This is a genomic window from Saccharopolyspora dendranthemae, assembly GCF_007829955.1.
Lineage (GTDB): Bacteria > Actinomycetota > Actinomycetes > Mycobacteriales > Pseudonocardiaceae > Saccharopolyspora > Saccharopolyspora dendranthemae.
Genome location: NZ_VIWX01000001.1, coordinates 570,697 through 797,474 on the forward strand (window position 1 = coordinate 570,697; position 226,778 = coordinate 797,474).

Annotated in this window: 214 protein-coding genes and 3 pseudogenes (2 of these 217 only partly in view); 88 read left to right on the forward strand and 129 right to left on the reverse strand. The window is 70.1% G+C overall.

Annotated elements, in window-relative coordinates; genetic code table 11:
* A protein-coding gene (locus FHU35_RS02500) for a hypothetical protein (RefSeq protein ID WP_246110027.1) crosses the window boundary here: on the reverse strand, positions 1-538 show its 5' end (the start). It extends 557 nt beyond the left edge of the window; 538 of the gene's 1,095 nt are visible here — the first part of the coding sequence; its start codon is at positions 536-538; its stop codon lies beyond the left edge, outside the window.
* Between the two features lie 266 nt (positions 539-804).
* On the opposite strand from FHU35_RS02500, the gene FHU35_RS02505 reads away from it, so the two are divergent.
* Both FHU35_RS02505 and FHU35_RS02510 read left to right on the forward strand, forming a co-directional pair.
* Positions 805-3,459, forward strand: a complete 2,655-nt coding sequence (locus FHU35_RS02505; RefSeq protein ID WP_145736292.1) for a glycosyl hydrolase family 65 domain-containing protein — start codon at positions 805-807, stop codon at positions 3,457-3,459.
* Positions 3,460-3,650: 191 nt separating this feature from the next.
* Positions 3,651-4,871 carry an IS30 family transposase gene (locus tag FHU35_RS02510; RefSeq protein ID WP_186459227.1) on the forward strand — a complete coding sequence of 407 codons (1,221 nt, stop codon included), beginning with the start codon at positions 3,651-3,653 and terminating at the stop codon, positions 4,869-4,871.
* Between the two features lie 305 nt (positions 4,872-5,176).
* Here the strand turns inward: FHU35_RS02510 and FHU35_RS02515 are convergent, their stop codons facing one another.
* From FHU35_RS02515 to FHU35_RS02535, 5 genes are all read right to left on the reverse strand, one after another.
* Positions 5,177-7,081, reverse strand: a complete 1,905-nt coding sequence (locus FHU35_RS02515) for an FAD-binding monooxygenase (protein WP_145736293.1) — start codon at positions 7,079-7,081, stop codon at positions 5,177-5,179.
* A gap of 37 nt (positions 7,082-7,118) precedes the next feature.
* Positions 7,119-8,177, reverse strand: coding sequence for a 3,4-dihydroxyphenylacetate 2,3-dioxygenase (gene hpaD, locus FHU35_RS02520; RefSeq protein WP_145736295.1), 1,059 nt, complete (start codon positions 8,175-8,177; stop codon positions 7,119-7,121).
* Between the two features lie 26 nt (positions 8,178-8,203).
* Positions 8,204-9,697 (reverse strand): 5-carboxymethyl-2-hydroxymuconate semialdehyde dehydrogenase, encoded by a 1,494-nt coding sequence (hpaE, locus tag FHU35_RS02525; protein WP_145736297.1) that lies wholly within the window; start codon positions 9,695-9,697, stop codon positions 8,204-8,206.
* Between the two features lies 1 nt (position 9,698).
* Complete coding sequence (gene dapA / locus FHU35_RS02530) at positions 9,699-10,652, reverse strand: 4-hydroxy-tetrahydrodipicolinate synthase (protein WP_145736299.1); 954 nt, start codon at positions 10,650-10,652, stop codon at positions 9,699-9,701.
* A 109-nt stretch (positions 10,653-10,761) separates the two neighbouring features.
* The gene (locus FHU35_RS02535; RefSeq protein ID WP_145736301.1) at positions 10,762-12,255 is read right to left on the reverse strand and encodes a fumarylacetoacetate hydrolase family protein; all 1,494 of its coding nucleotides are present in this window, start codon (positions 12,253-12,255) and stop codon (positions 10,762-10,764) included.
* 114 nt (positions 12,256-12,369) lie between these two features.
* On the opposite strand from FHU35_RS02535, the gene FHU35_RS02540 reads away from it, so the two are divergent.
* Positions 12,370-13,053: a GntR family transcriptional regulator gene (locus FHU35_RS02540; protein ID WP_145736303.1), complete on the forward strand. Its 684-nt coding sequence runs from the start codon at positions 12,370-12,372 to the stop codon at positions 13,051-13,053.
* Between the two features lie 6 nt (positions 13,054-13,059).
* On the opposite strand, the gene iolD is transcribed toward FHU35_RS02540, so the two are convergent.
* The 4 genes from iolD to iolC are packed head-to-tail and all read right to left on the reverse strand — an operon-like array spanning position 13,060 to position 17,695.
* Positions 13,060-14,925, reverse strand: coding sequence for a 3D-(3,5/4)-trihydroxycyclohexane-1,2-dione acylhydrolase (decyclizing) (gene iolD, locus FHU35_RS02545; protein ID WP_145736305.1), 1,866 nt, complete (start codon positions 14,923-14,925; stop codon positions 13,060-13,062).
* The gene (iolB, locus tag FHU35_RS02550) at positions 14,919-15,815 is read right to left on the reverse strand and encodes a 5-deoxy-glucuronate isomerase (RefSeq protein ID WP_246110029.1); all 897 of its coding nucleotides are present in this window, start codon (positions 15,813-15,815) and stop codon (positions 14,919-14,921) included. Before iolB ends, iolD begins: the two co-directional genes overlap by 7 nt.
* A gap of 13 nt (positions 15,816-15,828) precedes the next feature.
* Positions 15,829-16,710 (reverse strand): Cgl0159 family (beta/alpha)8-fold protein, encoded by an 882-nt coding sequence (locus FHU35_RS02555; protein ID WP_145736309.1) that lies wholly within the window; start codon positions 16,708-16,710, stop codon positions 15,829-15,831.
* A 22-nt stretch (positions 16,711-16,732) separates the two neighbouring features.
* The gene (gene iolC, locus FHU35_RS02560; protein WP_145736311.1) at positions 16,733-17,695 is read right to left on the reverse strand and encodes a 5-dehydro-2-deoxygluconokinase; all 963 of its coding nucleotides are present in this window, start codon (positions 17,693-17,695) and stop codon (positions 16,733-16,735) included.
* A 145-nt stretch (positions 17,696-17,840) separates the two neighbouring features.
* Here iolC and FHU35_RS02565 point away from each other — a divergent pair, with 145 nt between their 5' ends.
* From FHU35_RS02565 to allB, 3 genes are all read left to right on the forward strand, one after another.
* The gene (locus FHU35_RS02565; protein WP_425474092.1) at positions 17,841-18,620 is read left to right on the forward strand and encodes a GntR family transcriptional regulator; all 780 of its coding nucleotides are present in this window, start codon (positions 17,841-17,843) and stop codon (positions 18,618-18,620) included.
* 112 nt (positions 18,621-18,732) lie between these two features.
* Positions 18,733-19,386: a GntR family transcriptional regulator gene (locus FHU35_RS02570; protein ID WP_246110030.1), complete on the forward strand. Its 654-nt coding sequence runs from the start codon at positions 18,733-18,735 to the stop codon at positions 19,384-19,386.
* 124 nt (positions 19,387-19,510) lie between these two features.
* Entirely contained in the window at positions 19,511-20,872 is a 1,362-nt protein-coding gene (gene allB, locus FHU35_RS02575; RefSeq protein WP_145736315.1) for an allantoinase AllB, read from the forward strand.
* Between the two features lie 369 nt (positions 20,873-21,241).
* Here allB and FHU35_RS02580 read toward each other — a convergent pair whose 3' ends face one another.
* Both FHU35_RS02580 and FHU35_RS02585 read right to left on the reverse strand, forming a co-directional pair.
* Positions 21,242-21,961 (reverse strand): aspartate/glutamate racemase family protein, encoded by a 720-nt coding sequence (locus tag FHU35_RS02580; protein ID WP_145736317.1) that lies wholly within the window; start codon positions 21,959-21,961, stop codon positions 21,242-21,244.
* Positions 21,962-22,080: 119 nt separating this feature from the next.
* Positions 22,081-23,562, reverse strand: coding sequence for an NCS1 family nucleobase:cation symporter-1 (locus FHU35_RS02585; protein ID WP_145736319.1), 1,482 nt, complete (start codon positions 23,560-23,562; stop codon positions 22,081-22,083).
* 279 nt (positions 23,563-23,841) lie between these two features.
* Here FHU35_RS02585 and FHU35_RS02590 point away from each other — a divergent pair, with 279 nt between their 5' ends.
* A complete protein-coding gene (locus FHU35_RS02590; protein ID WP_145736321.1) occupies positions 23,842-24,663 on the forward strand; it encodes a bifunctional allantoicase/(S)-ureidoglycine aminohydrolase in 822 nt (273 codons plus the stop codon).
* Positions 24,664-24,775: 112 nt separating this feature from the next.
* Here FHU35_RS02590 and FHU35_RS02595 read toward each other — a convergent pair.
* Positions 24,776-25,182 (reverse strand): annotated as a pseudogene (locus tag FHU35_RS02595) (RidA family protein).
* A 92-nt stretch (positions 25,183-25,274) separates the two neighbouring features.
* On the opposite strand from FHU35_RS02595, the gene FHU35_RS02600 reads away from it, so the two are divergent.
* The 6 genes from FHU35_RS02600 (at position 25,275) to FHU35_RS02625 (ending at position 32,783) form a co-directional block, all read left to right on the forward strand.
* A complete protein-coding gene (locus FHU35_RS02600; RefSeq protein ID WP_145736323.1) occupies positions 25,275-25,655 on the forward strand; it encodes a winged helix-turn-helix transcriptional regulator in 381 nt (126 codons plus the stop codon).
* 172 nt (positions 25,656-25,827) lie between these two features.
* A complete protein-coding gene (locus FHU35_RS02605) occupies positions 25,828-27,225 on the forward strand; it encodes a DNA-binding protein (protein WP_145736325.1) in 1,398 nt (465 codons plus the stop codon).
* A 22-nt stretch (positions 27,226-27,247) separates the two neighbouring features.
* Positions 27,248-29,455 carry a catalase/peroxidase HPI gene (katG, locus tag FHU35_RS02610; protein WP_246110031.1) on the forward strand — a complete coding sequence of 736 codons (2,208 nt, stop codon included), beginning with the start codon at positions 27,248-27,250 and terminating at the stop codon, positions 29,453-29,455.
* A 269-nt stretch (positions 29,456-29,724) separates the two neighbouring features.
* Positions 29,725-30,186: an MSMEG_3727 family PQQ-associated protein gene (locus FHU35_RS02615; protein ID WP_145736329.1), complete on the forward strand. Its 462-nt coding sequence runs from the start codon at positions 29,725-29,727 to the stop codon at positions 30,184-30,186.
* Between the two features lie 13 nt (positions 30,187-30,199).
* Positions 30,200-31,900 (forward strand): PQQ-dependent dehydrogenase, methanol/ethanol family, encoded by a 1,701-nt coding sequence (locus FHU35_RS02620; protein WP_145736331.1) that lies wholly within the window; start codon positions 30,200-30,202, stop codon positions 31,898-31,900.
* A 118-nt stretch (positions 31,901-32,018) separates the two neighbouring features.
* Entirely contained in the window at positions 32,019-32,783 is a 765-nt protein-coding gene (locus tag FHU35_RS02625) for an alpha/beta fold hydrolase (protein WP_186459228.1), read from the forward strand.
* 4 nt (positions 32,784-32,787) lie between these two features.
* Here FHU35_RS02625 and FHU35_RS02630 read toward each other — a convergent pair whose 3' ends face one another.
* Positions 32,788-33,459 carry a polysaccharide deacetylase family protein gene (locus tag FHU35_RS02630; protein ID WP_145736335.1) on the reverse strand — a complete coding sequence of 224 codons (672 nt, stop codon included), beginning with the start codon at positions 33,457-33,459 and terminating at the stop codon, positions 32,788-32,790.
* Positions 33,460-33,974: 515 nt separating this feature from the next.
* Between FHU35_RS02630 and FHU35_RS02635 the strand changes: the two genes are divergently transcribed.
* On the forward strand, positions 33,975-35,285 hold the full coding sequence (locus tag FHU35_RS02635) for an MFS transporter (RefSeq protein WP_145736337.1): 1,311 nt from the start codon (positions 33,975-33,977) through the stop codon (positions 35,283-35,285).
* A gap of 92 nt (positions 35,286-35,377) precedes the next feature.
* On the opposite strand, the gene FHU35_RS02640 is transcribed toward FHU35_RS02635, so the two are convergent.
* Complete coding sequence (locus tag FHU35_RS02640; protein WP_222429265.1) at positions 35,378-36,172, reverse strand: sulfite exporter TauE/SafE family protein; 795 nt, start codon at positions 36,170-36,172, stop codon at positions 35,378-35,380.
* 129 nt (positions 36,173-36,301) lie between these two features.
* On the opposite strand from FHU35_RS02640, the gene FHU35_RS02645 reads away from it, so the two are divergent.
* The gene (locus FHU35_RS02645) at positions 36,302-36,811 is read left to right on the forward strand and encodes a hemerythrin domain-containing protein (protein ID WP_145736339.1); all 510 of its coding nucleotides are present in this window, start codon (positions 36,302-36,304) and stop codon (positions 36,809-36,811) included.
* A gap of 36 nt (positions 36,812-36,847) precedes the next feature.
* On the opposite strand, the gene FHU35_RS02650 is transcribed toward FHU35_RS02645, so the two are convergent.
* On the reverse strand, positions 36,848-37,609 hold the full coding sequence (locus FHU35_RS02650) for an IclR family transcriptional regulator (protein ID WP_186459229.1): 762 nt from the start codon (positions 37,607-37,609) through the stop codon (positions 36,848-36,850).
* Positions 37,610-37,747: 138 nt separating this feature from the next.
* Here FHU35_RS02650 and FHU35_RS02655 point away from each other — a divergent pair, with 138 nt between their 5' ends.
* The 4 genes from FHU35_RS02655 (at position 37,748) to FHU35_RS02670 (ending at position 41,676) form a co-directional block, all read left to right on the forward strand.
* Positions 37,748-39,103, forward strand: a complete 1,356-nt coding sequence (locus FHU35_RS02655; RefSeq protein ID WP_145736344.1) for an RraA family protein — start codon at positions 37,748-37,750, stop codon at positions 39,101-39,103.
* Between the two features lie 46 nt (positions 39,104-39,149).
* Positions 39,150-40,493, forward strand: coding sequence for a TRAP transporter large permease subunit (locus FHU35_RS02660; protein ID WP_145736346.1), 1,344 nt, complete (start codon positions 39,150-39,152; stop codon positions 40,491-40,493).
* A 25-nt stretch (positions 40,494-40,518) separates the two neighbouring features.
* Positions 40,519-40,773 carry a hypothetical protein gene (locus FHU35_RS02665; RefSeq protein WP_145736348.1) on the forward strand — a complete coding sequence of 85 codons (255 nt, stop codon included), beginning with the start codon at positions 40,519-40,521 and terminating at the stop codon, positions 40,771-40,773.
* Positions 40,774-40,884: 111 nt separating this feature from the next.
* Positions 40,885-41,676, forward strand: coding sequence for an acetoin reductase (locus FHU35_RS02670; RefSeq protein WP_145736350.1), 792 nt, complete (start codon positions 40,885-40,887; stop codon positions 41,674-41,676).
* A 72-nt stretch (positions 41,677-41,748) separates the two neighbouring features.
* On the opposite strand, the gene FHU35_RS02675 is transcribed toward FHU35_RS02670, so the two are convergent.
* From FHU35_RS02675 to FHU35_RS02755, 17 genes are all read right to left on the reverse strand, one after another.
* Entirely contained in the window at positions 41,749-43,245 is a 1,497-nt protein-coding gene (locus tag FHU35_RS02675; protein WP_145736352.1) for a sulfatase family protein, read from the reverse strand.
* Positions 43,242-44,225 carry an aliphatic sulfonate ABC transporter substrate-binding protein gene (locus FHU35_RS02680; protein ID WP_145736354.1) on the reverse strand — a complete coding sequence of 328 codons (984 nt, stop codon included), beginning with the start codon at positions 44,223-44,225 and terminating at the stop codon, positions 43,242-43,244. The genes FHU35_RS02675 and FHU35_RS02680 overlap by 4 nt, the downstream gene beginning before the upstream one ends.
* Positions 44,222-45,031, reverse strand: coding sequence for an ABC transporter ATP-binding protein (locus tag FHU35_RS02685; RefSeq protein ID WP_145736356.1), 810 nt, complete (start codon positions 45,029-45,031; stop codon positions 44,222-44,224). The genes FHU35_RS02680 and FHU35_RS02685 overlap by 4 nt, the downstream gene beginning before the upstream one ends.
* A complete protein-coding gene (locus tag FHU35_RS02690) occupies positions 45,013-45,816 on the reverse strand; it encodes an ABC transporter permease (protein ID WP_145736357.1) in 804 nt (267 codons plus the stop codon). The genes FHU35_RS02685 and FHU35_RS02690 overlap by 19 nt, the downstream gene beginning before the upstream one ends.
* 69 nt (positions 45,817-45,885) lie before the next feature.
* Positions 45,886-47,097, reverse strand: coding sequence for an ROK family transcriptional regulator (locus FHU35_RS02695; RefSeq protein ID WP_246110032.1), 1,212 nt, complete (start codon positions 47,095-47,097; stop codon positions 45,886-45,888).
* A 253-nt stretch (positions 47,098-47,350) separates the two neighbouring features.
* On the reverse strand, positions 47,351-48,928 hold the full coding sequence (locus FHU35_RS02700; RefSeq protein ID WP_145736360.1) for a GMC oxidoreductase: 1,578 nt from the start codon (positions 48,926-48,928) through the stop codon (positions 47,351-47,353).
* Positions 48,929-49,019: 91 nt separating this feature from the next.
* Positions 49,020-49,577 (reverse strand): TetR/AcrR family transcriptional regulator, encoded by a 558-nt coding sequence (locus FHU35_RS02705; RefSeq protein WP_186459230.1) that lies wholly within the window; start codon positions 49,575-49,577, stop codon positions 49,020-49,022.
* A 32-nt stretch (positions 49,578-49,609) separates the two neighbouring features.
* Positions 49,610-51,535 (reverse strand): PIG-L family deacetylase, encoded by a 1,926-nt coding sequence (locus tag FHU35_RS02710; RefSeq protein WP_145736363.1) that lies wholly within the window; start codon positions 51,533-51,535, stop codon positions 49,610-49,612.
* Positions 51,532-53,757: a hypothetical protein gene (locus FHU35_RS02715; protein ID WP_145736365.1), complete on the reverse strand. Its 2,226-nt coding sequence runs from the start codon at positions 53,755-53,757 to the stop codon at positions 51,532-51,534. Before FHU35_RS02715 ends, FHU35_RS02710 begins: the two co-directional genes overlap by 4 nt.
* Complete coding sequence (locus tag FHU35_RS02720) at positions 53,754-54,194, reverse strand: GtrA family protein (RefSeq protein WP_145736367.1); 441 nt, start codon at positions 54,192-54,194, stop codon at positions 53,754-53,756. The genes FHU35_RS02715 and FHU35_RS02720 overlap by 4 nt, the downstream gene beginning before the upstream one ends.
* Positions 54,173-55,186 carry a glycosyltransferase family 2 protein gene (locus tag FHU35_RS02725; RefSeq protein WP_246110033.1) on the reverse strand — a complete coding sequence of 338 codons (1,014 nt, stop codon included), beginning with the start codon at positions 55,184-55,186 and terminating at the stop codon, positions 54,173-54,175. The genes FHU35_RS02720 and FHU35_RS02725 overlap by 22 nt, the downstream gene beginning before the upstream one ends.
* A gap of 517 nt (positions 55,187-55,703) precedes the next feature.
* Entirely contained in the window at positions 55,704-56,081 is a 378-nt protein-coding gene (locus FHU35_RS02730; protein WP_145736371.1) for a PH domain-containing protein, read from the reverse strand.
* A 133-nt stretch (positions 56,082-56,214) separates the two neighbouring features.
* Positions 56,215-56,613 (reverse strand): hypothetical protein, encoded by a 399-nt coding sequence (locus FHU35_RS02735; protein ID WP_145736373.1) that lies wholly within the window; start codon positions 56,611-56,613, stop codon positions 56,215-56,217.
* A 517-nt stretch (positions 56,614-57,130) separates the two neighbouring features.
* Positions 57,131-57,955, reverse strand: a complete 825-nt coding sequence (locus FHU35_RS02740; protein WP_342788485.1) for a fumarylacetoacetate hydrolase family protein — start codon at positions 57,953-57,955, stop codon at positions 57,131-57,133.
* A gap of 11 nt (positions 57,956-57,966) precedes the next feature.
* The gene (gene gcl, locus FHU35_RS02745; protein ID WP_145736377.1) at positions 57,967-59,742 is read right to left on the reverse strand and encodes a glyoxylate carboligase; all 1,776 of its coding nucleotides are present in this window, start codon (positions 59,740-59,742) and stop codon (positions 57,967-57,969) included.
* A gap of 24 nt (positions 59,743-59,766) precedes the next feature.
* Positions 59,767-60,651, reverse strand: a complete 885-nt coding sequence (locus tag FHU35_RS02750) for a 2-hydroxy-3-oxopropionate reductase (protein ID WP_145736380.1) — start codon at positions 60,649-60,651, stop codon at positions 59,767-59,769.
* Between the two features lie 29 nt (positions 60,652-60,680).
* Positions 60,681-61,493 carry a hydroxypyruvate isomerase family protein gene (locus FHU35_RS02755; protein ID WP_145736382.1) on the reverse strand — a complete coding sequence of 271 codons (813 nt, stop codon included), beginning with the start codon at positions 61,491-61,493 and terminating at the stop codon, positions 60,681-60,683.
* Positions 61,494-61,761: 268 nt separating this feature from the next.
* On the opposite strand from FHU35_RS02755, the pseudogene FHU35_RS29805 reads away from it, so the two are divergent.
* Positions 61,762-62,283 (forward strand): annotated as a pseudogene (locus FHU35_RS29805) (RibD family protein); the annotation flags it as partial.
* Here FHU35_RS29805 and FHU35_RS02765 read toward each other — a convergent pair.
* A complete protein-coding gene (locus FHU35_RS02765) occupies positions 62,240-63,049 on the reverse strand; it encodes a CDP-alcohol phosphatidyltransferase family protein (protein WP_222429266.1) in 810 nt (269 codons plus the stop codon). The pseudogene FHU35_RS29805 and the gene FHU35_RS02765 sit on opposite strands and share 44 nt — an antisense overlap.
* Positions 63,050-63,075: 26 nt before the next feature.
* On the opposite strand from FHU35_RS02765, the gene FHU35_RS02770 reads away from it, so the two are divergent.
* Both FHU35_RS02770 and FHU35_RS02775 read left to right on the forward strand, forming a co-directional pair.
* On the forward strand, positions 63,076-64,047 hold the full coding sequence (locus tag FHU35_RS02770; RefSeq protein WP_145736386.1) for a zinc-dependent alcohol dehydrogenase: 972 nt from the start codon (positions 63,076-63,078) through the stop codon (positions 64,045-64,047).
* The gene (locus tag FHU35_RS02775; protein ID WP_145736388.1) at positions 64,034-64,723 is read left to right on the forward strand and encodes a creatininase family protein; all 690 of its coding nucleotides are present in this window, start codon (positions 64,034-64,036) and stop codon (positions 64,721-64,723) included. The genes FHU35_RS02770 and FHU35_RS02775 overlap by 14 nt, the downstream gene beginning before the upstream one ends.
* On the opposite strand, the gene FHU35_RS02780 is transcribed toward FHU35_RS02775, so the two are convergent.
* From FHU35_RS02780 to FHU35_RS02795, 4 genes are read right to left on the reverse strand one after another with little or no spacing between them, the layout of a single operon-like run.
* On the reverse strand, positions 64,649-65,587 hold the full coding sequence (locus FHU35_RS02780; RefSeq protein WP_246110034.1) for a lysylphosphatidylglycerol synthase transmembrane domain-containing protein: 939 nt from the start codon (positions 65,585-65,587) through the stop codon (positions 64,649-64,651). The genes FHU35_RS02775 and FHU35_RS02780 overlap by 75 nt on opposite strands.
* Positions 65,584-66,357 (reverse strand): class I SAM-dependent methyltransferase, encoded by a 774-nt coding sequence (locus tag FHU35_RS02785; protein WP_145736390.1) that lies wholly within the window; start codon positions 66,355-66,357, stop codon positions 65,584-65,586. The genes FHU35_RS02780 and FHU35_RS02785 overlap by 4 nt, the downstream gene beginning before the upstream one ends.
* Entirely contained in the window at positions 66,354-67,373 is a 1,020-nt protein-coding gene (locus tag FHU35_RS02790; protein ID WP_246110035.1) for a glycosyltransferase family 4 protein, read from the reverse strand. The genes FHU35_RS02785 and FHU35_RS02790 overlap by 4 nt, the downstream gene beginning before the upstream one ends.
* The gene (locus FHU35_RS02795; protein ID WP_145736394.1) at positions 67,370-67,768 is read right to left on the reverse strand and encodes a 6-pyruvoyl trahydropterin synthase family protein; all 399 of its coding nucleotides are present in this window, start codon (positions 67,766-67,768) and stop codon (positions 67,370-67,372) included. Before FHU35_RS02795 ends, FHU35_RS02790 begins: the two co-directional genes overlap by 4 nt.
* Positions 67,769-67,852: 84 nt before the next feature.
* Here FHU35_RS02795 and FHU35_RS02800 point away from each other — a divergent pair, with 84 nt between their 5' ends.
* On the forward strand, positions 67,853-68,494 hold the full coding sequence (locus FHU35_RS02800; protein WP_145736396.1) for a GTP cyclohydrolase II: 642 nt from the start codon (positions 67,853-67,855) through the stop codon (positions 68,492-68,494).
* Here FHU35_RS02800 and FHU35_RS02805 read toward each other — a convergent pair whose 3' ends face one another.
* From FHU35_RS02805 to FHU35_RS02840, 8 genes are all read right to left on the reverse strand, one after another.
* A complete protein-coding gene (locus FHU35_RS02805; protein ID WP_145736398.1) occupies positions 68,495-69,970 on the reverse strand; it encodes an MFS transporter in 1,476 nt (491 codons plus the stop codon).
* Positions 69,971-70,125: 155 nt separating this feature from the next.
* Complete coding sequence (locus FHU35_RS02810; protein ID WP_145736400.1) at positions 70,126-71,616, reverse strand: arylsulfotransferase family protein; 1,491 nt, start codon at positions 71,614-71,616, stop codon at positions 70,126-70,128.
* Between the two features lie 86 nt (positions 71,617-71,702).
* Entirely contained in the window at positions 71,703-72,359 is a 657-nt protein-coding gene (locus FHU35_RS02815) for a sulfotransferase family protein (RefSeq protein ID WP_145736402.1), read from the reverse strand.
* A gap of 33 nt (positions 72,360-72,392) precedes the next feature.
* Complete coding sequence (locus FHU35_RS02820) at positions 72,393-73,661, reverse strand: sulfate adenylyltransferase subunit 1 (protein ID WP_145736403.1); 1,269 nt, start codon at positions 73,659-73,661, stop codon at positions 72,393-72,395.
* Entirely contained in the window at positions 73,661-74,566 is a 906-nt protein-coding gene (gene cysD, locus FHU35_RS02825; RefSeq protein ID WP_145736405.1) for a sulfate adenylyltransferase subunit CysD, read from the reverse strand. Before cysD ends, FHU35_RS02820 begins: the two co-directional genes overlap by 1 nt.
* A complete protein-coding gene (locus FHU35_RS30290; RefSeq protein WP_342788486.1) occupies positions 74,563-76,194 on the reverse strand; it encodes a TSUP family transporter in 1,632 nt (543 codons plus the stop codon). The genes cysD and FHU35_RS30290 overlap by 4 nt, the downstream gene beginning before the upstream one ends.
* Complete coding sequence (cysC, locus tag FHU35_RS02835; protein WP_246110037.1) at positions 76,179-77,678, reverse strand: adenylyl-sulfate kinase; 1,500 nt, start codon at positions 77,676-77,678, stop codon at positions 76,179-76,181. The genes FHU35_RS30290 and cysC overlap by 16 nt, the downstream gene beginning before the upstream one ends.
* A gap of 455 nt (positions 77,679-78,133) precedes the next feature.
* The gene (locus FHU35_RS02840; RefSeq protein ID WP_186459231.1) at positions 78,134-79,069 is read right to left on the reverse strand and encodes a nitroreductase family protein; all 936 of its coding nucleotides are present in this window, start codon (positions 79,067-79,069) and stop codon (positions 78,134-78,136) included.
* A gap of 193 nt (positions 79,070-79,262) precedes the next feature.
* Here FHU35_RS02840 and FHU35_RS02845 point away from each other — a divergent pair, with 193 nt between their 5' ends.
* On the forward strand, positions 79,263-79,661 hold the full coding sequence (locus FHU35_RS02845; protein ID WP_145736408.1) for a DoxX family protein: 399 nt from the start codon (positions 79,263-79,265) through the stop codon (positions 79,659-79,661).
* A gap of 7 nt (positions 79,662-79,668) precedes the next feature.
* Here the strand turns inward: FHU35_RS02845 and FHU35_RS02850 are convergent, their stop codons facing one another.
* Positions 79,669-80,889: a cytochrome P450 gene (locus FHU35_RS02850; protein WP_145736410.1), complete on the reverse strand. Its 1,221-nt coding sequence runs from the start codon at positions 80,887-80,889 to the stop codon at positions 79,669-79,671.
* A gap of 126 nt (positions 80,890-81,015) precedes the next feature.
* Here FHU35_RS02850 and FHU35_RS02855 point away from each other — a divergent pair, with 126 nt between their 5' ends.
* Positions 81,016-81,894, forward strand: coding sequence for an alpha/beta fold hydrolase (locus tag FHU35_RS02855; protein ID WP_145736412.1), 879 nt, complete (start codon positions 81,016-81,018; stop codon positions 81,892-81,894).
* Here the strand turns inward: FHU35_RS02855 and FHU35_RS02860 are convergent.
* On the reverse strand, positions 81,845-82,972 hold the full coding sequence (locus FHU35_RS02860) for a methyltransferase (protein ID WP_145736414.1): 1,128 nt from the start codon (positions 82,970-82,972) through the stop codon (positions 81,845-81,847). The genes FHU35_RS02855 and FHU35_RS02860 overlap by 50 nt on opposite strands.
* 257 nt (positions 82,973-83,229) lie before the next feature.
* On the opposite strand from FHU35_RS02860, the gene FHU35_RS02865 reads away from it, so the two are divergent.
* Positions 83,230-84,570 (forward strand): sulfatase-like hydrolase/transferase, encoded by a 1,341-nt coding sequence (locus FHU35_RS02865; protein ID WP_186459232.1) that lies wholly within the window; start codon positions 83,230-83,232, stop codon positions 84,568-84,570.
* Positions 84,571-84,591: 21 nt separating this feature from the next.
* Positions 84,592-84,972: a YchJ family protein gene (locus tag FHU35_RS02870; protein ID WP_145736418.1), complete on the forward strand. Its 381-nt coding sequence runs from the start codon at positions 84,592-84,594 to the stop codon at positions 84,970-84,972.
* Positions 84,973-84,985: 13 nt separating this feature from the next.
* Here the strand turns inward: FHU35_RS02870 and FHU35_RS02875 are convergent, their stop codons facing one another.
* Positions 84,986-85,765, reverse strand: coding sequence for an amino acid ABC transporter ATP-binding protein (locus FHU35_RS02875; RefSeq protein WP_145736420.1), 780 nt, complete (start codon positions 85,763-85,765; stop codon positions 84,986-84,988).
* The gene (locus FHU35_RS02880; protein WP_145736422.1) at positions 85,762-87,240 is read right to left on the reverse strand and encodes an ABC transporter substrate-binding protein/permease; all 1,479 of its coding nucleotides are present in this window, start codon (positions 87,238-87,240) and stop codon (positions 85,762-85,764) included. Before FHU35_RS02880 ends, FHU35_RS02875 begins: the two co-directional genes overlap by 4 nt.
* Positions 87,241-87,392: 152 nt before the next feature.
* On the opposite strand from FHU35_RS02880, the gene FHU35_RS02885 reads away from it, so the two are divergent.
* The gene (locus FHU35_RS02885; protein WP_145736423.1) at positions 87,393-87,977 is read left to right on the forward strand and encodes a cysteine hydrolase family protein; all 585 of its coding nucleotides are present in this window, start codon (positions 87,393-87,395) and stop codon (positions 87,975-87,977) included.
* 9 nt (positions 87,978-87,986) lie between these two features.
* On the opposite strand, the gene FHU35_RS02890 is transcribed toward FHU35_RS02885, so the two are convergent.
* The 3 genes from FHU35_RS02890 to dctA form a co-directional block, all read right to left on the reverse strand.
* Positions 87,987-88,535, reverse strand: a complete 549-nt coding sequence (locus FHU35_RS02890; protein WP_145736425.1) for a GNAT family N-acetyltransferase — start codon at positions 88,533-88,535, stop codon at positions 87,987-87,989.
* 34 nt (positions 88,536-88,569) lie between these two features.
* On the reverse strand, positions 88,570-89,049 hold the full coding sequence (locus tag FHU35_RS02895; protein WP_145736427.1) for a DUF4396 domain-containing protein: 480 nt from the start codon (positions 89,047-89,049) through the stop codon (positions 88,570-88,572).
* Between the two features lie 395 nt (positions 89,050-89,444).
* Positions 89,445-90,776 carry a C4-dicarboxylate transporter DctA gene (gene dctA / locus FHU35_RS02900; protein WP_145736429.1) on the reverse strand — a complete coding sequence of 444 codons (1,332 nt, stop codon included), beginning with the start codon at positions 90,774-90,776 and terminating at the stop codon, positions 89,445-89,447.
* A 152-nt stretch (positions 90,777-90,928) separates the two neighbouring features.
* Here dctA and FHU35_RS02905 point away from each other — a divergent pair, with 152 nt between their 5' ends.
* The gene (locus FHU35_RS02905) at positions 90,929-91,831 is read left to right on the forward strand and encodes a LysR family transcriptional regulator (RefSeq protein ID WP_145736431.1); all 903 of its coding nucleotides are present in this window, start codon (positions 90,929-90,931) and stop codon (positions 91,829-91,831) included.
* 106 nt (positions 91,832-91,937) lie between these two features.
* Positions 91,938-93,011, forward strand: a complete 1,074-nt coding sequence (locus FHU35_RS02910) for a tartrate dehydrogenase (RefSeq protein WP_145736433.1) — start codon at positions 91,938-91,940, stop codon at positions 93,009-93,011.
* Here FHU35_RS02910 and FHU35_RS02915 read toward each other — a convergent pair.
* The 4 genes from FHU35_RS02915 to FHU35_RS02925 all read right to left on the reverse strand — a co-directional run bounded on the left by FHU35_RS02915 (position 93,008) and on the right by FHU35_RS02925 (position 96,628).
* Positions 93,008-93,775 (reverse strand): HpcH/HpaI aldolase family protein, encoded by a 768-nt coding sequence (locus FHU35_RS02915; RefSeq protein WP_145736435.1) that lies wholly within the window; start codon positions 93,773-93,775, stop codon positions 93,008-93,010. The two genes, FHU35_RS02910 and FHU35_RS02915, sit on opposite strands and share 4 nt — an antisense overlap.
* A 145-nt stretch (positions 93,776-93,920) precedes the next feature.
* Complete coding sequence (locus FHU35_RS29150; protein ID WP_186459233.1) at positions 93,921-94,094, reverse strand: hypothetical protein; 174 nt, start codon at positions 94,092-94,094, stop codon at positions 93,921-93,923.
* 249 nt (positions 94,095-94,343) lie between these two features.
* Positions 94,344-95,462 carry a DegT/DnrJ/EryC1/StrS family aminotransferase gene (locus FHU35_RS02920; RefSeq protein ID WP_145736438.1) on the reverse strand — a complete coding sequence of 373 codons (1,119 nt, stop codon included), beginning with the start codon at positions 95,460-95,462 and terminating at the stop codon, positions 94,344-94,346.
* Positions 95,462-96,628, reverse strand: a complete 1,167-nt coding sequence (locus FHU35_RS02925) for a DegT/DnrJ/EryC1/StrS family aminotransferase (protein WP_246110038.1) — start codon at positions 96,626-96,628, stop codon at positions 95,462-95,464. Before FHU35_RS02925 ends, FHU35_RS02920 begins: the two co-directional genes overlap by 1 nt.
* Before the next feature lie 609 nt (positions 96,629-97,237).
* On the opposite strand from FHU35_RS02925, the gene FHU35_RS02930 reads away from it, so the two are divergent.
* The 7 genes from FHU35_RS02930 to FHU35_RS02960 are packed head-to-tail and all read left to right on the forward strand — an operon-like array spanning position 97,238 to position 106,293.
* Entirely contained in the window at positions 97,238-98,029 is a 792-nt protein-coding gene (locus FHU35_RS02930; protein ID WP_145736440.1) for a TIGR03084 family metal-binding protein, read from the forward strand.
* Positions 98,026-99,732, forward strand: coding sequence for an acyclic terpene utilization AtuA family protein (locus tag FHU35_RS02935; RefSeq protein WP_281290202.1), 1,707 nt, complete (start codon positions 98,026-98,028; stop codon positions 99,730-99,732). The genes FHU35_RS02930 and FHU35_RS02935 overlap by 4 nt, the downstream gene beginning before the upstream one ends.
* Positions 99,729-100,877: an acyl-CoA dehydrogenase family protein gene (locus FHU35_RS02940; protein ID WP_145736442.1), complete on the forward strand. Its 1,149-nt coding sequence runs from the start codon at positions 99,729-99,731 to the stop codon at positions 100,875-100,877. Before FHU35_RS02935 ends, FHU35_RS02940 begins: the two co-directional genes overlap by 4 nt.
* Positions 100,874-102,472: an acyl-CoA carboxylase subunit beta gene (locus tag FHU35_RS02945; RefSeq protein ID WP_145736444.1), complete on the forward strand. Its 1,599-nt coding sequence runs from the start codon at positions 100,874-100,876 to the stop codon at positions 102,470-102,472. The genes FHU35_RS02940 and FHU35_RS02945 overlap by 4 nt, the downstream gene beginning before the upstream one ends.
* Positions 102,473-102,483: 11 nt before the next feature.
* Positions 102,484-104,478: an ATP-binding protein gene (locus FHU35_RS02950; RefSeq protein ID WP_145736446.1), complete on the forward strand. Its 1,995-nt coding sequence runs from the start codon at positions 102,484-102,486 to the stop codon at positions 104,476-104,478.
* Positions 104,475-105,635: an acyl-CoA dehydrogenase family protein gene (locus tag FHU35_RS02955; protein WP_145736448.1), complete on the forward strand. Its 1,161-nt coding sequence runs from the start codon at positions 104,475-104,477 to the stop codon at positions 105,633-105,635. The genes FHU35_RS02950 and FHU35_RS02955 overlap by 4 nt, the downstream gene beginning before the upstream one ends.
* A 55-nt stretch (positions 105,636-105,690) precedes the next feature.
* On the forward strand, positions 105,691-106,293 hold the full coding sequence (locus tag FHU35_RS02960) for a TetR/AcrR family transcriptional regulator (RefSeq protein ID WP_145736450.1): 603 nt from the start codon (positions 105,691-105,693) through the stop codon (positions 106,291-106,293).
* A gap of 12 nt (positions 106,294-106,305) precedes the next feature.
* Here FHU35_RS02960 and FHU35_RS02965 read toward each other — a convergent pair whose 3' ends face one another.
* Positions 106,306-107,412 carry a helix-turn-helix domain-containing protein gene (locus FHU35_RS02965; RefSeq protein ID WP_145736452.1) on the reverse strand — a complete coding sequence of 369 codons (1,107 nt, stop codon included), beginning with the start codon at positions 107,410-107,412 and terminating at the stop codon, positions 106,306-106,308.
* A gap of 157 nt (positions 107,413-107,569) precedes the next feature.
* Between FHU35_RS02965 and FHU35_RS02970 the strand changes: the two genes are divergently transcribed.
* A complete protein-coding gene (locus tag FHU35_RS02970; protein ID WP_145736454.1) occupies positions 107,570-107,803 on the forward strand; it encodes a hypothetical protein in 234 nt (77 codons plus the stop codon).
* A 241-nt stretch (positions 107,804-108,044) separates the two neighbouring features.
* Here FHU35_RS02970 and FHU35_RS02975 read toward each other — a convergent pair whose 3' ends face one another.
* A complete protein-coding gene (locus FHU35_RS02975; RefSeq protein WP_246110039.1) occupies positions 108,045-108,500 on the reverse strand; it encodes a L,D-transpeptidase in 456 nt (151 codons plus the stop codon).
* Positions 108,501-108,662: 162 nt separating this feature from the next.
* Positions 108,663-109,697 carry a C40 family peptidase gene (locus FHU35_RS02980; RefSeq protein WP_145736456.1) on the reverse strand — a complete coding sequence of 345 codons (1,035 nt, stop codon included), beginning with the start codon at positions 109,695-109,697 and terminating at the stop codon, positions 108,663-108,665.
* A gap of 459 nt (positions 109,698-110,156) precedes the next feature.
* Here FHU35_RS02980 and FHU35_RS02985 point away from each other — a divergent pair, with 459 nt between their 5' ends.
* Together FHU35_RS02985 and FHU35_RS02990 are read left to right on the forward strand one after the other, a co-directional pair.
* Complete coding sequence (locus tag FHU35_RS02985; protein ID WP_145736458.1) at positions 110,157-111,152, forward strand: chitinase; 996 nt, start codon at positions 110,157-110,159, stop codon at positions 111,150-111,152.
* 17 nt (positions 111,153-111,169) lie between these two features.
* A complete protein-coding gene (locus tag FHU35_RS02990) occupies positions 111,170-112,129 on the forward strand; it encodes a chitinase (protein WP_145736460.1) in 960 nt (319 codons plus the stop codon).
* A gap of 63 nt (positions 112,130-112,192) precedes the next feature.
* On the opposite strand, the gene FHU35_RS02995 is transcribed toward FHU35_RS02990, so the two are convergent.
* The gene (locus FHU35_RS02995; protein WP_145736463.1) at positions 112,193-113,305 is read right to left on the reverse strand and encodes a serine hydrolase domain-containing protein; all 1,113 of its coding nucleotides are present in this window, start codon (positions 113,303-113,305) and stop codon (positions 112,193-112,195) included.
* Positions 113,302-114,618 carry a flavin-containing monooxygenase gene (locus FHU35_RS03000; protein WP_145736465.1) on the reverse strand — a complete coding sequence of 439 codons (1,317 nt, stop codon included), beginning with the start codon at positions 114,616-114,618 and terminating at the stop codon, positions 113,302-113,304. The genes FHU35_RS02995 and FHU35_RS03000 overlap by 4 nt, the downstream gene beginning before the upstream one ends.
* Before the next feature lie 92 nt (positions 114,619-114,710).
* Here FHU35_RS03000 and FHU35_RS03005 point away from each other — a divergent pair, with 92 nt between their 5' ends.
* Both FHU35_RS03005 and FHU35_RS03010 read left to right on the forward strand, forming a co-directional pair.
* Entirely contained in the window at positions 114,711-115,346 is a 636-nt protein-coding gene (locus FHU35_RS03005; protein WP_246110040.1) for a TetR/AcrR family transcriptional regulator, read from the forward strand.
* A 525-nt stretch (positions 115,347-115,871) separates the two neighbouring features.
* Positions 115,872-117,461, forward strand: a complete 1,590-nt coding sequence (locus tag FHU35_RS03010; RefSeq protein ID WP_145736469.1) for a DUF4241 domain-containing protein — start codon at positions 115,872-115,874, stop codon at positions 117,459-117,461.
* A 113-nt stretch (positions 117,462-117,574) separates the two neighbouring features.
* Here FHU35_RS03010 and FHU35_RS03015 read toward each other — a convergent pair whose 3' ends face one another.
* The 3 genes from FHU35_RS03015 to FHU35_RS03025 form a co-directional block, all read right to left on the reverse strand.
* A complete protein-coding gene (locus FHU35_RS03015; RefSeq protein WP_145736471.1) occupies positions 117,575-118,291 on the reverse strand; it encodes a hypothetical protein in 717 nt (238 codons plus the stop codon).
* 207 nt (positions 118,292-118,498) lie between these two features.
* Positions 118,499-119,581 carry a winged helix DNA-binding domain-containing protein gene (locus FHU35_RS03020; RefSeq protein WP_145736472.1) on the reverse strand — a complete coding sequence of 361 codons (1,083 nt, stop codon included), beginning with the start codon at positions 119,579-119,581 and terminating at the stop codon, positions 118,499-118,501.
* 4 nt (positions 119,582-119,585) lie between these two features.
* On the reverse strand, positions 119,586-120,155 hold the full coding sequence (locus FHU35_RS03025; protein WP_145736474.1) for a DinB family protein: 570 nt from the start codon (positions 120,153-120,155) through the stop codon (positions 119,586-119,588).
* 62 nt (positions 120,156-120,217) lie between these two features.
* Between FHU35_RS03025 and FHU35_RS03030 the strand changes: the two genes are divergently transcribed.
* Positions 120,218-121,171 (forward strand): helix-turn-helix transcriptional regulator, encoded by a 954-nt coding sequence (locus FHU35_RS03030; RefSeq protein ID WP_186459234.1) that lies wholly within the window; start codon positions 120,218-120,220, stop codon positions 121,169-121,171.
* Positions 121,172-121,182: 11 nt separating this feature from the next.
* Here FHU35_RS03030 and FHU35_RS30125 read toward each other — a convergent pair whose 3' ends face one another.
* The 3 genes from FHU35_RS30125 to FHU35_RS03040 form a co-directional block, all read right to left on the reverse strand.
* Positions 121,183-121,308 carry a hypothetical protein gene (locus tag FHU35_RS30125; RefSeq protein WP_281290203.1) on the reverse strand — a complete coding sequence of 42 codons (126 nt, stop codon included), beginning with the start codon at positions 121,306-121,308 and terminating at the stop codon, positions 121,183-121,185.
* Positions 121,309-121,504: 196 nt separating this feature from the next.
* Positions 121,505-122,158 (reverse strand): response regulator, encoded by a 654-nt coding sequence (locus FHU35_RS03035; RefSeq protein WP_145736478.1) that lies wholly within the window; start codon positions 122,156-122,158, stop codon positions 121,505-121,507.
* Entirely contained in the window at positions 122,155-123,129 is a 975-nt protein-coding gene (locus FHU35_RS03040; protein ID WP_246110041.1) for a HAMP domain-containing sensor histidine kinase, read from the reverse strand. Before FHU35_RS03040 ends, FHU35_RS03035 begins: the two co-directional genes overlap by 4 nt.
* 85 nt (positions 123,130-123,214) lie before the next feature.
* Between FHU35_RS03040 and FHU35_RS03045 the strand changes: the two genes are divergently transcribed.
* From FHU35_RS03045 to FHU35_RS03055, 3 genes are all read left to right on the forward strand, one after another.
* Positions 123,215-124,381 carry an acyltransferase family protein gene (locus tag FHU35_RS03045; protein ID WP_145736480.1) on the forward strand — a complete coding sequence of 389 codons (1,167 nt, stop codon included), beginning with the start codon at positions 123,215-123,217 and terminating at the stop codon, positions 124,379-124,381.
* A gap of 7 nt (positions 124,382-124,388) precedes the next feature.
* Positions 124,389-125,411 carry an LLM class flavin-dependent oxidoreductase gene (locus tag FHU35_RS03050; protein WP_145736482.1) on the forward strand — a complete coding sequence of 341 codons (1,023 nt, stop codon included), beginning with the start codon at positions 124,389-124,391 and terminating at the stop codon, positions 125,409-125,411.
* A 211-nt stretch (positions 125,412-125,622) separates the two neighbouring features.
* Positions 125,623-126,909 carry an SLC13 family permease gene (locus FHU35_RS03055; RefSeq protein WP_145736484.1) on the forward strand — a complete coding sequence of 429 codons (1,287 nt, stop codon included), beginning with the start codon at positions 125,623-125,625 and terminating at the stop codon, positions 126,907-126,909.
* Positions 126,910-127,045: 136 nt separating this feature from the next.
* On the opposite strand, the gene FHU35_RS03060 is transcribed toward FHU35_RS03055, so the two are convergent.
* Genes FHU35_RS03060 through FHU35_RS03070 form a run of 3 tightly spaced genes read right to left on the reverse strand, consistent with a single transcriptional unit; the run spans position 127,046 to position 130,479 of the window.
* On the reverse strand, positions 127,046-127,843 hold the full coding sequence (locus FHU35_RS03060) for an aminoglycoside 3'-phosphotransferase (RefSeq protein ID WP_246110043.1): 798 nt from the start codon (positions 127,841-127,843) through the stop codon (positions 127,046-127,048).
* A gap of 19 nt (positions 127,844-127,862) precedes the next feature.
* On the reverse strand, positions 127,863-129,071 hold the full coding sequence (locus FHU35_RS03065; RefSeq protein WP_145736486.1) for a metal-dependent hydrolase family protein: 1,209 nt from the start codon (positions 129,069-129,071) through the stop codon (positions 127,863-127,865).
* A 28-nt stretch (positions 129,072-129,099) separates the two neighbouring features.
* Complete coding sequence (locus tag FHU35_RS03070) at positions 129,100-130,479, reverse strand: MFS transporter (RefSeq protein ID WP_145737920.1); 1,380 nt, start codon at positions 130,477-130,479, stop codon at positions 129,100-129,102.
* A 137-nt stretch (positions 130,480-130,616) separates the two neighbouring features.
* Here FHU35_RS03070 and FHU35_RS03075 point away from each other — a divergent pair, with 137 nt between their 5' ends.
* Positions 130,617-131,495, forward strand: coding sequence for a MurR/RpiR family transcriptional regulator (locus tag FHU35_RS03075; RefSeq protein WP_145736488.1), 879 nt, complete (start codon positions 130,617-130,619; stop codon positions 131,493-131,495).
* Between the two features lie 65 nt (positions 131,496-131,560).
* Positions 131,561-132,172, forward strand: coding sequence for a dihydrofolate reductase family protein (locus FHU35_RS03080; RefSeq protein ID WP_145736490.1), 612 nt, complete (start codon positions 131,561-131,563; stop codon positions 132,170-132,172).
* Here FHU35_RS03080 and FHU35_RS03085 read toward each other — a convergent pair.
* Complete coding sequence (locus FHU35_RS03085) at positions 132,169-132,825, reverse strand: maleylpyruvate isomerase N-terminal domain-containing protein (protein ID WP_145736492.1); 657 nt, start codon at positions 132,823-132,825, stop codon at positions 132,169-132,171. The genes FHU35_RS03080 and FHU35_RS03085 overlap by 4 nt on opposite strands.
* Positions 132,826-132,852: 27 nt before the next feature.
* Positions 132,853-133,422 (reverse strand): TetR/AcrR family transcriptional regulator C-terminal domain-containing protein, encoded by a 570-nt coding sequence (locus tag FHU35_RS03090; protein ID WP_246110045.1) that lies wholly within the window; start codon positions 133,420-133,422, stop codon positions 132,853-132,855.
* A 75-nt stretch (positions 133,423-133,497) separates the two neighbouring features.
* Between FHU35_RS03090 and bioB the strand changes: the two genes are divergently transcribed.
* The 5 genes from bioB (at position 133,498) to FHU35_RS03115 (ending at position 138,447) form a co-directional block, all read left to right on the forward strand.
* The gene (gene bioB, locus FHU35_RS03095) at positions 133,498-134,556 is read left to right on the forward strand and encodes a biotin synthase BioB (RefSeq protein WP_145736494.1); all 1,059 of its coding nucleotides are present in this window, start codon (positions 133,498-133,500) and stop codon (positions 134,554-134,556) included.
* Complete coding sequence (locus FHU35_RS03100; RefSeq protein ID WP_145736496.1) at positions 134,556-135,815, forward strand: adenosylmethionine--8-amino-7-oxononanoate transaminase; 1,260 nt, start codon at positions 134,556-134,558, stop codon at positions 135,813-135,815. The genes bioB and FHU35_RS03100 overlap by 1 nt, the downstream gene beginning before the upstream one ends.
* Positions 135,812-136,942, forward strand: coding sequence for an 8-amino-7-oxononanoate synthase (locus FHU35_RS03105; RefSeq protein ID WP_145736498.1), 1,131 nt, complete (start codon positions 135,812-135,814; stop codon positions 136,940-136,942). Before FHU35_RS03100 ends, FHU35_RS03105 begins: the two co-directional genes overlap by 4 nt.
* Positions 136,939-137,595 (forward strand): dethiobiotin synthase, encoded by a 657-nt coding sequence (bioD, locus tag FHU35_RS03110; protein ID WP_145736500.1) that lies wholly within the window; start codon positions 136,939-136,941, stop codon positions 137,593-137,595. The genes FHU35_RS03105 and bioD overlap by 4 nt, the downstream gene beginning before the upstream one ends.
* Positions 137,596-137,757: 162 nt before the next feature.
* On the forward strand, positions 137,758-138,447 hold the full coding sequence (locus FHU35_RS03115) for an AMP-binding protein (protein ID WP_145736502.1): 690 nt from the start codon (positions 137,758-137,760) through the stop codon (positions 138,445-138,447).
* A 7-nt stretch (positions 138,448-138,454) separates the two neighbouring features.
* On the opposite strand, the gene FHU35_RS03120 is transcribed toward FHU35_RS03115, so the two are convergent.
* Together FHU35_RS03120 and FHU35_RS03125 are read right to left on the reverse strand one after the other, a co-directional pair.
* On the reverse strand, positions 138,455-139,099 hold the full coding sequence (locus FHU35_RS03120; protein ID WP_186459235.1) for a response regulator: 645 nt from the start codon (positions 139,097-139,099) through the stop codon (positions 138,455-138,457).
* Entirely contained in the window at positions 139,096-140,280 is a 1,185-nt protein-coding gene (locus FHU35_RS03125) for a sensor histidine kinase (protein ID WP_145736505.1), read from the reverse strand. Before FHU35_RS03125 ends, FHU35_RS03120 begins: the two co-directional genes overlap by 4 nt.
* 123 nt (positions 140,281-140,403) lie before the next feature.
* On the opposite strand from FHU35_RS03125, the gene FHU35_RS03130 reads away from it, so the two are divergent.
* Positions 140,404-141,828: a cytochrome P450 gene (locus FHU35_RS03130; protein WP_186459236.1), complete on the forward strand. Its 1,425-nt coding sequence runs from the start codon at positions 140,404-140,406 to the stop codon at positions 141,826-141,828.
* Between the two features lie 77 nt (positions 141,829-141,905).
* Positions 141,906-142,106 carry a hypothetical protein gene (locus tag FHU35_RS03135; protein ID WP_145736509.1) on the forward strand — a complete coding sequence of 67 codons (201 nt, stop codon included), beginning with the start codon at positions 141,906-141,908 and terminating at the stop codon, positions 142,104-142,106.
* Between the two features lie 5 nt (positions 142,107-142,111).
* On the opposite strand, the gene FHU35_RS03140 is transcribed toward FHU35_RS03135, so the two are convergent.
* The 6 genes from FHU35_RS03140 to FHU35_RS03165 all read right to left on the reverse strand — a co-directional run bounded on the left by FHU35_RS03140 (position 142,112) and on the right by FHU35_RS03165 (position 146,856).
* Positions 142,112-142,534: an acyl-CoA thioesterase gene (locus FHU35_RS03140; RefSeq protein ID WP_145736511.1), complete on the reverse strand. Its 423-nt coding sequence runs from the start codon at positions 142,532-142,534 to the stop codon at positions 142,112-142,114.
* Positions 142,535-142,619: 85 nt separating this feature from the next.
* Entirely contained in the window at positions 142,620-143,396 is a 777-nt protein-coding gene (locus tag FHU35_RS03145) for a putative hydro-lyase (protein ID WP_281290204.1), read from the reverse strand.
* A gap of 10 nt (positions 143,397-143,406) precedes the next feature.
* The gene (locus tag FHU35_RS03150) at positions 143,407-144,258 is read right to left on the reverse strand and encodes a 5-oxoprolinase subunit C family protein (RefSeq protein WP_145736513.1); all 852 of its coding nucleotides are present in this window, start codon (positions 144,256-144,258) and stop codon (positions 143,407-143,409) included.
* Positions 144,255-144,866: a 5-oxoprolinase subunit PxpB gene (gene pxpB, locus FHU35_RS03155; protein ID WP_145736516.1), complete on the reverse strand. Its 612-nt coding sequence runs from the start codon at positions 144,864-144,866 to the stop codon at positions 144,255-144,257. The genes FHU35_RS03150 and pxpB overlap by 4 nt, the downstream gene beginning before the upstream one ends.
* On the reverse strand, positions 144,866-145,627 hold the full coding sequence (locus tag FHU35_RS03160) for a LamB/YcsF family protein (RefSeq protein WP_145736518.1): 762 nt from the start codon (positions 145,625-145,627) through the stop codon (positions 144,866-144,868). The genes pxpB and FHU35_RS03160 overlap by 1 nt, the downstream gene beginning before the upstream one ends.
* Positions 145,628-145,635: 8 nt before the next feature.
* The gene (locus tag FHU35_RS03165) at positions 145,636-146,856 is read right to left on the reverse strand and encodes an NRAMP family divalent metal transporter (protein ID WP_145736520.1); all 1,221 of its coding nucleotides are present in this window, start codon (positions 146,854-146,856) and stop codon (positions 145,636-145,638) included.
* Positions 146,857-146,985: 129 nt separating this feature from the next.
* Here FHU35_RS03165 and FHU35_RS03170 point away from each other — a divergent pair, with 129 nt between their 5' ends.
* A complete protein-coding gene (locus tag FHU35_RS03170) occupies positions 146,986-147,678 on the forward strand; it encodes a GntR family transcriptional regulator (RefSeq protein ID WP_145736522.1) in 693 nt (230 codons plus the stop codon).
* Between the two features lie 105 nt (positions 147,679-147,783).
* Here FHU35_RS03170 and FHU35_RS03175 read toward each other — a convergent pair whose 3' ends face one another.
* Both FHU35_RS03175 and FHU35_RS03180 read right to left on the reverse strand, forming a co-directional pair.
* The gene (locus FHU35_RS03175) at positions 147,784-148,104 is read right to left on the reverse strand and encodes a branched-chain amino acid transporter permease (RefSeq protein WP_145736523.1); all 321 of its coding nucleotides are present in this window, start codon (positions 148,102-148,104) and stop codon (positions 147,784-147,786) included.
* A complete protein-coding gene (locus tag FHU35_RS03180; protein ID WP_145736527.1) occupies positions 148,097-148,816 on the reverse strand; it encodes an AzlC family ABC transporter permease in 720 nt (239 codons plus the stop codon). The genes FHU35_RS03175 and FHU35_RS03180 overlap by 8 nt, the downstream gene beginning before the upstream one ends.
* Positions 148,817-148,897: 81 nt before the next feature.
* Between FHU35_RS03180 and FHU35_RS03185 the strand changes: the two genes are divergently transcribed.
* Positions 148,898-149,338 carry an Lrp/AsnC family transcriptional regulator gene (locus FHU35_RS03185; RefSeq protein ID WP_145736529.1) on the forward strand — a complete coding sequence of 147 codons (441 nt, stop codon included), beginning with the start codon at positions 148,898-148,900 and terminating at the stop codon, positions 149,336-149,338.
* Positions 149,339-149,360: 22 nt separating this feature from the next.
* Here FHU35_RS03185 and FHU35_RS03190 read toward each other — a convergent pair whose 3' ends face one another.
* The 8 genes from FHU35_RS03190 to FHU35_RS03225 all read right to left on the reverse strand — a co-directional run bounded on the left by FHU35_RS03190 (position 149,361) and on the right by FHU35_RS03225 (position 155,618).
* Entirely contained in the window at positions 149,361-150,359 is a 999-nt protein-coding gene (locus tag FHU35_RS03190) for an ArsR/SmtB family transcription factor (RefSeq protein WP_145736531.1), read from the reverse strand.
* Positions 150,360-150,452: 93 nt separating this feature from the next.
* Complete coding sequence (locus tag FHU35_RS03195) at positions 150,453-150,797, reverse strand: DUF8129 domain-containing protein (RefSeq protein WP_145736533.1); 345 nt, start codon at positions 150,795-150,797, stop codon at positions 150,453-150,455.
* Between the two features lie 91 nt (positions 150,798-150,888).
* Positions 150,889-151,068, reverse strand: a complete 180-nt coding sequence (locus FHU35_RS03200) for a CsbD family protein (protein ID WP_145736536.1) — start codon at positions 151,066-151,068, stop codon at positions 150,889-150,891.
* 119 nt (positions 151,069-151,187) lie between these two features.
* Entirely contained in the window at positions 151,188-152,384 is a 1,197-nt protein-coding gene (locus FHU35_RS03205) for an MFS transporter (protein WP_145736538.1), read from the reverse strand.
* Between the two features lie 88 nt (positions 152,385-152,472).
* Entirely contained in the window at positions 152,473-153,288 is an 816-nt protein-coding gene (locus FHU35_RS03210) for an MBL fold metallo-hydrolase (protein WP_145736541.1), read from the reverse strand.
* 43 nt (positions 153,289-153,331) lie between these two features.
* Entirely contained in the window at positions 153,332-153,631 is a 300-nt protein-coding gene (locus FHU35_RS03215) for a MoaD/ThiS family protein (RefSeq protein ID WP_145736543.1), read from the reverse strand.
* 35 nt (positions 153,632-153,666) lie between these two features.
* On the reverse strand, positions 153,667-154,782 hold the full coding sequence (locus FHU35_RS03220; RefSeq protein ID WP_145736545.1) for a WD40/YVTN/BNR-like repeat-containing protein: 1,116 nt from the start codon (positions 154,780-154,782) through the stop codon (positions 153,667-153,669).
* A 38-nt stretch (positions 154,783-154,820) separates the two neighbouring features.
* Positions 154,821-155,618: a helix-turn-helix domain-containing protein gene (locus FHU35_RS03225; RefSeq protein ID WP_145736547.1), complete on the reverse strand. Its 798-nt coding sequence runs from the start codon at positions 155,616-155,618 to the stop codon at positions 154,821-154,823.
* Positions 155,619-155,752: 134 nt separating this feature from the next.
* Here FHU35_RS03225 and FHU35_RS03230 point away from each other — a divergent pair, with 134 nt between their 5' ends.
* The 4 genes from FHU35_RS03230 (at position 155,753) to FHU35_RS03245 (ending at position 159,593) form a co-directional block, all read left to right on the forward strand.
* Positions 155,753-156,913, forward strand: coding sequence for a hypothetical protein (locus FHU35_RS03230; protein ID WP_342788487.1), 1,161 nt, complete (start codon positions 155,753-155,755; stop codon positions 156,911-156,913).
* A 124-nt stretch (positions 156,914-157,037) separates the two neighbouring features.
* Positions 157,038-158,342, forward strand: coding sequence for an MFS transporter (locus FHU35_RS03235; RefSeq protein WP_145736550.1), 1,305 nt, complete (start codon positions 157,038-157,040; stop codon positions 158,340-158,342).
* Positions 158,339-158,905, forward strand: coding sequence for a nuclear transport factor 2 family protein (locus FHU35_RS03240; protein ID WP_145736553.1), 567 nt, complete (start codon positions 158,339-158,341; stop codon positions 158,903-158,905). The genes FHU35_RS03235 and FHU35_RS03240 overlap by 4 nt, the downstream gene beginning before the upstream one ends.
* Before the next feature lie 67 nt (positions 158,906-158,972).
* Entirely contained in the window at positions 158,973-159,593 is a 621-nt protein-coding gene (locus tag FHU35_RS03245) for a response regulator transcription factor (protein WP_145736555.1), read from the forward strand.
* Here FHU35_RS03245 and FHU35_RS03250 read toward each other — a convergent pair.
* The 4 genes from FHU35_RS03250 to FHU35_RS03265 all read right to left on the reverse strand — a co-directional run bounded on the left by FHU35_RS03250 (position 159,590) and on the right by FHU35_RS03265 (position 163,334).
* Positions 159,590-160,822, reverse strand: coding sequence for an amidase (locus FHU35_RS03250; protein ID WP_145736558.1), 1,233 nt, complete (start codon positions 160,820-160,822; stop codon positions 159,590-159,592). The genes FHU35_RS03245 and FHU35_RS03250 overlap by 4 nt on opposite strands.
* Positions 160,819-161,082: a hypothetical protein gene (locus FHU35_RS03255; protein WP_246110046.1), complete on the reverse strand. Its 264-nt coding sequence runs from the start codon at positions 161,080-161,082 to the stop codon at positions 160,819-160,821. The genes FHU35_RS03250 and FHU35_RS03255 overlap by 4 nt, the downstream gene beginning before the upstream one ends.
* A complete protein-coding gene (locus FHU35_RS03260) occupies positions 161,075-161,578 on the reverse strand; it encodes a flavin reductase (RefSeq protein ID WP_145736560.1) in 504 nt (167 codons plus the stop codon). The genes FHU35_RS03255 and FHU35_RS03260 overlap by 8 nt, the downstream gene beginning before the upstream one ends.
* Before the next feature lie 262 nt (positions 161,579-161,840).
* Positions 161,841-163,334, reverse strand: coding sequence for a PAS domain-containing sensor histidine kinase (locus tag FHU35_RS03265; protein WP_145736562.1), 1,494 nt, complete (start codon positions 163,332-163,334; stop codon positions 161,841-161,843).
* A 154-nt stretch (positions 163,335-163,488) separates the two neighbouring features.
* On the opposite strand from FHU35_RS03265, the gene FHU35_RS03270 reads away from it, so the two are divergent.
* The 6 genes from FHU35_RS03270 (at position 163,489) to FHU35_RS03295 (ending at position 168,167) form a co-directional block, all read left to right on the forward strand.
* Positions 163,489-164,622 (forward strand): acyl-CoA dehydrogenase family protein, encoded by a 1,134-nt coding sequence (locus FHU35_RS03270; protein WP_145736564.1) that lies wholly within the window; start codon positions 163,489-163,491, stop codon positions 164,620-164,622.
* 23 nt (positions 164,623-164,645) lie between these two features.
* On the forward strand, positions 164,646-165,011 hold the full coding sequence (locus FHU35_RS03275) for a hypothetical protein (RefSeq protein WP_145736566.1): 366 nt from the start codon (positions 164,646-164,648) through the stop codon (positions 165,009-165,011).
* 7 nt (positions 165,012-165,018) lie between these two features.
* Positions 165,019-166,317, forward strand: a complete 1,299-nt coding sequence (locus tag FHU35_RS03280; protein ID WP_145736568.1) for an aromatic ring-hydroxylating oxygenase subunit alpha — start codon at positions 165,019-165,021, stop codon at positions 166,315-166,317.
* Positions 166,310-166,819: an aromatic-ring-hydroxylating dioxygenase subunit beta gene (locus FHU35_RS03285; protein WP_145736570.1), complete on the forward strand. Its 510-nt coding sequence runs from the start codon at positions 166,310-166,312 to the stop codon at positions 166,817-166,819. The genes FHU35_RS03280 and FHU35_RS03285 overlap by 8 nt, the downstream gene beginning before the upstream one ends.
* Positions 166,816-167,550: an SDR family NAD(P)-dependent oxidoreductase gene (locus FHU35_RS03290; protein ID WP_425474093.1), complete on the forward strand. Its 735-nt coding sequence runs from the start codon at positions 166,816-166,818 to the stop codon at positions 167,548-167,550. The genes FHU35_RS03285 and FHU35_RS03290 overlap by 4 nt, the downstream gene beginning before the upstream one ends.
* A gap of 149 nt (positions 167,551-167,699) precedes the next feature.
* Positions 167,700-168,167, forward strand: a complete 468-nt coding sequence (locus FHU35_RS03295) for an SRPBCC family protein (RefSeq protein WP_145736573.1) — start codon at positions 167,700-167,702, stop codon at positions 168,165-168,167.
* A 28-nt stretch (positions 168,168-168,195) separates the two neighbouring features.
* Here FHU35_RS03295 and FHU35_RS03300 read toward each other — a convergent pair whose 3' ends face one another.
* The gene (locus FHU35_RS03300; RefSeq protein ID WP_145736575.1) at positions 168,196-168,903 is read right to left on the reverse strand and encodes a polyamine aminopropyltransferase; all 708 of its coding nucleotides are present in this window, start codon (positions 168,901-168,903) and stop codon (positions 168,196-168,198) included.
* A gap of 263 nt (positions 168,904-169,166) precedes the next feature.
* Here FHU35_RS03300 and FHU35_RS03305 point away from each other — a divergent pair, with 263 nt between their 5' ends.
* Both FHU35_RS03305 and FHU35_RS03310 read left to right on the forward strand, forming a co-directional pair.
* Entirely contained in the window at positions 169,167-170,597 is a 1,431-nt protein-coding gene (locus tag FHU35_RS03305) for an amino acid permease (protein WP_246110047.1), read from the forward strand.
* Positions 170,597-171,397: a carbon-nitrogen hydrolase family protein gene (locus tag FHU35_RS03310; protein WP_145736579.1), complete on the forward strand. Its 801-nt coding sequence runs from the start codon at positions 170,597-170,599 to the stop codon at positions 171,395-171,397. Before FHU35_RS03305 ends, FHU35_RS03310 begins: the two co-directional genes overlap by 1 nt.
* Positions 171,398-171,428: 31 nt before the next feature.
* Here FHU35_RS03310 and FHU35_RS03315 read toward each other — a convergent pair whose 3' ends face one another.
* Complete coding sequence (locus FHU35_RS03315) at positions 171,429-171,782, reverse strand: hypothetical protein (protein WP_145736581.1); 354 nt, start codon at positions 171,780-171,782, stop codon at positions 171,429-171,431.
* Positions 171,783-171,854: 72 nt separating this feature from the next.
* Between FHU35_RS03315 and FHU35_RS03320 the strand changes: the two genes are divergently transcribed.
* The 3 genes from FHU35_RS03320 to FHU35_RS03330 all read left to right on the forward strand — a co-directional run bounded on the left by FHU35_RS03320 (position 171,855) and on the right by FHU35_RS03330 (position 174,423).
* A complete protein-coding gene (locus FHU35_RS03320; RefSeq protein ID WP_145736583.1) occupies positions 171,855-172,781 on the forward strand; it encodes a LysR family transcriptional regulator in 927 nt (308 codons plus the stop codon).
* Between the two features lie 27 nt (positions 172,782-172,808).
* Positions 172,809-173,885: a glycoside hydrolase family 183 protein gene (locus FHU35_RS03325; RefSeq protein WP_145736585.1), complete on the forward strand. Its 1,077-nt coding sequence runs from the start codon at positions 172,809-172,811 to the stop codon at positions 173,883-173,885.
* 61 nt (positions 173,886-173,946) lie between these two features.
* Positions 173,947-174,423: a hotdog fold domain-containing protein gene (locus tag FHU35_RS03330; RefSeq protein ID WP_145736587.1), complete on the forward strand. Its 477-nt coding sequence runs from the start codon at positions 173,947-173,949 to the stop codon at positions 174,421-174,423.
* Positions 174,424-174,562: 139 nt separating this feature from the next.
* Here the strand turns inward: FHU35_RS03330 and katG (FHU35_RS03335) are convergent, their stop codons facing one another.
* Entirely contained in the window at positions 174,563-176,773 is a 2,211-nt protein-coding gene (gene katG, locus FHU35_RS03335; RefSeq protein ID WP_145736589.1) for a catalase/peroxidase HPI, read from the reverse strand.
* Positions 176,774-176,790: 17 nt separating this feature from the next.
* Positions 176,791-177,204, reverse strand: a complete 414-nt coding sequence (locus tag FHU35_RS03340) for a Fur family transcriptional regulator (protein ID WP_145737927.1) — start codon at positions 177,202-177,204, stop codon at positions 176,791-176,793.
* Between the two features lie 173 nt (positions 177,205-177,377).
* On the opposite strand from FHU35_RS03340, the gene FHU35_RS03345 reads away from it, so the two are divergent.
* A complete protein-coding gene (locus tag FHU35_RS03345; RefSeq protein ID WP_145736591.1) occupies positions 177,378-178,019 on the forward strand; it encodes a hypothetical protein in 642 nt (213 codons plus the stop codon).
* An 89-nt stretch (positions 178,020-178,108) separates the two neighbouring features.
* On the opposite strand, the gene FHU35_RS03350 is transcribed toward FHU35_RS03345, so the two are convergent.
* The 11 genes from FHU35_RS03350 to FHU35_RS03405 form a co-directional block, all read right to left on the reverse strand.
* Positions 178,109-179,560, reverse strand: coding sequence for a cytochrome P450 (locus tag FHU35_RS03350; RefSeq protein ID WP_145736593.1), 1,452 nt, complete (start codon positions 179,558-179,560; stop codon positions 178,109-178,111).
* Between the two features lie 302 nt (positions 179,561-179,862).
* Positions 179,863-180,393 (reverse strand): hypothetical protein, encoded by a 531-nt coding sequence (locus tag FHU35_RS03355; RefSeq protein WP_145736595.1) that lies wholly within the window; start codon positions 180,391-180,393, stop codon positions 179,863-179,865.
* Positions 180,390-180,890, reverse strand: coding sequence for an Mce protein (locus FHU35_RS03360; RefSeq protein WP_145736597.1), 501 nt, complete (start codon positions 180,888-180,890; stop codon positions 180,390-180,392). The genes FHU35_RS03355 and FHU35_RS03360 overlap by 4 nt, the downstream gene beginning before the upstream one ends.
* On the reverse strand, positions 180,866-182,161 hold the full coding sequence (locus FHU35_RS03365; RefSeq protein WP_145736599.1) for an MCE family protein: 1,296 nt from the start codon (positions 182,159-182,161) through the stop codon (positions 180,866-180,868). The genes FHU35_RS03360 and FHU35_RS03365 overlap by 25 nt, the downstream gene beginning before the upstream one ends.
* Positions 182,161-183,321, reverse strand: coding sequence for an MCE family protein (locus FHU35_RS03370; RefSeq protein WP_145736601.1), 1,161 nt, complete (start codon positions 183,319-183,321; stop codon positions 182,161-182,163). The genes FHU35_RS03365 and FHU35_RS03370 overlap by 1 nt, the downstream gene beginning before the upstream one ends.
* The gene (locus FHU35_RS03380) at positions 183,321-184,436 is read right to left on the reverse strand and encodes an MCE family protein (RefSeq protein WP_186459238.1); all 1,116 of its coding nucleotides are present in this window, start codon (positions 184,434-184,436) and stop codon (positions 183,321-183,323) included. The genes FHU35_RS03370 and FHU35_RS03380 overlap by 1 nt, the downstream gene beginning before the upstream one ends.
* A complete protein-coding gene (locus tag FHU35_RS03385) occupies positions 184,433-185,413 on the reverse strand; it encodes an MCE family protein (RefSeq protein ID WP_145736603.1) in 981 nt (326 codons plus the stop codon). Before FHU35_RS03385 ends, FHU35_RS03380 begins: the two co-directional genes overlap by 4 nt.
* A gap of 2 nt (positions 185,414-185,415) precedes the next feature.
* The gene (locus FHU35_RS03390; protein ID WP_145736605.1) at positions 185,416-186,435 is read right to left on the reverse strand and encodes an MCE family protein; all 1,020 of its coding nucleotides are present in this window, start codon (positions 186,433-186,435) and stop codon (positions 185,416-185,418) included.
* Positions 186,432-187,607, reverse strand: coding sequence for an MCE family protein (locus tag FHU35_RS03395; RefSeq protein WP_186459239.1), 1,176 nt, complete (start codon positions 187,605-187,607; stop codon positions 186,432-186,434). The genes FHU35_RS03390 and FHU35_RS03395 overlap by 4 nt, the downstream gene beginning before the upstream one ends.
* Before the next feature lie 5 nt (positions 187,608-187,612).
* Positions 187,613-188,452 (reverse strand): MlaE family ABC transporter permease, encoded by an 840-nt coding sequence (locus tag FHU35_RS03400; protein ID WP_145736609.1) that lies wholly within the window; start codon positions 188,450-188,452, stop codon positions 187,613-187,615.
* Between the two features lie 3 nt (positions 188,453-188,455).
* Positions 188,456-189,220, reverse strand: coding sequence for an MlaE family ABC transporter permease (locus tag FHU35_RS03405; RefSeq protein ID WP_145736611.1), 765 nt, complete (start codon positions 189,218-189,220; stop codon positions 188,456-188,458).
* 313 nt (positions 189,221-189,533) lie between these two features.
* Between FHU35_RS03405 and FHU35_RS03410 the strand changes: the two genes are divergently transcribed.
* The 4 genes from FHU35_RS03410 (at position 189,534) to FHU35_RS03425 (ending at position 193,291) form a co-directional block, all read left to right on the forward strand.
* Positions 189,534-190,271 (forward strand): Crp/Fnr family transcriptional regulator, encoded by a 738-nt coding sequence (locus tag FHU35_RS03410; protein WP_145736613.1) that lies wholly within the window; start codon positions 189,534-189,536, stop codon positions 190,269-190,271.
* 106 nt (positions 190,272-190,377) lie between these two features.
* Positions 190,378-190,647, forward strand: coding sequence for a hypothetical protein (locus FHU35_RS03415; protein ID WP_145736615.1), 270 nt, complete (start codon positions 190,378-190,380; stop codon positions 190,645-190,647).
* 62 nt (positions 190,648-190,709) lie between these two features.
* Positions 190,710-191,228 carry a hypothetical protein gene (locus FHU35_RS03420; protein ID WP_145736617.1) on the forward strand — a complete coding sequence of 173 codons (519 nt, stop codon included), beginning with the start codon at positions 190,710-190,712 and terminating at the stop codon, positions 191,226-191,228.
* A complete protein-coding gene (locus FHU35_RS03425; protein WP_145736619.1) occupies positions 191,225-193,291 on the forward strand; it encodes a hypothetical protein in 2,067 nt (688 codons plus the stop codon). Before FHU35_RS03420 ends, FHU35_RS03425 begins: the two co-directional genes overlap by 4 nt.
* Here FHU35_RS03425 and FHU35_RS03430 read toward each other — a convergent pair.
* From FHU35_RS03430 to FHU35_RS03450, 5 genes are all read right to left on the reverse strand, one after another.
* Positions 193,236-195,893: a helix-turn-helix transcriptional regulator gene (locus FHU35_RS03430; protein ID WP_186459240.1), complete on the reverse strand. Its 2,658-nt coding sequence runs from the start codon at positions 195,891-195,893 to the stop codon at positions 193,236-193,238. The genes FHU35_RS03425 and FHU35_RS03430 overlap by 56 nt on opposite strands.
* 144 nt (positions 195,894-196,037) lie before the next feature.
* Positions 196,038-196,268, reverse strand: a complete 231-nt coding sequence (locus FHU35_RS03435; protein ID WP_145736623.1) for a formate dehydrogenase subunit delta — start codon at positions 196,266-196,268, stop codon at positions 196,038-196,040.
* Positions 196,265-199,075 carry a formate dehydrogenase subunit alpha gene (gene fdhF, locus FHU35_RS03440; RefSeq protein WP_145736625.1) on the reverse strand — a complete coding sequence of 937 codons (2,811 nt, stop codon included), beginning with the start codon at positions 199,073-199,075 and terminating at the stop codon, positions 196,265-196,267. Before fdhF ends, FHU35_RS03435 begins: the two co-directional genes overlap by 4 nt.
* Before the next feature lie 3 nt (positions 199,076-199,078).
* Complete coding sequence (locus FHU35_RS03445) at positions 199,079-200,608, reverse strand: formate dehydrogenase beta subunit (RefSeq protein WP_145736627.1); 1,530 nt, start codon at positions 200,606-200,608, stop codon at positions 199,079-199,081.
* Positions 200,605-201,063 (reverse strand): NAD(P)H-dependent oxidoreductase subunit E, encoded by a 459-nt coding sequence (locus FHU35_RS03450; RefSeq protein WP_145736629.1) that lies wholly within the window; start codon positions 201,061-201,063, stop codon positions 200,605-200,607. Before FHU35_RS03450 ends, FHU35_RS03445 begins: the two co-directional genes overlap by 4 nt.
* Positions 201,064-201,761: 698 nt before the next feature.
* Between FHU35_RS03450 and FHU35_RS03460 the strand changes: the two genes are divergently transcribed.
* The gene (locus FHU35_RS03460; protein WP_145736631.1) at positions 201,762-202,094 is read left to right on the forward strand and encodes a bifunctional 3-phenylpropionate/cinnamic acid dioxygenase ferredoxin subunit; all 333 of its coding nucleotides are present in this window, start codon (positions 201,762-201,764) and stop codon (positions 202,092-202,094) included.
* Between the two features lie 220 nt (positions 202,095-202,314).
* On the opposite strand, the gene FHU35_RS03465 is transcribed toward FHU35_RS03460, so the two are convergent.
* From FHU35_RS03465 to FHU35_RS03490, 6 genes are all read right to left on the reverse strand, one after another.
* Positions 202,315-203,397, reverse strand: coding sequence for an S-(hydroxymethyl)mycothiol dehydrogenase (locus FHU35_RS03465; RefSeq protein ID WP_145736635.1), 1,083 nt, complete (start codon positions 203,395-203,397; stop codon positions 202,315-202,317).
* A gap of 212 nt (positions 203,398-203,609) precedes the next feature.
* Entirely contained in the window at positions 203,610-204,704 is a 1,095-nt protein-coding gene (gene pqqE, locus FHU35_RS03470; protein ID WP_145736637.1) for a pyrroloquinoline quinone biosynthesis protein PqqE, read from the reverse strand.
* Positions 204,701-204,967, reverse strand: coding sequence for a pyrroloquinoline quinone biosynthesis peptide chaperone PqqD (gene pqqD, locus FHU35_RS03475; RefSeq protein ID WP_145736640.1), 267 nt, complete (start codon positions 204,965-204,967; stop codon positions 204,701-204,703). The genes pqqE and pqqD overlap by 4 nt, the downstream gene beginning before the upstream one ends.
* Complete coding sequence (pqqC, locus tag FHU35_RS03480) at positions 204,967-205,662, reverse strand: pyrroloquinoline-quinone synthase PqqC (RefSeq protein ID WP_145736642.1); 696 nt, start codon at positions 205,660-205,662, stop codon at positions 204,967-204,969. The genes pqqD and pqqC overlap by 1 nt, the downstream gene beginning before the upstream one ends.
* Entirely contained in the window at positions 205,659-206,552 is an 894-nt protein-coding gene (gene pqqB, locus FHU35_RS03485; RefSeq protein WP_145736644.1) for a pyrroloquinoline quinone biosynthesis protein PqqB, read from the reverse strand. The genes pqqC and pqqB overlap by 4 nt, the downstream gene beginning before the upstream one ends.
* A gap of 287 nt (positions 206,553-206,839) precedes the next feature.
* Positions 206,840-208,267, reverse strand: a complete 1,428-nt coding sequence (locus FHU35_RS03490) for a DNA-binding protein (protein WP_145736646.1) — start codon at positions 208,265-208,267, stop codon at positions 206,840-206,842.
* Positions 208,268-208,638: 371 nt separating this feature from the next.
* Here FHU35_RS03490 and FHU35_RS03495 point away from each other — a divergent pair, with 371 nt between their 5' ends.
* Positions 208,639-209,583: a phosphoribulokinase gene (locus tag FHU35_RS03495; RefSeq protein WP_222429267.1), complete on the forward strand. Its 945-nt coding sequence runs from the start codon at positions 208,639-208,641 to the stop codon at positions 209,581-209,583.
* Between the two features lie 40 nt (positions 209,584-209,623).
* Positions 209,624-210,535, forward strand: coding sequence for a LysR family transcriptional regulator (locus FHU35_RS03500; RefSeq protein ID WP_145736648.1), 912 nt, complete (start codon positions 209,624-209,626; stop codon positions 210,533-210,535).
* Between the two features lie 658 nt (positions 210,536-211,193).
* On the opposite strand, the gene FHU35_RS03515 is transcribed toward FHU35_RS03500, so the two are convergent.
* Entirely contained in the window at positions 211,194-211,763 is a 570-nt protein-coding gene (locus FHU35_RS03515; protein ID WP_145736654.1) for a flavoprotein, read from the reverse strand.
* A pseudogene (locus FHU35_RS03520) lies at positions 211,760-212,903 on the reverse strand (helix-turn-helix domain-containing protein). The gene FHU35_RS03515 and the pseudogene FHU35_RS03520 overlap by 4 nt, the downstream one beginning before the upstream one ends.
* A 165-nt stretch (positions 212,904-213,068) precedes the next feature.
* Between FHU35_RS03520 and FHU35_RS03525 the strand changes: the two are divergent.
* Together FHU35_RS03525 and FHU35_RS03530 are read left to right on the forward strand one after the other, a co-directional pair.
* A complete protein-coding gene (locus FHU35_RS03525; protein ID WP_145736656.1) occupies positions 213,069-213,734 on the forward strand; it encodes a response regulator in 666 nt (221 codons plus the stop codon).
* Positions 213,731-214,927 (forward strand): GAF domain-containing sensor histidine kinase, encoded by a 1,197-nt coding sequence (locus FHU35_RS03530; RefSeq protein ID WP_246110048.1) that lies wholly within the window; start codon positions 213,731-213,733, stop codon positions 214,925-214,927. Before FHU35_RS03525 ends, FHU35_RS03530 begins: the two co-directional genes overlap by 4 nt.
* Positions 214,928-215,046: 119 nt before the next feature.
* Here the strand turns inward: FHU35_RS03530 and FHU35_RS03535 are convergent, their stop codons facing one another.
* Genes FHU35_RS03535 through FHU35_RS03545 form a run of 3 tightly spaced genes read right to left on the reverse strand, consistent with a single transcriptional unit; the run spans position 215,047 to position 217,843 of the window.
* Entirely contained in the window at positions 215,047-215,973 is a 927-nt protein-coding gene (locus FHU35_RS03535) for an AAA family ATPase (protein ID WP_246110049.1), read from the reverse strand.
* Complete coding sequence (locus tag FHU35_RS03540; RefSeq protein WP_145736658.1) at positions 215,970-216,392, reverse strand: ribulose bisphosphate carboxylase small subunit; 423 nt, start codon at positions 216,390-216,392, stop codon at positions 215,970-215,972. The genes FHU35_RS03535 and FHU35_RS03540 overlap by 4 nt, the downstream gene beginning before the upstream one ends.
* Before the next feature lie 11 nt (positions 216,393-216,403).
* Positions 216,404-217,843, reverse strand: coding sequence for a form I ribulose bisphosphate carboxylase large subunit (locus FHU35_RS03545; RefSeq protein ID WP_145736660.1), 1,440 nt, complete (start codon positions 217,841-217,843; stop codon positions 216,404-216,406).
* Positions 217,844-217,944: 101 nt separating this feature from the next.
* Here FHU35_RS03545 and FHU35_RS03550 point away from each other — a divergent pair, with 101 nt between their 5' ends.
* A complete protein-coding gene (locus tag FHU35_RS03550; protein ID WP_145736662.1) occupies positions 217,945-218,823 on the forward strand; it encodes a LysR family transcriptional regulator in 879 nt (292 codons plus the stop codon).
* 100 nt (positions 218,824-218,923) lie between these two features.
* Here FHU35_RS03550 and FHU35_RS03555 read toward each other — a convergent pair whose 3' ends face one another.
* Positions 218,924-219,823 (reverse strand): NAD(P)-dependent oxidoreductase, encoded by a 900-nt coding sequence (locus FHU35_RS03555; RefSeq protein WP_281290206.1) that lies wholly within the window; start codon positions 219,821-219,823, stop codon positions 218,924-218,926.
* A gap of 135 nt (positions 219,824-219,958) precedes the next feature.
* On the opposite strand from FHU35_RS03555, the gene FHU35_RS03560 reads away from it, so the two are divergent.
* On the forward strand, positions 219,959-220,270 hold the full coding sequence (locus FHU35_RS03560; RefSeq protein ID WP_186459328.1) for a winged helix-turn-helix transcriptional regulator: 312 nt from the start codon (positions 219,959-219,961) through the stop codon (positions 220,268-220,270).
* A 44-nt stretch (positions 220,271-220,314) separates the two neighbouring features.
* On the opposite strand, the gene FHU35_RS03565 is transcribed toward FHU35_RS03560, so the two are convergent.
* Both FHU35_RS03565 and FHU35_RS03570 read right to left on the reverse strand, forming a co-directional pair.
* Entirely contained in the window at positions 220,315-221,331 is a 1,017-nt protein-coding gene (locus FHU35_RS03565) for an L-idonate 5-dehydrogenase (protein WP_145736668.1), read from the reverse strand.
* Complete coding sequence (locus FHU35_RS03570) at positions 221,328-222,659, reverse strand: MFS transporter (protein ID WP_145736670.1); 1,332 nt, start codon at positions 222,657-222,659, stop codon at positions 221,328-221,330. The genes FHU35_RS03565 and FHU35_RS03570 overlap by 4 nt, the downstream gene beginning before the upstream one ends.
* A 99-nt stretch (positions 222,660-222,758) precedes the next feature.
* On the opposite strand from FHU35_RS03570, the gene FHU35_RS03575 reads away from it, so the two are divergent.
* From FHU35_RS03575 to FHU35_RS03590, 4 genes are all read left to right on the forward strand, one after another.
* Positions 222,759-223,469 (forward strand): GntR family transcriptional regulator, encoded by a 711-nt coding sequence (locus tag FHU35_RS03575; protein WP_145736672.1) that lies wholly within the window; start codon positions 222,759-222,761, stop codon positions 223,467-223,469.
* A 492-nt stretch (positions 223,470-223,961) separates the two neighbouring features.
* A complete protein-coding gene (locus FHU35_RS03580; protein ID WP_145736674.1) occupies positions 223,962-224,945 on the forward strand; it encodes a Gfo/Idh/MocA family protein in 984 nt (327 codons plus the stop codon).
* Entirely contained in the window at positions 224,942-225,820 is an 879-nt protein-coding gene (locus FHU35_RS03585) for a sugar phosphate isomerase/epimerase family protein (protein WP_186459241.1), read from the forward strand. The genes FHU35_RS03580 and FHU35_RS03585 overlap by 4 nt, the downstream gene beginning before the upstream one ends.
* Positions 225,817-226,778: the 5' portion of a sugar ABC transporter substrate-binding protein gene (locus tag FHU35_RS03590; RefSeq protein WP_145736677.1), read on the forward strand. 40 nt of this gene lie beyond the right edge of the window; the window shows 962 of its 1,002 coding nt (coding positions 1-962); the start codon lies at positions 225,817-225,819; its stop codon lies off the right edge, out of view. The genes FHU35_RS03585 and FHU35_RS03590 overlap by 4 nt, the downstream gene beginning before the upstream one ends.

Below are 226,778 nucleotides of genomic sequence, written 5' to 3' on the forward strand. Positions count from 1 at the left end.
GCTCGGTACCGCTGTGGATCCACTTGGGGTCGTCGAGGTAGTTCAGCGCGCCCATGTAGAGGACGGTCTTGCACCCGTCGGGGAATTTCTTCGTCCGGTAGTCGATCACGTGCTGCGCCACGGCCTCGTAGAAGTCGTTGATCGCGCCGTTGGTCCGATCGTCCTCCGGGCATTCGATGAACGGCTCGTTGCCGATGACGAGAAGGTCGACCTCGCCCATCACCTTGGTCAGCACTGCGTCGACCCTGGCCAGGTCCTTCTTCATCTCCTCGGTTCCCGGGCGAGGGATCGGTTCGTTCTTCTTCGGAAAGTAGGGGAACTTCAGCGACAACACGGCACCGTAGTCGCGGTTAACCGCCCCCAGCAGGGTATCGACCGCCAGGTGGCTGTTCGAGTCCTCCTTGTCCCCCTCGTCGAAGTCGGGCATCGCCGCGAAGCCGCGCACCCAGGTCGCCTCGGCCTGCTCAAGACCAGCCCAGGTCATGATCTTCGGGTCACCGTTGAAGTTCGCCCCGAGAACTCCGTTGGGAGGGCTCAACCGAGCGGCGCTCGGAGCCGCGTTCACCATCGGCCGCATGCCGCAGGACGCAGCACCGAGAGCGGCAGCGCCGGCCGCTGCCGACAATTGGATCAGTCGTCGTCGCGAAAAGGAATTCATGAGTCCACATCTACTCGAGGTGCAGTTCTGCCGCCCCGTGTTGCAAAAAGCGGCACCTGATCGGCGCCACCTCGACTTGACGAACGAAATCCGCCGAAGCAGGATTCCCGATCACCATCCGAAAGCGGACACGGGAGATGACTCGGGTGAAACTGCATCGTTCAAGCAGCGTGCTGGGCGCCGCGCTGGTGGTCACCGCGGCCGCGCTCGTGCCCGTCGCAGGCGCCGCCCCGGCGAAGCCACCTTCGCACTGCGCGAGCGACGCCACGTGGGAGCTGTCGACCGACCGGTTCGACCCCGCCTACACCGCGCACGCCTTCGTCGGCAACGGCTACCTGTCGCAGCGCGTCCCACCGACCGGCGCCGGCTACGCGGCCACCGGCGAGAAGACCGGTTTCCCACTCGAAACTCCCCGATACGACGGGGCTTTCGTGACCGGCTTCTACGGCGAGGGGCCGAGTTCGCAGAGCGACGTCCCGCGGCACGCGATCGCAGCAATCCCCACCTGGTCGTCGCTGACCGTCCGCGCCGGTGAGCACACCTTCACCCCGCAGACCCCGCCCGAGCAGATCTCGCACTTCCGACAGGCGCTCAACGTGCAGTGCGGCGTGCTGTCGACGTCGCTGACCTGGACCACCCCCGACGGCAAGGCCACCGACCTCGCCTTCGACGTGGTGGCCGACCGGACCAACCCGCACGTCGGAGCCGTCCGCGCACGGGTGACGCCGCGCTGGTCCGGGCAGGCCGAGGTGGCCGGCGCGATCGAGGGCGCGGGCGCGCGCCGGATGCACCCGACCGCGGGCAAGGCCGAGGGCGAGACCGTGCGAGTCGGCTTCGAGACCGACGGCGTCGGCGCGCGGGGCACCGTGGCCTCGACGCTGAGCGCACCCGACGACGTGCGCGGCGCCCCCGAGCAGCGGGTGGACGGGCTCGACGCCGAGCAGAAGTACCGGTTCGACGCCCGGAGCGGCAAGACCTACGAGTTCGGCAAGTTCGTCGGCGTCGACACGTCGACCACCACTCCGGACCACGAAGCCGGTGCCGTGCGGGCGTCTCAGGAGGCCGCCGACCGCGGCTGGGACGACCTCCTCAACGCGCACGTCCAGGCGTGGAAGCGCTTGTGGGAGAGCGACATCCGCGTCCCCGACCGCCCGGATCTGCAGCGGTCGTTGCGGTCGAGCAAGTACGCGATCCTCTCCAGCATCCGCGAGGGCCAGGACACCAGCGTCGCTCCCGCCGGGCTGAGCAGCGACAACTACGCCGGGCTGAACTTCTGGGACACCGAGCTGTGGATGTACCCGAGCCTGCTGCTGCAGCACCCGGACATCGCCAAGTCGGTCGTCGCCTACCGCGAGAAGACGCTGCCCGCCGCGCGCGAGAACGCCCGCTCGATCGGCCAGCAGGGCGCCTTCTACCCGTGGACCAGCGCCGACAGCGGCGACCTGCAGAAGGACTGCCACAGCTGGGACCCGCCGCACTGCCTGACCCAGAACCACCTGCAGAGCGACATCGCGCTGTCCACCTGGCAGTACTACCTGGCCACCGGGGACGAGGCGTGGCTGCGCGAGCACGGCTGGCCGGTGCTGCGCGGCGTCGCCGAGTACTGGGCGGGCCGGGTGACCCCGAACCCCGACGGCAGCGTGTCGATCAACAACGTCGCGGGCCCCGACGAGTACAGCAACGGGGTCAACGACGGCGTGTTCACCAACGCGGGCGCGGCCACCGCCCTGCGCCACGCCACCGAAGCCGCCCGGGTCCTCGGCGAGCCCGCTCCGCCGGAGTGGAACGCCATCGCCGACAAGGTGCGGATGCCCTTCGACCAGCAGGCCCAGGTGTTCCGGCAGTACGACGGCTACGCGGGCCAGCGCATCAAGCAGGCCGACGCGGTCCTGCTGCAGTACCCGCTGGAATGGCCCATGCCGCCCGAGGTCGCCAGGAACACGCTCGACTACTACGCGGCGCGCACCGACCCGGACGGGCCCGCGATGACCGACTCGGCGCACGCCATCGACGCCGCCGCCGGCGGCGAGCCCGGCTGCGCGACCAACACCTACCTCGACCGGTCCATCCGCCCGTTCGAGAAGGACCCGTTCGCCCAGTTCTCCGAGGCGCGCGGTGAACGCGCCGGGGAAGGCGCAGGCGCGCCGACGTTCAACTTCCTCACCGGAGCGGGTGGCTACACGCAGGTCTTCACCCACGGGCTGACGGGGATGCGGTGGCGCGGCGACCGGGTCGTCCTCGATCCCGTGCTACCGCCGCAGCTGGGCAGCGGTGTCGAGCTGACCGGGCTGAAGTGGCAGGGCCGCACGTTCGACGTTCGCATCGGATCCGACCAGACGACGGTGATCCAGCGCAGCGGTGAGCCGTTCACGGTGCAGGACCCGCAGGGCGAGCACGTGGTCAGCGAGCAGCAGCCGCTGATGCTCAAGACCCGCAGGCCGGACCTGGCGCCGACCGACAACCTGGCCCGGTGCAAGCCGGCGGAGGCCAGCAGCGAGGAACCGGGGCGCTACGCCGAAGCCGCGGTCGACGGCAACGCGTCCACGCCGTGGCACCTCAACGGCCCGCAGGGCTCGGCGACGGTCGACCTCGGTGCCGCGCAACCGATCTCGCGGATCACCCCGCACTTCAGCGAGATCGCGCCCAGCGCGTACCGCCTGTTGACCTCGGTCGACGGCAGGACGTTCACCGAAGTCCCGGCGGAACTGCCGGAGGGCCACATCGCCCGCTACGTGCGCGTCGAGCTCACCGGCCCCGAGGGCCCGGAGCACACCGGCGTCACAGAACTCGAAGTCCGCTAAACCGGCCAGAAGAAGACACGGAGAACTGGACACCCGCTAGCGGAACCACAACCCCGCCCCGAGAGCCCTGAGGCACGGAAACCACCGAGCCAAGAGCCTCCCGGGGCGGGGTTCCACAAAGGCTTCACCCTAACGAGATCCCACCAAATCCCAGTTTTAGTCCAAACCGAGGACGCGGGTTCAAGCGGTCGTTGCAACTCCTGTTGTGTTGTAGGGAGTGTGCGCTGGTGGGTCGTCCGGTGGAGCCGCGTGAGGTGCGGGTGGTGTTTTGGGCTGGGGTGCGTGGTGGGTTGTCGTTGGGGGCGGCCAGTGCTGTGGCGGGTGTGTCGTTGACGTCGGGTAAGCGGTGGTTCACCCAGGCTGGCGGGGTGGTGGGTAATGGTGTGGGTGAGTGTTCGGGTCGGTTTTTGTCGTGTGCCGAGCGGGAGGAGATTGCCGTCCTGCGTGCGCAGGGGCATAGCCGGGCCGAGATCGCTCGCCGGTTGGGGCGGCATCGGTCCACGATCGGTCGTGAGCTGGACCGCAACACCACTGGTGAGCGTGGGTATCGGGCCAGTACCGCCCAGAGCGCGAGTCAGCGGCGTGCGCGGCGTCCGAAGACCGCGAAACTGGCTGCCGACACCGAGTTACGCGACCACGTTCAGCAGCGGCTGCGGCAGTGTTGGTCTCCGGAACAGATCAGTGCCAGGCTCGCCGAGGAGTTTCCCGACCGACCGGAGAAGCGGGTGTCGCACGAGTCGATCTATCAGTCTCTGTATGTGCAGGGCAGGGGCGCATTGCGCCGGGAGTTGGCCACGTGTCTGCGGACCGGCCGGGCGTTGCGCCGGCCACGGCGGATGCCCGATGCCCGGCGGGAACGCGTCGGCCGCATCCCCGACATGATCAGTATTTCCGAGCGGCCCGCGGAGGCCACCGACCGCGCGGTGCCCGGACATTGGGAAGGCGACCTGATCGCCGGTCAGGACAACGGCTCGGTGATCGGCACCCTGGTTGAGCGCTCCACCCGGTTCTGCATGCTGCTACACCTGCCCGAAGGCAAGGACGCTGAGCACGTCAAAAACCAGATGATCACCGCCATCCACACCCTGCCCACCCACTTGCGCAGGTCTCTGACCTGGGACCAGGGCAGCGAAATGGCCAGGCACACCGACATCACCCTGGCCACAGACCTCGATATCTACTTCTGCGACCCCCACAGCCCCTGGCAACGCGGCACCAACGAAAACACCAACGGCCTGCTCCGCCAGTACTTCCCCAAAGGCACCGACCTCTCCCGGCACAGCCCCGAACACCTCGCCGACGTCGCCACCGAACTCAACGGCCGCCCCCGCAAAACACTCGCCTGGCGCACCCCCGCCGAAGCACTCCACCAACTACTGTCCACACCAAACCAAGTTGCAACCACCGGTTGAAACCGCCGGACCCTTCGCGCCCGAAATGTCGGCTCAGTTATGACTAAAACTGGGATCTGGTGAGGCGGTGGTCGTTGCTTCAGGTGTGGGACTCAGCTGGCACCGCCGCGGGTTCTCACACGCTGTCTGGCGAGTACGCCGCGACGCCGATGTCCACCCTGGGGTAAGCGGAAGACATCAGGAGTGGCGCACGGAGTCCAGACGGCGTGTGAGGTTCCGCTACCCGCACCGCCACGCAAAGTGATACTGCAATCACCCCTAAAACTGGGATTTGGGGACGTCGTCCGGACCTGGGCTGCAGTGGTTCAGGGGGTTCGCGCCGGCTTTCGGCCGTGGGTTGTGGTCACGCCGTGGAAGAACGCCGTCAGCTGCTCGTGAGCGTTGAGGGGCAGGACTGCGGCGACGTAGTGGTCCGGGCGGACCACCACCAGGACGCCGTCGCGGTTGAGGCTCCGGGCTTCGAAGATGTCGTCGGACGGGTCTGCCGCGTAGACCTTCTCGTAGTCGACGAGCTCGTACGGGCCGACTCTCGGCAGGTACGCCTCGGGCACGCGGCCGAGGTCGACCTCCGTGTGCGGCTGCTGGTAGACGACCTTGACGTCGAACCAGGCATCCGGGTCCACCGCGGCCGGCGTGTGAGCCACCACCGGTGAAGCGGGATCGGTCGAGACCCACTCGGCGAACTCGGCGGCCTTCGACCTCACACCCGGCGCCGGCCGGTCGGCGAAGACGTAGAGGCGCCAGCGCCCGTCCGCGCGGTGGTGGTGGCCGAGCTGCACGGGATTGCCGTCGCAGACCCGCCGCACCGGGTGCGACTTGAACCGCTTGCCGATCGGGAACCCCCCGGCCAGGTCCTGGTGCGCCGCCTCCGCCGTGATCATCGACGGCTCGTACTGCGTCATCAGACCGGCCGGGAACTCCGCCGTCTTGACGTAGAAGTCCTCGAGCTCGGTCGGGTCGGAGAGCTCCTCCGGCCTGGCGGCCATCAGCTTCGACCAGCGGCGGTCGAAGTCGATGAGGTTCTGGGCGATGACATGGCGTTCGGCGGAGTAGGTGTCCAGCAACGAGGGGTCGGCCCGCCCGTCCAGGACGTGCCCCACCTTCCAGGCGATGTTCCACCCGTCCTGCATGGAGACGTTCATGCCCTGGCCGGCCTTGGCGCTGTGGGTGTGGCAGGCGTCGCCGGTGATGAACACGCGCGGGTGCCGCACTCCGACGAGCTCGGCCGGCACGTCGTCGAACTTGTCGGTCAACCGGTGCCCGACCTCGTAGACGCTGCGCCAGGCGACGTGCTTCACCGTCACCTCGTAGGGGTGCATGATCCGGTTGGCTCGGGCCTCCACCTCGGCCTGGGTGGTGTGCCGGACCTCGCCGTGGTCGTCGTCGGTGGTCTCGCCGAGGTCGACGTACATCCGGAACAGGTGGTTGCCCTCGCGCGGGATGAGCAGGATGCTGCCGCCGTCGTGGGACTGGATGGCGCACTTGGTGCGGATGTCGGGGAAGTCGGTCTCCGCCAGCACGTCCATCACGCCCCACGCGTGGTTGGCCTGGTCGCCGACGAGCTCCCGGCCGATCGACTCCCGCACCCGGCTGCGCGCGCCGTCGCACCCGATCACGTAGCGGGCGCGCACCGTGCGCTCGGACCCCTCTTCGGGCTCGGCGGTTCGCGCCAGGCGCACGCTCACCCCGTCTTCGTCGACGTGCAGGTCCAGCACCTCCCACCCGTAATCCGGTTCCAGCCGTCCGGGAGCGTTGCGCGCGGACTCGGCGAAGTAGTCCAGCACGCGCGCCTGGTTGACGATCAGGTGCGGGAACTCGCTGATCCCGGACGGGTCGTCGGGTGTGCGGGCGGCGCGCACGATGTTCTCCGGGCGCGCGGGATCCGGCTTCCAGAAGGCCATCTCGGTGATCCGATAGGCCTCCTCGATGATGCGCGACGCGAACCCGAAGGCCTGGAACGTCTCGACGCTGCGAGCCTGGATGCCGTCGGCCTGACCCACTTCGAGGCGTCCCGGCCTGCGCTCGACGAGCCGCGTCGTGATGTCCGGGAACTGCGCCAGCTGCGCAGCGGCGATCATGCCGGCCGGGCCGCTGCCCACGATGAGAACGTCGACCTCGTCCGGCAGGTCCTCGGGGCGGTCGAGCCCCACGCCCGCAGCGGGCTGAACACGAGGATCACCGGAGACGTATCCGTGGTGGTGGAACTGCAACGATCTCTCCTCACTCCATCGTGAGCCCGGCCCCCGCTCAGAGCGAGGTGCCGAGTTTGAAGCCCTTCTCCTCGTCGCCCTTGCGCGTGTAGGAGAAGCCGTCGGCGCCTACGGTGACGGCCATCTCGCTGCTGTCGGTGCGCTCGTGCACGGGTTGCGGGTTGCCGTCCAGGTCCAGGACCGGGGACGCCTCGGCGTACCAGGACGGCACGACCGGGTTGCCCCACCAGTCGCGGCGCTGGTTGTCGTGGACGTCCCAGGTCACGACGGGGTTGTCGGGGTCGCCGGTGTAGTAGTCCTGGGTGTAGATCTCCACCCGGTGACCGTCGGGGTCGCGGATGTAGAGGTAGAAGGCGTTGGACACCCCGTGCCTGCCCGGCCCCCGCTCGATGACGTCGGACAGCCGCAGCGCGCCGAGCTTGTCGCAGATCGACAGGATGTTGTGCTTCTCGTGGGTGGCGAAGGCGATGTGGTGCAGGCGCGGGCCGTCGCCGCCGGTCAGGGCGGTGTCGTGGACGGTGTCCTTGCGTCGCAGCCAGGCCGCGTAGGTGGTGCCCTCGGCGTCCTGGATGTCCTCGGTGACGCGGAAACCCAAGTCCTCCAGGTATTCCCGCCCGCGCGGCACGTCGGGGGTGACCTGGTTGAAGTGGTCCAGCCGCACCAGAGATCCCGGCGTGTGGAGCTCGTAGCGCCACGCCAGCCGCTCCACGTGCTCCACCTCGTAGAAGAACTCGTACGGGAAGCCGAGCGGGTCGGTGACCCGGACCGAGTCCCCGATACCCCGGGCGAAGCCGTCCGCCCGGCGCTCGGTGCGGCAGCCGCGCGCGGCGAACCACCGCTCGGCCCGCTCCACGTCCTCCGGTGTGCGCACCCGGTAGGCGAAGGCCGCCGCGGCGGCGACCGGGCCCTGGCGCAGCACCAGGTTGTGGTGGATGAACTCCTCGGTCGTGCGCAGGTAGATCGCCTCGTCGTCCTCCTCGGTGACCACCAGGCCGAGGACGTCGACGTAGAACTCCCGCGACCTGGCCAGATCCGTGACCACCAGGTCGAGGTAGGCGCAGCGGACGATGTCCGGTGGGGTGAGGTCGGCACTCATCGTCGAATGCTCCTTCGGTGCGGGCGTCAGGCGCCGAACTTCGGGGTGTGGACCGGGGCGAGCGAGATGTGCACGGCCTGCTGGTCGGAGTAGAAGTCGAGCGACCGGTATCCGCCCTCGTGGCCCAGGCCGGACGCCTTGACCCCGCCGAACGGGGTGCGCAGGTCGCGCACGTTGTGGGAGTTGAGCCAGACCATCCCGGCGTCGACGCGCTGCGCGAAGGTGTGCGCGCGCTCCAGGTTCGACGTCCAGACGTAGGCCGCCAGCCCGTACTTGGTGTTGTTGGCCAGTTCCAGCGCTTCGGCGTCGGTGTCGAACGGCGTGATGGCCACGACCGGCCCGAAGATCTCCTCCTGGAAGATCCGCGCGGTGGGCGGCACGTCGACGAACACCGTGGGCTGCACGTAGTTCCCGCTCTCCAGACCCTGCGGGCGTCCGCCGCCCGCGGCCAGCGTCGCCTCGGTCTTGCCGATCTCGATGTACCCGGTGACCTTCTCGTGGTGCTCCGGGTGCACGAGCGCGCCGACCTCGGTGGCCGGGTCGTGCGGATCACCGACCTTGACGTTCTCGGCGCGGGCGACGTAGCGGCGGACGAACTCGTCGTAGATGCTGCGCTCCACCAGGATTCGACTCCCGGCGGTGCAGCGCTCGCCGTTGAGCGAGAACACCCCGAACACCGTCGAATCGATGGCGGCGTCCAGGTCGGCGTCGGCGAACACGATCGCCGGGCTCTTGCCGCCCAGCTCCATCGACAGGCCCTTGAGAGTCGGTGCCGCGTTGGCGAAGATGAGCTCTCCGGTCGCCGATTCGCCGGTGAAGGAGATCAGCTGGACGTCGCGGTGCTTGACCAGCGCGTCCCCGGCCTCCTCGCCGAGCCCGTTGACGATGTTGAACACGCCGTCGGGAACTCCGGCCTCGCGGAAGATCTCCGGCCACAACCCGGCCGACAGGGGCGTGAACTCAGCGGGTTTGAGCACGATGGTGCAGCCGGACGCCAGAGCAGGCGCCAGCTTCCAGCTCTCCAGCATGAACGGCGTGTTCCACGGGGTGATCAGGCCCGCCACGCCCTTCGGCTTGCGGTTGACGTAGTTGACCTGCTTGCCCGGCACCTTGTAGGTGTCATCGGTCTGGGCGACGATCAGGTCCGCGAAGAACCGGAAGTTCTCCGCCGCCCGCTTCGCCTGCCCCAGCGCCTGGGTGATCGGCAGCCCGGTGTCGAAGGTCTCCAGCTCCGCCAGCCGCTCGCCGCGGGTCTCGACGATGTCGGCGATCTTGTTCAGGATCCGAGCGCGCTCGCGCGGTAGCATTCCCGGCCACGGTCCGTCGTCAAAAGCCTTGCGGGCCGCAGAAACCGCTCGATCGACGTCGGTGCTCTTGCCCGCGGAGGCTTGCAGGTAGGGCTTGTTGGACACCGGGTCCAGGACCTCGAAGGTGTCGCGGTCGAGGCTGTCGGTGAACTCGCCCGCGATGAAGTGCTGGATGCGTTCGGGCAGATCGGACGGCACGTGCTGGATGCCCATGTCAGTTCCCTCCGGCGAGGATGTCGGTGTCGTCGACCGGCGACAGGTGTTCGGCGCCCTCCGCGAGCAGCGCGCGGATCGTGTCCTTCCCCGCGTCCGTCGGGGTGATCAGCGGCGGCCGGACGTGGGCAGAGCGGATCAGGCCCCGCTCGGCGAGCACCCACTTGACCGGCGCCGGGTTGGTCTCCACGAAGATCAGGTCCACCAGCGGGTGCAGCCCGTAGTGGATGTCCAGCGCCTCGTCCATCCGCCCGGCGTGGAAGGCCTCGTACATCTTCTTCGTCGCCCCGGGCGCGATGTTGGCCGTGGCGCTGACGAAACCCGTGCCGCCCAGGGCCAGCAGCGGCAGGCACAGCAGCTCGATCCCGGACCACACCAGCAGGTCCCGGCCGGCGGCCTTGATCACTCGCGAGAAGTGCTCGAAGTCCTTGGTGGTCTCCTTGATCCCCACGAAGTTCGGCACGTCCCGGTGCAGCCTGGCCACCGTCTCCGGCGCGATCTCCACAGCGGTCCGGCTGGGCACGTTGTAGGCGATGATCGGCAGGTCCGGGTACTCCTCGGCCACCGTGGAGTACCAGACGTACAGGGCTTCCTGCGTGGGCTTCGCGTAGTACGGCGTGATGATCAGCGCCGCGTCCACGCCCGCCTCGTAGGCCGCGCCGGTGAGCGCGATCGTCTCGTCGAGCTTCGCCGAGCCGGTGCCGGGCACCACGGGCGCACGACCGTCGACCGTCTTGAGCACGGTGCGGATCGCCTCCGCCCGCTCGTCGACGGTCTGCGCGCTGGGCTCGCCCGTGGATCCGCCGATGGACACCCCGTCGGATCCCTGCTTGAGCTGCCACTCCACGAGGTTGGCCAGCGAGGCGTGGTCCACCTCGCCGTCGTCGGTGAACGGGGTGATCACCGGGGCGATCGACCCGGTCAGCTGCTCGGGCCGGGTGCGCCAGTTCGTCATCGCCGTACCGCCTCTCCGCGGTTGTCGGTGGTGGTCAGGTCCGGGTGGATCTCCGTTCGCGGCCGAGCCGCGTCGCGGTCCCCCGGGATGCGGTTGGGGGCAGAGGTGCTCATGTCGTTCCTCGCCGGTCGCGCTCCGCGTCGTAGCGGCGGCGCCACTCGCCCGTCAGCGGGTAGAGCCCGTCCACGGCCGCGCCTTCGGCGACGCGGGCGGCGATCCACTCCTCCTCGGCTTCCTGCTCGACGGCCGCGTCGAGCACCTGGTCCAGCAGCCCGGGCGGGATGACCAGCACGCCGTCGTCGTCGCCGACGATGACGTCGCCAGGCTGCACGGTCGCCCCGCCGCAGGCCACGGTGATGTCGTTGTCCCACGGCACGTGCTTGCGCCCGAGCACCGCCGGGTGCGGGCCGCCGGAGAAGGTCGGGATGTCGAGCCCCTTCACCGCAGTGTGGTCGCGCACGCCGCCGTCGGTGACGATCCCGGCCGCACCCAGCACCTGCGCGCGCAGCGCCAGGATGTCGCCGACGGTGCCACTCCCGCGCTCACCGCGCGCCTCGACGACCAGGACGTCGCCGGGGCGCAGCGAGTCGAAGGTGCGCTTCTGCGCGTTGTAACCACCGCCGTGGCTGCGGAACAGGTCCTCGCGCGCGGGCACGAAGCGCAGCGTGCGGGCGCGACCGATGATCTTGCTGCCGGGTGAGTCGGAGCGAATTCCGTCGAGGGACAGCTGGTTGTAGCCGTGCTTGCGCAGCTGCGCCGACAGCGTGGCCACCGCGACCGAGCGCAGCTTGGCGATGCGGTCCTCGGTGAGCTCGAACGGGGCCTCCAACCCGGCGGCCTCCCTGCTCCCCCACGCTTCGGCGCGCTGGCCGTCATCGACCGACGGCTGGGCGCTGAACTCCGGCAGCGGCTCCGCGCCCGCGACCACGCTGGTGCGCAGCCGTCCGGTGCTGCGCTCGGTTCCGGGCACGTCGACCTCGACTTCGACGACGTCGCCGGGCCCCACCACCGAGGACCCGGCGGGCGTGCCGGTGAGCACGACGTCGCCGGGTTCCAGCGTGATCAGCTGGGAGAGATCGGCGATCAGCTCGCCGAACGGGAAGACGACGGTGCTCGACGAGTCGTCCTGGGCGAGCTCGCCGTTGACCCAGGTGCGCACCCGCAGCGAGGCCGGGTCGACCTCGTCCGCCGGGAGGCTCGCCGGGCCGAGCGGGGTGTAGCCGTCGCCGCCCTTGGAACGCAGGTTGGCTCCCTTGTCCGCGGTGCGCAGGTCGTAGACGCCGAGGTCGTTGGCGGCGGTCACGGCGGCGACGTGCGACCACCCGTCCTCGCGGGAGATCCGGCGGGCGGTCTTGCCGATGACCAGCGCGATCTCACCCTCGAAGGCCAGCAGTTCCGTTCCCGGCGGCCGCTCGACGGTCTGGCCGGTGGCGGCGAGCGAGGTGACGGGTTTGAGGAAGTACGACGGCTTGGACGGCGCCCGACCGCGCTGCGCGATCCGCGACGGGTAGTTCAGGTGCAGCGCGATGACCTTGCCCGGTCGCCCGACTAGCGGGTGGTGCGCGAGGCCTTCGGCAGGTGAACGAGCGGCATCGGTCGTCATGCCTCAGGATCGTATATGATGCCGTATCTGATGACAACGCGAAGCGCGGCGGGTACCGGACTCCGATCGCGCCTCCGGCAAGATGGACCGCCACGTCAGGCGAAACGAGGATCGATGACCACCGACGCAGCGGACGACCGCACCGCCACCAGCAAGTCCCAACTGGCGTACGAGTGGCTCCGCGACCGGATCGTCACGCACCGGTTCACGCCCGGCTACCGCTTGGTCCTCAGCCAGCTCGCCACCGAACTGGGCGTGAGCACCGTTCCGGTCCGCGAAGCCGTCCGCAGGCTGGAGGCCGAAGGCCTGGTCACCTACGAGAAGAACGTCGGCGCGCAGGTCGCCCTGGTCGACGAGGGCGAGTACGTGACCACCATGCAGACCCTCGCCGTCGTCGAGGGCGCCGCCACCGGCTTCTCCGCTCCCCTGCTCACCGCGGAAGACCTCGCCAAGGCGCGCGCGATCAACCAGCGCATGCGCGACAGCCTGGAGCACTTCGACCCGCGCCGGTTCACCGAGCTCAACGAGGAGTTCCACTCGGTGCTGTTCCTGCGCTGCCCCAACGAGCACATGACCGACCTGGTCCGCCGCGGCTGGAGCCGGCTGCGCATGCTCCGGGACTCCACCTTCAGCTTCGTCCCCGGTCGCGCCGTGCAGTCCGTGGCCGAGCACGACCACCTGATGCACCTCATCGAGACCGGTGCGGACCCCGTCGACATCGAGCTGGCAGCCCGCAAGCACCGCACGGCGACGCTCGACGCCTTCCTCGACTCCCAGCACCCGCCGCGCGAATCCTGAACGGCCTCACAGGTGACGGCGGCGTGCTTCCCGCTGCTGCTCGTAGCGCTCGCGGGCTTCACGAGCGCTGTCCCGGGTGGCGACCTCGGCGACCGGGACGTCCCACCACGCCTCCGGGGGAAGCGAGGGCTTCGCCGGATCTGTTTCGACGTGAACCGCTGTGGGACAGTCGCTCTCGCGGGATTCCCGCAGAGCCCGGCGCAGGTCGTCGACGGTTTCGGCGCGCAGGACCCGCATCCCCAGGCTCGCGGCGTTGGCGGCGAGGTCCACCGGCAGCGGTTCGCCGGTGAAGTCCCCGCTCTCGGCGCGGTAGCGGTAGTCGGTGCCGAAGCGCTCGCCACCGACGGTCTCCGACAACCCTCCGATGGACGCGTAGCCGTGGTTGTCCACCAGCACCACGTTGATCTTGATGCCCTCCTGCACAGCGGTGACCAGCTCGGTCGGCATCATCAGGTAGGTGCCGTCGCCGACGAGCGCGAAGACCTCGCGCGAAGGATCGGCCAGGCGCGCGCCGATCGCGGCCGGGATCTCGTATCCCATGCAGGAGTACCCGTATTCGACGTGGTACTGCCGGGAGTCCCTGGCGCGCCACACCTTGTGCAGATCACCGGGCATCGAACCCGCCGCGTTGATGACGACGTCCCGGTCGTCGAGCACCTCGTCGAGCACGCCGATCACCTCGGCCTGGCCCGGCCTCGCGTCACCGCCCGCCGCGCGCGTGACCGAGTCGACGACCTCGGTCCAGCGCCGCACCCCGGACCGCACCCGTCCGACGTGGTCGGCGGCGACCCGGAAGTCGGCGAGTGCACCCGACAGCTGCCGCAGCGTGCTCCGGGCGTCGCCGATTACCGGTACGGCCGCCTGCTTGTGCGCGTCGGCCGGAGCGATGTTGACGTTGACGAACCGGACGGCCGGGTTCGCGAAGAGCGTGCCCGAAGCCGTGGTGAAGTCCGAGAACCGGGTACCGACGCCGATGATCAGGTCGGCCTCGCGGGCGAGCTCGTCGGCGACCCGGGTGCCGGTGTGCCCGATGGCGCCCACGGCGCACGGGTGGTCGTGGCGCAGGCACCCGCGCCCGGCCTGCGTCTCGGCGACCGGGATGCCGGTGGCCGACGCGAGTTCGGCGAGGTCGCGCTCGGCTCCGCTGTGGTGCGCTCCCCCACCCGCGATGATCAGCGGACGGTCCGCGCCGCGGATCGCCTCGACCGCGTCCGACACCGACCGCGGGTCGGCGATCGGGCGGTGCACCCGCCACACCCGGTCGGCGAAGAACTCCTCGGGCCAGTCGAAGGCCTCGGCCTGCACGTCCTGCGGCAGCGCCAGGGTCACGGCGCCGGTGGACACCGGGTCGGTGAGCACCCGCATCGCCTCCAGCGCCGAGGGGATCAGCGCCTCCGGTCGCCAGACGCGGTCGAAGTAGCGCGAGACCGGACGCAGGCAGTCGTTGACCGAGACGTCGCGCGCGTGCGGCACTTCCAGCTGCTGCAGCACGGGATCGGCCGGGCGGGTGGCGAACACGTCACCGGGCAGCAGCAGGACCGGGATCTGGTTGATGGTGGCCAGCGCGGCACCGGTGACCAGGTTCGTCGCCCCGGGACCGATGGAGGTCGTCACCGCCCAGGTCGACATCCGGTTGCGCTGCCGGGCGAAGCCCACGGCCGCGTGCACCATCGCCTGCTCGTTGCGACCCTGCAGGTAGGGCATCCGGTCACCGGATTCGAGCAGCGCCTGGCCGATCCCGGCCACGTTGCCGTGACCGAAGATGCCCCAGCATCCCTCGATCAGCCGGGTGTACACCCCGTCGCGCTCGGTGTGCTGGTGGGACAGGAACCGCAGCAGCGCCTGCGCGACCGTCAGCCGCCGGGTCACCATCGCAGCTCGCCCCCGGCCGGAGCCCGGTAGAACGGCAATCGCGGGTCGACCTGCTGGTCCGGCCACGTCCCGCGCACCCACGCGTGCGCGGGATCGTCGCAGATCAGCCAGGCGCGGTCGGGCGAAGGACCGGCCATGACGTTGAGGTAGTACATGTCGTAGCCGGGCACGGCCATCGACGGTCCGTGCCAGCCGTCGGGGATCAGCACCACGTCCCCGCTGCGCACCTCGGCGAGCACGTCGGTGGAGCTGCCCGGTCCGGACGGGTACACGCGCTGGTAGCCGATGCCGGGAGTGCCGTGGGAACCGGCGATCTCGAAGTAGTAGATCTCCTCCAACCGCGATTCGCCCTCGCGGTCCTCGTCGTGCTTGTGCGGCGGGAAGGAGGACCAGTTGCCCGCGGGGGTGAGCACCTCGACGGCGATCAGGCGATCGGCCTCGAAGACGTGCGCGGCACCGAAGTTGTTGACCTGACGGCTGGCCTGACCCGCTCCTCGCAGCTCCACCGGGACCCCCGACGCGGGTCCGTAGCGCGCGGGCAGCCGGTTCTCGCAGCGCGCCCCGGTCAGAGCGAACCTCCCACCACAGCCGCTCGCGATCCGCACCGAGGCGTCCCGGGGCACGTAGGCGAAGTCCGTCACCCCCGCGAAAACGCCGGCACGACCGGCGAGTTCGAAGGTCTGGTCGTCGCAGTGCACCGCGCAGGACCCGCTGAGCGGCAGCACGATCCACTCGCTGTCGCCGGTGTCGAACTCGTGCGACTCACCTTCCGAGAGCTCCAGCACCCGCAACGAGGAGCGCTCCCAGCCGGCCGAGTCCGGGTCGACGAAGGTCCGGTACCCGTCGTGCCCGGCTTCTCCGTCGGCGAGGTGAAAACCGCTGTTGCCCACCCTCTCTCCTCTCCTACAGCAGGGCGACCGCGGCGTCGACCGCGCTCGCGACATCGTCGTCCTCCGGGTACAGCAGGCTCCTGCCCACGACGAGCCCGCGCACGTGGGGCAGCTGCAGGGCCGCGCGCCACCGCTGCCGGGTGGCCGCGGGATCATCGGGCACCTCGCCGCCCAGCAGCACGGTCGGCAGCGTGGTGGATTCCAGCGCTCGGCCGACCTCGTCGAGCTCGTCGACCACCGGCACCTTCAGCCAGGTGTAGGCCGACGTGCCGCCGAGCCCCGAGGCGATGGCGATGGACCGCGCCACGGCCTCGACCGAGACGTCGTTGCGCACCTCGCCTCCCGCTCGTCGCGACAGGAAGGGTTCCACCATCGCGATCAGCCCTCGCTCGGCGAGCTCGTTGATGGCGTTGGCCGCGCCCTGCATGGTGTTCAAGGATCCCGGGTCGTCGAAGTCCATCCGCAGCAGCAACTTCCCGGCGTCGAACCGCATCCGGTGCAGGTCCTGCGCGCGGTGACCGGTGAACCGGTCGTCGAGCTCGAACGACGAGCCCGCCAGACCTCCCCGGTTCATCGAGCCGATGACGACCTTGTGCTCCAGCGCGCCGAGCAGCAGCAGGTCCTCCAGCACGTCGGCGGTGCCCAGGACCCCGTCCACGCCAGGGCGTTCCAGCGCGGTGCACAACCGGTCGAGCAGGTCCGCGCGGTTGGCCATCGCCAGCGGGTCTCCGCCCGCGGCCAGCGATCCACGGGCGGGGTGGTCGGCTGCGACGATCATCATCCGCCCGGAATCCCCGAGCAGCGGTCGGCGCGCGCGTGACGCGGCGGCTTCGGCGATGGATTCGGGCCGGGCCGCACGTGCTTCGGACAGGTCGGTGATGCTCAACGGGGACAAGCGGGTTCTCCTCCCGTCGTGCTCACGCGTTCAGCTCGGTACCGGAGATCGCCGTCAGCTCCTCGACCTCGTGGGCGTAGGGCATCGCGGAGGAGCACGCGAGGCGACCCGCGACCAGCGCGCCCGCCGCGTTGGCGAAGCGCATGGTCCGTTCCAGCGGCCAGTCGTGCAGCAGCCCGTGGCACAGGGCGCCGCCGAAGGCGTCCCCCGCGCCGAGGCCGTTGACGACCTCGACCGGGACCGGCGGTGCCACCACCTGCTGGTCGCGCGTGCGGGCGAGCACGCCGTGCGGCCCCTGCTTGACCACCGCCAGCTCCACGCCGAGCTCCAGCAGCCGCTCGGCGGCGTCCTCCGGGTCGCGGGTTCCGACCGCGATCTCCACCTCGTCGAGGTTGCCGACGGCGACGGTGACGTGCGCGAGCGCTTCCCGGTACCAGCCGGTGGCCTCCGCGTGCTCGTCCCAGAACATCGGCCGCCAGTCCAGGTCGAAGACCGCCGTGCCGCGCTTGGCCCGGTGCCGCAGCGCCGCCAGCGTCGCCGAGCGGCTGGGCTCCTCCGAGAGACCGGTGCCGGTCATCCAGAAGATGCGGGCGTCGGCGATCGACGGCAGGTCCAGCTCGTCCTCGTGGATCTCCAGGTCCGGCGCCTTGGGACAGCGGTAGAAGTACAGCGGGAAGTCGTCCGGCGGGAACAGCTCGCAGAAGGTCACCGGGGTCGGGTACTGCGCCACGGAACCGACCCACCGGTCGTCGACGTCGAATCCGCCCAGCGCCTGGTGGACGTACTCGCCGAAGGGATCAGCGCCGGTCCGGCTGATGACCGCGCTGCGGTGGCCGAGACGGGCGGCGGCGACGGCGACGTTGGTGGCGGTTCCCCCGAGGTACTTCCCGAACGATTCCACCTGCGGGAGCGGGACACCGGTCTGCAACGGGTAGATGTCCACCCCGATCCGGCCCATGGTGATCACGTCGAACCGATCGCTCATCGCACGATCCCCTCGTCGCCAACGCTGCCGCGCGCGGCAGCCGGAGCACGGACCTTCTCGTGTCTACGTGCGCGTGATCACCATGTCAACATTTGTCCGCACATCATGACCTGTTCACGCCATGCGTCCTTGCTATCGTGGCCGCGTGACCGCCGTGCGAGACCGCTCCCAGGAACCGAGTTGGGATCCAGCGAGGCAGATCTCGGTCGACCACCGCAGCCCGGTCCCCCTGTACTTCCAGGTCGCCAGCCAGATCGAGGAGGCCATCTCCTCGGGGGCGCTTCCCGTCGGATCCCGCCTGGACAACGAGATCGAGCTGGCCGGGAACCTCGGGCTCTCCCGCCCCACCATCCGCCAGGCCATCGGTTCGCTGGTCGACAAGGGACTCGTGGTGCGCAAGCGCGGCGCCGGAACCCAGGTCGTGTTCAACCACGTCAAGCGCTCGCTGGGGCTCAGCAGCCTCTACGACGACCTCAGCAGCATCGACCAGCGCCCCACGACGAGCGTGCTGGTCAACGAGATCCGCAATCCCCCGGAGGAAGCGGCCCGGGCGCTGGGACTGTCCGAAGAGGACGAAGTGCGGCACCTGGAGCGGGTGCGCTTCGCGCGCGGCGAGCCGATCGCGCGCATGCACAACTACCTGCCCGCCGCCTTGATCAGCCCCAGCGACGAGGCGCTGGCCGAACGCGGCCTCTACCAGCTGCTGCGCTCAGCCGGCGTCCACCTGCACGCCGCGCAGCAGACCATCGGGGCGAGGAGCGCCACCGACGACGAGGCCGACCTGCTCGACGAGCCCGCGGGGGCCGCCCTGCTGACCATGCAGCGCATCACCCACGACCACACCGGCACCATCGTCGAGTACGGCACGCACGTCTACCGCGCGTCCCGCTACACCTTCGACCTCACCCTCCGCGGGGACTCCTGAGACCTCGGAGAGCGGGAAATTCCACCACCCGGGCCCGGGCACCGCTCCGGACGAACTAACGTTCCGGGCATGATGGAGACCGGTACAGGTCGTGATTCGTGAGGTTGTTGCCGTGACCGAAGCACCAGAGGACGAAGCGCGCGTCCCGTTGCGCGACCAGGTCCACGACGAGTTGCAGGCCCGGATCAGCGACGGCCGGCTGCGCCCCGGCGACCGGATCTTCGAGCAGGAGCTCGCGATCGAGTTCGGCATCTCCCGCGTCCCGGTGCGGGAGGCGATCCGGATGCTGCAGAGCGGCGGCATGGTCGAGGTCCGCCCCCGCCGGCGCGGCGTGTTCGTGCGCAGCCTGGACCGGCAGCAGCTGGTGGAGCTCTTCGACGTGCGCGAAGCCCTCGAAGCGCTGGCCGCGCGGCTGGCCGCCGAGCGCTGCGACTCCGCCGACGTGGAGCGCCTGGGAGAGCTGGCGACCAGGGCCCGCGAGGCGCTGGACTCCGCCGACACCGATGCCATGTCCGAGGCCAACACCGAGTTCCACGACAAGCTCGTGGCCGTCTCCCGCAACGACCTGCTGGCCTCGATGCTGGAACCGCTGCACGGGCGGCTGGCCGCCCTCTTCCGGCTGAACCTGGAGCCGGAGCGGGTCTGCGGCGAGCACGAGGAGCTCTACGCCGCCATCGCGTCCGGCAACGCCGAGCGCGCGGCGGAGATCGCGCAGAGCCACGTGCGCGCGAGCCGCACCATGGTCCTCGACCGCATGGTGCACTGAACCCGCGCTGACCTCTCTTGACTGGCACGACGCGCTGGCCATAGTTTACGTATACGTTCAAATATACTTTCATGAAGCGGAATTCGATCTCTCGTGATCGAAGTTCGAGGGAGGTGCCGCGTTGGTGAACTCAGCAACGCCGTTCGACCTGGTCTTCCGGGCGAAGCGGCTCATCGGGCCGAACGGCGAGACGTCGGGCAGCGTCGGCGTCCGCGACGGCCGCATCGCCGCCGTGGAACCGCTCGACGCCCAGCTGGAAGCCGCCCAGGTCGTGGAGCTCGCCGACGACGAGGTGCTGCTCCCCGGCCTCGTCGACACCCACGTGCACGTCAACGACCCCGGCCGCACCGAGTGGGAGGGCTTCGAGACCGCGACCCGGGCCGCGGCCGCCGGAGGCGTCACCACGATCGTCGACATGCCGCTCAACAGCCTCCCGCCGACCGTCGACACCGACGCGCTGGAGGTCAAGCGCAAGACCGCGCGGGAGAAGGCGCACGTCGACGTCGGCTTCTGGGGCGGCGCGATCCCCGGCAAGCTCGACGAGCTGCGCGGCCTGCACGAGGCCGGTGTGTTCGGCTTCAAGTGCTTCCTGCTGCACTCCGGCGTCGACGAGTTCCCCCCGCTCAACCCCGACGAGCTCGACTCCGCGCTGCGCGAGCTGGCGGGATTCGACGCGATGATGATCGTGCACGCCGAGGACTCCGACTCGATCGACGAGGCACCGACCCCGCACGGCGAGGACTACGGCGACTTCCTCGCCTCCCGCCCCAAGGGCGCGGAGAACGTCGCGATCGCCCAGGTCATCGAGTTGGCCCGGCGCATCGGGGCCCGCGTGCACATCCTCCACCTGGCCTCCTCCGACGCGCTGCCGCTGATCGCCTCCGCCCGCGCCGACGGCGTGCGGGTGACCGTCGAGACCTGCCCGCACTACCTGAGCTTCACCGCCGAGGAGATCCCCGACGGCGCCACCCAGTTCAAGTGCTGCCCGCCGATCCGCGAGGCCGCCAACCGCGAGCTGCTGTGGAAGGCCCTGGCGGACGGCACGATCGACTGCGTCGTCAGCGACCACTCCCCCTGCACGCCGGAGCTCAAGCGCTTCGACACCGGTGACTTCGGCGTCGCCTGGGGCGGCGTCTCCAGCCTCCAGCTGGGCCTGTCGGCGATCTGGACCCAGGCCCGCCAGCGCGGCTACACCCTGTCCGACGTCGTGACCTGGATGGCGCGCAAGCCCGCCGAACTCGCCGGGATGCGCAGCAAGGGATCGATCGCCGTCGGCAGCGACGCCGACCTGTGCGTGTTCGCCCCGGACGACGCGTTCGTCGTCGACGTCGGCAAGCTCCAGCACCGCAACCCGGTCTCGGCCTACCACGGCCGCCCGCTCGCGGGAGTCGTGCGCGAGACCTGGCTGCGCGGCAGCAAGATCGCGGGCGCGGACGTGGAGATCGGCGAGCCCGGCGGAAAGCTCCTCACCCGCGGCGAGGCCTGAGCCCCCCTCCCAGTTTTTCAGGGTTATTGCAGAATCGCGTTGCTTGGCGGTGCGGGTGGCGGAACCTCACACGCCGCCTGGACTCCGTGCGCCACTCCTGATGTATGCCAATACACGGCGTCGCGGCGTACTCATCCAGACAGCGTGTGAGAACCCGCGGCGGTGCCAGCTGAGTCCCACACCTGAAGACAACGACACCCACCAGATCGCAGTTTTAGTCATAACTGAGCCGACATTTCGGACATGATCATGGCTCGGTTTGGACTAAAACTGGGACCGGACCACGAAGAACCCGGGCCTCCGCAGTGGAGGCCCGGGTTCTTCGTCGTCTGCCGGGCTCTTCGGTCGTCTAGGCGGTTCTGCTGCGGGTCATGCTGGGGGCCAGTTCTTCATCCGCTTCGGGCGCGGGGGTGCGTAGGTGCGCACCTTCGAGGTCTTCAGCCCGAGGCGTACCAGCGACTCCGCGATCGTCACCGCCGCCGTCACGCCGTCGATCACCGGGACGCCGGTGCGCTCCACGACCCGCTCGGCGAGGCCCGACATCCCCCCGCACCCCAGGCAGATCGCCTCCGCCCGGTCGTCGCGCACCGCGCGCACGGCCTGCTCGGCGATGGCGTCGACCGCCGCCTGCGGATCGCGTTCCAGGTCCAGCACCGCCATCCCGCTCGCGCGCACCGACGCGCAGCGGGCGCTGAGACCGGCCGCGTGCAGCCGGTCCTCGATCAGCGGCACCGTGCGGTCCAGGCTCGTCACCACCGAGTAGCTGCGGCCCACGAACTGCGCCGTGCTCGCCGCGGCCTCGGTGATGTCCACGACGGGGACGTCGAAGAGCTCCTGCAAGCCCTCCCTGCCGTGCTCCCCGTAGCCCGCCTGGACGATCGCGTCGAACGGCTCGGGGTAGGCGCGCACCGCCTCCATCACAGCGATCGCGGCGAGGTAGCTCTCGTAGTTCCCCTCCACCGACTCCGCGCCGAAAGCCGGTGTCAGCGGAACGATCTCGGTGCCAGGAGAGGCCACCGAAGCGGCCTGCTCACCGATCGCCTCGGTGATGGAGGTGGTCGTGTTGACGTTCACGACGAGAATGCGCATGGGATCGACTTTCCTCGAAAGGCCCTCGGGTCAGGGCCTGGTGCAGTACGCGGCGGTAGCCGCTGCTCGGCGGTGCGGGACTCAGCCCGCACCGCCGACAGAACCGGTGGTGGCGCCCCTCATTCGGCCGAGACCGCGAGGGATTCGCCGTCGACGTCCTGGGCGTCCGGCTTGCGCTCAGCGATGATCGCGTAGATGACCGCGCCCAGGATCGCGCCGATGAACCAGGAGAACCCGGCGACCGAGTCGAACCCGGGCACCAGCGCCAGCACCACGGCGATCGCGGCAGCGGGGAGGAACGCACCGACGGCCTTCGGGTTGTACCCGCGCCGGTAGTGGTACTCGCCGGCGACGTCCTCGGTGTAGAGCTCGGGGACGTTCACGCGGGTCCGCCGGATCAGCCAGTAGTCGGCCATGATCACGCCGAACAGCGGGCCGAGCAGCGCCCCGAGGCCGCCGAGGAAGTAGTTCACGACCACCGGGTTGTCGTAGAGGTTCCACGGCAGGATCACCAGGCCGATCACCGCGCTCACCACACCGGCGCGGCGGAAGTTCAGCTGCTTCGGGAAGAGGTTGACCAGCACGTAGATCGGTGCGACGAAGTTGGCCAGCAGGTTCACCGCGATCGTCAGCACGATCAGCGCGAGCGAGGCCAGCGCCAGCAGGTAGGTGTTGGGGATCGTCTGCACGATGTCGGTCGGGCTGGTGATCACCCGCCCGTTGATCTTGAACTGGGCGCCGCTGAGCACCACCACGATGCCGGCGAAGAACAGCATGTTCACCGGGATGCCCACGAGGTTGCCCAGCACGATCGACTGGCGGCTCTTGGCCGACCGGGTGAAGTCGCAGAAGTTGAGCACGAACGTCCCGTAGATGACCACCCAGAGCGCGGCGCCCTGCAGGATCTGCAGCCACATCGCCCCGCCGGTCAGCGGCTGCGCGGTGGAGGTCGCGATCGAGAAGTCCGCGCGGGAGAACATCCAGACCGCGAGACCCAGCATGGTGATCAGCGTGGTCGGCGCGGCGATCGCCATGTACCTGCGGATGACGTGCATGCCGTAGCTGACGATGAGGACCTGCACCGCCCACAGCGCGAGGAAGGTGATCCAGCCGAGCAGCGACAGCCCCAGCACGGATTGATCTTCCAGCCCCTTCAGGCCCGGGAAGATCGCCACCAGCAGGGCGTCGAGCACCGAGGACGCGAGGTAGGTCTGGATGCCGAACCAGGCGATGGCCACGATCCCGCGCACCGCCGCGGGGATCTGCGCGCCTCGGGTGCCGAACGCGATCCGGCTCATCACCGGGAACGGCACGCCGGCCTTGTGGCCCATGTAGCCGGACATCGTCAGCAGCAGGAACAGCAGCGCGGAGGCCAGCACGAACGCGGCCAGGATTCCCCACACGTTGAGCCCGAGGGCGAACAGGCCGATGGCGAAGGCGTAGTTGCCGAGGCTGTGCACGTCGTTCGCCCACAGGGTGAAGACGTTGTAGGCGCCCCACCTGCGCCCTTCCTTCTTCGTCGGGGCGAGGTCGTAGCTGTAGAGCCGCTCGCTCGAGGCGGGCGGGATGTCCACACCGGACTGGTCGTTCGTGGCAGTCACCTAGCCGCCTCCAAGCTTTCACCCCGCTGCGCTGCGGGATGACCCGGGCTTCCGCTATGCGAAAGTATACGTGCAAGTTGGAGAAGACCGTAAGTCGCGTTCACGTCGTCGTCAACACCGCCGAACGGCCGAGCGGGTGTGACCACCTACGCGATGCGAAAGACTTCCGCAGCAGCCTCCGGTTCTCTATGCTGCTGTCCGAGCGCGCTTTTGTATACATGAATTTCGCAGTTCACGGGCACCGGCCGGCTCGGTTCGCCCGTCGAGGATGGAGCCAGTGTGAACACGCCGTCGTACTTCGCGCCTACCGGCGGGCTGCCGCCGCAGACCGATCTGCTCACCGACCGGGCCATCGTGACCGAGGCCTACACCGTGATCCCGCGCGGCGTGTTGCGAGACATCGTCACCAGCAACTTCCCCGGGTGGACCCGCACCCGCGCCTGGATCCTGGCCAAGCCCGTGCAGGGCTTCGCCACCACCTTCGCCCAGTACGTCGTGGAGGTCGGCCCCGGCGGCGGCAGCGAACAGCCCGAACCCGAAGCAGGCGTCGAGTCCGTCGTGTTCCTCATGAGCGGCCGGCTCGACCTGACCGTCGAAGGCGCTGAGCACCACCTCGAACCCGGCGGCTACGCCTACCTGCCCGCCGGAGCCGACTGGACCCTCGCCAACCCCGGCGAGACGCCCGCGTCGCTGTCCTGGGTCCGCAAGCCCTACGAACCCGCCCCCGGCATCGACGCTCCGAAGCCCTTCGTCACCCGCGAGCAGGACATCGCCCCGACCCCGATGCCCGACACCGACGGCACCTGGGCCACCACCCGCTTCGTCGACCCCGACGACCTGGCCCACGACATGCACGTCAACATCGTCACCTTCCAGCCCGGCGGCACCATCCCCTTCGCCGAGACCCACGTGATGGAGCACGGCCTCTACGTCCTGGAGGGCAAGGCCGTCTACCGCCTCAACAACGACTGGGTCGAAGTCCAGGAGGGCGACTTCATGTGGCTGCGGGCCTTCTGCCCCCAGGCCTGCTACGCCGGTGGCCCCGGCCCCTTCCGCTACCTCCTCTACAAGGACGTCAACCGCCAGATCCGCCTCACCTGACGTCCCGCCCGGCGGCAGGTTCGTCCGCGCTGCGACTCCGCACGGAGGTGCGCACCGCGGACGAGCCTGCTGTCGCGGTATTTTCGGCATCGAGCCCGCGCCCTGGACCGGCTCAGTCCACGACGGCGATCGCCTCGATCTCCACCAGGTGCTCCGGGACGTCGAGGGCGACGATCCCGAACAGGGAGGCCGGCGGGACCGGCCGGACCCCAGCGCCTCGGCCGCCCTGGCGACTCCGTCCAGGACCTGCTCCATCAACTCCGGAGCCCAGTCGACAACGTAGAAGGTCAGCTTCGAGACGTCGTCAAAAGTCGCCCCCGCTGCCGCCAGCGCTGTGCCGACGTTGAGGTAGCACTGCACGATCTGAGCCGCGAGGTCCCCCTCGCCGACCGTCGTGCCGTCGGCGTCCCAAGCGACCTGGCCGGAGAGGAAGACGAGCTTGGTGCCCGAGGAGATCGAGACGTGCCGGTAGATGTCGACTTCCGGCAGCCCGGGTGCGTTGATCAGCGTGACGGCCATGCGAATCCCTCGCTCTCTTGTGGTTACTGGGAAACCGTAGGAGAGTGTGCGCTGACGTGGAAGAAGGCACTTCTTCGATACTGAGGAACCTCATGGTGACCACACGGCTCAGCGGCTCAGCGGACGAGGCCGACCTCCGGCGAGCGGATTCCCTGGCGCGCGAGATCTTCTCCGACGTCGCCAACAAGTGGGCGTTGCTGATCATCGAAGCGCTCGGGGACCGCACCCTCCGGTTCAGCGAGCTGCGAACCGAGGTCGAGGGAATCAGCCACAAGATGCTCACCCAGAACCTGCGGATGCTCGAACGCAACGGGCTGGTCGACCGCACGGTGTACCCCACCGTCCCGCCGAGGGTCGAATACGCGCTCACCGGACCCGGTCAGGGCCTGCTCGCGACGGTCGATGCCATGTGCGAGTGGACGCACCGCCACATCGCCGACATCGACGAGGCCCGCCGCCGGTTCACCGCCTGACCGGGGTGCGGGCGCCGGGCGCCAGCCGTTCGTGTGGTGGTCGGTCACGCATGCCATCGTGCTCATCCTGGAAACGGGAATAAGCTGGTCGCAGACCCCGGAACAGGAGACCCGCCCACGCGGAATCCGTCGATTCCCGGTCGGCTTGGTGAGAGACCAGAGGCGGTCTTGAATGGCAGAGGTGCACCGGCTCGACCCGATGTCCCGCGTCCCCGGAAACACCACGGTGTACGGGGCGTGGGAGCGCTTCGTGCGCGGCGAGGACGACCTGCGCGGCGTGCGGCCCGAAGTCGCGATCTCGTGGCACCGCTGCCGGGACAAGTACGGCGTCGATCCCGGGCTCACCAAGGCCCCGATCGCCGTCGCCGAGGTCGACCACACGCTCGAGCACGACGTGGTGTTCGCCGAGCTGGGGTTCCGCGCGGCCTCGGTGGCACACGAGGTGAGCAACGTCGGCGGTGTCGTGACCGTCGCCGACGCCACCGGCCGGATCCTGGCCGAGTGGGGTGACCCGGCCACCCGCAAGCTCGCCGCCGAAGCCAACCTCTCCACCTGGTTCTGCTGGTCCGAACAGGCCACCGGGACCAACGGGATGGGCACCGCGCTGGAGTCGCACGCGCCCGTCGTGGTCCGCGGCGCCGAGCACTGGTGCCAGGCGTTCCACGACTGGACCTGCGCGGCCGTCGCCGTGCGGGACGTGGTGACGAAGGAACCGGTCGCCGTTCTCAACATCTCCTGCTGGCGCAGCGAACCACCCAGCGCGGCCGGTGCCTGGCTGGGCAACGCGGCCACCCGGACCCAGCGCACGCTGCGGCAGCGCGCGCGGGACGCCAGCGCCGAGCTCGTCGCCGCCTTCCACCACGCCCGCTCCCGCGCGGGCGTGGCGTTGGCCGCGCTGGACCCGGCGGGACGCGTGGTGATCGCCGACGACATGGCCGGCGTGCTGCTGGGCGTGCCCAGCTCCACACCGGCGACCGACCCGGCCGTGCGCTGGAACCCGCGGCTGCCGGAGCTGATCAAGGCCGCGCAGTACGCCGTCAAGCAGGCCGCCCGCGATCCCGACTGGATCGGATCGACGCAGGTCCACACCCACCTCAGCGACGAGCCCAGCTCGGTCACCATCCGTCCGGTGTTCCTGTCGGGCCACCTGGTCGGGAACCTGGTGTCGTTCGGCGTCGCCGAGGGCGAGCAGCTGCCGCGCGGCGAGCGCGGTGCGCCGAACCAGCAGGGCCGGGCGGACCGGATCGTGGCGGTGCGGGAGAACCGGATGGTGCTGCTGCGGTTGCCCGAGGTCGCGTTCGCCGAATCCGAGGGCAACGACGTGTGGCTGTCCACCGACCAGGGACGGTTGCGCGCCGCTTCCGGAAGCCTCGACAAGCTCGAGAACGATCAGGGCGACGCCGGTTTCCTGCGGGTGCACCGGCAGTACGTCGTGAACCTCGATCGCATCCGCGAGGTGGAGCGGGGTTTCAAGGGTGAGTTGGCGCTGGTGATGGATGACGGGGGGAACACGATGGTGCCGGTGTCCCGCCGCAACGCTCCTGCGGTGCGGCGGGCGTTGGACATCTGAGGGCGCTCGGAGGGAGGTCGCCGTGCCGGAGAACCCGGATGCCGTTGCGATCACCAGGAACTACGACGAGGCACTGGAATCGCTCGACGGACGCGTCCGCAACCACCCCGCCGCCGGTGGTGACGGCCGCGATTGGTGGCCGGACCGGCTGGACCTGTCCATCCTGGCCAAGCACCACCCCGCCGCGAATCCGCTGGGCCCCGACTTCGACTACGCCGCCGCGTTCAACCAGCTAGACCTGGAGGCCGTGGGAACCGACATCGACCGGGTGCTGACCTCCTCCCAGGAGTGGTGGCCCGCGGACTTCGGCAACTACGCACCGCTGGTGCTGCGAATGGCGTGGCACTGCGCGGGGACGTACCGGATCGGTGACGGCAGGGGCGGATCCAGCTCCGGCATGCAGCGGTTCGCTCCCACCAACAGCTGGCCCGACAACCGGAACCTGGACAAGGCTCGGCGCCTGCTGTGGCCGGTGAAGCAGAAGTACGGGCGCAGCCTCTCCTGGCCGGACCTGATGATCTTCGCGGGCAACCGCGCCCTGGAATCCATGGGCTTCCGCACTTTGGGTTTCGCCGGAGGCCGGGTGGAGACCTGGGAATCCGACGCCGACGTCTACTGGGGGCCGGAACGGGCCTGGCTCGGCGATGAGCGCCACACCGGTGTGCGGGATCTCCAGGAGCCGTTGGCGGCGGACGAGATGGGGCTGATCTACGTGGATCCGCAGGGCCCGGCGACGGTGCCTGATCCGGTCGCCGCCGGGCGCGCCATACGCGAGACGTTCCGCCGGATGGCCATGAACGACGAGGAGACCGTCGCGCTCATCGTGGGAGGGCACACCTTCGGCAAGACCCACGGCGCGGGCGATCCCGCTCGTCACTTGGCCGCCGGTCCCGAGGGCGCGGGGTTGGAGGCCCAGGGTTTGGGCTGGGGCAACAGCTTCGGAACGGGCAGCGGAGCGGACGCGATCTCGACCGGGCTGGAGGGGATCTGGACTCCGACGCCGACCCGGTGGGACAACTCGTTCTTGGAGACGTTGTTCGCCTACGAGTGGGACGTGGAGCTCAGCCCGGCGGGGTTGTGGCAGTGGGTTCCGCGCGAAGGGCAAGGCCACGGCACGGTCCCCGACGCCCACGACCCCTCGAAGAGGCACACGCCGACCATGCTCACCACGGATCTGGCACTGCAGGAGGACCCGGCCTACGAGAAGATCGCACGCCGCTTCCTGGCCCACCCCGACCAACTGGCAGACGCCTTCGCCCACGCCTGGTTCAAACTCACCCACATCGACATGGGACCCCGCCACCGCTACCTCGGCCCCCTCGTGCCGCAGCAGCGGATGATCTGGCAGGACCCCGTGCCCGACCGCGACCACGACCTCATCGACGACACCGACATCGCCGAGCTCAAGACCCGGATCCTGGAATCGGGAATCCCGGTGTCACACCTGGTGTTCACGGCCTGGGCGTCGGCAGCGACCTACCGCGACAGCGACAAGCGCGGCGGCACCAACGGAGCCCGACTCCGCCTGCAACCCCAAACCGACTGGGACATCAACAACCCCGACACCACCCACCCCGTCCTGGCCACCCTGGAAACGATCCAGCACCGCTTCAACACCGAACACACCACCGGAACACAGGTCTCACTCGCCGACCTCATCGTCCTCGCCGGCTGCACCGCCATCGAAAGCGCGAGCAACGGCCTCCCGGTCCCCTTCACCCCCGGACGCACCGACGCCACCCAGGACGGCACCGACATCGCCGCCTTCACCGCGCTACAGCCCAGCGCCGACGGTTTCCGCAACCACACCGGACCGAAACCCCTGCTGCGTCCGGAACATCAACTCATCGACCACGCCAACCAGCTCACCCTCAACGCCCCGGAGATGACCGCCCTGCTCGGCGGACTCCGCGCCCTCAACGCCACCCACCACGACTCACCACTCGGAGTCCTCACCACCCGACCGGGCACGCTCAGCAACGACTTCTTCGTCAACCTCCTCGACAACAACACCGAATGGGTTCGCGAAGAATGCACTTTCGAAGGACGCGAGAGGCGAACCGGCTCCGTTCAGTGGACCGCGAGCCGCGTCGATCTCGTTTTCGGATCGCACGCCGAACTGCGCGCGGTCGCTGAGGTCTACGCGAGCGATGAGGAGAAGTTCCTGCACGACTTCACCGCAGCCTGGAACAAGGTCATGAACCTCGGGGTGTTCCCGTCTGAGCGGTAGGTCCGGGCCCACGAGCGGTACGGACTCCCGGTCCAGCGGTCTCCGGTTTTGGACCGACCGCACCGGGCGTAACGTCCGGATTTATTGCAGGACAATTGATTTGATCCACGAGTCGGTCACTCGATCGGCTTGAAGCGCTGTTCTCTCCAGCAATGCGCGCGGTGGTGGCTCTGGTGAACCGATTTCGAATCGCATTCGCACGATCCGGTTCCCCATCGCTCTCGTCCCGAGCGGATTCGAGAGACGGATTCACAAGGAGGTGAGGTCCGATGACGACAGCGAAGGAACGCACCGACCTTCTCGCCCAGGTCGGATTGGACGTGCAGAACGGGGCCACCATCGGTCGCGTGCTCGGCACCGGCAACATCGAACATGCCACGGAGCGCGCCGACGGCACGATGGAAGCCACGGTCCGCATCGAACCGGATGAGATCGCGTTCGACCCGTCGATCCTGATCCTCCCGCACGGCGGCGATCTCGAGCTCACGCTCATCAACGACGACCTCAACACCCACTGCGCGCTGCTGCCCAGCAACGGCGACCGCAAGTTCATCTGGCTGGTCAACCACTCCAAGGGCATGGCCAAGCTCAACCTGGACGGCCCCGGCTACTACTGGTTCAGCTCCCCCACCGGCAACGACGAGGGCCGTGGTCTGACCGGCGCCATCGTCGTGCTCGGCGAGGTGCCGCCGGAAGCCCGTCTCGACCGCCCCGACCAGCCGCGCCCGTGAACAGGAGCAAGTCATGACCGTGGAATACGTGGACGCCGGTGAGGCGATCGACCAGGGCCTGCTGACCAGCTCGCCCCGCAACGCACCCGACGTCGCGATGAGCGTCGGATACGAACGCCTGCTCGACGCGCGCAACGAATCGCACAACTGGCTCACCTACTACGGCGCCTACGACGGGCAGCGCTACAGCCTGCTCGACGAGATCAACACCGAGACCGTCCAGAGCATCGGCCCCGCCTGGATCTTCCAAGCGGGCACCGCAGGCATGATCGCCGGTGCGTCGACCTACGCGTTCGAGACCTCACCGCTGGTCGTCGACGGGGTCATGTACATCTCCGGCTGGGACGGCTGGGTGTGGGCGCTGGACGCCAAGACCGGCGAGCAGCTCTGGCGCTACAAGCACGCCGTGCCCTACGACGTGTCGCTGTGCTGCGGCAACGTCAACCGCGGTTGCGCCGTGGCCAAGGGCAAGGTCTTCAGCGTCACGCCCAACGCGCACCTGGTCGCGCTCGACGCCATGACCGGCCAGAAGCTCTGGGACAAGACCACGGGTGACGTGCGGGCCGGGGAGAGCGCGACGCTCGCCCCTCTGATCGTCAAGGACATGGTCATCGTCGGCAGCTCCGGCGGCGAGTTCGGCGTGCGCGGCCACATGGACGCCTTCGACCTGGAGTCCGGCGAGCACCGCTGGCGCTGCTACACGGTGCCCAAGCCCGGCGAACCGGGTTCCGAGACCTGGCCGGCCGACGGCGAGGCCTGGGCGCGCGGTGGTGCGAACCCGTGGATCACCGCGACCTTCGACCCGGACACCAACATGCTCTACGTGGGCACCGGGAACCCCGCTCCCGACTTCGACGGGGCGGTGCGCGAGGGCGACAACCTCTACACCGACAGCATCGTCGCCATCGACGCGGACGCCGGAAGCATCCAGTGGCACTACCAGTGCACCCCGCACGACGTGTGGGACTACGACAGCACGATGGAGAACATCCTGTTCGACCAGGACGGGCGCAAGATGCTCGGCCACTTCGACAAGAACGGGTACTTCTTCGTGCTCGACCGCACCAACGGCGAGCTGATCTCGGTCACGCCCTACGTGGACCGGATCGACTGGGGCACCATCACCCGCGACGGCAAGGTGACCCCGCGCAAGTACCCGGACGCCGAAGGCGAGCCGGTCCACTTCTACCCCGGCCCGGCCGGTGCCAAGGAGTGGACGCACGCCGCCTACAGCCCGCGCACCGAGCTGTTCTACGTCCCGGTGCAGGACGTCGGCGCCACCGCCACCCGGCGGCGCCGCGAGTTCCGCGAAGGAATCCCCTACTGGGGTGCGGGTGTTCAGGTGGACGCCGACGACATGCGCGGCTCCATCAGCGCTTTCGACTCCAAGGGCGAGGAGAAGTGGCGCTGGCGCAACAACCTGCCGATGTGCTCGTCGGTGCTGACCACCGCCGGGGACCTGGTGTTCGCGGGAACGCCCTCGGGTGAGTTCGTCGCCCTGGACGCCCGCAGCGGCGAGAAGCTGTGGGAGTTCCAGTGCGGGAGCGGCCACCACGGCAGCCCCATGACCTACTCGGTCGACGGCAGGCAGTACATCGCCGTGCCGGTCGGTTGGGGCGGCTGGATCGAGGGGTTCCTGCCGGGAATGCTCGGTGCAGGCCACGGCAGCGCCCTCATCGTCTTCGCGCTGCCGAACATCCCGGCCATGCGGTAGGCGCTCGCACGACGTGGCCCCGGGGATGCGGTCCCCGGGGCCACGTCGTGCGGTCACGGCACCCCGGATCGTCGGTGGCGCGTGGGATGCTGGCGCGAAGCGAGCCAGGAGGACGATCGTGCCCATCGCGCACCGCAACGGACTGCAGATCGCCTACGAGATCGTCGGCGACGGACCACCGCTCGTGCTGCACCCGGGCATGTTCCAGAGCGGGAAGCAGTGGACGAGGGCCGGTTACACGTCGGCGCTGGCGCGGACCCACTCGGTGATCACCGTCGACCCGCTGGGTCTCGGTGGCAGCTCGGCTCCGCTCGATCCCGCCGACTACTCGCTGCCCCGCCGGGCGGCGTCGGTCACGGCCGTTCTCGACCACCTGGGGCTGGCCGAGGCCGCGTTCTGGGGCTACTCCCTCGGTGCCCTGACGGGGTACGCCGTGGCCGTGCACGCCCCGGAACGCCTCACCCGCCTGGTCGCGGGCGCGTTCGACCCGATCAGCGGATTCCGCCCGGCGGCCGAGGCCATGCTCCGCGATCTCGGGCTGCCCGCCGACGCGGACCCCTACCCCCACATGCGGCGCGCCGCTCGGGCGAACCCGGAGCGCGCGGCCGAGATCGACGCTCTCGACCCGGCGGCGCTGCGCGCGAACTACGAAGCCTTCTCTCGCGAACCGGGTGTTCACGAACAGCTGGGCCGGGCGGCCGTCCCGATCCTGATGTACGCGGGCAGCGCCGACCCCTGGCACGACCCGATGCGCACGTTCGCCGAGCGCACCGGCACGCCCTTCACCTCCCTGCCCGACGCCGACCACCTCCAAGCGTGGCGGGATTCCTCGCGATCCCTGGCCCTCGCCCGGCCGTTCCTCGCGGAGGACTGCCGCCCGTAGTGCGTCAGGCGTCCGGGGCGACGGCTCGGCCGGTCTCCGGGGAGATCTCGCCCGAGCAGAGCCCCTTGTTCTTCAGGGCTTCGGCGATCCTGGGGATCGCCACGAGGGTGTTGGGCGGCCAGTCGTGCATGACGATGACCTGGCCGTCGGTGAGTCCGGCGTTGGCCTGCACGATCTGATCGACGGTGGCGCCGTTCCAGTCCATCGAGTCGACGTCCCACAGGATCTCGGTGAGCCCGCGGGCCTCCGCGACCGCGCGCAGCGTCCCGTTGGTCTCGCCGTAGGGCGGGCGGAACAGCTCCGGCACCCCTCCCCCGGCGTCGGCGATCGCCTCCTGCGCCCGGGAGATCTCCTCGTCCATCTCGGACTCGGTCAGCCCGGTCATGTGCGGATGGCTGTAGCTGTGGTTGCCGACCCACATCCCGGCCTCGACCTGCGACGCGACCAACTGCGGGTGAGCCGCCGCGTTGTCGCCCTGGTTGAACATCGTTGCGCGCAGACCGCTCTCGCGCAGCGCGCTCAAGAGCTCCGCCGTCGTGTCACCGGGACCGTCGTCGAAGCTCAACCCGACGTACCCGGCGCACTCCGCACCCGCTGCCGGAACCGGACCTGCCACGGCCGCCGCCGCGAACACCGCTGCCACGACGCAGGCCCGCACTCCCGCTCTCCCCGACATGCTCACCACATCCTCTCGTCCACCACTCCACAACCTCGCCGAAGGAGGTCCCGACTCCGGCAGCCCCACCCCCGACACGGATCCGCCCGGATCGGCGGAGCACCGGGAGCAGCCCAGTTTTAGTCATAACTGAGCATGATCAATGCCCGAAATGTCGGCTCAGTTTGGACTAAAACTGGGACTTGGCGAGGCCCCGGGAGCAGGAGCGCACCGCTCCGTGGGAGTCGCCGGTCCGGAGCGAGTATGAGGGTGCGCTGCGGGGACGACGCGACGCGCGCACTCGAAAGCGTTTCAGGATTCGACCTCGCCGTGCTGGCCGAACATGGTCATCCGCAACGGTTTCGGGGCGAGAGCCCCACAGCGGGCCCCTCACGGCCGGGCGTTCGGGCTGAGCCGGAACGTCCTGAATTTGACCCTTGTGGTGATTCGTCCCGATGGATACGGTCCCTAAAACTTACACCGTTAGTTATCTGGGTCACAGACGTGTCAGACCAACACCACCGGAGGACGACCGGATGGCCGCCACCGCGACGAGTGCTCGTCGAGTAGCGCTCGCGAGCCTCATCGGCACCACCATCGAGTGGTACGACTTCTTCATCTACGGCACCGCCGCTGCGCTGGTGTTCAACCAGTTGTTCTTCCCGAAGTTCGACCCGGTCGTCGGCACCGTGGCCGCGTTCGCGACCTTCGCCGTCGGCTTCCTCGCACGTCCCATCGGCGGCGTCCTGTTCGCGCACTACGGCGACAAGCTCGGCCGCAAACCGATGCTCATCGCCTCGCTGATGCTGATGGGCATCGCGACGCTGCTGATGGGCCTGCTGCCGACCTACGCCACGATCGGCGTGTGGGCCCCGGTCCTGCTGACGCTGCTGCGGTTCGCCCAAGGCATCGGCGTCGGCGGTGAGTGGGGCGGTGCCGCGCTCATGGCCGTCGAGCACGCGCCGAAGGGCAAGCGCGGCTTCTACGGCAGCTGGCCGCAGGTCGGAGTGCCCGCGGGTCTGCTCCTGGGCAACCTGACCTTCACGGTGCTGTCGGCGAACATGTCGGAGGAGACGTTCCTGGCCTGGGGTTGGCGGGTTCCGTTCCTGTGCAGCGCGGTGCTGATCGTGGTGGGCTTCGCCATCCGGCTCAAGATCAGCGAGAGCCCGGTGTTCCAGCAGGCGATGGAGCGCAAGGACCAGGAGCGCGCCGAGCGGATGCCGGTGATCGAGGTGCTGCGCAAGCACCCGAAGACCATCCTGCTCGCCGCCGGTTCCTTCCTCGCCACCAACGCGACGTTCTACGTCGGAACGACCTGGATCGTCTCCTACACCACCAAGACCCTGGATTACGAGCGCACCACGATCCTGAGCGCGAACGCGCTGCTGGCCGCCGTCGACATCCCGCTGATGATGGCGTTCGGCCTGCTGTCGGACCGGATCGGCCGACGCGGCATGTCGCTGGGCGGGATGCTGGCGCTCGGACTGTTCGCGGTGCCGTGGATCATGCTGGTGGACAGCGGATCGATCGGGTTGTTCCTGCTCGCCGGCATCGTCGTGCAGGCCTGCCGGACCGCCGTGTACGGGCCGCAGTCCGCGTTCTTCTCCGAGCTGTTCAGCACCCGGCTTCGCTACAGCGGCGCCTCGCTGGCCTACCAGATCGCGGCGATCCTGGGCGGTGGCATCGCCCCGATGATCTGCACCGCGCTGTTCGCGGCGACCGGCAGTTCCTTCTCGATCGCCGGGTACGTCGTCGTGCTCTGCCTGATCTCCTTCGTCTCGACCTACCTGCTCGCCGAGACCTACAAGCGCGACCTCGACGACCCGCAGGTCCCCGTCAAGGCCTGACCCGACCCGAAAGTCCCTGACCACGCGGAGAACCGCGATCCTCGTCGAGGCGAGGACCGCGGTTCTCCTGGTTTCGCCACCGGGCGCGCCGGCTAGCGGACGCCTGCGGTGATGGCGGCGAGGGTGACGATCACGAGCAGGGCGAGGTAGGCGCGGGCGTGACCGGCGTCGCCGATCTTCGGCGGGCGCCTGCGGAGCAGCACGATCACCGGGATCGCCGTCACCAGCAGGATTCCCGCCGACCGCAGGTCGATCAGCCCGACGACGCCCTCCCCGGTCACCGCAGGGGTTCCGAGGAAGAACACGACGAGGGCGGGGAGGCTGATCGCGAAGGTCAGCGGGTTGGCCAGCGGCGCGGCCACCGCCATCGGCATTCCGCCACGCCGCAGCAGCGGCACCGTCATCACGCTGCCGCCCACGCCGAGGAACGACGCGACGGCACCGATCGGGACGCCCAGGGCGGTCGGGATCGGGAACCGCGAGCGGGCGGGAACCGCAGCGGCGGCGGGCCGCAGGAACCCCGGGCGCAGCAGGACGTCCGCGATGGTCACGCACAGGTAGGCGACGAAACCCCAGTGGATGAGCGGTGACGGCGCCAGGCCCGCGAGCAGCGCGCCGCAGAGCCCGCCGGCCGCGAGCAGGACGCAGAGGACCTTGGCGCCGCCGAGGCGTCGCAGCACGGGGCGCGGCGTGGCGATGGTGGCCGCGGCGGCGTTGACGACCATCACCGCTGATGAGGTCGCGATCGCGACCACGGCCGTCGACTCACCGAGCGACGCGTCGACCCACATGATCACCGGCACGGTGACGAAACCGCCGCCGAATCCGAACAGCACGGTCGTCACGCCCGTCACCAGGCCGACCAGGGCGAGGAAGAGCAAGTCCATGCCGCCCAGTCCACCGCGTCGATGGGCACCGCCACAATCCGCCCGCCCGCCGCGTCCTTGCCCTGCGCCCCGGCGATGGTCGATGATCCGCTTCAGCCCGAACCCCACCACAGGTCGAAGGGGACATCCGTGTCCGAAGACGTCATCGAACTCATCCTGGCGGACCACCGCCGCTTCGAGGACCTGCTGCGCACGCTCCGCAGCTCCGAAGCCGATCGCGGCTCCGCGCTCGGCGAGATCGCCGCGTTGCTGGTCGCGCACGCCGAAGCCGAGGAGAAGGAGGTGTACCCGGTTCTGCGCACGCTCTCCTCGGAGGACGCCGAGGACGTCGACCACGGCGCCGAGGAGCACGCCGAGGGCCACGAAGCGCTGCTGGCGCTGATGGAGTGCGGCGAACCCGGTACCGAGCAGTGGGACTCGCGGCTGGAGGAGCTGAGCGAATCGCTCACCCACCACCTGGATGAGGAGGAGCGCACCGTCCTCAACGATGCGCGCTCCGAGGTCGACGCGCAGCGCCGCGCGGAGCTCGGCAGGGCGTTCACCGCCAAGCGCCGCGAACTCATCGACTCGGACTGCGGACGCATCGAGAACGTCCGAGACCTCGTCCGCAGCAAGGGACCTTCGCAGCACCAGCACTAGACCCGGCCGCAAGCCCGGGTTCTCGCGGCCGCAGTCTCAGGCAGCCGCCGGAACCCGGGCGCCGATCGCCTGCGCCGCGCGCCGCACGTCCCCCGGCAACGCGGAATCCCGGACGTCGCCGAAGGAACCGGTCGCCCCGCTGAGCCCGACGGAGCCGAGCGCGTTCTCCGCGTTGTCGGTGATCAGCGCCGCGATCGCGGTGGTGCCGAGCTGACGCTCGTCGACCGAGATCGCGCACCGCTCGCGGCGGACCCGCTCCAGGTCGGCGCGGATGCCCGCGGCGTCCAGCACGGTCCCGCCGGCGAAGGTCACCGGGTGCAGCCGCTCGGCCTCGGCCGCGATATCGCCCTCACCGGCGAGGAAGACCTTGCCCGCGGCGCCGGGGTAGAGCGGCAGCCGCTCCCCGATGGGCAGCGAGTACTGCGGTCGCCGACCGCCTTCGACCCGGTCGATCAGCACCCGGCTCTCCTGCACCCGCACGTACAACGACGCGGTCAGCCCGGTGGCGGTCGCGATCTCCTCCAGCACCGGCCGGGCGACCAGCCGGAGCGGGCTGGTCATCGCGAACGCGTGAGCGGTCGACAGCGCGGCCGGGCCCGCGGTGTAGCCGTTGGCGTGCCTGCTGGCGTAGCCGTGCTCGATGAGCACGTTGACGACGCGCTGCGCCGTGGCCACGTGCAGCTCGCTGCGCTGGGCCAGATCCGTGAGGCGCAGCGGTTGCTGCGCGAGCTCCAGCACCTTCAGCACGTCGAAAGCCCGGTGCACCGAGCGCATCGGGTTGGTCTTCGCGGTCGTCAATGAGCCCTCCTGCAGACCTCGCGAACCTATCACTGCATGAGAAGTTTGCTCACTTCCATTGACATGCAGGTGAGCTGCTCGCACAGTTCTTCTCATCAAGTGCGTGTTCTTATCATACAGTGATATGGAGTTCGATCGATGAAGATCGCAGTGCTGGGTCTGGGAGAAGCCGGGAGCATCTACGCCGCCGGTTTCGCGGCCACCGGTGCGACCGTCGCGGGCTACGACCCGGCGGGACCGCCGATGCCGGAGGGCGTCCTCGCCGCCACCACCCTCCGCGATGCGGTGGCCGACGCCGACCTGGTCATCAGCCTGGTGACGGCCGCGCACGCCGTCCACGTCGCGGCCGAGACCGCCCCGCACCTGCGGGACTCCGCGTTCTACGCCGATCTCAACGCCGCGTCTCCGCAGCGGAAGTCCGAGGTCGCAGCAGCGCTCGGCGAGGCAGCGGACCGCTGCGCCGACGTCGCCGTCATCGGCTCGGTCCCCCAGTTCGGCCCGAGCACCGCACTGATCGTCTCCGGACCCGCCTCCCGGCCGGTGGCCGAGAACTTCCGGCTGCTGGGCGCGGAGGTGGACGCGATAGGTGGCGCCACCGGCGACGCGTCACGGCGGAAGATGCTGCGCACCGTCTTCATGAAGGGCCTGGGCGCGGTGATCACCGAGACGCTCGATGCCGGTGCCGCGGCGGGCGAATCGGACTGGGTCAGGGCTCAGATCACCCGGGCCCTCGCCGGTGGGGAGAGCGCGCTCGACCGGTTGGACAGGGGCACCCGCAAGCACGCCGAGCGGCGAGGCCACGAGTCCCAGGCCGCCGCCGACCTCCTCGCCTCGCTCGGTGTGCCGCCGACCGTGACGACCGCCATCGCCGATCACCACCGCGCGCTGAGTCTCCGCCCGCCGCACGACCTCACGACGTTGCTGGATGCCTTCGCCGGCCTCCCCGCGGCGGCCATCGGCGACGCTCGGGACCGGCTGGGCGTCGTCGCCTCCCGGGTGCGTTCGATGTTGCCCGGCGCGCACATCGCGGGCCGCGCGCTCCCGGTGCTGTGCCGACCGGGCGACAACCAGGGGATTCACCAGGCCCTGGCCGTCGCCGAACCCGGCGACGTGCTGGTCGTCGACGGTGGCGGCGACACCTCGCGCGCCCTGATCGGTGAGCTCATCGCGCACCGCGCCCTCAACCGGGGTGTGCGGGGCATGGTCATCGACGGGGCCGTGCGGGACGTCGGCGCGCTCGCCGACGCCGGGTTCCCGGTCTGGGCGGTGGGCACCTCGCCCGCCGGGCCCTACAAGAACGGGCCGTGCCGGGTCGGCGAGGACGTCGCCGTCGGCGGCGTGGCCGTGCACCGCGGCGACATCGTGGTGGCCGACGACGACGGGGCGATCGTGGTCCCCATGACGGAGGCCCGCCGGACCCTGATCGGCGCTCGTGCCGTGCTGGAGGATGAGGCCTCCCGGTACCAGCGGATCCTCAGCGAACGCCCCGCCTGACCGACCCCGTCCACCCCGCTCCAGCGCCGAAGAGGGGAACCGCACCATGCCCACCGGACTCATCGCGCTCGCCGCGTTCATCGCCACCATCATCGTCTGGAACGTCGCGTTCAAGCGGAACATGGGCGAGGCCATGCTCTTCGGCCTGCTGATCACCGCCGCGTTCGCCGGACTCGACGCGCCCGAAGCACTGCTCAACGGCATGCTGGGCGCGCTGGACGAGGAAGTCCTCTACGCCGCGATGGCGTTCGTGTTCATGGCCTACGTCATCGACCGGACCGGCCTCATCCAGAAGCTGCTCGGCATCCTCAACTCGCTGGTCGGACGCATCCGCGGCGGCCCCGTCGTCGTGGACACCTTCGGATCCGCGGTCATGGGCGCGCTGTCGGGATCGAACTCCGGCAACACCGCGGCGACCGGGGCCTTCACCGGCCCCTGGATGATCCGCACCGGTTGGAGCCCGGAGCGCAGCGCCACCGTCCTCGCGGGGAACGGCGGGCTGGGCGCCGCGTTGCCGCCGAGCTCGTCGATGGTCATCATGATCGGCTTCGCCGGCCCGATGGTGACCACCGGCCAGATCTACCTCGCCCTGCTGTGCGCGGGGGCGTACCAGGTGGCGTGGCGGCTGCTGCTCGTCGCCCACTTCGTCCGCCGCGACGGGATCCAGCGCTCGCCCGACGAGGACCTCCGGCCGCTGCGGGACGCGCTGCGCGAGGGCGGGGCCGCGACGCTGATCGTGCTCGGCGCGATCGTCCCGATCGGCATCACCGTCGGTCCGGTCGCCGAGTTCCTGACGCACCGCACCCCGATAGGTCAGGCGCTGGAGGACATCGAGATCCTCACCTGGATCCCGGTGCTCATCACCGCTCTGGCGCTTCTCGTGGGCCGCCGCGAACTCCCGCGCGGAGCGCGCGCGTGGCACGACTGGCTGGCCGGGGCGATGCCGCGCTTCACCAGCATCGGAGCGCTGCTGTTCTTCGCGGTCGCCGCCAGCGAGATCCTCGGCGAGCTGGGACTGGCCCAGGACATCGACGGCATCCTCGCCGGACTGCAGCTCAACCAGTACGTGATGGCCCTGCTGGTCGGCGTGCTGGTGGCCGTGGTCGCGGGCCCGCTGTCGTCCACGGCGACGCTCACCGCGGTCGGGCACGTCGCGTTGCTGTCGCTGGTGTCGGTCGGGGTGGATCCCGTCCTGGCGGTCACGGCGATCCTGGTGTTCGCCTCGACCGAGGGCGCCTCTCCCCCGGCCTCCGGGTCGATCTTCGTGGCGGCGGGCATCACCGGGGCCGAACCGGAGAAGACCTTCTTCCCGCTGATCGCCTACTACATGGTCCCGATCATGCTGATCGGCTGCCTGATCGCCTGGGGCGCTCTGCCCGTCCTGCGCTGAGAACCGCTACGCACGAGGAGTTCCCATGCCCACCACCACGAAGTCCAGCCGCGCCCGGGTGGCGTGCAGGACCGCGTTCATCCTGACCCTGCTGATCTTCCTCGCCCTGGCCGCGGCGCTGGTCGCGATCCAGCTCGCCGGGCTGGTCCTCCTCCAGCCCAGCTGGATCACCTGGGCGTCGGACACCCTGCTCACCCCCAGCATCGCCGCGGCCGTCCTGTTCGGACTCGTCGCGTTCATCGGTGGCTACTTCGCCGCGGAGGAACCTGCCGGGGACTGAAGAGCTGTCTCAAAGTGAGACAGCCGAGGCCTGCCCGGCATCGGGCTCGGTGCCTAGCCTCGCCGGCGGATGTGAACGCAGACCCACGCCACGAGGAAACGGAGAATCCCGATGGCCGCTCAGGACAGGTCCCGCGTAGTGCTCGTCACCGGCGCCGCGCGGGGGATCGGCAAGGGGATCGCGCTGCGGCTGGCCGCGGACGGTCACGACGTCGCCGTCAACGACGTCGCGGCCAACGCCGATCAGCTCCAGTCGGTCGCCGCCGAGATCACCGCGCTGGGCAGGCGCTCGGCCGTCCTGCCCGCCGACGTCGCCGACGCGGGCGCCGTGCAGGACATGGTGCAGGGCGTGGCCGACGAGCTCGGCCGGCTCGACGTGATGGTGGCCAACGCCGGTATCGCGCACGTGAAACCGCTGCTGGAGGTGACGCCGGAGGAGTTCGACGAGCTGATGTCGATCAACCTGCGCGGCGTGCACCTCTGCTACAACGCCGCCGCCAGGAAGATGATCGAGCAGGGTGACGGCGGCAAGATCATCGGTGCTTCCTCGATCGTCGGCTACCGCCCGTTCCCGCTGCTGGCGCACTACTCCGCCTCGAAGTGGGCGGTGCGCGGCCTGACCCAGGCCGCCGCGATGGAGTGGGCGCAGTACGGCATCACCGTCAACGCCTACTGCCCCGGCATCGTCGGCACGGCGATGTGGGACCACATCGACGAGAAGCTCGCCGAGCACGAGGGACTCCGCAAGGGCGCGGCCATCGACAAGTACTCGGAGCTGATCCACCTCGGCCGGGTCTCCGTCCCCGAGGACGTGGCGTCGTTCGTCTCCTACCTCGCCTCCGCCGACTCCGACTACATGACCGGCCAATCGGTGATGATCGACGGCGGCATCCAGTTCTCCTGACGCACGCGCTCGTCCCACCGGCCCGGCGCCGGTGGGACGAGGCATCACCACGGTTGCGGCACGAGCGCGTGATCAGGGCTGGTAGGTGCTTTCGTCCAAGCCGCTGAGGGTGGGGTCGTAGGCGATCTCGCCGACCTCGTACATCGAGGTCATCCAGTGGTAGAAGTTGTCGCCCCGGTCGCGGAGGAGTTCGTAGAGCCGTCGCATCAGGCGACCTCGGACCTCCGCCATCTCCGGGTGCGGGTAGCGGTTGATGAGCTCGTCGGGGTCCGTTTCCAGGTCGTAGAGCTCGTTGACCGAGTCCGGGTTGACCACGAGCTTGTACCGGTCGGTGCGCAGCATCCGCTGGGGGTACGGGAAGTGATGTCCGTGGAACTCGCAGACGATCTCCTCGGGCCAGCCCTCGCCGTCCTCATCGGACACCAGCGGGAGCAGGCTCCGGGAATCCACGGCGAGTTCCGGGTCGATGCCGGCGAGTTCGAGGATGGTGGCGGTGCAGTCCAGGAGGCTGACGAACTCCGAGCGCACCACTCCCCCGGGCTCGCCCGGAACGCGCACGATGCCCGGTGTCCGGTAGATGTCCTCGTACATCGCCGGCCCCTTGTCGTGCAGCCGGTGGGCACCGGTGAACTCGCCGTGGTCGCAGGTGAAGAACACCGCGGTGTCGTCGGCCAGTCCCAGGCGTTGCATCGCTTCCAGTACTCGCCCGATCTCGTGGTCGATGAGCGCCACGTACCCCCAGTACGCGGCGATCAACTTGCGGGTGGTCTCCAGCGGCATCGTGTCGAACGTCCAGTGCGCGCTGTAGTTCTGCTGCACCGGGGGTTTTCCGTGGAAGGTCTCGGCGACCGAACGCGGCAGCGGCACCTCCTCCGGATCGAACATGTCGAAGTACTCGTCGGGGATGATGTAGGGCAGGTGGGGGCCGAAGAAGCTCAGCTCCAGGAAGAACGGCTTCTCGCGCTCGTGCACGTCGGCTGCGTAGCGCTCCATCATCTCGATGGTGCGGGTGGCCAGGTAGTGCTCGAAGGTCGCCTCGACCGGCTGGTGCAGCCGGGCCGCCAGGAGGTTGCCCGGCCCGCCGTTGGGCAGGGTGCCGCGGATGCGGTCGCTGATCTCGTAGGGCGGCAGGTCGTTCTCGGCGAGGTAGGCCAGGTAGTCGGGGTGCTCGACCGGGTTGTGCCAACCCGGCAGGTCCGGACCGTCGAACCCGAAGCGCCCCGCGTCCTTCTCCGTCCCGATGTGCCACTTGCCGATGAGACCGCAGTTGTACCCGTTGGCGCGCAACGACTCCGAGAAGGTGAACTGCCCGTCGGGCAGGTCCTCGATGTACCCGACGTTGCGCTCGTGGTTGGCCAGCAGCTTGTGCCGGAACGGCGCCTGACCGGTGAGCAGGCTGGCGCGGGCGGGAGTGCAGATGGCCGTCGGCGTGTACCAGCGGTCGAACCGGGTGCCGCCGGCGGCGAGCGCGTCGAGGTTCGGCGTCGCGGCCATCGGGTTGCCGTAGGCACCGAGGGTGTCGGTCCGGTGCTGGTCGGTCATCAGGAACAGGATGTTGCGCTGGTTCATCGATTTCCCGCCGAGGTGAACAGTTCTCCGGTGTAGTACTCCTGCGGTCCGGTGCTCTGCTCGAGCTGCCCGGTTCCGGTGAAGTAGGCGTCCATCGCCGACAGCCAGCGCTGCGCGGTTCCGTCGCCGGTGATTCGGTCCAGCTCATCGACGCCGAGCGCCTTCACGTTGGCGGCGTCGGCGCGGACCTGCGCCGGGTCCTTGTCCAGCATGTCCGCGGTGAGTTCGATGGTGCGCTTGGCGTTGTCGGTCCGGTACCGCATCGCGTCCCGCAGGACCGCCAGCACCCGGCGGGCCTTGTCCTGCTGTCCGGTCACCACCTCGTTGCCCGCCACGAACGCGGTCGGGAACTCCATCTGCCCGGTGAAGTCGGAGTTCTTGACCAGTTCGACGAGCCCCGGCACCTGCTTCTTGATCGTGTCGATCGCCGGGTACCAGAAGCCGGCGGCATCGATGCGCTGTGCGGAGAAGGCGGACACGATCGTGGATGCGTCCATCGGCACGATCCTGACGTCGTTCTTGGTCATCCCGGCGTTGCGCAGCGCGAGGTCCAGGATCATCTCGCCGGAGGTGCCCTGCGGGACTCCGACCGTCTTCCCACGCAGGTCCGCCACGCTGGTGATGCCCGGCTGAGCGATCACGCGGTCGGCGTTGCCGAGCGTGTTCAGGGCGACGACCTTGGCCTGCCCGGAAGCGGGCAGCCACATCGCGCCGGGACCGATGTAGCCGAAGTCGAGATCACCGCTGCCCAGTGCCTGGATCTGCAGCGGCCCGTTGTTGAACACGCTGGCCGTGGCGGTGAGACCGTGCTTCTCCCAGAGTTTCTGGTCCTCGGCCACCGCCAGCAGGCTGGCACCGTTGTAGTCGCCGATGTAGCCGAACCGGACCTCGTTCGCCTCGTCCGAACCGCCACCGCACCCGGTCAGCACCACGACGAGCGCGGCGAGCAACGCGGCGATCCCCTTCTTGCTCCAGCTCATGATGTCCTCTCAGCCGTTGCGGCGCGCTCGTCGTCCTGGTGGTACACGGAGTTCCAGACACGGTTGCGCAGCGCCGTGAACTCGGGGCTCAACCGGACCTCTTCGCTGCGCGGATGCGGCAGATCGACCCCGACGACGTCGTAGATGCGACCGGGCCGGGAGGCCATCACGATCACGCGGTCGGCCAGGTACACGGCCTCGTCGACGTCGTGGGTGATGAACAGGACCGTTCGCCGTTCCCGGTCCCAGGCGCTCAACAGCTGCTCCTGCAGCTTGACGCGGGTCAGCGCGTCGAGCGCGCCGAAGGGCTCGTCCATCAGCAGGATCGCGGGGTTCACGGCGTAGGCGCGGGCGATGGCGCAGCGCTGCCGCATCCCGCCGGACAGCGCCTTGGGCAGCACGTCGGCGAACTCCGAGAGCCCGACGACGTCGATGAAGTGCGCTGCGCGCCTGCGCCTTTCGTCCCGCGGCACGCCCGCGATCTTCAGGCCGAACTCGACGTTGCCGCGCACGGTCAGCCACGGGAACAGCGCGTACTGCTGGAAGATCACGCCGCGGTCGGGCCCCGGCCCGGAGACCTCGGCCCCGTCGACCAGGGCACGCCCCTCGTCCGGTTCCTCCAGCCCGGCGAGGATGTTGAGCAGCGTGCTCTTGCCGCAGCCCGAGGGGCCGACGACGGTGACGAACTCGTTGTCGGCGATCTCCAGCGACACGTCGTCGAGCGCGACGAACCGCTCGCGCGCGAGGCTGAAGGTCTTGCCGACGTTCTCCAGGGCGATCTTGGGGTTCACGGCCTCTCCTGCCATCCGGTCAGCTTGCGTTCGGCGAGCAGCAGCAACCGGTCCATGACCAGCCCCAGGAGCCCGATGGCGATCAAGCTGACGAAGATCGTCGGCAGGTCGTAGTACAGCTGGGCGTTTTGCATCCGGAAACCGAGGCCCTCCTGGGCCGCGATGAGCTCCGCGGCGACCACCGTCGCCCACGCCGAGCCGAGACCGACGCGCATGCCGACCAGGATGAACGGCGCCGAAGCCGGCACCACGACCTTGCCGAAGATGGTCGCGTCACCCGCGCCGAGCACCCGTGCCGCGTTGATCAGCGTCGGGTCGACCGTGACCACGCCCTGCAGCGTCGAGATGACGCAGGCCAGGAACGCGGCCAGGAAGATCACGAAGATCTTCGGGACCTCGCCGATGCCCATCAGCACGATGGCCAGCGGGATGATCGCCAGCGGCGGGATCGTGCGGAAGAACTGCACCCACGGTTCGGCGAGCGCCCGCACCGGCCGGTACCAGCCCATCAGGAATCCCACGGCGACCGCCAGCGCGGAGCCCAGCGCGAAGCCGGCCAGAACGCGCGCGAGGCTCGCCAGGGTGTCGTCGAGCAACGTGCCCTCGACGAGCATGTCGGCGGCTCGAGCCGCGACCTCGGGTGGTGACGGGATCTTGACGCCGAGCGCCGACACCGCCCACCACGCGGCAACTCCGAGCAGGACCGAGGCCGCGTTGAGCGCGAGCGGTGCGCTGCGGCGGCGCGGCGCGGGCCGCGGTCCCGCCTTCGACGCGGTGTCGCGCTCGCTGAGGACTGCCATGGTCAGGACTCCTTCGACGGGCGTTCCGGCGCCCGCACCGCAGGTGAAGCCATCTCGGGAAACAACTCCTCACGCCGGCAGCGCGCGGACGGGCGCCGGTTCCGGTTGGTCGGCCAGCATCGGCGCGCTGCGGAAGAGCGCGGCCAGCGCGCCGATGGCGCCGTCGTCGTCGGCGAGCCGCGCGGCCCGGACGACGGGCCTCGCCGCGACCCACGGGAACAGCTCCTCGCCGAGGGTCTCGCTGGTCCGCTCGACGAGAGCCGGTGTCAGGCGGGCGATCTCGCCCCCTATCACGATCTCGGCCGGGTTGAACACCATCGCCACCGTTCCCACCACCGCGCCGACCGCCGAGGCGGCCTCGCGCAGCACCTGCTTGACGACCGGATCCGCGGAGCTCGCGAGCTCGTCGATCGATCCGATGTCGGCGCCGCGCTCCCGGCAGGCCGCGAGCATCGAGGGGACCGACGCGACCGTCTTCAGGCATCCGCTCTTCCCGCAGCGGCATCGCGCACCACCCGGAGCGACGGTGACGTGCCCGAGCTCCCCGGCCAGCCCGGTCGCGCCGGAGACGATCTGACCGCCGATCACCAGCGCGCCACCGACGCCATCGGAAAGCCTCACGTAGAGCAGGTTCTCGTCGTCCGCGCCGCCCGCCAGCGCCTCCGCCAGCGCGGCGAACCGGGTGTTGTTCTCCACGATCACCGAAGCGCCGAAGCGTTCCGCGAAGGAGACGTCCACGTCGTCGCGCGCGGCGGCGAACCCGGTACCGAAGGCACCGTCCGGGGCGAGCGGCGCCGACGAACGCGGGTGCGGCCCGGTGACGCCGATGCCGATCCCCTGCAAGGCGCGGAAGTGCACGCCGCGTTCGACGCTGAGCCGGTCGATGAGGTCGAAGGCGATGCTGATCCGCTCCGGCCAGCCGGTGCTGTCGGGATAGGCCTGCCGCCCGGACACCACCACCTCGTGGGAGGCGTCGGCCACGGCCACGCGCACTCTGCGGTGGCCGAAGTCCACCCCCATGAACTGCCCGGAATCGGGGTCCAGCACCAGCCGCTCGGCAGGTCTGCCGCTGCCCGCGCGCGAAGCGGCGTCGGTGTCGAGCACGACGACGGAGCCGTGCCGCAGCAGGTCACGGGTGATCTCCGAGATCGTGGTGCGCGACAGGCCCACCGCCTCGGCGAGCTCACCCCGGCTCAGCGCACCCCGCTCGCGGAGCGCGCGCAGCACCCGCTCCTGGTGGCTGTGACGCACCAGGGCGTGCGCCTCGCCTGGCATTCGCATGCCCGCCATGCTCGAGGGACGTCATTTTTCCGGCAAGACTCCGACAGAATTGTTCCGGGGAGTGGAACTCCACCGACGCTCAACAGCACCCCTTGCGCCGCTGGTCCCGCTGATCTCCGAGCGCGAGAATCCCCCTTTCGAAGCATTTCCCAGTTTTAGTCCAAACCGAGGACCTTCGATGCCCGAAATGTCGGCTCAGTTATGACTAAAACTGGGAAATGTGGGGGACGTGACCTCGGCGTGGTGCGGAGGGTCAGGTGTTCTTCGGGATGTCCTCGGCGAGGACCTTGGCGATGTTGCGCTCGGCGAGGGCCGTGATCGTGACGAAGGGATTCACACCGGTGCTACCCGGGATGAGCGAACCGTCGGTGACGTAGAGGTTGTCGTAGCCCTTCACCCGGCCGTAGAGGTCGGTGGCCTCGCCCAGGACCAGACCGCCCAGCGGGTGGTAGGTGAACCGGTTCTCGAACGCCCGGGCATCGCCGAACAGGTCGTAGCGGTAGCTGGTGCCGTTGACCGAGTTGATCCGGTCGAACAGCTGCTTGGCCGCGTCGATCGACGGCTGCCCCTGCTCCTCCCGCCACTGCAGGACGGCGCGGTCCGCTCCAGGGTCGTAGCGGAACGACCCGCGCTCCGGGTTGCGCGTGATGGCCAGGTACAGGCTCGCCCAGGTCTCCAGTCCCGCTGGGACCGGGGCGATTTCGGCGAAGACCGGGTTGGCCGGGTCGTCCCAGTTGTCGATGCCCATCGCAGGCATGCCCGATTCGAGGGGGCCGACCAGGTCCTGCGGGAGGTTGGCGCGGCCGAGCATCACGTTGCCGTTGTTGCCCCAGCCCTGCCCGATCGCCTCACCGAGGTTCGGCAGCTTCCCAGTGTCGCGGGCGCGCACCAGCAGCTCGGTCGACCCCAGGCTCCCGGCACCGAGGAACAGGTGCTGGGTGGTGAGCTGCCGGATGCCGAGCACGTTGCCGAACTCGTCGATCCGCTTCACCGACAGCGCGTAGCTCCCGTCCTGCTGCTGGGCGATGTCGCGGACCTCGCTCAACGTCTCGATGGTCACGTTGCCCGTGCCCAGCGCGGCGGCGAGGTAGCTCTTGTCGAGGGAGCGCTTGCCGTGGTTGTTGCCGTAGATGACCTCGGCCGCCAGCGCCGAGCGCGGCACCAGCTCGTCCTCCTCGCGACGCATGTACTCGAAGTCGTAGACGCTGGGCACGAAGTTGGTCTTGTACCCGGCCTTCTCGGCGGCCGCGCGCGACACCCGCGCGAACTGGTAGGACCGGGACCTCTCGAACCACTCGGGGTCGATGTGATTGGTGCCGAGCATCGAGTTGGCCAGCGGGAAGAACCTGCCGTACATCTCGTCGGCGTTGACCTCGGGCAGGATCTCCTCGAAGTACCAGCGCTTCGGAGTCACCGCCATCGCGCCGTTGACCAGCGAACCACCGCCGACGCCCCGACCCACGTAGACCGACATGTCGCCGTGGTGGACGCGATCGAGAACGCCCGCGTAGGGCTCGATGTCCCGGTTGGCGACGTCCATCCACAGGAAGGACGCCAGCGGCATCTCGGTGCGGTCCTTGAACCACGTCGACCGGCGGTCCGGCGTGAGCATGTCCGAGAAGATCGTGCCGTCCTCACCGGGCTTGGTCCACGACTGCCCCATCTCGAGCATCACGGTCGGCACGCCGGCCGCGCCGAGCCGGAGCGCGGTCACCGCCGCTCCGTAGCCCGTGCCGATGACGACTGCCTGCGAGTGCTCGGCAGCCTGCGCGGAACGCCGGGTGGAGATCGTGGTCAGCCCCAGCGCCGAAGCGGAACCGAGCGCTGCCATGCCCATGAACTGGCGACGAGAAGTTGAAGCGCGCACAGCGGGCCTTTCTGTCGTTGACACAGACTTACAACAACTGTCAACGATGTAAAGGTCAAGCGGTGACGTTCAATCCACTTATCAGGTGACGGTGCAAGTAGGCGCGCAACTTGGCTTCCGATCGCGACCTGGCGCTCTCGAAGTGCACCAGCGACACCAGCCACCGCAGGCAGGTCTCGGCGATCTCATCCAGCTCGTGCTCCAGTTCGGGCTGGAACTCCACCAGCGGGAGCAGGAACGAGCGCGACAGCTCCAACGCCCGCGGACCGACGGTATCGCCGTCGAAGAGGATGCTGCCCCGTTCCGGGTACGCGATCGGCGCCAACGCCGGGCTGCTGCGGATTTCGGCACGCGCCGCGATCATGACCTCCACGACGTAGTCGGCGGCCGTCGTCGCCTCCTCGCGGGCTCGCTCAGTCACCCGCGAGATCGCCTGGATCGCCGCCTTCTCCAGCGCCTCGGACGCGAGCTGGTCCAAACCGCCGAAGTGCGCGTATATCGTCGGCCGTGACAGCCCCGAGATCCGGGAGACGGAGCTGATCGAGAGCCCGTCGTAGCCGGCGGTCGCCAAGCGCTGGATCGCAGCGTCGACGATCCTGGTGTGGACATCCATCGGGGCAGTATGCGGTGTCCGCTTTCGCCCGATCAGTCGGCCCGCACCTCCGAGCCCGGAGGCCGCACGGCCGGACGCCATCCCGCGAACCTGAGCCCCTCGGGTCCCCGCGCACCGGTGTTGACCACCAGCGCGCCGTCGAAACCGATGCCCACGAGCGTGATGTCGCCGTTGGGTTCGACCAGCGTCGCCGGGTGATCGGTCACCGCCCCGCCCACATCGAGCCAAGGACCACCCGCCCGGTCCGCGACGCGGACACGGCCCGCGGCGTCCCGGCTGACCCTGATCAGATCAGCGGATCCCCTCGGCCCCGGATCGGTCGCCGTCGGGCCACCGATCCCGCCCGGAGCCGGCAGCGTCGTCCGGCCGCTCCAGCTGCCGGTCGAGGACGAGGTGCGCTCGACAAGCTCCCCACCTCGGTCCGTTCGCACGAGCAGCCGGATCGACCCGTCCCGGGCGTGCTCGGCCACCGGAGCTCCCGCCGGGCGGGCCGCACCGATCGGCACCTGCTCGCCCCTCGCCCCTCCGGCGCGCGGAATCTCCCAGTGCAGAACCGCTGCGCGCGTCGCCGCGAACAGGTGCACCACGCCGTCGAGGCCCGCGACGAACGAGAGCCCGTCCTGGACGTCCTGAGCACCGAGCTCGGACCACGGCTGCCACCGCCCAGGCGCGGTCTCGCGGCGAACGCTGACCCCACCCGCGGAGTTCTTGACGGCCAGCACGATCCGGCCGTCGGAATCGGCGATCGCTGCGGGCGCGCCGTTCTCGGCCCCCGCAGGAGCGTCCACCACGTCCCACTGCCGGGACCGGACGTCGGAACTCCCCTGCCTCAGGAGCAGGATTCGCGCGCCGTCCTCGCTCTGCGCCACCAGCACCGGCCGGCCGCGGCCCTCGCGGAGCAGCGACACCTGCGGGCGGAGCGGTTCCGGCAGCGGGAGCAGCTCGGGTTCGCTCCAGACGCCTCCGGGAGTCCGCGCCCAGCGGGCGATCCCGTGCGCGCGCACGGAGAATGCCTGCGCACCACCGCCTTCGGTCGCCATGACCCACTCGCCTCGCCGCGGCCACCGGTAGGCGCTGTTGTCGCTCCAGCTCCGGTAGATCTCGCCCCTGGCGAGGGCGTCGTGGCCGACATAAGCGGCGAAGGCCTCGCGCGTGGTGGTCTTGTCCGCCTGGGACAGCGCCGACGGGGTGTCGCCGACGTTGTAGTCGCGGTAGGTCAGCACCATCGGTGAGAACGCCCGCGGCCGGTGCGCGGAGACCGCTTCCTTGGCCAGAGCGGCGCCGGCGACGTGATCGGGGTGGTTGTGCACCCCGATCCAGTTGGACTGGTAGCGGTGATCCGGCTGGTCGTCCTGCAACCGGATCACCGTGGGCTGGAAGGCGTCCAGCAGCGCGGTGAGGGACTCGACCACGGCACGCCGGTCGAACTGCTGCGGGTACCCCACGGCAGCCCCCGCCGGGACCGTCGTGGTGACGCGCAGCGCCGGGTCCTGCCGCAGCCTGGTCAGCGCGTGCCTGCCCTGCTGGGCGTTCGCGTCTTCGGGCAGGTTCAGCAGCACCAGCCGCACGTCGGGATCCGCGCGCAGGGTGTCGACCTCGGCGAGACGGCCGTGCCCCACCGGAATCGTGGTGCGCGACCAGTCGTTCGGCTTGCCGACCATCTGCGCGTAGGCGGCCCGAGTGCCCTCCTGCCTCCCGGCGCCGTACCCGGCCTTGTCGGGCATGTCGGCTTCACCGGCGGTCAGGTAGATGCTCGTGGTCGGCCGCCCGCTGCGCATCCCCTCGGCCAGGTCCGGGTTCATGAACAGCAGGTCGTCGTCGGGGTGCGCGACCACCTGCGCGTAGTGCTCCTGCGGAACCGGCGGCGGGGGCTCGACCGCGAGCTGCTGCGGAGGTCCCTGGCAGGTGGCCAGGAACGCGAGCACGAGCCCGACGGAGAACGCGGCCGTCCTGCTCATCGAGCTGCTCCTCGTGACGCGCCGGTCTCCCTGCGTCGAGCGGTGATCTGCTGGAGCCCGACGCCCGCGGCGAGCAGCGCTCCGCCGCCCGCCGCCGCCAGTCCCAGGCGCATGCTCGGCGGCGTCCAGCTGAGCTCCAACCGCCCCGCGGGACCGTCCGGCACCACGACCTCCAGGAGCCCCGCGGGTCCCGCGCGGGCGGGAACCTCGACGCCGTTCCAGGTCGCCGTGTAGCCCGGCCAGGCCGTCCGGGCGAACACCAGTCGGCCGGTTCCCGCCGCGTTCCGGCGGACCTCGACCTCCTCGGTGCGCGGTCCGCCGGAGACGTCCGAGACCACCTCCAGCTGCGGCGACGCCCAGCTGAGCAGTCCCGCGCCCACCACCGGCCGGTCCCGGCGCAGCACGCTCACCCGCGAGTTGCGCTCGGCGAGGTGCCAGCCCCGCGCCACCGCGGGCTGCGGAACGAGCGAGTGCTGGACGACGACCGTGTCCAGCAGCAGCAGGTCCGCGAGCGGGATTTCGGCCCCGCGCGGCGGGTGCCACAGCGCGTCGTAGGCGCCCGGGCAGGCCGATCCTTCGTATCGCAGGCACAGTTCGTCGGAGAGCTCGCGGAATCCGAGGCCGGTGTAGGAGCCGATGCTGTCCACATCGGAGAGCAGGAAACCGTTGCCGATGACCGCGTCTCGCCACACCTCGCGCTCCGGATCGGGTGCGTTGAGCACGGGGTCGGCGATCTGCAGCACGCGCCCCTCGTACCGACCGGCGAAGTTCTCCCGCATCTTCTCCGGCGACGTGGGGAAGTACTGCCCCAGGTCCGTTCCCCCGACGAACCACAGGCACTGCGCGCAGAAGGTCAGCGCAGTGCCGAGCTGCAGCACGAGCACCAGCGGCCCGGTCCCGAACCTGCGGTGGACCGCCACGGCGGCGGCGACCAGCAACCCGATCAGCACCGCGATGAAACCCGCCCGGCGCAACGTCACCACGTCCGGAGCGCGCTCGGCGGTGAAGTACATCGACAGCAGCAGGAACCCCGCGGTCGCCGTCGCGCGCGCACGCAGGCGGTCCCGCCGCAGCCCTGCGGTGAGCACCACCGCCAGCAGCACGGCCAGGGCGAGGTAGCCGTAGTGCACCACCCGCAGCGGCCAGCGGAACATCCACACCTCGGAGGGCCCGAGAGCGAACAGCAGGTACGTGACGGCGACGACCACGGGCGCGATCAGCTCGCGGAGTCGCTCGCGCAGCGCGGACCAGTCGCACCAGAACGCCAGCGGGACCGCGAACCAGCAGAAGTACACCGCGGGCACCCCCACCTCGGGGATCTCCGGGACGTAGGTGGGCGCGCTGAGGTTGAGCAGATCGGCGAGGTGCGGGGCGAGCGTGCCGCTGTTGTCCACGCCGCCGGAGGTGGTCCGCCACGTCATGTGCGCCGAGCGCACGAGCGGCAGGTACACCAGCGGGACGATCGCGGCGATCGCCGCCGACACCAGCGCGAGCCGGCGCGCGGCCGCCCACCGGCGCCGCGCCCCGCACTCCACCAGCAGCGCCGCGAGCACCACGGAGACTCCGAGCAGGCCGTAGGGGTTCCCCGCGGTCACCGCGAGCGCGCCCACCAGGAAGACCCAGAAGGCGTTGGTGCGACCGCGAACCATGCGGCGCGCGAGCAGCCAGACGAACGGGACCCACACGAACGCCAGCAGCGCCGCCGGCCACTTCGCGGCGTCGAAGTGCAGCAGCGGACCGGCCAGCGGAAGCGCGGTGGCGAGCGCGCTAGACGACCAGCGAGCGGCACCGTGCTCGCGGCACAGCAGGTAGCAGCCCAGCGCGATCACCGCGAAAGCGACCGTCCGCACGACGATTCCGGCGATCCCGATGTCGGTCGAGTACGACACCCCCAGCCACACCAGCGCGTTGGCCGGGCTCCAGACGCCGAACAGCGTCTCGGCGGCGAGGTTCCCGCCCATCATCAGGTCGGGATCCAGCACCGGCGGCCACACGCCCTGCCGCAGCTGATGCCCCAGGTGGTACCACATCGGCAAGATCTGGGTCGCCGCGTCGTCGACGAAGTAGAACCACCCCGGGCGCAGCACCGGCACCTGCGCGAGCGCGGCCACGAACAGGCACGTGAGCAGCGGCGCCATCACCCGCCCGCGATCGCGCGCGGGTGCCGTCCCGCGAGGTTCCGCGTTCTCCGCCGCGGTGACCTCGTCGAGCAGTTGGGTCACGGAGTCCTCCCGATGGGCATCGACACGTCGGGGCGCGGGTGGGCAACGCGTCCGCGAGAGGTCAGGATCAAGCGGCTCACGAGGTAGGTCGCCGGGGTGGCCAGCAGACCGCCGAGGACCGTGGCCAGCAGCGGGTGGACGCCGAACACCTCGACCAGCAGCCACATCGCGGTGACGCTGAGCGCGAGGTTGACGCAGTTCGACGCCGGGTACAGCAGGAAGGTCCGCCATCGCGGCCGGACCCGGAAGGTGAATCGGCAGTTGAGTAGGTAGGACACCGACATCGCCGCGATCGTGGCGAGCACGTGCGCGAGCAGGTACCCGACCACGAACCACGCCGGGAGGTAGACGAGGTAGTGCACGACCGTGTTCACGGCCCCGACCACCACGAAGCGCCCGAAGCTCCCGGTTCCGCTCAGTCGGCGCACTTCTGCCATCCGTTGCTCGCGGCGCCGTCGGTCATCACCGGGACGGAGGTGGGGCGGCGAGGAGCGATCACCCGCTGCGCGGCCGCCGGATGCGCGAGGCCGCCGGCCTCCTTGATGAAGTAGGCCGGACGGTGCTTGGACTCGACGTAGATGCGCCCGACGTACTCCCCGACCACGCCCAGCAGCAGCAGTTGCATCCCGCCGAAACCGCTGATGCCCACCATCAAGGTCGCGTACCCGGGCACGCCGGGATGACCGGCCAGCGCGCACCAGACGACGTAGACCGCGTAGGCGAAGGCCAGCGCGGTGACGGCGCCGCCCAGGTACACCGCTGCGCGCAGCGGCGTGCTGTTGAACGAGACCACGCCGTCGATCCCGTAGTTGACCAGCTTGCCGAAGCTGTAGCAGGACTGGTCGTGCTTGCGGGTCACGTTGCGGTAGGGAACGGTCGCGGTCGGGAAGCCCACCCAGGCGAACAGGCCCTTGGAGAACCGGTTGCTCTCCGGGATGGCCAGCACCGCGTCCGCCGCGCGCCGGGACAGAACCCGGAAATCACCCACCCCGTCCTGCAGCGGGACGTCGGTGAGCTTGTTGACCCCGAGGTAGTACAGCTTCGACAGCAGCGACCTGGCGCGCGGTTCCCCGTGCCGATCGCGGCGGGCGACGACCTGGTCGTACCCGGTGTCGAGCAGCCGCAGCATCTCCGGGACCAGCCACGGCGGGTGCTGCAGGTCGGCGTCCATCAGCAGCACCCGGTCACCGTTCGCCTCGTGCAGTCCGGCGAGCATGGCCGACTCCTTGCCGAAGTTGCGGCTCAGCGACAGGTACCGGTACCGCGAGTCCAGCGAGCACAGCCGACGGACCTCCTCGAGCGTGCCGTCGGTGCTGCCATCGTCGACGAGCACGACCTCGAACCGGCCCACCAGCGCGGGCAGCACGGAGTTGAGCTCGTCGCGGAGCTCGTGCAGACCGCGCGCCTCGTTGAAGCAGGGAACCACCACAGAAAGATCCATAATCGCTCTCGCGCAAGATTGAAAACGTGAAATGATCTGCCGAAATCGCTCGAACAATGGAATTGATCAGGGTGGAGCGACCTCATCGGAAAATGATCCGCACCCAGCGGGAGAGGACCGCGAGAAACCCTCGGTCAGCGGGGACCTCGTGGTGAACATGCCGCAGGGCTCGCTCTCCCACGCGCCGGTGACCAGCACGAAGCACCTCCACGCTCGCGACCCCACGTCTCTTGCGCTGCTACCGGCGAGCCGGTGGAAATCCGCGAAAGAGACTCACGCCTGAATTCTGATCAGTTCTGATCGACATTAAATGAACATGATCCTGGCCGCACAATTCAGTGGACATGCTCACCCCTTAGCATGGAGTCGGTGAGCAGTTCTCTCAGCGCTGCGCAATCGTCTCCGGACCAACGCGGGTGCCGAAGCGGGCGGTATCACCGGTTCAGGTACCGGAGGTGGTCATCGGCGCCGAGGCGACTGCAGTCGCCACTCGGCGCCGGAGCGATCAGCGGGCGACGAAGGTGCTCAGCAGCGCCTGGACCTCGTAGACGTCGACGCCCTTGCCGAACTGCTGCGAGACGGGCTCAGCGGTGCTGGAGATCCAGATCTTCAGCTCGGCGTCGAGGTCGAAGGTGCCCGCGGTCTCGACGGAGAAGTGCGTGATGCTGCGGTACGGGATCGAGTGGTACTCGGTCTTGCGACCGGTCATGCCTTGCTTGTCGATGAGGATCAGGCGCCGGTCGGTGAAGATCAGCGAGTCCCGGATGAGCTGGTAGGCGGCGTGGATCTGCTCGCCGTCCGCGAGCAGGCGCCCGAACTCCTTCGCCGCCGCCCGGGGATCGATCCCGGACGCGTTGCCCATCATCCCGCCGAACAGACCCATGCCTCGCCCCTCGCTGAAGATCCTCTCCCGCCACCGTACAGAAGATCCGCGCCGCGTCGGGCCACGCGCTCGGACTGCAGGCACAAGTCGGCCGGCCCGCGGAATTCGCGAGCCGGCCGACACCGGGGGCGCTTCAGCCTGTGACGGCCACGTGGCCTTCGGTCATCTCGGGTGCCGGCGCCATGGGCAGCTCCTCGGAGACGTGCTCGACCGGCGGCTTCGGGTGGTGCGGGTGGTGGTGGTGGTGGTGCGGGGGCTTCGGGTGGTGAGTCGGAGGCTCCGGGTGCTCGGTCGGCGGCTGCGGGTGCTCCGTCGGCGGTTCCGGCTTCTCCGGCTTCTCCGGGTGGTCGACGATCGGAGCGTTCACGCACTCGGAGTTCTGCGGCGAGGCGATCGGCGCCACGAGGCCGAGCACCCCGACGTTGTTGCCGCACAGCTGAACCGGAAGAACGCTGAGGTTGTTGTCGTTGCCGATGTTCAGGCCGTCGTTGTCGGAGCTGTCGGCGGACGCAGGCGTCGCGCCGACGAGCAATCCCGCACCGAGAGCGAGAACAGCTGTCCAGTAAGCAGATTCACGAACGGTTCGCACCGCTACCCCACTTTCGCCAGTGGACAACGCCCGAATCCGGTCGCACATCCACGAAATAGAGAGATCAACGCGGAGCGAACGTTAATTCTCCCCCGGCGAGCTCGCCACACGAGCGGATCAACATGAGAGGGAAACGGACATTCCGGCTGACCTGCGGAAACGATCTCCCCCTAGATCAAATCGGCCACGAACCGTCCGCATGATCACCCGATCGTGGATCTTCGAACTACCCATCAGAGCGACAGGTGCGCCTGCTCCCGGCCTGACGGGCCGCGCGGCGGTCTCGCCGATCGTTGTCCCTGGGCGGTTTTGGTCCGAACCGTCCGTGATCAATGTCCCTTGTGTCCGGTCAGTTCGGACCAGAACTGTCCGGGGGAAGTTTCCATGAAAACTTCCCCCGAGGTGCTCCCGGGGCGGGAGGGTTGCGCCCGGCAGTGCGCTCGTCTCCCGCCCCGGGCCCCTATCCCCGCACCGTGGATCGCTGGCGCCCGAGGTGCTGGACCTCGATCTCGATCACGTCGTGGGGACGGAGGTATGGGCGCGGCTCCGGGTGGAGAGCCGCCACTCCCGCCGGGGTCCCGGTCAGCACCAGGTCACCCGGGTGAAGCGTCATCAGGCCGCTGAGGTGCGACACCAGCTCGGCGACCCCGAAGACCATGTGGGCCGTGCTGCTCCTCTGCCGCGGAGTGCCGTTGACCCGCAGATCCATGCTCAACGCCTGCGGGTCCGGGATCTCGTCGGCGGTCACCAGCCACGGGCCCAGCGGGCTGAACGTGTCGTGGCACTTGCCGCGCACCCAGGTCGGGCCGCTGCCGAGGTGCGCGCGCTCGGTGACGTCGTTGGCCGCCACGTACCCGGCCACCGCGCGCAGCGCCGTCGCGGGATCCGGGCAGGAGCGCAGCCGGGTGCCGATCACGACGCCCAGCTCCGCCTCCCAGTCGGTGTGATCGCTGCCCGGTGGCAGCACGATCTCGTCCGTCGGCCCGGTGATCCCGCTGCTGGGCTTGAGGAACACGATGGGCTCGGCGGGCGGTTCGGTGCCCGCCGCCGCAGCGTGGTCGTGGTAGTTGAGACCGATGCCCACGATCTTGCCCGGCTGCGCGACGGGCGGCCCGAACCGGCTGGTGGGCAGGACCGGGAGCGCCTCCCGGCCCGCCTCGATCGCGGCGAGCCGCTCAGGATCGGCCAGCAGCTCGCCGTCGATGTCGTGGGCGAACCCGGACACGTCGCGGACCAGGCCCGCAGCGTCCAACACCCCCGGCCGCTCGGCGCCGGGTTCACCCACCCTGACCAGTCTCACGACCGGCCCGCTACTGCGGTCGGAGCGTCGTCGCCGGACTCCGCCAGCGCCTCGAACTCGTTGACCGCATCGATCTCGTTGCCCATCGACACGTTGGTGACCCGCTCGACCACGACCTCCACCACCACCGGGACCCGGTGCTCGGCGACGAGCTTCTTGGCCTGCTCCAAGGCGTCGAAGATGCTCTCGGACTCGAAGACCCGCAGCGCCTTGCACCCCAGCCCCTCGACGACCTTGACGTGGTCGACGCCGTAGCCGGCGACCTCCGGTGCGTTGATGTTGTCGAAGGCCAGCTGCACGCAGTAGTCCATGTCGAAACCGCGCTGCGCCTGCCGGATCAGGCCGAGGTAGGCGTTGTTGATGAGCACGTGCACGAACGGGACGTTGAACTGCGCGCCGACCGCGAGCTCCTCCACGAGGAACTGGAAGTCGTAGTCGCCGGAGACCGCGACCACTGTGGACTCCGGGTCCGCGGTGGCCACCCCGATGGCGGCGGGCACCGTCCAGCCCAGCGGGCCGGCCTGGCCGGCGTTGATCCAGTGCCGCGGACGGTAGACGTGCAACATCTGCGCCGCCTGGATCTGCGAGAGCCCGATCGTGGAGACGTAGCGCGTATCAGGTCCGAACGCGCGGTTCATCTCCTCGTACACCCGCTGCGGCTTGATCGGAGCCGCGTCGAAGTGGGTCTTGCGCAGGAGCCCGGTCTTGCGGACCTGGCACTCCTGGCTCCACCCGCTGCGGTCGGCGAGCTTGCCGCTCCCCCGCCACTCGCGCGCCACCTCGACGAAGACCTCCAGCGCGGCGCGCGCGTCGGAGACGATCCCGTAGTCCGGGGCGAAGACGCGCCCGATCTGCGTCGGCTCGACGTCGACGTGGACGAAGGTCCGTCCCCGTCGGTAGGTCTCCAGACCACCGGTGTGCCGGTTGGCCCAGCGGTTGCCGATGCCGAGCACGAAGTCCGACTCCAGCATCGTCGCGTTGCCGTAGCGGTGCGCGGTCTGCAGTCCGACCATGCCTGCCGACAGCGGGTGGTCGTCGGGGATCGCGCCCCAGCCCATGAGCGTGGGCACGACCGGAACGCCCAGCGTTTCGGCGAACTCCACGAGCAGGTCGGCAGCGTCGGCGTTGATGACGCCGCCACCTGCGACGATCAGCGGCCGCTCGGCCGCGTTGAGCATCTCCAGCGCGTGCTCGACCTGCGCTCGGGTCGCCACCGGGGTGGCCACCGGCAGCGGCTCGTAGGTGTCGATGTCGAACTCGATCTCGGCCAGCTGCACGTCCAGCGGCAGGTCGATCAGCACCGGCCCCGGCCGACCTGAGCGCATCAGCTGGAAGGCCTTCTGGAAGGTGCCCGGGACCTGAGCGGGTTCGAGCACCGTCACGGCCCACTTGGTGACCGGCTGGGCCACCGACTGGATGTCGACCGCCTGGAAGTCCTCCTTGTGCAGCTTCGCGACCGGGGCCTGGCCGGTGATGGCCAGGATCGGGATCGAGTCGGCCGATGCGGAGTACAACCCGGTGATCATGTCGGTGCCCGCGGGACCCGAAGTGCCCACGCACACACCGATGTTGCCCGCATCGGCACGCGTGTAGCCCTCAGCCATGTGGGACGCGGCTTCGACGTGCCGGGCCAGCACGTGGTGGATGCCGCCGTGCTTCTTCATCGCGCTGTAGAACGGGTTGATCGCGGCGCCGGGCAGCCCGAAGGTCTGCGTGGCGCCCTCCTTCTCCAGGATGAGGGCGGCGGCGTCCACGGTGCGCATTCGCGTCATGTTCGTCCTCGTTTCGGCGGAGGGTCAGGTGTCGCTGAGACCGGAGAGTCGTTCGACGCCGCGCAGCAGCGCGGAGTGGTCGAGCCCGCCGTCACCGTGGGCGCGAGCGGAGGCCATCAGCTGCGCGAGCAGCGAGCCCAGCGGCACGACAGCACCGGATTCGCGGGCGGCGGCGGTGACGATGCCCAGGTCCTTGTGGTGCAGGTCGATGCGGAAACCGGGGGCGAAGCTGCGGTCGAGCATGTTCCGGCGCTTCTGCTCCAGCACCGCCGACCCGGCGAGCCCGCCGCCGAGAACTTCCAGCGCTGCTTCGGTGTCCACGCCGTAGGATTCGACGAACACCACCGCTTCCGCCAGCGCCTGGATGTTCGAGGCGACGATCAGCTGGTTCGCGGCCTTGACGGTCTGCCCAGCTCCGGTCGGGCCGACGTGCACGACGGTCTTGCCGACGTGCTCGAAGACCTGTTCCGCGGCGGCGAAGTCCTCGTCGGACCCACCGACCATGATGGACAGAGCGGCGTTCTTGGCGCCCGCCTCACCGCCCGAGACCGGGGCGTCGAGCAGCCGGAAGCCCTTGTCCGACGCTTCCCGGGCGAGCTCGATGGTGACGTCCGGCCGGATGCTGGAGAAGTCGATGATCAGCGCGTTCGGCTTGGCGTTGGCGTAGACCCCGCCCTCACCGGTGAGCACGTCACGCACGTCGGGGCTGTCGGGAACCATCACGCAGACGATCTCGGCGCCCGCGACGGCCTCGGCGATCGAGCCTGCCGTGCTGCCGCCCGCGGCCGTGAGCGGGCCGTACTTGTCCGGCGAGAGGTTGTATCCGGTCACGTCGTGGCCGGCGTTGGCGAGGTGCACGGCCATGGGACTGCCCATGACACCCAGGCCGATGAACGCGATCGAGCTCATGTCTTGCTTCCTCCTCGAAGTTCTGTCGTTCAGCTGCGGCGCTCGCGCGGGAGCCAGTCGAAGGGGCCCGCTTGGCCGCTGGCCTTGTACTCCAGACCGACCCAGCCGCGGTAGCCGCCGTTCTCGATCGCGGCGAGCTGGCGCTGCAGCGGCAGGGATCCCGTGCCCGGCTCGTTGCGGCCCGGGTTGTCGGCGATCTGCACGTGGGCGATGCGGTCGACGTGGTCGGCGATGACCTTGTCGACGTCGTCGCCGTTGGCCGCGAGGTGGTACAGGTCGGCGAGCAGCCCGAGGTTGGTGGCGCCCGAGTCCGCCTGCACGCGGTCGATGACCGCGAGGGCGTCGGCGGCGGTCCGCAACGGGTACGGCTGCGGGCCGCTGACCGGCTCGACCAGCACCGTTCCGCCGATCCGCGCGGCCGACCGGGCCGCGAGCGCGAGGTTCTCCAGCGCCAGGGCGTCCTGCTCCTCCGGCGAGGCGTCGTCGACGCGATTGCCGTAGAGGGCGTTGAACGCGGTGCAGCCCAGGCGCTCGCCGATCTCGACCGTGAGGTCGATGTTGTCGCGGAACTCGCGGCTGCGCGCCGGCCACGAGACCAGACCGCGCTCACCCCCGGGCATGTTGCCCGCGAAGAAGTTCAGCCCGACCAGCCGCACTCCCGCCTCGTCGATGGCGCGCACGAAGGCGTCCACGTCGCGCTGCGCGGGCACCGCGGTGTCGAAGGGCCACCAGAACTCCACGGCGTCGAACCCGGCCGCCTTGGCCGCGGCCGGTCGCTCCAGCAGCGGCAGGTCGGTGAGCAGGATCGAGCAGTTGACCTCGTAGGGCAGTGCGTGACTCATCGCAGCCGTCCCCTTAATTCCGTATCGCGGATGTATATTTCCGGTTTCCAAAATAGTGGCCGTCATCACCGGGTTTGTCAACACTTTGTTTAACGCCCCCGGGCTCGCCTCCCCCGCCACCGACCACGAACCACGCGCACGAAGAGCGCAGGAATCGTCGGTGCGAAAACCGCAGGATTCGGGGTCGCGACTGGGTAGCGTGGGCGGGGTGAGGCGCCCGCACGTACTGCTCAGCGTTGCCGTGAGCGCGGACGGCTGCATCGACGACGTGGGCGCGCAGCGGTTCCCGCTGTCCAACGCCGCGGACTTCGACCACGTCGATCAGATGCGCTCGGAGTCGGACGCGATCCTGCTCGGCGCGGGAACGGTCCGGAAGGACGACCCGCGCCTGCTCGTCCGTTGCGCGCACCGGTGCGCGCAACGGGCCGCGCGCGGACGTCCGGAGCACCCGCTCAAGGTCGTCGTCACCGGCAGCGGCGAGCTCGACCCGGCGTCACGGCTGTGGCACCTCGAAGGCGGAAAGCTCGTCTACACCACCGACTCCGGCGCGGCCGCAGCCCGGAGGTCACTGGCCGATCTGACCGAAATCGCTTCTCTCGGACGAACGCTCGACTTCGGCGCGCTGCTCGACGACCTGGCCGAACGCGGCGTCGAGCGACTCCTGGTCGAGGGCGGCACCGGCATCCACACCGAGTTCCTCAGAGCGGGACTGGCCGACGAGATCCGCATGGCGATCGCGCCGATGTTCATCGGGCAGGCCGCTGCGCCGCGCTTCCTGAACCCCGCCGAGTTCCCCGGCGGCCCCGCCCGCCGCTTCCACCTCGAAGACGTGGCGAAGATCGGCGATGTGGCCGTGCTGCGCTACTTCCCGAACATCGATTCCGAGACCGGCTGAGCCACAGCACGTCCCGCCCGAACGACCACAGGAGTGCCAGCAGCGCCAACGCGATCAGCTCGCGTGCGCGCGGCACGATCCCCGAGGACGCGGCGACGAGCACGATCCCCTGCACCGCGGCGACGGTCTTGCGGGCCAGGCTCGGCGGCAGCCCGGCGCGAAGCCACGGCGCGGCCCAGGAAGCGGCCCCGAACGCGTAGCGCATCGCTCCGATCGTCAGCACCCACCACCCGAACGCCACCGAGACGTGCGCGCTGAGCACCAGGATCAGGAACGCGTCGACCTCCATGTCCAGCCGCGCGCCGAACTCCGACACCGTCCCGGTGCGCCGGGCCAGCTTCCCGTCGACGAAGTCGCTGATCAACGCCAGCACTCCGAGCACGACGATGATCGTCGGCTCCGCGCGGTCGACCACCAGGGCGGTGATCACGATGGTCAGCACCGCGCGGACCAGCGTGATGCGGTCGGCGGGGTGCAGCGACGTCCTGCCGTGCCGTCGCATCGCGCGTCGCAGCAGCCCTCCGACGACGATCGCGCAGACGATCCCCGCTGCCCAGCCGACCGGCCCGAGACCGGTCGTCGCAGCCACCGCGGCGAGCGCGCCGACCTGGACAGCGGCCCACGCCAGGTGCTCGGCTGTGTTGCGGTGGAGTTCGATCATCGCCACCCTGGTTTCGGAGGTCGTCCATGGCTGAGGCCGCACGAGCATTGTGGGTCACTTCGGCGGGCAAGTGCGAGATTCGGCCCGTCGCGCTCCCGGCGTGTCCGCCGGATCAGGTCGAGGTGCGCACCCTGCACTCGGCGGTGAGCAGGGGAACCGAAAGCCTCGTGCTGCAGGGGCGAATCCCCTCCTCCCAGCACCAGCGGATGCGGGCTCCGTTCCAGGAGGGCGAGTTCCCGTGGCCGGTCAAGTACGGCTACCTCAACGTCGGCGTGGTCGAGACCGGCCCGCCCGGGTGGGAAGGGCGAACCGTGTTCTGCCTGTTCCCGCACCAGACCCGCTACGTGGTCCCGGTCGACGCGGTCACGCCCGTGCCGCCCGAGGTGCCGCCGGAGCGCGCCGTGCTGGCCGGCACCGTCGAGACCGCGATCAACGCCCTGTGGGACGCGGCTCCGCTGCTCGGCGATCGCGTCTCCGTCGTCGGCGGCGGGATGGTCGGGTGCGCGGTGACCGCGCTCCTGGCGCGCTTCCCAGGCGTCGAGGTGCAGCTGGTGGACGTCGATCCCGCGCGCGAGGCGACCGCGAACGCGCTCGGCGCGTCCTTCGCGACACCGGAGAACGCCGTCGGGGATCGCGACCTGGTGGTGCACGCCAGCGCCAGCGAGGAGGGCCTGACCCGGTCGCTGGAACTGCTCGCGGCGGAGGGCCGCGTGGTGGAGCTGAGCTGGTACGGCGATCGGCGGGTGAGCCTGCCGCTGGGCGAGTTCTTCCACTCCCGGCGGCTCACCATCCGCAGCAGCCAGGTCGGGGTGGTGGCACATCCGCGCCGCGACCACGGCGAGCGGATGGCGCTGGCGCTCCGGCTCCTCGCCGATCCGGTCTTCGACTCCCTGATCACCGGGCAGAGCCGCTTCGAGGAGATGCCGGAACTGCTCTCCGGCGAACTTCCGGCGCTGTGCCACCGGATTGACTACGGTGCGGACCATGCTCGCCGGTGACACGACGGAGGACGTGCGGAATCGCGGGGCCGATGTCGCGGTGCTCCCGATCGGCAGCCTCGAGCAGCACGGCGCCCACCTGCCGCTGGTGACCGACACGGTCATCGCCTGCACGATCGCGCGTGAGCTCGCCGCCGCCCACCCGGTGCAGCTGCTGTCCCCGGTGACGATCTCCTGCTCGCAGGAGCACTCCGGCTGGCCGGGAACCGTGAGCATCTCCGCGCGGACGCTGAGCCTGGTGGTCGCCGACGTGTTCGACTCGCTGCGCCGCTCGGGGGTGCCGAAGCTGGTGCTGGTCAACGGTCACGGCGGCAACTACGTGCTGTCCAACGTGGTCCAGGAGGCCGCCGGGGACATGGCGCTGTTCCCGATGCCCGGTGACTGGGACGCCGCGCGCTCCGCCGCGGGCGTCGAGACGCCGTCCCGCAGCGACATGCACGCGGGCGAGGTGGAGACCTCGATCCTGCTGCACGCCCACCCCGAGCTGGTCCGGCCCGGGTACGAGACCGGCGATCACCTCGCCGACGACCGCAGGCACCTGCTCACCACCGGGATGCCGCGCTACGCCGAGTCGGGCGTGATCGGGAGGCCGTCGCTGGCCTCAGCCGACAAGGGACGCGACCTTCTCTCCGCTCTCGTCACGACCTTCGGCGACCACCTCGCGGCGCTGCGCTGAACGCCGGAGGAGCACCAGAGCACCCGGCAGCGCGGCGACGACCGCGAGCACGCCGTAGACCACCGCGGTCGCCAGGCCCAGTGCCGGGACGAGCCCGGTGGCGGCGAAGGCGACCGCCAGGAACGCCTCCCGCGGCCCCCACCCGCCGACGTTGACGGGCAGGGCCATCACCAGCAGCGCCAGCACGAACAGCGGGAGCAGCGTCTCGAACGGCACGTCAGCGCCCGCGACCCGCGCGGCGACCAGGAACATCGCCAGGTGCCCCGCGACCGTCACGACCGAGGAGACCGCCACGGGACCGGCCGCCCGCAGGGTGAACACGCCGCGACGCGCGTCCCGCCAGAGCGCCAGCACCGCCCGGCGCACCGCCGGGACCAGCAGGCTCAGGCCCGCCAGGGCCGCGACGACGATCAGCCCCGGACCGAGGTGGAACGGCAGCGACGGGCCGGTGACCAGGACGGCTCCCGCGACGGCGACGAGGGCGAGCTGCCCGGCGAAGCGTTCCAGCACGACGGCTCGGACACCGGCGCCGATGTCGCCGGAACGGTGGCCGTGGCTGACGGCTCGGTGCACGTCTCCGAGCACTCCGGCGGGCAGCACCGCGTTGAGCAGCAGCGCGCGGTAGTAGTCGGCCACGGCGACGCGCAGCGGCAGCCGCAGACCGAGACCGCGCGCGACCACGCACCAGCGCCACGCGCTGCAGCCGGTGGTGACCAGCCCGATTCCCAGCGCCGCGAGCACCGCGGGCGGGTCGATCGACCGCACGCCGTCCAGGAACGCGTCCGTGCCCAGCCGCCACACCAGCACCGCGAGGATGCCGACCGCCACGAGAACGCGCAGCCAGGGCCACATCCGCCGGATCACGCCGACTCCCCCGGCATCGCCAGCAGATCGGCGTGGTGGACCACGACCCGCACGTCCCCGGTCCGCCGGCGCAGGTAGCCGGACTCCTCCGGGAGCAGGTCCGGATCCTGCTCGCACGCGGCGCCGACCCAGCCGCGCAGCCACTCCTCGGCCAGCGGACCCGGCCCGAGCCGCCAGGGGCTCGGCCGGGTGAGGACCCCCGCGCCGAGCGCTTCGAACGCGTCGACGGCGACCGGCACCGCGTCGGGTCCCAGCAGGTGACGGCGCTGGTGCCGGTTGAACGCGGCTTCGAACCGCGCGTCCAGCGGCTCCACCGGATCGAGTTCGACGCGGCCCACCACGGTCAGCGTCAGCAGTGCGGGACAGCGGGCTTCGACGCACGCGGCGGCCAGCGCGCGCACCTCGGCGGGGGTGAGCACGTCGAGCAGGGCCGAGGCCGTGACCAGCGAGGTTCCGTGGAGATCGGGTCCGCGCAGGGCGGCCAGATCGCCGTGGCGGAGCTCGACCGTGACGTCGTCACCGGTCACCGTCGCGCCCGCGAGTTCCAGGAGGCGCGGGTCCCGGTCGTGCAGCACCCAGTGCTGCGGTCCGTCGAGGTGCCCGGTCAGCCAGCGGCCCATGGAGCCGGTGCCGCAGCCCAGGTCGCGGATGACCAGGCGCGACTTCGGCAGCGACTCGCGCAGCGGTACCAGCAGGTCCGCCGCGCGGGCCTCGGCATCGGCGCGTTCGCGGAGCGTCAGCCACTCCGGGGCGAAACCGGCGGCGGTCATGCCTCCAGGCTAGCCAGCGCCGCGCCCAGCTGCCGCGCGTTCGCCGACCACGTCTGCAGCTCCTCCCTGCGTCGGCGCGCCGCCGCCCGCATCCCGGACCGGAACCCGGGGTCACCCACCCACCGGTGCAGGGCCTCGGCGAGCGCACCGGGATCGCCGGGTGGCAGGAGCAGGCCGCCGTCGCCGAGCGCGTCCGGGGTGGCGCTGGCCATCACCGGGATGCCGCGCGCCAGCGCCTCGGTCACGGCCATGCCGTAGGTCTCGGCGCGGGAGGGGTGCACCAGCAGGTCGGCGGCGGCGTAGGCGTCGCCGAGATCGGCACCTGTCAGCGGGCCGCGCAGGGTCACCCGCCGGCCGAGCCCGTGCTGCTCGATCAGCGCCCGGAGCAGGTCCAGGGTGGCAGGATCGGGCTGCGGTCCGACGACGTCGCAGGTCAGGGACGTTCCCGCGAGCGCTTCGAGCAGGACGTCGTGGCCCTTCCGAGGCGTCACCGAGGCGACGCAGAGGATCCGCGACACGCCGTCGGTGCCGGGCGAGAGGGGCGCCGGTTCCGTCCCGGGCGCAGCGGTGCGCACGCGGTCGGGGTGGAGTCCGTGGTGGTCCACGAGCCGCTGCGCGGCCTGCGGGCTGGTGCTGATGACGAGATCGGCCGCGCGCAGCGTCCGGCGTTCGGCGGCGTCGAGCATCGCGGCCTCGTCCGGGTTCAGCCCGGTCTCGTCCGCCAGCGGCAGGTGGACCAGCACCGCGATCCGCAGCCGGCCCGCGTGGGCCCCGACCACCTCGGGAACGCCGCAGGCCACGAGCCCGTCGAGCAGCACCGCTCCCCCGTCGGCGACGGCGGCGAGCACGTCGGACAACCGGGCCCGCGCCGCCTCGTCCGGCCGTGGCCAGGTTCCCGCGACGGCGACCTCCCGCACGTCGAACCCGAGCGCCGAGAGCCCGGCGGCGGCGTGTGCGTCGTAGGCGTTGCCGCCGCTGGGGTGCTGGGCATCCGGGAGGACGAAGTGGACTCTCACAGCGCGCGTTCGTACCCGGCCCAGGCCACGTGCGACTCGTGCAGCGTGACCCGCAGGCCCTGCAGCCCGCGCCCGCCTTCGCCGAGCGCCCCCGCGTGCACCCGCTCGGCGATCCGGTCGGCGATGACCTTCGCCAGGAACTCCGTGGAGGTGTTCACCCCGGCGAACTCCGGTTCGTCGTCGAGGTTGCGGTAGTTGAGGCCGCCGAGGACGTCGCCGAGCTGTTCGGTGGCGCGTCCGATGTCGACGACGATGTTGTCGTCGTCGAGCTCCTCGCGCGTGAACGTCGCGTCCACCACGAAAGTGGCGCCGTGCAGCCGTTGCGCCGGACCGAAGACCTCGCCCCGGAAGCTGTGGGCGACCATCACGTGATCACGAACGGTGACGGTGAACAAGGTGACCTCCGTTGTCCTGGCGAGTTACTGTCGGGGTTCCGAACCGAGCGTAGTGATCGGTGGCCGAGGTGACGAGGGGGTCGCATGCGCGAGCGAGCGAGTCGGGACATCATCGCGGAAGGGGACGTCGCCGAGTCGCGGTTGGCGACGCGGCGAGGCCCGTTCCGCGCCTTGGCGTTCCGCGACCCGGTCGACGGATTCGAGCACATGGCGCTGGTCTTCGGCTCCGCGACGAGCGAGGACGTCCTGGTGCGGGTCCACTCGGAGTGCCTGACCGGCGACGTGTTCGGGGCGCTGCGCTGCGAGTGCGGTGACCAGCTCGACCTCGCGCTGGATCGGATCGTCGAGGAGGGCCGCGGCGTGCTGGTCTACCTGCGCGGTCACGAGGGACGCGGGATCGGCCTGGTGGCGAAGGTGCGCACCCAGGTGCTGCAGGACTCGCGCGGGCTGGACACCGTGGACTCGGCGACGACGCTGGGCTATCCCGTCGACACCCGCGACTACGGTCCCGCGGCGAGGGTGCTCCGGCATCTTGGGGTGCGCTCGGTCCGGCTGCTGTCGAACAACCCGGACAAGTCGCGCGGGTTGGAGCGCTCCGGAGTCACGGTCGTGGAACGGGTTCCGCTGCTCGCCCCGGCGCACGAGCACAACCTCGACTACCTCACCGCCAAGCGCGACCGCCTCGCCCACGACCTGCCGCACATCGACGCGCACGCCCTGGACTGATCAGCGCGCCCGCCAGGGGCCGCCGCGCGCCAGCGACAGCACGAGCCCGGACAGCGCGGCCAGACCCATCGCTCCGGCGGCCACCGCGAAACCCAGCCGCACGGTGCTGTCGTCGGCGTTCGCGGCGTAGGAGGCGACGCCCGAGGATCCGAGCCAGCTGGTCAGGATCAGCAGCGCCACCGCGGTCCCGGCCGCTTGAGCGCTGTTGAACAGCATCGAGCGGATCCCGTTGGCCACCGCGCGCCGGTCGCTGCTGACACCGGCCATGATCGAGCCGGTGTTCGGGGCGGTGAACAGACCGGTTCCACCACCGATGAGCCCCAGCCACAGAGTCATGAGCAGCAGCGGCGCTCCCGCGGTCGCCAGCTGACCGGCGAGGCCGACGATGCCGAGCACGACCAGCACCGCACCGAGGCTCGACAGGGTGCGCGCCGACCAGCGGGACGACAGCCGGCCGCTCAACGGCGCGCACAGCATCATCAGCAGCGCCAGCGGCATCACGATGAACCCGGCCTCCAGCGCCGTGCGGTGCTCCACCATCTGCTGGTGCAGGCCGACCAGGACCACGACGCCCGCGCGGCAGAAGGAGTTGAAGAACGCGGCCCCGTAGGCCTGTCCGCGGCCGGGGCGGCGCACCAGCTGGAAGTCCAGCAGCGGAGCCGAGATCCGCAGCTCCACCAGCACGAACGCCACGAGCAGCGCGATTCCGAGCAGGATCGCCGTCCACACCCGCGGGTCGGCCGCGCCCCACGGGCCGATGCGGTTGATGCCGAACAGCAGCACGGCCAGCCCGGTGCTGGACAACGCCGCTCCCGCGACGTCGAAGCGCTCTTCGGGCCCGCGAGTGCGCGACAGCTTCGGCAGGAGCCTCGCGCCCAGCGCCACGGCCAGGATCCCGATGGGAACGTTGACCAGGAACAGCGCTTGCCAGCCGACGAAGGTGACCAGCAGTCCGCCCAGAGCCGGACCGATCATCTGCGCGATGGACGCGGCGGTGATGTTCAGGCTGAGGCCGCGCACCAGCCGGTCGGACGGGAAGACGTCGGTGAGGATCGCGGTGGTGTTGGTGACGGTGGTGGCGGCCGCGATGCCCTGCAGCGCGCGCAGCACGATCAGCGCGGTGGCGTTCGGCGCGAAGGCGCACAGCAGGCTGATCGTGGTGAAGCAGACCAGACCGGCGAGGTAGATCGTCCGCCGCCCCAGCATGTCGGAGATCCGGCTGAACACCAGGATGGACGCGGTGTTGCTGAGCATGAACGCCACCAGGAACCAGTCGGCCGTGGCAGCCGGGACCTGGAAGGAGGCCGACAGCGCGGGCAGCGCCAGGTTCAGCGACGTGGTGTTGACCAGCACCAGCATCAACCCGAGCGTGGTGACCCCGAGCGCCCGGCGACACCGGCGGCGAACCTCCCGCTCGTCCTCCGCGGCTGGAACCGCCGCATCGCTCCCACTCGCGTCCTGCGCGCGCCTGGTCACGATCAGCACTCCTTAGCGTCTAAAACATCCTAACCTCCCTTCCCTTCCTGCTGGTCACGATGTCTCCTTCCTCACCAAGTCCCAGTTTTAGTCCAAACTGAGCAGACATTTCGGGCACGAAAGCCGCCCAATTAGGACTAAAACTGGGAACTGCCTCACGCCACAGCAACCGCAGCGGACCTGCCGAGGACCGTTCCGCCCGTGTCGAGGGCTTCGACCGCTACGAAGGCTTGGGGGCCTTGGACGTCGATCTTGGTTTCGAAGCCGGACTTGGGGGCGTCGAGGACCGGGGCGAGGTTCTGGTCGTCCGGGCCTGCCAGGACTCGCCAGGTGGCCACCTCCGTGGCGCCGTTCCAGCTGGCGTAGACGCTGGTCACGCCGTCGCCGGGTTGCCCGGCCACCGCGGGGGAATCGGTCGGTTTGCCGACCCACTGCGCGCGGTAGGCGCGGTAGGAGCCCATCGACTCCGCGAAGCGGCCGTGGAACAGCACCTCGTCGTTCGGGCCGAACTCGGTGAAGTACGGCTTGCCGCCCCAGCCGACGAACATGTGCCCGTTGGCCAGCATCTGGGCGTTGCCCTGGTTGGGCGCCAGCAGACCCTCCGGGCTCTCGGCGCTGCGCAGCAACGTCGCCGTCTTCGCCGACTCGTCGACCTGCAACGTCATGCCGCGCGACTTGCCACGACCGGCCGCGTCGGCGTTGTCGAACAGGCTGAGCGAACCGTCCGCGTGCCGGCGGACGTCGTGCTGCCAGGCGAACGCCGCGTCGTCACCCATCGCGAAGTCGCTCTTGCTCCCGCACAGCCGCCACTTCACGTCCCCGCTCTTGCGATCGATGCGGTAGACGGCGTGCGTGCAGCGAGCGGAGATCAGCACGGCGTCGCCGTCCTCGCAGATGGAGTTGAGGTGGATGTAGTCGTGGAACTGCTCGGGGTCCTTCGGCACCGGGAAGAACGTCTCGTCCAGGCCCACGTGCTCCAGACTGTTCCACTCGAAGACCAGCTCGCCGGAGGCGATGTCGATCTCCTGCACCACGCCTTCCAGCACCTTCGAGTTCGGTTGCCCGCCCACCGGCGTCGTGTCGACGCGGACCTCGCGGTAGGCCAGCAGCAGGGCCGTGCCCTGCGGCGTGATGATGAACTCGTGCAGGTCACCGGTCAGGCCGTTGACCGGGGCGACCTCGGCGATCCGGGTGTAGGTCTCGTCGAGGACCACGAACGTGCCGTGACCGAACCCGGGCGGCACCACGACGGAGCCCTCCCAGAACGTCAGGACCGGTTTCCCCTGGTACTGCTGGACCTTCAGGTCGAACTGCACACCGTCGGTCGCCGGCCCGAACCAGACCGCCTGCCCGGTGTCGTCCATGAGCATCGAACCCGGCTGGATCGGCGCGCGGGGTGCGGGCGCGCTCGCGTCCATCGTGCTCGCGCCCGTGGGCGTGAGCAGCACGTACCCCGGCTCGGTACCCGCCGCCGGGGTGATGATCTCCATCAGCGGCGGGTGCAGGTCGGGGCGGCTGACCAGGTCGGCACCCAGCGTGCCGGCGCGGGGCGCGGCCTGCGCCGTGCCCGACAGCGCTGCGGGGACCAGCGGTGCTGCGGCGAGCAGCCGCAGCACCGATCTGCGGTCCAACTTGTTGGCGGACATGGGTCTCCTCGAAGAGGCTCGAAACGCAAGGATGTGTGGCCAGTGCGGAAGTGGGGGAAGTTTTCATGAAAACTTCCCCGTTTCCCTCAGGCTTCGAACGGCGAGGAGTACTTGCCCTCGCGCTGGGTCTGCTCGACCAGGTCGCGGATCGAGCCGGAGTCGTTGACGTGCGGGAACCCCTGCTCGGGAACAGGGACGTCGAGGAACTCGCACAGCCGGTCCCAGCCCTCGCCGACCTTGTAGACCAGCAGCCGGTCCGCAGGGACGGCCTCCTGGACCGCGGCGTTGTGGTCCTCGAAGACCTTGATGGCGTGCTCCCGGTCCTCGAAGCGGCCGTCGAAGGTGCCGTTCCAAATCATCCGCTCTATGGTCGGCCGCATCTGGGTGCTGAACGCGTCGTCGGCCGGCGGCTCCTTGACGAACTGGTAGATCGTGTTGAAAACGCTGTCGTACCAGCGCTCCGGGTCGCGGACGGTGAGCAGCACCTTGGCGTCCGGGTAGAAGTCCATGAGCTCGCGCCAGAAGGTGCAGCCCGGCCAGTCCACGGTGGACTCGAATCCGCCGAGCACCGTCTCCCAGTCGTCGACCGCTCCGTCGAGCGCGCGGTCCCAGTCCTTCGCCCGCTCGGGTTGGGCGATGACCTCGAACATGTGGTAGCACGGCGCGAAACCGAGGTGCTCCAGCGCCGCCTTCATCGACGCGGTACCGGTCCGGCCGAACCCGGCCCCGATGATCTTGACCATTCTTTGCTCCTTCGTCGTGCTGTTCCCGGTCTGTCAGTGCGCTTCGCGGATCAGGACCGCGCCGACCGTCGCGTGGCTGGACTCGTCGATGAGCACCGCGCCACCGGTGAACCTGTTGCGCTCGTAGGGATCGCAGAACACCGGCTGCGCCAGGCGGATCGCGACCTCGCCGATGTCGTTGAGCTCCAACGACTCCGCGGGTCCGCGTTCCAGCGTCGTGACGTCGAGCCGTTCGCGGACCTCGGTGACGATCGCCTTGACCACCCGGGTGGTGTGCTTGAGCAGCACCCGGGTTCCCGGGGTCAGCGCGGACTTCGGCGACATCCAGCACACCGTCGCGGTCAGCTCCTCAGCGGCGACCGGCGGCTGCCCGACCGCGCAGAGCACGTCGCCCCGGCCGACGTCGATGTCCTCGGCCAGCCGCAGCGCGACCGACTGCGGTGCCCGGCCCCGGTCCAGCTCGCCGTCGGCGGTGTCGACCGCGTCGACGCGGCTGCGCATCCCGGAGGGCAGGTGCAGCACCTCCTCGCCGGGCGCGATCGAGCCGCCCGCGATCTGACCGGCGTAACCCCGGTAGTCCTCGTCCTGCGCGCGGATCGCGTACTGCACGGGCAGCCGGAACGGGCCGGTCTCGTCGGTGACCTCGACCTGCTCCAGGTGTTCCAGCAGCGACGGTCCCTCGTACCAGGGCATCGTCACCGAGCGGTCCACCACGTTGTCACCGCGCAGCGCCGAGATCGGGATGGCGGTGACGTCCTGGAGGTTCAGACGCTCGGTGAACGCGGCGAACTCCGCGGTGATGGAGTGGAAGGCGGATTCGTCGTAGCCGACCAGGTCCATCTTGTTGACCGCCAGCACCAGCCGGGGCACCCGCAGCAGACCGGCCAGCACTGCGTGCCTGCGGCTCTGCTCGGTCAGCCCGTTGCGGGCGTCGACCAGCACGATCGCCAGGTCGGCGGTGGAGGCACCGGTGACCATGTTGCGGGTGTACTGGGCGTGGCCGGGGGTGTCGGCGATGATGAACGCGCGCCGGGCCGTCTCGAAGTAGCGGTGCGCGACGTCGATGGTGATGCCCTGCTCGCGCTCGGCCCGCAGGCCGTCGGTGAGCATCGCCAGGTCCAGCTGCTCGTCGCCGCGCTCCTTGCTGGCCACCTCCAGCTGTTCGAGCTGGTCGGCCAGCAGCGACTTGGAGTCGTGCAGCAGCCGCCCGATCAGCGTGCTCTTGCCGTCGTCGACAGCACCGGCCGTGGCGAAGCGCAGCAGGCTGTCGGCCGGGGCGAAGACCGGTTCGGTGGTGGTCATCAGAAGTATCCCTCCCGCTTGCGGTCCTCCATCGCCGCCGCGCTGGTGCGGTCGTCGGCGCGGGTCTGGCCGCGCTCGGAGATCCTGGTCGCGGCGATCTCGGCGATCACCTCGGACACCGTGACCGCAGCGGACTCGACGGCACCGGTGCAGGTCATGTCGCCGACGGTGCGGAACCGCACGGACCGCTCGATCAGCGGCTCCTCGGCACCGCGCGGCAGGAAGGGGTTGTCGGCGAGCAACATCCCGTCGCGCTCGAACACCTTGCGGTTGTGCGCGAAGTACAGCGACGGCAGCTCGACGTCCTCGTGGTCGATGTAGGTCCAGACGTCGCGCTCGGTCCAGTTCGACAGCGGGAAGGCGCGCACGTTCTCGCCCGGGTGGATCATGCCGTTGTAGAGGTTCCACAGCTCCGGCCGCTGGTTTCGCGGATCCCACTGGCCGAAGGCGTCGCGGAAGGACAGCATGCGCTCCTTGGCTCGGGCGCGTTCCTCGTCCCTGCGGGCCCCGCCGAACAGCGCGTCGAAGCGGTGCTGCGCGATGGCTTCCAGCAGCGACGCCGTCTGCAGCCGGTTCCGGCTGACCGATCCCTCGGGTTCGGTGGTGCGCCCGGCGTCGATGGACTCCTGCACCGACCCGACCACGAGTCGCACGCCGAGCTCGGCGACGCGGCGGTCCCGGAAGTCCAGGACCTCCTCGAAGTTGTGGCCGGTGTCGACGTGCAGCACGGGGAACGGGATCGGCGCCGGGGCGAAGGCCTTCTCGGCGAGCTTGAGCAGCACCGCGGAGTCCTTGCCACCGGAGAACAGCAGCGCGGGACGGTCGCTCTCGGCGACGACCTCTCGGATCAGGTGCACCGCCTCGGATTCCAGCACGTCCAGACGGGACAGTCCGGCGGGCATCATCGACTCCTCTCCAACGGGTCGGGCAGAGCGGCGAGCAGGTCCACGGCCAGCTCGCGGCGGCAGACCAGCAGGTCCGGCAGCCACGGGTCGGGGCGGTCGTAGACGAGTTCGGTGCCGTCGAGCCGGCTGGTGTGCAGTCCGGCGGCCTGCGCGATCCCGACCGGGGCGGCGCTGTCCCACTCGTACTGCCCGCCGGCGTGCAGGTAGGCGTCGACGTCACCGAGGACCACGGCGGTGATCTTCGCGCCCGCGGACCCCATCGGGACGAGCTCGGCGCCGATCTCCTCGGCGATCTGCGCGACGAACTCCGGCGGCCTGCTGCGGCTGACCGCGATGCGCGGGCGCACCAGGCCGTGCGTGGGTTGCGCCGGCGGCTCTCCGGTGCCGAGCACGACGTCCTGGGCCGGGAGGGCGACGGCGGAGGCGATGACCCGGTGGCCTTCCGCGAGGGCGACGTGCACCGCCCAGTCGGAGCGGCCGGCTTCGGTGAACTCGCGCGTCCCGTCGAGCGGATCGACGATCCACACCCGCTCCCCCGCAACCCGTTCCGGTCCGGCGATGCCGTGCTCGGACAGCACCGGATCCCCCGGGCGCTCCTGCGCGAGCGCGTCGACGAGCAGCTCGTGGGCCGCCGCGTCGCCCGCGTCGCCGAGCGCGCGGGGCTCCAAGTCGGACCCTTCGCGCACCTCGAGCAGGCGTTGCCCCGCCCGTCGTGCCAGCCGCACGGCCAACTCGTGGTCGTCGCTCACCCCACTACCTCCCTTTCGATCATTCGCGGCGGGCGCCCGCCGCGACGAAATCGCGCTGCGCAGCAGTGGAATCACCGCGCCGAACAGCACCACCAGCAGTCCTGCCGAGACTCCCGGGAGGACGTCGCTGCCGAGCATCATCAGCCCGGTGGTCACCAGCATGCCGCCGAGCAGCAGCCGGACCGGCCGGTCCGGGACCTTGGCCGAGATCAGCGAGCCCACCAGCACACCGGGGATCGAACCGGTCAGCAGCGAGCCGACCAGTCCGATGTGGACGTCACCGGCGAACAGGTGCCCGATCGCCGAGACCAGCACCAGCGGCACGGCCTGGACGAGATCGGTGCCGACCAGCCGCGCCGAGCTCAGCCCCCGGTTGAGCAGCAGCAGGACCACGATGATGATCGAGCCGGAGCCCACCGAGGTCGTGCCCACCACGAGTCCGGCCACCGCGCCGAGCAGCACGGTGGGAACGGGGCTGGCCCGGGTGCCGTCCGATGTGGAGGGACGATGGGACAGCAGCATCCGGGCGAACAGCGTGATCGCGGCCAGCAGCACCGCGCCGCCGACGACCTCCTTGAGCACCGATTCGGCGCCGCTGCCCAGCGATCCGGCCAGCAGCGACCCGACCGCAGCGCACGGCAGCGAACCGAGGCACAACCAGCCGACGAGCTTCGGCTGCACCGTTCGGCGCCGCAGGTGCACCGCGGCGCCCAGCGGCTTCATCACCGCCGAGGCCACCAGGTCCGAGGACACCGCGGCCAGCGGCGGCACGCCGAAGACCAGCGTCAGCAGCGGCATGGTCAGCGCTCCGCCACCCATGCCGGTCACGCCCACCATCAAGCCGGTGAGCAGTCCGGTCCCCGCTACACCGAAGTCCACGACCGCACCCAGCCCCGCTCGCGCAACAGCGCGACGACGCGCTCCACCGCCTCGTCCTGCGACAGCTCCGAGGTGTCCAGCGCGAGATCCGCGTCGTCGGGGACCTCGTAAGGCGCCGAGACACCGGTGAACTCCGGCAGCGACCCGCTGCGCGCCTTCCGGTAGAGGCCCTTGCGGTCCCGGCGCTCGCACTCGCCCAGCGGTGTCGCGACGTGGACCAGCACGAATCCCCCCGCATCGCGCACCATTCGGCCCACCGCCTCGCGGTCGGCGTGGTACGGCGCGATGGGAGCGCAGATGGCCGCACCGCCGTGCCGCGTGACCTCAGCGGCGACGTAACCGATGCGGCGGACGTTGCGACTGCGGTCCTCGGCGGAGAAGCCCAGCCCCTCGCACAGGGTCCGGCGCACCACGTCGCCGTCGAGCAGCGTCACCGCGCGGTGGTCGTGGCGGCTGAGCTCGTCGCGCAGCGCTCGGGCCAGCGTCGACTTCCCCGCCCCGGACAGGCCGGTGAACAGCACCGTGAACCCGCGCGCGGTCAGCGGGGGGTGCAACCTGCGCTGCTGCTCGGCGATCTCGGGCGTGGTGAACCAGTCGGGCAGCTCGGAGCCGCTGTCGAGCAGTGCGCGCAGCCCCTCGTCGCTGAGCCCGGGCCTGCGCTCGGTGGGTGCGACCTGAGCGGCGGGACGCCACTGGTCCGCGCGATCGCGGACCAGTTCGGGGGGTTCGAGCACGTGGAGCGGAGCCTGTTCGAGGGGACCGTCCGCGATCAGGTGGGTGGCACCGTACGCGGCCGCGACGTGCGCGGCGAGCAGGGCGTCGCGCTTCGGATCGGCGCGACGCACCAGCGGGACCGGGATGATCGTGGTGCCCTCGGGCAATTCCGGGCGAGCCGCCAGCACCGACTGCACCAGCGCTTCCGGGCGCGGGCCCGCCATCCGCGGCAGCACCAGCACCTGCGCGTCGAGCTCCGCGGACAGCTGGCGGATCTGGGCGAGCTCGCGGTGGTGCAGCGGCGCCTCGGGCAGCACGGCGAGCACCTCGCGCGACGGGAGCTCCGCGCGGACCTGGCAGGCGGGCGGGCGAATCTTGCGCAGCACTCCGACGGGTTCCTCGGCGGCCACCACCGGGCCCGCCGGGTGCCACCCGGACCCGTCGCACCAGGGCTCGTCGTTGCGGACGACCGCGACCGGGGCGCCCTCGACATCGCGCAGCTCGATCTCCTCGGCCGCCGCGACCTCGGCGGGCACGGTCAGCATGACCGGCTCGGGCCACGGCACGTCGTCACCGAGCTGCTGCCTGGTGCGCACCGACTCGACGTCGGCGGCGGAGAGGAAACCGCGCAGCGGCCGGAAAGCACCGTCCAGAAGCAGTTCCACATCGGACAGTTCGGCGGGCTCGGGAACCCAGATCGCGCGGCGCTGCGGACCGGTGGGGACGTCCGTTGACCCGCTCGGGTCGGGATCCGTTCCGTTCGCGCTCACAGGCACCTCTGTCCTCTGATCGAGGGACGAACCGGTCCATCCCGTGGGACATCTGGATCCATACGGTGACCGACCGCCCCCACCCGGAGAAGCCCGCTGACGATTACTCGCCAGTTCTGATTTTTCCCACGGGCAGGAACGGTTTCACGCCAGAACAGAGGGCACAACCAGACAAAGTGCGCCGCCCTGGCGGACAACCGAACCAGGGCGGCACCAGCGCACGGACCAACACCGCACGGCACTCAGCGGACGTTAAGCGCAGGGCACCTCGCGTTAACGTGACGGGCGAACTTTCCCAGTTTTCCCGAAGAGGCGGAGGAAATCCGCGAACGCCGCCGGACCGCGCAGCGCGTGCGCAGGAACGACGGGCCCAACACCGGAATTCAGGCGTGTGGGCGGATCGAGTCCGCGCAGCAGGTGCTCACGCCACCGAGCGACCGAGTCTGCAGGAGTCCTCAGGCAGGGTAGCCGAAGCGCATGATCGCCTGCGGGATCAGCGAGGTGCCCAGGCGTTCGGCGAGGCCCGTGCGGATCTCCAGCATGTGCAGGGGCTGCGTCATCATCGACACCGCGAGACCGGAGCTGGTCGCCTCCAGCCACGCCCGCTCGACGGCCTGGCCCACGCGCACGTGGTCCTCGGCGCGGTCGCCTCGGGTGCCCACCAGCAGCACCGATTCATCGTGGAGGAGCCGCGCCAGGACCTGCTCGTCGGGCAGGTGCGTGCTCGGCGCCGTCAGCCCCACTGCGGCGAGGCCGCGGAGCTCACCGGACTCGCTCCTGAGGCTCCGGCCCTCCGGCGTCACCCACCCGGTCAGCTCGCGGTCGTACTCGACGTCGGCGTGGAAGGCGCCTGCCGATCGCCCCAGCATCCGGCTCACCTCGAGCGCTTCGGCCTCGGACTTGATCCAGCGCCCGCCGCAGCGGTGGCCCGCGGCAGCGTCCCAGATCTTCTCCCGGAGCAGCTCCGGCACCCGCTTGCGGGCGAACGGCGCGCGGTGGCTGTGGCGCTCGGCGATGGCGCGCGCCCAGGCCGCTTCCCGCGGGCTCGGCGCGTCCGGGTCACCCGCGTTGACGGCCGCGGAGACCAGGCCGCCGGCGGCCCCGACCTCGACCTGCGCGCTGAACCCCAGGCTCCGCACCGCCAACACCAGGTTCGTCAACGCCGCACCGCAGGAGATGCGCTGGTCACGGCCCTGCGGGTCGTGCTGCATCCGCGCGGCCGGGTCCTCCCGGAGCACCGCCGCGCGCTGGCGCAACGTCAGGGACCACGGGCGGCTGTTGTGCACCGACGGAGCTCGCCAGACCGCCGCGTCGAGCTCCGCGGCCTCTCCGGGAGACCACTCGGCCCCCTGCGTTCGAACGTCCGTCCGGGTCACCTGTGCGACGACCATCTGATCCCTCCCCGTGGTTCCGCCCTGCTCAGGGCGAGGTGGCCACCAGGCGCACCGCACCCGAGCCGACATCGAGACTCCCGGTCACCGCGGGGGCCGCACAGGGGCCAAAGTCCCGGTCGCCCCGGCGCCCGAGCGGGAGTGTGACCTATCTCGTCCACCGCACCGCGCCGCGGTGAACTACGTTCGCTCCATGACCTCACGCTCGGTGCCACTGGACCTCCCGATCGCCGGACTCGCCGGGCTGTTCGCAGCCTCCGGCACGTTGCACCTGGTCAAGCCGCAGGTATTCGAGCCGCTGATCCCGTCGGCGCTGCCCGCTGCCCGCAAGGTCGTGAAGGTCTCCGGCGTCGCCGAACTGGTGTGCGCCGCGGGGCTGCTGCACCCGCGCACCCGGCGGGCCTCCGGGCTCGCCAGCGCCGCGCTCCTGGTCGGGGTCTTCCCCGGCAACGTCAAGATGAGCGCGGACGCGGGCAAGCGCGCTGAGCGCAAGCGCGACCCGAAGTCGGCGGCGTTCTTCGCGGGCACCCTCGCCCGCCTGCCGCTGCAGTGGCCGATGATCCGCACCGCGCTCCGAGCCGGGGGACGCTGAGCGGCACTCAGAACGCGCAGGGCAGTTCCAGGACGCCGTTGACGAAGCTGGCGCGCTGCCGCACCGGCTCCGCGGTGGCGTGGATGTCCGGCACCCGGATGAACAGCTCCCGCAGCATCAGGCTGATCTCGCGGCGCGCCAGGTGCGCGCCGAGGCAGAAGTGCGGCCCGCGCGAGCCGAAACCGAGGTGCGGGTTCGGGTTCCGCATGATGTTGAACCGGTACGGGTCGACGAACACGGTCTCGTCCCGGTTGGCCGACACGTAGTACATGATCAGCCGGTCGCCTTCCCGGTAGGCGTGACCGAGGAGCTCGGTGTCGCGGGCCACCGTGCGCCGCATCCAGTTCACCGGGGTCGCGTAGCGGATCACCTCCTCGATCGCCGCGGGCATCCGCTCGTCGAGGTCGGCGAGCAGCAGGTCCCGCTGCTCCGGGTGGTCGGTGAACAGCGTGAGCGCGTGCGACAGGGCGTTGCGGGTGGTCTCGTTGCCCGCGACGACCAGCAGCACGAAGAACTTGCCCAGGTCGGCGTCGCTGAGCGCTTCACCGCTGACGTCACCGGCGACCATCGCCGTGATGATGTCGTCGGCGGGCTTCTCGCGGCGGTGGCGGGCGAGCTCGCGCATCAGCTCGTGCAGGAACCGCGCGTTGTCGGCCAGCACCGCGCTCCTCGGCTTGCCGCCGGGGTCCTGGTGATCCGGGTCGCCGAGGGCCCCGATGAGCGCGTTGGTCGCCTCGACGACCTCGGGCCGGACGGAGTCCGGCACGCCCATCATCCGGCACACGATCTCCAGCGGCATGGGCATCGCGACCTCGGCGACGAAATCGCACGGGCCTCGCAGCACCAGCGAGTCGACGATCTCGGTGGCCAGCGTGCTGACGTCCTCGGCGGCCTTGGAGATCATCCGCGGCGTGAAGGCGCGGGCGACGATGCGGCGCAGCTGCGCGTGTCTCGGGTCGTCCAGGCTCAGCATCGACCCGAGCAGCGCGGCCACCTCCGGCGGTGGGTCGTCGAGGCCCACCGCGATGGGCTCCGAGCTGAACAGCTGCGGGTTGCGGCTCGCCTCGGCGATCTGGTCGTACCGGGTGATCGCGTAGAACCCCGGGCCGTCCTCGCGCGGGCAGAACACCGGCTCGTCGGCGGCCCGCAGCGCGGCGAACGTCTTGTCCCACTCGCGCCGGGGCCTCGCCCAGAAGTCGAGGTCGGAAAGGTCGATGGTGGTGGTCATCCTGTTCTCCCCAAGTCGATCACCGACGCTAGGAGGAGGCGCTTGCACCCGGCTTTCACCAGCGGAACCGATCCATCACCGCCACGGGTGTTCTCGGGTGCTCGCAGTCGATTAGCGTCGCGGTTCATGACGCCGCGCGAGCACACCGTCTCCCTCCCGACGCACGACGCCGGAGTGCTGGAGTGGGGCCCGGCCGACGGTCAGCTCCTGGTGGCGCTGCACGGTTTTCCGGACACCGCGTGGACCTGGCGCGCGGTCGCACCGGCGCTCGCCGAAGCCGGGTACCGGGTGGCCGCACCGTTCCTGCGCGGGTACGCCCCGACCGAGATCCCGCTGGACGGCGACTACGCGGTGAGCGCGCTCGCCGACGACGCCAAGGCCCTGCACGAACGCCTCGGCGGCGACTCCTCCACCGCGCTGATCGGTCATGATTGGGGCGCGATCGCCGCGGGTGCGCTCGCGGCCGACCCGTCCTCGCCCTACGCGCGGGTGGCGCTGCTCGCGGTGCCGCCGCTGGCCTGGATGAACCCGACGTCGGCGACGGCCAGGACCTGGATCTCCGCGCTGGTCAGGCAGCCCGCGCACTCCTGGTACATGGCCTACAACCAGCTCCCTGGCTTGGCCGAGCGGCACTTCACCTGGCTGACCCGGAGGCTGTGGCGCGCGTGGTCACCGGGCTACGACGCCACCGAGGACCTCGCCCATCTGGCGCGAGCGGTCCCCGACCGGGCACGGGCGAAGGCGGTCGTCTCCTACTACCGGGCGCTCGCCTCGCGGGGCAGCCGAGCGGCGACCGCCGAGCCCCGCAGTCCGCTGCTCTACCTCCACGGCGACCGGGACGGGGCCATCGACCCGCGCTTCTTCCCGGCGGTGGAGAGCCGGATCTTCCCTCCCTCGCGCGCCGCCCTGGTGCGCGGGGCCGGGCATTTCGCGCACCTGGAGAAGCCGGCCGAGGTCAGCGGTCACCTGCTGGAGTTCCTGCGCGAAGCCGCCACAGCGAGGTGATCTCGTCCCGCCGTGCCCGGTGCAGCGGGTCCGCCGGGTCCGAGGCGCGGGGATGGCTCGGCTCGGTGTCGTAGCGGGCCTCCACGCTCAACCCCGCGCCTGCGATGCGTTCCAGCAGTTCGGCTCTCGTGCGCAGCCCGAGCCGCTCGGCGAGGTCGGAGAGCACCAGCCAGCCCTCCCCTCCCGGGTTGAGGTGGTCGGCGAGTCCCGCGATGAACTGGTGCAGCATCCCGGATTCGTCGTCGTAGACGCCGAGCTCCAGGGCCGACGTCGGCCGGGAGGGGATCCACGGCGGGTTGCACACGACGACGTCGGCGCGTCCGCTCGGCCACAGGTCGGCGGCCTGGACCGTCACCCGCTCGGCGAGGCCGAGGCGGTCGATGTTCGCCCGGGCGCACGCCACGGCTCGCGGGTTGATGTCGGTGGCCACCACTCGAGCTCCGCGCTGCCCGAGAACCGCTGCGAGCACGCCGGTTCCGGTTCCGAGGTCGAAGGCCACGGGGCTCGGCCCCGGCAGCGGCGCTTCGGCGACCAGGTCGACGTACTCGCCGCGGACGGGTGCGAAAACGCCGTAGTCCGGGTGGATCCGCGCGCCGAGCGCGGGGACCTCGACTCCCCTGTCGTGCCACTGCTGCGCGCTGAGCACTCCCAGCAGCTCCTGCAGGGACACGCACAGCGGTTCGCCGGTGGCGGGACCGTAGGCGTTCAGGCACGCTTCGCGGACGTCCGGCGCGCGCGGGAGCGACAGGGCGTGGTCCTCGTCCAGCAGCACCAGCACCCGGCCCAGCAGTTGCGAGCGGGCCGCGCGCGCGGCGCGGTGGGCGTGGAACTGCTCGGTGATGTCGCCTTCCGCAGCGGGTCGGCGGAGCCGCCGGTCCAGGTCCTGCACGAGTCGGCGGGCGACGTGGAAATCCCCGCGCCACAGCATGGCCACGCCCGACTCGGCGGTGCGCTGGGCGGCTCGGGCCGTGGTGCGGTCGTCGACGACCACCACGGTGCGCGGGACCGGTGCCGAGTTCTCGGAGTGCCAGCGCGCGAAGTGCGACGATCCGTTCTCGGACCAGTTGATCGTGGCCAAGGCCTGCTCCAGCGGACGACGAAGGGCTCCTCGGGTCGGGGCAGCGCCACACCGCTGGAATGCGTCGGAGATCGCGACCGAATCCCTCGTCGAGTCGGCCAATCGTCCCACACCCGTCTGGACGTTGGGCCAGACGATCGAGATTCGTGCGCTGTTCGTGTGGCAATAACGGGAAAAGGGCCGGAACGCAGGGAGAATCGACACCGCTGCCGGGTGTCGCGCGTGGCGTGCGCGACCGCGTCAGGGGGGTGCGGGACATGTCCGACGGATTGTCGGGATCACGGCCGAACATCGTGCTCATCGTCCTCGACGACCTGGGGTACGGGGACCTGAGCCGGTACGGCTCGCAGGTCGCCACACCGCGCATGGACGAGGTCGGCCGCGCGGGGATGACCTTCCGCCAGGCGTGCTCGGGAGCGCCGATCTGCACGCCGTCGCGGACGGCGCTGATGACCGGCCGCTACGCGCAGCGGGTCGGGCTGCCGCAGGTGCTGTGGCCGGACGAGGACCGCGGCCTGCCCGACTTCGAGCACACCGTCGCGGAGGCGTTGCGCGGCGCCGGGTATCGCACCGGCATCTTCGGCAAGTGGCACCTCGGGGATCCTCGGCTCACCGGCAACCCGTGGAACGCGCAACCCCGGTTCCTGCCCTCCTCGCACGGTTTCGACCACTTCTGCGGAATCCCCTACAGCAACGACCAGGGCTGGGGCGCGGAGCAATGGCTGCCGCTGTACCGGGGCGACGCCGTGGTCGTCGACAACGTCAACACCGAGCAGGGGCAGGAGAGCCTGGCCGGGGAGTACACCGACGCCGCGATCGCGTTCATCCGCAGGAGCGTCGCGCTTCAGCGCCCGTTCTTCGCCTACATCCCGCACAGCTCGGTGCACCAGCCGTTCCACGTGCCCGAGGAGACGGGCGGGGTGGACGGCAGCTACCCCGACGTCATCCGCGAGGCCGACCGGCAGGTGGGCCGGGTGCTCGACGAGCTGCGCGCGCTGGGCCTGGTGGATTCCACCCTCGTGATCGTCACCAGCGACAACGGGCCGTGGTTCGAGGGCAGCACCGGCGGTCTGCGCGGCCGCAAGACCGACCCCTTCGAGGGCGGGATCCGGGTGCCGTTCATGGCGCGCTGGCCGGGCCGGGTCCCCGTCGCCGAGAACCGGTACCCGATCTCGTTCGTGGACGTGCTGCCGACGCTGATCGACCTGGCCGGAGCTCCACCACCGCCGGCGGACCGCCCGATCGACGGCATCAGCGTCGTGGGCGCGCTGGAGGGCCGGGCGATGCCGGCCGGGCGCACGCTCTACATCTACGGCGACCTGGAGGAGGGGCCCACCGGCGAGGTCGACCCGGACTGGGTGTGGAACGTCGCCGCCGTCCGGCAGGACAGGTGGAAGCTGCTCTGGCCCGCGACCGTCTGGCCCGACCTGGGGCGCGAGATGCTCGTCGACCTGGACCGCGACCCGGCGGAGTCCACCGACGTCGCCGACGCCCACCCGCTGATCCTCCACTCCCTCGCCGAGCGCGCCCGCATCTTCAACGACGACATCCTGCGCCACCGCTCGGCCGCGATCGAGCGCACCCGGCGGCACCGGTGAGGCGGATGAGAGGCTTCACGGGTGAGCGCGAACCTGTGCCCCTGCGGACTTGGCGAGCCCTACGACGACTGCTGCGGCCCGCTGCACCGCGGTGATCGCGAGGCGGCCACCGCCGAGCAGCTGATGCGCTCCCGCTACTCGGCGTTCGCCGTCGGCGACGCCGACTACCTGCTGCGCACCTGGCACCCGGCGACGCGCCCCGAGGAGCTGGACCTGGACCCGGCGCAGCGCTGGCTCCGGCTGGAGATCGTCGACCGCACCGGCGGCGGCCCCTTCGACACGGAGGGCACCGTGGACTTCCGGGCCCACTACCGCCACCGAGGCGCGACCTCGGCCCTCGCCGAGCACAGCCGGTTCACCCGCGAGGGCAAGACCTGGCTCTACGTCGACGGCGACCACTGACCGGTCGAACCCCTCAACCGACGTCGAGGATCCGGCTCAGGAACCGGCGGGTCCGGTCCTGCTGGGGATCGCCGATGACCTCGTCGCTGGTGCCCCGCTCGACGATCACCCCGTCGTCGAGGAACAGCACCTGGTCGGCGACCTGGCGGGCGAATCGGATCTCGTGCGTGACGATCACCGTCGTCCACCCCTGGGAGGCGAGGTCGGTGATGACGGCCAGCACCTCGCCCACCAGCTCGGGGTCCAGCGCCGAGGTGGGCTCGTCGAACAGCACGACCTTCGGCTTGAGCGCGAGCGCCCGCGCGATGCCGACGCGCTGCTGCTGACCACCGGAGAGCTCGAACGGGTACGTGTCGCCCCGGTCGCCGAGACCGACCTGTTCCAGCAGCGCGCGGGCGTCGGCGACGGCTTCCTCGCGCGGGCGCCGCTGCGCGACGACGGGGCCTTCGACGACGTTCTCCACAACCGTGCGGTGCGGGAACAGGTTGTGGGCCTGGAACACCATCCCGCTCTGCGCGCGCAGCTCCCCGGTCTTCTTGCGACCGGCGCGGCCCGCCGGGAGCCCGGCGAAGTCGATCTCGACCTCGCCGATGGCCACCGATCCGCGCTCGGGGACCTCCAGGGCGTTGAGCGACCGCAGCAGGGTCGACTTGCCGGAGCCGGAGGCCCCGAGCACGACCGTCGAAGTCCCGGCCGGGGAGTCGAAGTCGATGCCGCGCAGGACGTGCCGGTCGCCGAAGGACTTCTCGAGGCCGCGCACCCGGATTCGGAGGTTCTGCTGGGTTTCGGTCATCGGGCCACGTACCTGTCCAGTCGGGTTTCCAGTCGTTTCTGCGCCGCCGACAGCGCGACGCACATCAGCCAGTAGTACAACCCCGCGAAGGCGTACAGCGCGAGGAACTCGTTGCTCTGGGCCGCCGCCAGCTGCGATTGCCGGAACAGCTCGGTCAGCAGCACCACCGAACCCAGCGAGGTGTCCTTGAGCAGCGACAGCAGGGTGTTCGACAGCGGCGGAACGGCGGTGCGGGTGGCCTGCGGCAGGATGATCCGGCGCAGCGTCTGCGGGTAGTCCAGCCCGATCGTGGCCGCCGCTTCGAACTGGCCCTTGGGCACCGCGAGGATCGCCGAGCGCACGACCTCGGCGGCGTAACCGGCGACGTTGAGGCTGAAGGCGATGACCGCCGCGGTGAACGGCGGGAACTTCACGCCCAGCTGCGGCAGCCCGTAGAAGACGATGAACAGCTGCAGCAGCAGCGGCGTTCCGCGGATGATCGAGATGAACGCGCGGGCGAGACCGGAGAGCACCCGGTACGAGGAGATCCGGGCGAGCGCGACGAGCAGCGCCAGCGCCAGTCCGATGGCGAAGCTCAGCGCCGTGAGCGGGATGGTCACCTGCACCAGACCGACGAACATCGGCCACGCCGTGTTGCGCACGACTTCCCAGGTGGACAGGTGGTCCCGCCCCTGCGACGGGTCGGCGCTGCCGCCATCGGGCACCGAGACGTCGGCCTTGAAGTACTTCTCGGAGATGCCGCGCAGCGTGCCGTCGGCCCTCAGCGAGCTGATCGCGCGGTTGGCCGCATCGAGCGTCGCGCGGTCGTTCTGCCGGAACGTGAGGACCTGTTCACTGGTCTCCGAACCGGCGTTGCCCGCGATCTCCACGTCACCGGATCCGGTGCTCGCCTGGTAGTCGAGCACCGCGATGTTGTCGTTGACGATCGCGTCGACGCGGCCCTGCGACAGCAGCGCGGCGGCCTGCGCGAAGCCCTCGACGGACTCGACCCGAGCGCCTGCCTCGCCGGCGATGCGCGCCCAGTTCGAGGTGGCCGACTCCGCGGTGACCTTGCCCCTGAGGTCCTCGAGGGTCTTGATCCTCTCGTCGCCGGTCCGCCGGACGATCACGCCGCGGGAGTAGGTGTAGGTGTCCGACAACCCGTACTTGGCGGCGCGCTCGGAGTTCTTGGACACCTGGTTGGCGATGACGTCGATCCGACCGGCGTCCAGCGCGGGGAACACCGCGTCCCACTGGGTTTCGACGAACTCCAGCCGCCACCCGGCGCGTTCGGCGATCGCCTGGACGACCTCGATGTCGTATCCGGTGAGCGCATCGGACCTGGGGTCGTGGAACGAGAACGGCGGGTAGGTGCCCTCGGTTCCCACTCTGATCACGGGTTGCTCTGCGCCCTGCGCGGCCGCGACACCCGCCTGCGCAGGAGCGAGCACCACCAACGTCAGCAACAGCAGCGCGCACCTGAGCGCATGCCGCATCGGCCACTCCTCACCGTCCACAGTGCTCGGTTCGCGCACCGTGCCCGGGAGCATACGACTCGCGCGGCGAGCCCGCTTCAAGATCCACTATGTGGAACCGGGAGTTGACCGAACCTCAGCACCGCACCCGTTCCTTCGGGCACGATGCCGGTATGGCGATGGGTACGAACGCGGTTCTGGCGCTGCACTGGCAGATCAACGTGATCAAGCCGGAGGGCTTCTTCGGCGCGATGCTCGCCGACCCGGTGGCCCGCAGCGGCGTGGTCGAGCGGGCGGCGAGCTTCCACGCGGCAGCCGGGGTGCCGGTCCTGTTCACGCGCTTCACGGTCCCGGAGGACGAGGGGGAGCTGGTGCGCAACACCGACTTCATGCGCGCGGTCGGCGACGCCCAGGAGCAGTTCCGCCCCGACTCCCCCGGCGCCCGGCTGATCCCGGAGATGTCCGGCGGTGGCGTCGTGGTGGACAACCAGAAGCTCTCCGGCCTCGCGGGCAACGACCTGGCCTCGCGATTGAAGGCCGGCGGCGTCGACACGGTGTTCATCACCGGCGTCGCCACGAACCTCACGGTCGAGCAGACAGCGCGCCACGCCACCGACCTCGGGTTCACCACGCACGTGGTGAGCGACTGCACCGCAGCGGCGGACACCGCCGTGCACGAGACCTCGGTGGCGAACCTGAACCTCACCACCGCGGGCTGCCTCAGCAGCGCCGAGGCGCTCGCCCTGCTGGGCGCGTGACCCGGCGGCTCACCTCGCGGGCTTGGGCCGGAACTCCTTCGGGCTGAAGGTGAAGATCGTGTACGGGCGGTCGTCGAGGGTGAACCTGGCGTGCTTGGTCATGCCGAGCGCGCGGTGCACCTTCACCGAGCGCTGGTTGCTGTTCTCGATGAACAGCGCCGCGCTGGGATACCGGTCGCCGAGCATCAGCGCCATCCCCGACAGCAGCAACCGGAGGACGCCCTTGCCGCGGTACTTCGGCGCGACCACGACCGGCCCGTAGTAGAGGACAGGCGCTTCGAGCTTCTGGGTCAGCTCCACGGTCCGCCGCGCCGGTTCGGGCAGCGAACCACCGCCCTCCGAGGTGAGCAGCACCCCGGCGAGCTTGTCCTTCTCCTCGGCCAGGAAGATGCCCGGACCAGCGCTGAAGGCGGCGAGCTTGTCCTCGTCCCACTCGCCCTGGACGAACCCCTGTTCCCCGCGCTCGCCCTCCGGCACGACGTCCTGCTGCGCGGACTGGAGCAGCGCGAGGACCGCGGGGCGATCCTCGGCGGTGGCGAGGCGTACGGACATCGGCATGCCCGCGAGCCTATCCGGGCAGCTCACCTGCTGTTCAGTGGTGGTACTGGTGGGCGACCGCGTGCCCCTTGCCCCGGCTGATCAAGGCCCGGTTCACCGGGACGGTGAGGACGAAGGCCACGGCCAGGGACGCGGCGAGGGATCCCCAGAACAACCAGCTGGTCAGCCCGGCCTCCATCGCACCGGGAATGAGCACCATGAACAGGTTGTCGACGACCTCCATGACGGTGATCGACAGGGTGTCGGCGGCCAGGGCCACGCCGAGGGCCGCGCCCAGCCCCACCCCGGCGCGCAGCACCGGCAGCATCGTGAGGCTGTAGCCGAAGAAGAAGGCCAGCACGATCGCGAGCACGATGGTGCCCAGGTTTCCCCAGCCCAGCGCGGTGCCGATCACCATGCCCAGAACTTCGCCGATGGCGCAGCCGGTCAGGCAGTGCGCGGTCGCGCTGATCGCCGAGCGGGTCAGCGCCCGCCCGCCCTGCTGCGCTCCCGCGCCGTGGTGTTCGTGGTTCATGACGCCCCCTCACAACGGTGCTCCATTCGCCCGCGCTTGAGATATACCCCCTAGGGGTATTGACGTCAAGACTCACGCCCCCGTCGACGAAAGCCGGCGTGACCTGCGACGACGCCGGCGGAAAAAATCTGTTGCCCGCCGGGCCGCACAGGTCATAGCCTGCGGGCACACAGGAAAGGAGGTGGTCCGAAGTTGAATACCAACAGGACTTGTGAGGTGGCTGTCCGCTAGGACCGCCCCGGCAACACAGCCGACCCGTCGTGCGCGGATCCCTGGATCTCGCCGCGGGAGAGCGGTCGGCGAATTCCAGGCAGCTACCCGGCCCCGGAGCCCCGAACTGCGTCCGGTTCGGCCTCCTCATCGAGGAGGAAACGGCTCCGGGGCTGCTGCTTTCCTCAGACCTCCGACCGCTCCGCAGCGGACCGGTCGGCGAGCACCGCGCGGGCGTGATCCACGTCGAGCGCTCCGTCCCACTTCGCGATGGCCAGGGTCGCCACGGCGTTGCCGTAGAAGTTGACCAGAGCCCGGCACTCGGACATGAACTTGTCGATGCCGAAGATCAGCATGATGCCCGCCGCAGGAACGGTCCCGATGGTCGACAGCGTGGCCGTCAGCGCGATGAAACCGCCACCGGCCACACCCGCCGCCCCCTTCGAGGTCAGCAGCATGACCGCCAGCAGGCCGAGCTGCTGGCCGATGCTCAGCGGTGTGTTCGTGGCCTGCGCGATGTAGAGCGTGGCCAGCGAGAGGTAGATCGCGGCGCCGTCGAGGTTGAAGCTGTACCCGGTCGGGACCACCAGGCCGACGGTCGACCGGTCGGCACCGAGGAACGTCATCTTGCGCATCAGACCGGGAAGCGCCGGCTCCGCGGTGGAGGTGCCCAGGACCAGGAAGAACTCGTCCTTGAGGTAGGCGAAGAGCTGGAAGATGTTCAGCCGCACGTAGACGGCGAGGAACCCGCCCAGGACCACCACCACGAACACCAGCGACGTGACGTAGAACAGCGCGATCAGCGAACCGAGGCTGGTCAGCGTGGAGAGCCCGAACTTCCCGATCGCGTAGGCCATCGCGCCGAACGCGCCCAGCGGCGCCGCCCTCATCACGAAGCTCAGGACCTTGAACACGATCTCGGTGAGCCGCTTGACCCCCGCCACCACGGGCTCGCCGATCTCCCCCACCGCTTTGATGGCGATGCCGAACAGCACGGCCAGGAAGATGACCTGCAGGATGTCGCCCTCGACGAACGCGCCGAAGAAGCTCTCCGGGACGAGTCCGGTGAACAGCTCCCACCAGTGCTGGTCCTGACCCGATTCGACGTACTGCTGGGCGGTTCCGCTGGCGTCGAGCGTCGAGGGATCGGCGTTGACGCCGTCGCCGAGCCGGACCAGGTTGATCGCCACCAAGCCGATGGCGAGCGCGACGACGGTGCCGACCTGGAAGTAGGTCAGCGCCTTCAGCCCGGTCAGACCGACCTTCTTCAAGTCCGCGACGCCCGCGATCCCGCCGATGATCGTGAGGAAGACGATGGGGCCGATGAGCATCTTCATCGCGGCGATGAAGGTCTCCCCGATCGGCTGCATCGACTCGCCGACGTCGGGCCACACCCCGCCGACCACGATCCCGAGGACGATGGCGATGAGCACCTGCACGTACAACTGGCGGTACCAGGGCTTCGGTTCAGGTCGAACCCCGCTGTGCGGCACCGGGTTCTGTGCGGTCTGCGTCATTGCACACTCCTGCACATCGATCAGGACGCCCTCGTCGGCGCGAATCTGGGGAGCACCACCGTGGCCCCGGGCGCGACGGCAGGTCCAACAGGGAATCACTACCCGACTGATAGGTTGCGCGAATGAATGAGCTCTGACCAGGGAGGTCGTCAGTGGACGCGCGCCAGCTCGAATACTTCCTCGCGATCGTCGACCACGACGGCTTCGGCAAGGCCGCTGGGCGGCTGCACATCGCCCAACCCTCGCTGTCGCAGACGATCGCCGGCCTCGAGAAGTCGCTCGGCGTGCGGCTCTTCCACCGGATCGGCCGCGGCGTGGTGCTCAGCGAAGCAGGTCGGGAGCTCATCGAGCCCGCGCGCCAGGTCCTCCGCGACCTGCGCACCGCCCGCGCGACGATGGAGTCGGTCAAGGGCGTCGCGCGCGGCCGGGTGGAACTGGTGACGATGCCCTCCCCCGGCATCGAGCCGCTCGCGACGCTGACCCGCGTGTTCTGCGAGCGGCATCCGGGCATCACGGTCGGCGCCGACGCCGCCTTCACCCCGGACGAGGTGGTGGACAAGATCCGGCACGGGGCGTGCGAGCTCGGCCTGGTCGGCACCCCGGGTCCCGTGCGGGCGCCCGGTGTCGACGTGCTGCCGCTCGGCTCGCAGGACTTCGTGCTCGTCGGCACGCCGGAGGCCGGAATGCCCGAGGGAACACCGGTTTCCCGTTGGGCGCTGGACGGCGCCCGACTGATCGTCTCCCCTCGCGGCAGCCTGATGCGCCAGATCGCGGACGAGGTCCTCGCTTCCGGTGTCGACGCGCAGATCGTCGTCGAGGCGGCGCACCGCACCTCGATCCTGCCGCTGGTCACCCAGCACGTCGGGCTCGCGATCCTGCCTTCCGCCTGGGCGCCGCTGGCCCGCCGCGCGGGAGCGCGAACGGCGCGCATCGAGCCGTCCGCCGAGCTGCACGTCGCCCTGCTGAGCCGGTCCGCTCCGCTGTCGCCGGCCTCCCGCGCCTTCCTCGACGTCGCCCGCGCTCACCCGCTCAAACCCGTGGAACAGGACGCATAGCCAGGGCCTATCGGTGCGATCGGCTTCGGGTCTTGGACGGATCGCCTTCCGGCGCGCTTCACTCGAACCCGCAAACGGTCGTCAGCGCAGCGGGGAGTGACCGACAGTGGCAGCACAGGAGTTCAAGATCGCCGCCATCCCGGCCGACGGGGTGGGTGCGGAGGTCGTCGCCGCGGGCCGCGCCGTGCTGGACGCGCTCGCCTCGGGTTCGGGTGGCAGGTTCTCCTTCTCGTGGACCGAATTCCCCTGGGGGTGCGGCTACTACGAGAAGACGGGCCGCATGATGGACGAGGACGGCCTGGAGGAGCTCCGGAACTTCGACGCCCTCTACTTCGGCGCGGTCGGCTGGCCCACGGTGCCCGACCACATCAGCCTGTGGGGGCTGCGGCTGCGGATCTGCCAGAACTTCGACCAGTGGGCCAACGTCCGGCCGGTGCACTTCCACCCCGGCATCACCTCGCCGCTGCGCAAGGCCGACAGCACCCCGCTGGACTGGGTCGTGGTCCGGGAGAACAGCGAAGGCGAGTACGCGGGCCTGGGCGGCCGGAACCTCGCGGCCCGGGGTCCGGGCAACGAGGTGGCGCTGCAGACCGCGCTGTTCACCGAGAAGGGCTGCGAGCGCATCATGCGCTTCGCCTTCGACCTCGCCCGCGGGCGGGAACGCAAGAAGGTGTCGTCGGTGACCAAGAGCAACGCCCAGCAGTACGGGATGGTGCTCTGGGACGAGGTATTCGAGCGCGTCGCCGCCGACTACCCGGACGTGGAGACCGAGAGCGTGCTCGTGGACGCGATGTCCGCGAAGTTCGTCCTCAAGCCCGAGGACCTGTCGGTGGTGGTGGCCTCCAACCTCAACGCCGACATCCTCTCCGACCTGGGCTCTGCGCTGGCCGGCAGCCTCGGGCTCGCGGCCAGCGCGAACCTCAACCCGGACCGCCTGTTCCCTTCGATGTTCGAGCCCGTCCACGGTTCCGCGCCGGACATCGCCGGGCAGGGACTGGCCAACCCGATCGGCGCGATCGGCAGCGCGGCGCTCATGCTGGAGCACTTCGGCCTGACCGAGGAGGCCGCCCGGGTCCGCGCTGCGATCGAGGCCACCACCGCGGCGGGCCTGCTCACCCCGGACGTCGGCGGGAGCGCCGGGACCGACCGGGTCGTCGAAGCGATCCTGGCCAACCTCTAAGAGCCGCCCCTCGCCGCCTGGAGGTGGCCGGCCGCGGCCGCCTCCAGGTGCAGGAGATCGCAGGAGACGCTGGCGAAGGTGTAGCCCTGGGCCAATCGCGGCGCGACACCGCTGCCCTCGGAGACGTGAAACCCAGCGGCGATCCCGGCCTCGGCCGCCGCCCGCCGGATCGTCTCGACGGCTGCCTCGAACTCCTCTGCCACCTCGGGATCGCCCGGGTGAGCACCGCCGACGGCCAGGCACAGGTCAGCGGGGCCGACGTAGACGCCGTCGAGCCCGTCGGTCGCGCAGATCTCGCGAACGTGGGCCAATCCCTGCGGGGTCTCGATCATCGCGATTACCACGGTTGCCTCGTCGGCTTCCGACGGCCGCGGGCCGATCCGCAGGCTCGACCGCATCGGCCCGTAGGACCGGCGCCCGCGCGGCGGGTAACGGGTGGCCGCGACCGCGGCCGCGGCGTCCTCCGGCGTGTCGACCAGCGGCACGATGACGCCCGCAGCCCCCGCGTCCAGGGCGTGGCCGATCGCACCGGGGTCGTTGGCCGTCACGCGGACCAGACCGTGGGCACCGCCTGCCGCGTCGATGGCGAGCATCGCGTTGAGCATCCCGGAATGGCCGATGAGCCCGTGCTGGGCGTCCACGACCAAGTAGTCGTAGCCCACCCGCGCGACCCGCTCCGTGGCCGCGGGCGCGTCCAGCGCGATCCAGTAACCGACCAGTTCGTCCCGAGCGCGGAGTTTGCGCGCGAATTCGGCTGCGGACACGAGGAACCCTCCCGGCGTGGTGATCAGGGGCGAGCCCAGCCGCTGCCGCGCTCATCCCCCGTTCCTACCGATCCGCACGCGGAGTTCCAACAGACCGCACCGGGGGTCTTCGGCACCACCTGGAAGCCCTGTGAGCCGGGGTGGCTCACAGGCCGAACATCGACACGACCGAGACGAGCGCCAGTCCCACTACCGCGAGTGCACCGGAGGTGACCGCGAGCCGCTGCGCGACGACCTTGCGGCCGACCATGGCGGCGGCCGTCCCGATCACCACGGCGAGCGGGATCAGCACAGCGCACAGCAGGTCAAGAGGCGCCATCGCCCGATCCCTCCCCGTAACAGCGTCGTCAAGTCCGGACAGCGGTTCCCAAACTAACGATCAGGCGGTCCACCGTCCACACCTCACGGTCAGTGACTTCCGGCACCCACCGCGAACCCCGCCTCCCCGCACGAGTCCCGCGTCGGGGATTCAGTGCTCGCACCCGCGGATCCGACGGTTCTCGTGGAGGCCGACGGGGTGCGGAAGAGCCGCGCTCTCGCAGCCGATCGCGCGAACCGCTCCACGACATCAGCGGACGCGTGAGCCCTCGCAGCACTCGCGCACGGCGTCGCAGACGCGCTCGACCTCGTCGTCGGTGAGGTGCGGGTGCACCGGGAGCGCCAGGATCCTCGCGCAGGCGTGCTCGGCGTTCACCCATCGCTCGCCGACCGGGGCGTGCGGCGCGAAGGCGGCCTGCTCGGGCAGCGGGCGCGGGTAGTGCACGTGCGATCCGATCCCCCGGGCGGCGAGGAATTCGCGCAGCTCCTCCCGTCTGTCGCTCTGCACGCAGTAGACGTGGTGGCACCGCCCGTCGCGCGCGGCCGGAGGTGGGACCACACCGGGCAGCGAGGCGAAGCGCTCGTCGTAGCGCTCCGCGATGCGCGCCCGCCGGGCCAGGCGCTCGGCGAAGCCTGCGAACCGGTAGGTCTGGAACGCCGCCTGGATCTCGTCGAAGCGGCTGTTGAGGCCCACGACCTCGTGCACGAACCGCTCCCGCTGACCGTGGTTGCGCAGCATCCGGACCCGCGCTCCCAGCTCGGCGTCCCGGGTCACCACCGCACCGCCCTCGCCCGGCATCCCGAACGACTTGACCTGGACGAACGAGTAGACGCCCGCCTCTCCCCACAACCCGGCCGGAGTTCCCGCCATGACCGCGCCCTGCGCCACCGCGGAGTCCTCCACGAGCCGGAGCCCGCGCGACGCCGCGATCTCGGTCAGCCGCGGCATGTCGGCCATCACCGAGAACATGTGCGCGGGCATGATCGCCTTCGTGCGGTGGGTGATCCGCGCGGCCACGTCGTCCGGGTCGACGACCAGGGTGCGCCGGTCGACGTCGGCGAACACCGGGTGCGCGCCGACCTCCAGCACCGCCGAGGCCAGCGGTGCGCAGCCGAAGGCCGGCACCACGACCTCGTCTCCGGGCCCGATGTCCATCGCGCGCAGCACCAGGCCGAGCGCGCTGGTCCCGCTGCCGCAGGCGATGACGTCGGCAGCGCCGAGCTCCTCGCGCAGGGTTTCCTCGAACACGCGGGTGTGCTCACCGAGGATGAACTTCTGCTCCGGCGCGACACCGATCTCGCGGATCAGGTCGAGCATGACCTTGCGGTCGTCCTCGAACAGGTCCGGCGGGAAGAACGGGATCTGCATCAGGGCCTCCCGGCGTAGAACTCGCGGATCGTCGCGCACACCCGGTCGACCTGCGCCGGCGTCAGGTCGGGGTGCATCGGCAGCGCGAGGGCTCGTGCGCTGGCGGACTCGGCGCGCGGGAAGTCACCGCGCTCGTGCCCGTGCTCGGCGAAGCACGGTTGCAGGTGCAGCGGTGCCGGGTAGTAGGTCTCGGTGCCGATTCCCCGCTCCGCGAGGTGGTGCGCCAGCTCGTCGCGCAGCTCGACCTCGATCAGGTGCACGTAGAACACCGGGTCCTCCCCCGGGTCCGGCAGCCGCACGACGCCTTCGAGGCCGCCCCGGTAGCGCTCGGCGAGTTCCGCCCGGCGAGCGATTCCTTCGTCGAGGTGCCGGAGCTTGACGAGCAGGATCGCGGCCTGGATGTCGTCCATCTTGCTGTTGGTGCCGCACAGCGCGGTCTCGGTGGAGATCGCGGTGAAGTCGTTGAGGGTGCGGCCCCGGCGCCCGTGGTGGCGCAGGCTCGCGACGGTGTCGGCCAGCCGGTCGTCATCGGTGAGCACCGCGCCAGCGTCGCCGAGCGCACCGAGCGTCTTGGTGGGGAAGAACGACAGCACCCCGCCCGCTCCGTGCAGGCCCGCGTGCACCCCGCGCTGCCGCATCCCGATGCCCTCGGCGCTGTCCTCGACGACGGTCAGCTCGAGATCGCGCGCGACCTGGTTCAGCCCGCTCATGTCGGCCATCCGGCAGAACAGGTGCGCGGGCATCACGAATCGGGTTCGCGGTGTGGCGACCCTGGCGACCTCCGCCGGGTCCAGCGCGTGGGTGACGGGGTCGATGTCGGCGAAAACCGGTGTGCCGCCTGCCAGGACCACGGACGTGGCGGTGGCGATGAAGGAGTACGCCGGGACGACGACCTCGTCACCCGGGCTGATCCCGAGAGCCCGCAGAAGCAGGACCAGCGCGTCGGTTCCGCTGTTGACGCCGACCACCCGACGCGCGCCGGTATATGCCGAAAGCGCGGATTCCAGTTCTCCGACCTGCTTTCCGTGGGAGAACTTGCCGCTGTCGAAGACCTCGGCCACGCGGGCGCTGATCTCCGGCCAGAGCCGTTCGAAGGTGCGCGCCTGGGAGAAGAACGGAATCGGCTCTTCCGCCGCTACCCCAACGAATTCCGCCCCGAGGGACACTTGACCCAACCCCCTGTGAAGTGCTCGGTACCGCTGCCGGACCTAGATCGAACCTAACGACTCCTGATCGTTCCCGATGGCCGAGAACGCCATCTTCACTCCTTCCAGTGAGACGGCTTTTTCCCGTCCGCAGAACGACTTCCGGCGGTTGCTCCGATCCGCAGGGTCGCCTTCGGCCGGATCTCCGGCATCCCCACCCACCTTCCAGTCCACAGAGGACGTCGAGCGGTGCTGCAACCCTTCATCATCGGGCACGGGTTGCCCGAATGGCTCCGCTCCGGCGAGCCGGCCAGGTGGAAGCCCGCGCCCGCGCGCAGCCCGCGACCGGCTCTGGAGCCACACGCGAGAACACCGCGATGGCCGTCAAGGGCGAAGCGACCGCGTGTAAGCCCCCGGGGTAGCAGACCGAAGGCGTCGTGAGCACGACGATGGGTGGAGCTGCGGCTCCGCCCATCGTTCTTCCGCTAAGGAGCAGTTCCAGAATCGGTTTGCTCGGCGGTGCGGGTAGCGGAACCTCACACGCCGACGGCTACCGCCGCACTCTGAAACGACCCCTAAATCAATCAGTCGTGCTTGCTTTTTTTCGTCGCCCAGCCCACCCTTGTCCGCATGGCCGACGTGGGCGCTCTGCTGAACGACATGTGCGCGGAAGGCGATGAGCTCGACGAGCTCGTCGCAGGACTGGACGGGCAGCAGTGGGCGCTCGCGACCCCCGCGCAGGGGTGGACGATCGCGCACCAGATCGCCCACCTCGCGTGGACCGACGGCGTGGCGCTGCTGTCGGCCAACGATCCGGACGGGTTCGCGGCGGTGGTCGAAGAGGCGATGCGGAACCCGTTCGGCTTCGTCGACGAGGCCGCCGACGACGGCGCCCGCGCGCGCCCAGCGGACCTGCTCTCCACCTGGCGGCTCGGCCGCGCACAGCTGGCGGAGGCGCTGCGCGGCGTCGATGACGGGCGCAAGCTCCCGTGGTTCGGCCCGCCGATGGGCGTCGGCTCGATGGCCACCGCACGGTTGATGGAGACCTGGGCGCACGGCCAGGACATCGCCGACGCGCTCGGCGTCACGCGAGCTCCTACCGCACGGCTGCGCAACGTCGCGCACATCGGCGTGCGCACCCGCGACTTCGCCTACGCCACCCACGGCCAGAACCCGCCGTCCGAGCCGTTCCGCATCGATCTCGTCGGGCCGCGCGGTGAGGCGTGGGAGTGGGGCCCGGCCGACGCCGCGCAGCGGATCTCCGGTTCCGCGCTGGACTTCTGCCTGCTGGTCACCCAGCGCAGGAACCGCGACGACCTCGCGATCGAGACCGTCGGCGAGGACGCCGCGCACTGGCTCACCATCGCGCAGGCCTTCGCCGGAGCGCCGGGCAAGGGCAGGAAGGCGGGGCAGCACTCGTGATCGGCTCCCACCCGGAACTCCTCCGCATCGGCAACTGCTCGGGCTTCTACGGCGACCGGTTCTCGGCCATGCGCGAGATGCTCACCGACGGCGAGCTCGACGTGCTCACCGGCGATTACCTGGCCGAGCTGACGATGCTCATCCTGGGTCGAGACCGGATCAAGGACTCCGACCTGGGGTACGCCCGAACGTTCCTCCGCCAGCTGGAGGACTCCCTCGGGCTCGCCGTCGAGCGCGGTGTGCGGATCGTCGCCAACGCCGGTGGCGCCAACCCCGCCGGTCTGGCGGCGCGGATCCGCGAGCTCACCGAGAAGCTCGGTCTCGACGTCGCGGTCGCGCACGTCGAAGGCGACGACCTCACCGCGCGGGCCGCCGAGCTCAACCTGGGCTCTCCCCTGGTCGCCAACGCCTACCTCGGTTGCTGGGGAATCGCGGAGTGCCTCAACGCCGGTGCCGACGTCGTGGTCACCGGACGGGTCACCGACGCCTCGGTCGTCGCCGGTCCCGCGGCAGCCCACTTCGGCTGGGGACGCGACGACCACGACGCGCTCGCCGGGGCGGTCGCGGCGGGCCACGTCATCGAGTGCGGAACGCAGGCGACCGGCGGCAACTACGCGTTCTTCACCGAGGTCGACGACCTGACCCACCCGGGCTTCCCCATCGCCGAGCTGCGGCGCGACGGGTCCAGCACGATCACCAAGCACCCGGGAACGGGTGGCGCGGTCACCGAGGACACCGTGACCGCGCAGCTGATGTACGAGGTCCAAGACGCCCGCTACGCCGGTCCGGACGTCACCACCAGGCTCGACACCGTCGAGGTCGCCCAGGAGGGCCCCGACCGGGTCCGGCTCAGCGGCACGCGCGGTGAGGCGCCGCCACCCGCGCTCAAGGTCTCGCTCAACGCCCTCGGCGGGTTCCGCAACGAGATGGCCTTCGTGCTCACCGGTCTGGACATCGAGGCCAAGGCCGCGCTCGCACGACGCCAGCTGGAAGCGGGGTTGGTGCGCCGGCCCGCGGAGCTGACGTGGACCCTGGCCCGGCTCGACCGCCCGGACGCCGACACCCAGGAGCAGGCCAGCGCGATCCTCCGCTGCGTGGTGCGGGACTCGGACCAGGACGTGGTGGGCCGCGCCTTCTCCGGCGTCGCCGTGGAGATGGCGCTGGCCAGCTACCCCGGGTGCTCTCTGACCAGTGTGCCCGGGAAAGCCTCGCCCTACGGCGTTTTCACCGCGGGCTACGTCGATCCGGCCCTGGTTCCGCACACCGCCGTGCTTCCGGACGGCGACCGGGTGGAGGTAGCGCCGCAGGCGGAGACGCGGAAGCTGGAGATCCAGCCCGAACCGCGCCTGCCGCAAGCCCTTCCGGAAGGACCCACCCGCCGGGTCCCGCTCGGGACGTTCGTGGCGGCGCGCAGCGGCGACAAGGGCGGCAACGCCAACGTCGGTGTGTGGGTGCGCACCGAACAGCAGTGGCGCTGGCTGGCGCACGCGCTCACGACCGACCGCCTGCGAGAGCTGCTTCCGGAAGCAGCCGAACTGCCGATCTCCCGCACGGTGCTGCCGAACCTGCGAGCGCTGAACTTCGTGGTCGAGGGCATCCTCGGCGAAGGCGCGGCGGCGCAGGCACGTTTCGACCCGCAGGCCAAGGGACTCGGCGAGTGGCTGCGGTCCCGGTACATCGAGATCCCGGAGGTGCTGCTGTGAACCCGTGGGACGACGACGAGCGACGGGCGCTGCGGGAAACCGTGCGCCGCTTCGTCGAGACCGACGTGCTGCCCCACCAGGACGGCTGGGAGCGAGACGGCGAGCTGCCGCGCTGGCTGCACGAGAAGGCCGGCGATCTGGGGCTTCTCGGTGCAGCGCTGCCGGTCGAGGTGGGCGGTGGCGGCGGTGATCTCATCGACGCGGCGGTCATCGCCGAGGAGATGCACTACGCGGGTGGTTCCGGCGGCACTTTCGCCTCGCTGTTCACCTGCGGGATCGCGGTGCCGCACATGGCCGCCGCCCACGACCCGCGGCAGATCGAGCGCTGGGTGAGACCCACGCTGGCCGGTCGCAAGATCGGTGCGCTGGCAATCACCGAGCCCGGCGGTGGTTCCGACGTCGGCCACCTGCGCACCCGCGCCGACCGCGACGGCGAGCACTACGTGGTCAACGGTGCCAAGGCGTTCATCACCTCCGGCTGCCGCGCCGACTACGTCGTGACCGCCGTGCGCACCGGCGAGGACGGGGCCGGCGGTGTGTCGCTGCTGGCGGTGGAGAAGGGGACGCCCGGGTTCACCGTCTCCCGCCAGCTGGAGAAGATGGGCTGGCAGGCCTCCGACACCGCCGAGCTGTCGTTCACCGACGTCCGCGTGCCCGCGGAGAACCTGGTGGGCCCGGAGAACTCCGGTTTCCTGCAGATCGCGCAGGCCTTCCTCAGCGAACGCCTGTCCTTGGCCGTGCAGGCCTACGCCAGCGCGCAGCGCTGCCTCGATCTCGCCGAGCAGTGGTGCCGGGACCGGGAGACCTTCGGCCGCGCGCTGATCACCCGGCAGTCCGTGCAGACCACGCTCACCGAGATGGCCCGCAAGATCGACGTCGCCCGCGTCTACACCCGCAGGCTCGCCGAACGCGCGGTCGCGGGCGAGCAGGACCTGACGGTCGAGGTGTGCTTCGCCAAGAACACCGCCGTGGAAGCCGGTGAGTGGGTGGCGCACCAGGCGCTGCAGCTGTTCGGCGGGCTCGGCTACATGCGCGAGTCCGAGGTCGAGCGCCAGTACCGGGACATGCGGATCCTGGGCATCGGCGGCGGAACCACCGAGATCATGACCGGACTGGCGGCGAACCGATTGGGGTACCGAGCATGACGATCCTGCGATCCGCGCTGGACACCGGTTCCGGCGAGTACGCGGAGGCGGTCGAGTCGATGACCGGCAAGCTCGCCGAGGTCGAGGCCGCGCACGAGACGGCGGTCGCCGGTGGTGGCCCGTCGAAGGTGGAGCGCCACCGCGCACGCGGCAAGCTCACCGCGCGGGAACGCATCGAGCTGCTCCTCGACGAGGACTCGCCGTTCCTGGAGCTGTGCCCGCTGGCCGCGTGGGGCAGCGACTTCCAGGTGGGCGCCTCGGTGGTCACCGGCATCGGCGTCGTCGAGGGCGTCGAGTGCATGATCGTCGCGAACGACCCGACCGTGCGCGGAGGCACCAGCAATCCGTGGACGTTGCGCAAGTCGTTGCGCGCCAACGAGATCGTGGAGCGCAACCGGCTCCCGGTGATCTCCCTCGTCGAGTCCGGTGGAGCGGATCTGCCGACGCAGAAGGAGGTCTTCATCCCGGGCGGCGCGCTGTTCCGCGACCTCACCCGCCTGTCGGCGGCGGGGATTCCCACCATCGCGCTGGTCTTCGGCAATTCCACGGCGGGCGGCGCCTACATCCCGGGCATGTCGGACCACACGGTGATGGTCAAGGAGCGCTCGAAGGTGTTCCTCGGCGGTCCACCGCTGGTGAAGATGGCCACCGGCGAGGACTCCGATGACGAGTCGCTGGGCGGCGCCGACATGCACGCCGGGGTGTCCGGTCTGGCGGACCACTTCGCGCTCGACGAGCCCGACGCGCTGCGCATCGGCCGTTCCATCGTCAAACGCCTGAACTGGCGGAAGAAGGGACCGGCCCCTCGCGCGGAGGTCAGCGAACCGCTGCACTCCCCCGACGAGCTGCTGGGCGTGGTGCCCACGGACTTGAAGGTGCCGTTCGATCCGCGCGAGGTGATCGCCCGCATCGTCGACGGTTCCGACTTCGACGAGTTCAAACCCCGGTACGGGTCCAGTCTGGTCACCGGGTGGGCCGAGCTGCACGGCTACCCGGTCGGCATCCTCGCCAACGCGCGGGGCGTGCTGTTCTCCGAGGAGTCGCAGAAGGCGACCCAGTTCATCCAGCTGGCCAACCGCGCCGAGACGCCGCTGCTGTTCCTGCACAACACCACCGGCTACATGGTGGGTGCCGAGTACGAGCAGGGCGGCATCATCAAGCACGGTGCGATGATGATCAACGCGGTGTCCAACTCGAAGGTCCCGCACCTCTCGCTGCTGATGGGCGCCTCCTACGGCGCGGGGCACTACGGCATGTGCGGCAGGGCCTACGACCCCCGGTTCCTGTTCTCCTGGCCCAGCGCGAAATCCGCGGTGATGGGGCCTGCGCAGCTGGCCGGGGTGATCTCGATCGTCGGCCGCGCGGCCGCGGAGGCCAAGGGCCAGCCGTTCGACGAGGCCGGTGACGCGGCGATGCGCGAAGCCGTCGAGAACCAGATCGAAGCGGAGTCGTTGCCGATGTTCCTGTCCGGTCGGCTCTACGACGACGGCGTCATCGATCCGCGCGACACCCGGACGGTGCTGGGGATGTGCCTGTCGGCGATCCACAACGCCCCGATCGAAGGCGCCGAGGGCTTCGGCGTCTTCCGGATGTGAGGAGCCACGCGATGATCACCCACGTTCTCGTCGCCAACCGAGGTGAGATCGCCCGGCGCGTCTTCGCCACGGCCCGCCGGATGGGCCTGTCCACGACCGCGGTCTTCTCCGACGCCGACGCCGCAGCACCCCACACCGCCGAAGCCGACGTGGCCGTCCGGCTCCCCGGCGACACCCCCGCCGAGACGTACCTCCAAGCCGCGCAGCTGGTGCGGGCCGCGCGGTCGGCGGGCGCCGACGCGGTGCATCCCGGCTACGGCTTCCTCTCGGAGAACGCCGCGTTCGCCGAAGCCGTCATCGACGCCGGCCTGCGCTGGGTGGGTCCGCCGGTCAAGGCGATCGAATCGATGGGGTCCAAGGTCGAGGCCAAGGCGCTGATGTCGGACGCCGGGGTCCCGGTCCTGCCCGAGCTCGACCCGGCCACCGTCACCGAATCCGACCTCCCGGTACTGGTCAAGGCCTCCGCGGGCGGTGGCGGTCGCGGCATGCGGGTGGTCCGGACGCTCTCCGAGCTGCCCAGGCAGCTCGACGCCGCGCGCCGCGAAGCCGAATCGGCATTCGGCGATCCGGCCGTGTTCTGCGAGCGGTACCTGGAAACCGGCAGGCACATCGAGGTGCAGGTCCTGGCCGACCAGCACGGGACGGTGTGGGCGCTGGGCGAGCGGGAGTGCTCGATCCAGCGCAGGCACCAGAAGGTCGTGGAGGAAGCCCCGTCCCCGCTGGTGGAGCGGATCGGCCCGCAGATGCGCACGCGCCTGTTCGACGCGGCGCGGCTGGCCGCCTCCGCCATCGGCTACGAGGGCGCGGGCACGGTCGAGTTCCTCGCCGACGAGGCGGGCGAGTTCTACTTCCTGGAGATGAACACCCGTCTGCAGGTGGAGCACCCGGTCACCGAGAACACCACGGGCGTCGACCTGGTCCGGCTCCAGCTGCAGATCGCCGACGGATACGCACTGCCGCCGGAATCGCCTGCCTGCCACGGTCATTCGATCGAGGTCCGGCTCTACGCCGAAGATCCCGCACACGACTGGCGCCCCCAGAGCGGAACGCTGCGGCACCTCGAATTCCGCGGCACCGCAGCGGAGTTCGAGGTGCTCACGTCCCCGGGCGTGCGGCTGGACTCCGGTTTCCGCAGCGGTGACGCGGTGAGCATCCACTACGACCCGATGTTGGCCAAGGTCATCTCCTACGGCGACACCAGGGACGAGGCCGCCCGGCTGCTGGCCGCGAGCCTGTCCCGCGCGCAGGTCCACGGCCTGGTCACCAACCGCGACCTGCTCGTGCGGATCCTGCGGCACCCGGCGTTCCTGGCCGGCGACACCGACACGGCGTTCTTCGACCGGCACGGCCTGGACGCCCTCGCGCGACCGCTGGCTTCCGAGGACTCCGCGGATCTCGCCGCCGTGGCCGCGACCGTCGCTTCCGCTGCCGAGAACCGGCTCGCCGCAGGCGTCAACGCGCGGATCCCCTCCGGGTGGCGGAACCTGCCGTCGGTCCCGCAGACGAAGGTGCACACCTGCGGTGAGCGTGAGATCGCGGTGTCCTACCTGGCGAAGCGCACCGGGTTCGAGTTCGTCGAGCACCCCGGTCTCGCGGTCGTCGAGGCCTCGCCGTCGCGGGTGGTGCTCGACGTCCCGTGTGAGAACGGCTCGCTCCGGCGGAGTTTCGGCATCGCCCGCTACGACGACCTGGTCTGCGTGGACTCCCCGCTGGGCCCGGTCTCGCTGGTGCGGCGACCGCGGTTCACCGACCCGGCGGAGCGGGTCGTGGAGGGATCGCTGCTGGCACCGATGCCGGGCAAGGTCATCCGGCTGGCCGCAAATGCCGGCGACCGCGTCACCGCAGGACAGCCGATCCTGTGGCTGGAGGCGATGAAGATGGAGCACACCGTGGCCGCGCCCACCGACGGAGTGCTCGCAGAGCTGAACGTGACCGAGGGACAGCAGGTCGAGGTGGGAACCGTGCTGGCCGTGGTCGACACCCCGGACTCCGAGGAGAGCCGATGAGCTTCATCGAAACCGACGAGCAGAAGGAGCTGCGGGCCTCCGTCGCCAAGCTCGCCCAGCGCTACAACCACGTCGACTACGTGCTGCCGAAGGCGCGGAAGCAGGAGCCGCTGACCGAGCTCTGGGCGGAGGCGGGCAGGCTCGGCTTCCTCGGCGTCAACATCCCCGAGGAGTACGGCGGGGGCGGCGCCGGGATCTACGAACTCGCGCTGGTGCAGGAGGAGCTCTCCGCCGAGGGCGCCGGGTTGTTGCTGGTGGTGGTCTCGCCCGCGATCTGCGGCACCATCATCAGCAAGTACGGCACGCCGGAGCAGAAGCAGCGCTGGCTCCCGGGCCTCGCCGACGCCAGCACCACGATGGTCTTCGCCATCACCGAACCCGGTGCCGGATCGAACTCGCACCACATCAGCACCACCGCGCGGCGCGACGGCGCGGACTGGGTCCTCAACGGCCAGAAGGTGTTCATCTCCGGCGTCGACCAGGCCGACGCCGTGCTCGTCGTCGCGCGCACCGAGGACGCGGCGACCGGCAAGCTCAAGCCCGCGCTGTTCGTCGTGCCCACCGATTCTCCGAACTTCGTCGCGCATCCGATGGAGATGGACATCATCGCCCCGGACCGGCAGTTCACGCTGTTCCTCGACGACGTGCGGCTTCCCGCCGACGCCCTCGTCGGTGAGGAGGACGCGGCGCTGATGCAGCTGTTCTCCGGTCTCAACCCGGAGCGCATCCTCGGCGCGGCGCTGTCGACCGGCATGGGTCGCTACGCGCTGTCCCGGGCCGTGGCCTACGCCAACCAGCGGCAGGTCTGGAAGACGCCGATCGGCGCGCACCAGGGCATCGCGCACCCGCTGGCTCAGCACAAGATCGAGGTGGAGCTGGCGAAGGTGATGATGCAGAAGGCCGCCACCCTCTACGACGCCGGGCAGGACATGGAGGCCGCGGAGGCGGCGAACATGGCCAAGTACGCCGCGGCCGAGGCGAGCATCGCCGCGCTGGACCGGGCCATCCAGACCCACGGCGGTTCCGGCCTGACCGCCGAGCACGGTCTGGCCGCCATGCTCGGTGCCGCGCGCATCGCCCGCGTCGCCCCGGTCAGCCGTGAAATGATCCTGAACTACGTCGCCCAGCACAGCCTGGGCCTGCCGAAGTCGTACTGAGCGGCGCCGACCCGGCCGGGGACGGTGCGAGCTGCCAGAGCGGGGGACCACGGAGATGACGTCGCGCGAGCCGAAGCAGGACCGCAGCCGAGCGACGCGGCAACGCCTGCTGGAGGCCACCATCGACTGCCTCGCGACCCAGGGCTGGGACGCGACGACGGTCACGGCCGCCGCCCAGCGGGCCGGGGTGTCGCGCGGCGCGGCGCAGCACCACTTCCCGGCTCGCGAGGACCTCATCACCGCTGCCCTGGAGCACATGTTCAACGCGCGGATGTCGGAGATCCGCGCGGAGAGCACGCAGCTGCCCGAAGGCCCCGGCCGGACCGAGTACGTGGTCTCCCGGGTCGTCGACTACTACACGGGAGACCTGTTCAAAGCCGCTCTCCAGGTCTGGACGGCAGCGGCCGCGGACCCGGGCCTGCGGGAACGGATCGTCCCGCTGGAAGCGAAGTTCGGCCGCACGGTGCATCAGGTCGCCATCGAGATGCTCGGCGCGGACGACTCCGACCCCACCACTCGGCGCCTCGTCCAGGCCACCCTCGACCTGGCCCGCGGTCTCGGCCTGGCCGACGTCCTCACCGACGACTCCCCCCGCCGCAAGAACATCGTCGCCCAATGGGCGACCACCCTCACCCACTCCCTGCCCAGAACCCCATGACATCACGGCCCCTCAACCAGAGCCGCACACGGCCCGAACCACGTCGAGCCGAGCGGCCGTCCGCGCCGACGGCATGATCTCGGCGTGCTGCTGCGCGCGGTCGAGAGCGTCCCGGGCGGCATCCAGATCCCCGGCTCGTGCGTGGGATTCGGCGAGCCACGACGAGTAGAGCGCGACCTCCCGAGCGTGATCCGGCGGGTAGTGGGCGATCGCCCGCGCCAGCAACGGCTCGGCATCAGCCGGCCGACCCAGTTCGATCATGCAGCGACCCGCCATGACATCGATCTCCGAACGATCCAGCCAGTAGACCCACTCCGGCTCGCTACCACTCCCGCCGCGCCGCTCGTACGCCTCGTCCACCGCATCCAACGCTCGCCAGGTACCGGTGACGTCAGCGGCTCTCACCGATGCCCAAGCAACCCTCTCCAGGAACAACGCGCGAACGACCGGCGTGGCGCCCACAGTGCCCAGCGCCGCCGTGCGGGCGAGCAGGACCGCGTCGCGCGGGTCCCCGACGTTCGCGATCTGGTAGCTCAAGCTCGACAACAGCTGCGCACCGAGCACGCGGTCCGAGGCTTCCCCCGCAGCTCCCACGCCGGAGACGTAGAACCGCTGTGCTTCGGCGTGACGCCCGGCGTCGCTGGCGATCCAACCTGCCAGTTGGGCCAGCTCGCCGACAGCGGTGAACAACCGCCGACCGACCCGCTCCGAGAAGCTGGCCGAACGGACCAGCCCCTCGGCGTCCGCCAACTCACGGGACACGGCGGGCAGGAGGTCCCGGCACGCCACGACGTCGTCGAGATGCCGGAGCTCGACCACGCGCCTCTCCAGCTCGGTCGCCAGCTCCGCACCCACCCGTCGCCCCGCCCGCACCTGCACGACCACCGGCGACTCGCCCACGAGCCATTCGTGCGCGAGCCGCACCGGGTCAGCCGGTGCAGGCCGCAACGGGACACCGAGAACCTGCTCGTAGGCATCGGCCACATCCGCTGCCACGGGCCGTTTCCCGGTCTCGACCATGCTCAGGTAGGACTTCGCGAAGTGGGTTCGCCGCGCCAGCCCGCACAGGCTCAGCCCAGCCGCTTCCCGGACCGCCCTGAGATCCGCACCCGTCGCCATGCCCCACCCCCGCTGCGAACGCCTGTGAACGGCCGGAGCCTATCGATCACCGTCAGTCATCCCGACACTACTCATGGAAGTTGCCGCTGATCGTCGTCCGGAAGTCACTGCTCCGCGGCAGCTTCGGAATCCACCGAGCGCAGGGATGAGGTTTCGCATGACAGCGGGAAGAGCGTGGTTGCGCTACTTCTGGCGCCCGGTGCCGGACGCCACCAGCCACTACGGCCTGGTCCGGCATGCCTTCCTCGGGAACAGCGCGGACGCCGGCCCGTCGGCGACCTCTGCTTGCGAAGGCGTTTTCGCGTTGGCCAGCCCCTCGGAGTTCGACTGGATCCATGCCCCGACCTGCGCGGACTGCAACGAGGCCTTGAAGAACGCGAAAGGCCCGTGACTCCGGTTTCGCGAGTCACGGGCCTGGGAACTGTTGAGGGATGCGGCGGAGCCGTTGTTTCAGGTGTGGGACTCAGCCGGCACCGCCGCGGGTTCTGAGCGCCTTCGTGGCGAGTACGCCGGGACGCCTCGTATTGGCATACTCAAGGAGCGGCGCACGGAGTCCACGAAGGCGCTCAGGTTCCGCCACCCGCACCGCCACGCACAGCAGCTCACCAACAGCTCCGGTCGTGGGGCGTCCGTTACGGGACGACCTGGACCTCGTCGCCGACCTGGAGCTTGTCGAAGAAGACCTCCGAGGACTTCTTCGACAGGTGGAGGCAGCCCGCGGAACGCTCGGTCAGGCTGCCCTGGTGGAACGCCACACCGGTGTTGGTGAAGAACACCGAGTTCGGCATCGGGGCGTCGAACTCCTTGCTGTGGTGGTCCTTGTCCTTCCACGTCACGTGGAAGACGCCGGCCGGCGTGGGCGTCTCGGGACGTCCACCGAGCGCCGAGGCCTCGCCGTAGTAGACCTCACCGGCCCGGATCAGCCACGCGCGGTTGGCCGACAGGCTCACGCACGCGTGCGCGGTCGCCGTGCACGGCGTTCCCGGGACGAGTTCCGGTGCGGCCGGTTCTGCTGCGGCGCTGGCCGCGCCGAGCGGCAGAACGGCGGCCGCAGCGGTCACCGACACCATCGCGATCCTGCTTAACATGGGTTCTCCCATCGTTGTCCACCTCGCCCGGAACCACCGGTTCACGCGAGGAAGGGACCAGGAACCTGGCTTTCAGTGATCATGACGACACGGACTGTAGCGGAACGGGTCTCCGTCCCGAGGCCGAATTCCTGAAAACCACCCGGGACGCGCAATCCCGCATCAGCCGGCGACGCGACGCACCGAGTTGATCTCGCCCATGTACTCGACCTCTTCGACGCTGACCGTCTGCCCCTCGGTCGGAGCGTGGACCATCTTGCCGTTGCCGATGTAGATGCCGTCGTGGCTGGCGGAGCTGTAGAAGAAGATGATGTCGCCGGGCTTCATCTCCGACTGCGACACCGAACGCCCCACCGACACCTGCGAACGCGTCGAACCCGGCAGATCGACCCCGGCCTGCTTGTAGGCGTACTGCACCAGGCCGGAGCAGTCGAACTGCGAGGGTCCCTTGGCGCCGTACACGTACGGGGAGCCCTGCTTGTTCAGCGCGGCGTTGACCGCCTTGATCGCGGCACCGGAACCGGCGAGCTGCCCGACGGTGCTCTTCACGCCCGACAGGATCCCCTTGTCCTTCTCGCTGAGGTCGTTGTACTGCTCCTTGACCTTGGCGACCTGCGCGTCCATCTCCTTCTTGCGGCCCTCGATGTCGCCTTCCAGCCGCGCGGCGTCCGCCTCGGCCTTCTCGGCACCGGCGCGCGCGTCGAAGGCTTGCCTGCGGGCACCCTCGGCGCGGTGGGTGGCGTCGGAGAAGGCGCGCACCGACTCGGAGTTGTGCTGCGCCATCAGGTCGAGCGTGGAGGCGCGGTCCAGGAACGCGTCCGGGTTCTCGCTGTCGAGCACCGCCGCGATCGAGTTCATCTGCGAACCCTTGTAGGAGGCCTTGCTCAGCCGGTCGACCTTCCCGCGCAGCTGCTCCTCCTGCACGCGCGCCTCGCCCGCGACCCGGTCGGCCTGCTGGGCTTCGGCGTTGAACCGGTCGAGGTCGTTGCGCTTGGCGGTGTGATCGTCCTGCGCCTTCTTGTAGTCCTCGGTGAGCACTTCCGCCTGCTTGGACAGCTCGCGCAGCTTCTGCGCGGCCTGCGAGGCCTCGCCCGATTCGGGCTCGGCGGTGGCGGGCGTGCTTCCGAGCACCACGGTGGACAGCGCTGCAGCCGCCACCAGCGCGGTGCGTCGCGGAGCGGGGTTGGCGTTCGACATGAGAGCCGATCACTCCTTCGAGTGGGGACTGCGGCAATGGGCGGTCACCCTAGATCCCCGCCGCAGCACCTCCGAGACCCGGGCGTGACCGCCCAACGGGGTCGTGCGCAGGATGTATTGCTGAAACGGCGGGCTTTCGTCCGGCTCTCGACCACCGCTGGCAGATCGTGATCCTTCGCACCGCTGGAACCGGCTAACGCTCGCCGCCCCGGGAACGACATGCCGCGGCGTCCGGCGCAACGCGACGCGGCATTCCGACGCCGCGGATGCAGCGCTCGGCCGAGAGTCGTTGCGTAGTCCCGCCAAACTGGTCTAGACCCATTGACTGGGTGACCTGGTGCACATACCTTCCTCCGCGCTGGAGATCTCCGCAGCGCACGTCCGGAGCCGAGCGCGCCACGCTTCCGGATCGATTCACGACCCGGCCGATCGGCCGGGTCGTCACGAGGGGAGCACCCTTTGACCAGGAAACCGGCCCGATGGGCGGCACTGGCCGCCGGCCTGCTGATGCTGCCGATCGCGGGCGCCATGACGGCGCAGGCCGCTCCGGGCGAGCTCAAGGCCGCGCCGTACTACATGCCGCTGGACAACGAACCCCAGGACATCGCCGAAGCCATCGAGGCCAGCGGGCAGAAGGACTACATCTTCGCCTTCGCCCTGGCCCCGTCCACCGACTCCTGCACGCCCACCTGGGACGGCAAGGTCGGCCAGGAGGTGGCCACCGACACCGCGGTGAAGGCCAAGGCCGACGCCGTGCGGGCCGCGGGCGGCAACATCTCCGTGTCCTTCGGCGGCTACAACGGCATCGAGCTCGCGGCCGCCTGCGCTGACGCCGCGGCGCTGGCCGATGCGTACCAGCAGGTCATCGACAAGTACGAACTGACCCACATCGACCTCGACATCGAGGGCGACGACCTGGGCGACGTCCCCAACGAGACCAAGCGCTTCGAAGCCATCAAGACGCTCAAGGAGCGCAACCCCGACCTCCACGTCACCCTGACGCTGCCGATGACCACCGTCGGGCTCAACGAGGCGGGCAAGGCCGAGATCCAGCGCGCCAAGGACATGGGCGCTGAGATCGACCTGTTCAAGATCATGGACTTCGACTACGGCGGCCCCGGTCAGGACATGGCCAACAGCGCCATCTCGGTCGCCGAGGCGTTCCACCAGCAGCTGCGCGAGCTGCACCCCGAGTTCGACGACGCCGCGGCCTACGCGCGCACGGGCGTGATCCTCATGAACGGCCACACCGACCAGCCGTCGGAGCTGTTCACCCCGGACACCTTCCGCGCGCTGCTGGACTACGCCAAGCAGAAGCAGATCGGCCGCCTCTCCTACTGGGCGCTCAACCGCGACCGCGTCTGCACCCAGCCCGGCGGTTGGGCCGACGGCAAGTGCAGCAGCGTCGAGCAGCAGCCCTACGAGTTCACCAAGATCATCTCCGAGTTCCAGTGATCCCCTGGAGTAGCAGCATGCGAATCCCCCGAAAGATCGTCACCGCGCTGGTCGCGGGCTCGATGCTCCCGCTGGCCGCGGGTTCCGCGCTCGCGCAGGAAGCGCCTGCCGACATCAAGTCCGCGCCCTACATCGACGTGATGCAGGAGAAGCCCACCCTGGTCGACGTCGCCAAGGCGACCGGTCAGCAGCACTTCACGCTGGCCTTCGTGCTCGGCAGCGCCGCAGGCTGCACCCCGATGTGGGGCGGCGAGCGGGCCATCGACGACCCGGCGATCAAGGGTCAGATCGACGAGCTGCGCGGCATGGGCGGCGACGTCATCGTCGCCACCGGCGGCGCCATGGGCCCGTACCTGGAAAGCGTGTGCGGCACCGCCGACGAGCTGCTGGGCGCCTACAAGACGATCCTCGACGCGACCGGCGCCAACCACCTCGACGTCGACGTCGAGGCGACCATCCCGCACGACGTCGTCAACGAAGCCCTGGCCAAGCTGCAGGCCGAACGCGGCACCAAGGTCAGCTACACGCTGCGGGTGCAGGCCGACGAGACCGGCCTCGACCCCTACTCGCTGCAGGTTCTGCAGAGCGCCGCGGCGCACGGCGTCGACGTGCTGGTCAACCCGATGGCCATGGAGTTCGGCTCGCAGAAGCCCTGGGGCGACGCGGTGATCGCAGCCGCCGAGAGCACCCTGCGCCAGATGAAGGAGATCTGGCCGGACCTCAGCGACGCCGATCTCAAGGCCCGGCTGGGCGTGACACCGATGATCGGCCGGAACTTCAACGGCAACATCTTCAACCAGGACCACGCGCATCAGCTGCTGGACTGGGCGAACACCAACGGCATCGGCCTGCTGTCGTTCTGGTCGGCCGGCCGCGACAACGGCGACTGCCCCGGCGGGGCGGTGTCGCCGACCTGCAGCAGCATCGAGCAGCAGCCGTTCGAGTTCACCACCCTCTTCAAGGGATTCGGCGCCTGACCGGCCGGAACCACTACGAGCCGGCGGCCGAGGGGTCGCCGGCTCGTTCTCTCGTGATGAGGCTCAGGGCGTCTCACCGAGGCACTCGTAGGCGGTGCGCACGTAGTCGCGGGTCTTGGCCGCGCCGATGAGCTCGGCGGCCATCTTGTTCATCGTGTAGGCCAGGGTCATCCGCCGGTCGAGGTCGTTGACCACCACGGCGCCGCCGTTGCCGACCCACCAGCAGATCCGCCCCGACGGCGTCGGCATCAGCTCCGGTGCGGCCAGCGCGTAACCGAGCCCGAACGGGATGCGGCGACCGAGAACCCTGTCGCGCGAATCGGATTGGACCTCGAAGATCCGCTCGATCACCTCGGGCGACAGGTAGCGCCTGCCCCCGACCGCGCCGCCGTGGGAGATCAGCGATTGCAGCCGCGCGACCGAGCGGGCGTTGCCCTGGCCGTTGAACCCGCCCAGTTCGGCACCCAGGAACTCCCGCGTGGTGGTCACCTTCATCGAGAACAGCGGGTTGCCCAGCGCTCGCTTGCCGAACTCGTCGAGGTCGGGGGCGTGCGGCGGTGATTTCAGCATCGCGACCCGGCCGTCGACGGATTCCGGTGCGCCGAGCCAGAAGTCAGCGCCCAGCGGTTCGGCGTAGTCGGTGCGCAGCACGGTTCCGGCGGTGTGGCCGGTGATGCGGAGCACGAGCTCGCCGATCAGGTGCCCGTGGCTGATCGCCTGGTAGCCCGACCCGTCCCCCGGTTCGAACCACGGCTTCTGCGCGGCCAGCAGCGCAGCGGGACGGCGCGGGTCGTAGAGGTCTTCCAGGGTCATCTTCTCGTCCCAGCCCGGAAGCCCGCTGCTGTGCCCGAGCAGGTGCCTGACCAGGATTCCCGACTTCCCCTCCGCGGCGAACTCGGGCCAGTAGCGGGCGACCGGCGCGTCGGGATCGAGCTCGCCGGAGTCGATGAGGCCGAGCGCGACGAGCGCGAGCATCGTCTTGGTCACCGAGAAGGTGTTGACCAGCGTGTCCCGCTCCCACGGCACGCCTTCGCGCGCCTCGCCGGCCCACAGGTCGACCACCACTTCCCCGTCCTGGACGACGCAGAGCGAGGCACCGCGTTCCTCACCCTCGTCCAGCCTGCGGTCCAGCAGGTCGCGCAGCGGTGCGAAGCGGGGTGCGCAGTCGCCGTTCATCGAGTGGCTCGCTTTCTGCCGACGACGATCTCGCGGCGCAGATCGCGCACGTACCGGGCGAAGTCGAGCTGGATGGTATGCCTGGGCGTGTTGTAGTACTGCCCGAGGTGCTTGCGCTCGTCCTGGGCCATGATGCGCTGCATCTCAGCGGCCCCCGGCAGCCGGTACTCCCCCGCCACGTGCGCGGCGATCAGCTTGCTCTGCTGCTCGGCGAGATTGACGATCGTCGGAGAGGCCTGCGCGAGCCCGGCGAAGTACAGGTTGTCGACCCCCGGCTTGAAGATCCGCTTGAACAGCGGGAACCGGTGCTCGGTGTCCGGCTGCAGCTCGCGGTCGTCGAAGAACGGGAAGCTCATCTTGTAGCCGGTCGCGAAGACGATCACGTCGGCCTCGACTTTCGTCCCGTCGGCGCACACGACCTCCGGCCCTTCCAGCCGCTCGATGGCGGGAACGCAGGTCAGGTCCCCGGAGCCGGCCTTGGCCAGGAAGTCGATGCTCACCGACGGATGCGCCGACAGCGGTTCGTGGTCGGGTTCGGGGAGGCCGTAGTCCTGCATCGCCCCGACGTTGCTCTTGATCGCCTTGCGCGCCAGGCGCAGGGCCAGCTTCTTGGGCATCCACGGCGGCATCATCAGCTTGTCCGCCGGCTTGCCGCCCCGGTACTTCGGCAGCACCCACACCCCGCGACGCGCGGACACCCAGACGTGCTCGGCGATGGAGCGGTGCGACAGCTCGGCGGCGATGTCCAGCGCTGAGTTGCCCATGCCCACGACCACGACCCGCTTGCCGCGCATGTCCACCGGGGAGAACGGGCTCCGGTAGGAGTGGCTGTGCAGCGTCGCTCCGTCGAACTCGCCCGGGTACTGCGGGGTTCGCGGGTCCCAGTGGTGGCCGTTGGCGACCACGAGAGCGTCGTACTGGCGACTCTCGCCGCTGCTCAACCGGACTTCCCAGCGCCCGTCCGGGGTCCGTCGCGCGTTGTCGACCCGGGTGTTGAACGTGATGGTCTCGCGAAGCCCGAAGTGCTCGACGTAGTCCCGGAAGTACTCGTGGATCAGCGTGTGGTGCGGGAAGTCCGGCCAGTTGCCCTCGGCCGGGAAGTCCTCGAACTGCAGACGGGTGGTCGAGGTGTCGATGTGCAGCGACTCGTAGCACGCGGAACGCCCGTTGGGGTTGTCGAAGTACCAGTTCCCGCCGACGTCGTCGGACTCCTCGAAGCAGTCGTAGCGGATCCCCGCGTCGCGCAACCGCTTGGCCGTGGTGAAACCGGAGCACCCGGCTCCGATGATGCAGACCACCGGATCGGAACCCATCGGCAACCTCCTCGTCGCGCTGCGATCACCGATCGACCTTGCCATTTCGCTGACGTGGTGTCTAGTGAGTTGTCAGCGGTATGGTCGGGCTCGTGACCGATACCCAGCGCCCCACCCTCCGGCAGCAGCAGAAGGAGCAGACCAGGGCCGCGCTGCTCGCAGCCGCGCGGAGGCGCTTCGTCGACGACGGCTACGCGGCGGTCACGATCGACGACATCACCGCCGAGGTGGGGTGCAGCCGCGCGACCTTCTACCTGCACTTCAGCGGGAAGCCCGACGTCCTGCGGCGGATCAGCGCCGAAACGGTGCACCAGCGCGCGATCTCGGTCTACGCCGACCTGGACGAGGTCCTGGAATCCGGTTCGCGCGCCCGATTCACCGACTGGCTGCGCCGGGCGATGAGCTGGTTCGAGGCGAACCGGGAGATCCTGCCGGTCTGGGACGAGGCGGTCGCGCTGGAGCCCTCGTTCCGGCCGATCGCGACGCAGGCCGTCGCGGAACTGCCCGCCGCGATGCCCCGCTACCTGCTGCGCTGGGGCGACCAGCGCGCCGACGAGGCACGACTGCGGGTCGGACTCCTGGTGACGCAGCTGGAGCGCTTCTTCACCCGCTGGGCGGTGCAGGGAACGCTGGAAGCGGCCGGAGCCGATCCCGCTGAGACGCTCGCCGACATCTGGCACCCGGCACTGCTGCCACCCGAGGAGCGCCGCCCCGCAGCGGACGGCTGAAACAGGCTTCCGCGCAGTTCGTTTCGCAGGGTGACGGAGTAGATCACCCTATCCAGCGACCCGATTTCGCTCGCGCGTTCGAGCGCGCATGAGGCATCATTTAGCACATGAGTTCGACATCGAAGACGCGCCTCCCCTCGTCCACCGACCACGAATCGCTCGACCTCCACCTCGCCGATCACCCTGCAACGCTCACCGGCTCGGAATCGCCGGGCGGCATCCCCCTGAGCACTCTCATCCCGCGCGCGCTCGAGGCCGTGTCGGGATCACGGGGTCCGCCAGCGCTCCACCGATGAATCAGCGTCTCCACCGGTACTCCAACGCGCCTGCTGCGCTTGCTCTTTGACAAATTCAGAGTGGGAAAACGGGACCTCGCACAACGTGCGGTCGCCGCGGGGGCCATCGGTTCCGCGTGGCGACCGCACGGGACGGCCGTTCGCGCTCACCGCGTTCCGGCGGTGCCGAACCGAAACCGGCCCGTGGCACGTGTGGAGAAGGACCCGACCGCTCAACGGAAGAGCCCGCATGCCGATCCCCGCCCCCGACTTCGACCAGATCTTCGTCGACGGTTCCCGCCACACCCTGCCCGATGGCGATGGTGCCACCGTCCAGCTGCTTCGTGAAGCCTCGTTGTGGATGCCCTCAGGCAAGGTCTACGCCGGCGAGCCGTTCATGTTCGGCTCGGCCGACGACGGCGCCTTCGCGCAGTCCGTCGCACCCGGCACCTATCCGGTCGTGCTGGCCGAGGCGCGGTTCGGCGATGCCGACAAGCCGAGCTGGTACCAGGTGGTGGCCGCGCTCAAGATCGTGATCCGCGACGAGCCCTCCACCTCCTGGGAGATGGCGGTGGTCGACGGTCAGGACGCGTCGACCCTCGACGGCGGTTCGTTCTTCGGATACCCGGTCGACGGCGGGACGGGCGGGTTCATCGACGCGGGCAACCTCGCGTTCTGCGACGACGACGCCTACATCGACAACGTTCTGGAGTGCCTGGAAGAGCGGGATCACACCGCGATCGGGCGGATCACCGACGACGAGAACCGCACCGTGGTGGTCGTGTGCTCCTCCGGCGGCGGGGACGGGCACTACCCGACCTGGGTCGGGCGCAACGCCGACGGCGAGATCACCTGCTTCGTCACGGACTTCTTCGTCCTGACCGACGACGAGGACGGCGACGACGACCTGGACGAGTCCGGCCCGGACGACGCGCCGGACTGCGCCCCCGGCGACTACGCGACGGGCCACGAGATGCGCGTCGGGCAGGCGCTGCGCCGCGAGTCGCTCACCTCGGAGAACGGGCGATTCACGTTGGTCCACCAGGACGACGGCAACATCGTGCTCTACGAGAACGAGACGCTGCGGGCGTGGTGGGCGTCGGACACCTGCGGTGCGGAGTCCGCCTTCTGCGCGCTGCGCGAGACCGACGGGCTCGGGCTGTTCTCCCCAGTCGGCAAGCGGATCTGGTCGACCGGCGCGATCCGGCCGGCCGCGACGCTGGTGGTCCAGGACGACGGCAACGTCACCATCGCGGACGTCGACGGCGCGACCGTCTGGAGCTCCGAGAGCGCGCCCTCCGTCCCCGGTGGCCCGGCGGCGACCGGCGACCAGATGCTTCCCGGTCAGACCCTCGGTCGCCAGTCCCTGACCTCGGAGTCCGGTCGCACCACGCTCGCGCACCAGGACGACGGGAACCTGGTGCTCTACAGCAACGAGGGCCGCGGTGCGCTCTGGGCGTCGGACACCCAGTTCCGCGGGACCGGTCGCTGCAAGCTCCTCGAAGACGGCGATCTCGTCCTCTACGACCGGCGTGGGCGAGCCGTCTGGTCCACCGACACCACCGGCAACCCCGGCGCCGGCCTCATCGTCGGCGACGACGGCCTTGAGCTCCGCAACGCCAACGACGTCGTGGTCTGGAGCGTCCGCACGACACCGGGATCGGAGTTGACCAGCGGTCTGACCGAACTGGCATCCGCGACATCGGCGGTGGCGCCGTGCCTCGCGACCATGGCGATGCCGCTGCAGCCGGTCGTGCAGAACGTGGGCGTCGAGGCGACCGCCGCCGTTCCGGCAGTCCCCGTGGGGCAGTCGATCCCGGCCGAGGAATCCCAGGACTGACCTGAGTCCTGCTCGGCGGGACGGAGTCCCGCACCTGGAGCACGTGGTTGCCCCGCCTCGCCGAGCACAGCTCACCGGCTCTCAACCGCCAGGTCCCCACCGCCGGAACGGGGTCATTCCCCGGCTGCGACCGGTTGCGGCTTCGCTGGCTCCTCGTCCTCGACCTTGTCCTCTCCCCGCCGGCGGAAGAACTGGAACCCGGGGATGCCGGCGATCGCCCGCCGGACGTCGTAGGTGACCTCGAGGAGTTCGTGGATCTCCGGACCCACCCGGTCCAGCGTGCGCAAGATCGGCAGGATGTCGGTGAGGACGTGCTCGGTGAGTTGCGGCAGCTCGTCGACCAGGCGGATCGCCGCGTCGACCTCGGAATCGGAGAGCTCCTCGACGAACCGGTCCAGCAGCGGCGCGGCCTTCTTGGCCGTCGGCGAGTAGAGCGCGAGCAGCTCGTCGGCGTTGGCCGAGGTTCGCTGCGCCTCCACCACGGTCTTGGCGGCTTCGTCGCACACGCCGCTCGCGCGTCCCACCACGGCTTCCGCCCTTGATGAGACCTTCCCGGCGGCGGCCACGATCGGGGCGGCCGCGACGACGATCGCGCGGGCGTCCTGAACCGCTTCCTCGGCGTCCGCGACGGTGCCGTTGGCACGCTCGACGAGGTGCTCGACCTGGTCCACCACGGTGGAGACGCGTCCGACCAGCTTCTCCGCCTCGCCGAGGAGGCCGAGCACGCGGACCGGGGCGGTCGCCGCGGCCGTCGCCGTTTCCGTCACCAAGCCCACGGTGGACTTCGCGAGGCCTAGGACGTCGGTGGGCGTGGGTACGCGGAAAACCATGGTCTCCACTGTGCACACCGTTTGATCGAAACGCCACCACATCCCGGCCCTCGCCTGTTGAGATGCCCCACCGGCGCGAGCCGCGAGCGTGGCACCAGGAGGCCGTGATCCGAGGGACTCCCCGGGAGCTGTGCCGGAGCGCGGCGGTAACCGCACTCCGGCTGTCGGACCCGGCCTGCACCGCTGAACACCGGACCTGTGAAGCTCCTAGCCGACCCGCGCGCGACCGGTCTCGCCTCCGGAGAGGAACAGCGCCAGCTCGCTCCCTCGTTCCAGCAGGTCCCCGCGTTGCGCACGCGAGAACGAGTGCAGCGGAGCGATGTTCACGCTTCCGTCGCAGAACTTCCAGGTACCGGCGACCCGCCCGTCGACGAGCACCACGCGTTCTCCGGCCACCGACAGGCCGCGGGGCGCGTCGTCGATGATCCGGCTGCGGTCGTCGTAGCCGAGGATGGCGTTGTCGAAGGCGGGCAGGAACAGCGCGGGCGCGGGCACGTCCGGGTCCGGCCGGGGCGCATCGGGTAGATCCAGCAGCTCGCGGCCGCGCTGATCGCGGAAGGACACGAGCCGATCGCGCACCGACTTCACCGCACCGGGCAGGCCGGCCAGCCCCGACCAGGCGCGGATGTCGGCGATGGCGGCCGGGCCGAACGCAGCGAGGTAGCGCAGCACCAGTTGCCGTCCGACCTCGTCATCCGGCGATTCCCGGTCGACTTCACGCCCCAACCAGGTGGAAGCCGGCAGGTAGCGGGCGGCTCCACCGGTTCGCCACAGTCCTCGCGGCGGCAGCTGCACCACGGGGATCAACGCCCCGACCACCACCTCACCCAGCGCGCGGGCGCTGTGATCGGGCCAGCGGTGAGCGACCGCCCTCGCGAGCTCGGACTGCGAGTGCGGTTCGCCTCCGGCCAACACGTCCCGGCCCGCGGCAGCGAGCTGGTCGAGGTCGATCTCCGCGAGTTCGCGCCGGTACACGCCGAGGACCCGCTGCAGCAGCATCGCCTCGTGCCGAGAACGCCAGGACAGCAGATCCTCGGCCGTCAGCAGGTGAATGGTGCGGCGCATGAGGTGGGTCCGCACCACCCGTCGTCGCGTCAGCAGCTCGGAGAGCTCGGCAGGATCGAACCCGCGAAGCCGGGTCCAGAGCCCCACGAACGGTTCCTGGGGTTCCTGCGCCTGCAACCCGCACAGGTGCGCGATGGCATCGTGCGGTGCGAGATCCGCGGGCTCCAGCAGGAGCTGCCGGGCCAGCGTCGCGCGGTTGAGCGCACGTTCGGTGAGAACGGTCATGCGGTCAGGTGGCCGTCTGACCGTCGATGGTCTCGCGGATGATGTCCGCATGTCCGGCGTGCTGCGCGGTTTCGGAGATCACGTGCAGCAGCACGCGCCGCGCGCTGAGCTCGGTTCCCGGTTCGTTCCACGGAGCATCGGGCACCAGGTGCGTGATCAGCAGGTCGGGCAGCTCGGTGACCACCTGCTCGGTGTGCGCGGCGACCTGCTCGTAGTGCGCGACGATTCCGTCGAGGGTGTCACCGGGGAGCATCTGGAACTCCTCGGTCCGATCGATCATCCACTGCGGGTACTCCCGGGCCGTGCCGGCCTCGATGTCACCCCAGGTGACTCCTTCCGGCAGCGCGAAGGTCATGGCAGAAGGCCCCTCCAACACGAACCTCAGCCATGACTTCTCCGTGTTGGCGACGTGCTTGACGATTCCGCCGAGGCACAGCGCGCTGGTGGTCGGGCGTTGGCCCAGCTGCTCATCGCTGAGCCCCCGCACGCTGGTGAGCAGCTGGCCGCGCAGCGTGGCGAGCTCGGTGAGCAGATCGCGCTTTTCGACGTCGAGTGCGTTCTCGGTGATGGGCATGGCAGAAGGATGGCACTGGTAGCGGTCAGGTGCTGTCCGCTACTGCGGGCAGTATGGAGTTCATGCGGAAGACCTCTGCTCGCTTGCTGGCCATGCTGTCGTTGCTCCAGGCACGGCGCGACTGGCCCGGGTCCTTGCTGGCCGAGCGCTTGGAGGTCAGCGACCGGACGGTCCGGCGCGACGTCGACCGGCTGCGCGAGCTCGGCTACCCGATCTCGACGACCAAAGGCCCGGACGGCGGCTACCGGCTGGAAGCCGGCAGCGACCTGCCTCCACTGCTGTTCGACGACGAGCAGGCGGTCGCGTTGGCGATCGCGCTGCGCATCGCCACGACAGCGGGCGCGGGCATCGAGGAGAACGCCGCTCGCGCGCTGACGACCGTTCGCCAGGTGATGCCGTCCCGACTGCGGCACCGGATCGACTCGGTTCAGGTCACGGCCGTCGAGCACAGCTCAGCCCAGCGGGTGGCCAGCGACGTCCTGATGGCGCTGAGCAGCGCGGTCCACGCGCGCGAGGAACTTCGATTCGGCTACGCCGGTTCGCCGGACCCACGGCGGACGCAGCCGCACCACCTGATCACTTGGGGCGGCCGCTGGTACCTCATCGCCTGGGACCTGGATCGTGACGACTGGCGCACCTTCCGCGCCGACCGGATCACCCCGCGCGCCCCGACCGGCCCGCGCTTCACCCGGCGGGAGCTTCCCGGTGGCGATGCGGCCACCTTCATCCGGAACAGGTTCCAAGGCGCGGAGAACTGGCCCTGTCGAGGCGAGGTCATCCTCGATCTGCCCGCGGCGACCGTCTCCCGCTACACCTACGACGGGGTGGTCGAAGAACTCTCCGAAGGCCGTTGCAGGCTCGTCTCGGGATCGTGGTCCTGGCGCGCGCTCGCAGCAGAACTCGGGAAGTACGACGCCGACATGGAAGTGATCGGACCGCCGGAGCTCAGATCTGCCTGCGCTCAACTCTCCGAGCGCTACGCCAGAGCGGCCGCGGACGAACCGAAATCGGCGTGAGGGAAGCTATTTCATCCTTCCCGACGAGTCGTCTTGGCAGCCTCGGAATACGGCCGCACCGCGGCTCGTCCCGCGGCCGCGCTGAAGCGGTAGGCCAGCAGGAAGTAGATCGCCAGTATCTTCGGTCGAGTGGTCACGATTCCTGAACTCCCTCTGTCATGCGGTTTTCCAAGTTCGGTAGTACCGCATGATCATGGAACCCCAGCGAAGCCCGGGGCGTTTTGTCGGTGTTTAACCCGGATGAGCTATCCGCGTTGACCACTTCGGAGCGACACCGCTCGACCTTTCGCCACCGAAAGACGTTTCGTGAACAACATTCCCAAAATTCGGCGTTCACGGTTCGATGAGGCCGGCCCTGATCGCGTAGCGGGTGAGTTCCAGCCGGTCCTTCATGCCGAGCTTCGCCATGAGGTTGGAGCGGTGTCGCTCGACCGTCTTGATGCTGATCACCAGCAGATCGGCGATCTCCTTCGAGGAGTGCCCCTCGGCCACGAGCTTCAGGATCTCCTCCTCCCGATCGGTGATCGCGCGTTCCGGAACCGCCTCGCCCTGACCCGCGCGGTCCAGATAGCCGCGGATCAGCGAGGTCACCGCGCCCGGGTACAGGAACGGCTCGCCGCGCACCGCCGCGCGGCAGGCCTCCACCAGATCGCGGTCGGCGACGGACTTGAGCACGTAGCCGGAGGCGCCCGACTTGAGCGCCTCGAAGAGGTACTGCTCGTTGTCGTACATCGTCAGGATCAGGATCCGCAGGTCCGGCAGCAGCCTGGTGAGCTGACGAGCAGCCTGCAGTCCGGTCAGCCGGGGCATCGCGATGTCGAGGATCGCCAGATCGGGCTGCTCGGCCCGGGCGAGCTCGACCGCTTCGGCGCCGTCACCGGCCTCCGCGACGACGGACAGGTCGGGCTCGTTGTCCAGGATGAGCCGGACCCCGCGGCGCACCAGCACGTGATCGTCGGCGAGCAGGATGCGGGTCGCGCTCGTCATCGCTCGCTCCCGTTGGTGATCGGCACGTCGAGCCGGACTTCCGTTCCGCCTTCGGGGCCGGGATCGACCGCGAGTGCGGCGCCGGCGAGCAACGCGCGCTCGCGCATGCCGCGGATGCCCGCGCCCTCGGGGGCGTCGCCGATGCCGACACCGTCGTCGCGCACCCGCAACCGGACCTTCGCGGCATCGGAGCGCACCAGCACGTTGATGCGCGTCGACTCCGCGTGCCGGACCGCGTTGGTGATGCTCTCCTGCGCTACCCGGTAGATCACGAGCTCGATCTCCTCCCCCAGCTCCGGCAGCTCGCCCTCGATCCGGCACCCCGTGGACACACCGTGTCCCTCGCCGGCAAGCGACTTGAGGGCGCTGGCCAGACCCAGTTCCTCCAGCACTCCGGGGCGCAGCCGCCGAGCGATGCGACGGATCTCGTCGAGGCTGTCGCGGGTGGTCTCCTGCACGTCGTGCAGCTCCGCGGACACCGTCTCCGGGGCGTGGTCGGCCACCCTGCGCAGCTCGAGCAGCACCGCGGTCAGGCTCTGCCCGACCTCGTCGTGGAGCTCGCGGGCGATGCGGCGCCGCTCCGCCTCCTGGGCCGACAGCGCCCGGGCGTTGCTCGTAGCGCGCTCGAACTCCAGCCGGTCCAGCATCGAGTTGAACGCCATGATCAGGTCCGCTATCCCGCCGTGCCCGGACACGGGCGGCCGCATCCCCGGCCGCAGCAGGTCGATGGTGGTCATCGCCCGGGTCAACCGCCGCAGCGGCAGGAACCCGATGCGCAGGAGCAGCGCGTTGGCGACGAGCATCGCGGCCAGCCCCGCGACCAGGATCAGGCCTTCGGCGGGCAGCACCGGGGTGGACACCGTCGCGGGGCTGAGCACCAGCAACGCCGTGGCTCCCGTGAGCACGGCGGCGTTGAGCAGGAACACCCGCCAGAACAACGACACGTCCAGCACCTCCTCCCGAGGGTTCATTCGACCACCGCCGGTGACCCGAACACCCATACGGGTCCTGCGCACCAAAAATGGGTGTCAGCCCCGATGGCGAGAAGTCGCCCGCATGGGTGAGGCTTTGTTCGAGAACTTACGCAGAGGAAGAGCAACAAGGGTGACGACAGCCGGACCCGGCGGTACGAAGAAGAGCCGTCGGAAGATCAGCTGGGATCTTGTTCGGGCCGGTTGCGTGGTGCTGGTGATGCTCTATCACTCCACGAGTCTGAGCGTCTTCCTCCACCCGGAGCTCGAGCCGCGGACCTTCGAGTTCCCGTACCAGGTCGGGGCGAGCCTCCTGCTCGTCGTCTCCGCCTACTTCGTGTGCGTGACGATCGGCCGCGGTTCCCTGCTGCGCTACTGGTGGGGCCGGGTGGCCCGGCTGGTGCCGTCGTTCCTGGCGGCGGTCCTGATCAGCTACTCCGTGCTGCGGGCGTTCCCGATCGAAGGCTGGTTCTACCCGCTTCCCGAGGACCTGCGGGCCAACCTCCTGATGCTGTGGCACTGGAAGCCCCAGTTCTACCTGTTCATCGACGGTTCGCACTGGACCGTGCCGCTGCAGCTGATGGGCTTCACCGCCGCCGCCCTGCTGTACCGGAGCTGGCTGGGGCACGGCCGCCGAATCCTGGTCGTGCTGTGGACCGCGGTGCTGCTGCCGGTGGCGCAGTGGCCGCTGCGCGTCGCCGACCCCGTCGACGAGACCTACCGGACCGTCGTGGACGGGCTGGGCATGCACCGCTGGCACCTGTTCGTCGCGGGTGTGGTGATCTGGCTCTGGTCGGTGAAGCGACTGAGCACCCCGCACTTCGCCGCCCTGCTGGGACTCTGCATGGCCGCGCAGGAGCTGCACAACTACACCCGCACTCCCGAGGGCCTGCTGGGTGACACCGGCTCGTCGATCGGCGTGGCCATCGGCATGGGCGTCATCGCCCTGGTCGCGCGCAGCCCCGACATGGCGATGCCGCAGCCCGCGAGGCGCGCGATCAGCTGGTTCGCCGGCATCTCCTACGGCACGTTCCTGATGCACCAGGCCATCGGCTACATCGTGCTCCGCAAGCTGCAGGACGTGGGCGTCGACACCGTCACCCAGACCCTGGCGATGCTCGCGACCGGCACGCTCCTGGGCTGGATGCTCACCCGCGTGGTGGAACAACCTGCGCACAAGTTCCTGATGAAGCCGTTCGACCAGCGTCGACCGGATCCGACCCGGGAAACAAAACCGGTCGGCCCGCGTTGAACCTGATGTGAAAAAGATCGGGTTCCTGTCCTTCGGGCACTGGTCGGCCTCGCCGCACTCCCAGACCCGCACGGCGTCGGACGCACTGCACCAAGCGATCGACCTCTCCGTTGCAGCGGAAGAGCTCGGCGCCGACGGCGCGTACTTCCGCGTGCACCACTTCGCCCGGCAGTACGGGTCACCGTTCCCGCTGCTGGCGGCGATCGGCGCCCGGACCAGCCGGATCGAGATCGGCACCGGCGTGATCGACATGCGCTACGAGAACCCCCTCTACATGGCCGAGGACGCGGGGGCCGCCGACCTCATCTCCGACGGCAGGCTCCAGCTCGGGATCAGCCGCGGTTCCCCCGAGCAGGTCATCGACGGCTGGCGGTACTTCGGGCACCAGCCCCCGGAGGGCCAGACCGATGCGGACATGGCGCGCACCCACACCGAGGTGCTGCTCCAGGTGCTCAAGGGCGAGGGCTTCGCGCAGCCCAATCCGCGGCCGATGTTCCCCAACCCGCCCGGGCTGCTGCGCGTCGAGCCGCACTCACCGGGCCTGCGCGACCGCATCTGGTGGGGATCGAGCTCCAACGCGACGGCCCGGTGGGCGGCGAAGCTGGGGATGAACCTGCAGAGCTCGACGCTCAAGGACGACGAGAGCGGCGAACCTCTGCACGTCCAGCAGCGCAAGCAGATCGAGGAATTCCGCGAGGCGTGGCGCGCGGAGGGGCACGAGGGCGAACCCAGGGTCTCGGTCAGCCGGAGCATCTTCGCCATCGTCAACGACCTCGACGACATGTACTTCGGCGACGACGACAACTCCGAGGACAAGATCGGCCACATCGACGCCACCACCCGCGCGATCTTCGGCCGCTCCTACGCGGCGGAACCGGAAGTGCTGGTCAAACAGCTGGCCGAGGACGAGGCGATCGCCGCGGCCGACACCCTCCTGCTCACGGTCCCGAACCAGCTGGGCGTGGACTACAACGCCCACGTCATCGACAGCATCCTCCGCTACGTGGCCCCGGAACTCGGCTGGCGCTGACGGTGCGGTCCCGGTGCTCGCTCCGAGGCTCGACGGTGCCACCGGCGTGAGCACCGCGCGGGAGCGCGGGCGTAGAACTGGCTGAGCCAGTTGGCCAGTTCGGTCTTGACTTCGCGGCGCGTTTCACGGAAAGTGGCTGAGCCAGTGAGCCACTGTGCCGCGCACCACACCCCCGTCGTGGTGCGCGGGCCGCGCAGGCAAGGAGGCAAAGGTGCCGCCCGAAGTCGTATCGATCCTGGTGCTGGTCGCCGCGTTCATCATCGCCACGACGTTGTCGGTGAACATGGGCGTGCTGTGCTTCGCAGCCGCGTTCCTGGTGGCGACGGTGTTCGGCGGGCTGTCCGAAGACGACATCTTCGACGGCTTCCCCGGAGACCTGTTCGTGGTCCTGGTGGGCGTGACGTTCTTGTTCGCGATAGCCCGGGCGAACGGCACGACCGACTGGGTGGTGCAACGCGCGGTGCGGCTGGTGGGCGGCCGGATCGCGTTGATCCCGTGGGTCATGTTCGGCATCGGCGCGGTGCTGACCGCCATCGGCGCCGTGAGCCCGGCCGCGGTCGCGATCGTGGCTCCGATCGCGCTGAACCTGGCCGCGCGATACCGGATCAACCCGCTGCTGATGGGTGCGATGGTCGTGCACGGCACGCAGGCGGGCGGGTTCTCCCCGATCAGCATCTACGGCAGCATCGTGAACGAGGTCGTGGCCAACAGCGGATTGCCCGGCAGTCCGATGGTGCTGTTCCTGGGCAGTTTCGCGGCCAACGCGGCGATCGCCGGCGTGGTGTTCGTGGTCTTCGGCGGCCTGCGACTGCGCCGGGCCTCCGAGGAGAAGCAGCTCGTCGCCACCGGTTCCGGCGGGAGCTCGGCGAGCTCCGACGACGAGCCCGCCGAAGAGCTGCGGCTCAACCGCGACCGGGCGCTGACCCTCACCGGCCTCGCCGTACTGGTGGTCACCACGCTCGGGTTCGGGCTCGACGTCGGCCTGGTAGCGATGAGCGTCGCCGTCGTGCTCAGCGTCCTGTCGCCGAAGGCGGGCAAGGCCGCGCCCTCTGAGGTCGCCTGGCCGACCGTTCTGCTGATCTGCGGTGTCCTCACCTACGTCGGTGTGCTGGAGAAGATGGGCACGATCGACTACGTGGGTCATTCGGTGGCGGGCATCGGGGTTCCGCTGCTCGCGGCGCTGCTGCTCTGCTACATCGGCGCGATCGTGTCGGCCTTCGCCTCGTCTGTGGGGATCATGGGTGCGCTCATCCCGCTGGCAGTGCCGTTCCTGCAGACCGGCAGCGTCGGTCCGATCGGCATGATCACGGCGTTCGCCGTCGCTGCGACGGTGGTCGACGTGAGCCCCTTCTCCACCAACGGTGCGATCGTGCTGGCCAACGCCAAGGACGTCGACAAGGAGGTCTTCTTCCGGAAGCTCCTGGTCTACGGCGGGGTCATCGTCGCAGCGGCCCCGCTGGCGATGTGGGTCCTGCTGGTGCTCCCGGGCTTCGGCTGACCGCGCCTTGAGGAACTGTTCCAGTTCTCGGTTTGCTCGGCGGTGTGCGTGGCGGAACCTCACAGGGGACGGCACGGCGGTGCCAGCTGAGTCCCGCACCTGACACAGCGGCTCCGCCGCACACTGAAACAGCTCCTCAGTCCGCGAGGTACCAGAGCAGCCGGTAGTAGGTGGTGCGGTCCTGGTCCGGGGAGATGCCGTAGGCGTCGAGCAGCGCTCCTTCCCAGCCCGGGCCGTAGTTCCAGCGGGTCGCCATGGTGGCGATGGCGAGGTCGGCCCAGCGGTCGGCCACGCCGAGCCCACCGAGGTCGACGTGCCCGGCGAACCGGCCATCGTCCCCGATGAGGGTGTTGGGGGCGCAGGCGTCGCCGTGGCAGACGACCGCGCGGTCGACGGGTGGAGCGTCGGCGAGGACGTCGAGCGCCTCCTCGATGCTGGCCACGCGCGGCAGCTCGGGCGGCCAGTCCGCCTGGTCGATGCTGCCCGCGGCCGCCTTTCGGCGTGCGACCGTCGTCCTGACTTCGGCGGACCAGTCGAACGGGCAGTCGGCCACCGGCACCGTCTCGTGGAGTGCGCGCAATCCGGAACCGATCGCGCGCACCGCTGTTCCCGGCTCGGCGATCCACCGGTCGTCCACCGCGGAGCGCCCCGGCAGTCCGGCGGTCACCATCCATTCTCCGGTGCTGTCGGACCCGTGGTCGAGCACGCGGGGAACCACGGCGTATTTCGCCGCCCAGCGAAGCCTTTCCACCTCCGGTGACAGCGAGAGGCCCGGTGGCGACCACTTCACGAACCGCACCTCGGCCGCGGATTCGATCCGGAACGTCATGCCGCCGAGTTCGTTCTCCCACACCGCGTGGACCGGGCTGCCGCCGGCGATCTCGCGGACGACGCGCGGGGGTTCCACCGGTTCCCGTGGTGCTGCTGCGATCACATCGCCATTCTCCACGCCGTCACACCAGCTGACCGCCCTGGACGACGTGGCGGATGCGCTCGGGCTCGGCGAGCGCGGCGATGTCGGCGACCGGGTCGCCCTCGACGACGAGGACGTCGGCCGCCGCTCCGACGCGGAGCGTGCCGATCTCGCCCGCCATGCCGAGGAGTTCGGCCGCGACCGAGGTCGCGGAGCGAATGACCTCCATCGGCGGCTGGACCTCGCCGCGGATCCGGAACTCCTCGTTCTGGTGGCGGTGCATGCCACCGAGCAGGTCGGTGCCGTAGGCGATGTTCACCCCGCCGCGGTGCGCGGTCTCCAACGCCTCCAACCCGGCGCCGAGCACCTCGTCGACCTTGCGCCAGCTGTCCTCGGGCAGCCCGAACTCCCGTCCTTCGGTCTTGAGCGCCCAGTAGGTGACCAGCGTGGGGACCAGGAACGCGTCGTGCTCGCGGAACTCGGCCACGTTGGACTCGTCGATGAGGTTCCCGTGCTCGATGGAGCGGATTCCGGCGCGCAGCGATCGGCTGACCGAGCGCGACGTGTAGGCGTGCGCCGCGACGTAGCGGTTGGCGGCCTCGGCTTCCTGCACCACGGCGTGCAGCTCGTCCATCGAGTACTGCGTGGAGTCGATGCGGTCGGTGGGTGAGGCGACTCCTCCCCCGGCCATCACCTTGAGGTGGTGGGCGCCCTTGCGCAGCTCGTCGCGGGCGGCGGCACGGACCGCGTCCACGCCATCGGCGATGCGGCCGAGCCCGGCGCAGCACTGGTGTCCGTCGTGCATCCGGGTACCGCGCGGGCGGCTGTCACCGTGACCTCCGGTCTGGCTCAGCGCCTTGCCGCAGAAGGCGAGGCGCGGCCCGCGAACGAGCCCCTCGGCCTGCGCGTCAGCGAGACCGAAGTCCGCGCCGGAGGCGTCGCGGACGGTGGTGAAGCCGCGATCAAGCATCCCGCCCATGATCCGCGCGGCGTGCGCCGTCGCGTAGGACGGAGACCAGCTGGTCAGCGCGCCCAGGTCGGCGGTCGCGGCGGTGACGTGCACGTGCGCGTCGATGAGTCCGGGCAGCACCGTCGCCCCGGCGAGATCCACCGTCCGCGCACCGTCCGGGGCCTTCAGCCCGCGTCCGGTCTCCACGATGCGACCATCGGCGCACAGCAGGTCACCTTCGGCGCGCTCGCCGGTCTCGACGTCGAGCAGCGTGCCGGAACGCAGCAGCAGAGCGGTCATGTTCTCGGTTCCTCCACTTCGGACCACCTCATCGCGAGGCAGTCCTCGTCCCTTCGGTTTCGGTGAGGTCCTCCAGCGAGCGGCCGGCCGTGGACAGCCCGAACAGCAGCGTGCACGCGACACCGACCGCGAGCACAGCGGTGGTGAGACCGAAAACCCCTGCGAATCCCAGCGTCGCGGCGGAGACGCCGATCACCGAGGGCGCGATGATGCTGCCGACGCGGCCGAACGCGCTGGACAGCCCGGTCCCCGACGCACGGATCCAGGTCGGGAAGACCTCCGGGGTGTAGGAGTAGACCGCCGCGTAGGTGCCGTTGAGGAAGAACGAGAGCACCGCTGCCGCAGTCGTGATCAGCACCGGATCGGTCATCTGGCTCATCCAGAACGCGCTGGTGGCGGCTCCGGCGAGGTAGAGGGCGATGGTGTTCTTCCGGTCGAGGAACTCGCCCAGCCAGGCCGCCGAGAAGTACCCGGGGACCTGCGCGAGGTAGATGATGATCGAGAACTCGAAGCTCTTGGTGACCGTGATCCCCTGCTGCACCAGCAACGTCGGGATCCAGGTGAAGAACCCGTAGTAGGAGAAGGTGATCACGAACCAGATGAGCCAGGTGATCGCGGTCCGCCGGGCCATGGACCCGCTCCACAGGTACTTCAGCGCCGAGAACAGCCCGATCTTGCGCGCTTCCACCGGCTTGTCGACCGCTGCTGGAGGAATCGGTGGGAGCGGCTTCCGGGTCGCGGCTCGCACCTTCTCCTCCAGGCCGACCACGACCCGCTCCGCTTCCGCGCTCCGGCCGTTGGCCAGCAGGTACCGGGGTGATTCGGGGAGCGAACGACGCCACCACAGCAGCATCACGATCGGCGCCGCGGTGATCACCTGCGCCCAGCGCCATCCCTCGGGAACGGGTTGCACCACGAAGCGGCCGAGCAGCGCGGCGGCGACGAAGCCGAACGAGAAGAACCCGGCGAGCGCACCCACGAACCACCCCCGCCGGGCAGCGGGCACGAACTCGGACAGGAACGGCGCGATGATCGCGCTTTCCGCACCGGCGCCGAACCCCGCCAGCACCCGGGCGCCCAGGAAGATCTCGAAGTTCGGCGACAGCGCACCGATCACCGAGAAGACCGCGTAGACGGCCAGGGCCCACATCATCACCTGGCGGCGACCGATGCGGTCCCCGAGCAATCCGGCGCAGGTCGCCCCGAAGAGGAATCCGAAGGGCGTGGCCGAGCCGATCAGGCCGAGCTGAGCGTTGGTCAGGCCCCACTCGTCCTGCACGCTGGGCAGCAGGAACGCCACGACGGCCGAGTCCATGCCGTCGAAGGTGTAGCCGAGCCCGCCGAGCAGCAGCAGGACGTAGTGCGGTCGGCTGAGAGGTAACCGGTCGAGCCGGGCCAGCAGGGACACGAGGTGCCTCCAGACGGATCGCAGCGCCGAGCGAGTGTCGAGCAACATATAGTGCAGTTGATGCGAACTGCAATACCTGTTGCGAATCGCAGATCGCTAAGCTGTGCGCACCCGCCACCTGGACCACGAGGAGCCCGATGACCTCCACGAGCTCCGAACCCGACGGGTTCGAGGCCTGGTTGCGGGGGCGCGTGCCCGAACGCGGTTTGCGCAGCAAGGGCGCTTCGGTGCTGGAGGTGCTCCTGACCCAACCCCGGCGGGTGTCCTACAGCTCGGCAGCCGAGACCGCCGAGCTCGCCGGGGTCAACGTCGCCACGGTCAGCCGGACCGCTCAGGCCCTGGGGTTCTCGGGCTGGTCCGACCTGCAGCAGGAGCTGCGGGCACGCTACCTCTCCTCGCTCAGCGCCCCGGAGGTCGCTGCCGCGCAGCAGACCGAGGGCGAGCTGGGCGGCGCGTCGTTGCGCCGCGACCTCGACTCGCTGGCGCTGCTCAACCGCCGGTTCGACGAGCAGCTGATCCGCACCATCGCGGAGGCGATCGCGCGGGCCCGGCGGGTCGTGATCGTGGCCAACGGCAGCTACTACTCGGTGGGGTCCGCGCTGGGGCACAACGTGCAGCTCGCCGGCTACGAGGCGACGGTCGTGCACGACGACGCCGAACTGGCCAACGCGCTGTCCCGGACCGAACCGGGTGATGTGCTGATCGCGATCAGCTTCTGGCGGCTGTACCAGAGCACGGTCACCGCCGCGGAGGAAGCGCACGCCCGGGGCGCGCGGGTCTTCGCGCTCACCGACGCGGCCAGCCCCGCGCTGACGGCCGCGTCCGAGGAGGTCGTGCTGATCCCCGCGGAAGGAGTCGCGTTCTTCCCCTCGCTGGCTCCCGGTCTCGCCGTGGCCCAGGCGATCGCGGCCCAGCTCTCGGCCGTGGATCCCGAACGCACCCGTCGCTCGATCGAGGCGGCGGAGACGCAATGGTCGCGCTTCCGCCTCCTGCACCGCCGGCCCCGCCTCGGCTGACCACCGATGAGTTCGCTCGCCGCGAGCAGTCCAACCCGGTGACGACTACGGGAAAGGCGAGGATGATGAAGCTGAGCGTGACGACGTTCCTGTCCGTTGATGGCGTGATGCAGGGCCCCGGCGGCCCGGACGAGGACCGCACCGGCGGTTTCGAGCGCGGCGGCTGGCTGGCGCCGCTGTTCGACGACGAGACCGGCCAGTTCATGGACGCGACGTTCCAGCGGGTCGACGCCTTCCTCCTCGGGCGGCGCACCTACGACATCTTCGCGGCCTACTGGCCGAAGGTCGACGACCCCGACAACCCGATCGCCACCAAGCTCAACTCCCTGCCCAAGTACGTCCCGTCCACGACCCTGGTCGACCCGGAATGGGCGGGCACCACGGTGCTCACCGGCGACGTGCCAGCAGCGGTGCGCGACCTCAAAGCCGGCTCGGGCGGGGAGCTCCAGGTCCACGGCAGCGGCACCCTGGTGCGCTTCCTGCTGGCCAACGACCTCGTCGACGAGCTCACCCTGATCACCTTCCCGGTGATCGTCGGCCAGGGCATGAGGCTGTTCGCCGAGCAGGGCACCGACGTCGAGCTCAGCCTCACCGAGAACCGCACCACCTCCAAGGGCGTGACGATCCGGACGTACCGCACCGCGAGCCGCCCGGACTACGGCACGGTCGGCGACTAACCGAGCGAGACGGGCGCGCTGAGCCGGTTCCGGACCAGCGCGCCCGCTTCGGCTTCCGTCGGCGCGCGCCTGCCGGTGCCCACCAGCAGCGCGTCGACGTCGGAGAAGGAATCCGGGAACGCCCCGCCGACGATCCCGCCCAGCCCCTCTCGCGATGCGGCGAGCGAGTCGGCAGGCGGGCCCGGGACGTGCGGCAGGTGCGCGATCAAGTCCAGGTGGTGCAGGGTCCACTCCACGACGTAGGCGTCGAGGTAGTCGGCGACCTCGATGATCTCGCCCTTGGTGCCGACTCGCGCTAGCGGGTCGGCCAGCCGCGCAGCACGGCCGGCCGCCGAACCGACGTCGTCCAGGTGGAACTTCAGCAACCACGAGTCCTGGTAGGCAGCGGCCAGTCGGACGGTCAGCGCGTCCAGCGGATCGTCGCCGGACGGAGGCGTTCCCGAGATCTCCCAGTAGGTGGTCGCGTTCCGCGTCGGTGTGCCGTGCGACGGGGTCGCGAGCGTGATCAGGACGTCCTGCGCGTCGATGATCAGGTGGCAGACCAGGTCGCGCACGAGCCAGCCCCGGCACCCGGACGGCCGCAGCAGGTCGTCGTCGGAAAGACCTGCCACGACCGAGCGCAACGCGTCCCACGACGCGTGGAAGAGCCCCATCCCGTCACGGTAGCGGCCGAACCGCGCTCAGCCCGCCGACGCCCGCGCTCTGAGGCCGTCGAGCAGCAGGTCGAGGCTCTGCTCGAAACCGCTGTCACCACCGGGGCTCCGGTCGATGGCGCCGGCGCTGGCCGCCTGCATCGCCGTCTGCTCCTCGACCGTGTGGCCGAAGACCAGGTGCAGGATGGCGCGGGTGCCGACGTCCACCAGCTCACCGGGCAGCCCGCCATCGCTCAGCGCCGAGCGCAGCGATGCCGAGGGCTCCCGAGCACCGAGCCCGAAGGTGTGGGCCGTGACGACGACCTCGGCGCCGTCGCGGTAGGCCAGCATCGCGTCGCGCAGCTCGGCGCAGACCTCGATCACCCGGCGGTCCCAGCGCTCGGCGCGCCGGGGGCGGGCTCCTCGCTGGAGGATCTCGTCGGCCACGGCCGCCAGCAGGGATTGCTTGTTGGGGACGTGGTGGTAGAGGGCGCTGGGCTGCACGCCGAGCTCGGAGGCGAGACGGCGCATGGTGAGCGATTCCAGGCCGTACTCGTCGAGCACCGTGATCGCCCGAGCCACGACATCGCTGCGGTGGTAGCGCACTGAACCTCCCATTGCCCGATCGACTCCCCCAGTCTAGCCTGAACGGCGTTCAGGTGAACACTGTTCAGGTCGACTCCGGGAGATGGCATGGGCTCCACCTTCGATCAGCTCGCCGACGCGGTCCTCGCCGGGACCCCGGCCACCGCCGACGACGCGCTCGCCGCGCTGCGCGCCGACGACGCCGAGTTGATGTCGCTCGTGGCGGCGGCAGGCAGGCTGCGGCGCGCGCACTTCGGCAACACCGTCAAGGTCAACTACCTGGTGAACCTGAAATCGGGGTTGTGCCCGGAGAACTGCAACTACTGCTCGCAGGCCCTGGGATCCAGCGCGCCGATCCTGAAGTACTCGTGGCTGTCCAAGGACGAAACGCTGCAGCAGGCGGGAGCCGGGCTCCAGGGCGGCGCGAGCCGGGTGTGCATGGTCTCGTCCGGTCGCGGACCGTCCAACCGAGACATCGACAAGGTCACCGAGATGGTCGGGGCGCTGAAGTCCGAGCACCCGGACGTCGAGGTGTGCGCCTGCCTGGGCCTGCTGTCCGATGGCCAGGCCGAGCAGCTCAAGGACGCCGGCGTGGACGCCTACAACCACAACATCAACACGGCCGAGAGCAACCACGACAACATCGTCCAGACCCACACCTACGCCGATCGCGTGGACACCGTGACCAAGGCGAAGACCGCGGGCCTGTCGCCGTGCTCGGGCCTGATCGCGGGCCTGGGCGAGACCGATGAGCAGCTGGTTGAGGCGCTGTTCGCGCTCAAGGAGCTCGAATCGGACTCGATCCCGGTGAACTTCCTGATGCCCTTCGACGGCACCCCGTTCGAGAACACCTGGGAGCTCTCGCCGCTCCGCTGCCTGAAGATCCTGGCCATGGCGCGCATCGTCTGCCCGGACCGGGAGATCCGGATCGCCGGTGGCCGCGAGATGCACCTTCGCTCCTTGCAGCCGACCGCGTTGCAGGTCGCCAACTCGATCTTCCTCGGCGACTACCTCACCTCCGAGGGCCAGGAAGCCGAAGCGGACCTCGCGATGATCCGGGACAGCGGATTCGTCGTGCTGGGCTCCGACGAGGAGCTCGCCCAGCGGCCGGCCGACCCCGCGATCCGCCGCCGGGGAGCGGGAACCGACGTCCTGCCCAACGCGTGATGAGTGCACCGGAGCTGCTCGCCTTCGACCGCGAGCACCTGTGGCACCCCTACACCTCGATGCACGATCCGACGCCGACGCAGCTGGTCACCGGTGCTTCCGGGAGCCGGATCGCCCTCGACGGGGTCGGCGAGGTCGTCGACGGGATGGCGTCGTGGTGGTCGGCGATCCACGGCTACCGCCACCCCGTGCTCGACGACGCCCTCCGCAGGCAGACCGGCGAGTTCGCGCACGTGATGTTCGGCGGCCTCACCCACGAGCCCGCGGTCGAACTGGCCAGGCGCCTGATCGAGCTCACCCCCGACGGGCTCGACCGGGTGTTCCTGGCCGATTCCGGCTCGGTCAGCGTCGAGGTCGCGATGAAGATGGCGCTGCAGTACCAGCGCGGCGCGGGAAGACCCGAGCGGACGCGGTTCCTCACCGTCCGCGGTGGTTACCACGGCGACACGTTCGACTGCATGAGCGTGTGCGATCCCGACGGCGGCATGCACTCGATGTGGTCGGGCGTCCTTCCGGAGCAGGTCTTCGGCGAGCGACCACCCGCTCTCGGCGGCGACGTCGCGGGGTGGGCGGCCGGTTTTCGCGCACTGGCGGCGGAGCACGCGGGACGTGTGGCGGGCCTGATCGTGGAACCGCTGCTGCAGGGCGCGGGCGGGATGCACCCCTACCCGGCGGAGTGCCTGCGGGTGTTCCGGGAGGTCGCCGACGAGCACGGGCTGGTGCTGATCTTCGACGAGATCGCCACCGGTTTCGGCCGCACCGGAACGCTCTTCGCCTCCGAGGCCGGCGAGGTGAGCCCGGACGTGCTGTGCCTGGGCAAGGCCCTGACCGGCGGCTACCTGACGCTGGCGGCGACGCTGTGCACCGGCGAGGTGGCGCACGGGATCTCCAGCAGCGATTCGGGCGTGCTCATGCACGGTCCGACGTTCATGGGAAACCCGCTGGCCTGCGCGGTCGCGTCCGCCAGCCTCGACCTGCTGGCCACCGGCCGGTGGGAGGAGGACGTGCGGCGGATCAACACCGGTCTGCAAGCGCTGCACGACCTCGACGCGGCTGAGGTCCGGGTGCTGGGGGCCGTCGGCGTGGTCCGGCTCGATCATCCCGTGGACGTGGCCAAGGCGAGCGAAGCGGCGCTGCAGGCCGGAGCCTGGCTCCGCCCGTTCCGGGACCTGATCTACACGATGCCGCCGTACGTCTGCTCCGACGAGGACGTGGCGACGCTGTGCGCGGGCATCGCCGCCGCGGTGGAGGCCGGATGAGCTGGGACGCGTGGCTGGCCGAGCAGCGGGAGTCGCGGGAGCGCGCGGGGTTGCAGCGAACGCTGCGCCCGCGGGCGGCGGACGAGCAGGTCGTGGACCTCGCGAGCAACGACTACCTGGGGTTCGGCACGCATCCGGACGTCCAGCGGGCCGCGTCCGCGGCGGCGCTGTCGTGGGGCGCGGGGTCGGGCGCGTCCCGGCTGGTCACCGGGACGACGACGTTGCACGCCGAGCTGGAAGCCGAGATCGCCGACTTCACCGGGCGCGACTCGGCGCTGGTGATGTCCACCGGCTACCACGCGAACCTGTCGGCGGTGACCGCGCTGGCCGATCGCGACACACTCGTCGTCTCCGACGCGCACGTGCACGCGTCGCTGATCGACGCGGCCCGGTTGTCGCGCGCGACGGTCGAGGTGGTGCCGCACAACGAGGTCGACGCGGTGCGGGCCGCGCTCGCCGGTGCCGGAGGGCGCAGGGCGATCGTGCTGACCGAGTCGGTGTACTCGGTGCTGGGAGACGCGGCGCCGCTTTCCGCGCTCGCGGAGGTCTGCGCCGACCACGGGGCGTTGCTGCTGGTCGACGAGGCGCACGGGCTGGGGGTCGTCGGTGATGGCGGCCGGGGGCTCGTGGCCGCCCTGGACGAGGCGCCGCAGGTCGTCATGACGGCGACGTTGTCGAAGTCGCTCGGTGCGATGGGCGGCGCGGTGCTCGGATCCGCCGCGCTGATCGACCACCTCGTCAACCGCGCGCGACCATTCATCTTCGACACCGCGCTGGCTCCGGCTCCGGCCGCGGGCGCCCTGGCCGCGCTGCGCGGGTTGCGCGACCGGCCCGAGCTCCCGGACGTGATCCACCGGCGGGCCGCGCAGCTCGCCGACCGCCTCGGGGTCGCCCGCGCGGCGGGAGCGGTGCTGTCGGTGCCGATGCCGTCCCCGCAGGTGGCGCTCACCGCGCAGGCCGCCGCGCGCGACGCGGGCGTGCGGGTGGGGTGCTTCCGCCCGCCCTCGGTGCCCGACGGCGTCGCCCGGTTGCGGATCACCACCCAGGCCGGGATCGGAGACGACGACTGGGCGCGCGCGGTCGAGGTGCTGGCGGGCGTCGTCGAGCAGCACCGGGGAGAACCGTGATCACCTTCGTCACCGGAACCGACACCGGAGTCGGCAAGACGGTCGCCACAGCCGCTCTCGCGGTCCACTCCGAACCGGACGTGGTGGTGGCCAAGCCGACGCAGACCGGTGCGGACGAACCCGACGTCGAGGTCGTCCGCCGCCTGGCGGGCTGCGAGGTCGTCCAGTTCACCCAGCTCGCCGACCCGCTCGCGCCGGACACCGCCGCCCGGTTGCGGGAGGTCCACATCCCCGGGATCGACTCCCACGCGTCCCGCATCCGCGAGCTCGCCGAGCACCGCGGCACGGTGATCGTCGAGGGTGCGGGCGGTGCCCTGGTCCGCCTCGACACCGCAGGCGGCACGCTGCCCGATCTCGCCGCCGACCTGGGCCGCGACCACGAGGTCCGCGTCCACGTCGTCACGCGGGTCGGGCTGGGCACGCTCAACCACACCGAGCTCACCGTCGAGGCGTTGCGCTCACGAGGCGTGCAACCGGCCGGACTGGTGCTCGGTTCCGTGCCCGAGGAGCTCGACCTCGCCGCGCGGTGCAACCTCGCCGAGCTCCCCCGCATCACCGGCGTGCCGGTTCTCGCGACGCTGCCCGAAGGCTCGGGCGCGCTCCCACCTCAGGAGTTCCGGACCCGGGCCGCGTCCTGGTTCCGACCGAGCTGACCGCGGTGCGCAGCGCCTTTTCCCCTCATCGAAAACCCGTTGTCCGCTCGTCGCGGCTGTTGGCACGGTGTGGGCGGCCACACCCGGGAATTCTGGGGGTAGCGCCGAGACCTCTCCCGATGTCCGGCGCAGTCCCGGGTGTGGCCTGCGGACACCGAATTCGTGGGGGGACGCATGGTGCTCGACGGGGCTCGTCCGCGAGCCGACCAGCAGCGGCGACGAGCCCGCGACGCCTACTCGTGGTTCGCGCGCTCCGCGCAGCGGTGTCCCGGCCACATCGCGCTGGAATCCGCGGAGCAGCGAGTCACCTACGCCGAGCTGCGGGAACGGGCGGAACGACTGAGCGCGGTGCTGGTCGAGCTCCGTCCCCGGCGAGTCGGACTGCTGGCAGGCCCCTCGCCGGAGGCCTGCGCGGGCCTCCTCGCGGTCCTGCGGGCCGGAGCGACGGCCGTACCGCTCGATCCCGAGGAGCCCGCCTCGCACGTGCGCGCCATCCTCCGCGCCACCCGCCTCGACGCGCTCATCACCGACCGGGAGAACGCGGACACCGGGTTCGGCGTACCCGAATACCTCGCGGGCGTCGACGGAGCCGACCCCGCATCGGTGCCGCCTGCGCCGCCGCTTCCCGGTAGCGATGCCTGCATCCTGTTCTCCCGGGTGTCGGCTGAACGGCTGCGCGGTGTCCCGGTCTCTCACCGCGACCTCGCGGATTCGCTCGACCAGGCCGTCGACGACGGGGAGCGCGTTCCGGTCGGCCTCGACCGCGCCACCGCCATCACCGCGATGTTCCGGACCTGGGCACGCGGCGGAACGCTGGTCGTGCAGCACCCGGTCGCGCCCGCCAGAACCTGAGTGCGCGCTACCTCGGCGTGACGAGGCGGTGGTCGAAGGCGTAGACGATGGCGGCGGCGCGGTCCCGCAGGCCGAGCTTGACGAAGATGTGGCCGACGTGGCTCTTCACCGTCACCTCGGAAATGCCCAGCTCCGCGGCGATCTCGGCGTTGGAACGGCCTCCGCCGATGAGCACCAGGACGTCGTGCTCGCGCGCGGTGAGCTCGTCGACGGCGGTCTGCGGTGCCGGGGACGTCGCGCGGTAGGCGTTGAGCACGCGTCCGGTGACGGCCGGGTCCAGGCACGCCTCCCCGGCCGCGAGCGAGCGGACCGCGCGGATGACCTCCTCCGCCGGCGAGTCCTTGAGCAGGAACCCGCTGGCACCCGCGCGCAGCGCACCGGAGAGCAGCTGGTCGTCGTCGAAGGTGGTCAGCACCAGCACCGGTGGCGGATCGTCGGCGGCGTGCAGCTCGCGGGTCGCCTCGATGCCGTCCACGTGCTTCATCCGCAGGTCCATCACGACCACGTCGGGCCGGTTCTCGGCGACGGCCGAGGTGACTTCTCCCCCGTCCGCGCACTCGCCCACGACCGCGAACCCGTCCTTGCGGCGCAGGATCCGGCGCAGTCCCGAGCGGACGAGCTCCTGGTCGTCGACCAGCAACACCTTGATCATCGGGCCTCCTCCGGCGCGGGTAGCTCTTGCGGCTCCGGCGCGAAATCCACGCGCACCACCCATTCGCCGCCGTCGGGACCGGTTTCCAGGCACCCGCCCAGCAGCTCGGCGCGCTGGCGCATCCCGGCGATGCCGTTGCCCTCCTCGGCCTCCGCGACGGCGCTCGGCAGCTCGTTGCGCACGCTCAGGCGCACCGCGTCGTCGACGACCAGCCGCACCAGGGCGGCAGATCCCGGCGAGTGCTTCACGACGTTGGCCAGCGCTTCGCGAGCGATCCGGTAGAGCGCGAGACCCGTTGCGGCGGAGACGGACCGGGAGTCGCCCTCCACCCGGTAGGTCACCGCCACGCCGGCCCGCACGACGTCGGTGACCAGATCCTCGATGTCGTCGACTCCCGGCTCCGGGCGGACTTTCGACGGCTCGGAGTCCAGCAGCCCCACGGTGCGGCGGATGTCGGCGACGGCCTGGCGGCCGAGGCGCTCGGCGTCGGTGAGCGCCTCGACGGCGTCGTCGACGTCGCGGTCCTCCTGCAGCGCGCGCCGCGCCCCGGTGAGGTGCAGCAGCGTGATGCTCAGCGAGTGGGCCACGACGTCGTGCACCTCGCGGGCGATGCGTCGGCGCTCGTCGTCGGCGGCCTGCGCCGCCCGCTCGGCCTGGGTCTCGGTCTCCTGCTGGAACAGCCGCAGCTGCGTCTTGATGATGAAGCCCGTCGCCCAGCCCAGCGCGACCGCCACCAGGTAGAACGGCAGGCCGTAGCCGAGGTGCCCGACCGCGGACGCCACCGCCGGGATCAGCGCGGCCAGCGCCGCGAGCGTCAGGCTGACCCGCCCGGAGGTCACGGCCGCGCACTCGGCGAGCATGACCACCAGGATCAGCGGTGCGAGGTCGTTGGCCACCGGGTGCAGGAGCAGGATCGTGGTGCCCACCATCGCGCACCCGGCCACGCCGATCGGTCGCTCACCGTCCCGGACGGGGAGCCCGGCCAGCAGGTACACCACGGGCAGGATCGCCAGCAGACCGCCGACCAGGGTCCAGTCCGCGACGTCCGCGGCCAGCCGCTGCGCCACGACCACGGCGGACACCACCACCAGGCAGGCGTGCCCGGGCAGCACGACGGCGGGCGGGTAGCCGAACGGCAGGGCCGCTGCTCTGCCGTTCGCGTAGCGGATCAGGCCTCTCATCCCGGCCAGCCTAGAACGCCGCTCGCTCCCACCGGAACGATCGCGTACTCCTCCTCAGGTAGGAGAGGCGACCGGGCCCGCAGCACGATGTGCGCGCCGTCACCCCTCGATAGCGTCGTGGTCATGACGACCTCGACCGCAGCGTCCACCAGCGAGCACCGACGCCACTGGTGGGAGGGGGCGACCCCGACCGGTTCCCGGGAGTTCGAGCCGTCACCGGCCGGCCCGACCGACGAACCCGGCGCGGCGCCGCCGCTGCACGGTTCCGGACCGCTACTGCAGACCGTGCGGTTCGCTCGCGACCAGGGGCGTGCGCTTTTCGAGGGCGTCCGGCGGCACGGCGACGTCTTCCGGATCGACACGCTGCTGGAGAAGCGCCCGCTGGTCATCACCTCGCACCCGGACCACGTGAAGTCGCTGTTCACCGCGGGGCCGTCGCTGGCGCCGAGCACGGCCGGGCAGTCGCAGCTGCGGCCGATCGTCGGCGAGTCGGTGCTGACCGTGACCGGCGCGCGGCACCGCAGGCAGCGCAAGCTGCTGATGCCGCCCTTCCACGGCAAGGCGATCGCCCGCTACCGCGAGCAGATCCTGGAGGCCACCACCCGCGAGATCGACGGTTGGCAGGCCGGGTCCCGCCTCCGGCTCGCCGACTCGGCGCAGCAGGTCACGCTGGACGTGATCATGTCCGGGGTGTTCGGCATCGACTACCGCTCCGGCGAATCCGAGCAGCTGCTGCGCAAGCGCATCCGCCAGTTGCTGGCGCTGTCGGCGAGCCCGCTCGCGCGGGTCAGCGAGCTGATGGCGATGCGCAGGTCTCAACCGGTGGGGTTGCAGAAGTGGGGCCTGGCGCACCTCGACCGCGCGATCCTGGCGGTGATCGCCGAGCGCCGCAGCGCGCACGTCCCCGGCGAGCGGCACGACATCCTGTCGCTGCTGCTCGACGCCCGCGACGACGAGGGCGAAGCGCTCACCGACGCGGAGCTGCGCAACGAGTTGCTGACGCTGGTGCTCGCGGGTCACGAGACCACCGCGAACTCCATCGGCTGGGCGTTCGAACGTCTGGTGCGCCACCCCGAGGCCTACGGCAGGCTCCGGGACGCCGCCCGCACCGACGACGACGGCGGGTACGTCGACGCCACGATCCACGAGTCCATGCGGGTGCGGCCGGTGATCCCGGTGCTGGGGAGACGCGTGATGGCGAACTGGCGGTTCGGCGACGCGGTCGTGACGGAGGGTTCGCGGGTGCTGATCGGCGTGCTGACCCTGCACCACCGCGACGACGTCTACGCCGACCCGTTCCGCTTCGACCCGGATCGGTTCGTCGGCGTGAAACCCGGTTCCAGCACGTGGATCCCGTTCGGCGGCGGCGACCGCCGCTGCCTCGGCGCCACTTTGGCGATGGAGGAGATGCGCATCCTCACCCGCGAGATCGCGCGCCGGACCGACCTCGGCGCGATCGCTTCCTCGCCCGAGCGGCCGGTGCACCGCAACGTCACCATGATCCCCGGCAGGGGTGGCGCGGTGGAGGTCTGCTCGGTGACGCCGTGATCTCCGACGTGGCGTGCGCAACTTCCGGCTAATCCCCGGCCTTCCGGTGACGATCAACGGGGTGGGAGAACACCCCGTTGATCGGAAGCCGAACGATGAGCGCTGACGCGAAGACCCGGACCGTGCTGGAGAACCTGGCCCCGCTCCTCGAGCGGGCCGAACCCTACGACGACTGGCGCCGGCTCGAAGGCATCGCCGCGTCAGCGGCCCGCCGCGTGCTGGCATGCGAGCTCGCGGGCCGCCGCACGGCCGCCGAGCGCGAGACCGCCGCGCGCTGAGGCGGTCAGGCGCCGGGCGACAACGCCTCGGCGTCGAAGCCGACGGCTTCCAGCGCGCTCCTGGGATCGGCGACGAGCTTGCGGGCGTCGAGGTCCATGAGGCCCAGCACGCAGGTGATGTCGGCCGAGATCGTGCCGTCGGCCTTGGTGATCACCGTGTCGAGGTGGAAGGACTTCCCCGACCCGAACTTCGCCTCGCAGGAGGCCTCGACGTGCTCGTTGGCGCGCAGCTCGCGCCGGAAGTTCACGGTGGTGCTCAGCAGGACCGGCGACAGCCGCTGGGCGACCAGCCCGTCCCAGTCGCACCCGGCCGCCTGGAAACCCGCGACCCGCGCCACCTCGCCGTACTGGTGGTACACGGCGTGGTTGACGTGGCCGAGAGCGTCGAGCTCGTAGCTGCGGACCTGGAGCGGAACACGGAAAGTCACCCGCCCACCGTAAGCAGCGGTCGCGGCGCGCGCGTCGCAATCATGACGAGGATCGCACCAGGTCCGGCCCGTCTCCGCCACGGGTTCAGGGCACCTGGTAGTCGCTGTCCCTGGCGTCGGTGATGGCCATGTGGCCGGGGGCGTGACCGATCGCGAAGGGCGGCTTGGAGTGCATCACCGCGGCCTGCGGCGTGACCCCGCAGGCCCAGAAGACGGGGATCTCACCGGGCCGGATCTCCACGGCCTCGCCGAAGTCGGGGCTGGCGAGGTCGGCGATGCCCAGCTCCTCGGGGGAGCCGATGTGCACCGGGGCACCGTGCACGGCCGGGTACCGGGAGGTGACGCGCACGGCGGTGGCGACCAGGTCGGCGGGGACGGGCCGCATCGAGACCACCAGCGGGCCCGAGAGCCGACCGGCCGGACGGCACTGCCGAGAGGTCCGGTACATCGGGACGTTGCCGCCGGTCTCGATGTGCCGCACGGGCACGCCCGATTCCAGCAGCGCGGCCTCGAAGGTGAAGCTGCAGCCGACGAGGAAGCTGACCAGGTCGTCTCGCCACAGGTCGCCGACCTCGGCGCGTTCCTCGACCAGTTCACCGTCCCGGTACACGGTGTAGGCGGGCAGGTCGGTGCGCAGATCACCGCGGAAGATCGACGCGCTGGTCTCCCCCGGCTCGGTCACGTCCAGCACCGGGCACGACTTCGGGTTGCGCTGCGCGAACAGCAGGAAGTCGTAGGCGTGCTCGCGCGGAAGCGAGATCAGGTTCGCCTGCGTCCACCCCGCGCTGAACCCCGACGTCGGAGCGCGCAGACCGCCGCGGAACGCGGCCCGGGCCCGCTCGGGTGACATGTTCTCGGACATCGTGGCCTCCTCAGGAAAAGCGGAAGTGGACGCGCTGCCCCGGCCGCGCCTGCGCGGCCTTGGCCACGTCAGGGGCCACCACCACGCCGATCACGGGGTACCCGCCGGTCACGGGGTGGTCTGCGAGGAACAACGTCGGCGTGCCCAGCGGAGGCACCTGGAGCGCACCGGTGACCATGCCCTCGCTGGGCAGTTCCTCGTTCCGGCTGCGCTCCAGCACCGGCCCGTCGAGGCGCATGCCGACCCGGTTGCTCTCGGCGGTGACCTCGTAGGGCGCGCTCACCAGTGCCGTCAGCGCCTCCTCGGTGAACCAGTCGGCCCGGGGGCCGGGCTGCACCCGCAGGACGATCTCCTCGGGGTGTTCGGCGACCGGCGCCGCGTCCACGACCGGGAACCGGGAGGGAGCCGCACCGACCGGGAGCACCGCACCGGGCGCCAGCGGGTCGGGGCCGAGTCCGGAGAGCACGTCGGTCGAGCGGGATCCGAGCACGGGCTCGACGTCGATGCCACCGCGCACGGCGAGGTAGCTGCGCAGACCTCGCGTGGGGACGCCCAGCCGCAGCTCGGTTCCGGCTGCCACCCGCAGCACCGCGTTCGCCGCGGCACCTCTGCCGTCCACGGTGACCGGGCACGGCGCTCCGGTGAGCGCCACCGTCACATCGCGGGTCGCGCGCAAAGCCAGTCCGCCACAGGTGACCTCGATGGCCGCGGCGTCCTCGTCGTTGCCCACCAGGCGGTTCGCCAGCCGCAGCGAGGCGGTGTCGGCGGCACCGGAGGTGCCCACGCCGATCCCCGCCAGGCCTGGCCTGCCGAGGTCCTGGATCGTGGAGAGCGGGCCGGTGGCCAGGACTTCCAATGTCATCCGATCTCCCGGAACCGCACTCGCACGCCCGGGCGCAGCAGGGCGGGCGGATCGCGGTCGATGCTAAAGATCTGCAGTTCGGTGCGTCCGATGAGCTGCCAGCCACCGGGCGACTCGCGCGGGTAGATGCCGCTGAATGCACCCGCCAGACCCACGGCTCCGGCGGGAACGGCCGTGCGCGACTCGGTCCGGCGCGGCACCACGAGGTCTTGCGGGCCGCCAGCGAGGTAGCCGAAACCGGGTGCGAAGCCGCCGAAGGCGACCTTCCACTCGGCTCCGGTGTGCTTGTCGACGACCTCGCGCTCGGTGAGCCCGGTCAGCCGGGCGACTTCGGCGAGGTCGGCCCCGTCGTAGACGACCGGTACCTCCAGGCGCTCGCCTCCGTCGCGCAGCCCGGCGCGGGGTTCGGCCCCCCGCACCGCTTCCTCGATGGCGCGGACGTCGGCGCGCTGCGGATCGAGTTGCAGCAGGAGAGTTCTCGCCGCCGGGATCAGGTCGGTGACGCCTTCCGGCGGCGAGTCGACGAGCGCCGCGTACAGGGCGTGCACCTCCTGCAGGTCGGCGAGTTCGACCAGCAGTCCCGAATCGGCGCAGGGCAGGAAGCGCATCAGCTCTCCCCCGGCGCGAAGGGCCGCAGCTGCACCCCGGCCTCACCGAGCCGGCTGCGCACCGCCTGCGCGATGGCGACCGCACCCGGGCTGTCGCCGTGCACGCAGATCGAGTCGGCCCGGACCTCGATCGCGGTTCCGTCGACGGCCCGGATCGGTTCGCCCGCAGCGAGCGCCAGGCAGCGCTGCGCGATCTCCTCGGGGTCGTGCAGCACCGCGCCGGGTTCGCGCCGCGACACGAGCGTGCCCTCGGGCGTGTAGGCGCGGTCGGCGAACGCCTCGCGGAAGGTCCGCAGCCCGGCCTGCTCGGCCTGGGCGAGCCACTGCGAGCCGGGCAGCCCGAGCACGGCCATGGCCGGGTCGTAGGAGCGCACCGCCTCGACCACGGCGGCGGCCTGCTCGGCGTGGTGCACGATGGCGTTGTAGAGCGCCCCGTGCGGTTTGACGTAGGTGACCTCGGTGCCGGACACGCGGGCGAAGCCGGCCAGCGCGCCGATCTGGTAGATCACGTCGTCGGTCAGCTCGCGCGGCGGCACGTCGATGAACCTGCGCCCGAACCCGGCCAGGTCGCGGTAGCCGACCTGAGCGCCGACCGCCACGTCCCCCTCGGCGGCGCGGGTGACCGCCTCGCGGATGACCACCGAGTCACCGGCGTGGAACCCGCAGGCCACGTTCGCGCTGGTCACCACGCCCAGCAGTGCTTCGTCGTCGCCGAGCTCCCAGCGACCGAAGCCCTCGGCCAAGTCCGCGTTGAGATCCATGATCGCCCTCACTTCCACAACGCCGCGATGCCGCTGACGGAGTTGACGCCCAGGTAGACCGTCAGCAGCCACGCGAGGATTCCGATGGCCAGCAGCCAGCGCGGGTAGCGGTAGCCGCCGAGCAGGTCGCCGCGCCGGGCGGCCACGAACATCAGGACGCCGAAGCCCACCGGCAGGATCAGCCCGTTGAGCGCCCCGGCGAGCACCAGCAGTGTCGTGGGTGCCTGGTCCAGCAGCACGAACACGAGCGCGGAGATCGCCACGAACGCCACGACCAGCCAGGTGCGGGCCTTCTCCAGGGACCGGGAGAAGGTGACCAGGAACGAGACCGAGGTGTAGGCGGCGCCGACCACGGAGGTGATGCTCGCGGCCCAGAGGATCATGCCGAACATCCGCAGGCCGACCTCACCGGCGGCGTGCTGGAAGGCCTCGGCGGTGGGGTTGCTGGAGCCGAGCGCGACGCCGCCGGCCACGACGCCGAACACCGCGAGGAACAGCACCAGCCGCATCACACCGGTGACCAGCAACGACACCACGGAGCTGCGGCTGACGTCGACGATCTCGTCCGGGCCGGTGACTCCGGCGTCGACCAGCCGGTGCGCGCCCGCGTAAGTGATGTAGCCGCCCACGGTGCCGCCGATGAGCGTGGTGATCGCCAGGAAGTCGACCTCGCTCGGCCACACCGCCTGCACCAGCGCCTGGCCCACGGGCGGTGCGGAGGAGAACGCGACGAAGGCGGTCAGCGCGATCATCACCACGCCCAGAACCACCACGACGCGGTCCATGGCCACGCCCGCGCGCTTGCTCAGGAAGATCCCGATCGCGATCACCGCGGACAGGGTGCCGCCGATCTTGGCGTCGAGCCCGAACAGGGCGTCGAGACCCAGCGAGGTGCCCGCGATGTTGCCGATGTTGAACACGAGGCCGCCGAAGATCACCAGCGCGGCCATCACGTAGCCGAGGCCGGGGAGTACCTTGTTGCCCAGGTCCTGGGCGCGCATGCCGGAGACGCCGATGACCCGCCAGACGTTCAGCTGGACGGCGACGTCGACCAGGATCGACACCAGGATCGCGAAGGCGAACGCGGCACCGAGCTGAACGGTGAACTGCGTCGTCTGGGTGATGAACCCGGGTCCGATGGCGCTGGTGGCCATGAGGAACACCGCGCCGAGCAGCGTGCTCCGCCTGCCCTTCGAACCGTTCTGCCGTGGCGTGCTCGTCTCGGTCATGGCACTCCGATCCCGCCGTTGCTGTGGTTCGGAACAAGATAGAGAATTGTTGAACAATACTGCAATACCCTGGGCTGAACTTCTTCGATAAACTGTTGATCAGCTACACCTACGTACTGGGGAGCCGGATTGACCACGACGGATCCGTGGGCGGACCTGCTGGCGGCCGACCGGGCGCTGCTCGACCGCACCAGCACCGCCGAGCGGGTCGCCGACGTGCTGCGCCAGCGGATCATCGACGGCGCGCTCTCACCGGGGACCCGGCTGTCGGAGGAGAGCGCGGGCAAGGCGCTCTCGGTCTCCCGCAACACCCTGCGCGAAGCCTTCCGGCTGCTGGTGCACGAGCGGCTGCTGGTGCACGAGTTCCACCGGGGCGTGTTCGTGCGCGTGCTCTCCGCCGAGGACGTCATCGACGTCTACCGGATGCGACGGCTGCTGGAGACCAGCGCGGTGCGCCGAGGTGAGCACCCCGACCTGGTCGCCGCCGTCGATCGCGCCGTCAGCGACGGTGAGCGCGCGGCCACCGAGGAGCGCTGGTGGGACGTGGGAACGGCGAACATGCGGTTCCACGAAGCTCTTGCCGCCCTGGCGGGCAGCCCGCGCGTCAACGACACGATGCGCCAGCTGCTGGCCGAGCTGCGCCTGGCGTTCCACGTGATGTCTCGCCCGGAGGAGTTCCACCGCCCGTACCTCGGGTTCAACCGGGAGATCGCCGACCTTCTCACCCAGGGACACCGCGAGGCGGCGGCGGACAAGCTCGACGCCTACTTCGACGCCGCCGAGACCCAGCTCGTCTCCGCCTACCGCGACTACCAGGACTGAGCGCAGCCGAGGAGTGCGGCGGAGCCGTCACATCCGGTGCGGCTGAGCGGAGCGATTTCTCCGACAACCTGCACCGATGGGTTCCGGCACGTCCTCGACCAGCGCCTAGAAGAGCGCGAGACTGGTGAGCAGGACGTGGGCAGCGGTGCCGCCGAGGATGCTCAGCACGGGGTTGCGCCGCCACAGGTGCAGCCCGACCGTCAGCGCCAGAGCGAGCGCGGTCGGCGCGTACGCAGCGGCCTGCGTGTCGTGCAAGGTGTAGACGGCGAGGATCACCATGACGCCGACCGGCATCCGATCGCCCAGGAAGTGCACGGTCGCGCTGTCGCGCAGCGGGGCGAGCGCGGCGAACGGCATCGCCCGCAGCGCCCAGGTGATGGCCGCGGACACCGCCGCGGCGCAGGCGATGTGGATCGGATCAGGCATCGGAGTCCTTCTTCCGCAACGCGATTCGGCTCAGCAGCAGAGCGGCGGTGAACAGGCCGAGGGCGACCGGCAGCATCTGGTCCGGGAACAGCACCGCGCTGACCAACGCGCAGACCATCGCCAACGCCGGGACAGGAACGCTCCGCCGCACGCGGTACGCGTCGATGGCCAGCACCACGAACAGCGCGGTGAGCGCGAAGTCCAGGCCATCGAGCCGGAACGGGATCAGTGCGCCGAACAACGCACCGAGCGCCGCACCCGTCACCCAGTAGCACTGCAGCAACACCTGCAGCCACACGATCCGCTTGCCGCTCCACTCCTGCGCGGCGGGCGCGGTGGCCAGCGCGTAGGCCTCGTCGGTGAGCGCGAAAGTGCTGTAGGCCTTGCCGATTCGGCTCCGCACCCGGTGCAGCGGGAAGGACAGCGCGTAGAACACGTGCCGGAAGTTGACCAGGAAGGCCGTCACCGCGACCTGCGCCAGCGGCGCGACGGCCACGACGAGCCCGATCAGCAGGAACTCCAGCGATCCGGCGTAGATCAGGGCGGCGAAGGACGGCGCCCACCACCAATCGAGCCCGGCGTGCACCACGAGCAATCCGAACGCGATGCCCAGCGGGATCATCGCCAGCCCCACGGTGCTCGAATCCTTCAGAGCACCGCGGAAGTCGCCGCGCGCGGGCGCAGCGGTCGTGTCGACCAGAACGGCAGGCATACCTGCAATTTTAGGTGGCGAACGGAGTAATATGGTTGCTCAGCGTTCTTCACTTTCGACCTTGAGAGCAACATGATGTCGATGGACGACCTCGATCGAGCAATTTTGTCTCACCTGCGCCAGGACGGCAGGTTGACCAATGTCGAGCTGGCACAGCGGGTCGGGCTCACGCCCGCACCGTGCCTGCGGCGCGTCAAGCGGCTCGAATCCGAGGGGATCATCGCCGGCTACCGGGCGCGGATCGATCCGGCCGCCGCCGGACGCGGGTTCGAGGTCATGGTCTCGGTCGAGATCAGCATCAACGACCGGGAGACCGTCGAGGAGCTCGAAGGCGCCATCACCGCCTACGACGAGGTCATCGAGGTCCACCGCCTCTTCGGGCGCCCCGACTACCTGGTCCGCGTCGCGGTGGAGGACTCCGCGACCTTCGAGACGTTCCTGACCACCAAGCTCATGTCCTTGCGCGCGGTGGCCCGGGTCGATTCGCACATGATCATGAAGAAGCTCAAGACGGGCGACTGACCTCGAGGATCGCGGAGGGCCATCACGGACGGACTCCGGTCTGGTCGGCGGTGAGGAAGGCGGCTCCGAGGTCGGTGAGGCTGTGCAGGACCGCACCTCCCCGGCGATCGCTGCTGATCAACCCCGACTCGCGCAGGACCGCGGCCTGCTTGCTGGCCGTGCCGACCGAGGTGTCGAGGCTGGCCGCGAGATCGCTGGTCGTCCGGGCCGTGCTGAGGGCGACGAGGCATTCAGCCCGGGTGCGGCCGAGCAGCGCGACCAGCCGGGGCGACGCGAAGCGCCGCTCCCCCGGCTCGGGCACGGGAGAGGCCGGGTAGATGAGCACGGGCGGGAGCTCCGGGTCGATCCACGTGACCGGGGTTCCGACGCAGAAGTAGCTGGGCACCAACGTCAGCCCGCGCCCGGCGAGGTCCACCGTGCGCGTGGACGGGTACGCGGTCTGGAGCACCGTGCCGTCCCAGCCGGTGACGGTCGGCGTGCCAGCCAGCAGTTCGTGGACACCGCCGCGGGCGAGCGCGTCGAGCCTGCTCGCGCGGTCGGCGGCGACCGTCCGCCGGATCTGGTGCCACTGCGGCGCGACCAGCGCGTCGTGCGCGCCGCGGACCGCGCGCACCAGCGAGTGCAGCGAGTCCCGGTCGCCGTCGGCCAGCGAGCGCACCCAGGTGGGGACGTCGCGGTCGGCGAACACGGCACCGAGGTCGGACTGCAGGCGCGAGCGCGCGGTGCACGCGATCCGCTCGCAGCCCTCTTCGTGGTGGGTCGTCGTCGGTGCCGGGGTGAGGAAGTCCGGGAACCCGCCCTGGGGCGGCACCAGCGTGAACAGCATCCGCAACCAGTCCCGGGCCTGCTCGCTCGAGCCGGCCCGCTGCCCGGCCCTCCTGCGCCACGGCAGGTAGTGCGGCGGCACGCGCTGTTCCCTCGCCAGGTGCGAGCTCAGCACCAGCTCCCACATCGGGTCCGGTGACTCGACGAGCCGGACCCGGGCCAGATCGTCCCGGTTGAACACCAAGCGCAGCGTCACGTCCCACCCCCCGAGGTCCCAGGAGCACGCTCCGGATGCTCCCAGGCGCGCATTGCGCGGCGCTTTCCCCGCCAGGAGGCGCGGGGGAACGCGTCAGCCGGCCACTTCCCCCGTGGGTTTGCCGGGGCGGTCGTGGTTGCCGTGCCTGGGCGGGTGCATCGGCTCCGGCGAGCCGGACGGGCTCACCGGCGACCCCTTCGGGGTGTCGCGCGCCTCGGCGGGCTCGGCCCGGTGCTCACCCGGTGCCGGTTCGGCGCCGTGGCGGAGTTCGTCGAGCCGCTGGTTCATCGCCTCGACGACCTGCGGGCGGTTGTTGTGCGTCTGCTCGTAGTCCAGCACGCGGGTCAGCTCGGGTTGGCCGAGCGAACGGATCATGTGCTGGATCGAACCCGTCGACAAGTGGTCGTAATCCGGCAGCGGGAAGTCCTCGTCCGGCATCTGGAACCTCCTCCTGGAGAAGTACCGGCACTCCCCGGCGGGAGTGGTCCCGCCGGGGAATCCGGTTGAGCAGCAGCGACTTCGACCGAAGTCACTCGTTCGGACGGATCGCGTCCTTCGCGTTCTCGCCCGCCTGCTTGAGGTTGCCCTTCGTCTGCTCGGTCTTGCCTTCGGCCTGGGTTCTGCGGTCGCCGGTGGCACTGCCGAGCTTCTCCTTGGCCTTGCCGACGGTCTCCTCCATCTTGTGGCGGGCCTTGTCCATCGCAGACATGTGACGCTCCCTCGCTCATCATCGGGAGCCCAGTGGCTACCCCGCGAACCCCGGACCCGAAACACCGGCTCGTGTCGAGGACGGCGGGACGGGAAGATCAGCGAGGCGACCGAACGCCGTCAGGCCGGATCGTTTCGGGGAGGCGCCGCTGCGGGTACGGCCAGCGCCGAGGGGACCAGCAGGACCGCGACGAGCAGCAGGGCGTGCAGGGTACCGACGTGGTCGGCGAGATAGCCCAGCAGCGGCGGGCCCGCGAGGAACGCGGTGTAACCGACGGTGGACACGACGCTGACCCGGGCGGCCGCGCGAGTCGGATCGTCGGCCGCCGCGCTCATCCCGACCGGAAAGCCCAGGGAAGCACCGATTCCCCAGACCACGGCACCGAAGAAGACCAGCGGGAGCCACGTTCCGTAGACCACCAGCAGGACGCCGACGGCCGCGGTGGCCATGGTGGCCCAGAGGACCTTGGTGCGGCCGAAGCGGTCGAGCAGCACCGTCCCGACCACGCGCCCGGTGGTCATGGCGCTGAGGAACACCGCGAAACCGACCGCGCCGAGCCACGGCGGGATGTCGTGACCGTCGACCAGGGCCACGGCCAGCCAGTCGTTGGCGGTGCCCTCGGTGAGCCCGAGCGCGAGAACCATCAAGCCGATCAGCAGGGTTCGGGGTTCGGCCCACGCGCGGAGGAGCCCGCCACCGGGCGACGACTCGTGCTGCCCCTCGTCCTCGTGCGCGGGCAGCAGGAACGGCGCCGCGAAGGCCGGGATCACCGCGACCAGGACCGCAGCGCCGATCAGGTGCACCACGACCGGCACGCCCAGCCCGGCGCAGGCCGCACCGACCCCTGCGCCGATGACCGTGCCAAGGCTGAAGCCCGCGTGGAAGCGCGGCATGATCGTGCGGCCGATCCGGCGTTCCACGGCGGCGCCGTCGATGTTCATCGCCACGTCCCACACGCCGGTGCCGAGACCGAACGCGAACAGGCCCGCTGCGGTGACCCAGGCGTCGCCCCACACGCCGGCGCCGGTGCCCGCCAGCGCCACGCCGAAGGCGTCCAGCGCAGCGGCGCCGGTGATGACCGCGCGAGCTCCGAAGCGGTGCACCAGTGCGCCTGCCAGGGGCAGCGCGAGGATCGACCCGATGGAGATCGCCAGCAGCAGCCTGCCCAGCTCCCCCGGCGTCACCGACAAGGCGTCACGCGCCTCGGGAATCCGCGACATCCAGCTCGCCATCGCGAAACCGTTGGCCGCGAACACGACCGCAACGGCGTTGCGAGCGCGCAGCACACCGGAATCGGCGCGCGTTTCGACCGCCACGACACCCCCAGCATCGATCCAGAACCTGCACAAGTCTGCGTGTGCGGTTCCCTCCGGTCAAACGGTTTTCAGCAGCGCTCGACGGTGCTCATCCGACGCCGACGTGGCCGTCGAACGCCACCGGATCGTGCGCCGCGAAGATGTCGATCTCGTCCGAATTCGTGGCGAGCTCGCGCAGCCGCGCCTGGTTGGCCAGTCGCGCCCGGTCGTCCACCGCCATGATCCGCTGGAACGCGCGCAGCGCCGGCGGGCAGTGCGGCGGCTGCGCCAGCTCTCCGGATGAGAAGCAGGCGTCGCCCGCGTGCAGCAACCACTTCGCGCCCACGTCCACCGCGACGCCGACGTGGCCGGTCGTGTGACCGCGCAGCGGGACGAGCAGGATCTCCTCGGGGAGTCCGTCGAGCGCGCGCACCGCTTCGAAACCGAACCAGTCCTGTCCGGACGGGTTGTCGTGGACGGCCCAGTCGGGGCCGTGCGCCCACTGGCGCTGCCGGTAGCGCATCTCCGAACTGCCCGTCGCCGCGCGCAGTTCCGGCCCGTGGACGTGCACCTTCGCCTGCGGGAAGTCCCGCAGTCCTCCGGCGTGGTCCAGGTCCAGGTGGGTCAGCACGACGTGCCGCACGTCGTCGGGGTCGAACCCGAGCCGCTTCAGCTGCGCGACCGCGGTGGTGGCGGGATCCAGCTGCGGGTTCATCAGCATCCGGAACTCCCGGGGCAGCGACGTCAGCGCGGGATCCGAGTCCTCGCTGCCGAAACCGGTGTCGACCAGCACCAATCCGGCCTCGGTCTCGATCAGCAGGCAGTGGCAGACCATCCGCGCGCGGCGCAGCGGATGGCCCCGGCCGTCGATCAGGCGGCCGCCGAACGGCCGCATCGGGCCGCAGTCGAGGTGGTGGACCAGCATGCGAACCTCCGCGTCCGAGAACTGGCCACCACCCTAACGAAGATCAGCCGCCCGCCATCGCCCCGATGATCATGTACGGCTCCTTGCCCGCCACGACCTCCTCCGGCAGCGGATCGTCGAGGGGTTCGTTGGACAGGTCCTGCTCGCAGGCGAAGAACCTGATGAACGCGCGGCGCTTCTGGGTGTCGTGATCGCGGACCGTGCCGCGCAGCGCCGGGTAGCGGGCTTCGAGCGCGTCGAGCACGAGGCGCTGGGTCGGAGGGCCGTCGACGTCCACGACCACCTCGTGCTCGGGGATCTTGGCCAGGGTGCGCAGGTGCGCGGGGAGCAGGATGCGGATCATGGCGTCTCCTCTGCGGGCTCGGCGGGGACGGGCTGTCAGGGCAGCGTCTGCACCTCGACCGACAGCACCGAGGGCAGGTTGTTGACGATGGGCCGCCAGGTGTCGCCGGAGTCGGGCGAGACGTAGACGTCGCCGCTGGTGGTGCCGAAGTAGATCCCGCAGTCCTCCAGGTCGTCGACGCACATGGCGTCGCGCAGCACGTTGACGTAGCAGTTCTCCTGCGGCAGGCCCTTGGTCAGCGGCTCCCACTCGTTGCCGCCCACGCGGCTGCGGTAGACGCGCAGCTTGCCTTCCGGCGGGTAGTGCTGCTCGTCGCTGTGGATCGGCACCACGTAAACCGTGTCGGGCTCGTGCGCGTGCACGTCGATCGGGAAGCCGAAGTCGGTCGGCAGGTCACCGCTGATCTCGTACCAGGACTCGCCCGCGTCATCGCTGCGCATCACGTCCCAGTGCTTCTGCATGAACAGCACGTCCGGCCGGTCTCGGTGCAGGGCGAGGCGGTGCACGCAGTGGCCGACGTCGGCGTCCGGGTCGGGGATCTGGCCGGAGTTGAGGCCCTTGTTGATGGGGCGCCACGACTTGCCGCCGTCGTCGGTGCGGAACGCGCCGGCAGCCGAGATCGCGATGTAGAAGCGGTCCGGGTTGTGGGGCGCCTGGATGATCGTGTGCAGGCACATGCCGCCCGCTCCCGGCTGCCAGTTCGGTGCGGACTCGTGCTCGCGCAGCGCGGGGAGCTCGTGCCAGCTGCGGCCGGCGTCAGTGCTGCGGAAGAACGCGGCGTCCTCGACCCCGGCGTAGATCGTGTCGGGGTCGATGGCCGACGGTTCCAGGTGCCAGACGCGGGTGAACTCCCACGGGCGCTGCGTGCCGTCGTACCAGAGGTGCGTGCCGGGGGTTCCGTCGTAGGAGAAGTGGTTGTCGACCGGCTGCCAGCTGCGCCCGCCGTCGTCGGAGCGCTGGATCTGCTGTCCGAACCAGCCCATCGACTGGGAGGCGACCAGCCGGTCCGGATCGACCGGGGAGGCCTTGAGGTGGTACAGCTCCCAGCCGCCGAAGAGCGGGCCTTGCACCTCCCAGGACTCGCGCTTGCCGTCGGCAGTGAGGATGAAGGCTCCCTTGCGGGTGCCGACGAGGACTCGGACACGACTCATGAGTGGCTCCCTGCGCTGGTCACAGCTGGTGTCTAATTTCAAGCTAGGCCCGCTGCGAGGGGTTGTCTTCTCCGATCTTGCGCAATCGACGAGGCCAGCGGCGGCAGCGCGACCAGCACCGGAGCCGACCAGGGCGGCACCACCTGCAGGGTGATCTCGCGGTGCTCGGGCGGCCGGGCCGGGCCGACGCGCACCGGCGTGGCGGAGCCGCCGACGACGTTCCAGCCGGGCACCAGCTGCTGGGCGTGGTCGGCCCGCGCGGAGAAGGCCGTGGCCAGCAACCAGTAGGTGCCGGGCGGGATGCCGGTGAGCCCGAAGCGCCCCTGCTCGTCCAGCAGCGCACCGACGACCGGAATGCCCCTGGGCGCGCGTTGGACGAACAGGCCGACGTAGATCGCGGCCGCTCCGCCGAGCGCGATCTGGGCCGCGGGTCCGAGGTGGACCGCGCCGGTGACCACGCCTCCCGCCTCGGCGCCGCCGGGCACCAGGACCGGGCGCGGTGGTGCGTCGCTGAGCACGTCGGGCAGCCTGCGGAAGCTGACCGGGGACAGGCCGATCTCCGCGGTGAAGCGGCGGGTGAAGGTGCCCACGGAGCTGAAGCCGACCTCGCAGCAGATGTCGCTGACGCGCTCGTCGCTGTCCAGCAGCAGCCGTTTCGCGCGCTGGAAGCGGTGCGCCGCCAGGAACCTGCCCGGCGGTTGCCCGTGGGCGCGTTCGAACGAGCGGGCGAGGTGGAACGGGCTGTAGCCGACGTGGTCGGCGACGTCGGCCAGGGTGATCGGCTCGGCGGCGTGCTCCGCGATGAAGCACGCGGCCCGCACTGCGACGTCTGCCATCTCCACTCCCCCGACCGGCCCAATGCCCCTCTGGGCGCGACGGTACCGCGCACACCCGACAATCCGGATTCGGAATCGGGCCGTGACACGACTGGGCTAGGCTCCGGCCCGGGTTTTGATCTTGAGCTTCGGGAGTGGCGTTGCGGAAACTGGTGCGGCGCGCCCGGTCCAGGTCCCATTACGCGTGGTTCCTGGCGGTGCGCGAGTGGCCGCTGCTGGTGGTGGCGCTGGGTGTGCTGCTCGGTGCGGTCGTGGCCCTGCCGGTCGTGGCCGGTGCCGCTCTGTCGCTGATCGTCCTGGTCCTCGGCGTGGTCGTGCTGACCCGCGATCTGCGCGGCCTGCGCGGTCGTTGGTCGGGCTTCGAGTTCTCGCAGGACGGTGCACCGTTCCCGCACACCGAGATCGCGGTTCCCGCCACCTACCCGGCCGCGTTCTACAGCCATCTGGCCGGTCGCGGGACGGCGCTGCTCAGCGACGAGATCGACCACGCCGTGCGGGAGCGCCGGTTCGGCGTGCGGATCGCCGAGGAGTCCTACCGGCCGGCAGCGGAGCTGCGCGCGACCGCGCCGCACCTGCCGCAGCTGCACTCGGCCACGCGACCCTTGCTCGACCGCCCCGTCGTGGGTCTGCGCTCGGACCCGCTGCCCGGGTCCGGTGACGCCGAGGTCCGGGTCCACCGGGCGCGCTCCTTCGACTTCCAGTGCTCCAACGAGCTGTGCGGGATGCGGATCGCGGACCGGGAGACCGGCGAGGAGTTCGATCCGCGCCGCCGGCTCCTGACGGATTCCGCGGGCCGGTTGCGTTCCCTCGACGCGGGTGAGCTCGCCGACGTCGTGGGTGTGTCGACCCTTGCGTTCACCACCGAGGGGTTGCTGGTGGTCGTCGGCGACGGCGATCCGTCCGGTGGCGGCCCGCTGGAACCGCGCGACCTCGCCACCTCCGACGGCACGCCCCGCCAGACCTTGCACGACGTGCTGCGCACGGGGATGGAACGCCGACTGCGCGAGTCGACCGGGCTGTCCAGCGGGTCGGTCGCGGGAACGGAGCTCACCGGGTTCGCCCGCTGGATGGAGCGCGGCGCGAAACCGGAGTTCTTCGGCATCACCCGCCTCTCGGCGTCCAGCAACAGCATCCGAGGCGCTGATCTGTCGTTCTTCGAGGTCGACCTGGCGACCCTGCGCCGCGAACTCCGCACCGGCGCGGACCTGCTGGAAGCACCGAGCCTGCCCGGGCAGCTCCGGGAAACCGGCTCGCTGCGGCTGCTCCTGGCCGTGCGCGCGGCGGCGCTGCGGTAAGAGGTTCCCGCGGAGGGCCGTTTCGGAAAATGCCCAATGCCGGGTCACGGTGGCCGTTCCTGCTCTAGTTTTGGCCCAGGCCGCGCGGACACCGGGTCCGTCTCCCCGAGCGACAGGACTCGCCATGCCTGTGATCAGTGAGAACGATGCCACGCGCACCAGTCTCAGACGTGTCGGACTGGCCAGCGGCGTCGGTTCCACGCTGGAGTTCTACGACTTCGCCATCTACGGCACGGCCGCGGCCCTGGTGTTCGGGCAGATCTTCTTCGCCAGCGGCGACGAGTGGTTCAGCGCGTTCCTGGGGCTGGCGACCTTCGCCGTGGGATTCCTGTTCACCCCGCTGGGCGCACTGCTGTTCGGGTGGATCGGCGACCGCTACGGGCGCCGGTTCTCGCTGATGCTGACGTTCGTGGTGATGGGGTCCTCCACACTGCTGATGGGCTTGCTGCCCTCGTACCTCGCGATCGGCATCACCGCGCCGTTGCTGCTGATCGTGCTGCGGGTGTTCCACGGGCTCTCGCGCGGCGGGGAGATCGGCGGGGCGGCGGTGCTGGCCGTCGAGCACGCGCCTGCGCACCGCCGCGGCCTGTACGGATCGTTCGCGCCGCTGGGGTCGCCGATCGGTCAGCTGCTGGCGAACCTGGCGTTCGTGCTGGTGCTGCTGCTGCCGATGCAGGCCGTGATCGACTGGGGCTGGCGGGTGCCGTTCCTCGTCGGCGGTTTCGTGCTAGCGCTCGGGGTGTGGGCGCGTCGCGGCATCGACGAGACACCGGAGTTCGCCGCTCTCCCCGCGAAGCGCTCGACGCCGTTCTTCGCGGTGTTCCGCCGGGACTGGCGGCGGCTGCTGCTCGGGGCCGGGGTCAACTTCGGCTTGAACGCCAACATGTTCATCCTCGCGACGTTCATGCTGTCCTACGCCACCGCCGCCGCACCGCAGGGACTGGCGCTGCCCCGGCAGCCGATCGTGCTCGGCAGCATGGCGGGACTGCTGTGCCACGGGATCACGACCGTGCTGGCCTGCTGGCTGTCGGACCGGGTGGGGCGCAAGCCGGTGATGCTCTCCGGCGCGGTGGCCGCGCTGGTGTACGCGCTGCTGATGTTCCAGATCACCGACATCGGCACACCACTCGCGGTCAGCGTGGCGATGATCATCGGGTTCACCCTCACCGGATTCATCTGGGGCCCGCTGCTGACCTACTTCTCGGAGCTGTTCTCCGTCGAGCAGCGTCAGTCGGGCGTCGGCCTGGCCTTCCAGCTCGGCAGCGTGCTCGGAGGCGGGCTCGCGCCGATGATCGCCAACCGGCTCGTCGCCGTCACCGGCAGCTCGGCGTCGGTCGGCTGGTACATCGCCGCAGGACTGCTGGTGACCCTGGTGTGCCTGCTGTCGTTGCCGGAAACCGCGCCCGCACGCACTCGGGAGGTCGCATGACGGATCCGACGATCGCCGCGCTGACCAGGCGGATCGAGGTGCTGGAGGCCGAGGCGGAGATCCGCCGCATCCAGGCCCGCTACATGTTCCTCTGCGACACGCCGTGCCCGGAGTTCGCGGTGCGCGACGACGCCGAGCGCATCGAGAAGATCGTCGAGCTCTACGCGGCCGATGCCGTGTGGGAGGGCGTCGGCGAGCACTACGCCGGCCAGTTCGGCCGTGCCGAGGGGCATTCCGAGATCAGGGCGCACTTCCAGCGGTTCTGGAGCCGAGATCGGCACCCGGCTCTGCTGCTCAACGCGCACTACCTGACCTCCGAGCAGATCCAGGTGGACGGCGACGAGGCCAGCGGGCTGTGGATCCACATGCAGCCGTGGCTGTTCGCCGACGGCAGCGGAGTCCTGCGTTCCAGCAGGCTCAACAACGCCTTCCGCAGGCAACCCGACGGCTGGAAGATCACCCGCACCCGCACGGAGAACGTCTTCATCGCTCCCCTGCCCGACCGCTTCGCCTCCGATCACCCGTCGGAGTCGGTGCTGCTGCGGCCCACCGACGACCGCTGACGGACCTACCGGCCGAGGGCGTTGCTGCCTAGTCTTGGACTTTCCCCTGGCTCGCCTGGAGGGACATGTGACGACGACGCTTCCCGCTGTGGTGCACATCGTCGACGACGACGAGGCCCACCGGCAGTCCCTCGTGTTCCTGCTGCAGACCGTCGGCATCCAGGCCCTGACCTACCCCGACGCGGCCGGTTTCCTCGCGGAGTTCGACCCGGCCGAGCCGGGCGTGGTGATCGTGGACGTGCGGATGCCGGGGCTGAGCGGTTTTCAGCTGCAGGAGGCGCTGGTCGAACGGGAGTACCCGGCGCCGGTGATCTTCTGCTCCGCCCACGGCGACATCCCGATGTCGGTGCGGGCGATGCGGCGGGGCGCGGTGGACTTCCTGGAGAAGCCCTACGAGCCGCAGCGCATGCTCGAGGTCGTCCAGGACCAGCTGCGCGAGGCCGAGCGGTGCTTCACCACGCACGCCGAGCAGCTGCGCGTGCGTGACCGGGTCGCCTCCCTGACCCCGCGCGAGCGGGAGGTGCTGCGGCTGGTGGTCGACGGCCTGTCCAGCCAGCTCATCGCCCGCGAGCTCGGAACGAGCGTGAAGACCGTGGACGTGCACCGCGCCCGCATCAAGGCCAAGACCGAATCCGAGAGCCTGGGCACCCTCGTCAGGGACGTCCTGCACCACGGCGTCGCGATCTAGGCACGGCCCTCCGCTCCACGAGCCGTTGCCAGCAGGGCTGTTTCGTCGTTGCGACGCCCGATCAGCTGAATTCCCAGGGGCAGTCCGGCATCGTCGCGCAGGCCCGGCAGGGTGACGACCGGGAGTCCGAGCGCCTGCCACGCGCGGCTCAGCACGGGGTCGCCGGTCGCCTCGATCCCGCGCGGCGCGGCACCGGGGGCAGCAGGTCCGAGAACGGCGTCGCAGGACGCGGTGATCTCCGCGACCCGACGGCCCGCCTCGGTGACGACCCGGCGGGCTTCCTGGTAATCGGCGTCCGGGGTGGCCGCTCCGGTGCGCAGCAGACGGGCGAACTGCTCGCTGATCCGGTCGGCCGCCGCGAGCTCCCCGGCTCGCTCCCGGGCCGCCTCGTAGGCCATGACCACCGGGTGGGCCTCGGTGAGCTCGGCGATGAGCTGCCCGTCCGGGAAGTCGGTGATCAGCGCACCCCGCGCGGCGAGCTTCGCGCAGGACTCCTCCACAGCCGCGCTCATCGCGTCGTCGAGGCCCAGCCGCGTGGCATCCCAGCGCAGCAGCCGGGGCTCGTGCTTCGGGGCCTCTTCCGGCGTTCCGCTGAGCGCCGACCACGCCACGCCGAGGTCGTCGGCGGTCGCGGTGAGCACGCCGTGCGAGTCGAGGCTCGGCGCCAGGCCCACGACGCCGTCGGTGGGAAGGCGGCCGCGGCTGAGCACCAGCGAGGCGACCCCGCAGAACGAGGCGGGCCGGGTGACCGAACCCGCGGTCTGCGAGCCGAGCGCGAGCGGGACCTGGCCGGAGGCCACCGCTGCCGCCGAGCCGCTGGAGGACCCGCCGGGAGTGTGCCCGGGTGCGGCGGGGTTGCGGGTCGGCCCCGGTGAGAAGAACGCGAACTCGGTGGTCGCGGTCTTGCCGACGGGCGAGGCGCCGGCCGCTCGCCAGGCCCGCACGATCGCGGCGTCCTCGGCCGCTTCCCCCGCGTTCGCGCGCAGCTGCGAACCGCACCGGGTGGCAGCACCCGCGACGTCGACGATGTCCTTGACGCCGAGCGGAACCCCGCCCAGCGGACCCGCTTCCGGACTGATCTCACCGAAGTGCTCGACCCACGCGCGCAGCACCGGCTCGGTGTCGGCGATGCGGGAGCAACTGCGCTCCAGCGCCTCGGCAGCAGTGGTGCGCCCGGCCCCCAGGTCGGCGACCAGCTCGCGCAGCGACCACGGGTTCCACAGCGTCACGCCTGCCTCCACTCGGCGTCGGCCACCCAGTAGTCCATGCCGGACGCGCTGACCCCGTGCCGCCACGACGAGGTGCGGCGCAGCAGCGGTTCGACCTCGGCGGTGGCGGCGTCGGCGGCCTCCGGGCCGTCCGCGGCGACCTGCCAGTGCACCCACTCGACCTCGCGGCCCTCGGCGTCGTGCACGAACAGGTCCACGTGCCGCCACCCGTATCCGTGGGTGTCGTTGTAGCAGGTCAAGGTCATGTTCCGGTCATCCACGACTGGCTCCCGCAAGGCTGTGGAACTCCCGCTGGAAGTACACCAGACCGCCGCTGCCGGAGCGCGTGATCACCCGATCGACCTCGACGATCATCACCGAGTGCGAGCCTTGCGGCCGAACCCAGCTCACGCGCCCGATCAGCGACGCCGCCGCGTCGCGCAGCACCGGCACCTCGGCGAAATCGCAGACCGCGCCGGCGAAGCGCTCGTGCATCGGCTGACCGGTCGCGCCGGCGAACCGCAGCGCGAGGTCCTGCTGACCGGAGCCGAGGACGTTGACGCACGCCCTCTCGTTGGCGGCCAGCACGTCGTGCGCGCGGCTGGCCCGGTGCACGCACACCAGCATCGTCGGCGGTTCGTCGGTGACGGAGCACGCCGCGCTGACCGTGATCCCGGCCCATCCGCGAGGCCCGTCCGTCGTGACGATGCTGACCCCGGCCGACAGGTTCGCCATGGCAGCGCGGAACTCCCGCTGCGCGGACGTCAGATCCGCCACGTCCCCTCCTCCCGACGCTTCCCCCAGAACGTACGGTCACCCACCACGCCCCCGGTATCGAGATTTCCCAGCCGCGCCCTGAAGCTTTCCCCTAGACGACGGCGCGGCTCAACGCCTGACCAGACTTGAGGGCCTCCCGGAATGCGGCGCAATCCGCCGTTTCAGTTTGCGGCGGGAGCCGCCGTTTCAGGTGTGGGACTCAGCCCGCACTGCCGCGGGTTCTGACACCCGCACCGCCAAGCAAACCAACCCCTGAAACAACTTACGAAGCCGAAGGCAACGAGAAGCCGAAGAGTGAGCCACCGCCCTCGCGCGGTGCGCACCAGATCGAGCCGTGCTGCCGGGTGATGATGCGGTAGCTGAGCGCCAGACCGATGCCGCTGCCGTGCTCCTTGCTGGTGAACGACTCGACGAACACGTCCTCGCGCACGCCCCGGCCGTGGTCGGCGACCGTGACGGTGCCGCCCTCGTCCCGGGTTTCGGTGACGAGCTCGATCCGCCGGTCCGCGGTGTCGCTCCCGGCCATCTCGTCGATGGCGTTGAAGCAGAGGTTGAGCACCACTTGGCCGGTCAGCACCCGCTCGCAGCGCACCAGCACCGGGTGCTCGCTCAGCCGCACCTCGACCTCCACGCCGACGGCGGCCGCGCGCAGCCGGACGAAGTAGAGGCACTCGCCGATCACCGCGTTCAGATCGGCCACCTGCTCGAGGTGTTCGAGGTGACCGACGAACGACCGCAGCGCGCTGACGATCGCCGACGCCCGGCCGATCTGGCGGTTCGCGCTGTCCAGGCCGTATTCGAGCTGCCCCGTGGTCCCTTCCGGGACGTGCCCGGAGCTCTCGAGCAGCTTCGCGCGAGCGTGGACGCCGGCGAGGAAGTTCGCGGCCGCCGCCAACGGCTGGCCGAGCTCGTGGGCGATGGCCATCGCCATGTCGCCCATCGCGTTGTAGCGAGCGAGGTAGTTCTCGTGGCGGAGTTCCAGGCTGCGCTGCTCCTCGCCGCGAACCCGGGTCGAGACGTCGTGCAGGATCATCAGGTACGCGTCGACGTCGCGCAGCCGTTCGAGGCTGCCTTCCAGCGTCACCGGCTCGGTTCCCGGCACCTCCACCCGCACCGGTGTCACCGGGGTCGCCGCGGCGGCGGTCTGCTCCCAGCTCGTCTCGCCGCAGTCGCCGCGCACCGTCGCGTGGGATTCCAGCAGCCGCCCGACCGGTGGTTCCGCGTCGCCCGACAGGCCGAGGTGCGCGAGCGCGGTGTCGGTGGCGAAGCGGATCGCCCCGGCGGAGTCGAGCATGAACGCGACCGTCGAGGTGTGCCGTGCGAGCGCGTCGACGTAGGAGGTGGTCTGGCGCAGCTCGCGCTCGACCCGCTGCTCCCGCTCCACGTTCCGGAACTGCACCATCACCGCAGGTCCCTGAGCCAGTTCGACCCGCGTCGCGATCGCGTCGGTGGGGATGATCCGGCCCGATCTGGACCGGTAGTGCCACTCGATGCGGCTCATGCCCTTCTCGACCGCTTCCTGCAGCCACGCCCGGCCGATCACCCGGTCGTACTGCTGGGCGGAGCTGCTCATGTGGTTGGCCTTCAGGGGCCGCAGCTCGGTGACGTTCCACTCCAGCAACTCGCAGGCCGCGGGGTTCGCCCACAGGATGTTCTTGGTCGCGGCGTCGTGGATCAGCACGCACAGGTGGGAGGCGCGCATCATCGCGACGAAGTCGGAGTCCACCAGTTCGGGAGCCTGCGGGTCGACCACCACCGCCCCAGGCTAGATCCTCACGACCCGGTGGGCGGATAGGTCATCAGCCCACCGGGGCTGAAGGATTCCCCTACTCTGCATCTGGGCAATCCCGATGTCGCGCACCGTTGCCCCTCAATAGCGTCGAATCGCCACCGGAGACGAGGAGCGTGCCATGCCCGAGGCATCCGCCGACGACGCGGCCTGGGAACCCGTCCTTGCCGAGCTCGCCGAACGTCGCGAGGAGTTCCACGCGCAGTCCTACGTGCCACCCGACTTCGTCGAGCGGTTCAAGGAGCTCGGCCTGTTCCGCGCCTCGACCCCGGCGATGTTCGGGGGCGCCCCGATGCCGCCGCCGGAATTCCTGCGCCGCATCGAGCAGATCTCCGCGGTCGACGGCTCCACCGGCTGGGTGGCCGGTTTCGGCTCCGCCGGGACCTACCTGGCGGGCCTGCCCCTCGAGACCCAGGCCAAGCTCTACGCCGACGGGCCCGACGTGGTCTACGGCGGCGCGATGTTCCCGGTCAACCCGGTGACGCCGACCGAGGACGGGTACCGGATCACTGGCCGGTGGCGGTTCGCCAGCGGCTGCATGGCGGCCGACATCCTCAGCGTCGGCATCCCGGGCGACGCCGAGGGCGACAACCGGCCGCGCGCGGCGATGCTGCGGCCCGAGCAGGTCGAGATCGTCCAGGAGTGGGACGTCTCCGGGATGCGGGCGTCGGGATCCTTCGACGTCGTCGTCGACGACGTCGAGGTACCTCGCGAGTGGACGTTCATCCGCGGCGGCAGCCCCTACGTCGACGAACCGCTCAACCGCTACCCCACCATCGGGTACCAGGCTCAGGTGCACTCGGCGGTCGGCATGGGCGTGGCTCGGGCGGCGCTGGAGCACGCCTCGCGAGCGGGCTCGCGGACCGGCGTCACGGGCGCACCGCCGCTGGCGGACCGCGCCTACTACCGCACCGGGTACGCCCAGGCGGTGGCCGCGCTGCGATCGGCGCGGGCGTTCTACTTCGAGGTCGCCGAGGACGTCTGGAACACCGTGGCCTCGGGCGGCGAGGCCACCGACGAGCAGAACGCGCTGATCCGGCTCTCGGCCACCAACATGGCCTCCACCGCCGCGCAGGTCGTGCACGACGTGTGCGGGTTCTCCGGGACCTCGACGATCGACAACTCCCACCCGCTGCAGCGGATGCGCCAGGACTCCCAGGTGCCGACGCTGCACGCCTTCCTGATGCCCTCGATGTACGACGCAGCGGGCGCCGTGCTGCTGGGACGTCCGCCGACGGTTCCCGGTTTCCGCTGACCCACCACGACACAGGAGCTCTCATGGCCCACCCGCCGCTGCGCGTGCTGTTCTGCATCGGCATCAACCAGAACTTCTTCGACCTGCCGCGCGACGGGGTCACCGCGGGAGACGTCTGGTCGGCCTTCGTCGAGATGATGGACGGCATCAAGGCGTTGCCCGGAGTGGACTTCATCGGCGACATCGACGACGACAGCCACCTGGTCGGTCCGTCCGATTCCTGGCCGTGGACCTGCTACCTGCTGGCCGACGTCGACACCCAGGAGACGGTGAAGGCCGCCTGCAACCTCTTCCGCACCGTCCAGGTAGGACAGTCGGACTGGAAGCTGTGGAAGTACGCCAAGATCGAGGCCCGGATCGGCCGGGCGCTCACCCCGCGCGAGTACTGAGGTGCCCATGACCTCCGAGATCACCGCGAGCAACGTGCACGACCTGGCACCGGCCGACCTCATCGCACCGGACCGGGTGGCCGCCCGGATCTACACCGACCCAGAGATCTTCGAGCTGGAGAGGGCGCGGATCTTCGAGCGCACCTGGGCGTGGGTCGCCCACGACAGCGAGCTTCCCGGCCCGGGCACGTTCAAGTCGACCCACGTCGGAGGCCAGCCGGTCATCGTCACCCGCGACCGCGAGGGCGTCCTGCGCACGATGCTCAACCGCTGCCGCCACCGCGGGGCGAGCATCTGCGAGCGGAAGTCGGGCAGCGCCAACGGTTTCACCTGCCCCTACCACGCCTGGTCGTACGGGCTGGACGGCTCGCTGCGCGGCCTGCCCTACCCCGACGGCTACACGGGCGTGATGGACCGCAGCGGGATGGGCCTCAAGCGGCTGCGCACCGAGTCCTACGGCGGCATGATCTTCGCGACGTTCGCCGAGGATGCCGAGCCGCTCGCCGAGTTCCTGGGCGACGCGCGCGGCTGGATCGACCGGTTCATGAAGCAGGGTGCCGGGTATCCGGTGAAAGTGCTGGGCACGCACCGGTTCCGGTACCGCGGCAACTGGAAGATCCAGCTGGAGAACACCACCGACGGCTACCACTTCCCGATCGTGCACCGGTCCTGGATGGCCTCCGTGGACGCCGAGACGGCCAACATGATGAGCTTCATGACCGACCCCGAGGCCATCACCCACGACCTCGGCAACGGGCACTCGGTCATGCAGATGGTGCCCGAGCACTCGGACCTCGACGTCGACGACGGCACGGAGAAGCTCCAGGACCGCTTCGGCGACCTCATCTCGCGGCTGGAGGCGGCGGGCGTCGAGGACGCGCAGGTGCGGAGGCTCGTGCGGGCGATGCACGGGACCGGTTTCAACCTCAACCTGTTCCCGAACGTGTCGATGTCGATCTCGTTCTTCCGGGTGCTCCGCCCGATCAGCGTCGACGAGACGGAGATCGAGCACATCGCGATCGGCCCGGACGGGCCACCGGAGATCACCGGGCCGGTCAACCGGGAGCGGCTGCGCGCGCACGAGCACTTCCAGGGCCCGTTCGGCTTCGGCACGCCCGACGACGCGGAGGGCTGGGACCGCGTGCAGCGCGGCACCGCGGGCGCCCCCGAGATGCCGATCATGGTCAACCGCGGGCTGGGCCGGGAGAAGCCGTCGGCCGAGGGCTGGCCGACCTCCCACGTCACCGACGAGACCGGGATGCGCGCCGCCTACGAGCAGTGGAAGCGGATGATGAGCGATGACTGACCTGCGCCGCGCGGCCGCGCTCGACGACGTCCGGGTGTCCCGGGCCATCGAGCTGGTGTGGCGGGAAGCGGACCTGCTCGACCGCAAGGACTACGTCACCTGGCAGGAGCTCTACGCCGAGGACGGCGTCTACGTCGTGCCGATCGACCGCGATGCCGAGGAGTTCGACGACGTCCTCAACATGGTCTACGACGACCGGCGGATGCGGCGGCTGCGGGTGAACCGGATGACCGAGGGGTACGCGATCGCCGCCGTCGACTCGGCGATCACCGTGCGCACGGTCTCCCGCTTCGTGACCACCGAGGTCACCGACTCGGCGGTGTCGCTGCGCGCCGCGCAGGTGCTGGTCGCCTACAAGCGCGGCACCCACGACCTGTGGGCCGCCGACGTCGATTACACGGTCCGGCTCGGCGCGGATCCCGCCCAGGACGCCCTCGTGCGCAAGGTGGTTCGCCTGGTCAACAGCGAAGACGCCGTGCCGGCAGCGGGATTCCTGCTGTGACCGCCGTCGTCACCGGAGGCGCGCGCGGTCTGGGCGAGGCGATCGTCCGGCGGCTGCGCTCCGGAGGTCAGCCCGTGGCGATCGCCGACGTCGACGGCGCGGGTGCGGTGGAGCTGGCCGAGTCGCTGGACGCGAGCGGGCGGACCGCGCGCGGCTACACCGCCGACGTCGCCGACCGCGCCTCGCTCAGCGCGCTGCTGGAGTCGGTCGTCGCGGACTTCGGGCCGGTCCGGGTACTGGTGAACAACGCGGCCCGCACCCAGGCGACGCCGCTGTTCGAGATCACCCCCGAGGAGCTCGAGTCGGTGATGTCGGTGAACTTCACCGGGACCTTCACCGCCTGCCAGATCTTCGGCGCCCACATGGCCGAGCAGGGCTACGGCCGCATCGTGAACATGGCCTCGCTCGCGGGTCAGAACGGCGGCACCGCCACGGGCGGGCACTACGCGTCGTCCAAGGGCGCGGTCATGTCGGCCACCAAGGTCTTCGCCCGGGAGCTCGCGTCCCGGGGCGTGACGGTCAACGCCGTCTCCCCCGGCCCCCAGGACTCCCCGATGGTCCGCGACATCGTGGGTGAGCAGAACGTCGAGGCGTTCCAGCGCTCCATCCCCGTGGGCCGTCTCGGCGACCCCGCGTTCATCGCCGAGACGGTCGCCCTGCTCGCCTCGCCGGGCGCCCACTCGGTCACGGGCGCCTGCTGGGACGTCAACGGCGGCCTGTTCATGCGCTGAAAGATTTCCGACCTGCGGAATCTCGCATCGATGCCGGCTGATCGAGACCCGCTGACCGCGCCACAGCAGCCGGGCCTGGCCTTGTACCCGCGCGCGTTCGTCGCTTAGCGTCCTCGTGATCGACGAACCGGACTCGGAGGCGGCACGACGTGGGTGGAGCAGATCGGGACATGCGGGTCGAGGTCGTCATCGACGCTCCGCCCGAGCGGGTGTGGCGGATGCTGACGCGGCCCCGGACCCACGCGGAGGCCAGTCCCGAGCTGGTGGCGATGCTGCCGCTCAAGCCCGGCGGGTTCCGCCGGGGCCAGTGGTACCTGGGCGTGAACCGGCGCAAGGTCGTCGTGTGGCCGACCCGCAACGTCGTGACCGAGGTCGAGCCGTGCCGGCGTCTGGCGTGGGACACCACCAGCAGCGGGGCGAGCTGGATCTTCGAGCTCGAACCGGACGGTTCCGGCACCAGGCTGGTGCAGCGCCGCGTCTCCGCCGGCAAGCTCACGAAGCTCAGCAGCGCGTTCGCCACGATCGCGCTGGGCGGGGTCCCCGGACACGCCGACGAGCTCGAAGCCGGCATGCGCGACACCCTCCACCACATCAAGCGGGCAGCGGAGTCCACCTGACCTCGCCGCGGCTGACGCTCGTGAGGCGTCAGGTGGAGGTTCCGACGTAGACGGTGTTGGCGGACTTTCCGCCGGTGTAGTGGTTGTCGAACTCGACGACGTGGGCGGTGACGTCGTCGAAGACCTCCGCGAGGGTGCGCGTGAACCGGTCCTCCGGCGGATCGTCGGACCACAGCGCGAAGACCCCGCCCCGGCGGAGGTGCGCGGCCATCTTCCGCAGCCCCTCGGCCGCGTAGAAGCCGGTGTGACCCGAGTCGAGCACGTTCTGCGGCGAGTGGTCGATGTCGAGCAGGATCGCGTCGAACTCCCGGCCGTCGTCGAACCCCTCGGCAGATTCGGCGAGCGCGAAGAAGTCACCGTGCAGGAACCGGTTTCGCGCATCGCCGGTCAGCTCCGGCGCGAGCGGGAGCAGGCCGCGCTCGTGCCACTCGATGACCTCGCCGAGCCCCTCCACGACCAGCAGCGACCGCACGCGCTGATCCTCCAGGGCCGCGCGAGCGGTGTAGCCGAGCCCGAGTCCGCCGACCACGACGTCCAGGTCGGACCCGGGCAGCCGAGCCAGGCCGAGTCGCGCGAGCTCGACCTCGGCGACCGTGAACAGGCTCGACATCAGGTACTCGTCGTCGAGCTTGACCTCGAAGACGTCCACGTCGAGCACCGGGTCTCGCCGTCGCCGCAGGCTGATCGCACCGATCGGCGTCTCCTGCCAATCGAGCTCCTCGAACCGCACACCCACAGCGCCCACCTCTCCCGAAATGCCCGAGCCTACCCGCCACCGGCCGAGATCCGGCCGGTGCGGGGCCCGTCACCACGAGGAGGCCGATTTCGGCGGTATTTCCGAATGGCGCAACGTTCGAACGCGAAGACGGTTCCTCCGCAACGAATGCGGGTTCTCTGTACACGGCCGCCTCGCTAACGTTGCCCGCCGAGCGAGGTGTGGCAGTTCACATCGAGCGACCGTGTCGCGGGCGCACCGCAGCGTCCGAAGTGGAGGAATTCGTGGTGGAGGACGCTCTCGCGCCGTCGCGTGGACCCGGCAACGGCGTGGGGGCGCAGCTCCTGCGGCGCAAACCCATCGCGGACCTCGTCGCCGACAGCGGCCAGGGCGAGGGCGGCTCGCTGCGCCGTTCCCTGGGGCTGTGGCAGCTGACCATGCTGAGCGTCGGCGCGACGCTGGGCACCGGGATCTTCGTGGTGCTGGGCGAAGCCGTCCCGCTGGCCGGGCCGGGTGTGGCGCTGGCGTTCATCATCGCCGGGGTCACGGCTCTGCTCTCCGCCCTGTCCTACGCCGAACTCGCGGGCATGATCCCCGTCGCCGGATCGTCCTACTCCTACGCCTACGCGACGATGGGCGAGCTCGCGGCCTGGGTGTGCGGCTGGTGCCTGATGCTGGAGTACGGCGTGTCGGTGGCCGCGGTCGCGGTCGGCTGGGGCCAGTACGTCAACGAGCTCCTGCAGCTGCTGGTGGGCGTGTCGCTCCCCGAATCGCTCAGCGCGCCACCGGGTGACGGCGGAATCCTGAACCTGCCCGCCGCCGTGGTCGTGATCCTGGCGATGGTGGCGCTGCTGGGGGGCGCCCGCGAGAGCGCCCGGGTCAACACGGCGATGGTGCTGATCAAGACCGCGACGCTGGTGCTGTTCTGCGCGCTGGCGTTCACCGCCGTGCAGGACGGGAACTTCTCGCCGCTGCTGCCGCTGGGCATGGGCGGGGTGAGCGCCGCGGCGGGCAAGCTGTTCTTCTCCTACATCGGCTTCGACGCCGCCTCGACCGCCGGGTCGGAGGCACGCGATCCGCAGCGGGACCTGCCGCGGGCGATCATGCTGTCGCTGGTGCTGGTCACGGTGCTGTACTGCCTGGTCGCGCTCGCGGCCGTGGGCGCGATGCACTGGACGCTGTTCGAAGGCACCGAGGCGGCGCTGAGCAAGGTGCTGGGCGGGACGACGGGGTCGATCCTGCTGTCGGCGGGCGCGATCGTGGCGGTCGCCAGCGTGGTGCTCACGGTCCTCTACGGGCAGACCCGGATCCTGTTCTCGATGTCGCGGGACGGGCTGGTGCCCGGGTTGTTCTCGCGAGTCGATCCGCGCACCGGCGTGCCGAGGGCCAACACCGTCCTGGTGTCGGTGTTCATCGCGGTGCTGTCGGCGGTGGTCCCGCTCGGCGAGCTCGCCGACGCCACGAGCATCGGAACCCTGTTCGCGTTCGCCCTGGTCAACGTGGCGGTGGTGGTGCTCCGACGGCGCAATCCGGAGCTGCCGCGCTCGTTCCGGGCTCCGCTGGTGCCGCTGGTCCCGGTGCTGGGCGTGCTCTCGTGCTGCTACCTGATGTTCAGCCTGGGCGCGGCGACGTGGCTGACGTTCGGAGCGTGGATGCTGGCCGGGATGGCGATCTACTTCGGTTACGGGCGGCGGCGCTCTAGTCTGTCGAACTGATGCTCACCGTCGCACTGGACCAGGGTCCGCTCGAACCGCACACCCCGCCGGAGGCGTTGCGACGCCTCGACGAGATCGCCCGCCGGGCCGCCGCCGGCGGTGCCCGGCTGCTGGCCTGCCCGGAGCTGTCGGTCTCCGGCTACAACATCGGGGCCGACATCGCTCGGGTCGCCGAGCCCGCGAGCGGGCCGGTCGGCGAGCGCGTCCGCGCCATCGCGGCGGAGAACGGGATCGCAATCGTCTACGGCCACCCCGAGCGGGACGGCGACGCGGTCCACAACACGGCGTTCCTCGTCTCACCCGCAGGCGAGCTGCTCACGGCCTACCGCAAGACCCACCTCTACGGGGAGATGGAGCAGGCGCACTTCAGGCCCGGAACGGTCCCGGTCGTGCAAGCGACCCTCGACGGCGTCCGCGTCGGACTGCTCATCTGCTACGACATCGAGTTCCCGGAACCGGCCCGCGCCCACGCGCTGGCGGGAACCGAGTTCCTGGTGGTCCCGACCGCGCTGCTGCCTCCGGAGGACGTCGTCGCCGAAACTCTCGTTCCGGCAAGGGCTTACGAGAACCAGATGCACGTCGCCTACGTCGACCGCTGCGGCGCCGAGGCCGATCTCAGCTACCTCGGCAAGTCGTGCCTGATCGCTCCCGACGGCACCGAGCTCGCCCGCGCGGGCAGCGGCGAGGAGCTGCTGTTCGCCCACGTCGACCCGGCGGCCACCGCGGTCGCCCGGCGGGTGAACACCCAGCTCGCCGAGCGTCGCCCCGGCCTCTACAGCGGTCTGACCGAGGCTTCCTGACCGGTCCGGTTCGAGGGGACCCGGTCCGGTCTCAGCGCGACCGGGCCATGCCCGCGATGGCGATGTGGGCGTTGTCGGCGGCATCGCGGGCTTCGGCGAGGTGGGCGCGGGCGCGGTCCAGCCAGTGGTTCGCCGTGAGGGCGGATTCGACGGGGTCACCGGCGAAAGGCCCTTCGACGTTGGTGAGCTCGCCCGCGCACGCGCGGTCCACGAGTCCGTCGCCGAAGCTGCCGAACGCGGCGTCGAGGGAGGTCAGCAGCTGACGCAACGAGCCGAGCGTCCAGTAGGCGTCGTCGCCCAGCGCGTTCGCGCCGGTCTGCCGGGCCGCGACGGTCAAGGTCTCTCCGATGGAGCGGTAGGCCTGGTCGGGCTGTTGTGATCGCACGAAGACCAGTCTTCACGGAATTCGACCTGAGTGAAAGTTACTTTTCCTCCACCACTGATTTAGCCTGGCTGAATGCCGCTCGACCCTCGCCGCCTGCTGATCCTGCGCACCGTCCGGCGGACGGGAAGCGTGCTGGGCGCGGCGCACCTGCTGCACCTGACCCCGTCCGGTGTGTCCCAGCACCTCACCAAGCTGGAGAACGAACTGGGCCTCGATCTCGTCGACCGGGAGCAGCGCGGCGGGGGCCGCACGATCCGCTTCACCCCCGCGGGCAACGCGCTGGCCGACCGCGCGGACCGGGTCGCCGAAGCGCTGGCGGAAGCCGAGCTGGACATGGAGCAGTTCCGCGACGGGCCTGCCGGACCGCTGCGCGTCGGCGGCTTCTCGGTGGCGCTCAGCGAGCTGGCGGCTCCGGTCGCCATGCGGATGGCCGCGGTGAACCCGGCGCTGGACCCGTGCATCTACGAGATCTCCGAGACCGAACGGCTGCACGCGCTCAGCACCGGCGAGCTGGACCTGATCCTCAGCGAGCGACCCGGCGACGACGGGCCGGTGCGACCGCCGGGCGTCGTCGAGGTCGACCTGATGCGCGACCCGTTCCGCGTGGTCGTGCCCGTCACCTGGCCGTCGGACTCCGAACCGGCGACGCTGCTCGCCAGGCCGTGGATCACCACGTCGTTCGGCCCCGCGACCCGCCGCCACCTGGAGCGGATGTGCCGGGAGCACGGGCTGGAGCTCGACGCGCACGACATCGGCACGGGCACCACGCCGACGTTGCTCGGACTCGTGGCGCACGGACTCGGCGCGACGATCATCCCGTCCCTCACGCTGCGCCAGAACCCCTCGCCGAAGGTGCGGCTGAGCAACGCCATCGCCGATCCCGGTTCGCGCGTGCTGACCTGCCTTCACCGGGAGAACGCGCCCGCGCTGGTGCATCACATGATCAACGAGATGCGCCACTACGCCGCGACCGAGCTGCAGCACGTACCGTCGGGGTGAGGACGAACCCGGCAGAAGGGCGGAGCGTTGCGCAAGGTCAAGGACCTCACGGGGCCCGGCATCACCGACCACCTGGGCATCGGCGGCACCGATCTCGGAGTCGCCACGATCGCACCGGACGGAAGATTGGTGGCGGTGTTCGGTGACACCTTCGACCGCGCCGGGGTCGGCGGACCGGGCTGGCGCTCACCGGTCGTGGTCTTCGGCGACGCGGCCACCGCGCGCTCGGGCATCCGGTGGACGGGATCGTTCGGTCCGCGCAGCGATTACGCCGACCAGGCCCTGCCTTACCAGCACGATTCGGTTATCGAGGGCCACCAGGTCAGCACCGTGCTGCCCACCGACGTCATCACCATCGGCGACGAGATGTTCTTGCACGTCATGGTGTGCCAGGGGCTCGGCAACGTGCACTGGACCGAGATCCACCGCTCGACCGACAACGGCGAGACGTGGGAGCACACCCGAGCGACCTGGCCGGGGAACGCGCACGGCGGCCTGTTCCAGATGCTGACCTGGGAGCTCGGCGACGACGGGTTCGTCTACGCCTTCTCCACCCGTTTCCAGCGCGACCAGGGGCTGCTCCTGCACCGCGTGCCCGCCGACCGGATCACCGATCCGGCCGCGTGGCAGGGCTGGGGGTTCCGCGACGGCCAGTGGGCGTGGCACAACCCGCCGACGGTCGTGCTCACCGGCGCCTACGGCGAGCTGTGCCTGCGGAAGGTCGAGAACCGCTGGCTGCTGGCCCTGTTCAACGCCGGCGACTACCGGGTGGACGTGCTCAACCTCGGCGAACCGACCGAGAACCTCTACGAGGCCGTCCGCGGCACGGTGCTGCACGGGTGCGCGTGGGGCTGCGAGGACCACGACGCCGGCCACGTCGCCCAGCTCTACGGCGGCTACATCGTTCCCGGCTCCACGCTCGACGACCTGCACCTGGTGGTCAGCCAGTGGAACACCGAGCGCAACTGGCCGTACCGGGCGATGCAGTTCGCGGGCAGGGCACCCCGTCCCGGGGATGAGCCGCTGCCCCCGCCACCGCCGCCCGGCGAGGCCGGCGGTGTGCTGCGCGGTGCGGCGAAGCTGGCGCGGAGGTTCCTGGGCTGACCGGCGTGACCCCGAGCACCACCACCCGAAGGTTACTGGTGAGTAATATAGCCTCTCGGTCATGAGCTCTCAGACTCCGACCTTCGCGCTCTGGAACAAGATGTCCAAGGTCTTCGGCGGCCGCGGACTGTTCTCGCTGAGCGTGAGCCTCAAAGCGCCCTACTTCCGGACGATCCTGCCCACGATCCGGGAGATGGAGCCCGGGCGCTGCGTGGTCAGCTCGCCGAAGTGGTGGGGCGTGCACAACCACATCGGTACTTACCACGCCATCGCCGCGTGCAACCTCGCCGAGGTCGCGATGGGCATGGTCGCCGAGGCGACGGTGCCCACCTCGCACCGCTGGCTTCCGAAGAAGATGAACGTCGAGTACCTCGCGAAGGCCGAGACGAGCCTGCGCGCCGTCGCGGAGCTGGACTCCATCCCCGACTTCGGCGACGAGGGCCAGGAGATCGACGTCCCGGTCGACATCTACGACAAGAAGGACCAGGTCGTCGTCCGCGCCACCATCACCATCTGGGTCACCCGCAAGAAGAAGTAGCCCCGGCCCGTCCGGACAGGACGAGCCGGACCCGCGAAGTTCGCCGCGCCGCCGGGACTTTCACGACGGGCCGCGACCGCTCCTCCCGCAGACACGACGAGACCCCGCCCAGTGGACGGGGTCTCGTTCGCGTTCAGCCTCAGACCAGGTCGTAGCGGTCCAGGTTCATGACCTTGACCCACGCGTTGACGAAGTCCTGGAGGAACTTCTCCTTGCCGTCGGCCGAGGCGTAGACCTCGGCCAGCACGCGCAGCTCGGAGTTCGAACCGAAGACCAGGTCCGCACGGGTACCGGTCCACACGACCTCACCGGAGGCGTTGGTGGCCTCGAAGGAGGACTGGTCCTCCGAGGTCGAGCGCCAGGTGTAGGCCATGTCGAGCAGGTTCACGAAGAAGTCGTTGCTCAGCACGCCCGGCTTGCTGGTGAGCACGCCGTTCGACGACCCGTCGTAGTTGGCGCCCAGCACGCGCAGGCCACCGACCAGCACCGTCATCTCCGGGGCGCTCAGGGTGAGCAGGTTGGCCCGGTCGACGAGGCTGTACTCGGCCGGCATCTCCGCGGCCTTGCTCGAGTAGTTGCGGAACCCGTCGGCGATGGGCTCCAGCGCGTCGAACGAATCCGCGTCGGTGTGCTGCTCACCGGCGTCGACGCGACCCTGGGTGAAGGGCACCTCGATGTGCGAACCGGCGTCGGCGGCGGCCTTCTCGACTGCGGCGGAACCGCCGAGCACGATCAGGTCGGCCAGCGAGACCTTCTTGCCGAAGGACTGCTGCACGCCCTCCAGCGCGGAGAGCACGGTGGCCAGCTGGTCCGGGTTGTTGACCTCCCAGTTGCGCTGCGGCTCCAGGCGGATGCGGGCACCGTTGGCGCCACCCCGCTTGTCGCTGCCGCGGAAGGTCGAGGCCGAGGCCCACGCGGTGGACACCAGCTGCGACACGGTCAGGCCCGAGTCGAGGATCTTGGCCTTGAGGGCCTTGACGTCCTCATCGGACAGCGAGTCGTTGTCGCTGGCCGGCAACGGGTCCTGCCAGATCAGCTCTTCGTCGGGAACCTCCGGGCCGAGGTAGAGCGACTTGGGACCCATGTCGCGGTGCGTCAGCTTGAACCAGGCGCGGGCGAAGGCGTCCGCGAACTGGTCCGGGTTCTCCATGAAGCGACGCGAGATCGGCCCGTAGATCGGGTCGACCTTCAGCGAGATGTCGGTGGTCAGCATGTTCGGCGCGATCCGGTTGGACGGGTCGTGCGCGTCGGGCACCGTGCCCTCGCCCGCGCCGCCCTTCGGACGCCACTGCCAGCCACCGCCCGGTCCTTCGTAGACCTCCCACTCGAAGCTGAGGAGGTTCCACAGGAAGTTGGTGGTCCACTTGGTGGGCGTGGAGGTCCAGGTGACCTCCAGACCACTGGTGATGGTGTCGCCACCCTTGCCGGTGCCGTAGTTGTTCTTCCAGCCCAGGCCCTGGGCCTCCAGGCCGGCGCCCTCGGGCTCGGCCTCCAGGTTGGAGTCCGGGGCGGCACCGTGGGTCTTGCCGAAGGTGTGGCCACCGGCGATGAGGGCGACGGTCTCCTCGTCGTTCATCGCCATCCGGCCGAAGGTCTCGCGGATGTCGCGCGCGGCGGCCACCGGGTCGGGCTGGCCCTCCGGGCCCTCCGGGTTGACGTAGATCAGACCCATGTGGGTCGCGCCCAGGGGGCGCTCCAGCTCGCGCTCACCGGTCGCGGTGGAGATGCGCTTGTCGCTGCCCAGCCAGGTCGTCTCGGCACCCCAGTAGACGTCGTCCTCGGGCTCCCACTCGTCGACGCGGCCGCCGCCGAAGCCGAAGGTCTCAAAGCCCATCGACTCGAGCGCGACGTTGCCGGTGAGGACCATCAGGTCGGCCCAGGACAGCTTGCGGCCGTACTTCTGCTTGACGGGCCACAGCAGGCGGCGCGCCTTGTCCAGGCTGACGTTGTCCGGCCAGGAGTTCAGCGGGGCGAACCGCTGCTGACCGCCGCCGGCGCCGCCGCGACCGTCGCTGATGCGGTAGGTGCCCGCGGAGTGCCACGCCATGCGGATCATCAGCGGGCCGTAGTTGCCGAAGTCCGCGGGCCACCAGTCCTGCGAGTCGGTCAGGACCGCCTCGATGTCCTTCTTGACCGCGGCCAGGTCCAGCTTCTTGAACTCCGCGGCGTAGTCGAAGTCCTCGCCCATCGGGTTCTTGTTGGGGTGTTGCTTCGCCAGGATCTTCAGGTTGAGCCGGTTCGGCCACCAGTCGCGGTTGGCGTCACCCTGGGTGGGGTGAGTCAGGCCCCCGTGCGCGACCGGGCAACCCCCGGATTGGTTCGTCTCTTGGGTGTCAGGGCTGTCAGACACGGGAATCCTTCCGAATTTCAGTGCGGTTCTTCAGCGGATTCGGGGGCGCAGTGTGCGCAGAGCCCCCAGTAGATGACCTCTGCTTCGTCGATGACGAAGCCGTGGGTGTCCGACGCCTCCAAGCACGGCGCGGAACCCACGGAGCAGTCGACGTCGTGGATCTCTCCGCACGACCGGCACACGACGTGGTGGTGGTTGTCCCCGACCCGCGCCTCGTAGCGGGCCACGGACCCCATCGGCTGGATCCGGCGCACCAGACCGGCCACGGTGAGCGCCCGCAAGACGTCGTAGACGGCCTGGTGGGACACCTTGGGCAGGTCGTTCCGGACTTGACCGATGATCGAATCTGTGTCGGCGTGCGCGTTGTCGTGCACTGCGGACAGCACTGCCACCCGAGGCCGCGTCACACGCAGTGCGACCTCGCGCAGCATGCGCTCGTAATCCGCAGTCGTCGTCACGCCCGCCACCCTGCCGGATTTTCTTGAACTAATCAAGTCAAACTCCGGACTCATCACCGGCCCGAGTGATCCAGAAGCACCCCGCCGGCCGTGTGGTGGTTGCGGAGCGGACCGCGCCACGATCGACGACCGGAAGTGAGACACCCGTGCCCGTACCAGGTTTTCCACCGAGCGCTCTGGACGACGACGGCGATCCGAAGTGGATCACGGAACTGGCCTGCGCGGACCCGAACCACATCCTGCACGCCGTCCGCGGTCTCGACCCCAGGGCAGCGCTGGAGGTGATCGGCGCCAAGCCGCACCTGATCCGGCCTTGCGCGCTGCCCGAGAGCAAGCCCGACGACTGGACCTCGCTGCCCGGAGCGGCACTGGGAATCGAGCCCGGTACGTCCGCCGCGCTGTTGGCCGGGCAGGTCGGCGACTGGACCTTCGTCTACGACGACTCCGGGCACACCTTCGACGACGCGACCGAGAACCTGTCGGCATCCGGCCGGACCGCCGCGACCAGCGTGTTCACCATCAACGGCGACGCGAGCATGTCCTTCGCCGTCGACGGCGAGCAGGTCGCCTGGATCAACGTCGACGATCTGGTGGAGGACGACCTCGCCGGATTCCCCGAGGAACTTCGCACCGCGTTCGAGCTGGCGGGCGTCGTCGAGGACGAGAACCTGGAGCCGGGGCAGTTCGACTGCGCGGTGACCATGCGCGCCACCTGCGCCCTCGCCGGCCTCACGGTCACCCTCGACGACCTCCGGACCCTCCCCCTCCTCGGCGCCCCGCTCGGGTGACCCACTCCCAGTTTTAGTCCTAACTGAGCCGACATTTCGGACATGATCATGGCTCGGTTTGGACTAAAACTGGGACCTGCCGCACCGGATTACCTCCGCCGCAGGGTCACCGGCAGTCCGTCGACGGGCACCGGCAGCGACACGTAATCCCACTTGACCTCGTAGTCGTCCGGGACCGTCCAGGTGTAGGCCCGCAGCATCTCGTGCAGCAGCAGCTTCACCTCCAGGGTCCCGAAGTGCAGTCCGATGCACTTGTGCGCGCCGCCGCCGAAGGGCATCCAGGCGAACCGGTGCGACTTGTCCTCCCGGCGGTCCTCGCCGAAGCGCTCCGGATCGAACTCGAACGGGTTCGTCCAGTGATCCTCGGAGAAGTGGTTGACCAGCGGGGACACGCCCACCATCGTTCCGGCGGGGACGTGGTGGCCCAGGACGTCGGTGTCGCGGACGGTCGTGCGCACCATCGAGGGCACCGGCGCGACGAGCCGCAGCGCTTCCTTGATCACCAGGTCCAGAGTCTCGAGCTTCTCCACCGCTTCGATGTCGGGGATGTCGTCCCCCAGCGCCAGCGATTCGGCGCGGGCGCGCTCCTGCCACTCCGGGTGCTTGGCCAGGTAGTAGGCCACGGCGGAACTGGTGATGGTGGAGGTGTCGTGGGCGGCCATCATCAGGAAGATCATGTGGTTGATGACGTCGTCGTCGCCGAACTGCTCGCCGTCGTCGCTGCGTGCGTGGCACAGCGCGGAGAACAGGTCATCGCCCTCGACCGCGCGGGCTGAGCCGATGTTGTCGGCGAAGTAGCGCTCCAGCAGCTTGCGACCGGCCAGGCCCGCGGCCCAGCGACCACCGGGGACCGGGTAGCGCACCACGGCGGTGGCCGCGCGCACCGAGTCGACGAAAGCGCGGTTCACGCGGTCGGCTTCGGCGCCGCTGCCGCGTCCCATGAACACCCGGGTCGCCACGTCCAGCGTCAACTGCTTGAGCAGCCAGTACAAGCGCGGCCGCTCCTGCCCGCCCCACGCGACGACACCTTCCCGCAGGGTCGGGCCCATCTGGTCGACGTAACCGGTGAGCCGCTGCCGGGTGAAGGCCTGCTGCATGATGCGCCGGTGACCCATGTGCTCGTCGAAGTCCAGCAGCATCAGGCCGCGGTGGAAGAACTTGTCGATGAGCGTCCGCCACCCGCCCTGGGAGAACGCCTTGTCCTTGTTGACCAGGGCGATCGAGGTGGCTTCCGGCCCGCCGAGGGTGACCATGCGCTGGCCTAGCGAGTAGGCCCAGGAGACCTGGCCGAAGAGCTGGTAGCGGCGCAGCGCGAACGCGGGGCCGTAGCGCATGAAGTCCAGCGAGTGGCCGATCACCGGGGGCCCGGCGTCGCCGAGCACGGGTTTGAGCCCGCTCCCCGGCGGCGGTGGCGCGAGTTCGGTTACCGGCCAGCGCTTTTCGAGAATTCGGCGGTCCACCGACCGCGGCAGCGGCATCGAGGTGAGCGGTGGAACCCGCCTGCGGATAGCTTCGTTGACCTTCTCCAGCTGGAAAACCATTGCTGCTCCTCCCCCTTTGGAAGAACGGCTAGGTTCCTGCCGAGCTTGCAGCCGACCGTCGAGCGACGACCTCCGCCCGGGAAACGGCCTGAGCAGGAAGGAACCTCGGCGAACGAAGAGGAAGATCAGCTCTGGAACTCAGCGGAACGGGCTCTGTCACGGCTCGTCGTGGGCAACGTCGTCAACAGCGATACTGGCACCGCGCACCCTCCGGGTCAACATCACAGCGGAACTGATACATGAAAGGAGTCCCACCTGCGCTGTTCAGGAACCGGGCGCCACCGATCAGGCATGCGCACTGCTCACACGGTGTCCATCTTGGACACCAGCCAGTCGTCGCCGGTCTTCTCCAAGGTCACGCGGATCCGGGCGCCCTCGATCAGCGGAGTCGTCTGGCGTGCGCTGGTGGTGAGCTGGTTGATGAACGCCAGCACCACCACGCGGTTCTCCTCGGCGCTGACGACGCCCAGGGCGGAGACCGTGGTGCGGGTGCTGATCCGGTCGCGCACCGCCGCGGGGCGGACCGCGCTGCGCTGCAGTTCGAGGTAGTCGCGGGCGAATGCGCCGGTGACCGCGCGCTGGGCCGCGTCGAGGTCGCGGTCGAGCGTGTCGTGGCTGTAGCTGAGCACTTCCGGGATGCGCTGCGCGGCTGCCCGGCCGGCCTCCGACCGCGCCGAGTCGACGCGTGCGGCGGCCGCCTGCCGCAGGTGCAGGACGCAGACCCCGGTGGCGGCGGCCAGCAGCACCAGCACGACCAGCGCGGTCACGATCCTCCGCCGCCGCGGCGTCGCGACGACCTCCTGCTCGTCGGTGGCTTCAGCTGTGGTGGTCATGGCACGAACTCCAGGTTGGCGACGAGCCAGGTGCCGGCCGTCTTCTCGAGGGTGATCCGCATCCGGTACTGGCGCTCCTGCCCTTCCGGCGACCCCGCGTTGCCGACCGTGGCGCGCACCGCGGCGAGCGCGACCGCCGTGCGGTCGTCGGCGTGCGACAGGGCCGCCTCGACGACCTCGCCCCGGGAGGTCACCTGGGATCCGGTGACGAGATCGCGGAAAGCCGGGCTCTGCTGGGCGAACTGGTCGGAGAAGGCGCCGGTCGCCAGCGAGGCCAGCCGTTGCGAGTCCTGCTCGACGGTCGGCGCGCTGATGTTGGTCAGGGCCAGCGCGGCCTGGCGGGCGACGGCGACGGCCTGCCGGCCGGACTCCTCGCGCTCGGCCGCGGCCCGCGCCGAGTTCTGGAACTGCGTGCCCGCCACGACGAGTCCGACGAGCAGCGCGGTCGCCATCACCAGGCCCGCGGTGCGCCTCACTTCAGCAGCAGATCGCGCCATGTCCCCTGCTCCTCTCCTCGCTGTTCTCGCACGTCGCCGAGCAGGACCAGGTGTCCGTCGGGCAGCATCGCGTTGCCGGTGCTCGGGTCGTAGGGGGCCACGACCTCCTCCGGCCGCGCCCCGCACGCGGCCGCGCTCGGCCCGCGTCGACCAGGGTCGTTGGCGCACGGGTAGTTCCGCGTTCCGCGGACCGATCGCGGATCGTCCGGCGCGACCTTGCAGTACTGGTCGGGCGGGGTCTCGGCGGGAGTTTCGTCGCCGAACGACCGCTGCTGCGACATCGACGTGTAGCCGGAGTAGCAGGGCGGCGTGCTGTTGACGCTGGTGCGGATGCCCAGGTGCGCGCTGCCGGGCGCGGCTCCCGGTTGCTGGACGACCCGTTGCAGCGCCGCGGTCACCGCCGGGTAGAGCACGAGGGTCTGCGAAACGCCGGGCAGTTGGGTCCGGATGACCTGCCCGGTGGAGTCCAGGTCGGCGAGCAGCTGCGGCAGCGCGGGCGTCAGCCTGTCCTGCAGGCCGATCAGCGCGTCGGCAGCGGACGGCGTGTCGGCCAGGACCCCGCGCAGGTCCGCGTCGCTGCGGCGCAGCTGGTCGGTGAACGACGCGAGATCCCGCAAGGTGGACCGGGTTTCCGGCGCGATCTGCTGCTGGGTCCGCAGGAACGGTTCCAGTTCGCGGATGAGCCCGACGGTCGGTTCCAGATTGGCCCCGGCCCGGTGCAGCACGGTCCTGGTGTTCTCCAGCAGCGTGGTGACCTGCGCTTCCTGACCGCCGAGCCCGGTGATCAGCTCGTCCAGGACCACGTTGAGCTCGTCTTGCGGGACGGAGGCGGCGAGATCGTCGAGGCTGGTGATGAGCTCGTCGGTGCGCGGCAGCGTCGTCGTCTCGGTGATGCGGTCGCCCGGTTCGAGCCACGGAGGCCCGTCCTCGGCCGGGGTGAGGTTGACCGACTGCTCGCCGATCGCCGACTTGCTGCGGATCGCCGCGCTCACCCGGGCCGGTACGCGGACGTCGTCGTCGATGCCGAGCGTGGCCACGGCGGTGCCGTCGCCCAGCTCCACCGAACGCACCTTGCCGATCTCGACGTCCCGGTAGCCGACCACGGCTCCCGGGTGCAGTCCGGTGGCGTCGGTGAACACGGCGGTGACCTGGTACTGCCCGAAGCCCAGCAGCTGCCGCAGGTCGAGGTAGTTCACCAGCACGGTGCCCACGCCGAACACGGTGAGCGCGGCGAACACCGCCAGCTGGGCCCGGATTCGCCTGGTCAGCATCAGTTGCCTCCCAGCAGGTCGCCGAGCAGCGGGAGTTCGGGGTCGGGCGGCGGGTTCTCCGGCGGCGGCGAGGGCGGCGGTTCCTCGATGGGGGAACCGATGCCCAGCGGCCCGCGGATCGGGTCGGTGGCCTGCAGCGCGGTGCGGGCGACGCCGAGCACGGTCTCGACGGGAGTCCCCGCCAGCAGACCGGATTCGAGCGCGGGGACCGAGAGGTCCAGCGTCACGGCCAGGTTCAGGTAGTCGCCGCGCACGACCTTCTTGTAGGTGCTCAGGGGGAACAGCAGGGTTCCCAGCGTGTCCAGGGATTTCGGCACGCTGTCACCGGCTTCCACGAGCTGGTGCAGGGTGGGTCGCAGGTCGCGCACGTTGGCCAGCAGGTCCTCGCGGGACCGGTCGAGCACGTCGGTTCCCACCGCGCCCAGGCGGCTGGAGGCGTCCAGGGCCGAGCGCAACGAGTCGCGCTGCTCGTTGAGGACGCGGATTCCCGGCCCCAGCTCGTCGAAGGCCCGACCGAGCCGCTGGGAGTCCGCCCGCAGCCGCGCCGCGAGGCCGTCGACGGCTTCGATGGAGCGGATGATCTGCGCCTTCTGCTCGTCGGCGGAGCGCGCGAGGGTGTCGAGCTGGTGGATGAGGTCCCTCGCCTGCTGCTCGTTGCCGCTCAGCGCGCGGTTGAGCTCGTCGGTGACCTCCCGGACCTGGCGCAGCCCACCGCCGTTGAGCCACAGCGACAGCGCCGCGAGCAGTTCCTCGGTGCCCGGGTAGCGGTTGGTCCGCTCCACCGGGATGAGGTCGCCGTCGCGCAGCCGCCCGGTCGCCTGTCCCTCCGGTCTCGCGAGCTCGACGTACTGGGCGCCGAGCAGGCTCTTCTGCCCGATGTTGGCCACGGCGTCGGCGGGCAGCACCACGTCCGGGTCCAGGCCGATCTCCACCTCCGCCTGCCAGCCGTGCAGCCGGATGCTGCGCACCGCGCCCACGGTGACGTCGTCGACCTTGACCTCCGAGCGCGGTACCAGGTTGGCGACGTCGGCGAAGCGCACCACGACGCGCTGCGCGTCGGATCCGCTGCCCGGTCCGCCCGGCAGCGGCACCATCTGGGCGCTGTCGATCGCGCACCCGGCCAGCAGCGCGGGGACCAGCAGGAGGGCGAGCCGGCGCATCACGGGCCACCCGGTGGCGGTTGCCGGTGCGGGTTGCCCGTGCGGTGCAGCGGGTCCAGGCCGACCGGCAGGTGCGGCTGGTCCAGCGGCCGCAGCAGCGGGTCCAGCGCGGCCCTGCAGTCGTCGATGGTGCCGCCCGCGGAGAACACCATCTGGCACGTGAAGCTGGAAAGGCTTGCGGTGTAGGGGATCTGGATCCGGGTGCTGGCCGATCCGGTGGACGGTTCGTAGATGTTGTAGAGGTTGGCCAGCGTCTGCGGCGCGATGTGCAGCACTTCGGCGAGATCGCCTCGACTCGCGGCCAGCGTGGAGGTGACGTCGCGCAGCGAGCCGACGGTGTCGCCGAGCTGCTGCTGGTGGGTGCGGGTGAAGTCGGTGATCGTGACCAGCGCCCGGTCGGACGAGGCCAAGGCCTGGCCCAGGCGTGCGCGGTTGTCCTCGGCGAGCGCGCTGATCGAGGCGAGCTGGGTGGAGAAGGCCCGCAGCCGGTCCTGGCTCGCGTTGAGCCCCGAGGTGAACTCGTCGAGGTTGCGCAGGCTCGCGAACAGGTCTTCGCTGCCCGCCTCGGCGGTGGTGGAGGTCCCGGCGAGCTGGTCGAGCGTGCGGCGGAACTCGGCACCGTTGCCGCCCAGGTTGGCGGCGCCGGCTTCGACGGCGCGGGACACGGCCCCTTCGCGGTTCGCGCCGGTGGGTCCGAGCGCTTTCGCCAGTTCGGTGAGCTCGGCGTTGGTCTGGTCCCACTCGGCGGGCACCACCGTGCGCGACTGCGGGATCTCCGCCTCGTCGGCGAGCAGCGGGCCTCCCCGGTAGACCGGCGCCAGCTGCAGGTACCGGCCGCTGACCAGGCTCGGCGCCACCAGGGCCACCGAGGTGTCGGCCGGGACCGCGCGGTCGGCGTCGTAGCCGAAGCGGACCCGAACCCGGGTGCCTTCGGGGACGATCTCGTCGATCTCGCCGACCCGCACGCCCAGCACCCGCACCTCGTCGTCGACGTGGATGCCGCTCGCGCTCGGGAAGTAGGCGGTCGCGTGCTTCTGCCGCTCCGCGGTCAGCAGGTGGACGGCGGCCACCACGAGGAGCGCTCCGAGCAGGATCGCCAGCACTCGCCGGATCATCGGGTCCCCCTCCCGAGCAGCTGTTCCAGTCCGGGCACCGCGTTGGTCGGCGGGATGTTGGCGAAGTACGCGTCCAGCGCGGGCATCGTGGACAGCACCTCGCCGAGGGTCCGCAGCATCGGGACCGCCTCGTGCACGGCGGCGGTGACGTTGTCTCGGTTCTCGCGCAGGATCGTCAGCACCGACTGCAGTTCGGTCAGCGCCGGGCGCAGCTGCGCGTCGTTCTCGCGGGCGAGCGCGTCGAGCTCGTCGGCGGTCCTGGTCAGGTCCGCCAGCAGCTGCTCGATGGCGGCCTGCCGCTCGTTGAGCGCCAGCAGCAACGTGGTGCCCTCCTCGAAGACGGCGCGCAGGTCCGAATCGTGCTGCGCGAGGACCTGCGTGGTGGCGCGGGAGTGCTCCAGCAGCGAGCGCAGTTCGGTGTCGCGGGCGTTGACGCTCTCGGCCAGCCGCCGCAGCCCGGTCAGCGCTCCGGGAACGCTCCGGGCGGTGCCTTCCAGGGTGTCGGCGACGGTGTCGATCGCCGTGGTCAGCCGCGCGGTGTCCAGCCGGGCGGTGTTGTCGGTCAGGCCCTGCAGCGCTTGGGCCACGTCGTACGGCGGCACGGTCCGCGACAGCGGGATGTGGGCGTCGTCCGGGAGCTCACCGGGCCCGGCCGGGCCGAGGCTCAGGGCCTTCTCGCCGAGGGCGCTCTGGGCCTTGACCGCGGCGGTGCTCGCCTCGCCGATCCGCAGGCCGGGTTCGTCGACGTGGAAGGAGATCAGGACGTCGGTGTCGCGCAGCGCGACCTCCTCGACGCGGCCGACGGTCATGCCGGAGACCACCACGGGGTCGCCTTCGACCAGCCCGCCCGCCTCGGCGAACACCGCGTGCAGGCTGCGCCCGGCCAGCAGCGGCGAGATCGCGTCGCCGCTGAGCGAGAACAGCACGAGGACGGCCAGCAGGGCTGTGCCGATCACGCCGAGCTTGGAATCGGTCATCCTCACTCCCCCGGTTCCGCGCAGCGCCGCACGTCGCTGTCGATCCACGGCGTGTAGACGTACCCGCCGGCCGGGGCGCTGGTCCGGATCCGCACGCTGCACAGGTAGGCGTTGAAGAAGTTGCCGTTCACGCCGATCCTGCCGATGCGGCGGTAGGCCTCGGGCAGTTCGGCCAGCGCAGTGCGCAGCTGCTCGTCGTTGGCGTTGAGCGTGCCGGACAGCGCGCGCAGGTCACCGATCTCGGCGCGGAGGTCGGGCCGCAGCCTGGGCAGCAGGTCGGCGGCTGCCGCGGTGAGCCCGTGCAGGTGGTCGACGGCGCCGGTGACCGAACCGCGGTCGGCGGCCAATCCGCTCACCAGTTGCCGGGTCTGCGCGATGACGTCGGAGACCTGCCGGTCGTGCTCGTCGAAGGTGGCCAGCGCTGCGTCGAGGTTGCCGATGACGTCGCCGATCAGCCGGTCGCGGTCGGCGAGGGTGTGGGTGACCGACGCCAGGGACGTCAGGAACGAGTTCAGCGCCCCGGCTTCGCCCTGCAGGGTCTGGATCAGCGAACCGGACAGCTGGTTGACCTGCTCCGGCGACATCGCCTGGAACAGCGGTTGGAAGCCGCCGACCAGGACGTCGAGGTCCAGCGCCGGTCGGGTGCGCTCCAGCGGGATGACCGCGTCGGCCAGCGGCGGACCTCCTTCGCCTTCGCCGAGTTCCAGGTAGCGGTTGCCGACGAGGTCGCGGTACTTGACGGTCGCGCGGGTGCCCTCGGTGAGCGGCGGCGCGCCCGAGACCGCCATCGTCACCAGCACCGTCGCGTCGGGTCGCATACGCAACGCCTCGACGCGTCCGACGCGCACGCCCGCGATCCGCACCGGATCCCCGGGCTCCAGGTAGGACACGTCGGAGAACACCGCCCGCACCGGGGTTTCCGGGCCCGCGCGGCGCGTTTCGCCCAGCAGGATCGCGATGTAGCCGGCGGCGACGGCCGCGATCGTGAAGAACACCGACAGCTTGATGACCTCGCCCCTCACCGGCCACCTCCGGGCGGTGGGAGCGGCCCGAACAGGTAGAGCGCCAGCAGGTCCGGGTTCAGCGTCGCGGTCTCGTCAGACCCCCGGTACGGGTTGGCGCCGGTGTCGTACTCGACGTACGGCGGGATGCCCCGCACCTCCGGCAATCCGTGGCATTGCGGGCCGGTGTCGACGCCGGTCTTGGGGAGGTTCTCCGGGTACTGGTAGGCGGGCATGCCGGGCAGCAGGCTGATGGTGACGTGCGCGTTGGGGTGGGTTCCGCCGAACTCCGGACCCCCGGTGACCGCGCGGATGAGCCGGCCGTTGCGCTCCATGCCCTGGAAGAAGCACGGCACCACGGGTGAGTAGCGGCGCAGCAGTGCGGTGCTGGGCGCGAGGGTGTCCAGCGTGGTCACGAGCTGGTCGCCGTGGCGTTCCAGGTACCCGCCGGTGGTGTTGCCGACCTCGGTCATCGACAGCAGGAACGCCGCGAACTGCCGGTCCTGCTGGACCAGCGTGGTGCTGGTGCCGCCGAGGTTGCTCGCGGTGGTGGTGAAGTCCCCCGCGACGGCCCGGTAGTCGTCGGCGACCGCCGCGATCTCGGGCAGCCGGGCTTCGAGTTCGGGCAGGTTCGGGTTGAACGCGCGCAGGTAGCCGTCGGTGTCGGCGATCAGCTGGTGGAGGCGTTCGCCGTTCCCGCGCAAGGAACCCGAGACCGAGGTCAGGGCAGCGTTGATCTTGCTCGGTGGCACGCCCTGCAGGGTGCGCATGACGTGGTCGAAGGTGTGGTCCAGCTCGACGTTCACCCGCGCGCGGTCGATCACGGCACCTGCCGCGATGTGCTCGCCGGAGCCGCCCTGCGCGGTCAGCTCGACGTACTTGGCGCCGAACACCGTGGTGGGAACGAGGTTCGCCGACACCTCGGCCGGGATCCGCTCGGCCTGGTCGGGGTCGAGTTCAACGGTCACCCGGGCGCCGGTGCCGTCGGTGGTCACCTCGCTCACCGAGCCGACCTCGACGCCGCGCAGCTTGACCGGTGAGCCCGGTTCCATCAGCAGCCCGGACCGGTCGGCGAGGAGGGAGACCGCGACCACGCGGTCGAACACCCGGTGGTACTGGGCGATCGACAGCACGGCCAGCAGCCCCAGGAACATCGTGAAACCGGCGCCCGCGAGCACGTACCTCCAGTTCACCCGCATCACCCCGCGATGTGGACCGACGAGTCGGAGCCGTAGATCGCGAGGTCCAGCAGCAGGTCGACCAGCATCACGCCGATCAACGAGCCCCGCACGGCCTTGCCCACCGCCTGGCCCACGCCCGCAGGACCACCGCTGGCGGCGAAACCGTGGTAGCAGTGAACCGACATCACCACGATGGACATGGCCAGCGCTTTGACGAACGACCACAGCAGGTCCGAGGGCACCAGGAAGGCGCTGAAGTAGTGGTCGTAGGTACCGCCGGACTGTCCATACGCGACGGTCACGACGAGCCTCGTCGCCGCGAACGATCCCAGCACCGCCAGCGAGTACAGCGGGATGATGGCCACGAACCCGGCGATGATCCGCGTCGTCACCAGGTAGGGAACCGACCTGATCGCCATGACCTCCAGGGCGTCGATCTCCTCGCTGATCCGCATCGCGCCGAGCTGCGCGGTGAAACCGGCGCCCACGGTGGCCGTCAGCGCCACGCCGGCGATCACCGGTGCGGCTTCGCGGGTGTTGGCGTAGGAGGAGACGAAACCGGCCAGCGCCTCGACACCGATGTTGGCCAGCGAGGAGTAGCCCTGGAGTCCGACCTCGACACCGATCGCGGCGGTCATGAACACCACGATCACCACGGTCCCGCCGATGACCGCCAGACCGCCGGTGCCGAGGCTGACCTCGGCGATCAGCCGCGCCACCTCCCGCTTGTAGCGCGAGAGCGCCGTCGGCACGGAGGCGTACACGCGACCGTGGAAGACCACCTGACGACCGGTGTCCTCCAGCTTGCGCAGCGGCACCCGGACCACCTTGTCGCGCTTGGACTCGCCGATCGCCATGCGCTAGCCCCTCGCCTGCAGGAACACGGCGGTGATCAGCGAGTTCGCGGCGAACAGCAGGATGAAGCTGAACACGACCGTCTGGTTCACCGCGTCGCCGACGCCCTTCGGCCCGCCCTTGGCGTTGAGACCCAGGTGGCAGGCGACCAAACCGGACAGCAACCCGAAGACGGCCGCCTTCAACTCGCTCACGAGGAGATCGTCGACTCCGGTCAGCAAGGTCAGGTTCGACAGGAAGAGGCCCGCGCTGGAGTTCTGCACGAGCACCGAGAACAGGAAGCTCCCGCCCAATCCGACGAACGTGACCAGGCCGTTGAGCGCGAGGGCGACGATCGTGGAGGCCAGCACTCGCGGAACCACGAGCCGTTGCACCGGGTTCAGGCCCATCACGCTCATCGCTTCGATCTCGTCGCGAATCTTGCGCGCACCCAGATCAGCGCAGATCGCGGTCGCGCCGGCTCCCGCGACGACCAGCACGCTGACCATCGGGCCGATCTCCCGCACCACCGCCAACCCCGCCCCGGCCCCGGCCAGGTCCGCCGCGCCCAGCTCGGTCAGCAGCTGGTTGAGCTGGAACACGACGATGACGCAGAACGGGATGGCCACCAGCAGCGTCGGCACCACCGACACGCTCACGATCATCCACGCCTGCTGCAGGAATTCGCGCCCCTGGAAAGGACGCCGGAACCCGAGCCGGAAGACCTCCGCCGACAACCGGTAGAACGACCCGACGGGAACGCTGATCCTGGCCAGCCCGGAATCAGCCATCGACCAACCTCCCCCGAACAGGCAGAAATCCACGACGAGGAATCAACCCCGCGCAGCGAATAGTGAGGAAAGGACACCAAACAAACGGAACATGCACGGCAAATTCGTCGATGGCTGGCTCAGCGGCGCGCTCGATAGTCGCATTACGCACCCTTAACGTCAACAATCTCATCCTGAAACCCCGCCCAGCGGAACACGATCCAGCATCCATGCTGCTCCATCGAGGTGAAGATCGTTTCGGTCTGCATTCAATCCCGAGATCCACCCGTTCAGTGGCCAGCAATCGCTCGAAAAGCGCTAGCTGTACCGGCGATTGTCCACGGATGATCACCGCGTGGATCTTGGGGGCACGGCAGAAGACGTCGACACCGGTTATCTGCCCGCGCAGGACAGCTTCGTCACTCATGCGGGCACGGACCTCTGCACCGAGCTGCGCGGACTGGGCACTCGGACGGACTTCGACCGCAACGAGCTGCTGTTGCTCGTCGACCGGCCGAGCGACCACGTCCTGCTCATCGAGCGCGGATTCGTCAAAGTTCAACTGGCGGGAAACGGCCGTGACCTGATCGCGGGACTGTACGGCAAGGGCGAACTCATCGGTGAGCAAGGCGTGATGGAGTCCAAGCCTCGCAGCGCCACGGTCGTGGCACACACCGCGTGCGAGGCTACGAGAGTCCACCATCGGGACTTCAAGGAATTCTTGCGGCGACATCCTGAGCTGCCGCTGATCCTCGGCCGCATTGCGTACGAACGCCTGCACCGCGCGGATCAGCGCCAGATCAACCTGGCTTCTCAGGACGTGCCCACCAGGGTGTGCCGTCAACTTCTCGCGTGGGGCCAAGCACTCGGTGAACGGACCCGCGACGGTGTGGCCATCAGCGGCCTGAGCCGCAAGGACCTGGCTCAGTGCGTCGGTGCCGGCGAGGCGACCGTGGACGCGGCGTTGAAGCAACTGGGCGACCGAGGTCTGCTTCGCACCCGTCGGCTGACCTTCGTGCTGCCCGATCCCCACCGCCTTCGCGGCTATCTGCACACTCGCCCGATCACGTGAAGTAGTCGAAAGAACACGCGCCTCTCCCTGGTTTCAGGGAGAGGCGCGTCCATCCACTCGGCAAGACTCCGTTCACCCACCCACAGTGACGGAACGGAGTCGACCCTTGCGCCAAACGAATGGCCCATCGCTGATGCCCGAGCACTGCGCCCTGCTGACCGCGGACACGATCGAATCGGGCGGGACGCAACCGGAACACCTCGACTCGATTCCCCGCCTCGTGGAGAAGGTCGTGGCGGAGGCCTCGATCGAGGTAGGAATCGGCGAGGACGTGCACCGCAACGAGCAGTTCAGCGGCGACGGACTTCTGCGGGCCTATCCGAGTCAGTACCTCCCCGCGCTGATCGACCTGGTGCTTCGATCGACGCGCTGCTGATCCAGCACAACCTGTCGGCCAAGCCCGAGATTCGGCTGCGCATCGCGTTGCACCTCGGCCCCTTGTCGACTGATTTCGGGCTGTACCGACCCAACATCGATGTCTGCCGACTTCTGGACGCCGATGAGTTCCAAGCACTCGTCAAGCGCTGGCGTTCCTCCCTGCCCGCCGACCGGTTCACCACGGCGCTCATCCTGTCCGATGACGCACATCGAGCTGTCTTCGGCGGTGACTACACCCGGGCCATCACCCGCCACGACTTCGGGTCGATGAACATCCGGCACAAGGAGTTCGACCAGAAGGCCTGGGTGCGCATCGCCGGCGTCAACCCCGCGCAGCTCACCGAGTCTCCACCGAGCCCACCGGCTTCGCCGGAAGCTGGTGACGACGCTCGCCCCGCCGGTCACTCGATCAGCAACAGCGGGGGCAACCAGGGAATCCAGATCGCGGGCGACCGCAACCACGTCGAACAGCAGCCGCGGGAGACCCACGTCAACAACTTCACTGGCGAGAACAACTACGGCATCAGCGCGGGCCAGATCAACGGGTCGGTCAACTACAACGCCCGGGAGTCGCGATGAACTCCGTCGAAACACCGGTACGCACTGCGGATTCCGATAACACTCCCCCGAAGAGCGACGCCGGGAAGACCGACTCCACGAGCACGGTCAACAACGATACGAAGACCAACAACGGCGTCAGCGTCGGCCATGTCAGCGGGTCGGTCAACTACAACAACTACACGGGGTCCGCGTTCTCCAAGCCGGAGCTGCAGGACTTCCGCGTTTCCGACGACGATCTGGAACGCGCCAAGAATCATTTCGTCCCCTGCCCGGGATTCGACGATGCCTTGGCCACGCTGAAGAAGACCAATCTCGTTCTCCTGCGAGGTAAGGGCACCGGCAGGTCGCTGGCCGCGATCCGGATGCTGATCGACTGCGGAGCGCGCACGTTTTCACAGCTCAACGTGCGTCGTTCGTTCGACAGCATCACCGACGAACAGCTCGACAGCGACGGCGGGTTCATCTGGCAAGGAACCGAATCGCAATGGCAGCAGAAGATCGCGCCCCGCACGGCCGAGCGCGTAGCGACCTGGGCTCAGCGGAATCAGTGCTACGTGGTGGTCATCGTCGACGAGGCGTTGGAGCTCGGCCTTCAGAAGTTCGAGAGCTGGCTCGGTCGACCTGACTCCACCGAGGTGGCGAGGGAGTTCCTGCGATCGCACCCGGATTGCCCCACGGATCTCGTCGACACGATCCTCACCGAGAGATTCCGCGCACATCTCCGCGACGATTCCGCACCGAACGAGGCAGAACTCGTCGCCATCCGTGCGTGGGACGTGCACGAAAAGAAGCGAGAGCCTGAGCCTGCTCTAGCCGATCTCTCACGCGAAGCCCAGCACCTGGTAGCAGACTGGTTTCGCGAGGATCGGTCGACGATCGAGTACGCCATGCTGGTCGCGATCTCCGTCTTCACGAACCGCGACTACGGCGACGTGATGAGCGCCGCCGAGGAGCTGGAGGAGATGATCGCCGAGGCGGACAATCCGGAGGACAAGCGTCTCAAACAGCGGAAGATCTTCGAGTTCAGCAAGAGCGTCATCCTCAGCAGCTTGAACGCGACGACGACGTGGCATCCCCATGCCAAAGGGGCCAGCCTCTTTCGAGAGACTGTTCACTTCAGACGATCAGACGTCGCGAAGTGGGCCTTCCGCCGAGCTTGGCTCGAATACGACCTGTTCCGCCCGGTGATCGTGGACTGGATGGCGCGCCAGGCCAAGAACGGATTCCAGTGGTACTGCGCGAAGGCCTTGCACGACGTCATCACCGGCCTTCCCCACACCGACCCGTTGGAACACATCAAGACGCTCGCGAGCAAGCAATCTCTGACTTCCAACGAGCTCTCCGCGGAGCTCCTCGGGAGGTTCGCCGACGACCCCGGCACGAAGGACTTCGTCGAACCGCTCCTCCGAGACTGGTGCACGGGATCAGGCTTCCACGTCAAGTGGACTGCGGCTCTGGTGTACGCCACCGAGCACGGCGTGCGCGATCCGAAGCGAGCGATGGCCCGTCTTGAGACGATCGCTCGAAGCGACGCTCGACTGGTTCCCGCCGTCAAAGTCGCGGTGACCTCGTTGCTGAGCCGGCCGTCCAACCGCGAGCTGGTTCTTCGTGCCCTGGTCGAGTGGACGCGGCCGCACGGTCACCGTCGTGACGCTGAGAAACTGAGTAATCTCCGCTCAGTCGGGCTCGACTGCGCACAAGCCGCACTCGGCCTCACCGACCCGAAGTACTACTTGCAATCCCTTCCCAAGCAGGAGGACCCGCTCCTCATCGACCCGCACCCGAAGCTGGTCGCGCGGCTCTTCTGGCGGGTCTTTCTCGACCAGCGCACTCGCGCTTCATCGCTACGAGCCTTGCTCAGCCTGTGCGAGCAGTCCGAGAAGAACCCCCGCAATGAACGAGCACGTGGGGTGGCACAGCTGGTCGCCACTGTCGCCCCGGACCTCCACCGGCACGATCACCATCGGCTTTTCGAAGATTGGAAGACGGAGTACCCGGGCAACTCCGGCCGGGTCGATCGGGCCTTCAGTACCGTGCAGTTGCTCCACCAGAGGTATGCGCCCTCTCAGGCCTCCAGGTAACACCATGCGAATCGCCGGTGTCGTCGTCGAGGCGGGCGAGTTCGGCTGGGAGTTCGGTGCGCTTGCGGACGTCGAGCTTGCGGTAGACGCGGGTGAGGTGCTGTTCGACCGTGCTGACCGTGATGTAGAGGTGGCGACCGATCTCGCGGTTCGTCTGGCCCCTGGCGGCGAGTTCGGCGACCTTGCGCTCGGCATCGCTGAGCAGCGGTCCGCCCGCCGGTTCGCCCTCGGGGCGGACGTCCTCGCAGGACTCCCGGCTCCGGGACACCAGGGCGTCGACCTGGCAGGCCCTGGCCGCCTGCTCGGCCTTGCGCAGGATCAGCCTGGCGTCGCGGAGCTGACCGAGGTCGCTGTGGGCCTGGCTGAGGTCGCCCAGCGCGCGGGCCAGCTCCAGCCGGTCGCCGCAGCGATCCAGGAGCTGGATCGCCTCGCGCAGCACGGCCACCCGCTGCCGGGGCTCGTTGCAGGCGGCCAGGACCCGCAGGGTGATCGCGCGGACGCGCACGCCGCCGGACGAGCCGCCGAGCTGCTCGGCGACCAGCTCTCGGGCCTCCTTCCGCCTGCCCAGCAGCAGATAGGTCTCGGCTAGGTCGGCGCGCCACGGGATCGTCGTGGGGATCGCCGGGTCTCCGGCGCGCATCCGGGCGGCGACCCGCTCGAAGGCGTCCAGCGCCGCCAGGAGCCGACCCGTGATCAGGGCGTGCTTGCCCATCGCGTGCAGGTGGCGGATGCCGATGGCGGTGCAGGCCATCTCCTCCGGCACCGGGCGGGCGAGCAGTTCGGCCGCCGCGTCGTGCCTGCCCAGCGCCGAGTTGACCAGGATCAACGTGGACAGCGGCAGCCCCACCAGCACGCCCCAGCTCTGCTCGTGCAGCAGCCGCAGCGCCTCGCTCGCCCCGGCTTCAGCGGGGACGAGTTCGCCGCGCCGCCACGACAGCTCCGCGCGCACCGCTGCGATCAGGGCCTGCGCGGTGGTGGCCCCCTGCCTGCGGGCCTGGGCCGCCAGGACCTGGCACCAGTGCCGGGCTCGTTCGGCGTGACCGGTGTGGTCCAGGGCCAGGACGGCGGCGCACGCCGCCTCGGGCAACGACTCACCCGCGCTGCTCTGCAGGACGTGCTCGGCCGCGCGCAGCGTCTCGCCGGACATCTCCCCGGACCACGCCCGCAGCAGACCCGCGCTGACCCGCCACGAGCTGTCCTCGCTGGTCAAGATCGCGGAATGGCGGAGCCCGCCGTAGATCCACTCAGCGGCGATGCGCAGTTCGGCGACGGCGCGGGGACGCGGTAGCCCGGCGTGCGCGCGGGTGGTGCGCAGCAGCTCCCCCGCCGCGTCCGGATCGCCCCGCCAGAGCCGCAACCTCGCCACGGCGATCGCGTCCCACCAGCCCAGGTCCCGCCGGTGCGCGAGCGGGCCGAGATGCCGCGCGGCGATGGCCGGGTTGATGCGCCAGGCCGCGCGGACCAGCGCTGCGCGCACTGCGACGCGCTCGCCCTCGTCCTCGCAGGCGTCGAGGGCGAGTTCCAGGCCGCTCACCGCGAGAGCCGGATCGTCCACCTGGGCCTGTTCGGCGGCGTCGCGCAGCTGCCGCATGGCCCAGCGCCCGGGAACGGTGCCGGACGCCGTGAGGTGGCGGGCGATCTCGACGGCCGGAGCTCCACGCCGGTGCAGCAGCTCGGCAGCGCGCGCGTGCAGCCTCACCGCCTCACCAGGGGTGAGGCTCTCCACGACGATGTCGGGGTTGCGCAGGCGGCCGGCGCAGGACAGCCCCGCCGCGTTGAGCACGTCGAGCGCGGAGTCCACCGCGGGCTGAGTCATCTCCAGCAGATCCGCGATCAGCGCGGATGAAGCCGACGTTCCCAGGATGGCGAAACCCTCGGCCACCGCGAGGAAGTGCGCGTCCCAGCGGGTCAGGCAGTCCAGCACCGCGCGCCGGAAATGAGGTCCCACGACGAGTCCGTCGTGACGCAGTGCGGTGAGCAAGAACGGGTTTCCGCCGCTGAGCTCGAAAGCGGTCGTCACGTCGCCGACGTCGACGCCGAGCAGTGCGGCGGCACCGGAGGCCGACAGCGGGGAGAGGCAGATCCGGTGATCCGGTTGGCGGGCCAGCTCCGCGTGCAGGGGTTCGCGTGCGAGGCTCGGCCGCTCCCACTCGGTCAGCACGAGCAGCACCCGGGCCGACGCGACCCGCCTGCGCAGGTAGAGCAGCACCTGCTGGGAATCGGGATCGGCGAAGTGCACGTCGTCGATCGCCAGCACCAGCGGCCGGTCCCCCGCCACGCCGAGCAGCAGAGCGGCCACCGCTTCCACCGAGCGGACGTCGAGCGGTGCCGCGGCGAGGGTCGCGAGCCGGTCGCGGACCTCGGGTTCGGCATCGGCGAGCAGCTGGTTGATCACTCCCAGCGACAGCCCGCGCTCGCCGAGCGACCCGACCGCGCGCAGCAGCGACGCCCGCTCACCGACGAGATCGCCGAGCGCGTCCAGCAGCGCGGTCTTCCCGGTCGCCGGCCCGCCACCGATGAGCACCACCCGACCGCGACCCCGCGCGCAGTCGGCGAAGGAGTCGGCCAGTCGGGCCAACTCGCTGGTCCGTTCGGTCACCATCGGTGGTCTCCACATCCTCACCCGCGCAACGGTTCTCGTGCTGCGCCGAGCCCCTGCCAACACCGGTCGGACGTAGCCGGCCCCGGTGCGGTTCCCGCAGCGGGCGTGGAGAGACGGCCGGGCTTGAGATCACCTCGCGGCGAGTCAGCCCGGGGCGGTGGAGGTGCGGAGGAGGCGGGCCGCTTCCAGGGCGGCCGGGTCGAGGTCGTGGGGCGGAACGTCCGCGAAGCGGTCGAACTCCGCCCTCATCCGCGGATCCCAGAACATCCTGATGTGCTTCGCGACCTCGTCGGCCGCCTGGTGGAACGGCAGGTGCGCGAACTGGATCGCGATGTCGTTGGCCATCCGGGCCTGGGGCGATTCACCGGTGCTCATGACTCGGTCAACACCGCCTCCCGGTGGTCCGCCGCGGCCTTCTCCGCGCTGGTCCCGCGGGCGACCTGGACGGCGGTGACCTTGTACTCCGGGCAGTTGGTGGCCCAGTCGGAGTTCTCGGTGGTCACCACGTTCGCCCCGGTGATCGGGTGGTGGAAGGTCGTGTACACCACGCCCACGGGCATGCGGTCGGAGATCTTCGCCCGCAGCGAGGTCGTTCCCACCCGGCTGGACAGGTTGACCACGTCACCCGAGGAGATGCCGCGGTCCTCGGCGTCGTGCGGGTGGATCTCCAGCACGTCCTCCGGGTGCCAGGCGACGTTAGCCGTGCGCCGGGTCTGCGCGCCGACGTTGTACTGCGACAGGATCCGGCCGGTGGTGAGCACCAGCGGGAACCTGCGGGTGCTGCGCTCCCGGGTCGCGACGAACGGGGTGAGCACGAACTTCCCCTTGCCCCGCACGAACTCCTCGGCGTGCATGATCGGCGTTCCCTCGGGAGCCTTGTCGTTGCAGGGCCACTGGACGCTCCCGAGCTCGTCGAGCTTGCCGAACGACACGCCCGCGAAAGTCGGTGTCACGGCGGCGATCTCGTCCATGATCTCGCGCGGGTGCTCGTAGTGCATGTCGTATCCCATGGCCTGGGCGATCTCGCAGGCCACCTGCCACTCGTCCTTGCCCGTCTTGGGCACCATCACCGGGCGGACCCGGTTGATGCGCCGCTCGGCGTTGGTGAAGGTGCCGTCCTTCTCCAGGAACGAGGTGCCGGGCAGGAACACGTGCGCGAACTTGCTCGTCTCGTTGAGGAACAGGTCCTGCACCACGACGAGTTCCAGGGCCGAGAGCGCCGCGGAGACGTGCTGGGTGTTGGGGTCGGACTGCGCGATGTCCTCGCCCTGCACGAACAAGCCGTGGAAGCTCCCGTCCACGGCGGCGTCGAACATGTTCGGGATCCGCAACCCGGGTTCGGGCAGGATCGGGCGCTCCCAGAGCTTCTCGAACACCTCGCGCACCGCGTCGTCGGCGACGTGGCGGTACCCGGACAGCTCGTGCGGGAAGGATCCCATGTCGCACGAGCCCTGCACGTTGTTCTGCCCGCGCAACGGGTTCACGCCGACGCCGTCGCGTCCGATGTTGCCGGTGACCATGGCCAGGTTGGCCATGCCCATCACCATCGTGGAGCCCTGGCTGTGCTCGGTGACTCCGAGCCCGTAGTAGATCGCGCCGTTGCCGCCGGTGGCGTACAGGCGCGCGGCTTCGCGGAGGTCTTCGGCGGGAACGCCCGTGATCGACTCGACGGCTTCCGGGCTGTTCTCCTCGCGGGAGATGAACTCCGCCCACTCGTCGAAGCCCTCGCAGCGCGACGCCACGAAGGACTCGTCGGTGAGGCCTTCGGTGACCACCACGTGCGAGAACGCGTTGACCATCGCGACGTTGGTCCCCGGCGCGAGCTGCAGGTGGTGCGCGGCCTCGATGTGCGGGCTGCGCACGAGGTCGATGCGGCGCGGGTCGATGACGACGAGCTTCGCGCCCTCGCGCAGCCGCCGCTTCATCCGGGAGGCGAACACCGGGTGCCCGTCGGTCGGGTTGGCGCCGATCACCACGATCACGTCGGAGGACGCCACGGAGCGGAAGTCCTGCGTGCCCGCCGAGGTCCCGAAGGTCTGCTTGAGCCCGTAGCCGGTCGGCGAGTGGCAGACGCGGGCGCAGGTGTCGACGTTGTTGTTGCCGAACGCCGCGCGGACCATCTTCTGCACCACGTAGACCTCTTCGTTGGTGCAACGCGACGAGGTGATCCCGCCGATCGAGTCGGACCCGTGCCGGGACTGGATGTCACGGAACTTCTCGGCGACGTAGGAGATCGCCGTCTCCCAGTCGGTCTCGCGCCACTCGTCGGTGGTGCTCTCCCGGATCATCGGGTTGAGCCGCCGGTCCGGGTGGGTGGCGTAGCCGAAGGCGAAGCGGCCCTTGACGCAGGAATGCCCCTCGTTGGCGCCACCGTCCTTGTACGGCACCATCCGCACCAGCTCGTCGCCGCGCAGCTCGGCCTTGAACGAGCAGCCCACGCCGCAGTAGGCGCAGGTCGTCAGCACCGACCGGGTCGGCATCCCGAGATCCACCACCGACTTCTCCTGCAGCGTGGCTGTCGGGCACGCCTGCACGCACGCACCGCAGGACACGCAGTCGGACTCCAGGAACGGGTCACCCGCGCCCGCGGCGACCTTGGAGTCGAAGCCGCGCCCCTCGATGGTCAGCGCGAAGGTGCCCTGCACCTCGTCGCAGGCCCGGACGCAACGGGAGCACACGATGCACTTGGAGGCGTCGAAGTCGAAGTAGGGGTTGCTGCTGTCGGTGGGCGCGTCGAGGTGGTTGGCGCCCTCGTAGCCGTAGCGGACCTGGCGCAAGCCGACCACGCCGGACATGTCCTGCAGCTCGCAGTCACCGTTGGCCGAGCAGGTCAGGCAGTCCAGCGGGTGGTCGGAGATGTAGAGCTCCATGACACCCTGGCGCAGCTTCTCCAGCCTCGGCGTCTGGGTGCTGACCTTCATGCCCTCGGCGACCGGTGTCGTGCACGAGGCCGGTGTGCCCTTGCGTCCGTCGATCTCCACCAGGCACAGCCGGCACGAGCCGAACGCCTCCAGGCTGTCGGTGGCGCACAGCTTGGGGATGTCGGTGCCGGACTCCGCGGCGGCGCGCATCACCGAGGTGCCCTCGGGCACGGTGATCGGCACGCCGTCGATCTCGACGGTGACGGTGGCCTCCCCCGTCCTGGCCGGGGTGCCGTAGTCGGGTTCCTTCAGCAGACCCATCGGCTACTTCGCCTCCTTCAGGAAGTCCTCGGGAAAGTGCGCCAGCGCGCTGCGCACCGGGTTCGGGGTCAGCCCGCCCATCGCGCACAGCGATCCGTCGGTCATCAGCTCGCACAGATCGCCCAGCACGGCGAGGTTGCCGTCGCGGTCCTCGCCGCCGACGATGCGATCGACGGTCTCGACCCCGCGCACCGCGCCGACCCGGCACGGCGTGCACTTGCCGCAGGACTCCTCCGCGCAGAACTCGAACGCGAAGCGCGCCATCGCCGCCATGTCCACCGTGTCGTCGAAGACGGTGATGCCGCCGTGCCCGAGCATCGCCTGCGCCTCGGCCAGCGCCTCGTAGTCCGTCGGCAGGTCGAACTGCTCCGGCGGCACGTAGGACCCCAGCGGCCCGCCGATCTGCACCGCGCGGACCGGGCGGCCGGAGCGGGTGCCGCCGCCGTAGCCGTTGACGAGATCCCCGATGGAGATGCCGAACGCCGACTCGAAGACGCCGCCGCGCGCGATGTTGCCCGCCAGCTGGAAGACCTGGGTCCCTCGCGAGCGCTCCACGCCCAGCTCGGCGTAGGCCTGGCCACCGTCGGCGAGGATCGCCGGGACGCTGGCCAGGGTGAGCACGTTGTTGACCGCGGTGGGCTTGCCGAAGAGGCCGGTGATCGCCGGGATCGGAGGTTTGGACCGGACCATGCCGCGCCTGCCTTCCAGGCTCTCCAGCATGGAGGTCTCCTCGCCGCAGATGTAGGCGCCGGCGCCGACCCGCACGAACAGGTCGAACCTCAGCTCCGACCCGAGCACTCCCTCACCGAGCCAGCCGGCCGCGTAGGCGGCGTCGATGGCGTCGCGCAGGGAGCGCACGGCATCGGGGTACTCGGATCGGACGTAGATGTAGCCCTCGGTGGCGCCGACCGCGTGGGCGGCGATGGTCATGCCCTCGATGAGGCAGAACGGGTCGCCTTCCATGAGCATCCGGTCGGCGAAGGTCCCGGAGTCGCCTTCGTCGGCGTTGCAGCAGACGAACTTCGCCGGCCCGTCGGCCTTGAGCACGGTGTTCCACTTGATGCCCGCGGGAAATCCGGCCCCGCCGCGACCGCGCAGGCCGGAGGTGGTGACCTCCTCCACGACCTCGGCGGGTGTGAGGGCCAGAGCCGCGCGCAGCCCGCGCAGTCCGCCGTGCGCCTCGTAGTCCGATGTGGACAGCGGGTCGGTGATGCCGACCCGGGCGAAGCACAGCCGCTGCTGATCGCGCATCCACGGCAGGTCCTCGACCACGCCCTGGCAGAGCTCGTGGTCGGCGCCGCGCAGCATCCCGGCCGCCACCAGCTCCGGCACCCGTCCGGCGGTGACCGGGCCGTAGCCGACGCGGCCTCGATCGGTTTCGACCTCGACGAGCGTTTCGAGCCAGAGCATGCCGCGAGAACCGTTGCGCACCAACCTGATGGGCTCGTCGGCCGCGCGCTGGAGCGCCGCGGCGACCTCGTTGGCGCCGACCGAGACCGCTGCCGAGTCCTGGGGAACGTAGACGGTGATCACGCGCGTCCCTCCGCGAGGATCTCGACCAGCCGGCTGCGGTCCACCCGGCCGTACAACCTGCCGTTGACCTGCGTCGACGGACCGAGGGCGCAGTTGCCCAGGCAGAACACCTGCCCCAGGGTGACCGAGCGGTCGGTCGTGGTCTGGCCGACCTTGACGCCGAAGACCTGCTCCGCGTCGGCGATCAGCCGTTCAGCGCCGACCGACTGGCAGGCCTCGGCGCGGCAGATCTTCACGGTCGTGGTGCCGGCGGGTTCGGAGCGGAAGTCGGTGTAGAAGGAGACGACGCCGTGCACGTCGGCACGGGAGAGGTTGAGCTCCTCGGCGAGCACCGGGACCACCTGCGGATCGATCCAGCCGAACTCCTCCTGGAGGTGGTGCAGGATCGGCAGCAGCGCACCGCGCTCGCCCCGGTGCGCTTCGACGACGCCGCGCACCCGTTCGGATATCGTCATCTCCGGGCTCCACTCCGTTGTAGATTGGGTCCACCGTCGCGCCGCGTGGCCCAGAGTTCAACGCACGCGTTTTTATGCAGCGATAAGCACCGGGTATCGCTGCGCACTCCCCGTCACCAAATTGCGTGCGTTCTCGCTGGACAGGTGGTCTCGTGAATCATTTTCGCGCCATTTCCGGCGTTTTCGCCCACTCAGCGGAACCAGCGGCGACGAGCGTTTTCACCCATACGCGTCACGCCGTGATCGTTTCACCGCTCATGCCAGGACGTCGCCGCTGGTTCTGACGACGATGCCGCTCATGCGGGGTTGTCGCGCACTCGTCCCGCTCGGCTTGCCCGGTGCTCGCCGGTGCGCCTAACTTCGATTCCAGCGCGGAATTCGGGAATTGTTGCGTTCCCGGCTCCCGCTGCGGCCGGAAACCTCAACCGGCCGGGACGAACCTGAGGAGAATGTGATGACCTGGGAAACTCCTGAATACACCGTGATCGACGTCTGCGCGGAGGTCACCGGATACCTCCACCGCGCCGAAGAAGACTGACGCGACCGCTCCCACCACGCGGCTCGAACCGCACCGAGTGCCGCAAGGCCCTCGCCGCATCCGCCTGCCGGATCGGACGAGGTCCTTGCGGCACCGTCATCAGCGGGGCCGGTCGGAGTCACCGGCGTCGCCGAGCTTCTGGTGAAGGGGAGTGACATCGATGCCCCCGGCCACGCATCGAGTCCGGGTGTGCCGACTGCACGAGTTCCCGCCCGGAACCGTGCGACGGCTCAACACCCTGCCGCCGGTCGCGGTGTTCAACGTCGCCGGACGGCTCTACGCGATCGACGACATCTGCTCGCACGACTACGCGCTCCTCAGCGAGGGCCACTTCGACGGCACCTCGCTGGAGTGCCCGGTGCACATGTCCCGCTTCGACGTCCGCAACGGCGAACCGCTGTGCCTCCCGGCCACCGAGCCGCTGCGCACCCACCGAGTCGAGGTCACCGGAGACGAGGTAGCCGTCCACATAGACATAGGCCGCCTCCTCTGAACCCCGAAATTAAGGGGCACGCGGAATCGCCTTGCTTGGCGGTGCGGGTGGCGGAACCTCACACGCCGTCTGGCCTCCGGGTGCCACGACTGATGTATGCCAATACACGGCGTCGTGGCGTCCTCACCCAGACGACGTGTGAGAACCCGCGGCGGTGCCAGCTGAGTCCCACACCTGAAACAACGGCACCCGCCTTACTCTGACGGGAGGGAGGCGGAGGTCAGAAGACGACGACTGAGCGGAGGACTTCTCCTCGCTCCATCTTGGCGAAGGCGTCCTCGACCTCGTCCAGGGTGATCTCCTCCGTGACGAACTTGTCCAGCGGCAGGCGGCCCTGCTGGTAGAGGTTGGTGAGCATCGGGAAGTCGCGGCTGGGCAGGCAGTCGCCGTACCAGGAGGACTTCACCGCACCACCGCGCCCGAAGACGTCCAGCAGCGGGAGCTTGAGCTCCATCTCCGGAGTGGGCACGCCGACGAGCACGGCCGTGCCCGCGAGATCGCGCGCGTAGAAGGCCTGTTCGAAGGTTTCCGGCCGGCCCACCGCGTCGATCACGACGTCCGCGCCGTTGCCCCCGGTGAGCGACCGGACCGCGGACACGGTGTCGGTCTCGGCGGCGTTGACGGTGTGGGTGGCGCCGAATTCCTGGGCCCAGGCCAGCTTCTTCGGGTCCCGGTCGACGGCGATGATCTTCTCGGCGCCCGCGAGCGCCGCTCCGGCGATCGACCCGTTGCCGACGCCGCCGCAACCGATGACGGCGACGGAATCGCCGCGAGTGATCCCCCCGGTGTTGATCGCCGCGCCGATCCCGGCCATCACGCCGCACCCCAGCAAGGACACCACCACCGGGCGGGCGGCCGGGTCCACGCGCGTGCACTGACCGGCGTGCACCAACGTGCGCTCGGAGAACGCGCCGATGCCCAGGGCCGGGGACAGCTCGGTGCCGTCCTCCAACCGCATCGGCTGGTCGGCGTTGTTGGTGTCGAAGCAGTACCAGGGCTTCCCGCGCGAGCAGGCGCGGCACTGACCGCACACCGCGCGCCAGTTGAGCACCACGAAGTCGTTCTCCGACACGTCCGACACCCCGGGTCCGACGGCTTCGACGACACCGGCGGCCTCGTGGCCGAGCAGGAACGGGAACTCGTCGTTGATCCCGCCTTCGCGGTAGTGCAGGTCGGTGTGGCAGACACCGCAGGCCTGCACCCGGACGAGGACCTCACCCGGGCCGGGCTCGGGCAGGTCGATCCGGACCACCTCGACCGGCTTCCCCTTCCCCGGTGCGATCACGGCGCGCGATTTGATCATCTAGTCCTTCCTCTCCCGAAAAGGCGCCGGTGACGGCGGAAGCGGTCGGGGGCGCCTGCACCGTCACCGGCGCGCTCGACTCCCACACGCCGAGTCGAGGACCGGTTGGTCCCCGACACCATCGCGCGCCGGATCTGGAGTGGACAACGAATCCGGTACCGGCGGAGCGTGATCAAGAACGAGCGGCGGGATTTCGGTGACGAATCGCGCGATCACTCCGCGGCGGCGTGCGGACGCCGGTAGACCGGCTCGGGTGCGCTGACGGGCACCTGGTTGGCGCGGTCCACGGCTTCCTGCACGAGGTGGTGGTCCGGCGAGTACGTGCACACCGGATCGGTGCGCGCGGCGTCGCCGGTCAGCGCGAACGCCTGGCACCGGCACCCGCCGAAGTCGATCTCCTTCCGGGAGCACGACCGGCACGGGTCCGGCATCCAGTCGGTGCCCCGGAACGCCTCGAACGCAGGCGATTTGAACCAGATCTCCTCGAGCGGGTGTTCCAGGACCGTCGGGAAGTCGAGGGTGCCGATGTCGGCGGCGACCGGGCACGGGTAGACCGACCCGTCCGGGGCCACGGTCAGGGCGGTCTGCGCCCACCCGCCCATGCACGGCTTCGGGAAGCGCTCGTAGTAGTCCGGCAGGATCCACAGCAGTTCCATCCGGCCGGCGAGCTCCGCCTTCCGCCGCTCGTAGACCTGCTGGGCCTCGGCCAGTTGATCACGGCTGGGCAGCAGCAGATCCCGGTTGCGCAGCCCCCACCCGTAGTACTGGGTGTTGGCCAGCTCCAGCCGCTCAGCGCCCCACGATTCGCAGACGTCGATGATGGCGTCGAGCCGGTCGAGGTTGAGCCGGTGCAGCACGACGTTCATGTTCAGCGGCAGCCCCGAATCGACGATGATCCGCGCGGCGTCCCGCTTCTTGTCGAACCGCTTGCTGTCCGCGACGAGTTCGCTGGCCTCGGCGTTCTCCCCTTGGATGCTCAGCTGCACGCTGTTGAGCCCGGCCGCGACCAGCGACTTGGCCCGTTCGCGGGTGAACCCGAGGCCGCTGGTGATCAGGTTGGTGTAGAGCTCGCAGCCGCGGGCTTCGGCGATCAGCTCCGCGAGGTCGCCGCGCACCAGCGGCTCGCCCCCGGAGAAGTGCACCTGCACCACGCCGAGGTCGGAGGCCTCGCGGATCACCCGCAGCCAGTCCGCGGTGTCGATCTCGCTGGATCGCGCGCGCAGTTCCAGCGGGTTGGAGCAGTAGAGGCAGTGCAGCGGGCACTGGTGGGTCAGCTCGGCGAGCAGACCATAAGGCGCGGGAGTCATCCGGACACCACCCAACCCTGGTCGTGCGCATCGCGCAGGAACGTCAGCACGTCGTCGATGAGCCCGGTCGCGCCGAACTCCTCCTCCAGCCGGTCCACGAGCTCCCGCACCGTCCGGGTCCCGTCGCAGAGCCGCAGGATCGCGGCACCCGAGGTGTTGAGCCGCACCACCCGCTCGGGCAGCAACAGCATGTCGGCGTCCCGGACCTTGTCGTGCTTGAGCATCGCCTTGGGCACCAGGCGGGGCCTGCTCCCGGCGTCCATCACTCCGCCTTGCCGTAGGTGTGCTGGACCGTGTCGAGCAGGGTCCACAGCACGTCGCACTTGAACTCCAGCGCGCGCAGGCACGACTCCTGCTGCTCGCGAGTCTCGGCGTGGGTGAGCACCAGGCCGAGCAGGTGCGCGATGTCGTCGGGCTGCTGGGTCAACCGGGTCCGGAAGTACTCCAGGCCTCGCGAGTCCAGCCACGGGTAGTGCTTCTGCACGTCAACGATGCGCCGGCTGAGCAGGTCGGGGGCGAACAGCTCGGTCATCGCCGAGGCCACCGCCTCCAGCCACGGCTTGTGCCTGCAGAAGTCGACGTAGGCGTCGACGGCGAAGCGCACGCCCGGCAGCACGGTGCGGGTGTCGTGGAGCTCCTCGCGGGTGAGGCCGACCGCTTCGCCGAGCCGCACCCAGCGCTCGATGCCGCCCTCGACCTCCGCGGTGCCGTCGTGGTCGGTGATGCGCTTGATCCACTTCCGGCGTTCAGCACCGCTGGGCAGCTTGGTGAGGATGAAGGCGTCCTTCACCGGCAGGTTGATCTGGTAGTAGAAGCGGTTGCGCACCCAGCCGCGGAACTCCTCCTCGGTCAGATCGCCGGCGTGCATCCGCTCGTTGAACGGGTGCAGGTGGTGGTAGCGCGCCTCGCCGACCGCCCGCAGCTCCGCCTCGAACTCCTCAGACGACCAGGGCCTCATAGTTCTACCTCCAGACCCGCACGCCCCACCTCGATGCCCAGCGCAGCGAGCTCTGCTCGTTCCGCTGATGCCTCGTCGAGGATGGGGTTGGTGTTGTTGACGTGTACGTAGATCTTGCGCTGAGCGGGCAGCGCGGCCAGGTGTCGCGCCGAGCCGTCCGCTCCGCTGACGGGCATGTGGCCCATCGACCTGCCGGGCCGATCACCGGTGCCGTGGCGGGACATCTCGTCGTCGGTCCAGAACGTGCCGTCGACGAACACGCAGTCCGCTTCGGCGACCTGCTCTGCGAAGTTCTCGTCCCAGCTTGGCACGGTCGGGGCGTAGACGGCGGTTCCGCCGCTCACCGGGTCGTGCAGCAGGTAGCCAGTCTCCCAGTCCCCCGGCCCGGCGTGGTGTCCGACGTAGCGCGGTGGTTTGGATCCCGTGGCGAAGGCCGTCACCCGGAGCCGTTCGTCGAGGTCGATGGGCTTTCCCAGGTCGACGGTGCGCCACCGCACGGCGGCGTAGTCGGCGACGAGGTCGCGCACCGGGAAGTGGTCGGTGAGCGCCGCCAGCACCGGTGCCGTCCCGAAGACGTCGAGCGACGAACCCTCGCGCAGCACCAGTAGCCCGATCGTGTGATCGAATTCGGCGTCCGTGAGCAGCACGCCCGCCACCGGCGTCTCCCGCGCTCCGGGCCCCGGGTGCAGGCTGGGATCGGCGGCGATCTGGTGGTGCACGTCGGGCGTGGCGTTGAGCAGGTACCAGCGCTCACCGGTGCCGGAGACCGCGAGTCCTGCGTGCGGCGAGGCGTGCTCGGGGGTGGTTCGAGCCTTGCGGCAGCCGCGGCAGGCGCAGTTCCACTGCGGGTACCCGCCCCCTGCCGCGACTCCCAGGCAGTGGAGAAGCACGGCGGCCCTCAGCTCTGCTGGGGGTGGCCGATGACGTCAGCGCGGTCGGGTGTCCACCAGGTCATGAATGCCTCCTAGATCCGCGTTCCAGCAGTTCACAGCCTCAGCGATCGGTCACGGCGATGACAACCGATCCCCGACCGGCGGCGCGGAACTCCCAACGAACGGCATCGCCGCCACGACGAGCGGTGCGAGTACGAGCGTGCGCTCCCGCACGCCGTCCGGCAGCGCGCACCGGTGGACGGCCCGGAGGGTGGTGCTGGTGGCCGCTCGCCGCGGCCGGATCGTCAAACGCCCAGGAGACGGCGGATTTCGGGGGCGTGGCGGCGGGAGACGGGAACCAGCTCGGGCACCCTCGGATCGGTGACGAGGAACAGCTCGCCCTTCGTCCCGCGTTCGACCTCGGCGACCCTGCGGAGGTTGACCAGGAACCGGCGGTGGACCCGGCGGAAGCCGTGTCGGGACAGCGCCTGGTCGACGTGGTCCAGACCCCTGGTGGCCGCGAGGATGCGCCCGCGGTCGGTGCTGAGCCACACGGTGTTGCGGTCGGCTTCGGCGTAGCGGACCTCCGACGGCGCGAGCAGCACCAGGCGGTCGTTGCGGATGCCGATCACCCGGGGCGGCATGGGCACGGCCCCGCCTTCGGCCGCACGACCGTAGGGCTCGCCCTCCTGCAGCCCGAACGCGCAGAGCATGCCGACCACGCGTCCGGCGGAGGTGATCGGGCGCAGCGTGGCGGGCATCGCGCCATCACCGGCGACCCCGAGCTGCGCGTATCCGCTCCACTGTGGATTCTGCGCGGAGCGGCCCGCGGCCCAGCGGACCACATCGGACAGCTCGGGGATGTCGGGGCTGGAGCGCTCGGCGGGTTCGATCGCACCGCGAGAAGCCGGACTCCCGGCGGGCAGGCGCAACAGGGACAGGGCGGCGTCGTTGGCGGCGACGACCCGGCCGCCCCGGTCGAGCGCGACCAGCGGTCCGCTGCTGTCGGTGCGCTCCTGCTTGAACGCGGTGCACACCTGCTTGGCCTCGCCGACGGCCCTGCGGTGGATCTCCTGCTCGATGCCCGCGGCGGCGCGCTGCAACCAGCCGGGAACTTGATCGGAAAGCGTTGCGCCCCACCGAGAGATGTTGATGGAGGCGATGGGTGATCCGGTGACCACGTCGCGGATGGCGATGCCCGCGCACGCCCACTGGTGGAAGCCCTCGCACCAGTGCTCGGCGCCGGTGACCGTCACCGGCCCGGTGACCTCGAAGGACGTCCCCATCCCGTTGGTGCCGGTGCACTGCTCGGACCACGACGACCAGGGCGCCATGTTCGACAGCTCGGCGCGGCGCCGGGCCGACGGGTCGCCCCAGGTGCCGAGGATCCGCCCGTTGCCGTCGGTGACGGCGACGACGCCGCCGCTGAGCTCCACGTCCCGGCCGGCGAGCGCTCCGAGTCCGCCGAGCTGGGTGAAGATGACGTCGTTGTCCGGGCCCTGGTCCTGCTGACCGGGGGCCGCCGGGGCGACGTCGAGCGCGGGGTCCACTTCGTACTGATCACGACACCGGTACCAGGACGCGAGGATGTCGGGGCGAATGCTGGAGGTGACGTCCTCACCGGTCGCGAAGGCCTCCCACGCCTTGGCGACCTGCGTCGACGACCCGGTGGCAAGCGAATCTCCGCCGGGTGTTCTCGACGCGATCTCCAACGGCGTGACCAAGCCGGTCATCACGACCTCCTCGTCGCACATCGACATGCGTCATCGACCGACCCGGGTCGTGACCTCGATCACGCTAAGGGGTGTTCACCATCGGAATCAAGCACGGCCATCCACTTGCAGCAGTAACCGCGCGTGCGGTTGATCTAGCTCGATGGAAAGGAGAAACCACCGATCGGGTGTTTCCTCCGCGGTGAATCTTGGCTTTCAGGATCGACTTCCACGATCCCGCAGCCATCGTCGGCGCATCCCCCGCCAGGGGGAGGCCGGGGAAGGCTGCGCTCCGTAACGTCGAGACCTCGCCACCGGGCGGAAACCTCGCCGAGGGCAGGCCCATCGAACCCAGCGCGCCGGAGGAGCAGCGCCGACGGAGGGAGAATTCCGTGCCCGACAAGCAACTGCGCATCCACCGCGCTCAGGCGGCGCGACCGGACACCCGCCCCACGATGCTCGGCATCTCCGGCGACAGCGCCGCGGGCAAGACCACCTTGACCCGCGGTCTCGTCGACGCCCTCGGATCGACGCGCAGCACCTCGATGTGCGTCGACGACTACCACCGCTACGACCGGCGGGAGCGCAGGGACCTGCCCTTCACACCGCTGCACCCGGACTGCAACCACGTGCAGATCATGGAGCAGCACCTGCGCCTGCTGGCCACCGGCAACCCCATCCTCAAACCCGTCTACGACCACTCGACGGGCGAGCTGGCCCGGCCAGTGCTGGTCGAACCGCACGAGTTCGTGCTGGTCGAAGGCCTGCTGCCGCTGCACACGAAGCTCGCGCGCGCCTGCTTCGACGTCACGGTCCACCTCGACCCGCCCGAGGACGTGCGCGCGGCGTGGAAGATCCAGCGCGACACCCACAAGCGCGGTTACCGGCCGGAGCAGGTCCGCGCCGAGCTGGGCCGCCGCGAACCGGAGTCCGCGGAGTTCATCCGCCCGCAGCGCGAGCTCGCCGACATCGTCATCTCGTTCGCCCCGATCGAGGGCCGCGACGACCCTCCCGGCACCCCGCTGTCGGCGACGATCCTGATGCGCCCCACGATCCGGCACCCCAACTTCACCGAGATCCTCGCCAAGGCCCCCACCAAGGCGATGCACCTGGCGCTCAAGCGCGACAGCGACGGCAGACCGGTCGACGCCCTGCACATCCACGGCTACGCGTCCGCCGAGGAGAGCACGATGGTCGCCAAGGCGATCTGGGAGGGGCTCGACGTGGACGACCCGCTGCCGGAACACCTCGGCGTGCTCGACGACGGCAGGCGCAACGAACCGCTGCGGCTGGCCCAGCTGATCCTGCTGCACCACCTCATCCGCGGGAGCGGCTGAGGTGGCACCGAGCCACCGACCGGGCGATTAGCATGCCCGCATGCTGCTGCGGCAACTGGAATACCTGACGACCTTGGCGCGCGAGAAGCACTTCGCCCGCGCCGCCGAGGCCTGTTTCATCTCGCAACCGGCCATGTCGGCGGCGATCCGCAAGCTCGAAGCCGAGCTGCACGTCCAGATCATCCAGCGGGGCAACCGGTTCATCGGTTTCACCCCGGAGGGCGAGCGGATCCTGAAGTGGGCCTACCGCATCCTCGCCGAGCGGGACTCGCTGATCGAGGACGTCGGGGCGATGCGGGAGGGGCTCAGCGGCCGCCTGCGGATCGGGTGCATCCCGACCGCGCTGTGCGTGGTGCCGATCCTGACGTCGCTGCTGTGCCAGGATCAGCCCCGGGTGCGGGTTCAGGTGAGCTCGATGACCTCGATCGAGATCCAGCGCGGCTTGTCGCAGTACGGACTGGACGTCGGCGTGACCTACATCGACAACGAGCCGCTGACCGGCGTCCGCACCGTTCCGCTGTACCGGGAGCGCTACCTGCTGCTGGCCGCCGAGGACGACCTCGACGAGGGCGATGCGGCGACCTGGGCGGAAGCCGCGGAGCACCCGCTGTGCATGCTCTCCGAGGACATGCAGAACCGACGCATCCTCAACTCCGTGTTCGAGCAGGCGCAGGCCAAGCCGCAACCCGCGGTGGAGACCAACTCCATCAGCGCGCTCTACGCCCACGTGCGCGAAGGACCGTGGGCCACCGTGCTCCCCCATTCGTGGCTGCTGCGGTTCGGGGTCCCGGAGGGCATGCGAGCGGTGCCGCTGGTGGAACCGGAGATCAGCAAGACGATCGGCCTCGTCCTGCACGACCGCGACCCCGAACCCATCCTCGCGAGGGCCTTCGTCGACACCGCCCAGCAAGTCGACCTCGACGAACTCCTCAACGCCACCACTCCGGCCTGATCACCGGAAAGTCGAAGCAGCCGACCGCTCCTTCAGCAGCTCGAAGCATTGCTCGCAGGTCGGGAAGCAGATCCAATCCATTTCCGACGCGTGCGCGAGGGCCACCTCCGCACCGCACACGGTGTGCGCCACAGGCTCACCCGACCAGCGACGACCGCGGAAGGCGTGTCTCACCCCCGCTCCCCCGACATTCGGTATCGGAAACCAGAAATGGCGCTCCACAGCGGGAGGAACCGAGGGCCGATCGGGCAGCGGCTCGATCCGGCTCATCGCTGATCCCCCTCAGCCCGGAGCAGCTCAGATGCGTGCTCGCTGAATCCTGGGAAGCACTGCTTCGTCACAGCCTGCCTCTCGCACCACTCCGCGAAATCCTGTGCGGCGCTGGACAAGCTTCGTGCGAACCGGGACGTGTTGACGAGACCGCCGACGGTGGATGGCACCTGCACGCTCACAGCCGCATCTCCCGCAGCGAACAGGAGTTGCCGCGAACCGGGTGCAGGTTCCATCACCTCCGCACCATCGCCCGAGGTCGGTTGAACGATCACAAACATCGGCACTGGCCGCTTCCTCCCTGAAACCACCCTGCGCCCGGCTGGGCGACTGGCGCTCAGGGGACCGCACGACCCGCCCGAAGACCCGGACAAGCTGTCCGGGTTGATCAATCACGAACGGGTGAACCGGATTTCGCGATCCCGTCGACCCCGTCCAGCACTCTCGTCCAGGGCACATCCTTGTCCGGAGCGCTGCGCGGCTCGTGCAGGGGCCAGTAGTCATCGCCCATCAGCAAGTGGACTCCGGAACCGCGCAATGCCTCGACGTGCGAGTTCCACGCCGGTTGCCGCGTGTGCGCCGCATTGATCCTGGGAAAGACGACGACCGGCGCCGACTGCGCACCGATCGCCTCGCACACCGTGGTCAGGGCCTGGTTGTCGGCGAGACCGAGGGCCATTTTCGCAACGGTGTTCGCGGACGCCGGGCACACCAGGTAGCAGTCGATCGGAGGGTGCGGGCTCTTCTCGGTGGGTTTGCGCGGCGCTGCGCGACACGGAAGACCCGTCAACTGCTCGATCTTCCGCCGTTCCCAGTCGTCCAACCACGTCGCCGCCGTCGGAGTCAGCGTCACCGCGACGCGCCACCCGCGAGCGAGCGCAGGCTCGACGAGCTTCGAACGAACCTCCTCCGCTCCTCCAGCGGCAGAGACGATCAAACCCAAGGTGAGCACGCTCATCGCACCGCCCGGCATCGCTCGGCCAAGGCCATCAGAGGAGAAGACCTCCCACTGCTCACCGGTGAACGCCGGTACATGGTCCGCACGACCTCGCGCACCGCCGTTGAATGCCGTACCAGCTGCGGCGCCCTGTGCTCCGCGTCGAGCAGGACCCGCAAAGCATGGTCGTCACGGGCGAGCATGCTCAACGCACGCGACATGTCGATGGCGTGCGTGACCTGACGTTCTCCGGGCAGGTTCGTCGGCCGCACCGACGCACCTCGCTCGACGACGCTGCCGGGGTCGTCGAGGTCGAGCCATGCCGACAAGCGGTGCAGCTCGACGTTGGTCGGTCCGAAGCCCGTCTGCCAGTGGTTGCCATCCGAACCGAGACGCTCCGCGGCCTCTTCAGCCCGAGTCAGCAGCTCACTCGCGGTTGCCCGATCCTGCCGTCGAGCCGCCGCCAGAGCTGTGCGCAGGAACAACATGCCGGAGAGGCTCAGCGCCTGCGGATCGCCTCCTCGGGCTTCGGCCGCAATCCAGCGAGCTGCCGCATCACCTAGCGCGAGGGCCTCGTCGAACCGTCCCAGCATCAACAGCGCGTGCGTCGCTGCTCGCGCAGCCGAGGCGAGCGCGAGCGGATCCTCGGACTGCTCGGCCGCGCGCATCGCTCGTTCCGCCGCGATCCAGGCCACGTCAAGCGCTCGCGTGCTCAAGAAGTCGAGCCGAGCCGAGGAGATCGGGGAGCAAGCTGATCACCTGGCCCAGGTTGCCCTCCTGGTACTGGTTCCACGCTTCCTCGGTCAGGCGTGCAACCGGCTCAGCGTCAGCCTGTTCGGCGGGCAGCTCATCACCGACGAGCGTGTGAGACAGCCGCTGCGGTGACATCAACGCATCGCGCACCGCTGGTACGTCGTCCCCTTCCTCCGCCTCGAACAGAACCGGCTCTCCGAGCAGGTCGTTGAGCGTCACCCGAAGCTGACGAGCCAGCTCGACGAGCACCTCAACTCGGTTGACCTGGCGCTCCCCGCGTTCAACCTTGCTGACCCAGTCCTCGGACTTGCCCATGAGACCGGCGAGGACCACCTGAGACAGACCGCGACGTCGCCGGTAGAACGCGATTCGTTCGCCGATGCTCAGCTCGTCGCCACCACCACGCATGTACGGAGCGTAGCAACCGGGTCGTGGCGGCCCTGGAGTTTCGAACGGATCCGGTCCACCACTCGATGTCGTGACCTAGCCCACCGAAGCTCGACCCGGACCCTCTTGCGGGGGAGGTTTCGTTCTCACTTCCTCGTTTTGGTCTTGCCTGCGTACTCTTTTCGAATGGGCCCGGTGGAAGAGCCGTTGCGGCTGGTGGTCGTCGACGACCACCAGATGGTGCTGGACGGGCTCAAGGCGATGCTGGAACCGCACTCCGACCGCGTTCGGATCGTCGGCGAGGCGGGCACTCCCGCGCAGGCCGTCACCGAGATCCTGGAACACCGGCCGGACGCGGTGCTGCTCGACGTCCGGCTGCGCGGCTCCAGCGGTTTGGACCTCTGCGGGGAGATCCTGGGGCACCGGCCCGACTGCAAGGTGGTCTTCCTGACCGTCTACGACGACGAGCAGTACCTCTACCAGGCGCTGCAGCTGGGCGCATCGGGATTCCTGCTCAAGCGGGTTCGCGGCTCGGAGCTGGTGGAGTACCTGACGCGCATCCACGGCGGCGAGGTGCTCATCGACCCGGCGCTGGACACCAGGGTGGCGATGTCGGCGGCGCGGATCCGCGACGGCGAGTTCTGGCCGGGCGCCCACCTGGGCATCACACAACGCGAGAGCGACGTGCTGTCGCTGCTGGTCGCGGGCATGCCGAACCGGGCCATCGCCGCGAAGCTGTTCATCACCGAGGAGACCGTCAAGACCCACCTGCGGGCGCTCTACCGCAAGCTGGACGTCGGTGACCGGGCCGGAGCCATCACGGTCGCGCTGCGGGAAGGGGTGTTCCGGTGAAGCGCAGGTCGCTGGGCATGGCCGACGCGGAGCAGGAAGCCCACCTGCTCATCCGCATCATCGAAACCATCTCCGCGCGACTGGATCTCGACGAGATCGTGCAGAACGTCGCGGCGATCATCACCGAGATGACCGCGACCGACGTGTGCTTCGTGCACCTGCTCGACGACGACCGGCAGCGACTCAGGCTGTGCGGCGCGACGCCGCCGTTCGACCGGCTCGCGGGACGGGTGGAGCTCGCCGTCGGCGAGGGCATGGCCGGCTGGGTCGCCGCGCACGGCGAGCCCGCGGTCATCGTGGAGGACAAGCTCGCGGACCCGCGCTACAAGTACATCCCGGAGCTGCACGGCGAGGAGTTCACCTCGATGGTGTCCGTGCCGATCCTGACCCGGCTGGGACACCTGGTGGGCGTGCTCAACCTGCACAGCAAGCGGCGCCGCGAGTTCGGCGACGACGTGGAGCTGCTGCGCTCGCTGGCCGGTCTGGTCGCGGGCGCCATCGAGAACGCCCGGTTGTACCGTCGGCTCGCCGACCGGGAGGAGGCGCTGGAGCGCTTCACCGAGCGGATGGTGCAGCTGCAGGAGGCCGAGAGCCGCCGACTCGCCGGGGAGATCCACGACGGCATCAGCCAGCGGATCGTGAGCCTGTTCTTCCACCTCTCCGCGGCGCGCGACCTGGTCGGCGACGACACGGCGCGCGCGGAGGAGCAGATCGCCACCGCGCAGGACCTGGCCGCGGCAGCGCTCGACGAGACCCGCTACGCGATCGCGGGCCTGCGTCCTCCGGTGCTCGACGACCTCGGTTTGACCGCGAGCCTGCAGAGCCTCGCGAGCGGGATCGCCGACATGCACGTCCGCGTCGACGCCGGGGTGTGCGACGTGCCGGAGTTCCTGGAGAGCGCGATCTACCGCAGCGCGCAGGAAGCGCTGCAGAACATCCAGAAGCACGCGCAGGCCGGCAGCGCGGTGATCCGGCTGCGCGCCACCTCCGCCGGGGTGGTGCTGCAGGTCAGCGACGACGGCGTGGGCTTCGACCCCGCCTCGCTGCGCGCGAGCACCGGCCCGACCGGCCACGGCCTGCCCGGTCTGCGCGAACGCGCCCGCCTCCTCGGTGGCACGCTGGACGTCCGCAGCACACCGGGCGAGGGCACGACGCTCACCCTCAACGTCCCACCCCACCGGGATTCGTCCTAGGACCACTCGTGTGTGGGTGGGGTGGGGAAGTTTTCATGAAAACTTCCCCACCCCACCCACACACGGGACACGGGACACGGGACACGGGACACGGGACACGGGAGGAGCCAAACCGCCTCCTAGGACTTGAAGTCGACCGGCTCCAGGCGGACGAGGTCGTCGAGACCGCAGTCGTCCAGGGTGTCCACGAGACGGCTCGCATGCCGCAACCTGGCTCGTTCCAGCACGTTCCGCACCGTCCGGGCGTTGGCGAAGCGAGGCCGCGCTCGCTGCTCGTCGAGGAGTTCGCGGAACACCTCGGCCGCCTCACCGCCGATCCGGTAACCGTCCTGTTCGGACATCAGACCGGCGATGGACTCCAGCTCGCCGAGATCGTAGTCATCGAACTCGATGTGGTGCGCCACCCGCGAGCTCATGCCCGGGTTGGAGTGGAAGAACTCCGCCATCCGGTCGCCGTAGCCCGCCAGGATCACGACCACGTCCTCGCGCTGGTTCTCCATGACCTGCAGCAGGATCTCGATTGACTCCTGCCCGTAGTCGCGTTCGTTCTCGGCGCGGTAGAGGTAGTAGGCCTCGTCGATGAACAGCACACCGCCCATCGCCCGCTTGAGCACCTCCTTGGTCTTCGGCGCAGTGTGGCCCACGTACTGGCCGACGAGGTCGTCGCGGGTGACGGCGACCAGGTGACCGCGTTCGAGGTAGCCGATGCGGTGCAGCAGCCCGGCCATCCGCATCGCGACCGTCGTCTTGCCGGTGCCCGGGTTGCCGGTGAAGCACATGTGCAGGTTCGGGCGCGTCGAGCTCACCCCGAAGCGCTGGCGCACGCGATCCACCAGCAGCAGCGCGGCCACCTCGCGGATGCGGGTCTTGACCTCGCGCAGGCCGATGAGTTCGTCATCGAGCGAGGACATCAGCTCGTCGATGCCCGCCTCGTCCCGCTCGGCCGCGAGGTCCACGCGGGACCGCTCCGGGATGGCCGCTTCCGTTGCTTCCGTGTCGATTTCGCCGGGTCGCATGCCGAAACCCGGCCGCGTCGCGGTGTTCACGATGAGTACCGGTCACCTCTCGGTCGGTCCAGCGCGTACGGGTGGGTGCTGTAGCGCAGCCGCCGGTCAGCGGCCTCCTGCCGGTCGAGCCGGAACCCGGGTTCCTCGGGCGGCCGGTTGACCAGGAAGGTCAGCGCCGTGGTCTGCCTGCCCAGCGAGGCGTCGTAGGCGTTGACCCTGATGTAGTGGTGCGGGTAGGCCTTCCGGCACTCGTTGACCTCGTAGAGCACGCCGGCCGCGTCGGCGAGGTCGAACATCGGCAGTCCCCACATGTCCCAGTAGTTGTTGCGGGGATGCGGGTCGTCGGTGAACTCCACCGACAGCGGCCAGCCGTTGTCCAGCGCGTACTGCGCCTGCGCCCGGATCTCGTCGTCGGTCAGGTCCGGGAGGTAGGAGAAGGTTCCTTGGGTGATGCGCATGTCAGGTCTCCTCACACCAGGGTCGGCATCTCGACGACGTCCGGGGTGTCGGTGGAGTCGTAGTTGAAGCTCACGTCTCCCCACAGGGCCAGCGCGGTGTCGAGCTCGCGGCTGTGCCGCGCGGCCGCGCGCAGGATGTCGGGGCCTTCGGCCAGGAAGTCACGACCTTCGTTGCGCGCCTTGATCATCGCTTCGAGAGCGACCCGGTTCGCGGTGGCACCGGCTGCGATGCCCATCGGGTGACCGATGGTGCCGCCGCCGAACTGCAGGATCACGTCCTCCCCCAGGTGATCGAGAAGCTGATGCATCTGACCAGCGTGGATGCCCCCGGAGGCCACGGGCATGACGCCCGGCATCGACGCCCAGTCCTGCTCGAAGTACAGGCCCTTGGCCGGGTCCGGCTCCGCCTTGTTGACGCGCAGCACGTCGTAGAACCCGGCCACCGAGTTCGGATCGCCTTCGAGCTTGCCGACCACCGTTCCGGCATGGATGTGGTCGACCCCGGCCAGCCGCATCCACTTGGCGATCACCCGGAAGCTCACTCCGTGGTTCTTCTGCCGCGTGTAGGTGGAGTGACCGGCCCGGTGCAGGTGCAGGAGAACGCCGTTGGCGCGCGCCCACTTCGCCATCGACTGGATCGCGGTGTAGCCGACGGTCAGGTCGATCATCACCACGACGCTGCCGATCTCCTTGGCGAACTCCGCCCGCTCGTACATGTCCTCCATCGTCGCGGCGGTGACGTTGAGGTAATGCCCTTTGATCTCGCCGGTTTCGGCCTGGGCGCGGTTGACGCCCTCCATGCAGAACAGGAACCGGTCGCGCCAGCGCATGAACGGCTGGGAGTTGATGTTCTCGTCGTCCTTGGTGAAGTCGAGACCACCCCGCAGGGCCTCGAACACCACCCGCCCGTAGTTGCGCGCGGACAACCCCAGCTTCGGCTTGACGGTAGCGCCCAGCAGCGGCCGCCCGTACTTGTTCAGGTACTCCCGCTCCATCACGATGCCGTGCGCGGGCCCCTGGAAGGTCTTGGTGTAGTGCGGCGGGATTCGCATGTCCTCCAGCCGCAGCGCCTTGAGCGCTTTGAACCCGAAGACGTTGCCGATGATCGACGAGGTCAGGTTCGCGATCGACCCCTCCTCGAACAGGTCGAGGTCGTAGGCGATGTAGGCGATGTGCTGACCGGGCTGTCCGGGCACCGGGTCGACCCGGTAGCACTTGCCCTGGTAGTGCTCGTAGGTCGTGAGCCGGTCGGTCCACACCACCGTCCAGGTCGCGGTGGAGGACTCGCCCGCGACCGCGGCTCCGGCCTCCTCGGGCGGCACCCCGTCCTGCGGGGTCACGCGGAACGCGGCGAGCACGTCGCTCGGCTTCGGCTCGTAGTCGGGCTGCCAGTAGCCCATCTCGGCGTAGGGGATCACTCCGGCGCCCCAGCGCTCGTTCTCGGCTGCCATGCGTCCTCCCTCGACGTGAGTGGATGCGTTTGACGATGGCGGCCGATTGAGCAACTGTCTATCAAGAATCCGGGCACAACACTTGAGCGAACGGTTGAGCTATGACGCTGACGCAGCTGCGCACGTTCCTGGCCATCGCCGACACCGGCTCGGTGCACGCCGCCGCGCGCCGGCTCTACGTCACCCAGTCAGCGGTCTCGGCGGCCCTCAACGCGCTGCAGAAGTCGCTCGGCCTGCAGCTGTTGGAGCGCGAGGGCCGCGGCCTGCGGCTCACCCGCGCCGGCGTGGTCTACGCCGACCACGTCCGGACCGCCCTCGGCCTGCTCGACCAGGCCCACACCGCCGCAGCGGCGGAATCGGACCCGGAACGCGGTGAACTGCGCATCGCGGCCCTGACCACCGCGGGCGAGCAGATCCTGCCCGGCGTACTGGCGAGCTTCCGCGAGCGGCACCCGCACGTGGGCGTGCGCCTGGAGGTCGGCAACCGGGAGCGGGTCCGCCGGCTCCTGGAGCGCCACGAGGTCGACCTCGTCCTCGGCGGGCGCCCGGAACCCGGCCGCGAGGTCGAGGTCCTCGCCACCCGGCCGCACGAGCTCATCGTCGTCGCCAACTCCCCCGGACCGGGTGACCCCGCCTGGCTCGCGGCCCAGACGTGGCTGATGCGCGAACCCGGCTCGGGCACCCGCGCCATCACGGAGTCCTTCCTGGCCCAGCTCGAACTCGACCCGCCGCCCCGGACCCTCACGCTGGGCTCGAACACCGCGGTCATCGAGTCCGCCTTGGCAGGCCTGGGGATCACCCTGGTCTCCAGGGACGCCGTCACCCGTCACCTCGACGACGGCCACCTGACCGAGATCAGCACCCCGGCCACGCCCCTCCTCCGGGACTGGCACCTCACCGCCAACCCCGGGCCCACACCTCCCACGACCGCCCTCTTCACCACCCACCTCACCACCACGGCCCACTTCCACACTCCCTGAGCCCAACCGGGTTTCGAATTCCGGCGGAGGCCCGAACGACCGGACTCTTCCTCGGCTCAGCGGGAAACCACCGGGACGAGGGGTGTTCCGTCCCGGTGACTCAACCGCGCCGGCGCATGACGTCGATGATCCGAGTCCAGTTGTCCCCGCCGCGCCCGGCGTCGATCGCGCGGCCGTAGTGCGACTGCACCGCGCGCGGGAGGGCGAGATCGAGGCCGACGGACGCGCTGGTCTCCACGATGTGGTCGGCGGTCGCTCCCATCATCGTGACCGTGCTGGGCTCACCGGGGTGCGCACCGGCGTCCAGCGCTGCCCCCGGAACGTCCTCCCCCGCACGCACGATCGCCCCGATCGCGTCGGTGAACGAGAGCAGTTCCGACAGAGCCTCTTTCGCGTTCAACCCGGCGCTTCCCAGCATCGCGGTCGCGTGCATCAGCCCGGACAGCGCCGTGAGGAACACCGCGAGCTCCGCCTGGTACATCATCTGCGCGAGGCCGGGGGCTTCTCCGAGGTAGTTCGGCTCGCCGAGCAGCGCCAAAGTCCGCTGGTGCCGCGCCAGCACCTCGCGAGGACCGCTGTAGTGGACGCGCGCTGAACCGGTGCCGATCATCGGTGCCGGGACCATGACCCCGCCGACGAGGAAGTCGGCACAGTGACCCGCTGCCCAGCTCGCCGCCTCGCGGGTCCGATCAGGCGTGTCCGAACTCAGGTTCACCAAGGTCCGTCCGGCGAGCGACCCGGTGGCTCCGCCGAGGACGTCGTACATGACCTGGTAGTCGGTGAGGCTGAGGATGACCAGTTCGCCGACCTCGACGGCCTCGACGGGCGTGGACGCGAGCGTTGCTCCGTCGGCGATCACACCATCGGCGCGACGAGCGGTGCGGTTCCACACCGTCACCGGATGGCCCGCTGCGAGGAGGGCGCGAGTCATGGACTGCCCCATCGGGCCCAGGCCGATGATGGCGACGGGAGCGTTCTCAGGTGCGCGGTTGTCGTTCACTCCTCCAGGCTCCGGCGCCGCGGCTAACATGGGAAGTACGCACTATTTCCTGCGGTACTCACCTCGTGGTAAGGGGCGATCACCTTGGCCGGCGCATCGAGGCGCGGACCGTACATCTGCGGCATCGACGCCGCCATGGACGTCGTCAGCGGCAAGTGGAAGGGCTTGATCCTCTGGGAGCTCAACGCACACCGCGTGCGCCGCTTCGCCGAGCTCCGTCGCGGCCTGAACGGGGTCAGCGAGAAGATGCTGACCCAGCACCTGCGCGAGATGGAGGCCGACGGCCTCGTCCACCGGGAGGTGTACCCGGAGGTGCCGCCGCGCGTGGAGTACTCCCTGACCGTTCACGGACGAACGCTCAACCAAGCGCTCGCACCGCTCGGCGCCTGGGGCTCCGAGCGGATCCAGCGGGAAGGCTCCGAAGTGGTGGACGCCGCCGGGGCATGACCCGGCGACGGCGGAAGCTGCTGCAGAGCAAGGAAGTCCGGCCCCTAGGTGCCCAGCTGGAGCATGACCTTGCTGCTGCCCGTGGTGCGGTCGGCCGCGACCGCGAGGGCTTCGGCGGCCTGGTCCAGCGGGTAGGTGTGGGTGATGAGCGGGGTGACGTCCAGGCCGTCGCGGAGGGCGGTCAGGGCGTCGGTGATCTCGTCGACGAAGCGGTAGGAACCGACCCAGGTGATCTCGCGGGTCACCAGGTCGCCGAGCGCCGCCGGAGCCGGCTCACCCGGGAGGTTGCCGACCTGGACGACGGTTCCGCCTCGGCGGGTAGCGCGCAGCACCGGACCGATCGCGGCCGGTGCGCCGGAGGCCTCGAACGCGAGGTCCACGTCGTCGGGAAGGGAGTGCGTTGACAGGTCGCGGGTTTCGTCGGCGCCCATGCGCTTCGCGACGTCCAACGAGGTCGCGGCCAGGTCCGCCGCCACCACCGCCGACGCTCCCCGGTGCTTGGCCGAGGCGACCACGAGCGCCCCGATCGGACCGGCTCCGTTCACCAGAACCGTTCTGCCGCGCAGGGATCCGGCCCTAGTGACCGCGTGCAGCGCGACGCCGAGCGGTTCGGCGAGCGCGCCGACCTGCGTGGACACGCCGTCCGGCAGCGCTCGCAGCTGTTCGACCGGGACGACCCGGTACTCGCTGAAACCGCCGTCGGTGTGCGGGTCGAAGGCGGCCGAACCGAAGTAGCGCACGTGCGGGTGCACATTGCTGCGCCCCTCCGGGAACGCGTGCTCGCCCACCAGCTCAGCCGGGTGAGCCGTCATCGGTTGTCCGATCTCCACTCCGGCAACACCGGGACCGAGGCCGGCCACGCGTCCGGCGATCTCGTGCCCGAGGATCATCGGGTGCCGCAGCGCGGCCGTACCGGTGCCGCCGTGGCGCCAGTAGGAGATGTCGGACCCGCAGATCCCACCCCACTCCACCGCCAGCAGCACCTGACCCTCGCCGGGCACCGGGTCCGGCACCTCGTCGACGCGGACGTCGCGGATTCCGTGCACGACAACGGCTTTCACAGGGCATCCTCCAGTCGGACGAGGTCGCGGCCGCGGGTCTCCGGCGCCAGCCAGGTGGAAACGAACGTGATCAGCGAGTAGACGACGAGCATCGCGGCGATCGGCCACCAGTGCTGCGTCCAGGCCGTCAGGCTGGCGGCCACGACCGGTCCGACCGCGGTGGCCAGCGTGCCGCCGATCTCCTTGGCCACGGCCAGCTGGGTGAACCGGGTGCGCGAACCGAACAGCTCGGCCATCGTCACGCTCTCCACCGCGAACAGCCCGAGCACACCGATGTTGAGGCCGAGGATCATCGCGATCGTCAGCATCACCTCGTTGCCGCCGGCGATGGTCGCCATCATCGGCACCGCGATGATCGCGGTCAGCAGGCTCAGCGCCAGGTAGACGGGGCGCCTGCCGAACCTGTCGCCGAGCATCCCCACCAGCGGGATCGTGGCGAAACCGAGCAGCGAGCCGTAGACGATGGCGTTGGTGGGCACCGACCGGCTGACCGCCAGCGACGAGGCGATGTAGCCCACGAGGAAGGTCTGCACGAGGCCGGAGTTGCCCGCCTGGCCGAAGCGGAGTCCGAGCGAGAGCAGGAAGGCCCTGCCCTTGCGCTGCTGGAGGCCGGTTTCGATGGCTCCGGCCGCGACCGGAGCGGAGTCCTCGCGTTCCTCGAAGACCGGGCTCTCCTTGAGGTTCGAGCGCATCCAAACGCCGAACAGCAGCAGCACGAAGCTCAGCAGGAACGGGATCCGCCAGCCCCACGCGATGACCTGCTCCTCGGACAGGACGACGAGCAGCACGGCCCACAGCCCGGACGCGGCCAGCGTGCCCGAGTTGGTCCCCAGCGACACCAGCGAGGAGATCAGCCCGCGCCGCTTGACCGGTGCGTACTCGACGAGCATCACCGTCGCTCCGGCGATCTCGGCACCCGCGCCGAATCCCTGGATCAACCGCAGCACGACCAGCAGGATCGGCGCCGCGATGCCGATCGTCTGGTACGGCGGCAGGACTCCGATGAGCGTGGTGGAGGCACCCATGATGACGATCGTCAGGAACAGGACCTTCTTGCGGCCGATCCGGTCACCCATCCGCCCGAAGTAGAAGGCGCCGACGAGCCGCGCGACGTAGCCGACGCCGTAGGTGGCCATCGCCGCGATCAGCCCGATGGCCGGGCTGACGTCGGGGAAGAAGATCTTGTTGAACACGATGGCCGCCGCCAGCGAGTACAGCTGGAAGTCCATGAACTCCATCGCCGTGCCCAGCCAACCCGACACGGCGGCCTTGCTCAGCTCGCGAGTCGACCGTCTCGCGACACCCGCCGTCTGGGTGCTGTCCGTCATCGTGCGCTCCTTCGCTCCACGCCCGGCCCACTGGTAGGTCAGTACTGGTATACAAGCACTGACCGATCAGAGCGGTCAAGACTCGTCTAGCCTTGGCCCGTGCCCGACTCCAGGAACCGTCCGAACCGCCGCGTCATCTACGAGACGCTGCGGCGCAAGGTGCTGACCCTCGAACTCGAACCGGGCTCCGCCCTGTCGGAGAAGGACTTGGCCGCAGGCCTGGGCGTCAGCCGCACCCCGGTGCGCGAGGGACTGATCCTGCTGGCCGAGGAAGGGCTGGTGCAGGTGTTCCCGCAGATCGGCTCGTTCGTCTCCCGGGTGGATCCGCAGCGGGTCGCCGACGCCCAGTTCCTGCGCGAAGCCGTCGAACTCACCGCGCTCGACGACGTGCCCGGCGACCTCGACGAGGACCTGCTGGCGGAACTCGCGGACAACCTCGTGCGCCAGCGCTCAGCGGAGGTCGACGTCGAGGAGTTCTTCGCCCTCGACGAGGAGTTCCACCGCGGCCTGCTGCGCCTGTCGGGGCACGAGCGCGCCTGGCCGACGGTCGTCTCGGCGAAGGGGCACCTGGACCGCGCGCGCCGGCTCGGGCTCTACGAGTCGAGCCCGCCGGAGGTCTACGCCGATCAGCACGTCGAGATCATGGACGCGATCCGCGCTCACGACCTCGCGCGCGCCCGCGCGACCATGCGCACCCACCTGCGCGCCGTCTTCGCCGACATCGAGCGCCTCCGCGCCCGCAAGCCGGAGCTCTTCGCCTCCAACGCCGAGGCCACCCCGGTCCGCAAGTCCGTCGTCGTCTGGCAATGACCACCGGGCCCACGCGGAGCAACATCGCACCCGGTCCCAGTTTTAGTCATAACTGAGCCGACATTTCGGACATGATCATGGCTCGGTTTGGACTAAAACTGGGATTTGGTGCGCACTTCGCTCACTTGGGCTACGCGGATCGCTTGACGCGGAGACGTCGCCGTGCCCGGTTCGACCGAGGCGGACGGGGGGAAGGCCTCGGAGGACAGGGATGCACGGCGACGTCCCCGGACGGAGCGCGCTCTTCGGGGGGCGTTCGGATGTACCGGTTTACTGGATGCCACCAGGGCGCGTCAATGGTTTGTCCGGACATTCTCACCTGAGGACGCAAAGTGGCGGCTCGGGGACCGCCGTTCGGAGCATTCCCCGGTTCTCCACAGTGGACGCGACCTCCGGAACTGCGCTGGAAATCCGGGTCTTGACATCGTTGTGATTCACCGCACAGCATTGATCGGCGCCCACGCCCCCAGACGAATCGAGGCCCTCGCCGAGATGAAGATCGGAGTAGCCGGGGTCGGTCGAATCGGCTCCATGCACGCCACCAATCTCGCCGCGCTCGACGAAATCGACCAACTCCTGCTGTTCGATCCGGCTCCGGGCAGAGCGGAATCGGCTGCGGCCGAGATCGGACCCCCGGCCACAGCAGTGACCACTGTGGACGAATTGCTGCGCGCCAACGGGATCCTGATCGCGACCCCGACCGGCACGCACCCCGACCTGGTGCGTGCCGCACTCGCCACCAGAACCCCGGTGCTGTGCGAAAAACCGCTGGCACCGGACCTCCCCGGGATGTCCGCGCTGGTCGACGAGATCGAGCGAGCCGACGTCCCGGTCCTGGTCGGGTTCCATCGCCGCTTCGATCCCGACACCGCCGAGGTGCACCGTCGGTTGCGCGACGGGACCGCGGGGTCGGTGTACCTCGTGCGAGCCGTGTGCAACGACCACCTGCCCCCGCCGAAGGAGTTCGTGGCCACCTCCGGCGGGCTGTTCCGGGACTGCCTGATCCACGACCTCGACGCCGTGCCGTGGCTGCTCGGCGAGCCGGTCACGGAAGTCTACGCGTCCGGATCGGTGCTGGTGGACGACTCGTTCCGGGAGGCGGGCGACGTGGACAACGCCGTGGTGTCGCTGCGCTTCGCCGGTGGTGCGCACGCGCTGCTGTCGGCCGCGCGGCACGATCCGGTGGGCTACGACTGCCGACTCGAGGTCTTCGCCTCGCGCGACACCCTCACCGTCGGCCTCGACGAGCGCACACCGCTCAACACCGTCCGCGGCGCCGGGCCGGACCGACCGTGGACGTCGTTCACCGAGCGCTACCACGACGCCTACGTGCAGGAGTCCCGCGTGTTCCTCGACGTCATCGCCCGCCGCGCCGAGAACCCCTCGCCGCCGAGGGAAGCGCTGGTCAGCCTGCGGCTCGCCGAGGCCTGCGAAGAGTCGCTGCGCGCCGGCAAACCGGTGGGGGTGAACCCGTGAAGTTCAAGGTCGCCGCCGCGCCGATCTCCTGGGGCGTGAGCGAAGTTCCCGGCTGGGGACGGATTCTCGATCCCGATCAGGTCCTCTCCGAGATGGCCGGTCTGGGCGTCTACGCCACCGAGCTGGGTCCGCCCGGCTACCTGCCCGACCCCCGGACCATCGTCGGCCGGCACGGGCTGGAGCTGGTCGGCGGTTTCCTCGCCGTCCCGCTGCACGACTCCGCGACGGCCGACGACAGCGTCGCGCAAGCCGCGGCCGCAGCCCGGAAGATCGCCCGCGCGGGCGGCGAGATCGTGGTGCTCGCGGCCGCTACCGGTCTCGACGGCTACGACGAACGACCGGCGCTGGACGACGCGCAGTGGACCGTGCTGATCGACACCTGCCGTCGCGTCACCGAAGCCGTCACCGCCGAGGGGCTGCGCGTCGCGATGCACCCGCACGTCGGCACCCACGTGGAGACCGAGACCGAGGTCGAGCGCTTCGTCGCCGACTCCCGGATGTCGTTGTGCCTGGACACCGGGCACCTGCTGGTCGGCGGCACCGATCCCGTCGCGCTCGCCGAGCGGCACCCGGGCCGCATCGGGCACCTCCACCTCAAGGACGTCCGCTCCGATCTGGCCACCGCGGTCCGCAACGGAGACGTCGGGTTCGCCGACGCCGTCGCCCGCGGGCTGTTCGTGCCGCTCGGAGACGGCGACGTCGACACCGAAGCCGTGGTCCGCTCGGTGCACGGCGCGGGTTACCGTGGCTGGTACGTGCTGGAGCAGGACACCGCGCTGGGCCCGGACTCCGCCATCGGCGCCCCTCGGCGCGACACCGCGCGCAGCCTGGTCCACCTGGACCAGGTCTTCTCCCGGATCCAGGAAGGCCGATGACCGAAACCCGCAGGGCCGCACCGTCGCGGTTGCTGCCGGTGCTCCTGATCGGAGTGCTGGCGCTGGCCGGGTGCACCGGCCCCAAGGCGTCCGGGCCCATGCCGGACGCGCACGAGCGCACCGAGAGCCACGACGGCCCGCTGCGCATCGCGGTGATCAGCCACAGCACGCCCGGCGACGCGTTCTGGAACGTGGTGCAGAACGGCGCGGAACGGGCGGGCGAAGATCTGGGCATCGAGGTCCAGTACCAAGCCGATCCCGATCCGGGAAACCAGGCGAAGCTGGTGGACAACGCCATCGCCCAGGGAGCCGACGGCCTCGTGGTCTCGCTCGGCAGCCCGGACGCGATGCGCACGTCGGTGACCGGCGCGGTCGCGGCAGGCATCCCGGTGATCACGATCAACGCTGGCGAGGAGGTCAGCGCCGCGTTCGGCGCGATCACGCACGTCGGGCAGAGCGAGACCGTCGCGGGGCGAGCCGCCGGGCAGCGGTTCTCGCAGGCCGGGAAGCACAAGGTGCTGTGCGTGATCCACCAGGCCGGGGTGGAGACGCTCAACCAGCGCTGCGACGGTGCGCGCGAGGGGTTCGCCCCCAGCCAGGTCACCAACCTGCAGGTCGACATCAACAACCCGACGGACGCGCAGTCCCGGATCAAGGGAGCGCTGCAGTCGGATCCCGGTGTGGACGGAGTGCTCACGCTCAACCCGCAGGTCGCGGCGAACGCGGTCAACGCGGCCCGCGAATCCGGTTCGCGCGCGGCGGTGTCCACCTTCGACCTCAACGGCGACGTGGTCGCCTCGATCCAGGCCGGTGATCTGCTGTTCGCCGTCGACCAGCAGCAGTACGAGCAGGGATATCTGCCGGTGGTGTACCTGAAGCTGTTCCTGGAGAACGCCAACACCGTCGGCGGCGGCAAACCCGTCTACACCGGACCGGGTTTCGTCGATCGGTCCAACGT

Excerpts from the sequence above, each read along its gene's own strand:
- hpaD (WP_145736295.1), bottom strand. The coding sequence starts at position 8,177 with ATGAGTGCCGACCTCACCCCACCGGACATCGTCCGCTGCGCCTACCTC.
- hpaE (WP_145736297.1), bottom strand. The coding sequence starts at position 9,697 with ATGGGCATCCAGCACGTGCCGTCCGATCTGCCCGAACGCATCCAGCAC.
- dapA (WP_145736299.1), bottom strand. The coding sequence starts at position 10,652 with ATGACGAACTGGCGCACCCGGCCCGAGCAGCTGACCGGGTCGATCGCC.
- FHU35_RS02535 (WP_145736301.1), bottom strand. The coding sequence starts at position 12,255 with ATGACGACCGATGCCGCTCGTTCACCTGCCGAAGGCCTCGCGCACCAC.
- FHU35_RS02540 (WP_145736303.1), top strand. The coding sequence starts at position 12,370 with ATGACCACCGACGCAGCGGACGACCGCACCGCCACCAGCAAGTCCCAA.
- iolD (WP_145736305.1), bottom strand. The coding sequence starts at position 14,925 with ATGGTGACCCGGCGGCTGACGGTCGCGCAGGCGCTGCTGCGGTTCCTG.
- iolC (WP_145736311.1), bottom strand. The coding sequence starts at position 17,695 with ATGAGCGATCGGTTCGACGTGATCACCATGGGCCGGATCGGGGTGGAC.
- FHU35_RS02580 (WP_145736317.1), bottom strand. The coding sequence starts at position 21,961 with ATGCGCATTCTCGTCGTGAACGTCAACACGACCACCTCCATCACCGAG.
- FHU35_RS02600 (WP_145736323.1), top strand. The coding sequence starts at position 25,275 with ATGGTGACCACACGGCTCAGCGGCTCAGCGGACGAGGCCGACCTCCGG.
- FHU35_RS02605 (WP_145736325.1), top strand. The coding sequence starts at position 25,828 with ATGGCAGAGGTGCACCGGCTCGACCCGATGTCCCGCGTCCCCGGAAAC.
- FHU35_RS02615 (WP_145736329.1), top strand. The coding sequence starts at position 29,725 with ATGACGACAGCGAAGGAACGCACCGACCTTCTCGCCCAGGTCGGATTG.
- FHU35_RS02620 (WP_145736331.1), top strand. The coding sequence starts at position 30,200 with ATGACCGTGGAATACGTGGACGCCGGTGAGGCGATCGACCAGGGCCTG.
- FHU35_RS02630 (WP_145736335.1), bottom strand. The coding sequence starts at position 33,459 with ATGTCGGGGAGAGCGGGAGTGCGGGCCTGCGTCGTGGCAGCGGTGTTC.
- FHU35_RS02635 (WP_145736337.1), top strand. The coding sequence starts at position 33,975 with ATGGCCGCCACCGCGACGAGTGCTCGTCGAGTAGCGCTCGCGAGCCTC.
- FHU35_RS02640 (WP_222429265.1), bottom strand. The coding sequence starts at position 36,172 with ATGGACTTGCTCTTCCTCGCCCTGGTCGGCCTGGTGACGGGCGTGACG.
- FHU35_RS02655 (WP_145736344.1), top strand. The coding sequence starts at position 37,748 with ATGAAGATCGCAGTGCTGGGTCTGGGAGAAGCCGGGAGCATCTACGCC.
- FHU35_RS02660 (WP_145736346.1), top strand. The coding sequence starts at position 39,150 with ATGCCCACCGGACTCATCGCGCTCGCCGCGTTCATCGCCACCATCATC.
- FHU35_RS02665 (WP_145736348.1), top strand. The coding sequence starts at position 40,519 with ATGCCCACCACCACGAAGTCCAGCCGCGCCCGGGTGGCGTGCAGGACC.
- FHU35_RS02670 (WP_145736350.1), top strand. The coding sequence starts at position 40,885 with ATGGCCGCTCAGGACAGGTCCCGCGTAGTGCTCGTCACCGGCGCCGCG.
- FHU35_RS02675 (WP_145736352.1), bottom strand. The coding sequence starts at position 43,245 with ATGAACCAGCGCAACATCCTGTTCCTGATGACCGACCAGCACCGGACC.
- FHU35_RS02680 (WP_145736354.1), bottom strand. The coding sequence starts at position 44,225 with ATGAGCTGGAGCAAGAAGGGGATCGCCGCGTTGCTCGCCGCGCTCGTC.
- FHU35_RS02685 (WP_145736356.1), bottom strand. The coding sequence starts at position 45,031 with ATGGCAGGAGAGGCCGTGAACCCCAAGATCGCCCTGGAGAACGTCGGC.
- FHU35_RS02690 (WP_145736357.1), bottom strand. The coding sequence starts at position 45,816 with ATGGCAGTCCTCAGCGAGCGCGACACCGCGTCGAAGGCGGGACCGCGG.
- FHU35_RS02695 (WP_246110032.1), bottom strand. The coding sequence starts at position 47,097 with ATGCGAATGCCAGGCGAGGCGCACGCCCTGGTGCGTCACAGCCACCAG.
- FHU35_RS02700 (WP_145736360.1), bottom strand. The coding sequence starts at position 48,928 with ATGGCAGCGCTCGGTTCCGCTTCGGCGCTGGGGCTGACCACGATCTCC.
- FHU35_RS02705 (WP_186459230.1), bottom strand. The coding sequence starts at position 49,577 with ATGGATGTCCACACCAGGATCGTCGACGCTGCGATCCAGCGCTTGGCG.
- FHU35_RS02710 (WP_145736363.1), bottom strand. The coding sequence starts at position 51,535 with ATGAGCAGGACGGCCGCGTTCTCCGTCGGGCTCGTGCTCGCGTTCCTG.
- FHU35_RS02720 (WP_145736367.1), bottom strand. The coding sequence starts at position 54,194 with ATGGCAGAAGTGCGCCGACTGAGCGGAACCGGGAGCTTCGGGCGCTTC.
- FHU35_RS02730 (WP_145736371.1), bottom strand. The coding sequence starts at position 56,081 with ATGGGTCTGTTCGGCGGGATGATGGGCAACGCGTCCGGGATCGATCCC.
- gcl (WP_145736377.1), bottom strand. The coding sequence starts at position 59,742 with ATGACGCGAATGCGCACCGTGGACGCCGCCGCCCTCATCCTGGAGAAG.
- FHU35_RS02750 (WP_145736380.1), bottom strand. The coding sequence starts at position 60,651 with ATGAGCTCGATCGCGTTCATCGGCCTGGGTGTCATGGGCAGTCCCATG.
- FHU35_RS02755 (WP_145736382.1), bottom strand. The coding sequence starts at position 61,493 with ATGAGTCACGCACTGCCCTACGAGGTCAACTGCTCGATCCTGCTCACC.
- FHU35_RS02765 (WP_222429266.1), bottom strand. The coding sequence starts at position 63,049 with ATGATCGAACTCCACCGCAACACAGCCGAGCACCTGGCGTGGGCCGCT.
- FHU35_RS02770 (WP_145736386.1), top strand. The coding sequence starts at position 63,076 with ATGGCTGAGGCCGCACGAGCATTGTGGGTCACTTCGGCGGGCAAGTGC.
- FHU35_RS02775 (WP_145736388.1), top strand. The coding sequence starts at position 64,034 with ATGCTCGCCGGTGACACGACGGAGGACGTGCGGAATCGCGGGGCCGAT.
- FHU35_RS02785 (WP_145736390.1), bottom strand. The coding sequence starts at position 66,357 with ATGACCGCCGCCGGTTTCGCCCCGGAGTGGCTGACGCTCCGCGAACGC.
- FHU35_RS02800 (WP_145736396.1), top strand. The coding sequence starts at position 67,853 with ATGCGCGAGCGAGCGAGTCGGGACATCATCGCGGAAGGGGACGTCGCC.
- FHU35_RS02810 (WP_145736400.1), bottom strand. The coding sequence starts at position 71,616 with ATGTCCGCCAACAAGTTGGACCGCAGATCGGTGCTGCGGCTGCTCGCC.
- FHU35_RS02815 (WP_145736402.1), bottom strand. The coding sequence starts at position 72,359 with ATGGTCAAGATCATCGGGGCCGGGTTCGGCCGGACCGGTACCGCGTCG.
- FHU35_RS02820 (WP_145736403.1), bottom strand. The coding sequence starts at position 73,661 with ATGACCACCACCGAACCGGTCTTCGCCCCGGCCGACAGCCTGCTGCGC.
- cysD (WP_145736405.1), bottom strand. The coding sequence starts at position 74,566 with ATGATGCCCGCCGGACTGTCCCGTCTGGACGTGCTGGAATCCGAGGCG.
- FHU35_RS02840 (WP_186459231.1), bottom strand. The coding sequence starts at position 79,069 with ATGGTCGTCGCACAGGTGACCCGGACGGACGTTCGAACGCAGGGGGCC.
- FHU35_RS02845 (WP_145736408.1), top strand. The coding sequence starts at position 79,263 with ATGACCTCACGCTCGGTGCCACTGGACCTCCCGATCGCCGGACTCGCC.
- FHU35_RS02850 (WP_145736410.1), bottom strand. The coding sequence starts at position 80,889 with ATGACCACCACCATCGACCTTTCCGACCTCGACTTCTGGGCGAGGCCC.
- FHU35_RS02855 (WP_145736412.1), top strand. The coding sequence starts at position 81,016 with ATGACGCCGCGCGAGCACACCGTCTCCCTCCCGACGCACGACGCCGGA.
- FHU35_RS02865 (WP_186459232.1), top strand. The coding sequence starts at position 83,230 with ATGTCCGACGGATTGTCGGGATCACGGCCGAACATCGTGCTCATCGTC.
- FHU35_RS02875 (WP_145736420.1), bottom strand. The coding sequence starts at position 85,765 with ATGACCGAAACCCAGCAGAACCTCCGAATCCGGGTGCGCGGCCTCGAG.
- FHU35_RS02880 (WP_145736422.1), bottom strand. The coding sequence starts at position 87,240 with ATGCGGCATGCGCTCAGGTGCGCGCTGCTGTTGCTGACGTTGGTGGTG.
- FHU35_RS02885 (WP_145736423.1), top strand. The coding sequence starts at position 87,393 with ATGGCGATGGGTACGAACGCGGTTCTGGCGCTGCACTGGCAGATCAAC.
- FHU35_RS02890 (WP_145736425.1), bottom strand. The coding sequence starts at position 88,535 with ATGCCGATGTCCGTACGCCTCGCCACCGCCGAGGATCGCCCCGCGGTC.
- FHU35_RS02895 (WP_145736427.1), bottom strand. The coding sequence starts at position 89,049 with ATGAACCACGAACACCACGGCGCGGGAGCGCAGCAGGGCGGGCGGGCG.
- dctA (WP_145736429.1), bottom strand. The coding sequence starts at position 90,776 with ATGACGCAGACCGCACAGAACCCGGTGCCGCACAGCGGGGTTCGACCT.
- FHU35_RS29150 (WP_186459233.1), bottom strand. The coding sequence starts at position 94,094 with ATGGCGCCTCTTGACCTGCTGTGCGCTGTGCTGATCCCGCTCGCCGTG.
- FHU35_RS02920 (WP_145736438.1), bottom strand. The coding sequence starts at position 95,462 with ATGCAGATCCCGTTCTTCCCGCCGGACCTGTTCGAGGACGACCGCAAG.
- FHU35_RS02930 (WP_145736440.1), top strand. The coding sequence starts at position 97,238 with ATGGCCGACGTGGGCGCTCTGCTGAACGACATGTGCGCGGAAGGCGAT.
- FHU35_RS02945 (WP_145736444.1), top strand. The coding sequence starts at position 100,874 with ATGACGATCCTGCGATCCGCGCTGGACACCGGTTCCGGCGAGTACGCG.
- FHU35_RS02950 (WP_145736446.1), top strand. The coding sequence starts at position 102,484 with ATGATCACCCACGTTCTCGTCGCCAACCGAGGTGAGATCGCCCGGCGC.
- FHU35_RS02955 (WP_145736448.1), top strand. The coding sequence starts at position 104,475 with ATGAGCTTCATCGAAACCGACGAGCAGAAGGAGCTGCGGGCCTCCGTC.
- FHU35_RS02960 (WP_145736450.1), top strand. The coding sequence starts at position 105,691 with ATGACGTCGCGCGAGCCGAAGCAGGACCGCAGCCGAGCGACGCGGCAA.
- FHU35_RS02965 (WP_145736452.1), bottom strand. The coding sequence starts at position 107,412 with ATGGCGACGGGTGCGGATCTCAGGGCGGTCCGGGAAGCGGCTGGGCTG.
- FHU35_RS02970 (WP_145736454.1), top strand. The coding sequence starts at position 107,570 with ATGACAGCGGGAAGAGCGTGGTTGCGCTACTTCTGGCGCCCGGTGCCG.
- FHU35_RS02975 (WP_246110039.1), bottom strand. The coding sequence starts at position 108,500 with ATGTTAAGCAGGATCGCGATGGTGTCGGTGACCGCTGCGGCCGCCGTT.
- FHU35_RS02980 (WP_145736456.1), bottom strand. The coding sequence starts at position 109,697 with ATGTCGAACGCCAACCCCGCTCCGCGACGCACCGCGCTGGTGGCGGCT.
- FHU35_RS02990 (WP_145736460.1), top strand. The coding sequence starts at position 111,170 with ATGCGAATCCCCCGAAAGATCGTCACCGCGCTGGTCGCGGGCTCGATG.
- FHU35_RS02995 (WP_145736463.1), bottom strand. The coding sequence starts at position 113,305 with ATGAACGGCGACTGCGCACCCCGCTTCGCACCGCTGCGCGACCTGCTG.
- FHU35_RS03000 (WP_145736465.1), bottom strand. The coding sequence starts at position 114,618 with ATGGGTTCCGATCCGGTGGTCTGCATCATCGGAGCCGGGTGCTCCGGT.
- FHU35_RS03010 (WP_145736469.1), top strand. The coding sequence starts at position 115,872 with ATGCCGATCCCCGCCCCCGACTTCGACCAGATCTTCGTCGACGGTTCC.
- FHU35_RS03015 (WP_145736471.1), bottom strand. The coding sequence starts at position 118,291 with ATGGTTTTCCGCGTACCCACGCCCACCGACGTCCTAGGCCTCGCGAAG.
- FHU35_RS03020 (WP_145736472.1), bottom strand. The coding sequence starts at position 119,581 with ATGACCGTTCTCACCGAACGTGCGCTCAACCGCGCGACGCTGGCCCGG.
- FHU35_RS03025 (WP_145736474.1), bottom strand. The coding sequence starts at position 120,155 with ATGCCCATCACCGAGAACGCACTCGACGTCGAAAAGCGCGATCTGCTC.
- FHU35_RS03030 (WP_186459234.1), top strand. The coding sequence starts at position 120,218 with ATGCGGAAGACCTCTGCTCGCTTGCTGGCCATGCTGTCGTTGCTCCAG.
- FHU35_RS03035 (WP_145736478.1), bottom strand. The coding sequence starts at position 122,158 with ATGACGAGCGCGACCCGCATCCTGCTCGCCGACGATCACGTGCTGGTG.
- FHU35_RS03040 (WP_246110041.1), bottom strand. The coding sequence starts at position 123,129 with ATGAACCCTCGGGAGGAGGTGCTGGACGTGTCGTTGTTCTGGCGGGTG.
- FHU35_RS03045 (WP_145736480.1), top strand. The coding sequence starts at position 123,215 with ATGGGTGAGGCTTTGTTCGAGAACTTACGCAGAGGAAGAGCAACAAGG.
- FHU35_RS03065 (WP_145736486.1), bottom strand. The coding sequence starts at position 129,071 with ATGACCGCTCTGCTGCTGCGTTCCGGCACGCTGCTCGACGTCGAGACC.
- FHU35_RS03075 (WP_145736488.1), top strand. The coding sequence starts at position 130,617 with ATGACCTCCACGAGCTCCGAACCCGACGGGTTCGAGGCCTGGTTGCGG.
- FHU35_RS03080 (WP_145736490.1), top strand. The coding sequence starts at position 131,561 with ATGAAGCTGAGCGTGACGACGTTCCTGTCCGTTGATGGCGTGATGCAG.
- FHU35_RS03085 (WP_145736492.1), bottom strand. The coding sequence starts at position 132,825 with ATGGGGCTCTTCCACGCGTCGTGGGACGCGTTGCGCTCGGTCGTGGCA.
- FHU35_RS03090 (WP_246110045.1), bottom strand. The coding sequence starts at position 133,422 with ATGGGAGGTTCAGTGCGCTACCACCGCAGCGATGTCGTGGCTCGGGCG.
- bioB (WP_145736494.1), top strand. The coding sequence starts at position 133,498 with ATGGGCTCCACCTTCGATCAGCTCGCCGACGCGGTCCTCGCCGGGACC.
- FHU35_RS03100 (WP_145736496.1), top strand. The coding sequence starts at position 134,556 with ATGAGTGCACCGGAGCTGCTCGCCTTCGACCGCGAGCACCTGTGGCAC.
- FHU35_RS03105 (WP_145736498.1), top strand. The coding sequence starts at position 135,812 with ATGAGCTGGGACGCGTGGCTGGCCGAGCAGCGGGAGTCGCGGGAGCGC.
- FHU35_RS03120 (WP_186459235.1), bottom strand. The coding sequence starts at position 139,099 with ATGATCAAGGTGTTGCTGGTCGACGACCAGGAGCTCGTCCGCTCGGGA.
- FHU35_RS03125 (WP_145736505.1), bottom strand. The coding sequence starts at position 140,280 with ATGAGAGGCCTGATCCGCTACGCGAACGGCAGAGCAGCGGCCCTGCCG.
- FHU35_RS03130 (WP_186459236.1), top strand. The coding sequence starts at position 140,404 with ATGACGACCTCGACCGCAGCGTCCACCAGCGAGCACCGACGCCACTGG.
- FHU35_RS03145 (WP_281290204.1), bottom strand. The coding sequence starts at position 143,396 with ATGTCCGAGAACATGTCACCCGAGCGGGCCCGGGCCGCGTTCCGCGGC.
- FHU35_RS03150 (WP_145736513.1), bottom strand. The coding sequence starts at position 144,258 with ATGACATTGGAAGTCCTGGCCACCGGCCCGCTCTCCACGATCCAGGAC.
- pxpB (WP_145736516.1), bottom strand. The coding sequence starts at position 144,866 with ATGCGCTTCCTGCCCTGCGCCGATTCGGGACTGCTGGTCGAACTCGCC.
- FHU35_RS03160 (WP_145736518.1), bottom strand. The coding sequence starts at position 145,627 with ATGGATCTCAACGCGGACTTGGCCGAGGGCTTCGGTCGCTGGGAGCTC.
- FHU35_RS03165 (WP_145736520.1), bottom strand. The coding sequence starts at position 146,856 with ATGACCGAGACGAGCACGCCACGGCAGAACGGTTCGAAGGGCAGGCGG.
- FHU35_RS03175 (WP_145736523.1), bottom strand. The coding sequence starts at position 148,104 with ATGCCTGATCCGATCCACATCGCCTGCGCCGCGGCGGTGTCCGCGGCC.
- FHU35_RS03180 (WP_145736527.1), bottom strand. The coding sequence starts at position 148,816 with ATGCCTGCCGTTCTGGTCGACACGACCGCTGCGCCCGCGCGCGGCGAC.
- FHU35_RS03185 (WP_145736529.1), top strand. The coding sequence starts at position 148,898 with ATGGACGACCTCGATCGAGCAATTTTGTCTCACCTGCGCCAGGACGGC.
- FHU35_RS03195 (WP_145736533.1), bottom strand. The coding sequence starts at position 150,797 with ATGCCGGACGAGGACTTCCCGCTGCCGGATTACGACCACTTGTCGACG.
- FHU35_RS03200 (WP_145736536.1), bottom strand. The coding sequence starts at position 151,068 with ATGTCTGCGATGGACAAGGCCCGCCACAAGATGGAGGAGACCGTCGGC.
- FHU35_RS03210 (WP_145736541.1), bottom strand. The coding sequence starts at position 153,288 with ATGCTGGTCCACCACCTCGACTGCGGCCCGATGCGGCCGTTCGGCGGC.
- FHU35_RS03215 (WP_145736543.1), bottom strand. The coding sequence starts at position 153,631 with ATGATCCGCATCCTGCTCCCCGCGCACCTGCGCACCCTGGCCAAGATC.
- FHU35_RS03220 (WP_145736545.1), bottom strand. The coding sequence starts at position 154,782 with ATGAGTCGTGTCCGAGTCCTCGTCGGCACCCGCAAGGGAGCCTTCATC.
- FHU35_RS03225 (WP_145736547.1), bottom strand. The coding sequence starts at position 155,618 with ATGGCAGACGTCGCAGTGCGGGCCGCGTGCTTCATCGCGGAGCACGCC.
- FHU35_RS03235 (WP_145736550.1), top strand. The coding sequence starts at position 157,038 with ATGCCTGTGATCAGTGAGAACGATGCCACGCGCACCAGTCTCAGACGT.
- FHU35_RS03240 (WP_145736553.1), top strand. The coding sequence starts at position 158,339 with ATGACGGATCCGACGATCGCCGCGCTGACCAGGCGGATCGAGGTGCTG.
- FHU35_RS03270 (WP_145736564.1), top strand. The coding sequence starts at position 163,489 with ATGCCCGAGGCATCCGCCGACGACGCGGCCTGGGAACCCGTCCTTGCC.
- FHU35_RS03275 (WP_145736566.1), top strand. The coding sequence starts at position 164,646 with ATGGCCCACCCGCCGCTGCGCGTGCTGTTCTGCATCGGCATCAACCAG.
- FHU35_RS03280 (WP_145736568.1), top strand. The coding sequence starts at position 165,019 with ATGACCTCCGAGATCACCGCGAGCAACGTGCACGACCTGGCACCGGCC.
- FHU35_RS03285 (WP_145736570.1), top strand. The coding sequence starts at position 166,310 with ATGACTGACCTGCGCCGCGCGGCCGCGCTCGACGACGTCCGGGTGTCC.
- FHU35_RS03310 (WP_145736579.1), top strand. The coding sequence starts at position 170,597 with ATGCTCACCGTCGCACTGGACCAGGGTCCGCTCGAACCGCACACCCCG.
- FHU35_RS03320 (WP_145736583.1), top strand. The coding sequence starts at position 171,855 with ATGCCGCTCGACCCTCGCCGCCTGCTGATCCTGCGCACCGTCCGGCGG.
- FHU35_RS03330 (WP_145736587.1), top strand. The coding sequence starts at position 173,947 with ATGAGCTCTCAGACTCCGACCTTCGCGCTCTGGAACAAGATGTCCAAG.
- FHU35_RS03340 (WP_145737927.1), bottom strand. The coding sequence starts at position 177,204 with ATGCTGCGCGAGGTCGCACTGCGTGTGACGCGGCCTCGGGTGGCAGTG.
- FHU35_RS03350 (WP_145736593.1), bottom strand. The coding sequence starts at position 179,560 with ATGGTTTTCCAGCTGGAGAAGGTCAACGAAGCTATCCGCAGGCGGGTT.
- FHU35_RS03355 (WP_145736595.1), bottom strand. The coding sequence starts at position 180,393 with ATGACCACCACAGCTGAAGCCACCGACGAGCAGGAGGTCGTCGCGACG.
- FHU35_RS03360 (WP_145736597.1), bottom strand. The coding sequence starts at position 180,890 with ATGGCGCGATCTGCTGCTGAAGTGAGGCGCACCGCGGGCCTGGTGATG.
- FHU35_RS03365 (WP_145736599.1), bottom strand. The coding sequence starts at position 182,161 with ATGCTGACCAGGCGAATCCGGGCCCAGCTGGCGGTGTTCGCCGCGCTC.
- FHU35_RS03370 (WP_145736601.1), bottom strand. The coding sequence starts at position 183,321 with ATGCGCCGGCTCGCCCTCCTGCTGGTCCCCGCGCTGCTGGCCGGGTGC.
- FHU35_RS03380 (WP_186459238.1), bottom strand. The coding sequence starts at position 184,436 with ATGATCCGGCGAGTGCTGGCGATCCTGCTCGGAGCGCTCCTCGTGGTG.
- FHU35_RS03385 (WP_145736603.1), bottom strand. The coding sequence starts at position 185,413 with ATGACCGATTCCAAGCTCGGCGTGATCGGCACAGCCCTGCTGGCCGTC.
- FHU35_RS03400 (WP_145736609.1), bottom strand. The coding sequence starts at position 188,452 with ATGGCGATCGGCGAGTCCAAGCGCGACAAGGTGGTCCGGGTGCCGCTG.
- FHU35_RS03405 (WP_145736611.1), bottom strand. The coding sequence starts at position 189,220 with ATGGCTGATTCCGGGCTGGCCAGGATCAGCGTTCCCGTCGGGTCGTTC.
- FHU35_RS03425 (WP_145736619.1), top strand. The coding sequence starts at position 191,225 with ATGAACTCCGTCGAAACACCGGTACGCACTGCGGATTCCGATAACACT.
- FHU35_RS03430 (WP_186459240.1), bottom strand. The coding sequence starts at position 195,893 with ATGGTGACCGAACGGACCAGCGAGTTGGCCCGACTGGCCGACTCCTTC.
- FHU35_RS03435 (WP_145736623.1), bottom strand. The coding sequence starts at position 196,268 with ATGAGCACCGGTGAATCGCCCCAGGCCCGGATGGCCAACGACATCGCG.
- fdhF (WP_145736625.1), bottom strand. The coding sequence starts at position 199,075 with ATGGGTCTGCTGAAGGAACCCGACTACGGCACCCCGGCCAGGACGGGG.
- FHU35_RS03450 (WP_145736629.1), bottom strand. The coding sequence starts at position 201,063 with ATGACGATATCCGAACGGGTGCGCGGCGTCGTCGAAGCGCACCGGGGC.
- FHU35_RS03460 (WP_145736631.1), top strand. The coding sequence starts at position 201,762 with ATGCCCCCGGCCACGCATCGAGTCCGGGTGTGCCGACTGCACGAGTTC.
- FHU35_RS03465 (WP_145736635.1), bottom strand. The coding sequence starts at position 203,397 with ATGATCAAATCGCGCGCCGTGATCGCACCGGGGAAGGGGAAGCCGGTC.
- pqqE (WP_145736637.1), bottom strand. The coding sequence starts at position 204,704 with ATGACTCCCGCGCCTTATGGTCTGCTCGCCGAGCTGACCCACCAGTGC.
- pqqD (WP_145736640.1), bottom strand. The coding sequence starts at position 204,967 with ATGGACGCCGGGAGCAGGCCCCGCCTGGTGCCCAAGGCGATGCTCAAG.
- pqqC (WP_145736642.1), bottom strand. The coding sequence starts at position 205,662 with ATGAGGCCCTGGTCGTCTGAGGAGTTCGAGGCGGAGCTGCGGGCGGTC.
- FHU35_RS03490 (WP_145736646.1), bottom strand. The coding sequence starts at position 208,267 with ATGACCGGCTTGGTCACGCCGTTGGAGATCGCGTCGAGAACACCCGGC.
- FHU35_RS03500 (WP_145736648.1), top strand. The coding sequence starts at position 209,624 with ATGCTGCTGCGGCAACTGGAATACCTGACGACCTTGGCGCGCGAGAAG.
- FHU35_RS03515 (WP_145736654.1), bottom strand. The coding sequence starts at position 211,763 with ATGAGCGTGCTCACCTTGGGTTTGATCGTCTCTGCCGCTGGAGGAGCG.
- FHU35_RS03525 (WP_145736656.1), top strand. The coding sequence starts at position 213,069 with ATGGGCCCGGTGGAAGAGCCGTTGCGGCTGGTGGTCGTCGACGACCAC.
- FHU35_RS03540 (WP_145736658.1), bottom strand. The coding sequence starts at position 216,392 with ATGCGCATCACCCAAGGAACCTTCTCCTACCTCCCGGACCTGACCGAC.
- FHU35_RS03545 (WP_145736660.1), bottom strand. The coding sequence starts at position 217,843 with ATGGCAGCCGAGAACGAGCGCTGGGGCGCCGGAGTGATCCCCTACGCC.
- FHU35_RS03550 (WP_145736662.1), top strand. The coding sequence starts at position 217,945 with ATGACGCTGACGCAGCTGCGCACGTTCCTGGCCATCGCCGACACCGGC.
- FHU35_RS03560 (WP_186459328.1), top strand. The coding sequence starts at position 219,959 with ATGGACGTCGTCAGCGGCAAGTGGAAGGGCTTGATCCTCTGGGAGCTC.
- FHU35_RS03570 (WP_145736670.1), bottom strand. The coding sequence starts at position 222,659 with ATGACGGACAGCACCCAGACGGCGGGTGTCGCGAGACGGTCGACTCGC.
- FHU35_RS03580 (WP_145736674.1), top strand. The coding sequence starts at position 223,962 with ATGAAGATCGGAGTAGCCGGGGTCGGTCGAATCGGCTCCATGCACGCC.